This window comes from Pseudoduganella guangdongensis (assembly GCF_009857475.1).
Taxonomy (GTDB): domain Bacteria; phylum Pseudomonadota; class Gammaproteobacteria; order Burkholderiales; family Burkholderiaceae_D; genus Rugamonas; species Rugamonas guangdongensis.
Genome location: NZ_WWCJ01000007.1, coordinates 1 through 226,309 on the forward strand (window position 1 = coordinate 1; position 226,309 = coordinate 226,309).

A 226,309-nucleotide genomic window follows, 5' to 3' on the forward strand; every position below is an offset into this window, starting at 1 on the left:
TACTCACCCGTTCGCCACTCGCCGCCAGGCCGAAGCCCGCGCTGCCGTTCGACTTGCATGTGTAAAGCATGCCGCCAGCGTTCAATCTGAGCCAGGATCAAACTCTTCAGTTCAATCTCTGTTTTTCGGTATTGCTACCGAGGTCACTCACTCAAAATACTGACGAATCTCTTTCGAGATTACGTTTAATATATTTTGTGCGAGCGTTATAACGTATATTTTGAGCATCGGACCCGAAGGCCCGGGCATATCGTCAAACGCCCACACTTATCGACTGTTGATTTTTAAAGATCGCTGCTTGTTTTCGACGAAGCGTTGTGTTCGTCAGCAGCAGAGAAGCGAGATTATGCGGTACAGCGTGCAACTCGTCAACCCCTCTATTTCCTCGCTTCGTTTCGCGCTTTTCGCTGCGTCTCGTTGCGAGGGACAGAACTATATCAAAGGCCCTCGAAGTTTGGCAAGCGCTTTTCGAGGAAGGCGTACATGCCTTCGCGCTGGGCCGGCGTGCCGAAACCTGCGTGGAACAGGCGGCGCTCGTAGTTCACGCCTTCCGACAGGGTAGTTTCGAAGGCGCGGTTGACGCAATCCTTGATCTGCATGGCGACGGAAACCGGCATCTGGGCGATGCCTTGGGCGATCTCCAATACCTCTTCAATCAGCTTGTCGGCCGGGACGACGCGCGACACCAGGCCGATACGCTCGGCTTCGGCGGCGTCGATCATGCGGGTGGTGAGCAGCATATCCATGGCCTTGGCTTTGCCGATCGCGCGCGGCAGGCGCTGGGTACCGCCCGCGCCCGGGGTGACGCCGACCTTGATTTCCGGCTGGCCGAACTTGGCGTTATCGCCCGCCACCAGGAAGTCGCACATCATGGCCAGCTCGCAGCCGCCGCCCAGGGCGAAGCCGGATACAGCGCCGATCACCGGTTTGCGCACTTTCAGGATGTGCTCCCAGTTGCGGCCAATATAGTTGTCGCGGTGGGTGTCCTGGTAGGTGTAGTCCTTCATTGCGGCAATGTCGGCGCCGGCGGCGAAGGCTTTTTCGCTACCGGTGAGGATGATGACGTGGATCGCCGGGTCCTTCTCGAACTTGGCGAAGGCTTCACCCAGCTCATTCATCATGTTGTCGTTCAGGGCATTCAGCGCCTTCGGGCGGTTCAGGCGGATCAGTGCCACTTTATCGTGCACTTCGACGAGCAAATCCTGGTATTCCATCGAAATCTCCTCTATTGGTTAAAGATGCTGCGGCGATTGTAGCCGGTTGCCCTGCGCGGCTGCTATAGTTCCCCGGATGTATTCTGCCTTCCGCCGCGATGCGCTGCTTAATGATCCCGCCTTCCGCCTGTATTGGCTGAGCAGCATCATCTCCGGTTCCGGCGCCTATGTCGGGGCGCTTGCCCTGCCCCTGTGCTCCGTTCTGCTGTTGCATGCCACGCCGGCGCAGATGGGTCTTGCCAGCGCCTTCCAGGCGATCCCCTTCGCCATCCTGGCGCTGCCGGCGGGCGTCTGGCTGGACCGCAGCCGCAAGCGGCCCATCCTTGTCGCCTGCAAAATCGCGCAAACCTTGTCGCTGGCCAGCATCCCCGCCGCCTGGGCGCTGGGCGTGCTGTCGATGCCCTGGATTTACGTGGTGTGCGCGGTGCAAGGCTGCTGTTCGGTGCTGGGCGGCGGCGCGGAACAAATCCTGCTGACCCGCATTGTGGGGCGGGACAAACTGATCGATGCGCAATCGCGCCTGACGCTGACGGACTCGGTGGCGCGGCTGGTGGCGCCCGGCTTGGGGGGCTTGCTGGTGCAGTGGGTGACGGCGCCTTTCGCGCTGGTGATCAATGCGCTCGGCTTTGCCGCGTCGGCGCTGCTGCTGCGGCGCGTGCCGATTGAGGAGCCGCTGCCGCCGCCGTCCGACAAGCATCCGCTGCGCGACGTGCAGGAAGGGCTGCTGTTCATCTGGCGCCAGCCGCTATTGCGCACGCTGGCCTGGACGGCCGCCGCCTGGCACCTGCTGTTCTATGGCTACGCGGCCTTGTGCACCTTATATATGCTGCGTGAACTCAAGCTGAATGCCGGTACCTTGGGTGCGGTGCAGGTGTTGGGCGGGATGGGCGTGCTGGCCAGCGGCCTGCTGCTGAAGCCATTGACGCGCCGCGTCGGCCAGGGCAATGCGGCCCTGCTGGGCATGGTGGTGACCACGGCCGGCTTTGTGGCGATGCCGCTGTTGCGCCCCGAGATGCTGGGCAACCAGGGGGTGACGGTCGCCGCCTGCGCCCTGCTGACCTTCTTCTTTGATTGCGGCGTGATGATGTACTTCATGCCATACATCGCGCTGCGCCAGCAGGTCACGCCCGACGAATTCCTGGGCCGCATGACGTCCTCGATGCGCTTCCTGACGATTGCGATTGCACCGCTGGGCGCGCTGGCGGCTGGCTATGCGGGCGAACACTTGGGTATCCGCGCGGCGCTGGGCTGGATCGGCGCCGGCGGGGTGGTGCTGGCCGTCGCGGCGGCAAGTTCGCGCACCTTGCGTGCGCCGCCCGCCCGGCCCCAGGCTTAGACTGGCCTGACCGTCACCTTGCGGGAGAACGCCATGTTCAAATCGATTTTGGTGCCCACCGATGGCTCGCAGTTGTCAGAGCGCGCCGCCCAGACTGCGATCGAGTTCGCAAAAATCCATGGCGCGCGCATGACGGCGGTATCCGTGATCGTGCCCTTGCCTGTGGTGCCGTTGACCGACGCCGCCGTGCTACCGGATGCCGGCCTGTACGATCTCAAAATGCGGCGCAATGTCGAGGCGGGGCTGGACAAGATCGTCGCCGCCGCGGCAGCAGCGGGGGTGCCGTGCGATGCGGTGCTGGGCGAGGCGGTCAGCCCGTACGAGGTGATCGTCAAGACGGCGGAAGAGCGGCACTGCGACATCATCCTGATGGCGTCCCACGGCCGCAAGGGCTTGAACAAGCTATTCCTCGGCAGCGAAACGCAGAAAGTCCTGGCCCATACCCACTTGCCGGTGCTGGTGCTGCGTTGATCTGCGAAATTGCCAATATGATAATATTGGCGTCCCTCAAAATTATGAGACGCCATGAATCGTTTGTTCATTGCGGCCGGGCTGGTACTGCTGGCCGGCCATGCTGCCGCCCAGGTGCAAGTTGACGTCCGCCTGGTGGCGCCGGATGCGCTCCAGGTCAGCTACACCCTGCCCACCCACTGCGCCGGGCTGTCTTTCCTGAAGAACGGCCGAGGCGCCGGCAAGATCCGCGCGCGCTGGCAGCCATTGGCGGAGTGCGGCGTGGCCGGTGGCGACAAGCTGGCGCGCGGCGCGGGCTCCTGCCCAGTACTGTCCTTCCGCGTGCCGGCCACCAGCGATAAAGTCGCCGGCTACCCCGGATCTTTCCCGACCGGTACAGCGCTGTATGCGCACATGTCCAACTACGCGGTAGGCGAGGAATGCGGGGCGGTGCAGTACAGCTATTCGGGGCCGGGCAGCATCGCGACCAAGCTGGCGTGGCGCCATGGCAGCGCCGTGGTCGATGCCGATGCGCCGGCTTTGCTGTTCCCGACGCGCCAGGCATCCAGCGGCAGGGAGAGGGATTACTTCGATCCGGCGCTCAATGCGGGCACGGTGGCGCAGATCCGCCAGCGCGTCAACGGCACCGAAGCCGCTCTACGGAAGGCGATGCCGAAGGCTCACTACCGGCGCCCCATCATTGCCGCCACCCTGGCGCGCGAGCCGGGCGGTCCCAATATCGGCGGCAGTGCCGGCGACGTGATGCACTTCGCGCTGTTCAACTGGCCGGAAACGGCGGCGCAGGAGGACGCGCAACAGCTGGACAAACTGGTGACGCACGAGATGGCCCACCGTTTCCAGATCCGGGACGCGGTAGACGACTATGCGGATGCGCGCCTGATCCATGAAGGGGGCGGCGAGTTCCTGCGCTGGATGGTGTCGCTGCAGATGGGCTGGCTCACGCCGGAGCAGGCCGGAAAACAACTGGACGATGCCCTGGCCACTTGCCTGGTGGCAGGCGACGGCCGCGCGTGGCGCGACCTGACAGCGGCGGACATCGGAGCGAACCGGCTGGAATACGCTTGCGGCCTGCCGGTCTATGTGTATGCGCTGGCGGCGCGCCAGGGCAAAGGCTCGGCTATTGGCCGCATCGACGACTTCTACAAGGCACTGCGCGCCGGCCGCAAACCTGGCTTCGCGCAAGCCATGGAGTGCGGGGCAAAGCCGTGCCAGCCGGGCATCCTGCCGGCCGTCCTGGATGAGCAGGCGCCAATGGGCGAACAGTGGGCAGCGGTGTTCCGGACAACGGGTTTGGCGCAAGCGGGTGCCCCGAGCCAGGCGCAGCTGGATGGCATGGGCTACCGCGCGCTGACCAAGGTGGTACAGGATGATTGCGCTGGCCATAGCAGTATGACCCCGGCCATGTCGCAGGGCAGGCTGCTGGTGGACGCCCTGGCCGCATGTAAAACCGTGCGGGCGAATATTGAAGTGCTGCGGGTGGAGGGCTGGCCAGTGTTCGGCAGCCTGCAAACCATGCCGGCCATGATCGCGGCATGCGCGGCGCGCCAGTCGATCGAGCTGGGGCTCAAGGACGGCTCCACGCTGGCCCTGCCCTGCCGCCGCCAGCCGTCCCTGACACAGGTGTACAAGGCGGACATGGGCAAGGTCATGCGCGCGCTGGGCTGCCCGGCGCGCGCCGAGCTGGCGTATAGGGCTTAACGCGCCAGCTTCGGCAGCAGCACCCAGATATTGCCGCGCTGCTTCATGCGGCCGGCAAAATCGGCCGCTTCGGAACCGAAGCCGAAGAAGAAGTCGAGGCGGATGGCGCCCTTGATGGCGCCGCCCGTGTCCTGCGCCAGCATCAGCCTTTGCAGCGGCATCTCATCGCCGGGCAAGGTGGTGTTGAGGTAGACCGGGGCGCCCAGCGGCAGCTGGCTGCGGTCGATCGCCACGGAGCGCTGCGGCGTGAGCGGCACGTTGAGCGTTCCTTTCGGCCCCACTTTCGGATCCGGCAGCTTTTCCTCTTTGAAGAAGACATAGCTCGGGTTGGCGTTGAACAGCTCCTGGCGCCGCGTCGGGTGGCCGTCGATCCAGGCTTTAATGCCTTGCGCGGTAGCCTGCTCGGTGGTCAGCTCGCCTTTCTGCACCAGCCATTTGCCGATCGACTGGTAGGGCCGGCCGTTCTGGTCGGCGTAGGCGACGCGCACCGTTTCGCCGTCGGCCAGCTGCACGCGGCCGGAGCCCTGCACTTCCAGGAAGAAGGCTTCCACCGCATCGTCCACCCAGAACAATTCGCTGCCGGGCAGGCCGTTGCGGGCGATTTCCTCGCGCGCCGGGTAAGGCACGACGCGCTTGCCTTTCAGGCGGCCGCGCACGCGCTTGTTCGCCAGCTCGGGATAGACGGAGCCGACGTCGATGATGACCATATCGTCCGGCACCTTGTACAAGGGCGTCTGGTAGGGGCCGCCCTTCTTGCGGGCGCCGTGCAGCAGTGGCTCGTAGTAGCCGGTAATCAGGCCGCTGTTGCTGCCGTCCGGGGCGATGACCTGGTGCGGGTCGAAGAACGATTCGAAATACAGGCGGATGGCCGCTTCGCTATTGGCGTCCACCGTCTTGGCGATGGCGCAGGGTTCCTTCCAGTCGGCGCTGGCGCCCAGCTTGGTGCAGGACAGCATATAGGCCGGCCAGGCGGCGCGCAGGTCGTCGTGGCTCCAGCCCGGCAGGTCAGCGAAGCGGGCCGGGATGAATTCGGCCTTGGCCGCTGGCGCCGGGGTGGCGGGGGCGCTTGGCTGGACGGGCGGCACGGCGGGCGCCGGCACGGACGGCGCGGCGGGAACGGCCGGCGCCGGCTGGGCAGGCTTGGCCGGCGGGACAGGAGCGGTAGGCGGCTGGGTGGCGCAGCCAGCCAGCGCCAGCGCGACGGCGGCGGCGCAAACAGGTAAACTACGGCGTATCAAATACATGAGGTGTGATCTATGTGGTTTCTGTATCTCGAAGCGCTGGTGGCGCTCTTCCTGCTGGTGTTCATCGTCTGGTGGACGCTGCCATCCAAGAAAAAGAAGGATGACGACAAGCAGTAATCAGTGCAAGGTACGCGGCAGCGACAGCACGAATTCTGGAATCTTGGTCTCGAACTGATGGCCGTCCTCGGCCACGCAGAAATACTCGCCGAACATGGAGCCCTGCGGCGTGCGCAGTTGGGTGCCGCTGGTGTATTCGAACACTTCGCCCGGCGCCAGCAGCGGCTGGTGGCCGACCACGCCCAGGCCACGCACTTCCTCGATATGGTTGTTGGCGTCGGTGATCACCCAATGGCGGGAAATCAGTTGCGCCGGCACGGTGCCGGTGTTTTTGATGGTGATTGTGTAAGTAAACACAAAATTGGTGCGGTCCGGATTGGACTGTTCCGGCAGGTACTGGGTCCGAACTTCCACCGCAAACTCATACTGGGCCATAAGCTTTCCTTGGTAACAATTGGGCAATTCTAGTCCAAGCAATCGGACAGCGTCCGCACAGCAGCGTAAAATAACGCATCTTTTTTACCAGCCCACCAGCCATGACTACTTTCCGCATCGCTCCCAGCATCCTGTCCGCCGACTTCGCCCGCCTGGGTGAAGAGGTACGCAACGTTGTTGCCGCCGGCGCCGACATCATCCACTTCGACGTGATGGACAACCATTACGTGCCGAACCTGACCGTCGGCCCGCTGGTGTGCCAGGCGATCCGCCCGCACGTGCAAGTGCCGATCGACGTGCACCTGATGGTCAAGCCGGTCGACCGCATCATCCCGGACTTTGCCAAAGCTGGCGCCAACATCATCACCTTCCACCCGGAAGCGTCCGATCACGTCGACCGTTCGCTGCAACTGATCCGCGACAACGGCTGCAAGGCCGGCCTGGTGTTCAACCCGGCCACCCCACTGAGCTACCTGGACCACGTGATGGACAAGGTCGACATGATCCTGATCATGTCGGTCAACCCGGGCTTCGGCGGCCAGTCCTTCATCCCGCAGGCGCTGAAGAAGATCGCCGAAGCGCGCCGCCGCATCGACGAATCGGGCCGCGACATCATGCTGGAAGTGGACGGCGGCATCAAGATCGACAATATCAAGGCCGCCGCCGAAGCGGGCGCCGACACCTTCGTGGCTGGTTCCGCGATCTTCGGCCAGCCAGACTACAAGGCTGTGATCGACGCCATGCGCGGCCAACTGGCTTCGCTGTAAGCGCTATGACGGCGGTCCTGCGCGGCATACGGGCCGCCATCATTGACCTGGACGGCACCATGCTCGACACCATGGGCGACTTTGTGGTCGCCCTGACGGCCATGCGCGCGGAACTGGGCCTGGGCCCGGTGAGCGCCGCGCAGGTCGAGCCCATGGTCGGCAAGGGTTCCGAGAACCTGGTGCGGCGCGTGCTCGCGCTGGACTACGACGCAGCCGGCGTGGAGCGCCTGTTCGCGCAGGCGATGGACTCCTACCAGCGCCATTACATCGCCATCAACGGCCAGCACAGCGAAATCTACGACGAGGTGGAAGCCGGCCTGCAGGCCATGCGCGCGGCCGGCCTGCGCCTGGCCTGCGTCACCAACAAGCCGCTCGCCTTCGCCCAGCCGCTGCTCGCGCTGAAAGGGCTGGCCGGCTATTTCGAGGTGCTGTACGGCGGCGACTCGTTTGAAAAGAAGAAGCCGCACCCGATGCCCCTGCTGAAGGCGTGCGAATTTTTCGGCCTGGCGCCGGCCCAGGTGGTGGCCATCGGCGACTCCTCCAACGACGCCGAAGCGGCGCGCGCGGCCGGCTGTCCTGTGCTCACCGTGCCATATGGTTATAACCACGGAGTGGGTATACATGAAACAGATTCCGATGGTATAGTTGACACGCTTCTTTTTGCAGCTGAACTTATCGCGCAAGCAAACTAACCGAATGTTTCTCAACAAAAGACACAATGTAACCCACCGGGGCTCGATTGAGGCCTGGCTGTGGCGACGCTGGCAATCCTGACCCAGTCCTGATTGCTGTCGGCGCACGCACGTGTGTTCCGGCAGGTTTTTTGTAACCTTACCGCCCCCACCTTATCCTGCGGCGGAACGGAGAGACGCATGACCGAACTCGAATTCAAATCCCTGGCCGCGGAAGGCTATACCCGTATTCCATTGATCGCGGAAGCTTTCGCCGACCTGGAAACCCCGCTCACCCTGTACCTCAAGCTGGCCCAGACTCAGAACTACGGCAAGAACACTTTCTTGCTCGAGTCCGTGGTCGGCGGCGAGCGTTTTGGCCGCTACTCCTTCATCGGCCTGCCGGCCAACACCGTGCTGCGCAGCACCGGCAAGCTGACCGAAATCGTCAAGAATGGCCAGGTGATCGAGACCCACGAGGGCAATCCCCTCGACTTTATCGAGCAATACCAGGCGCGCTTCAAAGTGGCTGTGCGTCCCGGCATGCCGCGCTTCTGCGGCGGCCTGGCCGGCTACTTCGGCTACGACACGGTGCGCCACATCGAAAAGACGGTCGCCGCGACGCAGCCTAAGGATGACCTGGGCCTGCCGGAAATCCAACTGATGGTGACGGAGGAACTGGCCGTCATCGACAACCTGTCCGGCAAGCTTTACCTGATCGTCTATGCCGACCCGCAGCAGCCGGAAGCCTATTCCAAAGCGCGCCAGCGCCTGAAAGACCTGCGCGCCCTGCTGCGGCGCGGTGTGGATGCGCCGGTGACCACGCCTTCGGTACGCACCGAAATTATCCGCGACTTCGCCAAAGAGGATTACCTCAAGGCGGTCGCCAAGGCGCACGAATACATCCTGGCCGGTGACCTGATGCAGGTGCAGATCGGCCAGCGCATCCGCAAGCCGTATGTGGATTCGCCGCTCACGCTGTACCGCTCCCTGCGTTCGCTGAACCCGTCGCCGTATATGTACTTCTACAATTTCGGCGACATGCAGATCGTGGGCGCCTCGCCGGAAATCCTGGTGCGCAACGAGACCCTGCCGGACGGCGAAAAGAAAGTCACGCTGCGCCCGATCGCCGGCACCCGCACCCGTGGCAACACGCCCGAACGCGATGCAGCGCTGGCGGAAGAACTGCTGAACGATCCGAAGGAAGTGGCGGAGCACGTGATGCTGATCGACCTGGCGCGCAACGACCTGGGCCGCATCTCCGAAACCGGCAGCGTGAAGCTGACCGACAAGATGGTGATCGAGAAGTACTCGCACGTGCAGCACATTGTTTCCAACGTGGAGGGCAAGCTGAAAAAAGGCATGTCCAACCTGGACGTGCTGCGCGCCACCTTCCCGGCCGGCACCCTGACCGGGGCGCCCAAAGTGCGCGCGATGGAAGTGATCGACGAGCTGGAAATCAGCAAGCGCGGCATCTACGGCGGCGCCTGCGGCTACCTGTCCTTCGGCGGCGAAATGGATGTGGCGATTGCGATCCGCACCGGTGTGATCAAGGACGGCATGCTGTACGTGCAGGCCGCCGCCGGCATCGTCGCCGACTCGATTCCGGAAATGGAATGGCAGGAAACTGAAAACAAGGCGCGCGCCGTGCTGCGCGCTGCCGAGCAAGTGCAAGATGGCCTGGATGGGGAGTTCTGAAATGCTGCTGATGATCGACAACTACGACTCCTTCACCTACAACATCGTGCAGTATTTCGGTGAGCTGGGCGAAGACGTGCGCGTGCACCGCAACGACGAAATCACCATCGCCGAAATCGAAGCATTGAATCCCGACCGCATCTGCATTTCCCCGGGTCCAAAAGACCCGTCGCAGGCGGGCATCTCGCTGCAAGTGCTGAAGCACTTCGCCGGCAAGAAACCAATCCTGGGCGTTTGCCTGGGACACCAGGCCATCGGCGAAGCCTTTGGCGGCAAAGTTATCCGCGCCAAGCAAGTCATGCATGGCAAAACTTCTCTTATCGCGCATACGGGTGTGGGCGTGTTCCAGGGCTTACCCAGCCCGTTCACGGTAATCCGCTACCACTCTTTGGCAATCGAGCGATCCTCGCTGCCTTCCTGCCTGGAAGTCACAGCCTGGACCGACGACGGCGAAATCATGGGCGTGCAGCACAAGGAGTACGACATCGAGGGTGTGCAGTTCCACCCCGAGTCCATCCTGTCCGAGCACGGCCACGCCTTGCTGAAGAATTTCCTCGACCGCAAATAAGAGAAGGAAGCATCATGCCTATCACGCATCAAGAAGCACTGGTTCGCTGCATCGAACACCGCGAGATTTTCCACGACGAGATGCTGCACCTGTTCCGCCAGATCATGTCCGGCGAAATGTCGCCTGTCATGGTGGCCGCCCTGACCATGGGCCTGCGCGTCAAGAAGGAAACCATCGGCGAGATCACCGCTGCGGCGCAAGTCATGCGCGAGTTCTCGACCAAGGTGCCGATGGCCGACACCACCAACCTGCTCGATATCGTCGGCACCGGTGGCGATGGCGCGCATACCTTCAATATTTCTTCCGCCGCGATGTTCGTCGCCGCCGCCGCCGGCGCGCGCGTGGCCAAGCATGGCGGGCGTTCCGTCTCGTCGTCGTCGGGCAGCGCGGACCTGATTGAATCTTTGGGCGCCAATATCAACCTGAAGCCGGAGCAGATCGCGCAGTCGATCGCGCAGACCGGCATTGGTTTCATGTTCGCGCCCAACCACCACGCTGCGATGAAGCATGTGGCGCCGGTGCGCCGCGAGCTGGGCGTGCGCTCTATTTTCAACATCCTTGGCCCGCTGACCAATCCGGCCGGCGCGCCGAATATCCTGATGGGCGTGTTCCATCCGGACCTGGTGGGTATCCAGGTGCGGGTGCTGCAGCGCCTGGGCGCGCAGCATGCGGTGGTGGTATATGGCCGCGACAATATGGACGAGGTGTCGCTGGGCGCGGGCACCATGGTCGGTGAGCTGGTGAACGGCGAGATCCGCGAGTATGAGATTCATCCGGAGGACTTCGGCCTGCAAATGATCGCGTCGCGCAACCTGAAGGTGGCCGATTCGGTGGAGTCGAAAGCGCGCGTGATGGAGGCGCTGCGCGGCGAACCGGGACCGGCGGCGGATATCGTGGCGCTGAATGCCGGCACGGCGCTGTACGCGGCGGGCGTGGCTTCGTCCATTGAGGATGGGTTGGCGCGGGCGCGGGCGGCGGTGGCTTCCGGTGCGGCGGTGGCCAAGCTGGAGCAGTTTGTGCGCGTCACCCAGGAACTGGGCCGGGAGGGTTAAGCGATGTTCGGCATCCATGACCTGACGCTGTTTATTGTTTCCGGTCTGCTGCTGAACATTATGCCGGGACCGGATTCGCTGCTGATCATGGCGCGTAGCGCCAGCCAGGGCTGGCGCGCGGGTTGCGCGGCGGCGCTGGGGATTGGGGCGGGGACGTTTGTGCATATTGGCGCGGCGGCCGTTGGGTTGTCGGCGGTTCTTGCCACTTCGGCGACTGCGTTCACTGTTGTTAAGTGGGTGGGGGCGGCGTATATCGTTTGGTGCGGTATCGGCATGCTGCGGGCACGGCTGAAACCCGGTAAATCGGGGTCAGACCCGGAGGGTCAGACCCTGTCTACGGCACCTGCGCGGCTTCCGCTGCGACGCATATTTGCGCAGGGTTTCCTGACCAATGTGCTGAATCCGAAAGTCGCGCTGTTCTTCCTCGCCTTCGTGCCGCAGTTCATCGATAGCGACGCAACGAACAAGCCTCTTGCCTTCCTGATCCTGGGCTGCATTTTCAACTTCAACGGCATGCTGTGGTGTAACGGCCTTGCCCTCTTCACCGCCTTCGCCAGCGCCAGGCTGAAGGTCAAGCCCCTGGTCGCGCTGTGGCTGAACCGCGTGACCGGCGGCATCTTCATCGCGCTGGGTGCGCGCCTGGCCCTGGCCGAACAACACTAAAGAATCATCATGTCCGACATCCTGAACAAAATCCTGGCCGCGAAGGCCGACGAAGTAGCCGCCGCAAAAAAGCACCGCAGCCTGCAATCGCTGCGTGACGAAGTGGAAAACGACAAAGACCTGCGCGCCAACCTGCGCGGCTTCGAAGCCAGCCTGCGCCACAAGATCGCAGCCGGCCAGGCCGGCGTCATCGCCGAAGTCAAGAAAGCCTCGCCCTCGAAAGGCGTGCTGCGCCCCGATTTCCGCCCGGCGGAGATTGCCGCCAGCTACGCCAACGCCGGCGCGGCCTGCCTGTCGGTGCTGACCGACGTGCACTTCTTCCAGGGCGCCAACGAATACCTGCAGCAAGCACGCGCCGCCTGCGATATCCCCGTCCTGCGCAAAGACTTCATGGTCGACATGTACCAGATCTATGAAGCACGCGCCATGGGCGCCGACTGCATCCTGCTGATCGTGGCCGCATTGGACCACGGCCTGATGGCGGAAATGGAAGCCTGCGCCCACGAGCTGGGCATGGACGTGCTGATCGAATCGCACGACGGCGCGGAGCTGGCCGCCGCGCTCAAGCTGAAAAGCCGCCTGATCGGCATCAACAACCGCAACCTGCGCACCTTCGACGTATCGCTGGATACCACCATCGGCCTGCTGCCGACCATTCCGCATGAACGCATGGTCATCACCGAATCGGGCATCATGGCGCCGCAGGATGTGGCGCGCATGCGTGAGCACAATGTGCACGCCTTCCTGGTCGGCGAAGCCTTCATGCGCGCGCCCGACCCGGGCGCCGAGCTGCGCAAGCTGTTCGATTAAGGCGTGGCGGCGAAGCCGCAGCGCTTCGACGCTTCACGCCCCGCCAGCTCATAGGTGGTTGAACGGCCGTCGGCTTCCTGCACGCTGAAACTGCCTTCGCCGCTGGCGGTCAGCTTGCCAACCCGGCTGCGGCCCGGCATCGGGAACAGTTCTTCCCAATGGATGGCGTTGTCCTCCACCCTCCAGCTGCCGACGAAATCGGGGCCCTCCCCTTCTGCGGTACTGGGTTTGAAACCCGCATAGGTGCCTTCTTCATCCATATAGATGCTATAGGCGCCGCCATCCTTCTGGTAGTCCCACATGCCGACGAACTGGCAAGGCACGGCGGCGGTAGCAGCGACTGGCGGTGGCGCCGTTTGCGTCAGGCTGCCCGCGATGCACAGGACGGTGGCTGCGAATGACACGCGCGCCAGGAAGGTCGAGGGCAGGCGTGCTTCCACATCCAGGCCGCCCAGGCGGCGCACATCATATTTGGAGGCGCCGAACAAACCCAGGCTCAGGCCCGCTTGCTTCAACCTGCGCACGGCTTTTACGACCAGCACCACCCAGAGCACGAAGCCGACCAGCCAAAGCACGCAAACCAGGATGATGGTCAATGGCGATGGGGAAAACGAGAACGACCAGCTCAGCGCGACCATGGCGAGGGATAACAGCAGCACCGCATTGCGCGCCGCCGCGCCGAAACCCAGGCCCTTCATCATGCACCAGGTGCCGTAGATCGACAGTGCTCCGAGCACGGTGGTGCAGATGGTGCTTGGCAGCGAATAGGCGCCGCGCAACAAGGCGCCTTGCAGCAGGCTCAGGCCAATGCTGCTGACATTCATGCGCAAGCCTTCCGCTACCTGGAACAGCCCGGCATCGTTTTCCGGCGCCTCGACCTCCGTGTCCAACGCTGCGGCGGGCGCCTGGTAGGGGGATGTTGCAGGACTGGCGGCGGCCGCGATGGGCGCCGCCGGGGCCGGCGCCGGCGGCAAGGGCTTGGCGCGCGGGATCGGGCCGGGTTCGGCGGCCAGGGTGGCACGGCAGCCGCCGCGATCGCGCAAGGCGGCGGCGTATTGCATGGCCTGGAAGCGCGACACGCCCTGCTTGACCACCGTGCGGCGCCCGCCCGACAGCAGGGCGACAGTTTCAGCCACCGGCTTGCGCAGCAGGGTCGCCAGGCGCGCGGCGGCGTCGATCACCTCCAGCCCGTGTGCCGGACCTTCCAGCACGACCTGGTAGGTCGGCGGACGGTGCACCTCGCCGGATTTATTGTCCACCACCGTCAGGCCCAGCTCCGCCGCCAGGTACAGCACATGCGGCACCACTTCCTTGCTGCGCCGGACCAGGGTCAGGCGCCCCGCCGCGCCCGCGTAATGGCCGTCCGACCAGGGCTTATCCGGGAACTGGGCTACGAGCGCATCATGGAAGCGTTTCAGCAGGGGCGATGCCGGCTGCGTGCCGGCGTCGTGGCGCAGCTGGTTCATGAAGGCGAAAACGTCGAGGTCGACGTCGGGCGTGGGCACGGCGGCCAGTTGTAACTGATAGCTCATCTCGCAATTCTAATTGCAAAAGATGCATAACGTTATACTAACATTGCTAAATTACAACAAGCTCACGCGGCCAGCGGCGCCGGACCGGCGATCTCTGTGCGATTGCGACCATTCGCCTTGGCCCGGTACAAGGCATGGTCGGCGCGCGCCAGCAGGCTGTCCAGCGATTCACTGACCAAATGCTGGCCGGCGATGCCGATACTGACCGTGCAGGAAGGAGTACCCGCTTGCAGGCTGTCGCGCAGCAGCGCCTGGATGCGCTGCGCCAGTTGCTGGGCATGCGCCAGCGTGGTGTCCGGCATCAGCACCACAAACTCTTCGCCCCCAAAACGCGCCACGACATCGCACTGGCGCGCGCTGCGCATGATCACGGCGGCCACCTGCATCAGCACCTTGTCGCCCTGCGCATGGCCGTACTGGTCGTTGATTGCCTTGAAGTGATCGAGGTCGATCGCCATCAGCGACAAGGGCGAGTCGCTGCGCTGCTGGCGCGCCCGCACGCGACCGAAGAATTGCAGGAAGCCGCGCCGGTTCAAGACGCCGGTCAGCGGGTCATGCGTGGAACGCTGCTCCAGGATTTGCTGCAGCTTGCGCGTGGCCAGCATGAGGAAGGCCACCGTTATCAGCAGGGCCATGAAATTGGCAATCGCCAGGTAGACATTGGCCAGCGCGCTGCTGCGCAGCAGGTTGGCAGCATCCGGCTCCATGAACAGGGCCGCCACGCCGCGCGAGACGGTGTTCAGGCACTGCAGCGCCAGCAGCGCGCCGAAGAACCAGCTGGTGAAGTGCGCGACACGGTGGCGCCAGACCAGGCGCAGCTGGTCCAGGTAGAACACGCTGACGATAAAGCTGAACGCCGCCGCGCGGTGCGGGAAGTTCGGCTCGACCAGCAGCCAGTACAGGATGGCCGCCAGTTCCAGCGTCCAGGCGGCGTGGAAGATGGCCCAGCCGCCCGGTTCGCCGAAAAAGCGGCGGGTGCCGATCATCGACAGGCCGATGCCCCAGGTCAGGCAGACATTGGCAACCGGCAGCGCCAGCGCGTCCGGCAGTTTGCCGCGCAACAGGAACAGGACGCCGGCGCCCACCATCGCCGCCAGGCCGCAGGCCCAATGCCCCACCCCGGCCACTTCGCGCCGGAAGCTCAGGTGCACCGACACCATGGCTGCCGCCAGCACCGCGCAGGTCAGCGTGGTGGTGAACAGGACGGTGAAGGGATCCAGCGCGAACATCAACACTGGATCAGGCGGCGGTCGGGCGGCGCGGCGTGGTTTTCTTCTCTTCCACAAGCATGGTGATGGCTGGCACGCGGTCGCCCTGCAGGGTGACGTCGAAGGCCATCAGCTCGTCGCGGCGGAAAGCGTACACCTGCACGGTGTCGCCCACCTTGTAGCGCGCCAGCAGGGCCTCGACATTGGACGGGTTGCCGCTCACGCGCAGGCCGTCGATGGCCACCAGCAGGTCGTTGGCCGACAGCCCGGCCTTTTGCGCGGCGCCGCCGTCGTGCACGGCGGTCAGCTTGCAATCGGCGCCGTCGCGGCCGATGTTCACGTCCATGCTCGGCTTGGCGGACTTGCGCTCGTCCTTGTAGCTGACGCCGAACTGCGGCAGCAGCTTGGCCAGCGGCACGTCTTCCGTGCCGCGGATGTACTTGTCGAAGAAGGGCTTGAGCTTGAAGCCTGCGATCTCATCGAACAGGGCTTCCACTGCCTGCGGCGTGACGCCGCGCGGCTTGCCGTTGTAGAAGTCGCGGCCATAGCGCTGCCACAGGGCGCGCATGATGTCGTCCAGCGAGCGCTTGCCCGCGGTCTTGGCGCGGATGGTCAGGTCCAGGGCGAGGCCGATCAGGGAGCCCTTGGCGTAGTAGCTGACGATGGCGTTCGGCGAGTTCTCATCCTGGCGGTAGTACTTGCCCCAGGCGTCGAAGCTGGAGTCGGCCACGCTTTGTTTGGTGCGGCCGCTGCCGCGCAGCACGCCGCCCACGGTCTTGTTCAGCAGCTTGAAATAGCCCTCTTCCGACAGCAGGCCGGCGCGCACCAGCATCAGGTCGTCGTAGTAGCTGGTAAAGCCTTCGAACAGCCAAAGCAGCGAAGTGTAGTTCTCCACCTGGTAGTCGTAGGGCGCGAAGACGGCGGGCTTGATGCGCTTGACGTTCCAGGTGTGGAAGTACTCGTGGCTGCACAGGCCCAGGTAGGTCATATAGCCGTCGCTCGGCTCCTTGCCGCGCTGGGAAATGGTCGGCAGGTCGGCGCGCGCGCAAATCAGGGCGGTGGAGGCGCGGTGTTCCAGGCCGCCGTAGCCTTCGCCCACCACCATCGTCATGAAGACGTAGCGCTCCATCGGCGCTTTCTTGCTGCGCGGCTCGAAGAAGGCAATCTGTGTTTCGCAGATCTGTTTCAGGTCGGCGCAGATACGGACGAGGTCAAGGTTGGGCGTGCGGCCGGTGAACACCACGTCGTGCTGCACGCCGAGCGCCTTGAAGCTGGCCATGGCGAACGTGCCCATTTCGACCGGGCTGTCGATCAGCTCATCGTAATCCTGCGCGATGTAGGAGCCGAAGCCGTAGCGCTTGGCCTTGAGTTCTTTCAGGGCGGTGGCGACGCGCCACTTGGCCGCCGCTTCGTGCGCCGGACGCTGGATGTCGACCACGTGCGGCACGTCTTCGCTGCCGACCACGCGCAGGAAGACGCTGGTGCCGTTGAAGAAGCCGTGCGTCTGGTCCAGGTGGGCGGCGCGCACCGACAGGTCCCAGGCGTACACTTCATAATGCACGGTGAGCTTGCCCTTGCAGGGCGCGGCTTGCCAGGAGTGTTTATCCAGCTTGGTCAGCTCGACCGGCTGGCCGCCGCATTCGGCGCGGGCTTGCACGATGTTGCGCGAGAATTCGCGGATCATGTAGCTGCCGGGAATCCAGGCGGGCAGCGTGAAGACCTGGCCTTCCGGCGCCGGCGATTCGACGGTCACGCTGACCTGGAACATATGGGCCGCGAGATCTTTGGCGGCGATGGTGTAGCTGATTTTTTTGTTGTTCATGTGATGTCGGACGGTGTGTCGATGTCCTGCAGGATGCCGGGATCATCCACCGCCAGTTCGTTAACCGGATTGTTCTTCAAAATACTGCGCGCCCCCTGGTCGCCCTCCAGCGCCAGCAGCGCCGGCAGGTGGGCACGCCCGAAAGCCACCGGGTTGCCGCGCCGCCCGCCATGCACCGGCGCCGCAATCGCCGCACCGTCAGGCGCGACTGCGCGCGCCAGGGCCGCCATGGTGGCGGGCTGCACGTAAGGCATATCCGCCAGCGCGATCAGCCAGCCATCCGCATCCTGCGCATGCCGCACGCCGCATACCAGCGAGGCAGCCATGCCCTCGCCTGCGCGCTCGCATACGACGACCTCGCAGCCAAGTTCGCGCAACAGGCCGGCCATGGCCGAATCCTGCGCGCGCACCACCGCCACCACGCGCGCCAGCGCAGCCAGCAAAGCCCGCGCGCTGGCCGCAACCACCGCCTCGCCGCCCGGCAGCGCCTGCAACAGCTTATAGCGCGCGCCGCTCGGATCGAAGCGGCTGCCGCTGCCGGCAGCCAGCAGGATACCGACGACGCCCGATGCCGCGCCGCCGCTCAAGCCTTGGCCAGGTCGAATGGCAGCTTGCGCACGCGCTTACCGGTCAGCTTGAACACAGCGTTGGCCAAGGCCGGCGCCAACGGCGGCAAGCCTGGCTCTCCCATGCCGGTCGGGTTATCCGTGGAAGCGACGGTGAACACCTCCACCAGCGGCATATCCGTCATGCGCGCCACGGTATAGTCGTGGAAATTGCCCTGCTCCACCACGCCGTCCTTCAAGGTGATCGCCGCACCCGGCAAGGTGGTGCCCAGTCCCATCAGGGCCGCGCCCTGCACCTGCGCTTCGATCGTCAACGGATTCACCGGCAGGTTGCAGTGCACGGCAGCCGTGACCTTGTGCAGCTTGGGCTGGCCACCCTTCATCGACGCCACCACCACATACGCCACCGAGGTCTCGAACGACTCGTGCAAGGCCACGCCCCAGGCCTGCCCTTTAGGCAGCTTGGTCTTGCCGTAGCCCGACTTCTCAACCGCCAGGTTCAGCGCCGCCAACTGGCGCACGTGTTTCGCGTCGATCAGCTTGCGGCGGTACTCCACCGGGTCCATCTTCGCCGCGTGGGCCGCCTCGTCGATCAGCGTCTCCATGACAAAAGCCGTGTGGGTCGAGCCCACGGAGCGCCACCACAGCACCGGTACATTCGCCTTGGCGTTATGCACGCTCAGGTTCATCGGCACGTCGTACGGCGCGCCCATGCCCTCCACCGAAGTCGCATCCACGCCGTCCTTCACCATCATCGGCTCGAACGGCGTGCCGGTAATGATGGACTGGCCGACGATCACATGGTTCCAGCCTACGATATTGCCCTTGGCGTCCATGCCGATATCCGCCTGGTGCACATAGACCGGGCGATAGTAGCCGCCCTTGATATCGTCCTCGCGGCTCCAGATCACCTTGACCGGCCCCTTGCCCCAGGCCTTGGCCACGTTCACCGCCTCCACAATGTAGTCGGAAGTCGGCACCGCGCGCCGGCCGAAACCGCCGCCCGCCATCATGGTGTGCAGGGTCACTTTGTCCGGTGTCAGCCCCGCCGCTTTGGCCGCAGCCAGCGCATCCAGCGTCTGGAACTGGCTACCCGCCCAGATGGTGCAGGAATCTGCTTTCAGGTCCACCACGCAGTTCAGCGGCTCCATTGGCGCGTGCGCCAGGTAGGGGAATTCGTAGGAGGCGCTGATCTTTTTCGGCGCCTTGGCGATGGCCGAGGTATCCGCCTTTTTCACCGGCGCACCGGCCTTCTTCGCCAGCGCCTTGTACTCCGCCATCTGCTTTTTGCTGGAGACTTTTTCCAGGCCCGAGGTATCCCACTCGACCGCCAGCGCATCGCGGCCCTGCTTGGCCGGCCAGTAGCCATTGGCCACCACCGCCACGCCGCTGCCGCCACGGTCGGTATCGACCTTGATGACATCGATCACGCCCGGAATCGCCTTGGCCTTGGAGGCGTCGAACTTTTTCACCTTGCCGCCAAAGACCGGCGGCCGCGCCACCAGCACCACCTTGGTGCCTTCAGGCTTGAAGTCCATGCCGAATTGCTGCGTGCCGCTCGACTTGGCGCGCGCATCGAGGCGCGGCGTCGGCTTGCCGATGATGGCGAAGTCCTTCACGTCCTTCAGCTTCACATCCTTCGGCACCGGCTGCTTCATCGCCGCATCGGCCATGGCGCCAAAAGTCGCGCTCTGGCCGGACGGGCCGTACAGCATGCCTTTCGAAGCGCGCACTTGCGCCGCCGGCACTTTCCACTGCTCGGCCGCCGCAGCCACCAGCATGGCGCGGGCGCGGGCGCCGATTTCGCGGTGCTGCATCCAGGAGTGCTTTACAGCGGTCGAGCCGCCCGTCATCTGGATGCCGAAAGCAGGATCTTTATAGGCATCGCCCGCCGGCGCCAGCGCCGAACGCACCTGCGACCAGTCCGCATCCAGCTCCTCGGCGATCAGCATCGGCAGCGCGGTATGCACGCCCTGGCCGAACTCCAGCCGGTTAACCTGGATGGTGACGGTATTGTCGGGAGCGATATGGAGGAAAGCATTGGGCGCCACCGGCGGCTTGGCCGGGGCGTCGGCAGCGATCGCGCGGGCAAAGCGCCCACCGCCGCTGGCGACATAGAAACCGAGCAGCAGGCCGCTGCCGGCTTTCAGGAAGGAGCGGCGCGACATGCCTGCATCGTCAGCGCCAGCCGCTTGAGCTGCCATGAACCATTCTTTGCGCATGGCTGCCTCCGTCAAGCGATGGATTTCGCAGCGTCCTTGATGGCCGCGCGGATCCGTTGATAGGTGCCGCAGCGGCAGATATTGCCCGACATGGCGTTGTCGATATCGGCGTCGGTCGGCGCCTTGTTGGTGCGCAGCAGGGCCGTAGCGCTCATCACCTGGCCGCTCTGACAGTAGCCGCATTGCGGCACATCGTGCCTGACCCAGGCATCTTGCACCGCCTTGCCCACTTTGTCGCCGGACATGGCCTCGATGGTGGTGATCTTTTGCCCCACCACCGCCGAAATCGGCGTCACGCAGGAGCGGATCGCCTGGCCTTCCAGGTGCACCGTGCACGCGCCGCACATGGCCATACCGCAGCCAAACTTGGTGCCGGTCATATTGAGGTTGTCGCGCAACGCCCACAAGACAGGCGTGGAGGGATCGGCATCGACTTGCACGTCGCGCCCGTTGATATTCAATGTGACCATGCCGGCTCCTTATTTGATGGTGGCGAACTTAGCTTCCAGGGTACGCTGATCAACTGCTCCTGCAATACGGCTGCCGTCGGCAAAGAAGATCGCCGGGGTGCCGTTAATATTGATTTTCTGGCCCAGGGCCAGCACTTTGTCGTTTGGCGAGGTGCAGCCGTTCGGCGCGGTCGGCGCCGCTTTACCGGCCAGCATCCAGTCATCCCAGGCCTTGTTGCGGTCGGCCGCGCACCAGATGTTCTGCGATTTGGTGAAGGAGTCCGGCGACAGGATGTTGTACATATACGTGTACACGGTCACGTTGTCGATATTCGCCAGCGTGGTCTGGCGGAAGCGCTTGCAGTAGCCGCAGTTCGGATCCTCGAAGATCGCCATCACGCGCTTGCCGTTGCCCTTCACGGTCTTCAGCGCCAGCTCTTTCGGCAGCTCGTCGAAGTTGATCTTGTTGATATCGTCGATGCGCGCCTGGGTCAGGTCTTGCGAAGTTTTCAGGTCGAAGATATGCCCCACCATCAGGTAGCTGCCGGTCTTGTCGGTGTAGCGGATATCGCTGCCGACGCGGATCTCGTACAGGTCGGCGTACGGCGTCTTCTTGATGGAATCGATCTTCACATCGCCCAGGCGTTCCGCCAGCGCCTTGCGCAGCTGCGCTTCCTCTTTGGCGTTTTGCGCATCCGCGCAGGACATCAGCATGGTCGTCGCAACGACCATGGCCAGCTTACTCATATTCATTAGGTTCTCCGCTTTTACAACTTACCAAGTGCGTGGGAAATCAGCCGGCGCTTTACGCCCGGCAATTTATCCAGCAAGTTTAGCCCGAAATTGCGCACTGCGCGCACTGGCTCCAGGTCGGTGCCGAACAGGCGTTCCAGTCCATCGGTGGTGGCCAGCATCAGGCTCACCTCCTCCTTGCGCGCCCGCGCATAGCGCGCCAGCACGCGTTCATCGCCGATGGAGCGGTGCTCTTCGCGCTCCGCCACGGCCTTTACCAGCTCCTGCACATCGCCAAAGCCCAGGTTCATGCCATGTCCGGCCAGCGGATGCACCACGTGCGCCGCGTCGCCCACCAGGGCCACGCGCGGCGCCACCATCGAGTGCGGGCGCATCAACCGCAGGGGGAAGGCTTTCACATCCTCCGGCTGCAGGGGCGTCAGCTTGCCCAGTTTTTCCTGCGCGAACACCGCCAGCCGCTCGGCCAGCGCCGCCGCGCCTTCGCGGCACAGGGTATCGGCCAGCATGTCCGGCGCCGACCACACCAGCGATACCTGGTTGCCGGGCAGCGGCAGCAAAGCCACGATGCCCTGCTCGCCGGTGAACCACTGGTGCGCCACACCATGGTGCGGCAGCTCGCAGGCGAAGTTGGACACCACGCCGCTCTGGTTATAGGAACGGTAATCGAGGCCGATATCGCACTGGCCGCGCACCCACGATTGGGCACCGTCGGCGCCGACCACCAGCGAGGCGCCCAGGTGGGAGCCGTCTTCCAGCGTGATCAGGGCGCCTTCCGCGTCATGCTTGAGGGCCACCGCCTTGCCGTGCACGAAATGCACGTTCTGCGCGAAACGCAGCGCGGCGTCCAGCGCCTGATTCAGGTTGCGGTCTTCCGCAATCCAGCACAGGGTGCCGGTGTGGGCGCCGTAGGCATCGAAATTCAGCGCGCCGGCCTTGGCGCCATCGCCGTGCACCAGCATGGCATCGACCGGCGCGATCCGCGCCTGGTCTATGGCGCCCCAGACTTTGAGGGAATCGAGCAGGCGGTGGGCGGTATGGTTGAGGGCGAACACGCGGACATCCCAGCTCGCCGCATCCGGGCGGGCCGGCGCCGGGGGCGGCCCCAGCAAAGTCACGCTCAGTCCGGATTGGGCAAACGCAAGGGCTGCCGTTTTGGCAATGGCGCCATTGCCGACTATGCAGACCGCAGTCTGCATATGGTGGTGCGTAGACTTGTTCATCCGGCCATTATAGATTGCTATCATCTCTCTATGAAAAATCTCTTGCTTGCGGCGCTGCTGTGCGCCTCCCCCTTGGCAGCCCTGCCGGCCCACGCCGACGCCCTGCCCCTGCGCGACCAGGCGCGCCTGATCGACCAGCTCACGGCCGAACGCTTCGATACCGTGCTGCCAGGCCTGATGCAGCGCAATGGCATCGACATGTGGATCCTGGTCTCGCGCGAGTACAACGAGGACCCAGTGCTGCGCACCATGCTGCCAGCCGAATGGCTCAGCGCACGGCGCCGCACCATCCTGGTCTTCGCGCGCGATCCCGCCAACGGCACGGTGGAGAAGCTGGCCATCGCCCGCTACAACGTGGGCTCGTCCATCCAGGCCGCCTGGGATATGCAGCGTTTTCCCAAACAATGGGACGCCTTGGCCGAGCTGGTACGGAGCCGCAAGCCCGGCAAGATCGGCCTCAACACCTCCGCCACCTTCGGCCATGCCGATGGCCTGGACCATACAGACTATAAGGAGCTGATGGCCGCCCTGCCCGCCGCCTATCGCAACAAGGTAGTCTCGGCCGAAGCGCTGGCCGTGGGCTGGCTGGAAACCCGCACGCCGCGCGAGCTGGCCCTTTATCCGCAGCTGGTGGCCGACACCCACAAGATCATCGCGCAAGGCTTCTCCGCCCAGGTAATCACCCCGGGCACCACCACCACCGAGGACGTGGTCTGGTGGTTCCGTGAAAAGATCCGCGCCATGGGCTATGAGACCTGGTTCCACCCCACCGTCACCATCCAGCGCGCCGGCGCCGCGACCGGCAATGTGATCCAGCCCGGCGACTTGCTGCACGTCGATATCGGCATCAGCTCCCTGCGCCTGAACACGGACGTGCAGCAGCACGCCTACGTGGCCCGGCCCGGCGAAACAGCCATCCCCGCCGGCATCCTGGCCGTCTTCGGCCAGGCCAACCGCCTGCAAGACATTGTGCTGGCCCAGTTCCAGGAAGGCCGCAGCGGCAACCAGGTGCTGGCCGCCGCCCTGGCCCAGGCCAAAACAGAAGGCATCAAGCCCACCATCTACTCCCACCCGATCGGCTACCACGGCCACGCCGCCGGCCCGGCCATTGGCATGTGGGACATGCAGGGAGGCGTGACCGGCAGCGGCGACGCCCGGTTGCGCGCTTCCACCGCCTACTCCATCGAGCTGAATGCCGAAGCCGAGTTGCCTGAATGGCAAAAACCGATCCGCATCATGCTGGAGGAGGATGCCTGGTTTGACGGCAAAACCGTGCATTACTTCGACGGCCGCCAGCGCCAGCCCCACCTCATTGTAAAATAGGGCTGGTATTTTTTGGGAACCCTGCTATAATCTCTGGCTCTTGGCCTGGTAGCTCAGTTGGTAGAGCAGAGGATTGAAAATCCTTGTGTCGGTGGTTCGATTCCGCCCCGGGCCACCAAGAATAAAAAGTGAAAACGCCGACCCTGAGTCGGCGTTTTTCGTTTGCGCTTATCTTTCCATTCACTTGCAACACGAAAAATCCAGGCTGAGCGGCACAATCCCGTGGTCGCGCAGCAAGCGCCAACGTGCTGTGCACCGGCGCGTGTCGCTCGTGTCCAGACCAATATAGCGAGCAGTGCCTGCTCAGTCCTTCTGAGCGAGGAAGAACCTGAGCATTTCAGCGGACGCGTTCGGCCCAGCCGGATCCGTATGCGATCCAGCCCGGCTGCCTCCGGACCACGCGTGGCCGGCCCCGTGCAACTGCCAGTGTTCGGCGACGCTGCGGCCAGTCCCGTCCAACATGACGGTGCGGGTATAGCGACGCCCGCCAGCATCGGCAATTGCTTCCTGCACGCGTCGCAGTGACTCGCCGGGCGAAGCGGGCGCCGGGCGCACAAACTGCTCCAGCACCGCTTCCCCGTTGCCCGGGTGTACGACATCGTCACGGTCGCCGTGAAAGACGATTACCGGCACCCGCTGGCGCAACTGACCGGTCTTGCTGCCGTTACCGGGTCGCACCTTCTTCATCGCCGCCAAGCCTGTGATCATGTCGCGCGCCTTGCCAACCGGAAGTCCGGAATGGACGCCCACCGCAGCGTACAGGTCGGGATATGCCGCGCCCATGATTGCCGCCATCGCCCCGCCCGCCGACAGCCCCGCCACGAAGACACGGGCTGGATCCGCTTGCTGGCGCTCGATAATTTCGCGCGTCATGCCCGCGATCAACGCGGGCTCGCCGCCATCACGCCCCTGGTGCGGCACCTCGAACCAGTTCCAGCAAAGCGTGGCGTTGGCGCCGCGCGGCTGCTCGGGATACAACACCAGGCAGCCGTGCTGCTCGGCCAGGGCGTTCATCGCGGTGCCGGCGGCAAAGTCGTCGGGGTTCTGCGTACAGCCATGCAGCATCACGATCAACGGACGTGGCCCCGTAGCCGGAGCCGAGGGCACGTAGAGCTTGTAGCGCCGCGTGCCCGCCGCCGCAGTGAATGATCCCTGCACGAATTCCCCGGGCGCGCGCGGGTCGGGGGCTGCGGTATGGCTGCGCTGGCGCCCGGGCGCGGTCCGGCCTGGACGCGGGCTGCTTTTTGCAGTGGTGCCGGCGCCAGCGCGCGCGGCCGCTGCCCATTCCGGCACCGGGTTCAGGTCGATCGGTTCCGGCTGGTCGCCGTCTGCGCCATCCGGTGCTGCCGCAGGCAGCAGGCCGGCGGCACGCAGCGCCGCCTGGATCACTTTGGTGGACTCGCCAGGCTTGTTCGCCTGGGCCAGGCGCGCGGATTCCATCATCCGCCCAAGAAAATCGTCAAACGGTTTCATGTTCACTCCCGTGCTTAAGCTTGAATGCGGTCGGCGAGCGCGTCCTTGACGGCAGGCGACGCGATAAAGGCCCCCAGCACCCGGATTGAGGCGATGGCCGCCCTCGCGAGTTCGGGCGCGACGTCGTCCTCCACCGTGGCCAGGCCGAGCACCTGGATCTCCAATCGTTCGCCAGCGGCCACGACACGCTCCAGGTCGCTGCGCGAATAACGTTGCAGTCCCATCACAAAACGCTTGCGCAACACAGTCTCGCGAATACTTTCCGCATGCCGCTCTAACTGGTTGCGAATGGCCGTTCGGACGAAATCCGTCCGATTCGTATAAAAGCCCTCTTCGACCAGTAAATCCATCTGGGCAAGATCGACCAAGCCCAGGTTGACTGTCACCTTGTCGGTGTCCGGCAGTTTTGTCTTGATATTGACGATTCCCATTGATCCCATCCTCCCGATATACTCCAATGGGAGTATAGACGGAGGGCGATCATTGTCAATGAAGTTGTCCTATCGTGCGCTGGAGCAAGCAAGTTATTAATATAATATCAACCATGAAAACCACCCTCCCCCTCACCCTCGCTGCATTCATCCTGGCCCCTGCAGCACTGGCCAACGACGGTGTCGCATCCGTCAGTGCCGGCGGCATCGTCTTCGGCAAGACCGATGCCATCGCCATGAAGAAGGAAGTGCTGAACGTCAGCCACAAGCTGATCAGCGTGGATTACGAATTCCTGAATGAGTCGGGCAACGATGTAGAGGAAACTATCGTCTTTCCCTTGCCAGCCTACCCGGCGGCGCAGCAGGTGAGCGACAGCTACTACGGTCAGCCGAACGGCTTCAAAATCATGGTGGATGGCAAGCCGGTGGCGTTCACCAGCCAGCTGGCGGCCTTCGCCCCTGACGGGACGGACGTGACAGCGCAATTGAAAAAGCTCGGGTTGAGCAATGCGCAAATTGCCCATTCGACAGGCTTCGACACGAGTGTTACCAAAGTGCCGGACTTCAGTGAGAAACAATACAAGCAGTTGGCCAAGCTGGGCTTGATGGGAACCGACAACGGCAGCCATGAGCCGGCATGGACGGTGCAGGTTAACTATGTGTGGAAGCAGAAGTTCCCAGTCGGGCAGGTCGTGCGTGTGCATCACGCGTACCGCCCCTTCTACGCGGGCGGGCCGGGCATGTCGGTCATGTACGAAGGCTTCGGCAAAACCTATTGCACCGACGATGCCTACCTGAACGCGCGCGCCAAGGTGGAGGAGCGCAAGCAGTACATCGACACGCGCAATGTGTCTTACATCCTCAAAACCGGCAACACCTGGAAGCGCGGCATCGAGGACTTCACCCTGAACATCATCAAGGGCAAGCCGGACGAACTAATCAGCCTGTGCTTCCCCGGTAAATTTAAGAAGATCAACCCCACCACCTACCAGGTGCGCCTGACCAATTTCCGCCCCTCCAAGGATCTCGAAGTCCACTTCGGCAATGTGGAAGATGATGGCACCGATAGCAACGGTGTCATGCCGGTCCTGCCCAAATAAGCGGGAACTTAAAGCGCCAGACGCAGTCAATGCAGGGAGGGTACCAATGGAAGTCAGTATTCCTACCATCCGGCACGAAGGCCGAAACGCTGCGCAACTGATTGGGCGAAAAAAGCCCCCTGCAGCGCAGGGGGCTTGGTCAGCCTGATTAAGGCTTGGCGGCAGGGGCCGCGCCTGCTGCACCGGCGGCAGCTTTGGCGAAGTCGCCAGCCTTGATGACGGAAACGGCTTCCGGCTTCAGGTGCGCGCGCAGGGCTTCGTTTACCTGGGCCACGGTCAGCGCGCTGACTTTAGCTTCCAGGTCTTTGTCGAAGGCCATGGTGCGGTCGAAGCTCAGATAGCCTGCCAGGCGGCTGGCCAGGCCGGCGTCGCCGGTGCGGCCTACCTGACGCGATTGCAGCCAGGCTTTTTTGGCGTCCGCCAGCTCGGCGTCGGTGAAGCCGTCTTTCAGCGCCTTATCCAACTCTTCACGCAGCGCTGCTTCCACCTTCACGGTGTTTTGCGGCGCGCTGATGGCGAATGCCAGCCACAGGCCGGCCGGGTCGCGGTCCGGCACGGACAGTTGCGAACCCACACCGTAGGACAGGCCTTCCTTCTGGCGGATGCGGTCGGCCAGACGGCTGCGCAGTGCGCCGCCACCCAGCATGTAGTTACCCATCAGCAGGGCTGGGTAGGCTGCGGCATCGTCCTTCAGCGGTACTGGCTGGATTGCCAGCAGCACCGAGTTGGCTTTATCCGGAGTCTCCAGCGAGATCTTCTGGCCTGCCACCGGCTTCATGGCGCTGGCGATACGGGCGTAGGGCTGCTCCGCTTTCCAGTTGCCGAACAGCTTGGCGGCTTGCGCCTTCACGGCGGCGGCGTCGAAGTCACCCACCACCGACAGGGTGGCGTTGCCGGCACCGTAGTAGGCTTTGTGGAAGGCTTTGACCTGCTCCAGCGTCACGGCTTTTTCTTCCGCCAGTTGCTCCGGCAGGGTCTTCACGTGGCGCACGTGGCCGGCCGGGAAGGTGTCGGTCAGGCGTTGCATGGCGTTGCTGGCCAGCGGCTGCGGCTCGGTCATTTCCTGCTCGGTGCCGGAGATGAACTCGCGCTGGCGCTCGGAGAAGTCATTGGCGTTGAAGGCCGGCTTCATCAGCGATTCGGCGATCAGGTCGAGCGCCGCTGCCAGGTTGTCGCGAGTGGTGGTCACGGTGGCGGTCACGCCTTCCGCGCCGCCCTGGATGCCCACGTTGGCCTTCAGCTTGTCGAAGGCGTCCTTAACTTCCTGGCGCGACAGGCGCTCGGTGCCGTCGGTCAGCATCGAGGCGACGAAGGCGCCAACGGTGCCCTTACCAGCCAGGTTGTCAGCAGTACCCATGCGCAGTTGCACGGTGGCGCTGACGGTGTTGCCCTTGGTGGTTTTTGGCAGCAGCGCCAGTTTCATGCCGTTGGCCAGGGCCGAACGTTGCACGCGCTTCTCGATATTATCCGGGCTTGGGTCAAACACTTCACCTTGCGCCACAACGGCGCGGCCTTTGTAGTCCTTGACCAGGGCAGCGATGTCCGGGGTCTTCGGCACTTCGGCGCGGTCGGCGGCATCGGTCGGAATGAAGCGCGCCAGGGTGCGGTTGGACGGTTTCAGGTATTTGGCGGCGACCGCTTGCACGGCTGCCACGTCAACCGTTTCCACCTGGTCGCGGCGCAGGTGGAACAGGCGCCAGTCGCCAGCGGCTTGGGCCGAGGTCAGGGCGATGGTGAAGCGCGCGGTGTCGTTCACCACCAGATCGGTGTCCTTGGCGATGGCTGCTTTGGCGCGCACCACTTCGGCTGCGGTGATCGGGTTGGACTTGATGTCCTCCAGCGCCTTCAGCATCGCTTCTTCCACGGCCGCGGTCTGGCCGTCCTTCGGCACCACGGCGGCGAACAGGCGGTAGCCTGGTTCCATGTGGTTGAAGTCCAGGTCCATCACGGAGGACGCCAGCTTGGCGTCCACCAGGGCCTTGTGCAGGCGGCCGGCTGGTGCGTCGGTCAGGATCTTGCCCAGCACTTGCAGCGCGGCGGCATCGGTGTGGCTGGCAGGCGCCACGTGGTAGCCGGTGACCACCAGCTGGGTGCCGCCGGTGCGGCGGATGGTGACGGAACGTTCGCCGTCCTGGGTCGGTTCCGAGGTATAGGTCGGGGCCAGCACGCGGGTCGGCTTAGGAATCTTGCCGAACAGTTCGTTCACCTGGGCCAGCACCTTGGCTTCGTCGAAGCGGCCGGCCACCATCAGGATCGCGTTGTCTGGCTGGTAGTAGCGCTTGTAGAAGGCGCGCAGGCGGTCCACGCTCACGCCTTCGATATCGGAACGGGCGCCAATGGTCGATTTGCCGTAGTTGTGCCAGTCGAAGGCGACCGACATGGTGCGCTCCAGCGTAACGCGGAACGGATCGCTCTCGCCGCTTTCGAACTCGTTGCGCACAACGGTCATCTCACCCTTCTGGGTCTTGTTGTTCCACAGGTCGTCCTGGCTGATCGGCGAGTTGATCATGCGGTCGGCTTCCAGCGCCAGCATCTGCTTCAGGTTGTCGTCATTGGCCGGGAAGGTGGCGAAGTAGTTGGTGCGGTCATACCAGGTGGTGCCGTTGAAGCGGCCGCCGATCTGGTTCAGCACTTCCACTGGCGACTTGGTGCCCTTCTTGATACCGAAATTGGCGGTTGGCTTGAACAGCAAGTGCTCCAGCAAGTGGGCCATGCCGGTTTCGCCGTAGTTCTCGTGGCGCGAACCTACCATGTAAACAATATTGGTGGTCAGGGTTGGTTTGCTGGCGTCCGGGAACAGCAGCACGCGCAGGCCGTTGGCCAGGCGGTACTCGGTAATGCCTTCCACCGAGGCGACTTTGACTGCGGAGGACTTGCTGGCAGCCGCAGGCGCGGCGATGGCCGGGGTGGCGACGAACGCTGGCGACAGGATGCCTGCGCTCAGCATGATGGCGGTAAGTAACTTCACTTTTTGATTCCTATAAAAAAATAAAGGTTATAAATTATATAACCGCAAGCTTGCAGTAGTGAAAATTCTTTGGGGCCGCTGAGGCGCGTTTGCCACAATGCGAAATCCCTATCTCACAATGTAAGAAGCACATGTTCAGGGCAGCATACTCTGCAATTCATCCAGCGAAAAATCATTTCGCATCATGGAATCAAATATTCAAGTCATTGAATTATAAGGAACAAATTTCAGTTATATGTCTTATATAAGACATATGTGCGGCGCAATAAATGGCCTATCATTATTCCAAGTGCTTCGCTTTCTTAATCCTTCTTTTTAGGAATAATGACCATGTCCCAATACCAAGACGATATCCAAGCCATCGCAGCCCTGCGCACCAAGAATGGCAGCGCCTGGAACGCCATCAACCCTGAATCGGCCGCCCGCATGCGCGCCCAGAACCGTTTCAAGACCGGCCTGGACATTGCGCGCTACACCGCAAAGATCATGCGCGCCGACATGGCCCGCTACGACGCCGACCCATCGCAGTACACCCAGTCGCTGGGTTGCTGGCACGGTTTCATCGGTCAGCAAAAGATGATTTCGGTGAAGAAGCACTTCAACAGCACCGACCGCCGCTACCTCTACCTGTCGGGCTGGATGATCGCCGCCCTGCGTTCCGAGTTCGGCCCGCTGCCGGACCAGTCGATGCATGAAAAGACCGCCGTCTCGGCCCTGATCAAAGAGCTGTACACCTTCCTGCGCCAGGCTGATGCGCGCGAGCTGGGCGGCCTGTTCCGCCAGCTGGACGCCGCCCAGGGCGACGCCAAGAAAGCGATCCAGGACAAGATCGACAACCACGTGACCCACATCGTGCCGATCATCGCCGACATCGACGCTGGTTTCGGTAACGCGGAGGCGACCTACCTGCTGGCCAAGCAGATGATCGAAGCCGGTGCCTGCTGCATCCAGCTGGAAAACCAGGTCTCCGACGAGAAGCAATGCGGCCACCAGGACGGCAAGGTCACCGTGCCGCACGAAGACTTCCTGGCCAAGATCCGCGCCGTGCGCTACGCCTTCCTGGAACTGGGCGTGGACGACGGCATCATCGTGGCCCGTACTGACTCGCTGGGCGCCGGCCTGACCAAGCAGATCGCCGTCACCAATGAACCGGGCGACCTGGGCGACAAGTACAACTCCTTCCTCGATTGCGAAGAAGTCACCGCCGACAGCGTCAACAGCGGCGACGTGCTGATCAAGCGCGACGGCAAGCTGCTGCGTCCTAAGCGCCTGCCAAGCAACCTGTTCCAGTTCCGCTCCGGCACCGGCGAAGAGCGTTGCGTGCTCGACTGCATCACCTCGCTGCAGAACGGCGCCGACCTGCTGTGGATCGAAACCGAGAAACCGCACATCGGCCAGATCGGCGGCATGGTCAAGGAAATCCGCAAGGTCATCCCGAACGCCAAGCTGGTGTACAACAACAGCCCATCGTTCAACTGGACCCTGAACTTCCGCCAGCAAGCCTACGACCGCATGAAGAACGCCGGCGAAGACGTGTCCTCCTACGACCGCGCCGCCCTGATGAACGCCGACTACGATGCCACCCCGCTGGCACTCGAAGCCGACGAGAAGATCCGCACCTTCCAGGCCGACTCGGCACGTGAAGCCGGCATCTTCCACCACCTGATCACCCTGCCGACCTACCACACCGCCGCGCTGTCGACCGACAACCTGGCCAAGGAATACTTCGGTTCGCAAGGCATGCTCGGTTACGTGGCAGGCGTGCAGCGTAAGGAAATCCGCCAGGGCATCGCCTGCGTCAAGCACCAGAACATGTCCGGCTCCGACATCGGCGACGACCACAAGGAATACTTCAGCGGCGAAGCAGCGCTGAAGGCGGCCGGCAAAGACAACACCATGAACCAGTTCTAATCCCGCCCGCGGGTTTAGCGCTCAAAGCCACCCTCTTTGCGAGGGTGGCTTTTTTATTTTCGCAAGGCGCACGGGCCGGACTATGATGGAGGGATCATTCAACCCAGGGAGAACGCAATGGGACTACTCGACCAACTGGCCGGCCAAGTACTCGGCCAATCGCAAGGTGACTTGCTCAGCAGTGTAATGGGGATGATTAACCGGGCTGGCGGGCTGCAGGCGCTCCTGCAGCAACTCCAGGCAGGCGGCTTGGCCGAGCAGGCTGCGTCCTGGGTCGGCACCGGCGCCAACCATCCCGTGTCGGGCGAGCAGTTGGAACAAGCCCTGGGGTCGGACAATATCGCGCAAATTGCCCAGCAGGCTGGCCTTCAGCCCGGTCAGGCATCAAGCGGCCTGGCTGAAATGCTGCCGAAGATCATCGATCAGCTCACGCCCGACGGCCAGGTGCCGCAGAACGAACTGCTCGAGCAAGGCTTGAACCTGCTACGCGGAAAGTTATTTGGTTAAAGCCACGTACCCGCCTTACGCGACATCCTTCAGGGCGAGCGAGGCCATGGTGCGGATGCCTTCGTAAGACTTGGCGGAGGCGATAAAGCGGCCGTTGTGGCAAAAGCCGGCATCCGGCACGCCGGTCACGGCGGCTAGCTCGGCATCACGCAAGCCGGCCCAGGCTTCCGGCAAGTCGGCGCGGGCGTCGAAGTTGTCGGGGCTGACCGGCACCGTGCTGATCAGGTAGCGCTGCTCGGCGATGCTGTGGCTGATCACGAACAGCACCTTCGGCATTTCCCGCCGCACCACCTGGCTCCAGGGCAGCGCCGCATTCTTCAGGAACAGCACCTTGCCGTCTTCCAGCACCTCGGCCTGGCGCACCTGCTCCAGCGCCAACAAGGCCCCCACGCGATACTTGACGGCGTTGACCATGATATCGGTCAGGACCGCCACGGCGCGCTCAAACTGCTCCTGGCGGTAGGCATCGGCGCCATCGCCCAGCCTTTGTTCATCGAGCCAGTTGGGGTTGAAGCCGGAAATCACGGCGGACAAGCCATAGCCGCCCGGCGCACTTTTCGCCGCGCCCACATCGGACAAGTCCAGGTATTGCACCACGTCGGCATCGATGCTGTAGGCCAGCTCACGCGCCTTGTCGTCCGCCAGCTGATGGCCGCAATGGGCCAGCGCCAGCGCACTGACGCAGCGGGCGCCGTACTCGCGCCACACCAGACCGGCGCTGGCATAGGGCACGCCGGTCTGGCGCGCACCGCTGAAACCCTTCTGGTGGTGGTCGAAACAGCCGGCGGCCGGGTCCCAGACGCCGCCCACATCGACCGCGAAGTCGGCCGCCTCAATCACCGCCGTGTCGCGCGTGCGTACCAGCCCGGCAGCGGGGAATAAAACTTTCAGGGCTGCGACCGCCCACGCATCGTCCGCGTGGAATTTGCCGCTGTGGGTCACTATCACCATGGGAAGTCCAAATCGTTGAAACTTCCAGCATGATAACTGCCTCAGGTGAAGTTCGCCGGATTGGCGTCGAACAGCGTTTTGTGGCCCTGCATGCAGAAGTAATACTTGCGCTTGCGGTAGAGCGAAGTCAGTGGCGTTCCCAGGTCCACGTCCATCTCGCACACCGGGCAGACCGGCTGCTGTTCGGTGGACTTGCGGCGTTTAGCGTAGGCGTTGTTCGACATCGGGTCGAGCCAGCCCTGGCCCTGGTATTCCATGGCATTGGCGGTATTGCGCGCCGCCGCACGGCCGAAATAGCGCTCCACCACGCGCAGCGCCAGGTCGATGCCGGACGACAGCCCGCCGGCGCTGGCCAGCCTGCCCTCCTCCACAAAGCGCGCACCGCGCTTCAGCGCCACGTCGGGGAACTGCATGGCGAACTCGTTGAAAGAGCCGTGGTGGGTGGTGGCTGACTTGCCGGCCAGCAGCCCGGTGCGCGCCAGCACAAAGGCGCCGGTGCAGACCGACATGGTCAAGTCCGCCGTGCGCGATGCCTCGCGAATCCAATCCATCACCGCCGGCTCGCGCGCGCTCTGTGCCGGGATCACGATCACCTTCGGCGCCGGCGCATTGGCGAACGTGTAGTTCGGCACGATCGTCATGCCGCCGCTGGCCGTGATCGGAGCCGCCGTGGCAGCCACTGTATAGAGCTGGAACACTGGCGGCGCGTCGCGACCGGCAATGCTGACATTGCTGAATACCTCCCACGGCCCGGCAAAGTCGATGACCACCGCGTTGTCGGACAGGAGGAAGGCAACGGGAATACTGCCGCTGGCAGGCGGTTGCAGCGGCGGCGCAGCCGGTGCTGGCGATGTCGGCGAGGACTGGGGCCTGGCGCCGGCCACCGCCGGCAGCGTCGCTGCCAAGCCCATGGCGCTGGAAAGTCGGAAAAGGTCACGTCGGTTCATGTTTGATCCTTGGCTGGGAAAGAGGCATCCAGTCTCCCATCGCAAGGCGCCGACGACGAGGCAACTGGCTGCAGCCCGCCGTGCATTCGCTGCAAAGCTTCGCCACCCCCGCCGAATTCCCCTATGATGGCCCCCCATGACCGCAAACACTACCAACCACTGGCGCTATATTGCCTTCGCCTGGCTCGCCATTGGCCTGTTCGACGCGACACAGGTCGTGGTATCCATGAAAGCCATGGGCATGCACCACGCCTGGTGGACCCTGTTCTTCGTCACGCTGGCCAACTGGCTGGTATGGGCCGCAGCCACACCGCTCGCCCTCGCCTTGCTGCGGCGCTTTCCGCTGCCGGCGCGCCGGGCCACCCCTTGGCTGGCGCATGGCGCGGCCTGCCTGGCCATCAGCGCCGTGTGGGCGGTCTGGGGCGCGCTGCTGGAACACGGCCTGAACCCCTTCGCCTATCCCAAGGGACCCGATCCCTTTGCCGCGCTGTGGCAGGCCAAGCAGATCAACAACCTGGTCGGCAGCATCATCCTGTACAGCGCCATGGCCACTTTCGGCATTGCGCTGGATACCCATCGCCGCCTGTCGCAACAGCGCGAACTACTGGCGCGTGCGCAATTGTCGGCACTCAGGCTGCAATTCGAGCCGCACTTCATTTTCAACGCCCTGAATGCCATCACTGGCCTGATCCGCGAGAAACGCGATGACGAGGCGGTGGCCGCCGTGGCCGCGCTGGGCGACTTGCTGCGGCGCGTGACGGACCGTTCCGAACGCCAGTTCGTCACCCTCGACAGTGAACTCGATTTCATCCTCAAATACCTGGAAATCCAGCAGCTGCGCTTTGCCGAGCGCCTGCGCTGCCGCATCGACATCCCGCCCGCGCTGCTGCAGGCGCAAGTGCCGGACTTTATCCTGCAGCCGCTGGTGGAAAACGCCATCAAGCACGGCATCGCCAAGCGCGCCAAGGGCGGCGAGCTGCATATCAGCGCCGCGCGCGACGGCGAGCTGCTCATCTTCCGCATCTTCAATCAAGGCCCCGCCCTGGCTGCCGGCGCGGTGGACGGCGTCGGCCTGGCCAACACGCGCCAGCGCCTGCAAGCCCTGTACGGCGAGGCCCACGCGCTCACGCTGCGCAACGCGCAGCAAGGCGTGCTGGCCACTGTCACCCTGCCCTACCTGGAGCACGCATGCTGCGCGCCCTGATCATCGACGACGAGCCGCTGGCGCGCAGCAATGTGGCGCACCTGCTGGCGCGCGACCCCGCGCTCACCATCGTCGGCCAGTGCGGCTCGGCCGAGGAAGCGCTGGCCGCCCTGCCCGGCACGCGGCCCGACCTGGTGTTCCTCGACGTGGAAATGCCCGAATGCGACGGCTTCGAGCTGCTGGATCGAATCGGCGCCGCACCGCCTTTCGCCATCGTCTTCGTCACCGCCCACCACCAGTTCGCCCTGCGCGCCTTTGAAGTGGGCGCGCTCGACTACCTGCTCAAGCCTTTCGACGACCAGCGCTTCGCCCGCGTGCTGGAACGGGTGAAAGAGCGCCTGCGCGCGCCGGGCGAAACGCGGCGCTTCCTCATCCGCAACGGCAGCGCGCTCGCTATCGTGAAGTTCGCCGACATCGACTGGGTCGAGGCGAGCGACTATTACAGCAGCCTGCACGCCGCCGGTCGCAGCCACCTGCTGCGCCGCAGCCTGGCCGAACTGGACGCCGAGCTGGCGCCGCACGGTTTCCAGCGCATCCACCGCTCCGCCATCGTCAACCTGGAACGCATCCGCACGCTGGCCATGCGCGAGGACGGCGAATACGACATCGTGCTGCACGACGGCCAGCGCCTGCGCATAAGCAGACGTTACCGTAAGGCAATTATGACGCGCCTCAGCCCGGCTTAGTTGTATACTTGCCTTTTTTCTAACCATGAGGATGTATGCAACGCCTGACCCTTGCCATCGCCGCCCTGGCCCTGAGCGCCTGCGCCACCAAAGACCAGAACCGCATTGAGGAAATCGGCAGCACGCCGCTGCGCGACCTGAATATCGCCAAAGTCGAAATCCCGCCCATCTTGCGCGACGCCGTCGACAACCCTTACCAGCTTCCTGCGGATAGGAGCTGCCCGGCCCTGCTGGCGCAAGTGAACGAACTGGACGAAGAACTCGGTCCCGACCTGGATACCCCGGAAGAAGAGCTGGACCGCATGGACGCCTCGCGCAAGGCCCTCGGCAGCGCCGCCACCGGCGCCCTGCAAAAAACCGTGGAAGGCGCCATTCCCTTCCGTGGCTGGCTGCGCAAGCTGAGCGGCGCCGAACGCCGCTCGCGCAAGGCCCAGGCGGCAGTGCTGGCCGGCCAGGTACGGCGCGGCTACCTGCGCGGCGTCATGGCCGCGAATTCCTGCCAGAAGGCTTGAAAAGCTTGCATTTGCTGCGCTGCATCATGCTAGAATCGTTGCAATATTGGCCACAGCAAAGGCAAGCAGATGAAACGCGTAATCTTCAACCAGAAGGGCGGCGTCGGCAAATCGACCATTGCAGTTAACCTGGCGGCCATTGCGGCGCACCATGGCAAGCGCACGCTGCTGATCGATATCGACCCGCAGTGCAATTCCAGCCGCTACCTGCTGGGCGAAGCCACTACCGGCACGGCGCCCACCCTGGGCGCCTACTTCGAACAGATGCTCAGCTTCAGCATGTTTGCCAAGCCGGCCGCCGAGTACGTGCACGCCACCCCGTTCGACAATCTGTCGATCATGGTGGCGCATCCCGAGCTGGGCGACCTGCAATCCAAGCTCGAATCGCGCCACAAGATCTACAAGCTGCGCGACACCCTGAACGAGCTGGAAAAGGAATACGACGAAATCTTTGTCGACACCCCGCCCGCTTACAACTTCTTCACCCAATCGGCCCTGATCGCCGCCGACAGCTGCCTGATTCCCTTCGACTGCGACGACTTCTCGCGCCAGGCCCTGTACACCCTGCTCAACAACGTGAAAGAGATCAAGGCCGACCACAATGCCAGCCTGCAGATCGAGGGCATCGTGGTCAACCAGTTCCAGCCGCGCGCCCTGCTGCCGCAGCGCCTGGTGGACCAGCTCAAGGAAGAAGGCTTGCCGGTGTTCGACAACAAGCTCTCCAGCTCGATCCGCATCCGCGAATCGCACGAGCGCAACCTGCCCATGATCCACCTCGACCGCAGCCACAAGCTGAGCCAGGAATTCCTCGCGCTCTATCAGGAACTGCAAACTTGACCTGGATCATGGCGGCCTGAAACGCCGCTGGCTATGCTGTGCGGTTTTTGTCCATGCTCACCGCACCAGAACTTCTCCTGCCCGCCGGTTCCCTGGCGAAGATGAACGCCGCCTTCGACTACGGCGCCGACGCCGTCTACGCCGGCCAGCCGCGCTACAGCCTGCGCGTGCGCAACAACGACTTCTCCACCCTGCAGGCGCTGCAGGAAGGCATCGACGGCGCCCATGCGCGCGGCAAGCAGTTCTTCGTCGCCAGCAATATCTTCGCCCACAACGCCAAGCTCAAGACCTACCTGCGCGACATGGCGCCGGTGATCGCCATGAAGCCCGACGCCTTGATCATGGCCGACCCGGGGCTGATCATGATGGTGCGCGAGGAATGGCCGGACATGCCGGTCCACCTGTCGGTGCAAGCCAATGCCGTGAACTGGGCCGACGTCAAATTCTGGCAGCGCATGGGCCTGACGCGTGTCATCCTGTCGCGCGAACTGTCGCTCGATGAAATCGAGGAAATCCGCCAGCGCTGCCCGGACATGGAGCTGGAAGTGTTTGTGCACGGCGCGCTGTGCATGGCCTACTCCGGGCGCTGCCTGCTGTCGGGCTACTTCAACCACCGCGACGCCAACCAGGGCACCTGCACCAACGCCTGCCGCTGGGACTACAAGGTCGGCGGCGGCTGCGAAGACGCCACCGGCGACGTCTCCGTGCTGCACCAGCAGCCGCGCCATCCGCTGGCCAACGACGTCTACCTGCTGGAAGAAACCGGCCGTCCCGGCCAGCTGCTGCCGATCTTCGAAGACGAGCACGGCACCTACATCATGAATTCCAAGGACTTGCGCGCCGTCGAGCACGTCGAGCGCCTGGTGAAGATCGGCGTCACCTCGCTGAAAGTGGAGGGCCGCACCAAGTCCGCCTACTACGCCGCCCGTACCGCCCAGGTCTACCGCCAGGCGATCGACGACGCCGTGGCCGGCCGCCCCTTCGATGAAAGCCTGCTGGGCCAATTGCAAGGCCTGGCCAACCGCGGCTACACCGACGGCTTCTACCAGCGCCACCACACGCAAGCGCACCAGAACTACATGCGCGGCGCCTCCGAGACCGACCGCAGCCAGTACGTGGGCGACGTGCTGGCCATTGAAGACGGCTGGGCCCGCGTCGATGTCAAAAACCACTTTGCCGTGGGCGACCGCATCGAAGTGATGCACCCGAGCGGCAACCGCGACCTCACCCTCGAACGCATGCAGAACGCCGACGGCCAGGAGATCCAGGTCGCCCCCGGCAGCGGCCACATCGTCCGCATCCCCTTCCCCGCCGGCCTTGAGCGCGCCCTCCTGTCCCGCTACCTGTAAGGAAATTCGGGGTCAGGCCGGACAAAAAAAATGGGGACGTACCCCATTTTTTTCGTTGCGGTTTTACCAGAAGATGACGCGCTGCTCGGGCGGCAGGTACATCTTGTCGCCTTCTTTCACGCCGAAGGCGTCGTAGAAGCCGGGGTGGTTTTTCACGCTGCCGTTCACGCGGAATTCGGATGGCGAGTGCGGGTCGGACTTCACTTGCTGGATCAGGAAGTTGTCGCGGCCTTTGCCGCGGCGGGCCTGGGCCATGCCCATGAAGATGCGCTGTTCGGCGCTGTAGCCGTCGATCACCGGGCCGGGCTGGTCTTTCATGGCGATGCGATAGGCGCGGGTGGCCATGATCAGGCCGGCGTTGTCGGCGATGTTTTCGCCCAGCGTCAGTTCGCCATTCACGTGGTAGCCCGGCAGCGGGCTGTAGCCGTTGTACTGCGCCACCAGCATCTTGCCGCGCGCGGCGAATTTTTCGCCGTCTTCCTTGGTCCACCAGTTGCGCAGGTTGCCGTCGCCGTCGTATTGCGAGCCTTTGTCGTCGAAGGCGTGGCTGATCTCGTGGCCGATGGAGATACCGACCGCGCCGTAGTTCACCGCCGGTTCGGCATTGGCGTCGTACAGCGGGTACTGCAGGCGCGCTGCCGGGAACACGATCTCATTGAGCGTCGGGCTGTAGTAGGCGTTGACGGTTTGCGGCGTCATGCTCCAGGCCAGGCGGTCCACCGGCTTGCCCAGTTTGCTGGTGTTGAAGGTGTGGGCGAATTCGCGCGAGCGCAGCACATTGCCCACCAGGTCATTGCGCGCCACCTTCAGGCTGCCGTAGTCGCGCCATTTGTCCGGGTAGCCGATCTTGACGTTGATCTTGGACAGCTTGACCTGGGCCTGCGCCTTGGTCTCTGGGCTCATCCACTCCAGGGTTTCAATCCCTTCGCGGAAAGCGGCCAGGAAGTTCTGCGCCATCTCGGCCACCTGCTGCTTGCGCTCGGCCGGGAAGTGTTCGGCCACATAGGCCTTGCCCACCATCTCGCCCAGCGCGCGGTTCACTTCGGCGATGCCGCGCTTTTGCAGCGAGCGCTGCTCCTTGGCGCCGGTCAGCACCGCGCCACGGAAGGCGAAGCTTTCGTCCACGAACGCTTGCGACAGATAGGGCGCGAAGGAGCTGAGCATGTGGAACTCGAAATAGGCTTTCCATACCGGCAGCGGGGTTGCCTCGATCAGCTTGTCCAGCGCGGTCAGGTAGCTTGGCTGGCTGACAATCAGCGCGTCGACCTTGCCGGCGACGCCCACGCCTTTCAGGTAGGCGTTCCAGTCGAAGCCTGGCATCAGCGCCTTGAGTTCGGCCAGCGACAGCTTGTTGTAGGTCTTGACCGGGTCGCGGTTCTCCACGGCGGACCAGTGGGCGCGCGCGATGGCGGTTTCCAGCGCGACGATCTGCGCCGCTTCTTCCGCCGCTTGGGCGTGGCCGGCCAGCGCCAGCATTTTTTCCACGTGCTGCTGGTACTTGGCGCGGATCTCGCTCAGGCGCGCGTCCTTCTCCGACAGGAAGTAGTCGCGGTTCGGCAGGCCCAGGCCGGACTGGCGGATGCCGACCACATAGCGGGTGGAATCGCGCGCGTCCTGGCGCACACCCATGTCGAGCGGGCCGCCGGCGTCGATCCGGTTCAGGTGCGCCACCAGGGCGGCGATGCCGCGCTTGTCCGACAGCGCGGCAATGCGGGCCTGCTCCGCCTTCAGCGGCTTGAGGCCGAGCGCATCGCGGCGCGCCTGGTCGATGAAACTGGCGTAGTAGTCGCCGATCTTTTGCGCGTCGGAGCCCGGCTTGCGCGCCTTGTCCTGGCCGGCTTTTTCGATGATGGCGTTGAGCTGCCCTTCCACCTTTTCCTGCGCCACGTTGAAAGCGCCCCAGCTCGAGCGGTCGGCCGGAATCTCCACGCCGCTCAGCCACTTGCCCTGCGAGTGGCGGAAGAAGTCATCCTGGGCGCGCACCTGCGGGTCGATGCCGGCGACGTCGATGCCAGATACCGCATCGGCGGCGAATGCGTGGACGGATACCAGGCCGAAAATCAGCCCGCCAAGAATGGTGCGTTTCATGTGTTGCCTCCAACGGAAAAAAGTCACCTGAAAGTATGCCGCATGCGGGCTGCGCGCGGGCCGCGCAAGGCCGGATAGCAACACTGTGTTACACAGCCGGCGGCATTTGACCTGCGGCGTGACAGGGCCGATACTTGCCGGGTTTATTTATCCCTCCAGGAGGTTTGTTGTGAAAAACGCCATGCTGGCCACCATGCTGCTGGCCGCCACCGCGGCCCAGGCGCAGGACGTGCCGAAGATCGATCCGCAACGCTTGTCGCAGGACGTGAAAGTGCTCGCATCCGACGAGTTCGAAGGGCGCGGCCCGAACAGCGCCGGTGAAGAGAAAACCGTCGATTTCATCGCCAAACAATTCGCCGCCGCCGGCCTGAAACCGGGCGGCGACCTGGTGAAGGGCAAGCGCAGCTGGTTCCAGGAAGTGCCGCTGGGCCGCTTCGAGATCCAGGGCCCGGTGGTGCTGACCGCCCACCACGGCAAGGACAACCTGCCCTTCGCGCAGGGCGAGCAGATCGCCGTGCGCGCGGCGATGAACGGCGCCAAGCGCGTCGACTTCGACAAGGTGCCGCTGGTCTTCGTCGGCTACGGCGTGACCGCGCCGGAGCGCAAGTGGAGCGACTTCAAGGGCGTGGACCTGAAGGGCAAGCTGGCCGTGGTGCTGATCAACGATCCGGACTTCGAAACCGGCGCGGGTGAATTCGGCGGCAAGGCCATGACCTACTACGGCCGCTGGACCTACAAGTACGAAGAGATGGCGCGCCAGGGCGCGGTCGGCACCCTCATCGTGCACGAAACCGCGCCCGCCTCCTACGGCTGGCCGACGGTGAAGAACTCCAACACCAATGTGATGTACGACATCGTGCGCAAGGACCCGAAGAAGTCGCACGCGCCGATGGAGGCGTGGATCCAGCGCGATGTGGCGGCCGACCTGTTCAAGCGCGCCGGCCTCGATTTCGAGGCGGCCAAGAAGCAGGCGCAAACGCGCGACTTCAAGCCGGTGGAGCTGAAAGGCGTGAGCCTGTCGGCCCACTACGCGGTGGACGCGCAAGTGATCAAGTCGAAGAACGTGGTGGGCCTGCGCGAAGGTTCGGCAGCGCCGCAGGAAACCGTGATCTACAGCGGCCACTGGGACCACCTGGGCGTCGGCCTGCCTGACGCCAAGGGCGACAAGATCTACAACGGCGCGATCGACAACGGCACCGGCATCGCCGCCCTGATCGAACTGGCGCGCGCCTACGGCAAAGCGCCGGCGCCCAAGCGCAGCGTGGTGTTCCTGGCCGTGACGGCGGAGGAGAAAGGCCTGCTCGGTTCCGAGTACTACGCGGCCAATCCGCTCTACCCGCTGGCCACCACCGCCGGCATGATCAATATGGACGCACTCAGCCCGTACGGCCCGGCGCGCAACTTCACCATCTCCGGCAGCGCCAAGCTGGACCTGCTCGATGCCCTGGTCGCCAAGTTCAAGCAGCACAACGTCAGCTTCACGCCGGACCCGCACACGGAAGCAGGCTACTTCTTCCGCTCCGACCACTTCCCGATGGCCAAGCGCGGCGTGCCGGCCTTCTCCATCGGCTCCGGCGAGGACTGGGAAGACGGCGGCATGGCGGCCGGCAAGGCGGCCAACCAGGCCTACACCGCGAACAGCTACCACCAGCCGTCCGACGAGTGGGATGCCAAGTGGCCGTTCACCGGCATGGCGCGCGACCTGGGCGTGTTGTACAGCGTGGGCCGCGACCTGGCGGAATCGAAAGCCTGGCCGAACTGGGCAGGTGACTCCGAGTTCCGCACGATTCGCGACCAAAGCGCAGCCAAGCGCAAGAAATAAGTCAAAACTAAACAAAGTCAAGGCCCTCGCGTGAGGGCCTTTTCTTTTTCTGTCAGCCGTGCCATGCTGGATTCACAAAAAGACTATTCGCTGCTGGAGACAACCATGAATTTTACGCAGTCCATGAGTATCGCGAAGAAGTTGACCATCCTGAACGCTGGCGCGATCCTCGGCATTATCCTGCTCACGGCCACCTTCCTGATATCCGAGCGCACCCTGATCCTGGAAGAGCGCACCAGCAATGTGCGGCAAGCGGTGGAGACCGCGTACGGCGTGCTCGACTACTACCAAAAGCAGGAAAGCAGCGGCGCCCTGCCGCGCGCCGAAGCACAGAAAAAAGCCATGGAAGCGATCAAAGTGTTGCGATATGGCAACAACGAGTATTTCTGGCTGAACGATATGCAGCCGAAGATGGTGATGCACCCCATCAAGCCGGAACTCGATAACAAAGACCTGAGCGCCAACAAGGACCCGACCGGCAAATTCCTCTTCGTCGAATTCGTCAACACGGTCAAGAAATCCGGCGCCGGCCCGGTCGATTACATGTGGCCGAAGCCGGGCAGCGAGCAGCCGGTGAAAAAGGTCTCCTACGTCAAAGGCTTTGAACCATGGGGCTGGGTGCTCGGCTCCGGCGTCTACGTCGACACGGTCGACGCCACGGTGCGCAGCCGCGCGGTCACCTTCGCCATCGGCGCCGTGCTGCTGGCGGCCCTGCTGCTGGGGGTGGGCGTGTTCATCGCACGCGGCCTGCTGCGCCAGCTGGGCGGCGAACCGGATTACGCCTCCGGCATCGCGCGCAGCATCGCCGGCGGCGACCTGACCGTGCCGATCAGCGTCAAGCACGACGATGAGGGCAGCATGGTCAATGCGCTGAAAGGCATGCGCGACGACCTGGCGCGCATCGTCAGCTCGGTGCGCAGCGCCACCGATACCATTGCCACCGCCTCCAGCGAGATCGCGGCCGGCAACAGCGACCTGTCGGCGCGCACCGAAAACCAGGCCAGCGCACTGGAGGAAACCGCCGCCTCGATGGAGGAGCTGACCGCCACCGTGCGCCAGAATGCCGACAGTGCGCGCACCGCCAACGAGCTGGCCGCCAGTGCCTCGGAGGTGGCGCAAAAAGGCGGTGCCGTGGTGTCGCAGGTGGTGCAGACCATGGCTTCGATCGACAGCTCCTCGCGCAAGATTGTGGACATCATCAGCGTGATCGACGGTATCGCCTTCCAGACCAATATCCTGGCGCTGAACGCGGCGGTGGAAGCGGCGCGCGCCGGTGAGCAAGGGCGCGGCTTCGCGGTCGTGGCGTCCGAAGTGCGCAACCTGGCGCAGCGCAGCGCGGCGGCGGCCAAGGAGATCAAGGACCTGATCGGGGCTTCGGTGGAAACGGTTGGCGTCGGCAATACGCTGGTGGCGCAGGCCGGCAGCACCATGCAGGAGGTGGTCGACAGCGTGCACCGCGTGCGCCAGATCATCAACGAGATCAGCACCGCCAGCAACGAGCAGAGCGTCGGCATCGCGCAGGTGAACGAAGCGATTTCGCAAATGGACTCGGTAACGCAGCAGAACGCCGCGCTGGTGGAACAGGCCGCCGCAGCGGCGGCTAGCATGCAGCAGCAATCGGCGGCGCTGCTGCAGGCGGTAGGCGTGTTCCGCCTGGATGGCGATGGCGCCGCCCAGCTCTCGGCCCGCGGCCGGGCCGGCCAGGCACCGCGCCTCGGCCGCAGCTAAGCCTGAGACGGCGCGGCGGGCATGCCAGCCCGTTGCGCCGCCAGCGCCCTTACTTCACGCGCGCGTAGCTCAACTCCATCCACTTCATTTCCTTGCCGCCCGGGCCCGGGCCCCACATTTCCATCTTGTGGTTGTCGTTGTCGGCGATGATCATCTTCATCGTGTACGGCACTTCCTTGCCGGCCATCGGGTCGGTCATCATGCCCTTGTAGGTGATGGTGTTGCCGCTCATGGCCCCGCGCGACAGCGTCATGCTGGTGCTGCCGGAGTCGATCCAGCTGCCGAAATACTTCTTCGTCACGTTGTCGTAGCCGGAGATGCCCATGCCGTCGAAGGTCTGACCCATGAAGGTGCCCTGGTAGGTCTCCTGCAGGTAGCGGTTGCCCATGATCCATTTGCGCTCGGCCGCACCGGTACTTTCTTCCGCAGGTTTGGAAGGGTCCATCCACATTTTGGATTTGACGCTGAACTTGCCGGCCAGCGCATCGAGCTTCTTATGCGCCTCGCCCGGGGTGGACGCCTTGGCCATCGCCTCCATCGCCGCCTTCTCATCCGGCGCTCCCGACTTCTTCTTATCCGACGCTGTTGCAGCGCCAGCCAGGGTGAATCCCGCAACAACCACCAGGTACTGCGCGACACGACGGAGCTTCATGGCGTCCTCCCATCCAGCAGGTTAATGGAAGGGCCATTCTCCGCGCCGTACCCGCGCCCTGTCAATCGCGTTGCCGGTTTTCCCGCAACTTGCGCCGCAAGCGCAGGTTATCCGCCACAGCCGACACCAAGGCCAGCGTCATCAATGCGACTATGGCGTCTGAATCCAGGTAACGCCAGAAAGCCCATGCAACCAGCGCACAGGCAATGGCAGTTACTAGCAGCCACAACTGCTCCTTCAGGATGGGAGCTTGGCGCGGCTTGATAACGCGCGGTTTGCGTTGGAGCAAGTGTTTTGCGTTTTAACCCAGTTCGAAACTGGTGATGCCGTACTGGCGCGACAGGGGTAGTTGCGGGGCCGGGCCGGTGTACATGCGGGCGGTTTCGAAGCAGGGGCGCATGCCGTGCTGGGCGGCCAGCGCGAGCGCGGCGCTGTTCGGCTCGGGCACGTCGAGGTAGATCGGCGCGCCCTGCGGCACGCGGCCGCGCAAGGCGTGCAGCAGTTCGTCGGCCACAGCCGGCGATTCGGCGCACAACGGCCCCACCTTGAAACCGGCGCGGCAAGGACGCAACACGGCGTAGCCGAGCAGCGTACCGGGGCCATCGCGCACGCCGAGCACAATGCTGCCTTCCTGCGCCAGCCAGTGCCGCATGAAGCGCTCGCGCGCAGCGGGGAAGAAGGCGCGGTCGTAGTCGACGACCGCGTCGAAATCCGGTGCCGCCAGCGGCAGCACCCGGTCGTCCGCCGGCAAGCCGCTGCCCTGCCCTTCATACCGCACATTGCGGTGCGCCAGGTTGAAGCCGGAGCGCGCGTAGTTGGCCTGCTGTGCCGGGACCCCGTCCAGGCCGACGTTACGCCCGGCCAGTCGCGCCATGCCGGCCCGCCACACGGCCATGCCGTGGCCCTGCCCGCGCCAGCCCGGCCGCACGATATAGCCGCCGATGAAACCGAAGTCCTCGCCGTACTGCACGGCGAAAATGCTGGCCACCGGTTCGCCCTCCACCAGCCCAAGCAGGAAGCCGCCGGGATCGGCCGCGTAAAAACTGGCGGCATCCTGCCAGCCCGGGTTCCAGCCCTCGGCCGCCGCCCAGTCCAGCACCATTTCCAGTTCGGCCAGCGCCATGGCGCGAATTTCCATCTCACGCTCCCTGTTCGGCATCGTGGGCGGCAAAGGCGGCGCGCACCGCCGCTTCCCAGGCGGCGCCATCCGGTTCGTACAAAGCCCGCGCCGGTGCCGGCGCCACGGCGCTGCTGCCGCGCAGCCGGTACAGGAAGACCGTGGTCCAGGCCACGCTGGGCGGATCGAAGCGCTGCAGCAGTTCAAAGGCCGGATGCGGCAGCGGCACGGTGGTGGTGCTGACCAGGGCACCCGGCGCCAGCTCGCGCGCCAGCTTCTCGGCCAGGCGCTCCATGAGCGGCGCGAAGCAGGTGCTGTACAGGTAGACCAGGCTGGCATCGCTGACATCGGCCTCGAACATATCCTGCTGTCGCAACTGCACCCGCGCCGCGATGGCGCCGGCCTCCTGCGGGTCGCCCGCCGCCAGCATCGCTTGCAGACGCGCCTGCGCCATCTCGTGCCGGTAGCCGAGCAACTCGACGCCGCTGCAACGCATGCCGGGCAAGGCCAGCGCCGCCGTCAGCACCACCTTGCCCAGGCCGCTGCCCAGGTCGATGAAGTGGCCCGGCCCTTGCCCCCGCTCCGGCAGCCATGGCGCCACGGCGGTGAAATAGTGATCGAGTTCGAGCGGCGTGAATTCGCCATAGATCAGGCGCCCGTCATCCACCAGCCACTGCGCCAGCTCGGCGTCCGGAATGTCGGCCAGGCTGCGCGGCGGGGTTTGCGGCGGCAGCATGCCGTGCCGCTGGATGCCGGCCGGCAGCGTGCCCGCCACCAGGCGCCGGTGCGGCTTGAGGCGGTCGATAAAGACGTCGCGCAGGGCCGGCGTGCGAAACGCCGCGCGCAGGGCCAGGCCCACTTCCACATAGCGCTGGAATTGCGCTTCGGCCAGCACTGGCCGCAGGTGCTGCTCGCCATCGGTAATGGCCTGCCGCAAGGCGGAATGCTGCATCGGGAACCCTTCTGTCGAGTTGGTTAAGGCGATTATGCCAATAAATAGGCGCCCCGAGGGGCGGTGGCTGGCAGCTTGCTGTGCCTGGGTTGCGTCGGCGCTGCGGCGTCCGGTAAATACAACAACGCTGGATCTCTTTTTTTAAAGCGCCCGTTTACCCAAAAGCACCGTGCTAATCTCGGATTATGGGTTACAAGAGCCTCTGCGTAGTGCTGGTGCTATTCGTCAGCATGAATAGTCATGCCGCGAAGGAGCCGCCCCTGCGCCTGTGCTTTGAAGACGTCGACCAGCGCCCCTGGAGCACGCCCGGCGGCAAGGGGCTGAATTTCGAACTGCTGAAACGCGTTCAAAGCCACCTCGGCGAACAATTCCACTTTGCCGCCAAACCCTGGAAGCGCTGCCTCAGCGAATTGAAGCTGGGCCAGGTCGATGCCGTGATCGGCGCCGCCGACGCGGTGGACCGGCGGGCCTGGTCGCGCATTCCGCAACTGCCCGACGGGCGGGAAGATCCGGCGCGCGCCCTGTTCGAGGATTCGGCCCTGGTATTCCTGCGCGTGGGCGGCCACGCCAGCTGGGATGGCCAGGAGCTGGTGGCGCCGGGCAAGGTGGTGGTGGTCCAGTCGGGCTACCTGGTGGCGCAGCAGCTGCGCGAACGCGGCTACATCGCGCGCGATACGGTGAAATCAGCGGCCGACGCGCTGCGCATGCTGGCCTCCGGCAGCTACGACGTGGCCGTGCTGCAGGGATTTGAAGCCAGCCAGCTGGCGCGCGACGACCGCCGTTTCCGCGGCCGCATCCGGCAGGCGGAGCAGCCGTTCGCCACCATCAGCCTGCACCTGATGGTGGCGCGCCCCACCTACGAACGCGACCCGCAACGCATCGAAGCCATCTGGCAGGCCATCGCCACGGTAAGGCAAAGCAAGGAATATCGCCAGCTGGAAAACAACTTGAGCCCACACTATTAATAAAGCAACATTTTCATTGAGGAAATTTTATGGTTAAATAAAAGACATGAAATCACTCCTCGATGGCCGCCTCGCCCTGACCACCCCGGAAGGCGTGCGCCTGCAACTGACCCCGGCCGGCCCGCCGGTGCGCGCCATGGCATGGGCCATCGACTTTTGCGCCTGGACCTTCGGCAGCGTCACCCTGGCCGCGCTGCTCGGCGCCATCATCCCCTCCGAAAAACTGTACAGCGGCGTCACCCTGCTGATCGCCTTCTTCGCCTACTGGGCCTACCCGGTCCTGTGCGAGGTGTATGCCGGCGGCCGCACCCTGGGCAAATTCGTGCTCGGCCTGCAGGTGCTGCGCGCCGACGGCCTGCCGGTGCGCTGGCGCGAATCGGTGCTGCGCAACCTGCTGCTGGTGGCCGACTTTCTGCCCATGTTCTACGCCTCCGGCCTGCTCAGCATGCTGTGCGACCGCCATTTCCGCCGCCTCGGCGATATCGTGGCCGGCACCCAGGTGGTGTACCGCGACAAGCCGCAGCCGCGCGGCAAGGTGTCCGACGCCGCCCCGCTGCCGCTGCCCTTCCCCCTCACCCCCGAGCAGCAGCGCGCCCTGGCCGACCTGTTCGCGCGCGAAAGCCGCCTGCCCTACGGCCGCATGCTGGAACTGGCCGATATCGCCGAACCGCTGACCGGGCGCGTGGGCGAAGCCTCGCTGGAACGCTTGCGCGGCATGGCCGCAGGATTGGTACGATGAAACAGGCGCAATTTGAAACCACTTACGGTCCGCTGTGGAGCGCGATCGAAACCACGCTGGCCAGCCGCAAGGAAGGGCGCGAAGCTCTGCCCGAGCAATACCGCCGCCTGTGCCAGTGCCTGGCCCTGGCCAGCCAGCGCGGCTACTCGCCGCAACTGGTGTCGCACCTGCACGACCTGGTGGCGCGTTGCCACCACGCGCTGTACAGCGTGGCGGCCGAGCGCCCCACGGTGCTGCTGCAGTGGCTGCGTATCGACCTGCCGCGCCGCGTGCGCGCTGAGTGGAAGCTGCTGCTGCTGGTGCTGGTCTGCCTGCTCGGCCCCGCCATCGCCATCGGCCTGCTGGTGTGGCACGACGCGCGCCACGCCTACCTGTTCGCCGCGCCGGAAGACCTGGCGCGCATGCACAGCATGTATTCGCCGTCCAGCATCAAGACCGGGCGCGGCGGCAGCGAGGGCGACGTGCAAATGTTCGGCCACTACATCTGGAACAATGTCTCGATCGACTTCCGCACCTTCGCCAGCGGCATTTTCGGCGGTGTGCCGGCCCTGCTGATCGTGCTGTTCAATGGCCTGCACATGGGTGTGGCAGCGGCCTGGCTCAGCCTCGACCCGGCCACCCGCACCAATTTCTGGTCCTTCGTGGTGACCCACTCCAGCTTTGAGCTGGCCGGCCTGGTGCTGTCCGGCATGGCCGGCATCCGTCTCGGCCTCTCGCTCATCAAACCGGGGCGCCTGCCGCGGCGCGACGCCCTGCAGCAGGCCAGCATCCAGATGTACCCGCTGGTGGCGGGCGCCGCCCTGCTCACCGTGCTGGCCGCCTTCTTCGAAGCCTTCTGGTCGGCCAGCGACTTCGCCCCGGCCGTCAAGTACAGCGTGGGCGGCGTGTGCTGGGCCCTGGTCTTCCTGTTCTTTGGTTTCGCCGGGCGCGGGAAAGGTGCCCATGCAACTCGATAAGCTGCGCCTCGACCTGCGCCCGCGCAGCAACGCCCAGGGCCTGGACCTGGGTTTCGCCCTGCTGCACGCCGGCGGCGCCGACGTCTGGCGCGCCTGGCTTGCCCTGTGGCTGCCCCTGTGCGCGCTGGCGGCCTGCATCAGCTGGTACTGGCCGGACAACGCGCTGGGCTGGCTGCTGCCCTGGTGGCTGCGGCCCCTGCTCGAGCGCGCGCCGCTGCATGTGCTGGCGCGCCAGGTGTTCGGCGACCAGGCCAACTGGCGCGACGCCTTGCGCGCCTGGCCGCGCGAGCTGGGCGGCGGCTGGTTCCGCATGCTGACCTGGTGGCGCCCCTTCATGGCCGGGCGCGGCCTGCACCAGCCGGTGTGGGTGCTGGAAGGCGCGCGCGGCGCGGTGGCCACGGCGCGCCGCGCCACCATCGCGCGCGGCGGCAGCGGCCTGTCGGCCTTCACCTTCGGCGTGGTGTGCCTCGGCTTTGAACTGGTGCTGATGATGGGCGTGCTGTCGCTGCTCAGCCTGTTCATGTCGAACGAGAGCCCGGACCCGTTTGCCTTGTTCAGCGCGCGCGATGCGGCGCCGTGGCAGGCCGCCCTGAGCACCCTGGCCTGGGGCCTGGCCGGCGCCATCGTCGGCCCGATCTACACCGCCTGCACCTTCACCTTGTACCTGAACCGGCGCGCCACGCTGGAAGCCTGGGACCTGGAAATCGTGCTGCGCCAACTGCGCGCGCCGGCCAGGCAGGCCGGCGCGCGCCGCCTCGCCGGCCTGCTGTGGGGCGCGCCCCTGCTGGCCCTGGCGCTGGCCCTGGCCGGCACGCCGCCGCCAGTGCAGGCCGCCACGCCTGCCGCCGCGCCGACGGCCGACAGCACGGTGCAATGCGCGCCGCCCAAATCGGTGGTGCAGAACAAGGCGACCGGCCGCGCCGCCGACGCTTCGCCGCAGCAGGCCGAGGCCCGGCGCCAGCTGGACCAGGTGTACGCCCACGAAGACTTGCGCGGCTACCGCTGCGAAGAGCAATGGGAGTGGCGCTACAAGAGCGCGAAACAAGAGCCGAAGCCCAAAACCGAAGTGTTGCTGCCCGACTGGCTCGGCGCCATGCTGGCCGGCGTGCTGAAAGTGGCCCTGATCGTGGGCGCCGTGGCCCTGGTGGCCTGGCTGCTGTGGCGCTACGCGGCGCCGCTGCGCTTCACCTTCGCCGCTGCGCCGGCGCCGAAACTGGCGACCGAGATCGGCGGCCTCGATATTCGCGAAGAGAGCCTGCCGGCCGATGTGGCCGGCAGCGTGCGCGCGCTGTGGCAGCAAGGACAGCAGCGCGCCGCGCTGGCCCTGCTCTACCGCGCCACCCTGTCGCGCCTGGTCAGCCGCCACGGCTTGCAGCTGCACCAGGGCGCCACCGAAGGCGAATGCCTGGCGCAGGCGCGCCAGGCCCAGGCGCGCGGCAGCCTCGATAGCGCCAGCCTGGAGCTGGCCGGCCAGGCCACCACCCTGTGGCTGAACGCCGCCTACGGCGCGCGCTGGCCGGCGGCCGAGACGGTCAACGCCTTATGCGCGCACTGGCGCGCGCATTTTGAACGCGAGGCAGCATGAAGCGCCACCACCAGATCCTGATTGCCGCGCTGCTCCTGCTGCTGGCCGGCGCCGGCTACGGCCTGTGGCCGACGCTGTTCCACAAAGTCTGGCGCGGCGTGGTGTACCACTCCGAGGCCCAGCGCAAGAATCCGATGCTGGCCGCCACCCGCCTGCTGGAAGCGCGCGGCCACAAGGTGCGCCTGGAGCCGATGCTGAACTACCAACTGCTCAACCAGCTGCCGGACGGCGTGCTGATCATGTCGCCCTGGGCCCAGCAGCCCGACGCGCGCCAGGCTGAACTGCTGCTCAAATGGGTGCGGCGCGGCAATACCCTGGTCATGACGCCGGGCTGGGTGCAGAACGGCGACGAGGACGAGGAGACCGGCGGCGCCCTGAGCCAGGACCTGGCCGACCCGCTGGGCAAGCATTTCGGCGTGGCCATGGCCAGCCGCACCCGCCTCGACGACACCTGCCGCCTCGACCCGCTGGAAGCGAAGCGGCGCGCCGCGCTGGCGGAAAAGGCGGCGGCGCGCGGCAACGCGCGCGACGATGGCGAGGATGGCGCGGAGGAGGAGCCGGACGCGCCGGCGCGCCTGGCCTGCCTGCAGGCGCCGGGCCTGGACCACAGGCTCGAGCTGGCGCGCCTGTCGGACGTGCTGCAGCGTCTGCCGGGCGAGGTGCCGCCGCCGCTGTGGGCCGACACCTACGGCCTGGCCGTGATGGTCTTTGCCGAAGGTCGCGGCAAGGTGGCCATGGTGGCCGCCGAGCCGGGCGACAGCTATTTCGACAACGACGGCCTGCGCCGCTTCGACCACGGCGAGCTGCTGCTGCTGCTGGCCGGGCAAGGCGGCGCCAAGGGCCCGGTGCTGCTGGTGCGCCACAACGAGACGGTCGGCTGGGCCGACTACCTGTGGCAGCACTGGCGCCCGGTCCTGTTCGGCCTGGCCGCCCTGCTGCTGCTGTGGGCCTGGAACGCCTCGCGCCGCTTCGGCCCGCTGCTGCCGGCCCTGGCCACCGAACGGCGCGCCCTGATCGAGCACATCGACGCCAGCGGGCGCTGGCTGTGGCGCCTGCCGCAAGGGCGCGCCCTGCTGCTGGCCGCCGTGCGCCAGCGCACCGAAGAACTGCTGCTGCGCCGCCTGCCCGAACTGCACGCGCTGGACGGCAACGAACGCGCGCGCCGCCTGGCGCGCCTGGCCCAGCTGCCGGAGGCGCAGGTAGCCGACGCCATGCTGGGCGTCCCGGCCGCGCGCGCCGCCGAATTCACCCGACAGATTTCAACACTCCAACAATTGCGAGCCCACTATGAGCGATAGCATGTCCGCCCCCCTTTCCACCGGCATCCAGGCCGACCGCCTGGCGCAGGCCATCGATATCGTGCAGCGCCTGCGCGAAGAAGTCGGACGCGCCATCGTCGGCCAGCAGGCCGTGGTGGAGCAGGTGCTGGCCTGCTGCCTGGCCGGCGGCCACGTGCTGCTGGAAGGCGTGCCCGGCCTGGGCAAAACCCTGCTGGTGAAAGCGCTGGCGAAAACCTTCGCCGGCGAGTTCTCGCGCATCCAGTTCACACCCGACCTGATGCCGGCCGACGTCATGGGCCACGCCGTGTTCGACCAGAAGGAGCAAACCTTCAGCGTGCGCAAAGGCCCGGTCTTCACCCACCTGCTGCTGGCCGACGAGATCAACCGCGCCCCGGCCAAGACCCAGTCGGCCCTGCTGGAGGCGATGCAGGAGCGCCAGGTCACCATCGAAGGCGAAGCGCACGCCCTGGGTTCGCCCTTCATGGTGCTGGCCACCCAGAACCCGCTGGAAAGCGAAGGCACCTACCCGCTGCCGGAAGCGCAGCTGGACCGCTTCCTGATCAAGGCGCACATCGCCTACCCGAGCGAGGCCGAGGAAACCGCGATGCTGCTGGCGGTGACCCAGGAGCGCGTGGGCGACGGCCTGGACGTGGCCCAGGTGCGCACCCTGATCAAGCCGGAAACCCTGGTCGCGCTGCAGCAGCTGGTGGCGCGCATCCGCGTCGACGAGGCGGTGGCCAACTACGCCGTGCGCCTGGCGCGCGCCACCCGCCAATGGCCGGGCGTGGCGGTCGGCGCCGGCCCGCGCGGCAGCATCGCCCTGATCCGCCTGGCGCGCGCCATGGCGCTGATGGCGGGGCGCGACTACGCCACCCCGGACGACATCAAGCAAGCCAGCCTGCCGGTGCTGCGCCACCGCATCGCGCTGTCGCCGGAAAGCGAACTCGATGGCCTGGGCGCGGACGACGTGCTGGCCGCGTTGATCGAATCGGTCGCCGCGCCGCGCAACTGATGAAGCCAACCCGCCGCATGTTCCTGGCCCTGGCGGGCCTGACCGCCCTCGGCGTGCCCGCCAGCCTGTGGCCGCAGCTGCAGGCGCCCTGGCAAATGCTGGGCGGCGCGCTGCTGCTGGCGGCCGGCGCCGACGCCCTGCTGGCGCGGCGCCGGCCCGCCCTGCGCGCCGAGCGCAGCGTGGGCGGCGTGCTGCCGGTCGGCGCCTGGCACGAAGTGCGCCTGACCGTGCACAACGAAGGCCCGCGCGCCCTGCAGCTCGACGTGTTCGACGACTACCCGCCGGCCTGGGAGCTGGAGGGCATGCCGCACGCCACCCGCCTGGCGCCCGGCGCCTTCGCCAGCATCGCCTACCGCGTGCGCCCGCACGAGCGCGGCGACGGCGCCTTCGGCATGCCGTGGCTGCGCGTGGCCGGCCCGCTCGGCCTGTGGCAGGCCACGCACCGCGCCGGCCCGGAACAGGTGGCCAAGGTCTTCCCCGACGTGGCGCGCTTGCTGGGCCAGGCCCTGCGCGCCACCGACCGCCAGGCGCCCACCAGCGGCTCGCTGGTCAAGCGCCAGCGCGGCGAAGGCACCGACTTCCGCCAGCTGCGCGAATACCGGCGCGGCGACAGCCTGCGCTCGATCGACTGGAAAGCCACGGCGCGCCACCGCAAGCCGATCAGCCGCGAATACCAGGTCGAGCGCGACCAGCAGGTGGTGTTCCTGCTCGACACCGGGCGCCGCATGCTGGCGCGCGACGGCGATATCAGCCACTTCGACCACGCGCTGTACGCCGTGCTGACCCTGTCCTTCGTGGCCGGCAAGCAGGGCGACGCGGTGGGGTTGATGAGTTTTGGCGTGGACAACCGCTGGCTGCCGCCCGCCAAGGGACGCGTCGGCCTGGACCGCATGCTGGCCGGCGTGTACGACGTGCAGCCGGGCGAATCCGCGCCCGACTACCTGCGCGCCGCCAACGACCTGCTGAACCGCCTGGGCCGGCGCGCCTTTGTGGTGCTGGTGACCAATGTGCGGGACGAGGATGACGACGCGCTGCGCCAGGCGGTGGACTTGCTGTCCTCGCGCCACCTGGTGCTGTGCGCCAGCCTGCGCGAGCGCGCGCTGGACGCGGCCAGCAGCGCGCCGGTGCAGGGCTTTGACGACGCCTTGCGGCTGGCGGCCAGCGAGCACTACCTGGCCCAGCGCCAGGAAGCGATCCGCCGCCTGGGCCTGCGCTCCGGCCACCTGGTGGACGTGGCGCCCGAGCAGCTGGCCGGTGCCCTGCTGAACCGCTACCTGGAGATCAAAGAAAGCGGAGCACTATAGGCCCGCCCAGCAGCAAGCCGCCGATGACTGCCGCGGCCGTCACCCCTTTGCCATTCGGCACCGGCGGCGGGCCAAAGCGGTTGGCGTCCTGCGTGCCCGGCGCCACCAACAGGTAAATCAGGAAAATAAACTGGAAAATCGGGACCAGCAGCAGCAAGGTCCACCAGCCGCTGACGTCGAAGTCGTGCAGGCGGCGGCGAATCGCGACGCCGAGCGCCAGCGCCAACAACACCAGGGTCGTGGCGAGCACCAGGCGCTCGGCCGGGGAGTCCGCGGCAATATCGAGGTCCGCCAGTTGGCCAGCGATCAAGGCCAGCAGCATGAACAGCACGGGCAGCAGCAGGCCCAGCAGGAAGTACACGAAAAACCGCACGCGCCCGATGCGGCCATTCCAGGCCACCAGGCGCGGCGTGCCGGCCGGCTGGGGCGCCAGCCCCAGCTCCGCCTGCGGTGCAGCGTAGGGGTTCAACCCCAATTACTGGCCGTTCTCCAGTTGCACCGCATTGGCCTTGGCGGCGTAGTCCGCGTAGGCCGGAATCGCGATGGCCGCCAGGATGCCGCCCGCCACCACCAGCACCGGCAGCGACCAGGCCAGGATGATCACGCCGGTGGTGTTCGGCGCCGGCGCCGGGCCGAAGTCGTTCGACTCGGCATCGCCGGAGCCAAACAGCAGCCACAGCACAGCGAACAGGTTGACCAGCGGGATCAGCACCAGCACGCTCAACCAACCGGTCTTGTTCATATCATGCAGGCGGCGGCGCGCCAGGATGATGGAGACCGCGAACGACAGCGGGTAGATGATCAGCGAGCCCACGATGCCGACGCTGGCGCCGGTTTCCGCGCTGCCCATCATGGCCGCGAAGCCGGAGCCCCCCAGCAGCAGAAGCATCAGCGGCAGCATCAGCAGGCCGGCGCCCATGCTGTAGGCGAGGTAGCGCACGCGGCCGATGCGGCCATTCACCGCAAAGAATTTCGGCATATAGGTTTCTTTGCTGACCGGCTCGGTCAGCTGGGCTTGCGGCATGGAATATGGATTGGTCATGGGGGGCTCCTGTGGAACAAGGTTGTGGAAAAGTTACTTAGCGGAAAATACTACATTATTTTTTTACTAATGCGCAAGCGCGATTTAATACAACAGCCGCCTTGCAGACTGCACTTTGGGCTGCGATACTTTCTTAGAAGACTGGACGGTTGCACAATCACACGAAAGATACGACCCGCGCATGGACGCCACCCTCAAGTGCCAGGGCAAGTTTTCCATCAACTGGACTTACCTGAACGCGATCGCCTCCGGGGTTTCGGCGATTGACCTGGGCGGGCTGGCCTTGCGCAACAAGCACGACGCGCGCGAGTTCGTGCGCGAGTACGGTTTCGATATCGACAACCCCCATGCCCGCGCCGTCATCGCCCGCGTCCAGCGCGAAGCGCTCGACTTCGTGTGCAACAGCTTCCTCACGCCCAGCCAGGCCGCCCTGATTCCGCCCGACGTGGCCAGCCCGGACGACCCGCTCGACCTGCTGGTGTTCGCCTCCCTGCATGGCAATGAGCAGGCGGAACTGCGCCGCATGTGGTCGTGCGCCGTGCTGAAAGTCATGCACGGCATCTTCTACATCGAAAACAACCTCAAGCTGCGCTATTTCAACATCATCCGCCAGCAAGTCTTCGCCAGCCTGGACGAGGTGATCCGCCAGGAGGGGGAGCAGCACTTCCTGAGCGATGGGGAAATTTGCCTGCCCCTGCTGCACTTTGACCGCAAGAACAACAAGAGCCGCAACAGCATCCTGCTCAAGCTGCTGCAAAAAGCCGCCTACCTGGCGGCCGACATCTTCGACCACCTGGGCGTGCGGCTGATTTTCAACACCCGCTTCGAATGCCTGCTGGCCCTGCGCACGCTGCAGCGCGCGCACGTCATCTCGGTCACCAATGTCGACGCCCAGCGCACCCGCAACACCCTGCTCGACATGGAGGCGGCCAAGGAAATCTTCACCAAATACCGCTGCGTGCTGGAGGCGGCCGACGGCTACCCGGCCGCCTTGCTGGAGAAAATGGACGCCGAGCTGATGGCCATTTCATCGGCCCCGACGCAGTCCGACAACCCGCACAGCGGCGCCGGATTCAACAGCATCCAGGTCACCGTGCGCAAGATGATCCACGTGCCGTCGGACGACCCGGCGGCCATGGGGCCGGATTACGACATCGGCTTCTTCTTCGAGTATGAAATCCAGCTGATGGACAAGGCCAGCCACAGCCGCACCCTGGAAGGCCCGGCCAGCCACGACGCCTACAAGAAGCGGCAAGTGGAAACGGCGCGCCTGCGCGTGCTCGGACGCGAGCTGATCCGCTACCTCGAAGCCCAGCCCGACATCCGCGCCGCCTGATGCGGCGTGCCGCTCAGTGCGGGCGCACCCCTTGCGGCACGCCGCTGATGGCGCCGGGCGGCACCACCGTTTCCGGCGGCATCCCGTCATGGATCAAGCCCTGGAGCGCGCTGCGCAACTCCGGGCTGTCGGTGTGCTTGTGGATTGACACCGCGTGCTGCACCGCGACTTCCAGCAACTCCTCCGCGCTATCGGCCGAGATCGCGACGCTGCAGTGCGTCGCGCTGGGGAATTCGCGGCAATCAATGTACTTACGGCTCATGGCAGCCTCCCTGGCTCACACTTTCAATATAGGTGTTTCAACCGCCGGCGCAATGTCGGAAATACTGACAACTTAGCAATGGATAGTGACGAAAGCGCGGCTAAGCTATTCCAAATGAAGTAGTTGCATTTTTGGCACGATTCGTGCTTTATTGTCGCCACCCCAACAATGAAGGCGAAAAAATGCATTCCCTGTCCACGCTGTTCGCAGCACTCATAGCCGCCGGCGCCTGCGCGACTGCCAGCGCCGCCCCCATCACCCTCACGTTCGAAGGCGTCGGCGACCGCGCCAGCGTCCTCGAGTTCTATAACGGCGGCAGCGACAGCGCCGGCCACGCCGGCAGCAATTACGGCATCAGCTTCTCGCGCGCCAGCTTGGGCATTATCGACGCCGACGCGGGCGGCACCGGCAATATCGGCAATGAACCCTCGCCCAGCACCGTGCTGTTCTTCCTGTCCGGCTCCGCCGCCACCATGAACGTCGCCGCCGGCTTCGACACCGGCTTCTCGTTCTACTACACGTCGGCGCGCGCCGGCTTCATCCGCGTGTACGAGGGCCTGAACGGCACCGGCAAGCTGTTGGCCAGCCTGGCCCTGAACGCCAACACCGGCAACTGCGCCGGCGACCCGAATGGCGGCTTCTGCCAGTTCGACCCGGTCGGCGTGGCGTTCGCAGGCATTGCCCGCTCGGTCGACTTCGGCGGTTCGGCTGACTACATCGCCTTCGACAATGTCACCCTGGGCGCCAGCACCCCGGCGCAGGACGTGCCGGAACCCGGCACCCTGGCCCTGGTCGGCCTGGGCCTGGGCGGCCTGGCCCGCCTGCGCCGCAGGCAGTCCTGATCGCGGCAGCCGGAATCAGTTTTTCTTCTTCGCCGGTTTTTTCTCCAGTGCTTTGGAGGCCGGCGTCGCCCCGCCCTGTACCCCCAGCGCGCCGCCGGTGCCCATGCCGCCAGCTACTTCCTGCGCCTTGTAATTGCGCACGGCTTTCACCAGCTGGTTGTACGAATCCATGAAGGAGGCGATCAGGATCTTGCCCTCCGGCGTATTGGAATAGCCGCCCGCCGCGCCGAAGCCGCCGCCGCCGAACAACGCGCCGCCCACATTGAAGTCGAAGTTCTTGGCGCTGCCCTCGGCCGCCGCTAATTGGATGCCGGAACGGTTGTCCACCATCAGCAAGGTGGTGGAGGCCTCGTTCGACTTGAGCCCGCCCGCCACCACGCCGGCCACGCTGCCCAGCAGGCCCAGGCCGCCCAGCGCGCCGCCCATGCCGCTGGTTCCCTTCTGGCTGAAGGTAATGCTCGGGCTCATGGTGTAATCGGCCGCCACCATCTGGCCCTTGCCGTAATTGCTGCCGGTGCGCATTTCACCCGAGGCCGCCAGTGAGCGCTCCTGCATCAGCTTGCCCATCGCCGCGCCGCGCTCCACCACGACAAAGCAATTCGACTGCTGGATCATCATGCGCAGCACCGGCACGGTCGAGCCGAGCTTGTACTGCGACAGGTGGTGGTACCAGGGCGCGGACGTATCCTCGACCACGCCCAGGGTGCCGAGCGGCTTGTCGCATTTTTCCAGCTGCGAGCTGGCGTTGGCGGCGGTGGCGCCGCCAGCCGAACCGGTGGCCACCGTCGGCGCGCCCCCGAGTTTTGGGTCGCTGCCGGCGCAGGCTGTCAGCGCCAGCAGGACCATCCCTGATTGGAAGACCTTCTTGTTGTCCATGTTCCCTCCCCCGAGCAATACCACTGGTTAAACTCAACGGCATCTTTAGAGAATAGGTCACATCGACAAAAAATCTATGTATAGTTACTAACGGCATAACAACTCAACCGTTAGAAGGAAGCCCCATGAAAAAACTGCTCATTGCCGCCCTGGCCCTGTCTTGTTCCGCCGCCTTCGCCGCCGACCCGGCACCGGCCAAGAACACCCAGCAATCGAAAATGACGACCTGCAATAAGGAAGCGGAAGGCAAGAAAGGCGATGAACGCAAGGCCTTCATGAAGGAGTGCCTGAGCAATAAGCCTGCCGCGCCGGCGACGCAGCAGGACAAAATGAAAACCTGCAACGCGGACGCGGCAGGCAAGAAAGGCGACGAGCGCAAGGCATTCATGAAAGAATGCCTGAGCTCGAAAAAAGCGGCGTAATCAGCGCTTCAACGCAAGGCGCTGGCTAAACGCGGCGACGACAACAGCGCCTTGAACGCCTCCCAGCGCTGTTTGCGGGCGGCCACCGGATCGGTGGTCGTCACCTGCTTCTCGACCCAGGCCTTGACCATGTCCTTGCCCAGGTTGTAGTTGATGACGTAGCCGCGGTTGGCCTCGTAGAAAGACAGGCGCTGTGCCGATTTCTCCGGCGGCGACAGGGCCACATTCACCAGCCACTCGATGGTTTGCTCGCGCGTCCACTTCCCTTCCAGGTAGGCTTGCGCCGCATCGTTGTCGGCATAGCTCAGTTTGCCCAGCAGCTTGATCAGCTCCATATACTTCGGCGCCAGCGCCGGATCCAGGCCCGCCATCGGGTATAGCACCTTCTGCTCGAAAGCCAGGCGCTCCGCCTCGGTGAAGGCCATCTCGATACCGTAGTTGGCGCTGCCCTCGGCGATCAGCGACATCGGCGAATACAGCGGATACACGCTGAACTCCACCCAGTTGCGCTGCTTGACCAGGGCCTGCTCCAGCATCGCGTTGTACACGTGGTGGCCGGGGTAGCCCTCGTGGCAGCCCAGGTCCAGCGCGCGGTCGATGTAGATCGGGAACTCGGTGTTAATCTGGATCAGGCTGTGCGCGTTGCCCTTGTACCAGTTGTAGCCGGACCAGGGCTTGTTGCTGACGAATTCGAGCACGAAGCTTTCCTTCTGCGGCAAGTCCATGAAAGCGGCGGTGCGCTCGCGGCAGGCGGCGATCGAGGCGTCGAACACCGGCTTCAGTTTATCCTTCGGGATCACGAACTGGGCGCGGAAGGCTTTCAGGCGTTCCGGCAGCGTGCCCTCGCCCGGCAGCAGTTGGTCCACCTTGGCCACCAGGGCCATGTAGTAGGCGCGGTCATGGTGCGGGCTCACGGCGTCGTACAGCAGCGCCGTCTCCTCGTCGAAGCTGAACTTGCGGCCCTCCATCATCTCAACGCGGGCGTGCATGGCCTTGAGCTGCTTGGACAGGAACTCGATGCGCAGCGCCTCGTCGGCGTTGCCGCCCTTGTGCTGCGCGATATCGCGCTGCGCCACCTGCACCCCGGCGCGGATGGCGGCCAGGCTTTGCTTGTGCATGGCCGCTTGCTGCTCTAGCTCCGGCGGCCCGTAGTAGGCGTCCACATAGCTGCTGTCATGCTGGCCGATGGCCAGCGCCAGCTTGCGGTAGCGTTCCGCCACGTCCTGCACCGAGGCCGCCATGGCGCTTCCCGCCACCAGCATGGCCAGTCCTCCCAGTACCAGTTTTTTCATCGTCTCCCCTGAGGTTCTTATCCAAGGCGACAAGTGTACCTCAGCCCGTACGCAGCTGGCGTGCCAGGTCCGACAGGCGGTAAGGCTTGCCGACAAAGGCGAACTCGCCCAGGCCCGCCTCCTGCATGGCCGGCTGCGGGAAGCCCGACGCCAGGATGATCTTGATGCCCGGATAGCGCTGGCGCACCTCGCGCGCCAGCGCCAGGCCCGTCATCCCGTTCGGCATCATCACATCGCTGAACAGCACATCGACTTCGCCGTCGCGCTGCAGGGCGCGCAGGGCCGAGGCGCCGTCCTCGGCCTGCAGGATGGCATAGCCCATGGCCTGGAACAGTTCGCGCGCCGACTCCATCACCAGCGGGTCGTCCTCCACGATCAGCACGCGCTCCTCGCGCGGCGGGCGCGGCGCCGGCTGCTCCGGCAGCGCCGTGGCCAGCGCCGGCAGGTACAAGTGGACGCTGGTGCCGCGCCCGGCTTCGGTGTCGATGGTCACGCCGCCGCCGGACTGCACGATAAAGCCGTACACCTGGCTCAGGCCAAGACCGGTGCCCTTGCCGGTCTCCTTGGTGGTGAAGAACGGTTCGAAAGCGCGTTCGCGCACCTCGGCGCTCATGCCGCTGCCGGTGTCGGTCACGCTCACCCGCACGTACTCGCCGGCCGCCAGCGTGGCCGCCTGGTTGTCGGCCAGGGTCGCGTTGCGGGTGGTGACTTCGATGCTGCCGCCGTCGGGCATGGCGTCGCGCGCATTGACCACCAGGTTCAGCAGCGCCGCCTCGAAGCGCGCCTCGTCGATCGAGGCCTGGCGCAGCTTGGGATCCAGGTCCAGCTCAAAGCGCACCAGCGGCCCCGCGGCGCGCCGCAGCACGCCCTCGAAACCCGCCACCAACTGGTTCAGCTGCTGCACCGTCGGCGCCAGCGGCTGCTGGCGCGCGAAGGACAGCAGCTGCTGGGTCAGCGCCGCGCCGCGCTCGACCGCGCGCCGCATGCTGTCCAGCACGCGCGCGCGCGCCTCCGGCGGTGGCGCGGTGCGCAGGATGTCGACGCCGTTCGACACCACCGCCAGCAGGTTGTTGAAGTCGTGCGCCACGCCGCCGGTGAGCTGGCCGATCGACTCCATCTTCTGCGCCTGGAACAGGTCCGCGCGCGCCTGCTCCAGCGTTTCCGCCGCCAGGCGCTTCTCGGTGTTGTCGCGCGTGACCTTGGCGAAGCCGATCAAGTCGCCGCCGTCGTCGTACAGGGCATCGACCACGGCATGGGCCCAAAAGCGCGTGCCGTCCTTACGCACGCGCCAGCCCTCCGATTCGTAGCGTCCCTCGCGCGCGGCGATGGCCAGGGCGCGCTCCGGCGCCCCCTCCTGCCGGTCCTCCGCGGTGAAGAAGCGGCGGTAATGGCTGCCCAGCACCTCGTCCGGCGCATAGCCCTTGATGCGCTCCGCGCCCAGGTTCCAGTTGGTGATCAGTCCTTCCGGCGAGAGCATGTAAATGGCGTAGTCGATCACGCCCTGCACCAGCAGGCGGAAGCGCTGCTCGCTTTCGCGCAGCGCGTCGAGCACGCGCCGCCCGTCCGTGATATCGCGCGCCACCTTGGCAAAGCCGATATGCTCGCCGTCCTGCGCATACACCGGGTCGATCACCACCGAGGCCCAGAAGCGGCTGCCGTCCTTGCGCACGCGCCAGCCCTCGCATTCATAACGCCCTTCCTGCAGGGCCGTGGCCAGGGCCTGCTGCGACAAACCGGACTGCCGGTCCTCGGGCGTGTGCAGGCGCGAGAAATGCATGCCGAGCGCCTCGTCCTCGCGATAGCCGCTGGTGCGCTGGGCGCCGACATTCCAGCTGGTGACATGGCCTTGGGGATCGAGCATGCAGATGGCGTAATCACTGATGCTGGCCACCAGCAGTTCATAACGGCTTGACAGACTTTCCAGCGCTGGCGGATCGGTAATCATCGGTTACAGAGCGCACTGCTGGCGCCTTGGTTGAGCAGGGATTCCAGCAGAATGCCACAATCTGCAATTATGTGGAAACTGCTGTTCCTGTTGCTGGCGACGCAGGCCGTGCCGCAAGTGGACGTGCCCAGCACCCGCTCGCCGGTGGACAAATCCTACCGCAAAATGCTGCAGGGCATGCAGCGCTTTGCGCATGAGCAGGCAGCCCTGGCGCCGCAAGCCGCGCTGCGCTTTCGCCTGCTGCCGCGCCAGCCGGGTAGGACGCTCGATGGCGTACGCCTGCGTGTGGCCGGCGACACGCGCAGCATGGACGTGGCGCTGGCCCCCGACCACAGCTTTACCCTGGTGCGCGACGAGACGCTGTGGCGCGAAGATGCCGCCGTGCTGGCCAACCGCAGGACGTTGTCCATGACATGGCGCGCCGAGGTGCGCAGCGCGGGCGTACCGCCCGGCATGCGGCGCCTGGGCGATCTGCGCCTGGAATGCCGGGTCGGCATGGAGGCCGGGCTGGTCTCCAATAATGCCCACCTGTTTGCCTGGCTGGACGAAGCCCTGCGCAGCCCGGAGCGGGTCTGCACCGACCCGCGCGGCAACTACTTGTTTTTTGCCGAGCGGCCGCTGTTCTCGGTCACCCTGCAACACGGCGCGCGCCGCGCCACCCTGCCCTTCCACGCCCTGTATGCGGGCAACCCGCCGGCCAGCGAATTGCCCTACTGCGACTGCCAGGTGCTGCTCGAGCACAGCTATTACGCACCGCTGTGGGACCGCAGTTGGCCGGACGACACCCTCCTCAGTTTTGAATACATGGACGACACGCCGCCGGCCAGCCGCGCCGCCCCGCCCGACCGCGCCGCCGCGCTGGCCGCCTTCGGACCGCCGCACACACGCCTGCGTTTCGACAGCGGGCGCGAAGTGTGGCTGTACCAATCGGCGCCGCCGGCCGCCCTGCCCCGCACGCCGGACCAGCGCCCCCGGCTGGGCGAACACATCCTGCTGTTCAGCCCCGACGGCGCCACCCGCAAAGCCCGCCAGCGCGCGCCCTGAAAAAATAGGGACGTACCCCATTTTTTAAGCAAGGGGCCTTGGCAAACGGAAAAATCCCCTGCTATAATTGCGCGCCTTGGCCTGGTAGCTCAGTTGGTAGAGCAGAGGATTGAAAATCCTTGTGTCGGTGGTTCGATTCCGCCCCGGGCCACCAAGTTTCAGGAAAAAGCCAACCTCACGGTTGGCTTTTTTCTTGCCCTAATAGTTAGCAAATCAATAATACTGCAATGAAGAAATCTCTGTCTACCCTGGCCATCCTGGCCGCAGCTTCCTCCGCCCACGCCCAAATCGCGCAAGTCGCTCCCGCCCCGCTTAAACCCGTCCACGGCTTTGTCGGCCTGGGCATCACCGGCGGCGGCAAAAAACTGGCCACAGCCGAATACACCAACGGCCGCAGCGCCAATATCAAATCCGGCGGCGGCGTGTACTTCACCGGCGGCGTGGACTTCCGCATCAACGAGCAGTTTTCGGCGCAAACCAGCCTGAATTTCCACGTTGATGACCAGACCGCCCAGAACGGCAGCCTGAAGTTCCAGCGCTTCCCGCTTGAAGCCCTGGCCTTCTACCACATCGACCAGAACTGGAAAATCGGCACCGGCCTGCGCTACGTGACGGGCGCCAAGTTGAGCGGTAGTGGCGTGGCGGACATCGCCGACGTCAAGTTCAAGAACACGTTGAGCAGCGTGGTGGAAGCCGAGTACCTGTTCTCGCCGCAACTAAGCGTAAAAATGCGCTACGTGAACGAGAAGTTTGAAGAAAAGAACAGCCGTTACCCGGCCGAGGTGAAGGCCAACCACGTTGGCGTTTCCGGCAACTTCTACTTCTAAGCATGAAAGCCCGGCCAGGCGTAATCCCGCTCTGGCAATGTCGCCCTAGCGCACCAGGGCTACTGGCTCTTCCAATCCCTGATCAACCGCAACAGCTCGCCGTGCTCGCGTGAGCCGGGCTGGACCTGGTTCAGCGGCAGCGGTCGCGCCAGCCAAGGCGCGCTTACCTCATTGTTGTTCTGGTTGACCGTCAGGCGCGTGCCATCGCTGTAGCGATAGCCGAGGAACTGCGGCGCGGACATCACGCCCACCACCTGCAGCACGCCATCGCCCCGGGCAGGCGGCGGCGCTGCCGGTGTCATCCGCGCGCCGAGACTGCGCAGCAGGGCCGCCGCCATATCGGTCTGGCCGAGCAGGCGGCCGAACTCCGGCAGCGGGCGGTTGGCCACCAGCAGCGCATTCATCTGCGTGTCGTTCACCTGCATGCCGTGCCCCAGCACGCCGTCGTCAAACAGCGATTCGCCATGGTCGCCGGCCGCCACCACCAGGGTGCGCTGGTAGACCTCGCGCTGGCGCAGGCGTTTGACCAGCTCGCCGGTCGCCCAGTCCGAATAGGCCACGGCGTTCAGGTAGGTCTGCTGCAACTGCGCCCGCGTGTCGCTCGAAATCGCATGGCGCGCCAGCGGTTCCTGCACCAGCGTCTTGGGCATGGCCTTGTGGTAGTAGGGGAAATGCGCGGCCTGCAAATTCACATACAGGAACACCGGGCGCTTCCAGTCGATGCGCTCGGCAATGCGGTCGAACTCGGCCAGCAGGCGCTCGTTCGACAAGGCCGCGCTGCCGGGCGAAGCGGAGACAAACACGCGCTCATCCACCGCCGAACGGGCGTCGAAGAAGATGTCGGCCAGCTCACGCGAGCGGCTGGCCTGGTCGATGTCGCCGAACGATTCGTCCTGGCCGGACAGTACGACAATCTGGTAGCCCTGGGCTTTCAGCACGCCGAACAGGGTATCGCCCAGCGGCAGCTTGGCCCCCAGGCTGCCGCGGAAGATGGCTTTGAGCGAGCTGGTGGTAAAACCGGTATGGCTGAAGTACTGGCGGCCCACCACGCCCTCCGCGCCCAGTGCGCGCCAGTGCGGCGTGACCGGCTGGTCGCCAACGCTGGCGTCGATCACGTCGGCGCGCGTGCTTTCGGCCACCACCAGCAGCAAGTTGTCCTTGCGGGCGCCAAAGCTGATGGCGGGCGGCGCGGTGTCCGCCGCCGCCTCACGGTAGTGCTGCTGCATGAATTGCACCAGGCCCGGCGCCGCGCTCGGCGCCACCATCTTCACCAGGCCGTCGGCCAGCGCGTAGGCTGTGACGCGCGACAGGTTTTTCTTGGCGGCCGGCATCGACTGCGCCGCCGGCACAATAGCCAGCAAGCCCGCCAGGCACCACACCGCACGGCGGCTGCTGCGCAGGCGGAAACGGCGGTCGGTCGGCAGCGCCTTGCGGCCCCAGCGTTTGCCCAGGATGCGCCAGGCCAGCACGGCGGCCAGCACCGCCAGGACCGTGCCGATGGCGACGATGATCGCTTCGTCGATGGCATACAGCAGCGCGTCGGCCAGGCTGCCGCCGCCCAGGTTGCGCACCACGGCCATGCTCATGAAATCGCCGAAGTAGCTGAGGATCTGGTAGCGCAGCACCACCAGGATGAAGCTGACGCCGCCATACAGCACCACGAACAGGTAATTCACCATCTGCAGCGGCAGGCGCAGCCAGCTCCCCAGCAGCAGCACCAGCTGGCTGAAAAAGCCGGCCAGCAGCAGTTCGGCCACCAGCAACATGCCCAGGAAAATGCTGCGCTCGTCTGCGCCGGACAATTGCGCATCCTGCAGGAAGCCGCCGCTGAAAATGTTGTACTTCTTCTCCAGCAGGACCAGGTCGGTCAGGGTGAGGAACAGCGCGATGGCGCAGACATACAGGCCCATCGAACGCGATGAGCGGCGAAGATAAGAAAACATGGCAAAAGGGGAGGCTGCAGGCGGGGCGTAGGATTATACCTACATAAATTACTTCTGGTGAAAATTTATTGCATATGAGATATCAATATTTCCAATTATGCAAAACACACCGGTGCGCCGATAAAGCGCTATACTCGCCCCCATGACGACCCTGGCCGCCATCGCTGCTCGCTGCACCGCCGCCTCCCTGCCAGGGAGCGCTGCCCGCACGCCCGTCATCACCTGGCTTTTCTAAGGCTCGGTGGGGCCAAGCCGGGGTTAAACCCGGCCTGCTTCGCCTCCCGAGCCGCTCCAGCATCCCATCCCCCACGCTGAAACGAAACCAGGAGATTGCCCATGCAACCCAATATCATTGTCTCTTCGCTCGACCTCGAACGGCTGGAAGCCCTGGCCGACGCCCTGCCCCCAGGCCACAGCGCCGCCAGCGCCCTGCTCGACGAGCTGGCGCGCGCCGACGTGCGGGCGCCGCAGGACATGCCGCCCCAGGTGGTGACCATGAATTCCACCGTGCGCTTTGCGCTGGAGGGCGCCGAGGAGCGCTGCCTGACGCTGGCTTACCCCAAGGATATGGGCCAGGTGGCGGACGCCATTTCCATCCTGAGCCCGGTCGGCACCGCCCTGCTCGGCCTGTCGGCGGGCGACTGCATCGACTGGCCGCGCCCGGACGGCCAGCTGGCGCAGGTGCGCCTGCTGGAAGTGCTGTACCAGCCGGAACGCGCCGGCGACTATTTCCGCTAGCGCGCCCCTTGCGTGGCCTGACGTACAAACATGTCAGGCGTGCGCCCCTAGAATTGCCCTGGACAAAACCAGCAAGGGGGAACGCATGAGCTCGATCAACCAGCAACAAGCGGAGCACAATGTCAGCCATCTGGCGGGCCAGGCCGCCATCGACAAACTGGCCGAACTGGCGCGCGCAGCGCAAACCTGCTTCTTCTGCACCGTGGCGCTCGGCCCGGACGGCGGCGAGCGGCCGATGACGGTGCTCGATGTCGATGCCCAGGGCAACCTCTGGTTCCTGAGCGCCAGCGACAGCCAGCAGAACGAGGAGATCGCCGCCAATCCTCAGGTGAAGCTGTTCTTCCAGGCGGCCCAGCATGGGCCGTTCATGGTGCTGCAAGGCCAGACCAGCATTTCGCGCGACCGCGCCCGCATCGAACAGTTGTGGCGCTTCCCGCACAACACCTGGTTCACCGGCGGAAAGGACGATCCGCGCATCACCGTGCTGCAGGTCGCGCCGCAGCACGGCTATTACTGGGACACCAAGCACGGCGGCGCCGTGGCCGGGGTCAAGATGCTGCTCGGGGCCGTGCTCGGGCAAACGCTGGACGACTCGATCGAAGGCAAGCTGCGCCCCTGAGGCGCGGCAGCCGGCGCTACGCCTCGCTCAACTGCGGCGCCGGCGCGCCCGCCGGGCCGCACACGCGGTTGCGCCCTGCGCGCTTGGCGCAGTACAGCGCGGCGTCGGCCTGCTGTACCAGCTGCCCGACCGGCTCGCCCTGCAGCGGCTGGCAGACCGCCACGCCCAGGCTGAGCGTGATCACCGGCGCCACGGCCGACGCCGGGTGCGGGATGGCCAGCGCGGCGCAGGCGGCGCGCAATTCCTCGGCGATGGCAAGCGCCCCTTCCAGCCCCGTGTTGGCGCACAGGAAGACGAACTCCTCGCCGCCATAGCGCGCGGCCAGGTCGCCGCCGCGCCGCACATGCTGCTGGAACACGCCGGCCACCGCCGCCAGGCAGCGATCGCCCTCCTGGTGGCCCAGGGTGTCGTTGTAATCCTTGAAGTAGTCGATATCGCACATCACCAGCGCCAGCGGGGCGCCGCTGCGCGCGGCGCGCTGCCATTCGTCGTGCAGCGCCGCGTCGAAGCGGCGCCGGTTGGCCAGGCCGGTCAGGGCGTCGGCAAAGGACAGGCGCGACAGGTGCTCGTTGGCCAGTTTCAGCGCTTCGGTCTTTTCCGCCACCACGCGTTTCATCTCGGCCTCGCGCCGGCGCAGCTGGCGCACGCGCAGGCGGTACAGGCCGTAGAACAAGCCCAAGGTGCCCAAGCCCAGCAGCGCGGCGAACCAGCGCGTCTGGTAGAAGTATGGCGGCACCGTCAACAGCAGCCCCGCCCCGGCCTCGCTCCAGCGCTGGCCGTCGATGCTGGCGGCAACGCGGAAGCGGTACTGACCGTGCCCCAGCGCCGGGAAGGTCACGGCGCGGCTCGGCCCGACGTCGATCCAGTCGCCAACCAGGCCCTCCATGCGGTAGCGGAAGCGCACACGCTCGGCGTGCACCAAGCTGTGCGCGTGGTAATGGATCGACAGGGTGAGCGGCCCGGGCGGCAGCCACAGCGCCGGCGCAAGCGCCTGGCTGGCGCCGTTCACGCTCACGCGCTGCAATTCCACCGCCGGCGGGCGCGCCGAATCGGGCAGTTGGCGCGGATCCACCGTCACCACGCCACGCGCGGACGGCAGCAGCAGGTTGCCGGCGCCATCGAGCGCGCTGGTGGGCTGCAGGCCGCCGGCGAAGGTGGTGCTGCGCATCACGTCGGCCGGACCGAAACCGTCCGACCGCACGCGCGCCAGCTTGCCCTCGGCGAAGGCGTCCAGCTCGCGCCGCGCGACGCGGTAGAAGCCGCGGTTCGCGGTCAGCCACAAATAGCCGTCGCGGTCTTCCAGGATGCTGAGGCAGGTGCCGTCCCACAGGCCGTCGGCTGGGCGGATGCTGGCCAGGCGGTCGCCGCGCATGCGGTTCAGGCCATCGCCATTGCTGCCGATCCACAGGCTGCCGGCGGCGTCTTCGTAGAGCGCCATGATCCAGTTCGACAGCAGGCCGTCGGCCGCGGTCAGGGTCTGGAAGGCGCCGCCCCGGTAGCGCACCAGGCCGTCGCCGGTGGTGCCGAACCACAGCGTGCCGGCGCGGTCCTGCAGGATGGCGCTGATGCCGCCGCTGGGCGCGCCGGGCGCGCGCACCGCTTCAAAGCCATTGCCGGCCAGGCGCGCCAGGCCGGACTGGGTGCCGGCCCACAACACGCCCTGGCGGTCCTGGTACAGCACGCGCACGTCGGAACTGGGCAAGCCCTGCGCCGTATCGAACACGCTCACCTTGCCTTGGCGCAGGCGCGCCACGCCGCCGGTGTAGGTGCCGATCCACAGCGTGCCGTCGCGCTCTTCCAGCAGGCTGGAAATCTCTTCGCTGGGCAGGCCGGCCTGCTTGCCCAGCACCTGGATGCCGTCGGCGTCGATGCGGTTCAAGCCGCCGCCCGCGGTGGCGACCCAGGTCACGCCATGGCGCCCCGGCAGCACCGAGCGCACATTGTCGTGCGACAGGCCTTCCGGTACGCCCAGCACGGCGAAGGGGCGGCTGCGCAGGCGCGCCAGGCCGCTGACCCAGGTGCCGACCCAGATGCTGCCTTCACGGTCGGCCAGCAGCGACCAGACATGGTCGCCCGCCAGCCCGCCGCTGCTGGCGATGGCGCTGAAGCGCTCGCCCACCATGCGTACCAGGCCGCTGCCCCAGGTGCCGATCCACAACGCGCCGCCGGCGTCGCGCACCAGCGCGGTCAGCTGGTCGGTCGGCAGGCCGTCGGCCGTGGTGTACACCTTGATGCGCTCGCCCTGCACGCGCGCCAGGCCGCCGCCGGCGGTGGCGGCCCAGACCCCGCCGGCCGGGTCGGCCAGCACCGCGCGCACCTGCAAATGGGGGAAGCCGTTGTCCGGGGTATAGCTGCGGAAGCGCCCGCCGCTATAGGCAATCAGGCCGCCGCCGGAACTGGCGATCCACAGCACGCCGTCGCGGTCGAAGGCCAGCGCGCGCAGGCGGTCGGTGGGCAGGCCGTCGGCCTGGCGGAAATAGCGCGCGGCGCCGTTTTGCCAGCGCACCAAGCCGCTGCTCGTGGCGGCCCAGATCGCGCCATCGGGCGCCTGGGCGAACGACCAGACGCGCTGGTCGCCCAGCGTGCCGGCGGAGAACATCTGGCGGAATTTGCCGTCGCGGTACAGGGCGGCGCCCTTGTTATGGCCAATCCACAGGTTGCGCTGCGCGTCCTGCATCAGGGCCACTACCGGCTGCGAGGCGATGTCGGCCGAATCGCTGGTGTCGAAGGTGGTGAAGCGCTGGCCGTCGAAGCGCGCCAGGCCGGCCAGGGTGCCGACCCACACCGAACCGTCGCTGGCGTGCACCAGGGCGGAGACGGCGTTCTGCGGCAAGCCCTGCTCGACTTGCCAGCCTTCCACCCGGTACTGGCTCAGCGCGCGTTCGGGCGCGCTGGCCAACAATGGGGCAGCGGCGGGTGCGGTGGCTGGCGCAGCGGCGTGCGCCCCCAGCGCGGCGCCGCAGGCCAGGGCCACGCACAGCCAGCGACGCGCCTGTGCCAACGAGATATGCAAATCAACCTCAACAACGGGAAAAGATGACATTTTAACCAGATTTCACGCCTCGGCGGCTTTGCGCGCGGCTTTGCAGGCGTACATGGCCTGGTCTGCATGGCGCATCAGCTGGTCAATGACTTCCCCGTGTTCGGGATAGAGGGCGATGCCAATGCTGGCATGCGGGGTGTGCACGCAGCCGCCCAGCAGCAGCGGGGTGGCGATCACTTGCTGGATCTTGCCCGCCACGGCCTCGGCCTGCCGCAGGTCGGCCACGTTTTCCAGCAGGGCCACGAACTCGTCGCCGCCGATGCGCGCCACGGTGTCGGCTTCGCGCACGCAGGAGGTGATGCGGCGCGCGATGGCCTGCAGCAGCTGGTCGCCCGCGATATGGCCGTGCACGTCGTTCACTTGTTTAAAGTCGTCCAGGTCGATGAACAGCAGCGCCCCGCGCGACTGGCCGCGCCGGCAGCGCGCAATGGCCGACTGGATGCGGTCCTGGAACAGGCGCCGGTTGGGCAGGCCGGTCAGCTCGTCGTAGCGCGCGGCGTGCGCCAGGTCGGCGTGCAGGGCCAGGCGCTCGATCACGGCGCCGGCCTGGCCGGCGGCGAACTGCAGCAAGTCCAGTTCCGCCGCCGAAAGCGTGCCGTGGCGGCCCAGGTCGAGCTGCATTTCACCGAAGTGCATGCCAGGCGCCGACAGCGACACATGGTGCCAGCCGCTGTCCTGCTGCGGCAGCTCGCCACTGGCAAAGGCGATGCGCTCGCCCGGCTGCAATACGGCCACCATGCCGCGCAGCGGCAGCAGGCCCTGCAGGATGGCGTGGAAGGCGCGGAACAATTCGGGCAGCGTCTCGGCGCCGTGGGCGGCAGTGGCCAGCGCCAGCATGCCGGCCTGGCGCTGCTCGGCGCGTTTGCGGCCGCTGATGTCGCGCGCCACGCCGATACGCAGGCGGTCTTGCGCCGACCAGCGCGCCGACCACATGATATGGGCCACGCTGCCGTCCTTGCGCAGGTAGCGGTTTTCGAAACCAAGGCGGGGCTGGCCTTGCATCACCTGTCCCATTTCCGCCACAGTGTGCGCGCGGTCGTCGGGGTGGATGAAGTCGAGCACGCGGCGCCCGATCATTTCCTCCGGCGTGTAGCCGAAAATGGCCAGGCAGGCGGAATTGACGAAAGCGATGCGCCCGTCCTCTTCCACCAGGAAGACGGCATCGAGCAGGAGCTCGGGCAGGCGCTGCAATGCATCAGTCATGCTTTGAGGATACAGCAAAAATAGTCACGGCCGGGGCGCCTTTCTGCAACTTTCCCTACGGAAACAAGGCTCCCCGGCTTCTGCGCCGCTTACTCCGATACCTCGATCACCTTGTAGTTCGGATCGGCGGTGATCTGCGCTTCGGTGTAGGGCAGCTTGGCCCACTGGCCCTTGGCGTACAGCTTGGTCTGGTCGTTGAAGTAAGGGCTGTCCGGGTCGGACGACTGGCTGTAGGTCAGGATGCCTTCCGCCACCGGGCCGGCGTCGTCCCAGGTTACGAACTGGATATAGCTGTTGCCGTAGGCGCCGGCGTTGGTCTTGGAGTCCGCCGTGTAGACCACGATGCCCGGATACAGCTCGTTGCGCACGCCGCGCCAGTTCATGAAGGTGTAGCGGCCGCCCGGGATCGGCAGCGCGCCGTCCGGACGCGACACGGTCTGCACCTGGGCCGGCGTGGTGCGGCGCTTGGCGGCGCTGTCGAACTGGCTGCCGGCCACCAGGCTTTCCAGTTTGGCCAGGGCAGCCGGCACGCTGGCCGCTGCGGCGCCGCGCGGGGTTTCCAGCGGGTCGGTTGGATCGTATGCCACGCTCCACCAGGAAGCGGCATTCAGCTCGCCCAGGCCGGCGTACAGCTCATAGAACAGGATGGCGCCCTGGCTGTTCGGGGCGTGCGTCTTGTCCCAGGCGGCCAGCACGCTGCAGGCGTCCTTGGCGGCCGCCGAAGCGGTGCTGGAAGCCAGGCAGGCGGCGGTGAAGTCCGGCAGCCATTTCTGCGCCTTGAAGAAGCGCGCCTGCAGGTACAGCTGCTGCAGGTTGGCCAGGGTGAAGCGGTTGCTGGCCAGGCCGTCGGCGCCGGCCAGGCGGTCGCGCACAATGGCGTGGCCGGTACGGGTGCGGTTGTTTTGCGGCATGCCTTCCGCGTTCGGGCCGGTGGCGATGATCTTCGGATAGCCGTTCAGGTACTGGCCGACCGTCGGCCACCAGTGGCTGTCGTTGGCGTTCAGGATGTAGTCGCTGCGCTTGATCCACGGACGCTGCGCGGCCGGCACGGCGCCCGCCCAGTCGCAGGCGGCCGTGGTGCCGGCCATGACCACCACGCCGGTGCTGGCCATGATGTCCTGGAACGGCGCACCCTGCGCCTTGCCCGGCACGCAGGCGGCCAGCTGCGGGTCGACCACATTGGCGGCCACCGAGTAGTTGGCGTACAGCGTGTCGCCGGCGCGGTCGGCCGCCATGGTGTTGACCCACGGCAGCGCGCTGTAGGTGGCGTTGGCTTCGCGCAGGCTGTCGACGCTGGTGGCCTTGCCGTTCAGGATGACCTGGTCGATCAGCTTGTAGTTGCCCAGGTTGGCGTCCTGGATCGCGAAGGCCGCCGTGCTGCCCCAGGCGAAGGAGCTGTCCATCAGCATCGGGCCATACTCGGTGGTGTACAGGGTGCGCGAGAGCTGGGTCACGGCGCCGTCGGCACCTTTCACGCTGATGGTCAGCGGCACCGCCGTCATCGGCACCGCCTTGCCGTCCTTGATGTAGCGGGTCGGGCTGGTCGGGTCGAGCGCCAGGTAGCGCAGGGTGAAGCGGTTGTCGGTGGAGAAGGTATGGGTCCAGGCCACCTTGTCGTTAAAGCCGATCAGCGGGATCGGCACGCCCAGCAGGGTGGCGCCCATCACGTCGTAGCCCTTGCCGGTCACGGTCAGGTGCAACTGGTTCAGGCGCAGCGCGCCCCACCACGGGAAGTGCGGGTTGCCGAACACGATGCCCTTGCCGCTCTGCGTTACTTCCTTGCCCAGGCCGAAGCCGTTGGAGCCGATGGTGTGCTCGTGCAGGGCCTGCATATTGCGGAAGATCGACGAATTGGTATAGCTGGCGGCGGCCAGCAGGCGCTCCTTGCCCGGCTTGGCCAGCGCCGCCACTTTCACGGCCGGCGGCTGGGCCGAGCCGATGGCCTTGATGAAGGCCATCGAGCTGCCGGCCATGGCGGCCTGGGCGAAGCGCAGGTAGGCGTCGTCCTCGGTCATCGGCTGCACCCAGGCCGCGTTGCGGCAGGTGGCCGGCAGGCTGGCGGCCGGCGTCTCTTTCAGGTAGCGGTTATAGCCGGCCACGAAGCCGGAGGTCAGGTCCTGCGCATCCTGGCTGGAGGCGGCCTTGATCTTGGCCGCCAGCGCCGGCGTGAACAGCAGCTTGTAGAAGAAATCGGAATCGATATTGGGGAAGGTGTCGCCCAGCTGTCCCAGGTAGCCGCCGCTGCCGCCGAAATGCTTGGCGCGTTCGCCGTGCAGGGTCACCAGCTCCTCCGCGTACAGGCAGATATTGTCCTTGGCGAAGGCGTAGCCATAGCCATAGCCGGCGCCCTTGAAGGTGGCGGCTTTGACGTGCGGCACATTGTGCGAGGTATAGCGGATCGAGGCCACATAGGTGCTGCCGCTGATCGGCGGCGTGGTCGGGGTGGTGGGCGCTGGCGCGTCGTCGCTGCTGCCGCTGCAGGCCGCCAGCACGACCAGGGGCATTAATTTCAGTAAACGGGATACCAAATGCTGCTTCATCTTGTCTCCTCTTTTGTTCTGCTTATGGGGTATGGCGAATAAATCATACTATGCATTTATCGCAACAGAACACGCCGGGGCAAGACTTCGTTTACCAGTTAAACGAAGAAATTAGAGGGCGGCATCTAATTCCCGTTTGCCGCATAATCGCGGGCATTCACCACTCACGAAAGCAACACTCATGACCGGTATCGCCGATTTCGCCATCAACGCCAAATGGCCCGCGCAACACCCTGAGCGCCTGCAACTGTATTCGCTGCCGACGCCGAACGGCGTCAAAGTGTCGATCATGCTGGAAGAGATTGGCCTGCCCTACGAGGCGCACCTGGTCGACTTCGAAACCGGCGACCAGATGACGCCGGAATTCCTCTCGCTCAACCCGAACAACAAGATCCCCGCCATCATCGACCCGGACGGCCCGGGCGGCGCGCCGCTGCCGCTGTTCGAGTCCGGCGCCATCCTGCTCTACCTGGCGGAAAAGACCGGCCAGTTGCTGCCGCAGGACGCGGCGGCGCGCTACGAAACCATCCAGTGGCTGATGTTCCAGATGGGCGGCATCGGCCCGATGTTCGGCCAGGTCGGCTTCTTCCACAAATTCGCCGGCAAGGCCTATGAGGACAAGCGCCCGCGCGACCGCTACATCGCCGAAGCGGCGCGCCTGCTGGCCGTGCTGGAACAGCGCCTGCAGGGCCGCCAGTGGATCATGGGCGAGGAATTCAGCATCGCCGACATCGCCATCTTCCCGTGGGTGCGCAACCTGGTCGAGTACTACGGCGCCGGTGAACTGGTGGGCTACGAGCGCTTTGCCAATGTGCAGCGCGTGCTGGCGGCCTTCGTGGCGCGGCCGGCTGTTGCGCGCGGCCTGAAGATTCCCGCGCGCGCCTGAAAATACCGCAGCGCCGGGCGTACAATGGCCGGACTGGGCTGACAGCCCGTCCTGCCAGGAGCCTTGCCATGGAATGCCTGAAGCGCTGCACCACCTTCCTCCTCTTGCTGGCAGCCCTGGTGGCGGCGCCGGCCCACGCCGGCAAACCCTACCAGCACTTCGTCGTCGGCAACGGCAACAATGCCGTACTGCCGCAGCCGGCCAAGGCGGCCATGGTGCTGATGGGCGGCGGGCCCGACGTCGATGCCGCTTTTGCCTGGATGATCCAGAAAAGCGGCGGCGGCAATTTCGTCGTGATCCGCAGCCGCGGCACCGACGCCTACAACCCCTATATCTACGCCATGGGTGGCGTGCAGTCGGTGGAAACCCTGGTGATCCCGAGCCGCGACGCCGCCAACGATCCCTTTGTAGCGCAGCGCATCCGCAACGCCGAGGCGCTGTTCATCGCCGGCGGCGACCAGTCTGACTACATCAATTACTGGCAAGGCACGCCGGTGCAGGCCGCCATCCAGGAACTGGCCGGGCGCCGCATCCCGCTCGGCGGCACCAGCGCCGGCATGATGGTGCTGGGCCGTTTCGTCTATTCCGCGCTGAACGGCAGCATCACCTCGCCCGAGGCGCTGGCCAATCCCTTCGACAAGCGCATCACGCTGGCGCGCGACTATCTGGCCATGCCGGACCTGGGCAGCGTGGTGACGGACGCGCACTTCGACACGCGCGAACGGCTGGGGCGCCTGGTGACCTTCATGGCGCGCATCGTCAACGACGGCTGGGCCGGCATGGCGCGCGGCATCGGGGTGGATGTGGAAACGGCACTGCTGGTGGAGGACGGCAAGGGCACGCGGGTCGGGCTGGGGGCGGTGACTTTCGTGCAATCGGTGGGCCAGCCGCAAGTGTGCAAGCCGCGCCAGCCGCTGACCTACCTGAACCTTGCCGCGCAGCGCCTGGCCGGCGGCGGCAGTTTCGACCTGCGCAACTGGGCCAGCTACGACGGCGGCACGACCAGCTTCACCGTGTCCGCCGACAAGGGCGTGCTGCTTACCAGGTAAAGTCGTCCGGGATCTTGTAGTCGGCGTAAGGATCGTCTTCCGCCGGCTCGCTGGCGGCCTTCTTGACCGACACCACCACTTCCGGCGCGCGCTCGGCGATCTTCTCGGCCACCACGCGCGGCACCAGTTCGGCCACGTCGTCCAGCACCACGATCACCAGGCGGCCGTTGACCAGGTGCTGCTGCACCGCCGCCGACACGTGGATGCGCTCAATCTTGCTGCCGAAGGTGAAGTTGTACGGCACGTCGCCCTTGCCCTTGGACTGGCGGTGCTGCTGCACCATCTGCACCACTTGGGCCATGATGGCTTTCTGGCTGGCGGCCGCGTCGCGCTGGGCGTTGAGTTCGCGCGCACGCTCGGCCTGTTTGCGCTGCTGCTCCAGCACGGCTTCGCGCGCCTGGTCCGCCGCTTTCTCGCCGGTGCGCAATTCCTCTTTCCACTGTTTGGACTTATCCTGTTTGGCTTTGTTGACCTTTTTCTTATCGACCAGGCCAGCCTTCATCAATTGTTCTTGCAACGAAACCATATGCATCACTCCTTTAATGACAGAAGTTTAGCAGAGCGCGCTATAGTGCCTCAATGAACCGTTTCTTCCTGCTGGCCGGCGCCCTGGCGGCGCTGCCACCCGCCGCCAGCGCCAGCGATGGCGCCCAACTGCTAGCCCTGGTCAATGCCTGGCGCGCCGCGCCCGCCGCCTGCCAGGGCCGCGCGCGCCCGGCCATGCCGCCGCTGGCGCCGGTCGCCCTCCTGTCGCGCGTGGCGCTGCGGCCGGGCAGCATCCTGTTGGCCGAACTGGACCAGGCGGGCTACGACCCGGAGCGCGCCGACGCGCTGCAAGTGGCCGGCCCCACGGATGCGCGCCAGGCCTTCGAGATCCTGCGCGAGAACTATTGCACCACCCTGTCCAGCACACGCTACCGCGATATCGGCGCCAGCCGCAACGGCACCGAGTGGACCATCGTGCTGGCCAGCGCCATGCCCAATGCGCTGCTGCTCCTGCCCGGCCAGGAGCAGGCCGGGCAGGAAGTGCTGGCCGCCACCAATGCCGCGCGCGCCGTGCCGCGCGATTGCGGCGGCATGGCCATGCCAGCCGCGCCGCCGGTACGCTGGAACGCGCAACTGGCCGCCGCCGCCCTGGCCCACAGCCAGGACATGGCGCAGCAGGGCTACTTCGGCCACACCAGCAAGCAGGGCAATGAAGTGACGCAGCGCGTGGCCGCCGCCGGCTATGCCTGGCGCAATGTGGCGGAGAACATCGCGCGCGGCCAGACCAGCGCGCAGGAGGCCGTGGCCGGCTGGCTCAGCAGCCCGGGCCACTGCCGTTCGCTGATGGATGCGCGCATGAGCGAGATGGGCGCCGCGTACAGCATCCGCAGCAACAAACGTTCCACTGCGTACTGGACCCAGGTGTTCGCCGCGCCGCGCTGAGCTTGAACTTCCGCCTTCGACGGACTAGGCTTATCTGATCGGCAGCCTGCGGCATGCCGCTGCGGGTGTCGTTGTACGGGGGATGCCATGGACACCAAAAAACTGATCGGTGAAGGTTACAAGCTGTTTGCAAGCGGGGACCTGAAGGGTTTGCTGGACCGCTATGAGGACGACGCGGAACTGATCCATCCTGAATCGGACTACCTGCCCGTCTCGGGCAGCTATCGCGGCAAGCAGGAGATTGCCGCCTACTTCGTGACGCTGAATGAAACCCTGCAGTGCCTGGCGCTGGAACCGAAAACCATGGTGGCGGAGGGCGACACGGTGGTGGTCACCGGCGACTCGCGCTGGCTGGCGCGCAGCACCGGCATCAGCTACGACAATCCATTCGTGCACGTGTTCAAGCTGCGCGGCGACAAAGTCGCCTCGCAGCGCGCCTACTTCGACACCAGCAAGATGGAACACGCCTTGCATCCTGCCACCACCGGCCAGGCTGCCGGCAAACCGCTGCACCACTAAACAGGAGGAGTACCATGCCGACCGCCCGACCCACGCCCAAGAAGCTGCGCCTGGCGGCCGGTGCCGCCGCACTGGCGGCCTTATTCGCCACCGGCCCCTCGCAAGCGCTGCGCGAGCCTGGCCAGCAGTTCGACCCGCTGCTGGACGGCGCGCGCTGCGCCAGCCCCGCCGCCGGGCGGCCCGTGCTGCTGGCCATGCTGGCGCAGGCCGAAACCGCGCCCTTCAAGCCCACCCAGCAGGCACGCCAGGCGGAGCAGGCCAGCCCGCCGCCGCTGTATAAGGACCTGGGCCAGTTGCAGATGCCGGTCACCACGCGCAGCCCGCGCGCCCAAGCGTATTTCAACCAGGGCCTGCGCCTGCTGTTCGCCTTTAACCACGCGGAAGCGGCGCGCGCCTTCCGCGCCGCCCAGCAGGCCGACCCGCAATGCGCCATGTGCCACTGGGGCGAAGCGCTGGTACTGGGGCCGAACATCAATGCGCCCATGTTCCCGGAAGCCGTGGCGCCGGCCGCCGCCGCTGCCGCGCGCGCGCAAGCCGCCGCCGGCCCGGCCAGCCCGGTGGAACAGGCGCTGGTGCGCGCTGTCGTGCAGCGCTACTCCGCCCAGCCCGGCGCCGAACGCGCCGCGCTGGACCAGGCCTATGCCGCCGCCATGACCGAGGCGGCGCGCAGCTTCCCCAACCACGACACGGTGCAGGTGCTGTTTGCCGAGGCGCTGATGGACCTCTCGCCCTGGGACTACTGGGAAGCGGGCGGCGCGCGCCCGAAAGGCCGCACGGCCGAAGTGGTCGATGCGCTGGAGCGGGTGCTGGAGCGCAACCCCAGCCACCCGGGCGCGATCCACTACTACATCCACGCGGTGGAAGCCTCCACCCATCCCGACAAGGCCCTGCCCTACGCGCGCCAGCTGGCGCGCCAGATTCCCGGCGCCGGCCACATCGTGCACATGCCCTCGCACATCTACTACCGCGTGGGCTTGTACAAGGAGGCGCTGCAGTCCAACCTGGACGCCATCGCCATCGATGAAAAGTACTTCAAGGGCGCCGCCAGCGACGCCGTCTACAAAGGCGCCTACTACCCGCACAATATCCACTTCGCCATGGTGTCGGCGCTGATGGGCGGCGACGCCAAAGCCACCCTGCACGCCACCCAGCGCCTGGAAAAATCCATCAGCCCCGATCTGCTGCGCGCGATCCCGTCCATGCAGCCGGTGCGCGCCGCGCCCTACTTCGCGCATGTGCAATTCAGCGCGCCCGACACCCTGCTGGCACTGCCGGAACCGGGCGCCGAGTTCGTGCTGCTGCAAGCCATGTGGCACTACGCGCGCGCCGTGGGCTACGCGCGCAAGGGCCTGTGGGCCGAGAGCCAGCAGCAGGTGGACGCCATCGCCGCCATCGAGCAGAAGGCCGACTTCAAGCCGGTCACCGACTGGGGCGTGCCCGGCCCCTCGATCGCCAAAACCGCGCGCCTGGTGGCCGGCGGCAAGCTGGCCGAAGCCAAAGGCGACCTGCCGGCGGCGATCAGCGCCTTCACGGCAGCGGTGGCGGTGCAGGACACCCTGCCCTATACCGAACCGCCCTACTGGTACTACCCGGTGCGCCAGTCGCTGGGCGCGGTGCTGCTGAAGGCCGGCCGGCTGGACGAGGCGGAGGCGGCCTTCCGCGCCTCCTTCGCCAAGACGCCCAGCAACGGCTGGGCGCTGCGCGGCCTGGTCGAGGTGTATGAGAAGCGCGGCGACAAGGCCGCCGCCGCGGCCACGCGCAAGCGCTTTGCCGCCACCTGGCTCGGGCCCAAGGGCGGGCCGGAGCTGAGCCGACTCTGAACTGGAGGACGGGCAAGACCGCCTGGCAAACCCTATAATTTGCCAGGATGAAAAAAACTCTACTGCTGCCCGCCCTGGCCTTGCTCGCTTCCCTGGCCGCCGCCGCGCCGCCGCCGCACCTGCTGGCCGACTACACCCACACCGCCTGGACCCGCCTGCAGGGCGCGCCAAGCGATGTGGTGAAGTTCGCGCAGACGGCCGACGGCTGGCTGTGGATTTCCTCGCCGGGCGGCCTGGCGCGCTTTGACGGCGTGCGTTTCGAGCGGGTGGAGGCGCTGGGCGGGCACCGCCTGCAATCGGCCAGCACCATGGGCCTGCTGGCCACGCGCGACGGCGGCCTGTGGATCGGCCACCGCTTCGGCGGCATCACCGCCCTGGTGGGCGGCAAGGTGCGCGAGTTCGGCAGCGAGCAGGGCTTGCCGCCGTCCGGCGTGTGGAGCCTGGCCGAGGGGCCGGATGGCAGCATCTGGGCCTGCGTCGGCGGCGGCCTGGCCGTGCTGGCGCCGGGCGCCGCGCGCTTTGCGGTGGTGACGCCGGACAGCGGCCTGCCGGCCGGCGGCGCGCGCCAGGTGCTGTTCAGCCGCAGCGGGCGGCAATGGGTGTCGGTGCAGGGCGGCGTCTACTGGCGCGATGGCACTGGGCCGTTCCGCCGCGCCTGGCCGCAGCTGGACCTGATGGCGCTGGCCGAGGGTCCGGATGGCGCCATCTGGGCCACCGACGGCCAGCGCCACGGCTACCGCGTCCTGCCGCAGGCGCCGCCCGGCAATCCGGCGCCACGCCCGGCAGTGGCGGCCAACGGCATCCATTTCGACCGCCACGGCACCATGTGGCTGCTGAAAGGCGACGCGCTGGAACGTGCAGCGGGCGGGCCTGGCAGCGACAGCAGCCAGCAGCTGCGGCGCGAGAACGGCATCAGCGGGCCGCTGCCGCAGACCTGGTTCGAAGACCGCGAGGGCAATATCTGGGTCGGCACCGCGTCCGGCCTGGACCGCCTGCGGCGCAACCGCCTGCGTCTGCTGGCCACGCCGCAGCCGCTGGACCACCCGGGCCTGCTGGCCGACAGCGACGGCCAGGTGCTGGTGGCCAACCAGGCCGGCGGCGTGCAGCGCTTCAGCAGCGCGGGCGAGCCGCTGCAGCTGGAGGGCCGGCTGATGACGGCCGGCTACCGCGCGCCCGACGGCGCGCTCTGGTTCGGCAATAACACGGAGCGCTGGCGCCAGGCGCCGTCCGGCCTGCTGTCCTGGTACCCGCATCCGCCCGAGTATGCGCAGCACGATGTGCAGGCCATGACCCTGGACCGCGACGGGCGCATGTGGCTGTCCGTGGCGCGCCATGGCCTGTTCAGCGCCGACGGCCGGCAGTGGACCAAGGACGGCGGCGTGGCGGGCCTGCCGCAAGGGCTGGCGCCGACGGTGGCGACCGACGCGCGCGGCCGCGTCTGGGTCGGCTACCTGGGCAGCCGCATCGCCATGATAGACAACGGCAAGGCGCGCCTGTTCGGCGAGGCCGAGGGCGTCCGCATCGGCAATGTGCTGTCGCTGCTGGTCGACGGCGACCGGTTGTGGGCCGGCGGCGAGTACGGCGTGGCCTGGTTCGACGGGCGCGCCTTCCATATGCTGGAGGCGCCGCTGCGCGGCATCTCCGGCATGGCGCGCACGGCGCAGGGCGAACTGTGGCTGCACGGCTCGGAAGGCATCACGCGCATCGCGGCGCCGGAGGTGGCGCGCCTGCTGGCGGAGGCGGGCCAGGGCGCACCCGGTCAGCCGGTGCGCTACGAGCGTTTCGACGCACAGGACGGCCTGCTGGGCGGTGCCGAGCAATTCCGCCCCCTGCCCTCGCTGGTGCAGGCCAGCGACGGCCGGCTGTGGTTCGCCACCGCCAGCGACGTGGCCAGCCTCGATCCGGCGCGCATCGCGCGCAATACCCTGGCGCCGCCGGTGCAGATCCGCGCGCTGCGTTCGGGCGGCGTGTCGTACATGCCGCTGCCGCAGGTGCGCTTGCCGAAGGGCAGCCGCGATGTGGAAATCGGCTTCACGGCGCTCAGCCTGTCGATGCCGGAGCGCATGCGCTTCAGCTATATGCTGGAAGGGGTGGACAGCGGCTGGCGCGACGTGCAGGGCCGGCGCGAAGCCTTCTACACCAACCTGGCGCCGGGCCAGTACCGCTTCCGCGTGCTGGCCTCGAACGAGGACGGCATCTGGAATGCGGAAGGGGCCACGCTGCAGCTGGAAATCCCGCCCACCTTCACGCAGACGCCGTGGTTCATCGCCCTGCTGGTGCTGGGCGGCGGCGCGCTGCTGGCGGCCGCCTACGCGCTGCGCGTGCGCCGGCTGACGGCGCGCCTGCAGGACTTGCAGCAGGAGCGCCTGGCCGAACGCGCCCGCATCGCGCGCGGCCTGCACGACACCCTGCTGCAAAGCGTGCAAAGCCTGATCATGTTCTTCGACCGCCAGGCGGCGCGCCTGGCGCCCGACAGCGAGGAAAAGGCCAAGGTCGAGCAAACCCTGGAGCTGGCCGACCAGCTGATGGCCGAGGGCCGCAACTACATCCTGGATTTGCGTTCGGACGGCGGGGCCGACGCGCTGGCGCAGGCGCTGCGCCAGTACGGCGCGGTGCTGCTGCATGAGCGCTTCCATGCCAGCAGCAGCGGCCAGGCGCGCGCCATGCCGCCGCAGGTGCAGGAGGAAGTGCTGTCGATCGCGCGCGAAGCGCTGTTCAACGCGGCGCGCCACGCGCACGCCACGCGCGTCGACCTGCTGCTCGACTACGGCGCCAATTTCTTCCTGCTCGAAGTGCGCGACAACGGCTGCGGCCTCGGCACGGCCTCCTCGCCGGGCCCGGGCCGCTTGGGCCATTACGGCCTGGTCGGCATGCGCGAACGCGCCGCCGCGCTGGGCGCCACCTGCAGTATCAGCTCGCCGGCCGAGGGCGGCACGGTGGTGCGGCTGCAACTGGCGGCGCAGCTGGCATTCATCGAGCGGCGCCAGGCCAGCTGGCTGGCGCGCGCGCGGCGCTGGCTGCCTTTCGCCAGTTCCAAGTAAGATGCGCGTTTTCGCAACTTGCAAGGAAGAAGCATGTCTATACAACGCTGGGCGCAGCTGGTGCTGCAGGGGCTGTTGCTGCTGGCCGCGCAGGCCGCGGCGGCCGGCAGCGCCAGTCCGGCGCCGCCGCAGCCCGATGGCCAATCGTTCGAACGGCGGCGCTGGACCCAGGCCGACGGCGCGCCGAATATGGCCAATGCGCTGGCGCAAACCGCGGACGGCATGCTCTGGGTCAGTTCGGCGCAGGGCCTGTACAGCTTCGACGGCATGCGCTTTCGCAGGGCCAACAAGGTGTACGGCCAGCCGCTCCAGTCCAGCAACATCAGCTTCATCTACAAATTCGCCGACGCGCTGGCGGTCGGCTACTACTTCGGCGGCCTGAGCGTCTTCACCCCGCGCGGCGCCACCCACCATGTGGCCGGTCGTGGCTTCCCGCACGGCACGGTGCAGGGTATTACCTCCGACAAGGACGGCATGCTGTATGCCTCCACCACCAGCGGCGTGGCCATGCAGCAGGGCGCGCAGTGGATCCTGTTGGGGCAAGACGTGCTACCGCGCGGCGTCCCGGGCTGGATCCGGCACGACCGCGCCGGCCGCCTGTGGGTGCGCATCGACCGCGACTACTATGTGCGCCCGTCCGGCGCCACCCGCTTCGAGCGGCTGGCGGTGGCGGAAGGCACGCGCACCACGTGGCGCCCGGACGGCCTGTTCGTATTGCCGCGCGGTGAAAACCTGCAGCAGCTCGACGTGCAGCCGGTGCCGCCGGCCACACCGCTCGATCAACCCGACCTGTTCCAAAGCCCGCCGCTGCCCGGCCCGCATGGCACGCAGTGGAGTTCGCGCAGCGACGGCCTGGTGCGCCTGGCCCGCGGTGCGGACGGCAAGCTGCACGTGGCCGAACTGTTTGCCAGCAGCGAGCAGCGCGATGTGCTGATCAACCGCATCACCATCGACCGCGAAGACAACCTGTGGATCCTGACGCCGGGCGGCATCGAGCGCTTCCGGCGCCATCGCATGCAGCGCATGGCGGGACCGCCGAACGCCTTCTTCTGGCTGGCGCGGCGCGGCCTGGGCGACGAGCTGTGGCTGGGCGCCAGCAACGCACCGCTGCAGCGGGTGCGGGCCGACGGCAGCCGAGAAGCCACCGCCATCGTTTCGCCCAATGCCCTGCTGCGGCTAAGTGACGATCAGGTCTGGCTCGGTACGCGCGACGCGTTGTGGGAATTCAACGGCAAGCGCCAGCAGCGCTGGGACTTGCCGCCCGGCCTGGGAAAAGTTTCCGAGGTGCAGGCCCTGGCCGCCGAGGGCGGGCGCTTGCTGGTCTCCATCACGCGCAGCGGCCTGTGGATCTTCGAACACGGCGCTTGGCGCCAGGACACGCGCCTGCAGGGGCAGAAGGACGCGGTGCCCACCGCCATGCTGACCGACAGCCGCGGCACCACCTGGATCGGCCTGACGCATAGCCGCCTGGCGCGGCTCGATGCCGGCGTGGCGCAGCTGCTGCCGGCCAGCGCCGGGCTGCAGGTGGGCAATGTGCTGTCGCTGGCGGAGCTGGACGGCAAGCTGCTGGTGGGCGGCGACCTGGGCGTCACCTGGCTCGCGCAGGGCAAGGCGCACGCGCTCCGCCTGCGCCAGGTGGAGAACTTGCAGCGCATCACCGGCATGGTGCAGGACCGCCAGGGCAGCCTCTGGCTGCATAGCAACGACGGGCTGCACCGCATCGAGGGCGCGGCCCTGGCGCGCTTTTGGCGCGACCCGGCGCAGCCGCTGGAGGCGGAGCTGTTCAACTTCGAGGACGGTCTCAGCGGCATGGCGGCGCCGGTGCGGCCGCTGCCCTCGCTGGCCCTGGCGCACAACGGCCGCCTGTACTACGCCACCATGACCGAGACCGGCTGGCTCGACCCGGCCGCGATTGCGCGCAACCCGCGCGCGCCGAGCGTACTGCTGCAGTCGCTGCGCAGCGCCGAACGCGAATACGCGGCGCAGGACGGGCTGGTGCTGCCGCAGCACACTTCGGCCATCGAGCTGGCCTTCACCGCCACCGCGCTCTCGGTGCCGGAGCGCGTGCGCCTGAAATTCCGCCTGGACGGCGTGGACCCGGACTGGCGCGAAGCCGGGCCGGAACGGCGCGCGCAGTACACCAACCTGGCGCCCGGCAGCTACCGCTTCCGCGTGATCGCGGCCAACGAGGACGGGGTCTGGAATAATGAAGGCGCGCAGTTCAGCTTCCGCATCCAGCCCGCGCTGTGGCAGACCACCGGCTTCCGCCTGGCGTGCGCGCTGGCGGCGCTGGTGGCGGCGGCGCAGCTGTACCGCTGGCGCGTGGCCGTGATCCAGCGCCGCGCCGAGCAGCATGCCGCGCTGCGCCTGGAAGCGACCTTGCAGGAACGCAGCCGCATTGCGCGCTCGCTGCACGACAACCTGCTGCAGGCGGTGCAAGCCTTGCTGCTGCGCTTCCACCTGGTGGAGCAAAAGCTGGTGCAGCAGCCCGAGTTGCAGCACATGGTGGGCAGCGCGCTCGACTACGCCGCAACCCTGGTGGCCAGCACGCGCGACGAAGTGATGGAGCTGCGCCGCGCGGCTGGCGCCGACGAACTGTTCGAGACCCTGCGCCAGGCCGCCGAACAGACGCTGCCGGGCGCCGGCCAGCGCCTGAGCTGCACCGTCAGCGGCCGGCCGCGCCACCTGCGCCCGGAGGCCGCCGTGGAGCTGGGCAGCGTGCTGCGCGAGGCAGTGTGTAACAGCGTACGGCATGCCGGCGCGCGCCACATCGCCGTGCGCCTGGCGTATGGCGCCGACACCCTGCTGGCGGAAGTGGACGACGACGGCGTCGGCCTCGATCCGGCGGTGGCGCAGCATGGACGCGACGGCCACTGGGGCATCACCGGCATGCGCGAGCGCACCGGCCGCCTGGGCGGGCAAATCGAGATCAGCGCCGGCGCGCAGGGCGGCACCGTGGTACGGCTGGCGATCCCGGCGCCGCAGGCCTACGCCTGAACGGCTAGGGCGTGCCGCCCTCGAACCAGCGCTTGATGATGTCGCGCTCGGCGTTTGTCATGCCGGTCTGGTTCCCCAGCGGCATGGCTTGCAACACCACCACTTGCAGATAGATGTCGGGCGCGCGGTTGCGGATGCCGGCGTCGCTGTCAAGCCGTACGCCGTTGGGCGCCCCGGCCCCGGCGTGGCAGGCCAGGCAGCGCGCCTGGACGATGCCGCGCACCGTGTCGAAGGACGGCACGGCAGCGGCCAGCAGCTGGGCGATGGTGGCGTCGATGATGGGGCCGTAGGCATTCGGGTCGCTGGCCGCCGTGACGCCGGCCAGCATGCCGCGCACGGCTGCCGCCGCCGCATCGCCGCTGTAGGCGCCGGCTTCGGCCTGGGTGTCGAGTGCGCTGGTGAAGGCGCGCGCCACGGCAATGCGGTTGCGCACCAGCTGCGCGTCCAGCAAGCCTTGCGCGGAGGTATTGATGAGGGCGCCGGCCATGATGGTGAAGGAGGCGCGCGCCCGGGTCAGGCCACCGCCGTTCAGCGCCGCCAGCCAATAGGCCTTGCCTTCGGCGTCCGGCACCCGGTTCAACACATTGGCGTAGATGGCGATGAGGAATGCTTCGTTATCGCCCGAGTAAAGCGCCGCCGATTCCGCGCTGTTGCCAAAGCTGTCGATCAGGGCGCGCACGCTGGCGTTATTGGTATAGGCGAAATTCAGGTCCTGGATAGCGACCGGCGCCCCCAGCGCCTCCATCTGCGCGGTGAAATTGGCCAGGCCGCCGGTATCGGCGGCGCGCCCGAAGTAGGCCACATACAGCTGCTGCACCACTTCCTGGTAGTCGATGGCCGGGGCGCCTTGCGGCGCGCCGTGGGCCGCCGTGCGCGCACCCGGCGCCGGTTGCTCGTTGCCACCGCCGCAGCCGGCCAGCAGCGCCGCCGCCAGGCAACTCAGCAGTATTGCGGGGATGCTTTGCATGGCGACCTCCAGCGCTGGAATCCATCCTGGAATCATGCCACGTTTGCGCGGCGCTGTCGCGCCCTCCCCCCCCCCCGAAAGAGGTAGGCGCCGCGCCCCCGGATGGGCGATTTGCGAATGGCGGCGGCTGGCTATCCTCCTTGTCATCCCAACCACACAAGAAAGAAGGGTCTACCATGCCATCCCCTATCAGCAACCGCCGCCGTAATGTCCTGCTGAGCGCAGCCACCGCCGCCGTCGCCGCCGGCGCCTCGCTCGGCACCAGCGCCGCTGCCGCCGCCCCCGCCAAGGGTGCCGCCGGCCGCACCTCGGGCACCTTCACCACCCGCGACGGCGTGGAAATCTATTACAAGGACTGGGGTCCGCGCAATGGCCCAGTGGTCGTCTTCAGCCACGGCTGGCCGCTGAATTCGGACAGCTGGGAATCGCAGATGCTGTTCCTGTCCGACAAAGGCTTCCGCACCATCGCCCATGACCGCCGCGGCCACGGCCGTTCCAGCCAACCGTGGGACGGCAACGACATGGACCACTACGCCGACGACCTGGCGCAGTTGCTGGACAAGCTGGACGTGAAAAACGCCGCCCTGTTCGGCTTCTCCACCGGCGGCGGCGAAGTGGCGCGCTACCTGGCACGCCACGGCAGCAAGCGCATCGCCAAGGCCGGCCTGATCTCCGCCGTGCCGCCGCTGATGCTGAAAACCGCCGCCAACCCGGGCGGCCTGCCGATTGAAGTGTTCGACGGCATCCGCGCCGGTTCGCTGAAGGACCGCTCGCAGCTCTACCTGGACATCGCTTCCGGCCCCTTCTTCAACTTCAACCGCCCGGGCGCCAAGCCGTCGCAAGGCATGATCAACGCCTGGTGGATGCAGGGCATGATGGCCGGCCACAAGAACACCTACGACTGCATCAAGGCCTTCTCGGAAACCGACTTCACCGCCGACCTGAAGAAGATCGACATCCCGATGCTGGTGCTGCACGGCGACGACGACCAGATCGTGCCGATCGGCGCCTCCGCGCATGCCGCCGCCAAGCTGCTGAAGAACGCCAAGCTGGTGGTGTACCCGGGCGCGCCGCACGGCCTGACCGACACCCACAAGGACAAGCTGAACGCCGACCTGCTGGCCTTCATCAAGGGCTAAACCATGGACCGTCTGTTGACTACCGCGGCCGGTGCGCCGGTCGCGGATAACCAGAACGTGGAAACAGCGGGCCCGCGCGGCCCCATGCTGCTGCAGGACGTGTGGCACCTGGAAAAGCTGGCCCACTTCCACCGCGAGGTGATCCCCGAGCGGCGCATGCACGCCAAGGGCTCGGGCGCCTACGGCAGCTTCACCGTGACGCACGATATTTCGCGCTACACCAAGGCCGCCGTGTTCGGCGCCGTGGGCAAGAAGACCGAGGCTTTCGTGCGCTTTTCCACCGTGGCGGGCGAACGCGGCGCGGCCGATGCGGAACGCGATATCCGCGGCTTCGCGGTCAAGCTGTACACCGAGCAGGGCAACTGGGATATCGTCGGCAACAACACGCCGGTGTTCTTCATGCGCGACCCGCTCAAGTTCCCGGACCTGAACCACGCCGTAAAACGCGACCCGCGCACTAACCTGCGCAGCGCCGAGAACAACTGGGACTTCTGGACCCTGCTGCCGGAAGCGCTGCACCAGGTCACCATCGTGATGAGCGAACGCGGCATCCCGGCCTCCTACCGCCACATGCACGGCTTCGGCAGCCACACCTTCAGCTTGATCAATGCGGCCGGCGAACGGCACTGGGTCAAGTTCCACTTCGTCAGCCAGCAAGGCATCGTCAACCTGAGCGACGCCGAAGCGGCGGAGCTGATCGCCAAGGACCGCGAATCGTCGCAGCGCGACCTGTTCGAAGCGATCGAGCGCGGCGACTACCCGCGCTGGACGCTGAAGGTGCAGCTGATGAGCGAGCAGCAGGCCGCCGACGCGCCGTTCAACCCGTTCGACCTGACCAAGGTCTGGCCGCACAAGGACTACCCGCTGCACGAGGTGGGCGTGCTGGAGTTGAACCGCAACCCGGACAACTACCACGCCGACGTCGAGCAGGCCGCCTTCACGCCGGCCAATGTGGTGCCGGGCATCGGCTTCTCGCCCGACCGCATGCTGCAATCGCGCCTGTTCGCCTATGGCGACGCGCAGCGCTACCGGCTGGGGGTGAACCACCACCAGATCCCGGTCAACACGCCGCGCTGCCCCTTCCACAGCTACCACCGCGACGGCGGCATGCGGGTGGACGGCAACCACGGCGGCAGCATCGGCTACGAGCCCAACTCGAAAGGCGAGTGGCAGCAGCAGGCCGCCTACGCCGAACCGGCGCTGGCCCTGGACGGCGCCGCCGCGCGCTGGAACCACCGCGTGGACGACGACTACTACAGCCAGCCGCGCGCCCTGTTCCGCCTGATGGACGAGCAGCAGCGCCAGGCCCTGTTCGACAACACCGCGCGCTCGCTGCAAGGCGCCTCGCTGGAGATCCAGCAGCGCCACATCGAAAACTGCAACAAGGCTGACGAGGCCTACGGCGCCGGCGTGTCCGCCGCGCTCGACAAACTGAAACCACTCTGGTAACCACTTAAAGGAATCCTGCCATGACCATTACCGCCAAAGCCACCCCGGGCCCACTGCTGCTGACGCCGCGCGACCACACCCTGATCATGATCGATCACCAGTCGCAGATGGCCTTCGCCACCCATTCGATCGACGCGGTGCAGCTGCGCAATAACGCAGCCCTGGTGGCGCATGCCGCCGCCGGCTTCGATGTCTCGACCATCGTCACCACCGTGGCCGAAAAGAGCTTCTCCGGCCCGGTGTTCGACGAGATCAAGGACGCCTTCCCGGGCGCCGAGATCACCGACCGCACCTCGATGAACACCTGGGAAGACGAGAACGTGATCCGCCGCGTCAACGCCATCGGCAAGAAGCGCATCGTGCTGGCCGGCCTGTGGACCGGCGTCTGCATCGTCGGCCCAGCCCTGTCGGCGCTGGACCAGGGCTTCGAGGTGTATGTGATCGCCGATGCCTGCGGCGACGTGTCGACCGAGGCGCATGAACGAGCCATGGACCGCATGGTGCAGGCAGGTGCACGCCCAATGACCTCCCTGCAATACCTGCTGGAACTGCAGCGCGACTGGGCCCGCACCGACAGCTATGAGCTGACCACCGGCATCGCCAAAAAATTCGGCGGCGCCTACGGCTTGGGCATCATCTACGCCCAGACCATGTTCCACGCCAAGGAAGGCCAGTGAAGATTTATCTTCTCTCGCTGGGTGCCGGCCTGTTGGCCGGCATCTTGTACGGCGTGCTGAACGTGCGCTCGCCGGCGCCGCCCGTGGTGGCGCTGGTGGGGCTGCTCGGCATCCTGCTGGGCGAGCAGGTGCCGCCGCTGGTGCGCCAGTGGCTGGCGCCCAAGCCGCCGCAGGTCTCCTGGCTGCAAGAACAGGTTAAGCCGCACTGCTTCGGCGAGCTGCCTTGCGCCGCCAAAAACCAGGAAAAGCAATGACCACACCTGAACTGATTCTTCATAACGGCCGCTTCACGACGCTGGACCGCAACCAGCCCGAGGCCGCAGCGGTCGCCGTCACCGGCGGCCGCTTTTCACATGTGGGCGAGGCGCGCGAGATTTTGCCGCTGGCCGGCCCGCACACCCGCATCATCGACCTGCAGGGCAAGCGCGTGCTGCCCGGCCTGATCGACAACCACCTGCACCTGATCCGGGGCGGGCTGAATTTCAATATGGAGCTGCGCTGGGACGGCGTGCCATCGCTGGCCGACGCCATGGCCATGCTGCGCGCCCAGGTCGCGATCACGCCGGCGCCGCAATGGGTGCGCGTGGTGGGCGGCTTCACCGAGCACCAGTTCGCCGAAAAGCGCCTGCCCACCATCGAGGAGCTGAACGCCGCCGCGCCCGACACGCCGGTCTTCATCCTGCACCTGTACGACCGCGCCCTGCTGAACGGTGCCGCGCTGCGCGCCGTGGGCTACCAGCGCGACACGCCGGAGCCGCCGGGCGGGCAGATCCTGCGCGACGGCGCCGGCAATCCGACCGGCCTGCTGCTGGCCAAGCCGAACGCCTCCATCCTGTACGCCACGCTGGCCAAAGGCCCCAAACTGCCGCCGGAGTACCAGGTCAACTCGACGCGCCACTTCATGCGCGAACTGAACCGCCTGGGCGTGACCGGCGCGCTCGACGCGGGCGGCGGCTTCCAGAATTATCCCGAGGACTACCAGGTGATCCAGCAGCTGGCCGACGCCGGCGAGCTGACCGTGCGCCTGGCCTACAACCTGTTCACGCAAAAACCGAAGCAGGAGAAGGAAGACTTCCTGCACTGGGCGGCGCACAGCAAGTACCAGCAGGGCGACGACTATTTCCGCCACAACGGCGCGGGCGAGATGCTGACCTTCTCGGCGGCCGACTTCGAGGACTTCCGCGAGCCGCGACCCGATATGCCGGCCAATATGGAGGACGACCTGGAGGGCGTGGTGCGCGTGCTGGTGCAGAACCGCTGGCCGTGGCGCATGCACGCCACCTACGACGAGACCATTGCGCGCGCGCTGGACGTGTTCGAGAAGGTCAACCGCGACATGCCGCTGGACGGGCTGCACTGGTTCTTCGACCACGCGGAAACCATTTCGCCGCAGTCGATCGACCGCATCGCGGCGCTGGGCGGCGGCGTGGCGGTACAGCACCGCATGGCCTACCAGGGCGAGTATTTTGTCGAGCGCTACGGCGCGGCGGCGGCGGAAGCGACGCCGCCGGTGAAATACCTGCTCGAATCGGGCGTGAAGGTGTCGGCCGGCACCGATGCGACGCGCGTGGCCTCGTACAACCCGTGGGTCTCGCTGTCCTGGCTGACCACCGGGCGCACGGTGGGCGGCATGCGCCTCTACCCGCAGCGCAACCTGCTGGACCGCGAGGCGGCGCTGCGCATGTGGACCGAGAATGTGACCTGGTTCTCCAATGAGGAGGGCAAGAAGGGCCGCATCGCGGTCGGCCAGCTGGCCGACGTGATGGTGCCGGACCGCGACTTCCTGCGCTGCGCCGAGGACGAGATCGCGGGCACCAGCTCGCTGCTGACGGTGGTCGGCGGCAAGGTGGTGTATGCGGCCGGCCCCTTCGCCGAGTTCGACGCGCCGCTGCCGCCGGCCATGCCGGACTGGTCGCCGGTGCGGCGCTACGGCGGCTACGGCGCCTGGGGCGCCATGCCGGGCGCCCTGGTCAGCACCGCGCAGGGCGCCTACCGCACGGCCGACAGCTGGCTCGGCGCAGCGGGCGGCAAGGAGCGCACGGCACCGGCGCAGGCGGCCGCCTGCGGCTGCGCGCGCCAGTGCGGCATGCACGGCCACCAGCACGCAACGGCGTGGACGCGTTCCCTGCCGATCGCCGACCTGAAGTCGTTCTGGGGCGCGCTGGGCTGCTCCTGCTGGGCGGTGTGACGGTGGCGCCGCACCTGCCCGGCGCAGCGCGCCTGCGCACCCATCGCGGCGGCCGCGCGATGCGCGCCCTGCACTGGCTGGCCCTGCTCCTGCTGTGCGCGGCCTACCTGCAGGGCGGCTTGAACAAGCTGCTCGACTTTGGCGGCGCGGTGGCCGAAATGCAGCACTTCGGCCTGCAGCCGGCGACGCCGCTGGCGGCCGCCGTGATCGCCGGCGAGCTGGGCGCAGCGATCCTGGTGCTGACCGGCCGCCTGCGCTGGCTGGGCGCGGCCTGGCTGGCCCTGTTCACGCTGGCGGCCAGCTGCATTGCCAACCGCTATTGGGAAATGGCCGGCGCCGAGCGCTTCATGGCGGCCAACGCCTTTTACGAACACCTCGGCCTGGCCGGCGGCTTCCTGCTGGTGGCCTGGCACGACCTGGCAAACAAGGAGAAGACATGGCAACACGCGGCGCCAGCCTGAGTTTTTTGGCCGGTTATGTCGACACGCTCGGCTTTATCGCCCTGCACGGCCTGTTCACCGCCCACGTGACGGGCAACTTCGTGCTGATCGGGCGCGAGGCGGTGACGCCCGGGCATGACGTGCTGCTCAAGCTGCTGGCCTTCCCGGCCTTCATGGCCGGCATTGTGGCGGTGCGCGCCCTGGTGCGGCGGCAACAGCGCGCCGGCGACGACGCGCTGCGCTCCTCGCACCTGCTGCAGGCCGCGCTGATGATGGCCTCCGCCGCCTGCGGCCTGGCTGGCGCCGGCGACATCGCCACCGGCCTGCTGTGCGCCGCCGCCATGGGCGCGCAGAACGGCTACGGCAAGCTGCTGCTGGCGCAGCTGCCGGCCAGCACGGTCATGACCGGCAATGTGACGCAGCTGGTGATCGACGCGCTGGACCGCGCCGGCGGCACGCCGCGCCCGGCCCTGCTGTCGCTGGCGTCCGGCGTGGTCGGCTTCGCGGCCGGCTGCGTGGCCGGCGCCGTGGCCGCGCGCTGGGGCATGGGCCTCGGCCTGCTGCCGGCGGTGGCCGCCTTGCTGGTCATGGCCGCGCTGTCTAAAGCGCAATAATGCCGCGCTTGAGCGCAATGGTGACCGCATGCGTGCGGTCATTCGCATCCAGCTTGGCCAGGATGCTGCGCATATGCGCCTTCACCGTCTCTTCCGAAATGGCCAGCTCCATGGCAATGCGCTTGTTGGCATTGCCGTCCGCCGCGCAGCGCAGCACCTCCACTTCCCGCTCGCTGAGCAGGCCCGCGCCCAGGTGGCTGGCCAGCTGCTGCGCGATCTCGGGCGAGATGTAGCGCTGGCCGCCGTGCACGGCACGGATCATGGTGAGCAGCTCCTTGCGCAGGCTGCTCTTGAGGAGGAAGCCGGCGGCGCCGGCCTCCAGCGCGCGCCGCACCTGCACGTCGCCGCCGAAGGTGGTGAGCATGACCACGCGCGCCTGCGGGAACTGGGCGCGGATGGCCTGCAGCGCCTCCACCCCGCACATGCCGGGCATGGCGATGTCCATGATGGTAAGGTCGGGGCGGCAGGCGGCATGCGCCGCCACCGCCTCGTTGCCGTCGCCGGCTTCGGCCACCACCTGCATGTCGGGCTGGCCGGCGATGGCGTCCGCCAGGCCGCTGCGCAGCATGGGATGGTCGTCCACCAGCAGCACCCGGATTGGCGCGGCGCCGGCTGGTAAGTTTTGGGTATTCAAAGGAAAAGCTCCGCGCAAAGACTGCAGCGGGGAACTATAGCAAACGAAAGGCGCGGCTGGCAATTTGCCGGGCGTGCGCCACGCCCGGCAAAACGGGGATTACTTCTTCTTCGACTTGGATTTCGCCGGCACTTCTTTCGAGGCCGGGGTGGTGCCGCCCTGCACGCCCAGCGCGCCGCCGGTGCCCAGGCCGCCCGCCACTTCCTGCGCGCGGTAGTTGCGCACGGCTTTCACCACGTTGTTGTACGAGTCCATGAAGGAGGCCACCAGGATCTTGCCTTCCGGAGTGTTGCTGTAGCCGCCGGCAGCGCCGAAGCCGCCGCCGCCGAACAGGCCGCCGAACATGCCGAAGTCGAAGTTCTTGGCGCTGCCTTCCGCCGCGGCCAGCTGCACGCCGGAGCGGTTGTCGATCATCAGCAGCATGGTCGAGGCTTCATTGGCCTTCATGCTGCCCGCCACCAGGCCGGCCACGCTGCCGATCAGGCCAAAGCCGCCCAGCGCGCCGCCCACACCCTGGGTGCCTTTCTGGCTGAAGGTGATGGTCGGGCTCATGGTGTAGTCGGCGGCGGCGATCTGGCCCTTGCCGTAGTTGCTGTTGGCGCGCATCTCGCCGGATTTTTCCAGCGCGCGCTCGCCCATCATATGGTCCATGGCGGCGCCGCGTTCCACCACCACGAAGCAGTTCGACTGCTGGATCATCATGCGCAGCACCGGCGTGGTGGAGCCCAGCTTGTACTGACCCAGTTGCTGGAACCACGGCGCGCTGCGGTCTTCCACCACGGCCAGGGTGCCGAGCGGCTTGTCGCATTTTTCCAGCTGGGTGCTGGCGTTGTTGGCGTTCTCGCCGCCGGCGCTGCCGGTGGCCACCGTGCTGGCGCCGCCCAGGGTAGGTTGGGTGCCGGCGCAACCTGCCAGCATCAGGGCCCCAGCGGCCAGGATCAGTGTCGATTTCATAAGTATATCCCTTATTTTTATATCCAAACTGCCGATTCTATAAGAAAGCCGCGGTCTAAAGTCTCTCCAAAAATCACAACAACAACGCCACCCCGAATATGCCACTGGCCAGAGTTTCGGCGTACCATGAAGGTTCCTAAGAGCAAGGAAATCCACCCATGAATGGCCCGGACCAGATTACACATTGGCGCGCCGCCATCTTCACGCGCCTGGTCCAGGTCTGCCTGGTGCTGGGCGTGTTCACGGCGGTCCCCAGCATCCTGCAGTCGGCCCGCGAGGGGCTGTGGGGCGTGGTCGTGGTGGACGTGATCGCGCTGGGCTGGCTGGCCATGCTGTGGCGGCTGGAGCACCTGGTGGCCTACCGCGCGCGGGCGCTGCAGTTCCTGCTGATTACCTTTGCCGTCGGCCTGGCGCTGATGCTGCAGGTGGGGCCGGTGGCCCACACCTACCTGCTGGCCGTGCCCTGCCTGGCGGCCCTGCTGGTGGGGCTGAAGCCGGCCATCTGGCTGCTGCTGGCGGGCGCGGTGGCGATCGTGCTGACCGGTTTCGCGCCGCCGCCCGACCCGGCGGCGGTGGGCCTGTCGGACGACGCCGTGCTGCGCGCCGCCATCGTCGCCCTGAATTACCTGTTCATCGCCGGCATCCTGACCTTCAGCTGCGGCGTGCTGCTGCGCCACCTGGCGCGCTCGCTGGCCGAGGGCGAGCAGTTGGCCTTCTACGACCCGCTGACCGGGCTGCCCAACCGGCGCCTGCTGCTGGACCGCCTGGCGAACCTGCTCGCGAGCTCGCAGCGCCAGCAGGTCTTCAGCGCCGTCATGTTCGTCGACCTGGACCGCTTCAAGACCATCAACGACGCGCGCGGCCACGCCACCGGCGACACCCTGCTGCAGCTGGCGGCCGGGCGCCTGTCGGAACTGGTGCGAAAAAGCGACACCGTGGCGCGCATCGGCGGCGACGAATTCGTGGTGCTGCTGGCGCACCTGGCGCCCGACCTGCCGGCGGCCGGCGCGGCGGCGCAGCTGGTGGCGGAAAAGGTCCGCGCCGCGCTGGCGCGCGATTTCGAGATCGGCGGCCAGTTCTACGCCTGCTCCGCCAGCATCGGCGTGACCTTGTTCCCCAAAATCAGCCTGAGCGCCGACGACCTGCTGCGCGAAGCCGATACCGCCATGTACCGCGCCAAGGGCGCCGGCCGCAACGGCATCGCCTACTTCGAGTCGACCATGCAGGCCGAAGTCGAGCGGCGCCTGACCCTGGAGCACGAACTGGCCCAGGCGATCGAGCAGGACCGCCTGCACATGGCCTACCAGCCGCAGTTCGACTGCCAGGGCCGGCTGCACGGCGCCGAACTGCTGACGCGCTGGGAGCGCGACGACGGCAGCATGGTGTCGCCCGCCATCTTCATTCCGCTGGCCGAGGAGGCCGGCCTGATCGTACCGCTCGGCATGTGGGCGCTGCGCCAGGCCTGCCTGGCGCAGCAGCGCATGGCGGCGCAGGGCCTGGCCTTGCCGCTGTCGGTCAATGTCAGCCCGCAGCAGTTCCGCCAGGTCGATTTTGTGCAGCAGGTGCGCAATTGCCTGCAGGAGCACGGCGTGGAGCCGGCGCTGCTGATCCTGGAGGTGACGGAAGGCTTGATGGTGGAAAAGCTGGACGAGACCGTGGCGCGCATGAACGAACTGGCCGCGCTCGGGGTGCGCTTCTCGATCGACGATTTCGGCACCGGCTATTCCAGCCTGGCCTATTTGAAACGCATGCCGCTGTATGAGCTGAAGATCGACCGCAGCTTCATCATGGACATGCCGGACGACGCCAACGATGTGGTGATCGTGCAGGCCATCCTGGCCATGGCCGGCCACATGGGCCTGCGGGTGGTGGCGGAAGGGGTGGAAACCCAGGCCCAGGCCGACTTCCTGGCCACGCACGGCTGCCACGCCCTGCAAGGCTACCTGCTGGGCCGCCCGGCGCCGCTGCCGGCCCTGCTCGACCTGCTGGCGGCGCAGGCCGCGCTGTCGGCCCGCACGCCGGGCACCAGCCCGGCGTAATCCCCTTCTTTAGTCCAGCTTGACCGTCAGCGCCGCGCGCATCGCCACGCAACGCTGGTCCTCCTGGTGCGCCACCAGCAGCGCACGGCGGGTGCCCGCGTTCAGGCCGGGGTTGGCGGCGGCCGCATCGGCCAGGCGCTGCACGCTGGCCGCGCTGCAGGTGGCCGGGATCATGGCGCCAGCGTAGTCGCGCATGAAGACCGGGCCGGCCGACTTGTCCAGCACCGGCAACTGCGCCAGGCGCGCCGCCGCGCTCTGCTCATTGAGCGCCACCTGCGACGCCGGGTACAGCGAGAACATGGCGGTGCGGATGCGCGAGAACGGCAGCTTGGTCTGGGTGTCGCCGATCTTCGCCAGCCACTCCTGCTTCACCTTCGGGTCCGGGCGCGCGGCCTGCGCCGCCACCACGGCCAGCTCGCCGCTGTCGGACTTGTCGCGCGCCTGCTCGGCGGCGATGCGGGCCTCGGCGTCCGGCACGGCCTTGCCGTTCAGGATGGCGATCATCGACCAGCGCAGGTCCTGGCTCAGGGTCAGGCCCGGCAGCTTCTCGCGGCCGTCCAGCAGGGCCGCGATGCGCGCCAGCGATTCCTGGCTGCCGGCGGCGCCCAGGTAGGCGCCGAACCAGCGGCGCTGGAAATCGCCCTTGGCAACCTTGGCCTGGGCCCAGGCCATCTTCTCGATACGGCCCGCCACGCTGCCCGTGTAGGCCGCTTGCGGCGCCATGGTGCGCAGGTAGCGCAGGGCCTGGCCCGACTTGCCCAGCACGTCGCCCAGCAGCACGTAATCCTTTTCCAGCGGCGCGTTGATCAGCACCGTGTCGAGGAATTCATTGAGCGGCAGCGCGCCGTCGCGCACGTTGTCCCACATGCTATGCCACAGCATGGTGCGCAGCAATTTGTCTTCCACCTTGCTCACATCCTTGCGCGCGGTGGCGAAGGAGCGCTTATCCAGCTTGGCTTTGACGAAGCCCCAGTCCTGGTAGTTCGGATAGACCAGGTCCGGGCAGGCCGCGCCTTTCAGCTCCGGCACCTCGGTCACGGCGCCCTTATAGGTCACCGGCAGCACCTTGGCCACGTTCAGCCGCTTGCCCTGCTTCTGCATCAAAGCCAGCTGCACGCGCTGCTCGCGCAGCGTCGGGAACTGCGCCACCGCGCTTTGCTGCAGGCTGAAGGCATCGATCTTGCCGGCCTTGCAGCTGTAGTTGGCGGTGATGGTGTTGACGCCCGGCTGGTACAGCCAGTCCTGCGTCCACTGGCCCAGGTCGCGTCCGGCGGCGGCGGCCAGGCTGCCGATAAAGTCATCCAGCTTGGCATTCTTCCACTGGTACTTGACCAGGTAATTGTGCACGCCCTTGCGGAAGGTTTCCTCGCCCAGCAGGTGGCGCAACTGCTTCAGGGTCGAGGCGCCTTTCGAGTAGGTGATGGCGTCGATATTGTCGAAGGCATTGGCGGTGGACGGCACCGGCGTTTCGATCGGGTGCGTGGTGACGCGCTGGTCCATCACGTAAGCGGCGGACTTGCCTTCCGAGTAGAAGTACTGCCAGGCCGAGTCCTTGAACTCGGTCGCCTCGGCGGTGGCCAGGGTGCCCATGAAGGAGGCGAAGCTCTCGTTCAGCCACAGGCCGTTCCACCACTCCATGGTGACCAGGTCGCCGAACCACTGGTGCGCCATCTCGTGCATGATGACGCTGGCCAGGTCGTGCTTCTGGGCCCCGGTCGGCTTGTTCTTGTACAGGAAGGAGTGCTCGGCGAAGGTGATGGCGGCGGCGTTCTCCATGGCACCGTACAGGAAGTCCGGCACGATCAGCTGGTCGTATTTGCCGTACTGGTAAGGGATGCCGAAGTAGTCGTCGAACCAGGCCAGGCCCTGTTTGGTGTACTCGAACCACATGGCCGGATCGACCTGGTCGGCCACCGACTGGCGCGCGAACAGGCGCATCGGGTATTTAGCACTCTTGGTGTCTTCCCACACCTTGTACGGGCCGGCGTGCAGCGAGAAGTTGTACGGGCTCAGGATCTTGGAGGCGGGGAAGGTCCAGCGCTTCATGCCGGCCTGGCCGGCAGCATCCTCCACCTTCGACTCGCGCGTGGTGGAGACCACGGTCCAGTCGGCGGGCGCGGTCACGTTGACCTGGTAGGTCGCCTTCAGGTCCGGCTGGTCGAACAGCGCGAACATCTGGTGCGCGGCGGCCGGCTCGAAATGCGAGTAGGTGTAGACCCGGCCATCGACCGGATCAACCATGCGGTGCAGTCCCTCGCCATTGGTGCTGTGCAGGCGCTCGAACTCCACCGTCACCGTGTTGCGGCCGGCCCGCAGGTCGGCGGCAGCCAGGGTGATGAACCAGTTGTTGTACTGCGGCGCGCTCACGGCCTTGCCGTTCACCACCAGGCGCTTGACGGTGGCCTTGTTCAGGTCAATGGTCAGGGGCTGGGCGTTGTCCTTCAGGTCGAAGGCCACGGTGGTGGTATTGCTGAAGCTTTCCTTGCCGCTCAGCGTGAAATCCAGCACATAGGCGACGTTCGACACGCGCGCCGAACGGGCGGCGGCATCGGTCTGGCTCAGGTAGGGGTTTTCAGCGCGCGCGGTAGGCGCCGTGTTGTCGGCGGCGATGCCGCTGGTGGCGGCAAGCACACTGACTGCCAGTGCAATGGCGTGAGGGACGAACAATTTCATGGTTATCCTTATACATGTCTCGCCCCGGACCGGCCCCGGTCCGGCGGCGCAACGATGATACCATTCCGGGATGGACATCAAACTCGAATCCCCCAACCAGCCCGAGGTCGTGGCGCTGATCGACCAGCTGGACGCCTACCAACTGTCGCTGTACCCGCCGGAGAGCGTGTATGCGCTCGATATGGCTTCGCTTTTGCAGCCGAATGTGCTGTTTGCCGTGGCGCGCAATGCCGACGGCGCGGCGGTGGCGTGCGGCGCGATGGTGGTGACGCCGGCCTACGGTGAAGTGAAGCGCATGTTCGTCTCCCCCGCCGCGCGCGGCCAGGGCGTGGCGCAGCGTTTGCTGGGCATGCTGGAAGCGGAGGCCTTGCAGCGCGGCTGCCGCCAGTTCATGCTGGAGACCGGCCCCGCGCAGCCGGAGGCGATCGGCTTGTATGAACGCCTGGGCTACCGCGTGCGCGGCCCCTACGGCGACTACCGCGACGATCCTTTGAGTGTGTTCATGGAGAAGGCGGCATGAGTCTCGATTCCCTGCTCGACCTGCGCGAGCGCACGCGCGCCTTCGCCAGCGCGCGCGACTGGGAGCAGTTCCATACACCGAAGAACCTGGCCATGGCGCTGTCGGTGGAGGTGGCCGAACTGGCCGAGCATTTCCAGTGGTTGCCAACCGGCCGCGCGGGCGAGCTGGCGCAAGGCCAGCAGGAAGCCATCCGGCAGGAGCTGGCCGACGTACTGCTTTATTTGGTGCAGATCGCCGACAAGCTGGAGGTGGACCTGCATGCGGCGGCGCTGGACAAGATCAAGCTGAACGCGATCAAGTATCCGGCGCCGATCTCCAGCCGTCCGGAGACTGGCTAATCGGCCACAGTTTGTTGTCACCCTAAGCGAATTGTTGACACCATAAGCGTCAAAAGTTTCATGGTCCACCGCTCTCGACGGAGATCAATGGCATGCCGTCGTTAGTCCCGGACATGTTCAGATACAGACGCTCTTTGCCACGTTTGAATGCGGTGGAGCAGACTGCGTCCCAGCCCCGGCCACAGATCATCTCCTCCGATGCGGATGCCTGGGGTGCGTCTTCGCTCATGTATGCCCGGTCAAGCTGCCAGCCTTGCTGCGCGAGCTTCTGCTTAACAACGGTGAATGGATCGGCAAGGCGCAGGCCGTACTTTTCCGCCTTCTTGATGGCCGGCGCTGAAAAGGTCATGCACGCGCTTCCCTCGCCGCTGCGCATCTTCACGCAGAGCGCGGCGGTGGTGCTTGCTTGCCCGGGCGCCGATTTGTACAACTCGGCAATACGCGGGATGAAGCGTTGCGGGTGGGCGCCGGCCAGGTTGGTCAGCACGACGACGGCCAGGCGCTGTTCGGGGTAGACGATGAACGCGGCACGGGCGCCGCCGATGCTGGCGACCTGCAATTCCGGAGTTGTGCGCAATACCGGCCACCCAGCGCCCCATTCGCCGTTGGCGCCGCTATTGAGGTTTTCCGGGGTCCACATGCGCTGCAGGCTTGCCTGGCTGACCAGGTGCCCTTTCGACAAGGCGATCAGCCAATGCGCAACTTCGTCGGCGGTGGTCTGGATGCCGCCGCCGGCCCACAGGCCGTAAGGAATCGCATAGATCCAGCGCGACAAACGTGTTCCATCGTCTGGCGCCGATGTGCCACGCGAGGCGTAGGCGTAGATGGTGGCGGCGTTGGCGACCAGATCGTAGCTGTCGCCGAAGGTGGACAGCGGCATGCGGGCGACGGCGAACTGGCGTTCAGCGATGAAACGCTCATAAGGCATCTTGCCCTGCTTGCTGATGATCTGCGCCAGTAAGGCGTAGTTGGTCTGGTTATATGCGAACGATTCGCCCGGGGGCGCCGACACCGGCAGGGCGCGGGCGGCCCTCCACGCGGCGGCCTCGCTGCCGCCTTCCACGTCGCCCTGTTGGTTGACGATGTCCGGCAGGCCAGAGGTGTGGGCCAACAACTGGCGCACACGGATGGCGCGCCAGGCCGGCGGCAAATCGTCCAGGTAGCGCGATACGGGTGCATCGAGGTCGACCTGGCCTGCTTCGGCCAGCTGCATCATCGCCACGCCGGTGAAGGCCTTGGTGGCGGAGTTGAGCGGAAAGCGCATGGTGCGCGTGGCCGGCACCTTGTTTTCGACATTGGCAAGGCCATAGCTCTCGGACAGCACGATGCGGTCGTCCTTAACCACGGCCAGCTGCAGGCCAGGGATACGCTGCTCCTTCATAATGGCCAGGATCGTTTGCCGGGCCTGCGTATTGGCTTCCTCGGTCGTGCCGGCCACCGCGCTAAGCGCGAAGCCGCAAAGCATGGCAGGTATCGCATACAAGCTTGCGCGCATTTTCATAGGGACTGATCCATCAGTTTCCGAGCGCCTGGAGGATCTGCGCATTGATGATCGCCCAGGCCTTCGAATCGGCGGAGACCTCGTCGTAGTGGCTGCCGCCGGGCAGGACGAAGACTTCGGCGATATCGCCGGCGGCGCGGGCGCGGCGGGCGTAGTTTTCGCCGGTAACGGTGGGCGAGATGTCGTCGTGCTCGCCGTGGATCAGGATGGTGCGCACACCGGCCGGCAGCATCTCGGCGGGCGAGGTGTCGGCGAAGACGTCGGGACGGGCGGCGCTTGGGTGGCCGGCGATTTGTTCGGTTTCGCGTTCGCAGGTGCGGCGGATCAGGTCCGCTTCGTTGCGCAGGTCGGCCAGGCCGCCCAGGCTGATCACGGTCTTGATCGGCAGCGGCTGCGGCGCCCAGGCCGGGCTCCATTCGGGCAGCTTGTGGCGCGAGACGGCCCATTGCGCGAGGTGGCCGCCGGCGGAGTGGCCGACGGCGACGATGCGTTCCAAGTCCAGTGCACTGACCTTGGCTTCGTGCCTGAGCAGGTCAACGGCGGTGGCGACGTCCTGATACATGCCAGGGTAGCCGCCACCGTCTTCGTCGTAGCGGCGGTATTCCACGTTCCAGACGGCGATGCCCTGCTTGGTCAATGCGCCAGCCATATTGCGCATTTGTTCGATGCCGCCGAAATGCACGGTCCAGCAGCCGCCGTGGATCAGCAGCACCACCGGATGTGGGCCGGGGCCTTCAGGCTTGAACAGCTCGACGAATTGGCTGGGGGCGGTGCCGTAGGCGATGCGTTTATCGGGGGCGGGGCCTGTCAGCGCGAGATAGGCTTGCAGGTCCATCGGCTGGGTGACGACGGCTTCAGTCGATGGGCGGGTCGGGTCGGGCATGCTATTCCTTGGCGAGGATCGGGATAGCTCGCAGGATAGCGCGGGTGTGGTTGATTGGGCAACCTTGCCTTAAACCCGGGAAACCAGGGTCTGACCCAAGGGTCAGACCCCGGCTATGTTAGCGCTTTGGCTTGCCGACTGGCTTCTTCGGCGGGGTGTGTTTGCCGGTCATGGGCGGCATGGCGTCAACCAGGGACATTTTCAGCTGCTTGCCGCCGACCCAGACTTTACGCAGGTGCTTGAAGATGTCGTCCGGCATGCCTTCCGGCATTTCGATGAAGGCGTGGTCGTCCATGATCTCGATGCGGCCAATGAAGCGCGACTCGAGGCCGCTTTCGTTGGAGATGGCGCCGACCAGGTTACCGGCGCTGATACCGTCGGCCGAGCCGACTTCCACGCGGTAGGGACGCAGCGGCAGCGGTTTCTGGCCGCCGTCGTCCTTGTCCTTCTTCTTGCGTTTAGGCGCTTCTTCGAACATTGGTTCGTCGTCATCGTCGCGTGCAGACAGCTCGGGAGCCGCACGTTCAGCACGCTCCACGCGCTCCGGGCGCTCGGTGCGTTCCGGCTTGGCGGCACGCGGGGCCTTGGCGGCTGGCGCGGATGGCGGGGGCGTGCCGTCGCGGTGCAGGCGCAGGGCCTGGCCGGCGACGCGCAGCGCTTGCAGCGTTTCGATACTGTCCGCTGGCAGGTCGGCCGGCATGTCCAGCAGCGAGTAGTCGTCGTAGATCTCGATGCGGCCGATGAACTTGGAGTCGATGCCGCCTTCGTTGGCGATGGCGCCCACGATATTGCCCGGCTTGACGCCGTGCTCGTAGCCGACTTCCACGCGGTAGGTGGCCATGCCCTGCTCCGGCTCGCGCGCGATGCGTTCTTTTTTCGGGCGCGGCTCGCGTGGCTCACGCGGTTCGCGTGGTTCGCGCTGTTCGCGGCCTTCGCGCTGCTGCGGCGCGGCGCCGTCTTCGTGCCAGCCTTTTTCGCGCGACTTGTCGATCAGCAGCGGCTTGCCGCCGCAGGCCATCAGCGCCAGCGCGGCGGCGATTTCCAGCGCCGGCACGTTGTGTTCGGCCTCGTACTCGCGCACAAGGTTTTCGAAGAACGGCAAGCCGTCCTGCGACAGCGCGTCGGTGATCTGGTCCTTGAACTTGTTGATGCGGACGTCGTTCACGGCCTGCAGGGTCGGCAGCGTCATCGGCGTGACCGGCTGGCGCGTGGTGCGTTCAATCAGTTTCAGCAGGTTTTTTTCGCGCGGGGTGATGAACAGGATCGCCTCGCCGCTGCGGCCGGCGCGGCCGGTACGGCCGATACGGTGAGTGTAGCTTTCCGGATCGTACGGCACGTCATAGTTGACCACGTGCGAGATACGCTCCACGTCCAGGCCGCGCGCGGCGACGTCGGTCGCCACCAGGATGTCGATCTTGCCGTCTTTCAGCTGGGAGATCATGCGTTCGCGCGCCGCCTGCTGCATGTCGCCGTTGATGGCGCCGGCCGAGAAGCCGCGCGCCTGCAGGCGTTCGGCCAGTTCCTCAGTGCCGATCTTGGTGCGCGAGAAGATAATCATGCCGTCGAACGGCTCGGCTTCCAGGATGCGGGTCAGCGCGTCCAGCTTGTGCATGCCGCTCACCAGCCAGTAGCGCTGGCGGATATTGGTGTTGGTGGTGGTCTTGGCCGCCACCAGCACTTCGGCCGGATTATTCAGGTAGGTGTTGGCGATGCGCTTGACCTGGGCCGGCATGGTGGCCGAGAACAACGCGGTCTGGCGGCTGTCCGGGGTCTCCTGCAGGATGCGCTCGACGTCTTCGATGAAGCCCATGCGCAGCATTTCGTCGGCTTCGTCCAGCACCAGGGTTTTCAGCTTGGACAGGTCGAGCGAACCCTTGTCCAGGTGGTCGATGACGCGGCCCGGGGTGCCGACCACCACGTGTACGCCGCGGCGCAGTGCTTGCAGCTGCGGGCCGTACGATTGGCCGCCGTAGATCGGCAGCACGTGGAAGTTCGGGATGTGGGAGGCGTAACGCTGGAAGGCTTCCGCTACCTGGATCGCCAGTTCGCGCGTCGGCGCCAGCACCAGCGCCTGCGGCGCCGATTGCTTGATGTCGATGCGGGACAGGATGGGCAGGGCGAATGCTGCAGTCTTGCCGGTGCCGGTTTGCGCGGTGCCGAGCACGTCGCGGTTTTCCAGCAGGTGCGGGATGGTCGAGGCCTGGATCGGGGATGGGCTCTCGTAGCCTACGTCTTTCAGCGCTTTGAGGATGGGGGCGCTGAGGTTCAAATCGGTAAATAGGGTGTCTGACATGGCGGCACTCATAAATGGTTATTGTTGGTACGCCTGGTGTGACGCGGGGAAACCGCTATTTTACCCTTTGCGGCTTGACATCATCCTTTAATGCATTTAATGCCATCTTCTCGATCAGGCCGGGTGCCAGCAGTTTCAGCCAGCGTCCCAGCTTGCCTTTGGCAGTCATCACCACCTCGCGCTTGCGGGACTGCATGCCGTCGATGATGCGGCGGGCGCATTCGGCCACCGGCATGGCGCCCTCTTCGCGCAGGCTGCTTTTGCCCAGCTCACCGCCGGCGGCGTTGTAACCGCGATAACGGATCTGGGTGTCGACCACGCCGGGATAGGCGGTGGTGACGCTGACGCCGTGCGCTTTCATCTCCGCCCGCAGCGCTTCGAAGAAGCCGGCCATGGCGAACTTGGTGGCGCCGTAGGCGGTGCGCCCTGGTACGCCGACCAGGCCGGCCAGCGAGGAGACGGCGACGATGCGGCCCTGGCTGGCTTTCAAATAAGGCAAGGCAGCGTGGGTGCACCAGATGGCGCCCCACAGGTTGACGCGCATCAGGTCTTCGTACCAGCTTAAGTCGCTCACCTCTTCGAACAGGGCATGGGCGGAGCGGCCGGCGTTGTTGACCAGAGTGTCGATGCGGCCAAAACGTTCGACGGTGGCGGCGATCAGCTGCCGGCATTGATCTTGCTGCGCGACGTCGGTGGGGATGACCAGGGTTTCGGCGCCGGCGGCGCGGCAGTCGGCGGCGACTTGCTCCAGCGCGGCGGCATTGCGGGCTGCCAGGACCAGGGCGCTGCCTTGTGCGGCCAGTTGGCGGGCGAGTTCTGCGCCGATGCCGTCGGAGGCGCCGGTGATGATGGTTACGTTCATGGGGGCCTTTTTCCAAAACCGGTAAACCGGTGCCCGACCCGCAGGGTCAGGCACCTTCCTCCGATTCATTATGGGGTAAGATCGGCGCTATGGATACTACGTACATTTTCTTTGCCGGTCTTGCGCTGGCGGCGGCTTCTGCTTCTGCGCAGCAGGCTCCCTTGGTGAAGGAGGCGCCTCTGCGTGCCCACCTTTCTTTCCTGGCTGATGATTTGCTCGAGGGGCGCGGCACCGGCCAGCGCGGCGGCGACCTGGCGGTGCGCTACCTGGAGACCCAGGCGGCGGCGATCGGCCTGAAGCCTTTGGCCAATGGCCTGTACCGCCAGCCGGTGCGCTTCCAGGGCACCAAGCTGGTGGACGGCAGCGCGATCCGCTTTGCGGCCGGCGCCAGCACCTTTACCCCGCGTGTGGGGCAGGATGTGCTGATCGGCACCGGCAGCGGGCGCGCTGAAGTGCTGCTCGATGCGCCGCTGGTGTTCGTCGGCTACGGCGCCATCGCGCCGGAGGAAGGCTGGAACGATTACAAAGACGTGGACGTCAAGGGCAAGATCCTGGTCATGATGGTCAACGACCCGCAACCGACCGCCGAGGAGCCGAACCGCTTTGCCGGCAAGGGCTATACCTATTACGGGCGCTGGATGTACAAGTACGAGGAAGCGGTGCGGCGCGGTGCGGCTGGCGCCCTGCTGATCCACACCACGCCGTCCGCCGCCTACGGCTGGAACGTGCCGTCCACCAGCTTCGCGCTGGAGCGCTTCCACGCGCCGGGCGGCGGCAACCTGCTGGAGGGCTGGCTGACGGAGGACTTCACGCGCACCCTGTTCAAGGCGGCCGGCTTCGACCTGGACACCCTGCGCGCGGCGGCCGAACGCAAGGACTTTCGTCCGGTCGAGCTGAAGATCGGCGCGCATGCGGAGATCCGTTCCAGCGTGCGCCAGGTGGAGCAGTTCAACGTGGTCGGCATTGTGCCGGGCAGCGATCCCAAGCTGCGCGGCCAGGCCGTAGTGTACTCGGCGCACTGGGACCACCTGGGCAAGGTGGACGGCCCGGCCGACGGCACCGACCGCATTTACAACGGCGCCATCGACAACGGCTCGGGCGCCGCCGCCCTGCTGGCGATGGCCGCCGCCGCCGTGCACAAGCCGGCCAAGCGCTCGCAAGTGTTCCTGTGGCCGGCCGCCGAGGAAGTCGGCATGCACGGCGCGCAAGCCTACGTTGCCAACCCGGCCTTCCCGCTCAAGGACACGCTGGCCGACCTGAACCTCGATTCGATGAACTTTGCCGGCCGCACGCGCGATATCGGCGTCGCCGGCGCCGAGCGCAGCACGCTGGTCGACAGCGCGGCCAAGGTGGCCAAGCAAATGGGGCTGAAGCTGGCGCCGCCGATCCCGGACCTGTCGGGCGCCTACTTCCGCGCCGACCACTTCCAGTTCGCCAAAGCCGGCGTGCCGGCCTTTAACGTCGGCTCCGCCGTGTTCTCGGGCGACGGCCACTTCGAGTTCGAGCACATGCACGATGTGTCGGCCGCCAGGATCGTGGCCTTCAAGGACGACTACCACCGCGTGAGCGACCAGTACCAGGCCAGCTGGGATTTGTCCGGCATGGTGCAGCAGGCCCAGTTCACCCTGAACCTGGGTTACGAAGTCGCCAACGGCAAGGCCATGCCAAGCTGGAAAAAGGGCGACCCGTTCAGCTTTATCAAGCGTTAAGCGCGCCCGCCTCGTTCTGCTCCAGCAGGGCGAGGAATCCTTCGGCCGGCAGCGGCCGGCCGAAGAAGTAGCCCTGCATATGGCAGCAGCCATGGCGGCGCAGGAAGTCGATCTGCTCCTGCGTTTCCACCCCTTCCGAAATCACTTCCAGCCCCAGGTTGCCGGCCAGCGCGATGATGGTGCAGACGATGGCGGCGTCGTCCGGGTCCACCGTTAAATCGCGCACGAAGGTCTGGTCGATCTTCAGCACATCGATCTCGAAACGCTTCAGGTGCGCCAGCGAGGAATAGCCGGTGCCAAAATCGTCGATCGCCAGCTTGATGCCGAGCTTTTTCAGCGCGTGCATCACTTGCGTGGCGTGCTCCACATCGTTCATCACCGCGCTCTCCGTCAGCTCCAGCTCCAGGCAGTGCGGCGCCAGGCCGGTATCGGCCAGCACGTCCGCCACGTCCTGCACGAAGTCCGGCTCGGCCAGCTGGCGCGCCGACACGTTGACGGCCATGCGCAAATCGCGCCGCCCCTGGCCCTGCCAGTCGCGCAACTGGCGGCAGGCGGTGCGCAACACCCAGTGGCCGACCGCCAGGATTTGCCCGGTCTCCTCCGCCAGCGGGATAAAGCGGTTGGGCGCCACCATGCCCATTTCCGGATGGCGCCAGCGGATCAGCGCCTCCATGCCCATGATGCGGCCGCTGGCGGTGTCGACCTGCGGCTGGTAGTGCAGCTCGAACTCGCGCCGCTCGAGCGCGGTGCGCAGCGCGCTCTCGATGCGCAGGCGCTCGCCCAGCTGCTCGTTCATGGACGCGGTGTAGAAGCGGTAGTTGTTGCCGCCCATTTCCTTGGCGCGGAACATGGCGATATCGGCCCGTTCGGCCAGCACGCCGGGCTCCTTGCTGTCGCTCGGGAAGACCGCGATGCCGGCGCTGCAAGTGAGGAACAGCTCCGTGTTGTCCAGCACCAGGGGCGCCGCCAGGCTGTCCAGCACGCGCCGCAGCTGTTCGGCGCGCGGCGCGGTGCCGCCGTGCTCGGGCAGCAGCAGCAGGGCGAATTCGTCGCCGCCCAGGCGCGCCACCGTGTCCACCGGGCGCACCGCCGCCTGCAGGCGCGCCGCCACGATTTGCAGCAGGCGGTCGCCGCCCTTGTGGCCCAGGCGGCTGTTGGTGAATTTAAAGCGGTCCAGGTCGATCGACACCAGCCACAGCTCGTGCCCCTTGCGGCCCGAGTGCTGGATGGTTTGCGCCAGGCGGTCCTGCAGCAGCACGCGGTTGGGCAGGCCGGTCAGGCTGTCGTGCGTGGACTGGTGGTGCAGTTCCGATTCATAGGCCTTGATGGCGGTGATGTCGTGCTGGATCGAGATGAAGTTGGTGACCGCGCCCTGCTCGTCGCGCACCGGCGACATGTAGATGTCGTTCCAGAACTGGCTGCCGTCCTTGCGGTAGCAGCGCAGCACGGCGTGGCCGTCGCGCTGCTCGCGGATGGCGCTGCGCAGCTCGTCGATGCCGGGCTGGTCCAGGTCCTGGCCAAACAAGAGGCGCGGGCTGGTGCCCAACACTTCGGCGCTGCTGTAGCCGGTGATGCGCTCGTAGGCCGGGTTGACGTAGACGATGGGGTTGTGCAGGTCGCAGGAGGTGATCACCACCGCATTGGTGCTGGACTCAATGGCGCGCTGGCGCAGCAGCAAGGCCTGGTTGGCCGCTTTCAGCTCCGCCGTGCGGGTGTCCACGCGCTGCTGGATCAGCAGCTTGCGGCGCTTGAGGGAATCGACGAACGCCGAGCCGATCAGGGTGGTCAGCACGCCCAGCGCCAGCGTAAACAGCGAGGCCAGGTGTTCGCTGGCCAGCACGCGCGGCGGCGGCGTGGCCACCAGCAGCCAGCGCGCCCCCGCCACGTCGAGCGGCAGGCTGACCGGCGCCGGGCGCGCCGGGTAGAGCCAGGCCGGCAGGGCCAGGCCGCCATTGCCGGTGGCCGCCGGCACCTGGTACACCAGGGCGGCCGGGTCGGCATCGGGCGCAGCATACACCTGCAGGGCGAAGGCGCCGGGCGCCGTCGCGTTGCTGAAAATCTTCTCAATCATTTCGCCCGGCAGCAGGGTGAGCGCGGTTTCGCCCACCACCGGGCCGCCCGGCACGCCGCCGGCGTACAGCGGCATCGACACCACCACGCCCTGGCGCGGGCCGGCGCCGTCGCGCTGCACCAGCGGCACCAGGCGGCCGGCGCCCGGGGCGCCGCTGGCGTAGGCGCGGCGCCGCCCGGATTCATCCTGGCCGGCATGCAGGGTGTCGAAGCCGAGCGCCGCCTCGTTGCCCGACAGCGGTTCGATATAGTCGATCACCCGGTAGCGCGGGCGGGCTGGGGCCGGCTGCGGCAAGCCGTCGCGCAGGTCGGTGATGCCGGCGCCCGGGCGCAAGGCCTGCAGCGAAGCCTCGAAGGCGGGCCGCTCGGCGTGCTCGATGAAGCGCAGGTAGCTGGTGCCCAGCACATAGGGATAGCGCGCCAGCAGGGGCGCCACGAAACGGCGGAATTCCTCGCGGCTGGTGGCCGGGTGGCTGACAAAGAGCTGGTTCACCGCGTGCAGGCTGGCCAGCGCGCCGCCCACGCCCTCGCGCAGGACGAAGGCGCGCGCCTGCACCCGCTGCTCAAAGGCGAGCTGGGCGCGCTGCGCCTCCAGCCGGCTGACCCCGGCAAACAGGGCGCCGGTCATGGCAAAGCCGCACAGCAGCGCCAGCGCTGCCGTGCGGGTGCGGAATAATTGCTGCGGTGCTGCGCTGTTCGAGTCGTCCATCGTGCCCCTGCCTTCGCCTTGCCAGCTTACCATTCTCGCACGGCTCGACCGTTAATGCCATAGGGCAACATCGCGCCGGGCGCCTGGCGGGCCGTTCTATACTGGCCTGCCAAGATTCAAAGAGGCAATCATGGACAAGACCTGGGTCGTCGTGGCCGACAGCAGCCACGCGCGCATTTTCCAGCTGGGCGGCGCCCAGCAGGCGCCCGAAGAACTGTTCGACCTGGCCAACCCGCTGGGACGGGCCGACAACCGCCAGCTGGCGTCCGACGCGCACGGCCAGAATTTCGGCCCGGAAGGGCGCGGCCACACGGCGCCGCGCACGGAGGAGCCGGTGCAGCACGCGGTGCACCAGTTCGCGCGCGCCCTCGGGCGCCGGCTCGACACGGCGGCGGCGCAGCAACGCTTCCAGCGCCTGGCCCTGGTGGCCGCGCCGCGTTTCCTGGGCTTGCTGCGCGACAGCCTGGCGAAGCCGACGCGCCAGCTCATCACGGCCGAGCTGGCGAAGAACATGGCCACCGCGCCCGCGCCGGAGCTGGACGCCTGCCTGCGTGAAATAGCGCACAGATAAGCCTACTGTCCAGGCCCACACTCGCTAGCTGGACCGTTCTGGAGGAAGCCATGCCTAAGCACACCGATTCCCGTTCCACACCCGTCATCCCGCCAGCGCCTGCCGCGCAGTCGGCCCTTCTTGCCGCAGCCCTGGGGGCGGCCTTGCTGGCCGGCTGCGGCGGCGGCGGTGGCGACAGCCCGCCGGTCACACCGCCGACCACGCCGCCCACGACACCGCCCACCACCACCTTCGGCCTAGCCTTGCGCGAAGTGGCCAGCGGCCTGGAAGCGCCGCTGCTGCTGACGGCGCCGGCCAGCGACACGCGCCGCTTTATTGTCGAGCGCGCCGGCCGCGTGCGCATCCTGTCGCCGGACGGCAGCGTGCGCGCCACACCCTTCCTCGATTTGAGCGGCCTGATCAGCACAACCGGCGAAGGCGGCCTGCTGTCGCTGGCCTTCCATCCCGGCTACGCCACCAACGGGCGCTTCTACATTTATTACACCGACAAGTTCAGCAATATCGCGATCGACGAGGTGCGCGTGTCGGCCGACGCCAATGTGGCGGATGCCAATTCGCTCAAGCGCATCGTCACCATTCAGCACCCGACCTACACTAACCACTATGGCGGCTCGCTGGCCTTCGGCCCGGACGGCTACCTGTATGCCGGCACCGGCGACGGCGGCGGCGCTGGCGACCCGGACAACAATGCGCAAAACCTCGACTCCCTGCTGGGCAAGCTGCTGCGCCTGAACGTGGACAACCCGCTGCCGCCGCTCTACACGGTACCGGCCGACAACCCCTTCGCCGGCCAGGACGGCAAGCGCGGCGAGATCTGGGGCTACGGCTTGCGCAACCCCTGGCGTTTCGCCTTCGACGTGGCGGGCGGCGCGCTCTATATCGCCGACGTCGGCCAGGACCAGCGCGAGGAAGTCAATGTGGTGTCGACCACCCAGAAAGCGGCCAACTATGGCTGGGACGTCATGGAGGGCACGCGCTGCTACAACAGCGCCACCTGCAACCAGCAAGGCCTGACCCTGCCCGCCTTCGAGTACGAGCACGGCGCCGCCAATGCCAATGGCTGCTCGATCACGGGCGGCTACGTCTATCGCGGCACGGCCCTGCCGGAACTGGCCGGGCACTACCTGTACTCGGACTACTGCAAGGGCTTCCTGAAGAGTTTCCGCTATGCCAACGGCGCCGTCAGCGACGCCAAGGACTGGGCCGTCGCCAGCGTGGGCAATGTGCCGGCCTTCGGCCAGGATGCGGCGGGGGAACTGTACGTGCTGAGCGCGGCCGGCAAGGTTTACCAGATTGTGCGCAAGTAGGCTTACAATGGGGGCTTTCCACAGCCCCCGACCGCACAGCGATGGCCCGACTGAAGCTTGAGTTCCCGGAAGACCAATTCTGTTTTTCGACCCAGCTGACGGTGCGCGTGACCGACATCAACGCCGCCAACCACCTCGGCAACGATTCGATGATTTCCATGATTTCCGAAGCGCGGGCGCGCTTCCTGTTCGAGTACGGCGTGCAGGAAACCGAGGCCGACGGCACCGGCATCATCGTCACCGACCTGGCCACCACCTACCGCGCCGAAGCCCATGCGCGCGACCAGCTGCTGTTCGAAGTGGGGGTGATGGACTTCAACAAATACGGCGGCGATGTGATCTTCCGCGTCACCCGCCCGGAAGACGGCAAGCAGGTGGCCATGGCCAAGCAGGGCTTCGTTTTCTACAACTACAAGAGCAGCCAGGTGGTGCCGATGCCAGACGACTTCCGCGCCAAATTCAGCCGCGTCAACTGGATCGACTAGGCTACTTCTTGCTCAACTGGGTGGGTACCTTGAAGGTCGCCTTGAACCAGTTGTCCAGCATCGGCTTCTCATAGCGCAGCAGGTCGCCGCTGCGGTAATGGTTGATGCCGTGCAGGTAATCCATATTGTTCAGGTTGGACTCCCCGCTGGCCAGCACCTTGCCCTCCTCTTCCAGCGCATATTTCAGCTGCATGGTCGGCCAGTCGGCCCCGCCGCGCAGGATGCGGATATCGCGCAGGGTATTGCGGCGCGGCTCGACGCGGCCAGCCAGGTCGATCTCGGTCACCGTAATTTTCAGCTGCTGGTTGGCCGGCAGCTGCTTGCCCAGGTGCTCGAAATGCGCGGTCAGCTCTTTCAGCAGTTGCGCACGGTCCTGCTCCCAGAACGGCACGTCGATGAACTTGTCCGGTTCCTGGTAGCTGACCTGCACCGTGCCGGCCGACGCGGCACCGGCCGCAGCCAGCATCAGCGCTGCGGCAATCCAGAGGCGGGTTTGGCGTTTCATGATAGCGATCCTTTCATAGACAGCCTTCAATATACTCCTCCACCACGCCGGCGGTACCGATGAAACAGTTTCTAACAAAAAAAACGGGCCGGAAACGTCCGGCCCGCTGTGCCCGCCTAACGCGGCTTAGGTACCGATGCGGCCGCCGTCATCCTTGGTGATGGCGATGGTGGCCGAGCGCGGACGCTTGCCGGCGCCGTAACCGGCGTTGGCCGGCCACTGGCTGCTGTACTTGGTCGGATCGGCGACATTGGCCATGGCCGTGCCCTCGCCCGGGTGCTGGATGTTGACGAACAGGGTCTTGCCATCCGGCGACTCGGCGATGCCGGTCAGCTCGCAGTCGACCGGCCCCACCAGGAAGCGCTTCAGGGTGTCGGCAGTTGGGGTCTTGCCGACGAAGGTGTCGACATTGCCGGCCGGGTAAGCCAGGGTGACCTTCTTGCCGTCGCCCACGCTGCCCGGCACGCCGGCCAGCATCATGCAGTTGGTAGCATCGGTGTAGGCGCCGTCGTCGGTCTGGATCCAGCAGATGCCGGTGGACTTGGCGAAGGCCAGGCCGTCCGGGCTGGAGAAGTCCTGGTCAGCGGTCAGACTGGACAGGTTGACCATGCCCGGGTTGGCGTCGGACTGGGCGCCGAACAGGTAGACGTCCCAGCTGAAGGTGGCGGAAGCGTTGCCGTCCTTCTCTTTCACGCGCAGGATATGGCCGTTGACGTTGCCGGTCTGCTTGCTGCTGCCCTTCATGTCCTCGTAAGTACGCGGGTTCGGGCCGTCCGGCGCGGTGCGCGCGCTATTGTTGGTCAGGGTGAAGTAGACCTCGCCGTTGGCCGGGTTGACCGAGCACCACTCCGGGCGGTCCATCTTGGTCGCGCCCACCGCGTCGGCCGCCAGGCGGGCGTTCACCAGCACGTCGGCCTGGTCGGCAAACTTGTAGGTGGTGTAGGCGGCGATGGCGGCGTTGTTGATGCTCAGCTCGATCCAGGAACCGGTGCCGTCGGCATTGAACTTGGCCACGAACAGCTTGCCCGCGTCCAGGTATTTGTCGCCGGTGGCCAGCACGTCGGCCGGGGTGGCGTCGGCCTCGCTCCAGGTCGCGGTCGAGACGAATTTATAGATGTACTCGTTGCGCGAATCGTCGCCCATGTACACCGCCAGCGGCTGGCCGGCCACGGTCTTGCCGAAGGCCGCGCTTTCGTGGGCGTAGCGGCCCAGGGCGGTACGCTTGCGCAGGGCGCGGGTCTTGTTGTACGGGTCGGCTTCGGTGATGTAGCCCTGGCCGTTCATCTCGTTGCGGTAGTCATCGCTGCCGTCGGTCGAGGCGCCCAGCTTGGAGATGTTCCAGCGCGCGTACTTGTCGTCGGCGCCGCCGGTTTCCCAGGCGTGGCGCGACGCGGCGCCCTGGCTGCGGCCATAGCGCTTGAGCGAAGCCACGCTCTTGTCGCCGCGCGCCGCGTCGTCGGCCGCGCCGCGGGTGAAGTAGCCGCTCCAGTTCTCTTCGCCGGTGACGAAGGAGCCCCATGGGGTCTTGCCGGTGCCGCAGTTGTTCAGGGTGCCGCGCGTCTTGCTGCCGTCCGGCGAGTACTTGGTTTTCAGCAGGGCGTTGCCCTTGGCCGGGCCGTGGATGTCGCACTCGGTCAGGCAGGTCACGCGGCGGTTGTACGCCGAATCCTTGACGTACTCCCACTTGCCGCCGACCTTGCGCACTTCCACCACGGAGATGCCGTGCAGCGCGGTTTCGCGGTCCACCTCGGCCGCCGGGCGCGGCAGGGTGTTGGTGCCGCCGTTGGCGTGGATGAAGAAGGCCGAGTATTTTTCGTTGATGGTCGCTTCGTGGTTGACCGCCAGCAGGCCGCGCTCGCTGCCATTGGCCGACGGCTTGCCTGCGCTGTCCAGGCCGAAGAATTCCATGCCGTCGTGCTGGTCGCCGGCGCGGCTCTCAAAGTCGCCGTCGGTGCCGTCGTTCTTGAAGGCGGCGGTGGACGCCGTCAGCGGGTCGCCCATCGCGTAGATCACGCTCGCGGTGTAGCCGGCCGGCACGATCACCTTGTCCGCCAGGCTCTTGCCGACGGCCGCGAAGCCCAGCAGCTTCTCGGACGGGGTCGGCACGTCCGGTTTGGTGACGACCGGCGCATCATCGTTGCCGCCGCCGCAGGCGGTCAGCGTGGCCGAACCCATCATCACCGAGATGGCCGACGCCACCGAACCGCGCAACAGGTTGCGGCGGCTGATGCGCTTGTCGAGGATTTCGCTGAAGTGTTCGTTCGGGGTATCGTTGTAGCCGATGTCGTCGTGATCGATTTTGTGTTCCATGACGCTTTCCAAGGGTGGAGGGGGAGTTAAAACTGCCCGCCATTCTAGGAAGCGAAGATGACAACAATGTGACGCGGCGACAGCTTTTCGCCTCAAGCGCCGGACAGGATGCGCCGCAGCACGCCGGCGCACGCCACCGGTGCCGCCTGCAGCAGGCAGTGCGGCCCCTCGATGCGGTGGATGGTTACGCGCGCGTTGCGGCGCGCGATCGCGTCGGCGCAGGCAGGCGGCACCAGCTGGTCGCACGTCGCCTGCAGATAATGGATCGGCAGCGCTAGCGACGGTAATTGCGCGGCCACATCCACCGCCAGCAGCGCCCTCGCCCGCTGCGCCAGGACGGCCGGCGCCACCGTTGCCAAGGCCTGTGCCAGCAAGCTGCGCAAGGCTGCGATGCCGCTGCGTCCCAGCAGCAATGGCGCCGCCAGCAGGCGCGCGGCCGGCTTCAGCCAGGGGCCCCGTGCCAGCCATCCCAAACGGCGCAAGGCCGGGCGCGGGTTGCTGGCGAAGGTGCAGCACAAGACCAGGCCGACCAGGCCCGGCGGGCGCTGCGCCGCGAGGGCAATGGCAATAGGACCGGAGAAGGACTCGCCCAGCAAGACATAGGGCCGGCCGGTCGGCAAGGCCTGCCACGCAAGCTGTTCCAGTTCAGCGTATGCCAGCGGCTGGTCATGCGGATAGCGGACGCGCGTCACCTCCACCGCATCGCCCAAGGCCGCCGCCAGCGGGTCGAACAGCGTGCCCGTACCATCCATGCCCGGCAGCAGCACCAGCGCCGGCTTCACGCCAGCCATTCCATTTGCTGAACCTGGATGTGAGGATGGCTTTCCAGCGCCTCCCAGTGCGGCAGGAAGGTGAAGCCGCGTTTGCGGTAAAAGGCGCTGGCGCGCGCATTCTCCGGCGCGACATCCAGCACCACACGGCGATGGCCCTGGGCCACCGCATGTGCCAGCATGGCGTCGACCAGGGCGGCCGCCGCGCCGCTGCCGCGCTGTCCAGGCCTGACCCACATCGCGATCAGGTTGTATTCCTGCGCGGCGCTGAGCACGCCACCGACCATGCCGGACGGCGCACCTTCCGCATCGAAGGCCAGCAAGTAGCTTGCCGGGCCGCGTCCGGCGGCGCGGTCGCGCCATTGGTCATCGGTATTGGCGGCGGCGCTGGCATGGGTGACGCCGAAAGCAGTCGGCGCATCCAGCAGCGCGGCCAGGCGCAGTTCTTTGAGGAGGGGCCAGTCTTGTTCGGTGGTGTGGCGGATCAGCATGGGGTTCCGGAGCGTCGGCGGACGGCCAGTATATCAATCATGCCAGCGCCACTCATCTTCCCCGTCCGTGCGGCGTTCCTCCATAGTTTGTGTGTGCGCGCACGGCGCAGGCGCGGCGCCGGCCGGAGACTGGGCAGAAAGGAGGCTCCCCATGCCCGAAGGTCCATCCATCGCCATCCTCGCCGAATCCGTGCAAGGCTTCGCCGGCCGCACCATCGCCGCCGCCAGCGGCAACAGCAAAGCCTTGCCATACGACGAACTGCCCGGCCAGCCCATCCTCTCGCTGCGCAGCTGGGGCAAACACTTCCTGCTCGAATTGCCGCTATACACGCTGCGCATCCACTTCCTCATGTTCGGCAGCTACCGCATCGACGAACGCAAGGAAGGCGCGCGCCCGCGCCTGTCGCTGCAATTCGCAGAAGGCGGGGAACTGAACTTTTATAGCTGCTCGATCAAGCTGGTGGAAGGCGAACTGGAGCAGGCCTACGACTGGCGCGGCGACGTCATGGCGGATGCCTGGAGCCCACGCCTGGCATTAAAGAAATTGCGAGAAAACCCGGAGCGTTTTGCCTGCGACGTATTACTCGACCAAAATATTTTTGCCGGAGTTGGTAATATTATCAAAAACGAAGTATTGTTTCGTTTGCACATTCATCCTCTCTCCACGGTAATTAATTTGCCGCAAAGCAAATTACGGGACTTGGTGAAGCAAGCGCGCCAATACAGTTTTGAATTTAAAATCTGGAAACAGGCTTTGGTCCTGAAACAGCATTGGCAAGTGCATAACCGCAGTGAATGCCCGCGTTGCCACATCACGCTGCAGCGGGCCCACCTCGGCCTTACGCAGCGGCGCACCTTTTGGTGCGAACGTTGCCAGACGCGTTACGATAGTTCATTGGTGTTGTAAAGATCTAGCCAAATTAGTATTGCCTGTTGTTAATAGGAATAGGTCGGACTACAATCGGTCAGATGCGCCTAAAAATTGCGCATCGCCCAGGACTTTGTGTCACATTTGGAATTTACCAATATGTCTTTCTTGTCTTCTGCTACGCCCAAGCTCGCGCCGTGGAGAATCCTGCTGGTTGATGACGAACCTGATATTCACGACATCACCAAACTCACCCTGAGCCGCTTCCGTCTTGAAGGCCGCGGCCTGACCTTCCTGCACGCCTACAGCGGCGCCGAAGCCAAGGAAGTGCTGGCGCGCGAAAAAGACATCGCCCTGGTCTTCCTCGACGTGGTGATGGAAAAGGAAGACTCGGGCCTGGAAGTGGCGCGCTGGATGCGCCAGGACCTGGACAACCAGTTCACCCGCATCGTGCTGCGCACCGGCCAGCCCGGCCAGGCGCCGGAAGAACGCGTGATCGTCAATTACGACATCAACGACTACAAAGAAAAGACCGAGCTCGACCGCACCAAGCTGTTCACCACCACCTTCGCCGCCCTGCGCGCCTACCGCGACATCATGAAGGTGGAGGAAGCGCGCCAGCAGCAGCTGCACTACCGCGAAGGGCTGGAGCGCGTGATTGCCGCCTCCGCCCACATTTTCCAGGCGCGCAACCTAAAGGACTTCGCCAACGGCCTGCTGCAGCAAGTGGTAGCCCTGCTGCGCCTGGAGCAAAGCATGCTGGTGCGCCTGCGCGGCGCCACCGCCGTGAGCGGTGAGAGCAGGTACGAAGTGCTGGCCCAGATCGGCCAGGAGGAAGACAGCCTGCTGACGCCGGAACTGCTGGACCAGCTCAAGGACGCCGAAAGCAACCGCATCTCGCGCATGGCCGGCGACACCTTTGTCGGCTACTTCCCCAACAGCAGCGGCAAAGCCTCGCTGCTGATCCTGAAAGGCGTGGACGACATTTCCGATATCGACCAAAAGCTGCTGCAGATCTTCTGCAGCGGGGTCGCGATCGCCTTCGACAATATCCTGCTGACGCAGGAAATCACCGACACCCAGGCCGAGCTGATCATGCGCCTGGGCGACGTGGTGGAATCGCGCTCCAACGAAGCGGGCAACCACGTGCGCCGCATGGCCGAATTCTGCCACCTGCTGGCCACCGCCGCCGGCATGCCGGAGGAGGAAACCGCCGTGCTCAAGCACGCCGCCCCGATGCACGACATCGGCAAGATCGCCACGCCCGACTCGGTGCTGCTAAAACCCGGCAAGCTCGACCCGGCCGAATGGGAAATCATGAAACAGCACCCGACGGTCGGCCTGTCGATCCTGGACGGCTCGCAGCGCCCGATCCTGAAGGCGGCCGCCGTGATCGCCCACCAGCACCATGAAAAGTTTGACGGCAGCGGCTACCCGCAAGGTCTGGTCGGCCACGCCATCCACGAATACGCCCGCATTGTCGCCGTGGCCGACGTATTCGACGCCCTGATGCACAAGCGCTGCTACAAAGACGCCTGGCCCGTAGCCCAGGTGGTCGAGCACATGCGCGAAGTCGCCGGCAAGCACCTCGACCCCAAGTTCGTCGAACTGCTGATCGCCAACATGGACCAGGCCCTCGCCATCAACGAACGCTTCCCCGACTAAAACCGGTGCCAGGTCTGTCATTTGGACAGCCACCGCACACCTTTGAGAAAAATCAAAACGCGCCGATTGTGCAACATCGGCGCGTTTTCTTTTTGCGCGAACTCACGTGTATTGAGCTAGATCAAACGGACACGCTTGGTGTCCGAATGACAGACCTGGCACCGGTTTTCGCCGAGCTTCAGATTTTGCGCTGGTCGCGCGGGAAGCGCAGGTGGTAGTGCAGGCCCATGCCGGGCGAACTGACCACCTTGACCGTGCCGCCCAGGGGGCCCGTCACCAGGTTGTACAGGATGTGCGCGCCCAGGCCGCTGCCGCCGCTGCCGCGCTTGGTGGTGAAGAAGGGGTCGAATAACTGCTGCAGCGTGGTGGCGTCCATGCCGATGCCGTCGTCGCTGTAGTCGAACAGGATATGGTCGCCATCGAGCTTGCCGGTGATGCGGATCTGCCCCTGCTGCCCTTCTTCAAAACCGTGCACCAGGGAGTTCACCACCATATTCGTCACGATCTGCGATACGGCGCCGGGGAAACTCTCCAGGTGGATGTCGTTCGGGCAGTCGACCTTCACCGCGATCGGCTTGCCTTTCAGCTTGGGCTGCAGCGACAGCAGCACTTCGTCCAGGTATTTGCGCAGGTTGAAGTGGCGGATGTTGTCGGAGCTCTGGTCGACCGCCACTTGCTTGAAGCTGCGCACCAGCGCGGCGGCGCGCTGGGTGTTGGTGGTCATGATCTTGAGCGATTGGTCGACCGTGTCGAAGAACTGGTGCAGGCCGTCTTCGTCCAGCACGCCTTCGGCCATGTCGAGCTTGCACAGGCGCAGTTCTTCCACCAGGTGGCTGGTGGCGGTGACGCAGATGCCGAGCGGGGTGTTGATTTCATGCGCGACGCCGGCCACCAGGCGGCCGAGCGAGGCCAGCTTTTCTTGCCGCACCAGCTCGCCCTGCGCGGTCTGCAACTGCGTCAGGGCGGTGGCCAGGGCGCGGTTCTGCTCTTCCAGTTCGGCTTTGGCGCGGCGGATGGCCAGGTCGGCGCGGGTGCGGGCAATCGCGGCGGCGGTGTGGTTGGCAACAAAGGCCAGGATGTCGAGCTCGGCCTGGGTATACAGCACCGAGGCGTCGTAGCTTTGCACGATGATCACGCCCAGCGCTTGCTCGCCCACCAGCATGGGGACGCCGATCCAGCTGGCGATGCCCTGGTTGCCGAGCGGTTCGTTGATCTCGCCGCTGGCCATCAGGCCGGCGAAGGTGGCGCCGTCGAGCAGCATGGGGGTGCGTTTCTTGAGCACGAAGGAGCTCATGCCCAGGCCGTATTCGAAGCGTTTGACCGGCGCTTCCATGTCTTTTTCATCGACAAAGTACGGGATCGAGATTTCGTCGCTCTTGGGGTGGTACAGGCCGACCAGGAAATTGCGCGCGGTGATCAGGCTGCCGACGATGTCGTGCAGGCGGGCGTACAGCACCTTGGCATCCGATTCGGCCGAGGCGGAGGCGGACAGGCTGGCGATTTCGTACAGGGCGCGCTGCAGGCGCTCGGCCTTGCTGCGCTCGGCCACTTCGCGCTCCAGTTCGAGCGTGCGCTCGCGCACGGCGCGCTCCAGGCGGTCCATGCTTTGCAACCCTTGCAGGGCGCTGGAAACGTGGTTGGCGATCTGGGCGAACAGGGCCTGGTCTTCTTCGCTGTAGGTGTGTTCCTTGTCGTAGCTCTGGATCACCATGGCGCCCAGTGCTTCGTGGTTCTGGTCCATCAGGGGGCAGCCGATCCAGTGCTCGGCGACAGTGCCGATGCCAAACACGTCGTTCTCGTCGCGCGCGCGCTGTTCGTCGCCGGTCATCACCAGGCGTTGCTTGTTGAGCATGACCCAGGCGGTGGGCGACTGGTCGGGGCTGGCCAGCTGCAGCAGCTCGTCCTTGTAGGGGTGGTCGTCCACTTCATCCACAAAGTAGACGAAGCGCACCGCGTTGCCCGGGGCGTCGCGCTCGCTCAGGGCGACGTAAAAATTGGCGGCATACATGATGCGGCCCAGGGCCGCGTGCACGGATTGCAGGAAGACAGTGATATCGGTGCAGCTGTTCGACAGCTGCCCAATTTCCAGCAGGATTTCCTGGACGGCCTCCAGGCGGCGCAGACGGCTTTCCATCTTGTTCCCAAGGTTTACATGCGTCTGGGCAATATATCAGTTGGGGCGCGGGCAAGCCAGCGGAAAAAGCAAAGCCCGCGCGCGGCGCGGGCTCGACGTGTCAGTGCAGGGACATGGCCGGCTGCCCGGGCGGCAGGATCGGCGGGCCAAGCGGCGTGATGCGCGGGTCGATGGCCGGTTCCGGCGTCTGATATTTGAAGGGTGTGATGATAATCGGTGGAATTGTCGGGGGCGCGGAGGGCGGGCCTTTGGGGCCGCCGCCGGAGCATTCCCTTGCGCTACGTTGGCGCAGTTCGCGATCGATTTCCAGGAGCAACGATTGGCTCCCGTCTCTTACTAGCCAAGCCATATTCCCCTCCTAAACAGAGATCGGATATTCAGTATAGACAAAGGGGCAACGAATTCAAGGCAATCCTCCCGGCCTTTCCATTCATCACGCCAAAACCGCCGTTCGTCGCAATCCGATGGCCCGGCCGGGGTGCCAGGCCTACAGTGACACCATGTTCAACGCCAAGAGGCCCATCATGAAAAAGGTACTTGCCCTCACCCTGCTCCTGTTCTTCTGCGGTATGGTTGCCGCCTGGTTCGTCATCGATGCCAACGACGTGCTCATCACCGTCGGCGACGAGGATTTCGACGGGCCGCTGGGCACCGTGCTGGGCACCGTGATTGCCGGCGGCGTGTTCGCCCTGGTGGCTGTGGTGATGACCTTGGTGGCCGTCATCATGGGCTTTGTCATGGCCGGCGTCGGGGTACTGGTAGTACTGTGCCTGGCCTTCGCGGCGGTGGTGACCGTCGCCGCCGTGTCGCCGCTGTTCCTGCCGGTCTTGATCCCTTTCGCCATCTACTGGTGGATCAAGCGCCGCGATCAGCGCAAGGCCAGCGCCGCGCCTGCCCTGGAACATGCGCCTGCTTGAGCGGCCCTGCTCGGGTGCTAAAATGCAATTTTGCTAATTCGACAAAGCTGCCCATGCGCCCGACCCTGCCCCTGCTGTTGTCCCTGGCCATCGCGCTCCCGGCCCACGCTGACAAGCTGGACGACGCCATCCTGGCGGAAATGAAGCGCAGCCATATTCCCGGCGTCTCGATCGCGGTGGTCAAGGATGGCAAGATTATCCGCGAGCAGGGTTATGGCTACGCCGACCTGGAGCACCAGGTCAAGGTCACGCCGGACACCATCTTCCAGTCCGGCTCGGTCGGCAAGACCTTCACGGCGGCGCTGGTGATGCTGCTGGCGCAGGATGGCAAGTTGTCGCTGGAGGACCCGGTGTCCAAGCACCTGGCCAATACGCCGAAAGCGTGGGAAGGCATCACCATCCGCCACCTGCTGACGCATACCTCGGGCCTGGGCGACCCGTACGCGAAACTGGACCTCACGCGCAACTACAGCGATGCGGAACTGATCGCGCTGGAGGCGCAGATCCCGGTGCTGTTCGCGCCCGGCGAAAAGTGGTCGTATTCGAATATGGGCTACCACCTGCTTGGCTTCATCTGCAACAAGGCGGGCGGCAAATTCTACGGCGACCAGCTGCGCGAGCGCGTCTTTGCGCCGCTCGGCATGGGCACGCGCATCATCAGCGAAGCCGACATCATCCCGCACCGCGCGCGCGGCTATGAGCGCAAGGACGGCCAACTGGTCAACCAGTCCTGGGTGGCGCCGCGCCTGAATACCACGGCGGACGGCAGCCTGTACCTGACGGCGCGCGACCTGGCCAAGTGGGACCTGGCGCTGTATGGCGACAAGGTGCTGCCGGCCAGCGTGCGCGCGGCCAGCTGGACGCCGGCCAAACTGAACGACGGCAGCAGCACCAACTACGGCTACGGCTGGGCGCTGTTCGAGCGCAACGGCCACCGCACCATCGCCCATGGCGGTGCGTGGCAGGGCTTCCGCGCGCAGCTGTACCGCTTTGTCGACGACAAGTTGTCGGTGGTGGTGCTGGCCAATTCGGCCACGGCGCGCCCCGGCAAACTGGGCGACATCGTGGCGGCGCATTACCTGCCGGCGCTGGCGCCGCTGGCCAAGCCGGCCATCGCGGAAACCGAACCGGCGGTGGCGCAGCGCGTGCGCGCCATCTTCGCGCAGCTGGCCGGCGGCCAGCAGCCGGACGGCTTGAGCGAGAAAGTGGCGGCGCGCCTGTCGCCGGAATTCATTGCCATGGTGGCGGGCGACTTGCGCGAATGGGGCGCGCTGCAAACAGTGGAGCCGCTGGCGCGCAGCAGCGACGGTGAGCTGCGCAAATACAGCTACCGCCTGACCTTTGCCTCCGGCGTGCTGCTGGTGGACCTGGGGCTGGGCAAGGCCGACCAGGTCGACCAGCTCAGCATGCGTCCCGACTAATCAGCTTTCCACCCGGTTGCGCCCGCCGCGCTTGGCGCGGTACAGCGCGTGGTCGGCGCGCACCAGGGCCGCGTCGCTGCAGCGGTCGGCGGCTACCATGCCGGCCATGCCGATGCTGACCGTGATGGCGATGCTCCGGCCTTGCTGCTGCAGCGGCGTGTCGGCAATGCGCTGGCGCAGGCGTTCGGCAAAGGTGCGCGCCGCCTCCATGTCGGCGCCGGGCAGCAGGATGGCGAATTCCTCGCCGCCGACGCGGCCCAGCATATCGATCTTGCGCTGCGAGTCGCGCATCAAGCCGGCCAGGTGGCGCAGCACGGCGTCGCCCCAGTCGTGACCGTGGGCGTCGTTGATATCCTTGAAGTGGTCGATGTCGAGCATCAGCACGGCGGCGCGGCCGCCGACATCGCGCTGCAGGCGCGCTTGCTCGCTCTCCAGGCGCGCCATGAATTCGCGCCGGTTCGGCAGCCCGGTCAGGAAGTCGGTGGTGGCCAGCTGCACCAGTTCATCGTTCAGGCGTTTGCGTTCGGTGATATCGACCGTGGAGACGATGACGAAATCCAGCGCGTGCTCGTGGCCCGGCATGACCAGCAAGGTCAGTTCATTTTGCCGCTGCACGCCGTCCAGGCGCAGGAAGCTGCCCTCGCCCTGGAACAGGTGCTGGCCCTGCTCCAGCGCCAGCAGGGCTTGCGCGAACACCGGCAGCGCGGCCGGGGCGAAGTTCTGCGCCAGGCCGAGGCGGTCGAGCTGCTTGCTGGCCGGGTCGGCGCCCACCTGGGCCAGGGCGGCGGCATTGACGTCGGTGATGCGCACCAGGGCGGCCAGGCGCTGCAGCTGGCTGGGGTTGTTCTGCAGCCATTGGCCGCGATCCTCCACCCCCGATGCGGCCAGTTCCTGCAGGGCGCGCTGGACCGCCGACCAGTCCTGCTGCCACAGCGCCACCGGCGCGTGGTCGTACAGGCTGCGGAAGCGCGCTTCGCCCGCGCGCACGGCTTGCGCCGCGCGCGCCTGCTCGATGGCGATGCCGGCCAGGCTGGCCGCCTGGTCGATCAGGGTCATATGCGCTACGCTCGGGCGCTGCGGCTCGCGGTGGTAGATGGCGAAAGCGCCCAGCACCTTGCCGTTGGCGCCGCGCACCGGCTCCGACCAGCAGGCGCCCAGGCCGGCGCGCGCCGCCAGTTCGCGGAACGGCAGCCAGAGCGGATCGCTGCGGATGTCTTCCACGATGACGCGGCTGTTGCTGCTGACCGCCTTGCCGCAGGAACCATTGCCGTAGCCGACCGGCTGGTTGTGCAGGGCGTCGTTGAAAAAGGCCGGCAGGCTGGGCGCGGCCGCCACCAGCAGGTGCTGGCCGTCTTCATCCAGCAGCATCACCGTGCACAGCATGCCGGGGTTGGCCGCTTCCAGGCCGCGCAGCAGGCTGTCCAGCACTTGCTGCTGCGGCGCACCGGCGGCCAGCAGCTCCAGCACCTGGTGGCGCGCTTCCTCGCGCCGTTCGTTCAGGGTGCGCTCGGTGATATCGCGGAAAGACCAGATGCGGGCCGGCTCGCTGCCCAGGCGCAGCGGGCGCATGGTCAGTTCCAGCACGCGCCCGTCGCGCATCGGCAGCTGGCTGGCGCATTCGTCGTCATCCAGCTCGCGGCAGGCGGCGGCCTGCATGAAAAGCTCGGGCTGTTCCAGCTGGGCGGCCATGTGGCCGAACAGGATGGCGCCGTCGTTCTGCCAGTCCAGCTGCTCCGGCACATTCCACACCTGGCGGAAGCGGCGGTTGGAATTGAGCACCGTGCCGCGGTAGTTGTCGACCAGGATGCCGTCCACCGTGGAATCGAGGATGCTGCGCAAGACCGCCTGGCTGCCCTGGGCGTGTTCGGCCATGGCCAGCAGGGTGGCCTGTCCTTCGCGCAGTTCGTCGGCCATGCGGCCGCTGCGTTCGAGCGCGCCGCGCAGGCGCTGCCGGCTCTCGGCCAGCACGTAGGCCAGCAACGCCAGCAGGACGCTCAGCACAATGCCGCCACTGGCGATGGCGCGCGGCTGGTCGGACAGCACGCCGTCGGCCTTGGGCAGGGCGCTCACCTGCAGCGTCCAGCGCCGCCCGGCCAGGCTGAGGCGCTTGGTGGCGCGCTGCGCCGCCCGCGCCGCTGGCGCCTCCGCGCCGGCGTTGTGCGGCGTGCTGTCGAACATGCTGGTCATGCCGTTCATCTCGTCGCCATCGTAGATTTCCACGTGCAGCCCGCGCAGCGCGTCGTGGCCCAGGGCGGCCATCACATCGCCCATGCGGAACGGCGCGTAGACCCAGCCTTTGAGCGCGGCGCGCCGCTGCGCCAGCGTGGCGCGCCCCTGCCCGTTGTGGTAGATCGGCAGGGCGATAAGGAAGCCGGCCTGCACCGGGTCGGCGGTCTCCTGCTTCAGCAGCAGCTTGCCGCTCATGCTGGGCAGGCCGGAATCGCGCGCCTGCTCCAGCGCGGCGCGCCGCACCGGCTCGGACAGCGCGTCGTAGCCGAAGGCTAGCAGGTTGTTGCCGGTGAACGGCTCCAGGTAGACCACCGGGCTGTAATGGCCGCGCTGCCCGGGCGGCGTCACCTGGTAGTCGGGAAAGCCGTCGGCCCGCACCGTGGCGACGTGCGCCTCCAGCTGGGCGCCCGGCACGTAGCGCATAAAGCCCACCCCTTGCATGCCGGGGAAGTTCTGCCCCAGCTCCAGGCGCTCAATATAGGTGCGGAATTCCTCGCGCGCGACGAAATCGGAACTGGCAAACAGGCCCTGCACGCCGTACAGCACCTGCACATAGGCTTGCATGCGCACGGCGACATGGTTGACCAGCTCGCGCGCGCGGTAGTCGAAGTCGGCATGGGCGTCGCGCTCGGCGTCGCCGCGCGCGCCCCACCAGACGGTGGCAGTGGCCGTCAGGCAGACCGCCGCCACCAGCCCCGCCAGCAGGCGAGGACGGAGCAGGCGTTGCAGGAGCGGGGGGGCTGGTGGCCTTTCCATACCTGCATATTAGTTTATTTACGGCAAATTATCGACCAGCAGTCGCCTGGAACAGACGGTAGCCGCGCGCGCGCAGGTCGCAAGCCGGGCAGGTGCCGCAGCCATAGCCCCAGTCGTGCAGTGCGCCGCGCTCGCCCTTGTAGCAGGTATGGGTATCGGCGCGGATCACGTCCACCAGCCGTTGCCCGCCCAGTTGCTCGGCCAGTTGCCAGGTTTGCGCCTTGTCCAGCCACATGAGCGGGGTTTCCAGCTTGTAGCGGCTATCCATGCCCAGGTTCAGCGCCACTTGCAGCGCCTTCATGGTGTCGTCGCGGCAGTCCGGGTAGCCGGAAAAATCGGTTTCGCACATGCCGCCCACCAGCACCGTCAGGCCGCGGCGGTAGGCCACGGTGGCAGCCACGGTCATGAACAGCAGGTTGCGGCCCGGGACGAAGGTGTTGGGCAGGCCGTTCTCCTGCATCACGATCTCGATGTCCTCGGTCATCGCGGTTTGCGAAATTTGCGAGATCAGGCCGAGGTCGATCATATGGTCCTCGCCCAGGCGCGCGGCCCATTCCGGCTTCACGCCGCGCAGCTGCTCGCGCACCAGCGGGCGCTGCGCCAGCTCGATGGCGTGGCGCTGGCCGTAATCGAAGCCGATGGTTTCAACCCGCGCGTAGCGCTCCAGGGCCCATGCGAGGCAGGTTGTCGAGTCTTGTCCACCGCTGAACAGGACCAGGGCGGCGTCGTTTGTCAGCATCGCTTTACATTCCTTTGGTTTCTTCTGGTTTCTTTGAAAATCTTACGGGTACGCCATCAAGGCTGCCGATCCGGTAACATTCGGGTTCGACTTCCCGATCACAGACCACGAATTTTGGCACAAACCGGCGTAAAAGTAATGAAGGGCCTGGGCCTGGCCTGCGCGACCCTCGTCCTGGCACTGCCCCTGGCGGCGGCGGCCCAGGGCTGGGAGTACCGCGTGCGCATCAACGCCCCGCGCGCGCTGGAAACCCTGCTGGAGGACAACCTGGACCTGGTGCGCTTCCGCAGCAACCCGCGCATGGACCGCGACCAGCTGCAGCGCATGCTGCGCGCGGCGCCGGAGCAGGTCAAGACGCTGGTGGCGACGGCCGGCTACTACACGCCGGCGGTCAATATCAGCCTGGACGAAAGCGGCACGCCGACCGTGACCCTGGACGTGCAGCCGGGCGATCCGGTGCTGGTGGGCGAAGTGACGATCGACCTGGCCGGCTTCGCCTCGACGCCCGCCGCCCCCTTCGACCAGCAGGCGCTGAAGGCGAGCTGGGGCCTGCCGGCGGGCGCCGTGTTCCGCCAGGATGAATGGGAAAAAGCCAAGCGCGACATCCTGCGCGCCGTGGTGCAGACGCGCTATCCGCGCGCGCAGTTGACGGCCAGCGAGGCCGTGGTCGATCCGGAGACGCGGCGCGCGCTGCTGCATATCACGCTCGATAGCGGGCCGGAGATGCGCTTCGGCGAACTGAAGGTGGAGGGCTTGCGGCGCTATCCGGAATCGGTGGTGAGCAACCTGAACCCGGTCAAGCCGGGCGACTACTACAGCGAGGCGGCGCTGCAGGCCTTCCAGGGCAAGCTGCAGGAAACCGGCTACTTCGCCAACGTGGAGGTGAGCGCCGACCTGTCGGCGGTGCTGGACGAGCAGATCGCGGCGGCGGAAGGCAAGGCCCAGGGCGCGCCGCAGCCGGCCACCATGCCGCCTTTGCCGCTGCTGGTGCGGGTGGTGGAGAACAAGCGCAAGAACGCCAGCGTGGGTATCGGCTTCAGCACCAATACCGGGGCGCGCGCGTCCGGCACCTACGACGACCTGAGCGTGTTCGGCCTGAAAATGAAAAGCGCGCTGACGCTGGAGACCAAACGCCAGTCGGCGCGCAGCGACTTCTACTTCCCCACCACGGCGGACGGCTACAACGACAGCTTCGGCGCGGTGGTCGAGCGCAAGGATATCGAGGGCGAGATCACGCGCACCGCCTTGGTGGCGGCCAAGCGCGCCTGGGGCACGCCGCTGCTGGAGCGCAGCATCTCGATCGAGTACCTGAACGAGCGCAAGACCGTGAACCGCGTGCTGTCCACGCACAGCCAGTCCCTGCCGATCACCTATGCCGCTACCTGGCGCAAGGTGGACAACCTGGTGTTCCCGACCAAGGGCTATGTGGTCAACGCCACCCTGGGCGGGGCGCTGCTGCCGGTGCTGACCGATGAAAAATTCATCCGCGCCACCGCACGCGGCATCACCTACCGGCCTTTGAGCACCAAATCCACCGTCATCCTGCGCGCGGAAATCGGCGCGCTGGCCTCGGCCAGCCAGTCCGGCGTGCCGACCACCTACCTGTTCCGCGCCGGCGGCGACAACTCGGTGCGCGGCTATGCCTACCAGGAGCTGGGCGTGCAGCAGGGCGACGCCACCGTGGGCGGGCGCTACCTGGTCACCGGCAGCGCCGAATACCAGTACTGGTTCAAGCCGACCTGGGGCGCGGCAGTGTTCTACGACGCCGGCAATGCCGGCAACTCGGTCAGCGGCCTGGCGCCCAAATCGGGCTACGGCGTGGGCGCGCGCTACAAGAGTCCCGTCGGGCCGATCAACGTCGACATCGCGTACGGCCACGCCATCCGCAAGGCGCGCGTGCACTTTTCGCTGGGGTTCACCTTCTGATGGATACGCCGCACGCTGCACCAAGCCCGCCCGCCGCGCCGCGCCGCAAATGGCTGCGCCGCACCCTGCTCGGCGGCGGCGTCACGCTGGCCGTGCTGGGCGGCGCCGTCTGGCTGCTGGGCCGCGAAACCACCTTGCAGCAGATCGTGGCGCAAGTCGCGCGCGCCAGCGGCGGGCAGATCACCATCAGCGGCGTCAGCGGATCGCTGTACGGCCGCATGCACATCGGCCGCCTGGTGTACCGCGACGAATCGAGCGTGCTGACCGCGGAGCGGATCGACATCAACTGGTCGCCGCTGCAGTACTTCAGCGAAGGCGTCGCGATCAGCGAACTGCACGTCGCGCACCTTGAATCGCGCAGCACCGGGCCCGCCAAGCCGGCACAGATGCCGGCCAGCATCGCCCCGCCCTTCCGCCTGCGCATTGCCGACGGCCGCATCGCCGCCCTGGCCATGGTCGGCAACGACGGCAGCCGCACCGAACTGCACGCCATCAAACTGCAATTGCAGGGCGACGGCCAGCGCTGGCAGTTGAAAGACGCCAGCGCCGAAACGCCGGTCGGCGCCATCGCCGCCAGCGCCGAGATCTCCACCGCCCGCCCATATAAGCTCAGCGCCACCGCCGCCCTCGCCCCCATGCCGCCCGCCGCCGGCAGCGCCACGGCCGTCGCACCCGCGCCAAAGGCCCGCCCGGCCCTGGACGCAAGCGCCATCCAGCGCAGCGCAACGCGGCTCGAGCTGGTGGCCGGCGGCGACCTGGCGCAATTGAAGCTGGACGTCAAAGGCACCTCCAGCTACGCCAACGGCGACGGCACCCTGGTGCTGGCACCCTTCGACGCCATTCCCCTGCGCAGCATGCGCCTGCAAGCGCGCGGCATCGACCCCGCCCGCTTCGACCCCGCCTGGCCGCAAGCCGCCCTCGACCTCGTGCTGGAAAGCGCCATCACCGGCGACAAACTGTCCGGCCAACTGGCGCTCACCAACCGCAGCACGCCCGGCCCGCTCGACCAGCACCAGCTGCCCCTGCGCAGCGCCGCCGCCCGCCTGGGCGGAACGCTCAACAACGCCGTGCTTAACGGCGTGCTGCTCGACCTCGGCCAAGCCGGCAAATTCAGCGGCAGCGGCGCCCTGCAGCGCGCCGCCAAGGACGGCGCCAGCGACCACGCCAGCCTGCGCCTGCACACCGACCGCCTCGACCTGCGCGGCCTGCACAGCGCCACCGCCAGCACCGCGATCGCCGGCGACATCAGCGCTGAAAGCCAAGGCAAACAGCACACCCTGCGCGCCGCGCTGGGCGAAGGCAAGCTACGCCTGGACCTGCACGCCACCCTGCAAGACCTGTTGCTCACCGTACACCAGGCCCGCCTGCAAGCCGGCCAGGGCAGCATGAGCGCCAGCGCCCAGGCCAGCCTGAAAGACGACAAGGCGTTCACCGCCAGGGCCACCGTGCAACGCTTCGACCCGGCCGTGCTGGGCGCCTTCCCCAGCGCCGACCTGAATGCCGACCTGCAGGCCAGCGGCAAGCTGGCCCCGCACTGGCGCGCGCAAGCCGAAGCCACGGTGCGGCCCAGCACCCTGCTCGGCCACCCGCTCAGCGGCAGCATCAAGCTGACCGCCGATGAACAGCACCTGACCGGCATCGACGCCCGCCTCGCCTTCGCCCGCAACAACGCCAGCGCGCGCGGCGCATTCGGCGCAGCCCAAGACAAGCTCGCGTGGCAGCTCGACGCCCCTCAACTGGCCGCCCTCGCCGCGCCCCTGCAAGGCAGCGCCAGCGCCAGCGGCACCCTGAGCGGCGGCTATGGCGCCCCGCGCACCAGCTTCAGCGCCGAAGCGCGCGGCCTGGCCTACCAGGCGCCGGGCGGCAACGGCGCTAGCGCCGCCCGCAGCGACAGCGTCATCCGCGCCAGCGGCGAAGCAGCGCTGACCGGCACCCGCGAAGTCAAACTGGCAGGCAGCGCCGCCCGCCTCAACCCCGCCAGCTTCGGCGCCCCCGTGGCCGGCAATGTCAACGCCGACTTCAGCGCCACCGTGCGCGCCGGCGCCGACTGGCTGGCCCACGCCGACCTGCGCCTGCAAGCCGCATCCACCCTCGGCAGCGCCGCCCTGAGCGGCCACGCCCGCATCAGCGCCAGCCCGGGGCAAGTGCAAGACAGCGACATCGACCTGCGCCTCGGCCCCAACCAGCTGCAGGCCAAAGGCGCCTTCGGCAAGCCGCAAGACCGCATCGACTGGAAGCTCGACGCCCCGCAGCTCGCGGTGCTGGGGCGCGACTGGTCCGGCAGCCTGCGCGCCAACGGCTACGCCAGCGGCGCCGGCAAGGACGCGGCAGCGGCCCTGCCAACGCTCGGCCTCACGCTCGACGGCGTCCGCCTGCGCCTGCCCGGCCAGCGCGAAGTCGCCAGCATCAAAGGCAGCGCCACCATCGGCACCGCCCTGCGCGAAGACGACCCGCTGCAAGCCGACTTGGCGCTCACCGGCTTCAGCGCCCCCGGCATCCTGCTCGACCGCCTGCGCCTGCAAGCCAGCGGCAGCGCCGGCAGCCACGCCATCCAGCTGACCGCCGCCAATCCCGACTTCGACGCCAGCACCCGCCTGCGCGGCAGCCTCGCCGGCGACAGCTGGAATGGCAGCATCGACGCCTTGCAAAACAAAGGCCGCTTCGCCCTCACCCTGCAAGCCCCCGCCACGCTGCGCGTGGCCGGCCGCCCCGGACAAGGCGTCGCCGGCCTGGCCAGCCCCGAACAGATCGCCCTGGGCAGCGCCACCATCGCCATGCCCGAAGGCAGCCTGCGCATCGACACCCTGGCCAAGAACGGCCAACGCTGGCGCAGCAAAGGCAGCGCCGCCGGCGTCAACGCCAGCTACCTGGCCCAGCTCTCCGACACCTGGCGCAGCAACGTCGCCAGCAGCATGACGCTGGGCGCCGACTGGTCCTTCGACCTCGCCGCCCCCGCCGCCAAAGGCGCCGCGCCCGCGCTGGACGGCTCGCTGCACGTGTTCCGCGAAAAAGGCGACATCACCATCACCGGCGGCGAACGCCCGGCCCCGCTCGGCCTGCGCCTGCTGGACGCCCGCCTGACGGTGGCCGGCGACCAGCTGCGCACCCAGCTCGACCTGGCCGGCGACCGCGCCGGCAACGCCCGCCTGGAAGCCAGCGCCCAGTTGCGCGACGGCCGCATTCCCGCCGACAGCCCGCTCACCTTCGGCGCCAGCGCCAGCCTGCCCTCCATCGCCTGGCTCTCGCCCCTGCTCGGCGTGCAAGGCATGCAGCTGGACGGCGCACTGCGCGCCAGCGCCGCCGGCCGCGGCACCATCGCCAACCCGCTGCTGGACGGCGAAGTCGTCGGCGAAGGCCTGGTCATAAACTGGGCCGAGCAAGGCATCCGCCTGCGCAACGGCGCGCTGCAAGCCAAGGTCGCCGGCGACCAGCTGCAGCTGCAAAAGCTGCGCTTCGACGGCGCCGACGGCAATGTGCAGGCCGACGGCTGGCTGCGCCTGGCCAAAGGCGAAGTGTCGATGGACCTGAAACTGGCCGCCAACAAGCTGGAAGTATTCAACCGCCCCGACCGCACCCTGATCGTCAGCGGCAACAGCACCCTGGTGCGCGACGCCAAGCGCTTCGAACTCGAAGGCAAATTCAAAGCGCACCGCGCCAGCATCGAACTGCCATCGCTCGACAGCCCCACCATCAGCGAAGACGTGGTGATCCTCGGCCGCGACAAGCCGAAAGCCGCCGCCGCCAGCGGCCAGCCCCTCAGCATCGACCTGGAAGCCGACCTGGGCGACGACTTCACCCTGCGCGGCAAAGGCCTGGACGCCCAGCTGGCCGGCACCGTGCGCGTGCGCATGACCGAACGGCGCGCCCCGCGCGTCAACGGCAGCATCCACGTCACCAGCGGCACCTACGCCGCCTACGGCCAGCGCCTGGCGATCGAACGCGGCGTGCTGAATTTCACCGGCGCCTACGACAACCCCGGCCTGAATATCCGCGCCGTGCGCAAGCGCCCGGAAGGCGACGAACTGAACGAACACAATGTGGAAGCCGGTGTCGAAGTGCGCGGCACCGCGCTCGCCCCGTCGGCCAAGCTGGTCTCCACGCCCTCCGTTCCGGACAGTGAAAAGCTGGCCTGGCTGGTGCTCGGCCACGGCACGGCCGACATGGCCGGCAATGAAATGGGCCTGCTCGGCACCGCCGCCGGCGCCCTGCTGGGCGGCACGGGCGGCCCCAGCCTGGCCAACCGCGTCGGCCTGGACGAACTGGGCGTAAGCCAGGCCAAAGGGCTGGAAAGCACCGTCGTCACGGTCGGCAAAAAGCTCTCCTCGCGCGCCTACCTCAGTTTCGAACAAGGCGCCGGCAGCGCCACCAGCCTGGTCAAGCTGCGCTACAAGATCAACTCACGCATCTCCCTGCAGTTGCAGACCGGCACCAACAACGCGCTAGACGTGCTTTACAGCTGGGCCTTCGACTGACCGGGCGGCCTTAATTCGGGATTGTGGTCCGGCACCGGCTCATCCTGCGGGACCGGCTGGTGCGGACTATGCGGATGCACCGGCTCGGGGTGCGGCTGCGACTCATCGACCGGCACCGGCAGGTCGGGCGCGCGATGGGCGTGGATACGGTGTTTTTCCATGGCTGGAACTCCCAAAAGCGAGAACACGGAAGACTATTCTACGCCTGCGGTTAAAATCCTTCTTTTTCCAGAATTGCGCGCGCCATGCCACTGACTGTCACCACCGTCGTCCTGCTCATCCTCGTCCCCGTGCTGATCTGGCGCATTTACACCCGCCTGAAGATGGTATTCCAGCGCCAGGAATCGGTGGCCTGGCGCCACTGGGTGGGCGCAGCCGGCTTACCGCTGCTGCTGCTGACTGCCGCGCAATCGATGTTGAACAACCTGCCCGCACTGTCGCTGATGGCCGGCGGCGTGCTGGCCGGCGCCTGGCTCGCCACGATCGCGCTGAAGAAGACCCGCTTCGAAAACACCGGCCTCAAGCTCTACTTCACGCCACCGAGCCGCACCGGCATCCTGGTGTGCATGCTGTTTGCCGCCCGCGCCTTGCAGATTGGCGTCGAGTTCTACATCAACCGCCAATCCGAGCACCCGCAGCTCATCAACTCCACCGCCGTGATGCAGCACCCGCTGACGGTGATCCCGTTCGGCCTCATGCTCGGCTACCTCGCCACCTACTCCATCGGCCTGCTCCGCTGGCGCCAAAGCCAACATCGGGGTCAGGTCTGACAATCGGACACTAACCGCGCACTTTTGATTTTTCTCAACACGCCCGCTTTGGCCCATCGCCTCAGCGGGCGTTTCGTTTATCCAGCGCATGCTTTGAGAAAAGTCAAAAGTGCGGCGACTGTGTCCGAATGTCAGACTTGACCCCGAATTTTGGCGAGGGACTGGCGCACTGAGGGGTAGCGGAAGGTGAAGCCGGTGGCGAGCAGGCGGGCGGGGGCGATGGCGGCGCCTTCCAGCAGCAGGTCGGCTTGCTCGCCCAGCAGCAGGCGTACCGGCCAGGCGGGTGTCGGCAGCAGGCAGGGGCGGCGCAGCTGGGCGGCGGCGCTGCGGGCGAATGCCAGCTGCGTGGGGTGCTCGGGGGCGGTGAAGTTCCAGGCGCCGTCGGCTGCGGCGCCAAGGCGCCACACGTGCGCCAAGCCGCGCAGCAGGTCGTCGATGTCGATCCAGGAGCTGCGCTGCCTGCCGCTGCCCATCCGTCCGCCCAGCCCGAGCTGGAACGGCAGCAGCATCATCGGCAGCGCGCCGCCTTGTCCGAACACGAGGCCGAATCGCGCCAGCGCCACCGGGACGCCCGCCGTGCGGGCGCGCGCGGCTTCGGCTTCCCATTCCTGGCATAAGCGGGACATGAAGCGCTCTTGCGGCGGGCTGCTTTCGTCCAGCACCTGTTCGCTCTCTTGCGGCTGGATGCCGTAGTAGCCGATGGCGGAGGCGGAGATCAACAGCCGCGGCTTGCGCTCCGCCCTGGCAATCCAGTCCACCACGCCCTTGGTCAGGCCGGCGCGGCTGCGGCGCAGTACGGCCTTGCGTTGCGCGCTCCAGCGCCAGCCGAGGATGCGCGCGCCGGCCAGGTTGATGACGACGTCAATGTGCTCTGTTGGCGGCATTTCTTCCATGCTGCCGATCGCGCGCACCGTGCCGTTGAATTCCCAGGCGGCTTTCTTCGGTTCGCGCGAGAGGACGATGACCTGGTGCCCGCTGGCGCGCAGCAGCGGTACCAGGGCGCGGCCGATAAAGCCGGTGGCGCCGGTGACCAGCACGGTCTGCGGCGCGCCGTCGAAGCGGGCGTCGGGCATGGCGGGGGCCGGCGTCTGGCGCGCGGCCAGGGCGTCGCGGATACCCGATGCGAATACGCCAATGCCGCAGGCGGCCAGGAATACGCTGAGCCACCCTTGCGGCGCGTAGCGGAAGCCGCTCGGTGCGGCCAGCCATTCGGGAGAGGCCAACAGCAGCAGGCAGATGAAGGCGCCGCCGTTGATGGCGAGGACCGTGTGCGTGACGCGCTCGGTGGCCGGCAGCAGGCGGGTCTGGTCTTCCACCACAAAATCCCATAGCGTGAGGACGATCTCGACCCCGAACAGGGCGATCAGCACGACCGCCCAGGCGCCCTGCCATACCCAGGCCGACAGGCCGACGAACAGCACGCCGTAAATCATGGCGCGCAGTGCGTGGATGGCGAGTTCGCGCCGTGCGCTGGCGCGCTGCGGCAGCGCTTCCGTCAGCTCGTGGTGGTAGAGGGTATCGAAGGCGCCAAGGCAGCCCTGGAAGGCCATCAGCTGCAGTGCGAGCAAGTGGGTGTTCATGCGGCCTCCTTTTCTGCCGCGCACTTTTCCTGGAACACGCCGGCTTGCACAAACGTGGTGCCGAACAGGAGGTGGCGGATTTCAATGCGGATGTTGAAGCGGTTGGGCGCCTCGTTGCAGTGGCGCAGGTAGGTCTTGCCGGGCGTGAGCACGCCGGGCAGTGGGATGCGCCAGCCCAGCATGTCCCAGAAGTAGCCGTCGCTGGTGAAGTGCAGGTTGCCGTCGGCCACGTGCAGCTTGAGCTTCATGCCGAGGCCAAGGCCGACGTACTCCAGCACTTCGCCGCTTTCGCTTTCCGCCATATAAGAGGTGAAGCGGATCGGCTTGCGGCCGTTCAGCATGTAGATGCGCTGCTTGTAGATGTGCGCCGATCCGGGCTTGCCGTACACCTGGATGTCGACCGGGAAGCCGCTGTCGTCGTACGGTATCAGGGCGCCCTGGATGAAAGGCTTGCTGATGAAGCCGATCAGCTTGCCGATGCGCGAGGCGCGCAGTTCGCTCAGGCGGCCGTCGTACAACAGCGCCTGGCCGGGCCGCGGGTTCTTGGCGAAGCGGCGCTGGATGTCGGGATGCAGCTTGCCCCATTCCGGCCCGAGGACCTTGCGGAACAATTCGCCTTCACCGGCCGTGGGCCCGGCCTGCGATGCCCCGGCGGCGGCGCGCCGGTCCAGCACGTAGAGCCGCCACACGGCCGGCAGCAGCAGTGCCAGGGTGGCGAGGTCGAGCCACACGTTGGGCCACACTTCGGCGCGCAGCGAGACCATGATGTCCTGCGGCCCCCACAGCAGCAGGCCGGCGCCGATCCACAGCCAGGCCGCCGGTTCGCGCCGGGTATCGCCGAACCACACCAGCGCCAGCATCCATAGGCCGACGCACTGGATGGTCGGGCCGAACAGCGCCAGCCACCAGGCTTGGCGCGCGTGCTGTGCCTCGGGGCCGAGCACGGCGTGGTACCAGTCCAGCGCGGGCGCGGCGGCGACCCAGGGCAGCGCCAGCCCCACCGCCAGGTGCAGCACGGCGCTGGCATACAGCCAGCGCAGCAGCCATTTACGTTCCATGACGGCCTCCGAGCGAGGTGGGGCAGGTGTTGGCGTCGCACTGGCTGGCGCCGGCGTCCAGCCGCAGCCAGCGCGAAATGCGGTAGCGGTTGCGGGCAAAGCTGCGGTAGGCGGCGGCCAGCATCGGCTGCAGCAGGCGCACCCGCAGCGGCCACACCAGCCAGGGCCGGCCGGCCACGGTATAGGCCGCGAGGATGGCGTCGGTGCCGACCAGCATGGCGCCATCGGCGCGCCGCCCGTGCAGTTCGCGGTTCATGGCCGCCAGCGTGGCGCCCAGCGGCGCGGGGTCGAATCCTGGCTGGGCAATATCGACGAAAGCCAGGCGTCCGGCACCGTCCCACTGCGCCAACCGCGCCATCTCGCGGCGGCAGAACGGGCAGGCGCTATCGAAGTACAACGTCAACTCAGCCACTGGTTTGCTCCTTGTTTTCAAAATACAACACAACGTGAACTACTTTAAGCGGCGCCTTAACACTCTGCGAACCCGCTTTCAGGCTGTAGCAGAATGAATAATTGATGAATTATACTAATTTTCATTTATTTCTGTCGTTACAGAAATTAAAGACCATATTTGATAAGATGTCAAATGCCTAAAGGTCGTGTATTCTGAGATACCAGAAAATGATTGCCATGAGGAAATATTCTTATGACGACTTACAATAAGACCGACAAGGGTCGAGAAGAAATCGCTGCGCGCACGTTCGGGCTGCAGTCGCGCATGCGTACGCTGTTGGTGATGATTGACGGCCGCCATCCAATGGAGGCTTTACTCCCGAAAGTAACCGGCCTTGGCTTGGACGCCAGCGCCGTGGCGGAGCTGTTGGCGCAAGGTTTCATCGAGGAAGGCGAAGCCCTGCCGCAGCCGCCTGTGCTGCCGACCGAGCAGGAGCTTGCCTCGCAGTATGCGCAGGCGCGCGCCTTCTATGAGCGCACCATCGAACCGACGCTGGGTTTGCGCGGGCAGGTGCTGCAAGCCAAGCTGGAAGCGGCGGCGACGCTGGAGGATCTGAAGGCGATGCGGATCACCTTCTTCGAAATGGTGAACCGCATCCGGGGACGGCCAGTGGCGCTGGCCCTGAAGAAGGAGCTCGACGCCATCCTCGGCGCCTGCTCCAAAGAAGCCGCCTGAGGGGCGGCTGCTACATCAAGCTGCGGCGGCCTGGCGCCGCTGCAGCACGAAGATCGGCTGCGCCCACTGGGTGTCCTTCTTCTTCTTGCTCGTGATGAGCGTCAAATCGGAAGGATCGTAGACGTCCGTGTTGTGGGTCAGCGGCGTCGTCATCAGGTACTGGGCGTCGGTGTTCTTCAGGAACTCGCCGACCAGCTGGATGTTGCGGATATCCAGGTGGGCGAACGGTTCGTCGATGAACACGAAGCCGCCGGAGCCGTCTTCCGACTTCAGCAAACCAATCAGCAGCACCAGCGATTTCATCACCTGCTGGCCGCCCGACGCTTCGCCGTCGTTCATGCCGATGGCGCCCTTGCCGTCAAACTTGAAGCGTACCTGCAGGCCGGCTTGCGACAGCAGCAAATCGTCGTTCTCCAGCTTGACCGGTTCCACGTGCACGTCGATGTTGGCCAGCGCGCCCAGTTCCTTGATATTCGCGGAGTAGGTCTTGATGGTGTAGCGCAGTCGCTCGATGTAGGCGCCGCGCGCATTGGCGGTGGCTTCGATCGCGCGGTTGTTCTGGTAGCGGCGTTCTTCGGTTTCGCTCTTGCGGTTCGACAGCTGCTCGTTCAGGCGCGCAAACTGGTCGATCACGGTGGCATCGAGTTCCCAGTCGTCGCGCGCCAGTTGCGATTGCAGGCTGGCGATGCGCAGGTCGACCTGGTGCGCGTTCTGGTGTTGCTGCACCAGGGCCTGGCGGCGCGCCGGACGGCGCCAGGCGCCGGGCAGGTGACGCCACTGGCGGCGCAGCGCCAGCATGGCGCGCGCGTGGTCGGAGCGCTGCTCCATCTGGCGCTTGAAGTTCAGGCGCAGGCCGGCTTCGGCTTCGGACAGCGCCATGCGCGCGCTTTGCCATGCGGTGTCGGCCTTGGTGCGGGCCACGGTGGCGTTCTTCATCAGGCCTTGCAGTTCGCCCAGGCGCGAGCCCACTTCCAGGCGCTCGGCGCGCAGCGGCACGGCGGAGCGCGCGGCTTCGTCGAATTCCTCGGTGCGGGCGCTTAGTTCCTTCACGGCGTCAACGCCGGCCAGGCGGGTCTTCAGCGCGGAAGTTTCGGAGGCCAGCTTGGAAATCTGCAGGGTGTACTTGTCTTCCTCGGCTTCCAGCGACGGCAGGTTCTTCTGGATCGCATCCATGCGCGAGGTCTTGCCGGCGGCGCCGAAGCGGTAGCGCGAGGCTTCCACGAACAGCGAGCGGCCGCCGCGGCGTTCCTTGTGGTAGGCCTCCGGCGTGATCCATTCTTCGATGTTGCCGAGCTTGGCGCCCTCTTCCACCGATTCCACGCGGGTGATGCGCGACAACTGGTCGATCAGCCACTCCGGCGCCAGGCCGCTGAACTTGACCACCGACAGCAGGCTTTGGTTCTTCGGCTCGTGCGCCTTGACGCAGTCGTTCACGATGAAGTGGCGATAGCGTTCCTTCTCCGCCAGGCGGTAGGCGGCGGAGGCGTCGGACGAGCGCTCCAGCAGCACCACCGAGGCATAGCCGCCCAGCACACCTTCCACTGCGCCCTGCCATTTCGGATCGGTCACTTCGACGATGTCCGACAGCATGGCGTGCGGGATGCCGGCGTCGTTCAGGGCGCGGCGCATGGCGCGCACATTGTCCGGCTCCGGCATGGCGCTCTTGCCTTGCAGGGCGTTGATGGTGGCCTTGTCCTGGGCGATGCGGTGGGAGACGGCGTCGCGCTGCGAACGCAGCTTCAGCAACGCGGATTCCTTCTCTTCCAGCTCGGCGGCGGCATCGGCCACGTCGGCGCCCGATTCAGCGGCCAGCTTTTGCAGGCGCGCCTTCTGTTCGGCCAGCGATTCCAGCGGCTTGAGTTTGCTGTTGATGTGGTTCAGGCGCGAGGTGAGCGCGGTCTGCTCCTGCTCCAGCAGGGTTTCCTGCTGCTGCGAGTCCTGCAGCGCCTTGGCTTGCTTGGCCACCTCATTGCGCTTGTCGGCCAGCTGCTGGTCGGCTTGCGCCAGCGGCTTGCGCGCTTCGCGCAGCTGCTTGCTGATGTTGCCCGCCTTCTCGCGCGCCTCGTGGTACTCCAGCGACGGCAGCACTTCTTCCTGCAGGTTGCGGCGTTCCTTGTGCAGCGTTTCCCACTGGTGGTAGTTGGCCACGCGCAGGCGCAGGCCTTCCAGGTTGGTCTTGGAGCCTTCCAGTTCGGCTTCGAAGCGCTTCAGCTCCTCTTCCGTGTCGCGCTGGTGGCGCTTGGCTTCGTCGTAGGCGTCCAGCACTTCCTTGTCGCCGAACACCTGGAACACCAGGTCCAGCAACTGGCGCGGCGCGTATTCGCACAGCTTGTCGGTTTCGCCCTGCTCCAGCGCCAGCACTTTGGACATGGCCTGCGACAGGCCGGCGTTGGCCAGGCGCTTGCGGTAGTTCTCCACGCCCAGCCAGTCGTTGGCTTCGGTGACTTCTTCGATGTCCACGTTCCCGGGACGCATCAGGTACTGGCGCTTCCAGTCGCCGCCGTTCTTCTCGACCTTGCAGAACAGGGTCACTTCGTCTTCGGCGAAGAAGCCGCTGGAACGGAACGGGCGGTTCGACAGCTGCTTGCCTTGCGGCTTGTTGTCCACCACGGCGCGCAGCCAGGCGGTCTGCTGGCCGCTGTGGCGCGCGTAGTGCTTGTAGGTGCGGCCCATCGAACAATCGAGGCCGAACAGGGTGCGCAGCGCGTCCAGCAAGGTGGTCTTGCCGGAGCCGTTCTGGCCCGCGATGGTGATGATCTTGGCATCCAGCGGAATGTTCTTGATGCGCTGCCAATAGTCCCAGTGGACCAGCTCAAGGGATTTGATTTGGAACATCGATTATTCTTCCGTTGGGGTTTCTTCGTTGGCAGCCGGTGCCGGCTCGGCGTCGTTGGCGGCGGCCAGCACGGCGCGCGGGATGTGCACGATCTGCGCCGGCGCGCGCTTGAACACTTCGGCCAGGGCGCCGTTGATGATGCGCTCTTTCAGCAGGTCGGTGTCCATCAGCAGGTCCAGCAGCGGGCCTTCGACGACGATGTCGCCGCGGCGCTCGATGAATCCGAGCTTGCCCAGGATGCCGAGGTTCATGTCCATGCGGGTCTTCTTACCCAGCTTATCGCCGAAGTCGGCCAGCAGCGCCTTGTAGGGGATGCCGATCGAAGTGTCTTCCGCGCGCGGCACCGATTTCTCGCTGCCGAACATATCGTTCTGGTCGTCGTCGGCGTGCTGGTGGGTTTCCTGGCGCTCGCGCTTGGGCAGGATGATCAGCGCCCACAGCACGACCAGCAGGGCCACGCCGTCGCGCGCCAGGCCGAAATTATTGTTTTGCCAGGTGTCCTTGGCGCCGAACACCTTCGGTTCGATGGCGCGCTGCAGGGCCAGGGTCACGTGGTCGGCATAGACGTTATCCAGCAGCTTCATGCCGCAGGCGGCCAGGCGGGCGTCGACTTCGGCGCGGAAATGCTCGTCCGACAGCGCGCGCTTGACCATCTTGTCGTCGCGGCGCAGGGTCTGATGCGCCATCAGGCGCGCAATCAGGATTTGGGAATCATCACTCATCTGGCTTGCCGCTTTCTTTCTTGTCTAGTTCGAGGGTGAGCGCGGCCAGGGAGATGGCGGCGATCTCGAGGTCGGGCAGCTGCACCATTTCATCCTGCGGCGCGAAACGGATCGGCAGGCGCGCCAGGTCGGCGGTGGTGCCCTGCATCGAGGCTTCGGCCTCGTCGCCCAGCAGCGGCAGCATGGAGGCGCGGTAGGAGGCCAGCGCGAAGGAGGCCGGCAGCAGCGCCTCGTGCACTTTCACCTCGCGCGGCGAGCCTTCGGCCACGGCCGGGAAGTTGTTCAGCTGCGCAAAGTCGGACAGGCGCGCCAGCCAGTCGTCCAGCTCGCGCTGCATGGCCGGGCTGTCGTTGATCGTGGTCGGGGCATCCTGGCCGGCAGGCAGGCCATTGACAAGGGCGTTCGGTCGTTCGGTCATCAATTCTGTTTCGGCGACGTCGATCATTTCGGCCGGGGTGATGAACAGCGGTTTCACCGGCTGGTCGATCGCGTCTTCCGCCAGCGAAGCCAGGTCCTCATGGGCCAGCAGCCAGCGTTTGATATCGGTGGTGGACAGGCCGGATTGGCCCAGGTGCACGCGCTGGCGCTCGATCTGGTTCAGCGCGCGCGAGAACATGCCCTGCATGTTCAGCAGCTGCGACTGGGCCCGGCCGATCGCCTGCGCGGCGCGATGGGTGGCGCTGTCCGCGTTTTCATCGGAGGTAATGGCACGCAGGATCTCGGAGCCCTTCTCGACCCAATCGCAGGCCTGGTGCCATTTGGCCTGCGACTCGCGCAGGCGGAATTCGGAACCGGACGCGATGGCGTCGCGGAATTCGTCGGTCAAATCGACCAGGCGGCCCAGCAGGTGCTGCAGCTGCTCGGTGGTGACCCCGCCCACCGCTTGCGCGCCGGCCACCTGCGACAGCAGGAAGCCCATTTCGGCGTCGTCTTCCGGCGCGGCCAGGGCCAGCAGGCTGTCGATCGCGGCCAGCACATTGCGCGCCATCGGCGTCACGCGGTAGACGGCTTGCTGCGCATCCCAGGCCAGCAGGCCGTTGGTGCGCAGGCGGTTCAGCACGGTTTCCAGGCTTTCCGGCAACAGGTAGGCCAGGCGCGTGTTGATATCCGCCCGCGAAAACGCGGACGAAGTTGTCTCATTAGCAAGTTCGCGCAGAACCAGCAGGCGCACCAGCACCCCCTCGAAACCGCCGTGGAACAGTGCCGTAAACACCTGCAGCAGCGGTTGGGCGCGCTTCAGGTGGTACACCTGCTCGATCTCGTCGGCGGAAATGTGGGGCTGGAAGTGGGCCTGCAGGGCATCCTGCTGCTCTTGCTCAGTCGGGTTGGTGTCGGCCAGGGCCGCACTTGCCATTAAGTCAATCATTACACTCCATCAACATGCACCGGAAGTTGCCAAATAAATGGGGACGTACCCCATTTAGGAGATTCATTTAAATGGGGTACGTCCCCATTTATTTGGCAACTTTCGGCTGGGGCGTCAGTATAACAGGCGGGGTGTGGCTATTTGCGGTTGACTTTCTCCAAGACTTGCTCAAAGGAATCACCATTCTCTTCCTTGAAGCGGATGCGGGCGGGGTACCAGTCGAGGCCGGGGGCCAGCCAGAGGTCGACTTGCTGCTCGTGGCTGCCGACCGGCTTGCGGCTGAAGTGCAGCACCTTGGGGTTGCCCAGGGCTTCGCTCTCCATGGTTTCGCTGCCGACCACGCGGAAGGTCCAGACGTCGGCGTCGCGCCGGCCGGCGACCAGGAAGCTCCATTCGCTGCCGGGCTTGAATTTGTCGGGCGCGGCGCGCGCCAAGGCGGCCAGCTGCCAGGTCACGCTGCTGCGGTCCTGCTCGCCGCCCCGGATGGCGGGGCTGGTTTTGCCGTCTTCGAACTGGATGCGCTGGGCCTGGCGGTCGAAGCGGGTGGTGGTGGGTTCTTTGCGGATGCGCTTTTCATAATAGCTGGCCGGGGCCAGGCCGAAGTCGTCGTGCGCGCCCTCGCTGCGGTGCTCCAGGACCTTGCCGAACAGGCCGGAGCGCGCTTCCGTCAGCAGGGTGTATTTGCCGTCGGCCTGGCGCCAGCTGATGGTGCCGGTGCCGAACAGGGGGATGCCGTGGTTGCTGCCGCGGACCGCGTAGGTCAGCTCAGCCGATGGCGGCAGATTGGTGGCGCGCTTGGCGACCGGGTAGTCGGCGCCGGCCGCACTGGCGGCGATCAGGGCCAGGGTGATGCTGGTCAGAACTCTGCGCATGGCGTGACTTCCTTACTTGGTGATGCGGGTGACAATTTGGGTGGTGATGCCGCCGTTGGCTTCCGTGTTGCGGATCTGTACCGGGTACCAGTCCAGGCTGGGGGCGATCCAGATTTCCAGCTTGGCGTTGTAGCTGCCCGGGCGCGGCGGGCGCACGATGTGCCAGGTCACCAGCTTGCCCATCTTCGTTTCCACTTCGGCTTCGCCGACCAGCTGGAAGCGGTAGATCTGCGCCTTGCGGTCTTCGCCGACCAGGATGTCGATGTCCTGGCCGTACTGGTTGGCGTCGGCGCGGCCGATGCCGGCCAGCTGGAACAGGATCGAGGCCCGGTCCTGGGCGCCGGACAGCAGGGGCACCGTGTGGTCGCTGGCGGAGAAGGTGATCTTTTGCTCCTGCTGGTTGAAGTGGGTGGCGGTGGCCGAGCGGTTGCGCAGCTTTTGCGTGAATTTCGCCGGCGCCAGGCCGTAGTCGTCGATCACGCCTTCGCTGCCCACTTCCATCAGGTTGAAGCGGGCCACCAGCAGGCTGATGCCGACTTCCTGCTGCACCTGGTAGCGCATGCCGTCCTGCTGCCAGCTGATGCTGCCCGAGCCGCTCCAGTTGGTGCCGTCGGGGTCTTTGCGCCGCACCTCCAGTTCCAGCCTGGCGGAGGGCGGCAGTTCGACTTTCCAGCGCCGGGTGCTGGTGGGGCCTTCCTGCTGCACCGCGGATTCTACGTCGGCCGGCGCCGGGCCAGCGCCCGCTTGGCTGGCCGCCATGGGTTCGGCCGGAGGCGCGGCGGCCGGCAGCGGCTCGGGCGGCGCCGGTTCGGCGGGCACCGGGACGGGCTCCGCCACCGGCGGCGCGGGACGCGGCTTGCGCGGCTTGGCCTTGGGCGCGGCGGCGGGAGCGGTTTCGGCGACGGCTGCCGGCACGGCGGCGGGCGGCGGCGCCTGGCGCAATTCGGCGTTGATGATGCCCTGGGCCGGTTCGCGCCGCTGCTCGCTGGCGCCAATGCGGCCGCCGACCCAGCTGATCGTCAGGAAGTGCAGCGCCACGGTGGCGGCGCCTACGGCAAGGATGCGGCGGCGGTGGCGGGGCGGGAGAACAATCGTCATGGCCCTAGTTTAACGTGCCGGTCTGTCATTTCGCTGACACGCCCTGCAATGGCATAATTTGCCGGATATTTTATCAAGGAGCCTGGATGTCCCTTTTGCGCCAACGTGGCCATGCCGATTCCGGCAAGGTCGGCATGGTTGAACTCTTCTTCGACCTGGTGTTCGTGTTTGCTGTGACCCAGCTGTCCCATACGCTGCTGAAAAAGCCCGATGCGCAGGGCGCGCTGCAAACCGGCCTGCTTTTCATGGCGACATGGTGGGTGTGGATCTATACGGTGTGGGCCACCAACTGGTTCGACCCGGAGAAAAAGCAGGTGCGCGCCGCCCTCTTCGCCTTGCTGCTGGCGGGCTTGCTGATGTCGGTCTCGATCCCGCGCGCCTTCACGGACCTGGGCTGGCTGTTCGGCGCCGCCATCGTGCTGCAGCAGGTGGGGCGCACGGTGGCCATGCTGGCGGCCAGCCGCGGCGACAACCCTGCCCTGCGCCGCAACTTCCTGCGCATGACGGTGTGGCTGGCGGCCAGCGGTTCGCTGTGGGTGGCCGGCGGTCTGGCCGCGCCGGAGTCGCGCATGGCGTGGTGGCTGGCGGCGCTGGCGGTCGACCTGGCGGCGCCCATGCTGCTCTATTATGTGCCGGGCCTGCAGCGCTCCACCCTGGCCGACTGGAATGTGGACGGCGGCCACATGGCCGAACGCTGCGCGCTGTTCATCATCATCGCGCTGGGCGAATCGCTGCTGGTCACCGGCGCCACCTTTGCCGACCTGGCCATGGACGCGGCCACGGTCGGCGCTTTCCTGCTGGCGGTGCTGGGCACCATCCTGATGTGGTGGCTGTACTTCGAGCATGGCCTGGAGCAGGGCCACCACCGCATGGTGCATTCCGATGCGCCGGGCCGGCATGCGCGCAACAGCTATACCTACCTGCATATTCCGATCGTGGCCGGCATCATCGTCGGGGCGGTGGGCGATGAGCTGGTGCTGAGCCATCCGCACCATGGCAGCCCGGCGGCGCTGGCGGCCATCATCGGCGGTCCCTTGCTGTTCCTGTGCGGGACCGCGCTGTTCAAGTGGCTGGCGCAGACGCGCGCGCTGCCGCCGCTGTCGCACCTGATGGGCGTGGTCCTGCTGCTGGTGCTGGCGGCGCTGGCCGTGCCGCTGCACCTGTCGCCGCTGCTGGCGGCCGGCCTCACGGTGCTGGTGCTGTTGTTCGTTGCTGTGTGGGAGAGCTGTGTGCTACGCTAGCCGGATACCAACCGGAGACCCCCTATGACCACCCCACACATGCCCAACATTCCCGGCGCTGCAGTGATGACGGATACGCTGGACTTCGTCAAATCCCTGTGGGGCAGCATGGGGGTGCCGGGCATCAGCATTCCCGGCATCGCCGCGCCGACCTTGTCGGTCGATGAGCTGGACAAAAAGATCAGTGAGCTGAAGGCCGTCGAGTCCTGGCTCAATCTCAACGCCACCATGCTGCGTTCGAGCATCCAGGCGCTGGAAGTGCAGCGCGGCACCATCGCGGCGCTGAAGTCGATGGGCCAGTCGCTGGCCGCCGCCGTGCAGCAGGCGCCGCACAACGATCCGTTCGCGCACCTGGACAAGCCGAAGCCGCCCAAGCCGGCCGAGGCGCCGGCCCCGGTGCCGGAAGCGAAGCCGGCCGCCGAAGCCAAACCGGCGGCCGACGCCGCCAGCGCCGCCAGCCAGATGGCCAACCCGGCCGCCTGGTGGAACCTGCTGCAGGAGCAGTTCACCCAGGCCGTGACTTCGGCCATGGCGACCGAGCCGGTCGCCAAAGCGCCGGCAGCGGCCAGCGCGCCCGCCGCCAAGAACGGCGCGGCGCACGACGCCAGCAAGCCTGCCGCCAAACCGGCAGCACGCAAACCCGCGGCCAAGCGCGCCCCGAAGGCGCCCAAGCCTTAATTCAGTTTTTGGATGCGGATGGCTTCGATCAGGCCATCCTCGTCCCGCTGGACTTTCATGATATTGATCAGGCCCTCGTCCTCCAGGGCCTTGGCGGAATCGTGCGCCGCCTGGAACGACTCCAGGGTGTCGCCCTTGGCGCTGACTGGACGGATCCAGGCCGCTCCCCCCACCTTCATCTTGTTATAGACCTCTTTGGCGATATCGCGCATGGATCACTCCTCGTCGTGGTCAACTTTCAGGGCGGCCTTCAATTCGGTTTCGATTTCCTCCGCCGACATCCGGCCCGGCATCAATTTCTGCAACTGCTCGATCAACTGCGCAAAACGCTGCTGGCCCGGGGCGATGCGGTCCACGTGCATCAGCACATCGTTTGCTTCCGTCATCAGGGCTTCGTCGTAGCCCTTGGCCTGCATGTGGGAGATCAGGATCTGCGCGGAGTTGAACAGGATACGCATATTGTCCGGCAGGTTTTTGCGCGCTTCGCGCATCCAGGCCACCGCTTCCGGCAGCTTGTTGGTCTTCCATAGCAGCACGCCCTTGTTCATCATCTCGGCCGCTTCCTTGCGCGCGGTCTGGATCAGGGCGGCGCCTTCATCGCCCATGCGCGCCTTGTCGAAGATGCGCTGCACCTCGTCGTGCAGGATGATGTTGTCGTCGTTGTTGCGCACCACGTAGCACAGCAGCTCGACCGGCGCGTCCTTGACGCCGACGGCGAACAGCAGGGTGGCCATTTCCAGGCAGGTCGGCGTGTCAGGGCGTTCGCGCTCGCCAGTCAGCATCTGTTCCAGCTCGTCGCCGGATTTGCGCGCGCGCCGGTAGTCGCCGCTCTCGTGGTAGACCAGGCCTTCGGTGATCTTGGAGCGCAGTTCGATCATGCTGCCGGAAAAGTCGCGCTGGGCGGCGGCCAGCAGCAGCAAGGCTTCCTTCGAATCGTTCTTCTGCCCCAGCACGCGCGCCAGGCCGAAGTAGGCGTCCACCGTCTTCATGATCGAGTATTCGCCCACCTGCAGGCATTTGCGGAACGCTTTTTCCGCCAGCCCGATATTACCCAGCTTGAGCGCGGTGGCGCCCAGCGCGCGCTGGCGCGGCACGGAGTTGGGCGAGAGCTTGGCGGCGCGTTCCAGCACGTCGCACGATTCCTGCAGGCGGCCCATATTCTGCAGCGAGCGCGCCAGCTGGTCGTAAGCGTCCAGGTAGAAGCGGTTTTCGGCGATCACGCCCTGGAACATCTGGCGCGCGGCTTCGTTGTCGCCGTTGGCCATGCGGATCTTGCCGACGCCGGTGCGCGCCCAGTTGAAGTCGCGCTCCTGCAGCACTTTCTCGTACACGGCGCGCGCCTGCTCCGTCTCGCCCGCCTTCAGCAGCAAGGTGGCGCGCATGCGCAGCAGGTCCACCTCGTGCAGCTTGTTGCGGGCGGCGGCGGCTTCGCACAGCTTGGCGGCGCGCAGGTAGTCCTTTTCCAGGTAAGCCTGGTCGATCTCCTGGAAGATCTGCTTTTTCTGCCAGGCGCGGTTCAGGCGCGTCAGCAGCACGCCTTCGGTGATCGGCTTGATGATGTAGGCGTCGGGCTGGTGCTCGGCGGCGCCCATCACCGCTTCCACGCTCTTCTCAGCCGAGACCATCAGCCATACGCAGCTGGGCATCAGCAGGCCGCGGATGCGCGCTTCCTCCAGCACGTGCTGGCCGCTCTTGCCTTCGCCCAGGTTGAAGTCGCACAGGATCACGTCGTACTGGATGCGGGTCAGCAGGCCGATTGCCTCGCCCCCGCTCGAGGCCTGGTCGATGTGGCGCGCGCCCAGGCTGCGCAGGGCTTCGCGCAGCAACTGGCGCACGCCGACGAAGTCATCGACGATCAGGTAGCGCTTCTCGGCCCAGTTGACGCCCGATGCTTTGTCCGGCGCCGGACTGACCGGCGTGGTGACGGCGGGCGCGTTCATGGCAGGCGCAGGATGAAGCAGCCGCCGCCCAGCGTACCGCCGTTTTCCAGCGCGATGCTGCCCTGGCGCTGGCGGTGCTTGTGCGATTTGGCGACTTCGCTGGCGAAGTACAGGCCAAGGCCGCTGCTATTGGTCAGGAAGTTGATGCCCTGCCCCACCACCTGGCCCGCCTGCAGCATGGCGGGCGGGAAGCCGGCGCCGTTGTCCTCCACCCGCACTTCCATGAAGCCGTCCTGCTCGCGGATGCTGAGCGCCACCTGGTCGCGCGTGTAGCGCACGGCGTTGTTGATGGCGTGGGCCAGCAGGCCAAGCACCAGGTCTTCGTCCAGGGTCCAGATCAGGTCCAGCGGGAATTCGGTGCTAAGGCGGATGCCTTTCGATTGCAGCAGTACGCGCTGCTGGGCTGCCAACTGGTCCACCAACTCACTGACTTGCACCGGCGTCGGGTCGAACGGGTAATTCGGGCGGCCGACTTCCTTGTAGAGCGCTAGCAGCTGGATCAGGTGGTCGTTCAGGCGCTTGGTCTGGTACAGCATTTGCGCCATCTGCGGGTAGGCCGGATTGTCTTGCGCGCTATCCCCGGCCTGCACAAGCAGGTGCTCCAGCGTGCCAGTCAGCACGCTGATGGAATTCTTCATGTCGTGCACCGTGGAGGCGAGGAACATGAACAGCTCTGGCGAGCCGGCGCGGTCTTCCATGGATTCTCCAGCCGTTGGATAGGAGGCCATTATAGCTTGCGGCGCTGCTTGAGCAGGAAGCGGCCAGGGTCGAGTGCGGCGGCCAGTGTTGCTTCGATGGGAAGCGGTTCATCTTCCAGTTGACAGGCCAGGATTTCCGCCGCCAGCGGGGCCCAGATGATGCCCCGGCTGGCGTAGCCCAGCAGGGTGTACAGGCCGGGGTGGCGCGCCAGCTCGCGCAGGCGTTCGGCCCGGCCCCCGGCGCCGCCGTCCGGCAGCGCCCCCACCAGGGGCAGGCGGTCGGGGGCCATGGTGCGGAAGCCTACCCGGCCGCGCAGCGGGGCGCGCTGCGCGGCCTGCAGCGCCGCCGCGCCCAGGATTTCCCCTGCGCGTTGCAGGTTTTCGTCCTGGCTCGACTGCCAGAGCGCGCGGTCCTCACTTTTGTCGTAGGTTGCGCCGACGCAGATGGTGCCGTCCACCAGCGGGGTCATATAGGCTTCGCGGCAAACCACCAGGTTCAGGCTGGGGAACTCGCCTTCCCGCAGGTGGGTGACCTGGCCGCGCATGGTGTACAGCGGCAGTTCGCTGGCCTGGGCCAGCGCGGTGGCGCCGGCGCCATTGGCCAGGATGACGGTGGGCGCGCTGGCCAGTACTTGTCCGCCCGCGTCCAGCACGCGCCATTCGCCGCCATCGTCCGCAGCGGCGCGCTCGATCCGCAGCGCTTCAGTGTGGAAGACGCGTTGCAGCTTGTCGCCGCAGGCGTGCAGCATGGCGCGGCAGGCGGTGGCGGGAGTGGCCCAGCCGCCGCGCGGGAAGTGCCAGGCGCCGTATGGCGTTGGCGCGCCGAGCATGGCACCGGCCTGCTGCGCGTCCAGCCAGCGCACGTATTGTTCGGGGTAGCGCCAGGTGTCGACCACGTCTTGTTGCACTTGCGCGTGCTCGGCGTCGCGCGCCAGTTGCAGCACGCCGCACTGGTGGCCGCGAATCGCTGCCGGCCGGCCGGCGCCAGCGGCGGCGGGGCCGGAGTTCGCGTCGGCGTCGGGGCCGGGCGCGTGCGGGCCGATCCCGCCCAGGTGTTGCCAGGCGCGCTGGGCGTACAAGTAGGCGGCGCGCGCCAGTCGGGTCGGGATATTGTCGTCTTTCGACAGCAATGGCATGAAGATGCCGGCGACGTTGCCGGACGCTTCCTGCGCCGGTGCGCTGTGGCGTTCGATCAGGGTGACTTGCCAGCCGCGCGCAGCAAGGCGCTCGCAGGCGGCGCTGCCGGCGACGCCGGCGCCGATCACAATGGCGCGCCGTTCCGGTGCCGGTGCGCGTGGCGGCTGCGGCTTGCGGCTGGTGTAGGCGAAATGCTGCCAGCCTGCGCTGGCGTCGCCGGCGGCGCTGAAGCCGGCGGCGCGCAGGTTGCGCACTGCCGTCTCGTCGGGCTGGTGGATGCGCAGCGTGGCTGCGGGCGCGGCAAGGCGCTGCAGGGCGCGGATCTGGTCCAGCGGCGCGGGGAGGATGAATTCATCGACGCGGGCGACGATCTCCGGCAGCCAGGCTTCGACCGGGCCGGCCAGCAAGTCCAGCGTCACGCGCTCTTGCGCCAGATGCAGGCGGTGCAGGCCCGGCACATCCAGCGGCCATTGCTGCGCCAGCGCGGGGACGGCATCGGCCAGCGCCGTCAGCGCCGCCCAGGCGGGGATACGCGGCACGAGCGCCAGGTAATGCAGCGGGCCCGCGTCGCCGGGCGTCGACGCGGCGGCATGGCGGGCAAGGGTGGCGAGGAACTCCTCGCCGCTGCCGAACGCGGTGTCGAGGACGACGTGACGGGATTCAGCCACCGTGCTGGCACTCCTTGTGTCGGAAGCAGGCCAGGTCGTGGTCGTTCACCATCCCGATGCCCTGCATATACGCGTAAATAATCGTGGAGCCGACGAATTTGAACCCGCGCTTGGAAAGATCCTTGGAAATCCGATCGGAAAGCTCGGTGCGCGCCGGCCGCTCGCCCTGCGCGGCAATGCGGTTGACGATAGGCTTGCCGCCCACATATCCCCACAGCAGCGCCGACAGGCTGGAGCCCTCCTCCAGCAAGCGCAGGTAAGCGCGCGCATTGCCCACCGCCGCATTCACCTTCAAGCGGTTGCGCACGATGCCGGGATTGGCCAGCAGCTCGGCCACCTTGGCCTCATCGTAGGCAGCGATCTTGCGCGCGTCCCAGCCATCGAAGGCCGCCCGATAGTTCTCGCGCTTGTTGAGGATGGTCTCCCAGCTCAGGCCCGCCTGCGCGCCCTCCAGGTTGAGCATCTCGAACAGGCGCAGCTCGTCGCGGCACGGCACGCCCCACTCCTGGTCGTGGTAGGCGATATAGCGTGGATTGTTTGGATTGGCCCAGGAACAGCGATGTATGCTCATGGGCAGATTATAGTGCGCTCCCCCAGGCTGGTCACGATGCGCGCCTCGCCGCGCTCGACGCAGGCGGACAATTGGTGCACCAGGCGCGGGAACAGTTCCGCCGGCTGCGCGGTATCGGTGGCGTACACCGCGGTCCAGGCGTCGCGGCCCGAATGCTTGGAGATATACAGGCCAAGGTCGGCCAGCTCCACCACCTGCGACCACGACATCAAACGCGGTTGCGCCGGCAGGAAGGGGTAGCAGGCAAAGCCGATCGAGCAGGTGCGCTCCAGGTGCGTGCCGTCCGGCAGCACGAAGTCGCGCGCCGCCACCGCCTGGCGGATGCGCTCCGCCACCACATGCGCCTCGCTGCGGTCGGTGGCGCGCGCCAGCACCAGGAATTCCTCGCCGCCCCAGCGCACCAGGTAATCCGATTCGCGGAACACCTCGCGCAGGCGGTCCTTCATCTGCACCAGCACCGAGTCGCCCGCCGCGTGGCCGTGGCGGTCGTTCACGTCCTTGAAATGGTCCAGGTCCACCATGTAGAACACCAGGTCGCGGTCATTCGCCGCAGCGGACGCGGACGGGTCGTCATAGGCGCGCAGGCTGAGCGCCACATCCGACTCCACATGCTGCAGGAAGAAGCGGCGGTTGCGCAGCCCGGTCAGCTGGTCGGTCAGGCTGACGTCCTCCAGCGCCTTGTAGGCGCGCTCCAGCTCCAGGTTCTTTTCCAGCAGCTGCGCCTGCGCCGCCGCGTTGTCCAGCGCAATGGCGCCGTACGCGCACAGGGTGCGGAAGATCAGGCGTTCGCGCTCGCCGTAGGCGCGCGGCAGCATCGACTGCACCGTCATCACGCCCAGCACGCGCTCGCCGATGGTGAGCGGCGCGAACAGCAGCGTCAGGGTCGGCAAAGTGCCCGGGATCAGGTTCGGCGTGTCCGACTTGTCCTCGATCTCGATCAGGATTTCGCTGCGTTCGCGCACGCAGCGCGCCGTGTTGAAATGCGGGTCGGACAGCGCGATGCGCGTCGCCGGCAAGGGCAGCCCCACCTCCACGCCGAAGGCGCAGGTCAGCGAATCGCCGCCCGGCTCGAGCAGGAAGATCGAGAAGTGCGTGGAATCGAGCAGGCTATGCACGTGCCGGTCCAGCGCGCGGAACACGGCCGACGTATCGAGCTGCGCCGCGATTTCCTGGCCGACGGCGGACAGGTGGCTCAGCGTGGCGCTGGTCTGCGCCAGTACTTCCGCACGCTGCGCCTCGGCCGCCGCCAGCTGGCGGTGGTGCTCGCCCTCGGTCTGCGCGCGCTCGGTCTGGTGCTGCACCTGCATGGCGATGGCGCGGTTGGTGGCTTCCTGGCTGTGGGTGCGGTCGCGCGCGGCGTTGGCCTGCACCGAGATTTCGTAGGCGCGCTCGAAATTGCCCAGCGCCGCGTACTCGCGCGCCACCGTGTCGAGCAGTTCGCCCGGCACGATATAGCCCTCGATATTGGCGGTGATGGCCAGGGCTTCGCGCAGGTACTGCAGCACCGCCAGCGAATTGCCGGCATGGATATCGGCCAGCACGCGCAGGGCCGCCATCTGGCCCAGGGGGTCGTTCAGCTCGCGCGCCAGCGCCAGCGCCGACTCGGCAGCCGCCTGCGCCTCCGGCAACTTGCCCAGCCCGGCCAGCGCGTGCGCCTGGCCGCGCCGCGCGCAGCTATGGAAGTCGCTCTGCGCCAACGCATGGCCGCGCTGCTCCAGTTCGCGGAAACTCGCCAGCGCCGCCGCGTGGTCGCCCTGGTATTCCAGCGCCATGACAAAGGCGCGCGAGCCGGACAAGGGCGCCAGCACCTGCAGCGCGTCGCGCAGCAGGCCCTTGGCGGCCTGGCGCTGGCCCAGGTGGCGCATGGTCTCCGCCGCCTGCATCTGGCACAGGCCGATGCACATGGGCCAGCCGGTCGGGCGCGCCAGTTCCAGGCCGCGCTGCATCCATTCCAGCGCGGCGTCGTGCGCGTTCAGGCGGGTGAAGGCATTGCCGATATTGGTGGCGAGGATGATGGCGCGCCGCAGCTGGCCGGAGATGCGCGCCGCTTCGAACGCCGCCATCAGGTGGCTGATGGCGCGCCCGAACTCGGCGCCCTGGAAGGCGGCCGTGCCCAGGTAGTCGGCAATCCAGCCGGCGACCGCCGGGTGCTTGCCGGACAATTCGGGCGTGAAGCGCTTGCTCCAGCGCTCGTTGGCCGCCGCCGCATTGCGGAACACGCCGAACAGCGCGGCCAGGCTTTCAAAAATATCGATGCGCATGGCGTCGCCCGCGGCGCGCGCGTCGGCAATGGCCAGCGCCAGCTCATTGTCGCAACCGGCCGAATCGCCGCGATCGACGGCGATCCAGGCCAGCAAGGCGTGGGTGTCGGCGGCGCCCAGGCGGTCGTGCTGGCGTGCGAACGCCAGCATGGCCTGTTCCGCCACGGCGGCGGCGGCATCGAGCTGGCCGCCCAGCCAGTGCGCCTCGGCCTGCACCAGGTCCCAGCGCGCGGCCAGGACGCGGCGCCCGGCCGGCGGCGCCAGGAAGGCGAACGCCCTTGCCTCTTCGATAAGTTGCGCCGCGCGCGCCGGGTCGCGCTGGCGCAAATGCCAGGCCAGGCGGGACAGCAGCTGCAGGCGAACTTCTCCTTCCGCCTGGGGCAAATCGGCTTCCCACTGGGCCAGCTCATCATCGAGCGCTAACAAATCCACTACTTGATATCCTTGAAATAGGTGTTGCAGCAAAGAATCATACCGCACGACCGGACTTTTTGCTGATCAAGTAGCTTAAGTTGCGCTTAGCGCCGTTCTGGCTTGGAATCGGGCTTGGCGTCGGGCCGCGTGCCGCTATCCGGCTTGTTGCCGCCCGTGGTGCCGGACGTGCGGCTGCTCGCCTCATCGCTTGCAGTGTTCCCGCTACTGCCCTGGGTCCCGCTGCTGCCCGCCATGGTGCCGCCCTTGATGGCGGCGTGCAGCTGCTCGGCATTGCTCAGGTGCTGGTGGATGGTGGGCTGCAGGCGCCCGGCCAGCGCTTTCACTTCGCTGTCCTTGGCCGATGCCGCTGCCCGCGAAACGAGCTGGTGCGCTTCCTTGTGCGCGGCCACCCCGGCCTGTTCCATATACGCCTGGTCGAAACGCGCGCCCGACAGCTTGTCCAGGCGGCTGGCCATGGCCTTGTGTTTGGCGTCGAGCTCGCTCGGCAGGGTGACGTTGCGCGCCGCCGCCACTTGGCGCACTTCCTCCAGGCCCTTGGTATGGTCGTCCACCATTTGCTGGGCAAACTTTTTGACCCGCTCGCTCTGGGTCTTGTGCAGCGCCGCCCGGGCGTGCTCGACCTCCGCCATATTGGCGATGGCCAGCTCGGACAGCAGTTTCTGGTCCGCTTTGGCCAGCTCTTGCGCCCCGGCGCTACCGGCGCCCAGGGCGGCAGACAACAGGGCTACAGGCATGAATTTGTTCATCGCATCCTCCTTCCGTGTCAGGAAAATCATTCTAGACAGGGAAGGACGGCCGCCCGCACACGCTACCTTCGCGCAATATGATGCAAAAACGGCAGCGCCAGCGCGAGGCTGGCAACTGCCGTCAGGGGCTGCGCCGCTGCAGGCTTAGTTCGGCATGCGGCGGCTGGCTTCGTTGATGCGGTTGCGCATGACTTCCGGCGCGGCCGGGCCTGGCGCGAACATATAGTCCTCGTCGTTGATGGCCAGGCCGCTGTTGGCGTCGACCAGCACCTGGTCGGCTGGCTTGCCGGTTTCGCGGCTCACTACCAGCAGGCTGGCGCCTTCCGGCGACAGGTGCTCATTGCCCCAGGCGATGAACGCCAGCAGCACCGGCTTGAAGTCGCGCCCGGCCTTGGTCAGGATGTATTCATAACGCGGCGGACGGGTGCTGTACTGGCGGCGTTCCATCAGGCCGCCCTCGACCAGGCCTGCCAGGCGACGGGTCAGCATGTTCGGCGCGATCTTCAGGCTCTTCTCGAATTCGTCAAAGCGGGTCAGGCCATAAAATGCGTCACGCAGAATCAGGATGCTCCACCACTCGCCAACCTTGCCGAGGCTACGCGCGATCGGACAGGGCATTTGGCCAAAGTCGGTATGTTTCATGTTGCCTCCTAGACAGACGGTTTAATTTAACCAGTTGAATGTTTCAGGCTCCATTGAACCTCGAAAACACCCCGAAAAGACTCTCCAAAAATCACTCTTGCAAGCGACTTGCCCATCTTCTTCCCATGTGGCGCGCGCACGCCACACCCGGCTTTTGCCGCAAGCGACATTCCTTTTGCTAGATGTGAAAACCACAACTTTTAGGGAAACGTGGGCATAATACGCAACAAGGCCCGACCCAAAGCGACCATGTACCTGACCAGCGACGCCCAAGTGCGCAATATCCTCATCGTGGACGATTCCGCGTTTGAGCAGCGTATGCTTGTGGATTTATTGAGCGAAATGCCTTACCGGGTATCGGTGGCATTCAATGGCGAGCAGGGCTACCAGTTGGCCTTGTCCGGCCAGCCCGACCTGATCCTGCTGGATGTGCGCATGCCGAATATGGACGGCTACACCTGCTGCCGTTTGCTGAAAGCGAATCCGGCCACGCGCGACATCCCGATTATTTTCCTGAGCGGCACCGAGGCGGTGGAAGACCGCATCATGGGCCTGCAGATCGGCGCCGTTGATTTTGTCAGCAAGCCCTTCACGCCGGGCGAACTGGCGGCGCGCATCCACGTGCACCTGAACCTGATGCGGCGGCCGCCGCTGGAAGGGCCGTCCGCTGCCGAGGACGACACCGAATCGGTCATCGTCAACGCGGCCAAGCGCCTGATCTACGACAACCTGGCCGCCCTGCCCGGCCTGGCGGAAATCGCCGCCAGCGTGGGCACCTACCGTGAAAAGCTCAACCAGCTGTTCCGCACCCACACCGGCCTGACGGTATTTGCCTTTATCCGCGAAGCGCGTATCCAGCGCGGCATGCAGATGCTGCGCGAAACCGATATGGACGTGCAGGATATCGCGCTGCTGCTGGGCTTTGCCAATGCCGGCAATTTTGCCACCGCCTTCCGCGAACGATTGGGCGTGACACCCAGCAGCTACCGTTCCTCAATCGTTAAAACTTGTGATTGAGTTTGATTGAAGCGAAGCGGCCGCGCGGGTCGGCTTGCGTGTAGTCGAAGAAGGCGAACGAGCTGTCCCACGACGGTTTGCGATCGAACAGGTTGGTCACGATCAGGTTCACGCTGGTGGCGGCGCTGATCTTGTAGCCCACATTCAGATCCACGGTGGCCACCGGTTTCACGTGCTCACCGGCGCGGGTGGTCTGGTCGTAGCCGTCAACAAAATTCCATGCCGCGTTGCTGGTCCACTGGCCCAGTTCCCAGGTGGCGCTGGTGGTGCCGCGCCATTTCGGGATCGAGCCGAAGTAGTTGGTGCCGGCGCCGTTGGTCAGCGCGGCGCCGGTCGACAACGGCTGCGAGAACTTGAAGACGCGGCTCAGCTGCGCGTTCAGGGTCACGTTGCCGTAGCTGGTTTTCGGCAGCTTGTGGCGCAGGTCAAGGTCGATGCCGGTGGTCAGGCGCTCGCCCTGGTTGGCGTACTGGCGGTACAAGGTCAGGATGCGGCCTTGCGCGTCGCGCACAACCTTCTCCGGCTGGTTTTTCTCATTGGCCAGGATGGTATCGGCGCTTTCGGTGCCGATCACGCCCTTGGTGCGGATACGGTAAAAGTCTACGCCCACGCTGGTGTTGGACGATGGCGCCAGCACCACGCCGAAGTTGAAGTTATTCGAGCGCTCCGGCGACAGCTCGGTATTGGCCACGGTCAGGTTGGTGATGCCGCGCGGCTGGGTCGGCGTGATCGGATCCAGCTTGTCGATCACGGAGCCGTAGCTGACCGAAGTCGAGTTGGTGATTTCCGGCAGCGACGGGGCACGGAAGCCGCGCGAAACGGTGCCGCGCACCAGCAGCCACGGGGCAGCCTGGTAGCGCACGCTGGCTTTCGGCGAGAAGGCGGAACCGAAGTCGTTGTAATGGTCGGCGCGGCCGGCCAGATTGACGGTCAGGTCTTTCAGCACCGGCACATTGAATTCGGCGAAGGCGGCGCTCACGTCGCGCTTACCCTTGATGATATTGATGGCCGGGCGCAGCTCGGTGCCGGACAGCACGGCGGTCGACGTGTTGGAGTCCATCTCCTCCTGGCGCCATTGGCCGCCGAAGGCGAAGCCCAGCGCGCCGGCCGGCAGTTGCAGCAGTTCCTTCGAAGCGTTGAAGTCAACCACGCTCAGCGAGGCTTCCGCCGGACGCAGGGTGGACAGGCGCAGGCGGTTGCGCACTGCTTCGCTGTTTTTCGACTGGTCGGCAAAGTTATAGCTGCCTTCGGCCAGCACTTTCTCGAACTCGTAGCGGTTGACGAAGTTCTGCACGGTTTCTTTCAGCTTGCTGCCGGAGCGGGCGACGGAAGCGTCGTAGTCCCAGCCATTCCAGCTGCCCTTGATACCGGTCAGCACGCGGTAGAAGTCCACCTTGTCCTGCTTCATGCGCGCGCCCAGGTCGAACAGGGTGGCGGTGAAAGCTTGCGGCGCGTTGGTGCTGTTGTTCGGGTGGCCCACCGGCAGCAGCACATTGATGTTGTCCAGCGCCTGTTTGGAGTTGTTCCATGCGCGCAGGCCGCTGCCCACGGTCAGCGGCGCGCCGAAGGTTTGCTCGGCCCACGAGTAGCCGTACAGGCCTTCCGCGTAGGCTTCGGTATTTTCGTTCAGCTTCAGGGTGCCGCGCAGCGACGCATGCGCGCGCTCCACGCCCGGGATCAGGGTGCGGTAATCGGCCGCGTTATAGGCCAGCACGCTGCCGCTCTTGCCCGGGGTGATGTCGCCGTAGTTCTGGATCTGCAGCGGGCCTTGCACGCCGCCCAGCAGCTTGGTCGGGTCGGAGGTGCCGTAGTAGTTGGTCGGCACCCAGCCCAGCGTGCCGTTCGGATTGCCGCGGAAGTCGCTGCTGCGCAGCCAGGACACATCGCTTTGCTGCAGTTTGTCGCGCTTCTGGCCGTCCAGGGAGAAGACCACGCTCCAGCCTTTGTCATCCAGGCTGCCAAAGCCGGTCTGCAGCGCGAAGCTGCGCTCCAGCTGGCCGGTGCCTTCGGTGGAGGAGCCCACTTGCGCGCTCACTTCGGTGCCGGTGAACTCTTTATACAGGATGATGTTGACCACGCCGGCCACCGCGTCCGAACCGTACACGGACGAGGCGCCGTCCTTCAGCACTTCAATACGCTGCACGGCGGCCATTGGCAGCGAGTTCAGGTCGACGAACACTTCCTGCAGGTTCTGCGCGGTGGCATAGGACGAGACGCGCTTGCCGTTCACCAGGATCAGGGTATTGCGCTGTGCCAGGCCGCGCAGCGACAGGCCCGAGGTGCCGGCCGAGAAGGAGCCGGTGTACTGCTCGTTGTAGCTGTTGCCGCTGTTGGCGGAAATGGTGCGCAGAATATCGGAGATGGTCACCTTGCCGGTGGCGGCCAGTTCCTTGGCCGTCAGCACTTGCACGGCGCTGGCGCCTTCCTTCTGGGTGGTGCGGATGTTCGAACCGGTAACAACAACGCGGGTCAGTTCTTCCTGGGCGACAGCGACTTGCGGGAATGCGGCGGCAATGGCCAGGGTAATGCTCAACGGCTTGATCATGGTCTTCCTTCTTGGGGTGTACGACGCCCTGGCTGCGCGTGGCGGCCGAGGCTTGCGGTATTACGGGGATGGGCTACTTAACAGCGGCACATGTTCTGCGCCATGCAGAGCATGTAGATGGTGTGGCGGCGGTGGACAACTGGCGTTTTCATGAGGCAACTATAACGCCGGCCTTTCATTTCTGAAACTAATTAAAACTCAGACCTATATGCATTTTGAATATATAGACAGGCCTGTCTACATTTCGCCACAGGAGAATCATCAAAGTATACATCTCTGTCTAGACAGGCTATTCTACATAAAACGTTATAAGGAAATAAACATGGCTAGCATTCCGAAACCCACTCCAGCCGAGCTGGAACTGCTGCAAGCGATCTGGCCGATCGGCTCCGCCACCGCCAAACAGGTGCATGAAGCGATGCTGGCCGAAAAGCCCGACCTGGCCTACGGCGCCGTCTTGCGCCTGATGCAGATCATGCACGGCAAAGGCCTGCTGATCCGCGACGAGAGCCAGCGCTCCCACGTCTACGCCCCCGCCGTGGCGCGCGAAGCAATGCAGGGCAATATGCTGCAGGACCTGCTGCAGCGCGCTTTCGCCGGTTCCGCCAAGGCCCTGGTGCTGGCGGCGCTGAAAAGCGGCATCTCCAAAAAAGAGCGTGCCGAAATCGAAGAACTGCTGAAACAGGAGGACAAGCCGCATGACTGACATCATCCAGGCCGCCGGCTGGGCCCTGATCCACTTCCTGTGGCAAGGCGCGCTGCTCGGCCTTGGCGCCGCCATCCTGCTGCGCCTGATGCGCGGCTCCCGCCCCGGCGCCCGCTACACCGTCGCTTGCGCCGCGCTGCTGGCCTGCCTGCTATGGCCAGCGTATGAATTTGCGGCGGCGCTGCAGTCCGGCTCAGGTAAGCTGCAAATCCTGGCGCAGTCGGCCGTCGACGGCATCTACCCGCATAGCGAACTGCTGGCCGGCATCGACAACCGCCTGCCCCTGCTGGTGGCCACCTGGCTGGCCTGCGTTGGCGCCCTGACGCTACGCAGCGCCTTCGGCCTGGCCTGGATCGCCCGCGCCCGCCGTACCGGCGGCCGCAACACGCACTGGCAACAGCGCCTGTCGCAGCTGGCGGCGCGCCTCGGCATCCGGCGCGAAGTCAGCCTGCGCATCGTGGAAACGCTGGCCAGCCCAATTACCGCCGGCTGGTGGCGCCCGGTGGTGCTGATGCCGGCCGCGCTGGTGGCGCGCATGCCGCCGGAACTGCTGGAAGCCCTGCTGGCGCACGAACTGGCCCATGTGCGACGCCACGACTTCCTGGTCAACCTGCTGCAGAACGTGGTCGAGATCCTGCTGTTCTACCACCCTGCCGTGTGGTGGCTGTCGCGCCGCATCCGCCACGAGCGCGAGCTGGTGGCCGACAGCATCGCCGCCGGCCTGACCGGCGAACCGCGCCGCCTGGCACTGGCCCTGTCCGAGCTGGAAAAGATGCAATTCGCCAGCCAGCGCCTGGCCCTCGCAGCCGATGGCGGCGACCTGGCGCAGCGCATCCGCCAACTGGTGCTGCCGGCGCAGCAGCGCGGCAACTGGAAAGCCGTTTTCGCCACGCTCGGCCTGGCAGCGGCCTGCCTGTCCGGCTACGCCAACGCACGCGGCGAAGCCAGCCTGCCGGCCGCCCGCACACCCGCCGTGGTGAACTTTAGTACCTGCAGCAAGCCGCACTGGCCTAAACGGGATCTGAAGGCTGGCCACACCGGCACCGTCACGCTGGCGTTCAACGTCAGCACCAGCGGCGCCGTGATCGGCTCGCGCGTAGTCCATTCCAGCGGCCACCCCGGCCTGGACCAGGCCGCACGCGCCGGCATCGAGAAATGCCATTTCATCCCGGCCAAGCTGCGCGGCAAACCCATCGCCACCTGGCAACAGATGCAGTACGTCTGGACCCTTGAATAAACAGGAGATCACACATGAAGCAATTTGCCCATCACTCGCTAGCGACGCTGGCAACGCTGGCCAGCGCCATGCTGCTGGCCTTGCCCAGCCAAGCTTCCGCAGCCGCTGAACGCGACGCCGACAAGCCGCGCCCCGTCGTCGACTTTTCATCGTGCGCCAAGCCAGCCTGGCCGAAAGCCGACCTGGCGGCGCGCCACTCCGGCACGGTCACCCTCAGCTACAGCATCGACAGCCTGGGTAAAGCGGACGCAGGGACCATCGTCAAATCCTCCGGCCACGCCGGCCTGGACGAAGCGGCACGCAGCGGCATCGCCAAATGCCGCTTCAAGAATGGCCCCGGCGCCGTGCAACTACAATACGTCTGGGTCACGGAGTGAGCGCATGAAATTGAACCGCATCATCCCCGCGCTGGCACTGTGCGCCGCCAGCGCCACCTGCAGCGCGCAGGCCGCAGCGCCCGGACTGCCCGCGCACCCCTTCGTCAGCACCAGCGGCAAAGCGCAGCTGTGGATGCGTCCCGATATTGGCGAACTAAAATTCGAAGCCGGCGCCCAAAACGCCAGCGTAGAAACCGCCGCCGCCGCATTGCAGGAAACGAGCGCCAGCATCATGCAACTGATGGCCGAACATGGCGTGCAGCCGGAGGACATCGAAGCGCACGAACTGGATAAGAAGTCCGTGCCGGTCAGCGGCCGCGAGCAGCCCGACTACTCGATGGGCCGCCTGTTCAACGTGCGCATACGCGACCTGGCGCAGTGGCCCGAGTTAATGGCCAAGCTGGTCGCCATGGACCACATCACCAACATCAACTCTCACTTCGACCGCACTGACGGCGACGACTTGAATACCCAGCTGATGGCGGCCGCCGCCGACGACGCACGCGGCAAAGCCACCTCCCTCGCCAAGGCCTTCGGCCGCAAGCTCGGCCCGGTGGTAGCCATCGCACGCGGCCCGCTGGACAAGATCGGCGCGCCTTTCATCCAGCAGCAGCCCGGCAAGGAAACGCGCGGCATCGCGGGTCCGGCCGCCGGCAGCGGCAAATACGCCATTCCCGACTCCATCCCCTATTCACAGACTGTGAGTGCCATCTTCGTCCTGAAGTAACGCCACCGCCGAGTGGCGCCATCCGCGCACCACTTCTAAACACCCGCCGCGCGCTGGCGCCGCCAATGGCGCCACGCCACCAGCGCGTTGATCCAGTACGCCACATACAGCGCCGCCGTCAGGTACAGGCCGCGGCTGGCGTACAGCGGCACCGAGATGGTGTTCACCAGCAGCCATACCGGCCAGTTCTCGATGCGGCGCGCCATCAGCAGCACCTGCGCGATCACGGAAAACATCAGCACCGCCGAATCGACAAAGGGCGAATAAGCATTGGTGTAATGGTGCAGCATCAGCCCATACGCCGCCGATGCCGCAATGCCGACCAGCGCCATCCACGCCAGCGTGCCCAGGCCGGTGGTGCGGATATGCAGCGCCTTGCCATGGTCGCCGCGCAGCCATTGGCGCCAGCCGATCACGCAGGTCACAATGAAGAACAGCTGCAGCGACACATCCGCGTACAACTGCGTGCTGAAGAACAGCACCGCCATCAGCGCACAGCCGATGATGCCCAGCCACCAGGAATGGATGCTGTTGCGGCCAGCGAGGAAGATGGACAGCGCCATCACCGCATTGCCGGCAATTTCAAGCGGGCTAATCTCCATGGGTGCCCAGTACGACCAGCATGCCACGCATGTCCTCGCCGCTTTCCTGGCGCAAGGTGCTGGGCGTGGTTTCAAGGATGGTAAAGCCGTGGCTGCGCGCCAGCGCCTCGATGCCGGCGCGCGCGTGCGCATAACGGCCGGAAGGGCGCAGCATGAACGTCTCCGTGCCGCCATGCTCCTCCACCGAAAAGGCGAACCTGCCGCCGCCGCGCAGCGCCAGCCGCGCCACGGAAAACACCGGCTTCAGGTCGCCCACATAGACAAACACGTCGGCCGCCACGATCAGGTCGGCGCTGGACGGGCGCACCCGCAGGTAGCCCACCATATCGCCGCAATACAGCCCGTCATACAAGCCGGTGTCGCGCGCACGCTCCAGCATGTGCGGCGACAGGTCGACGCCTTCCAGCAGGCAGGCCAAAGGGCGCAGCAGCGGGCCGCACAAGCCGGTGCCGCAGCCGATATCCAGCACGTCCAGCTCGCCCGGCGGCAGGTGGCGCCGCAGCGCCTCCACCAGAAGGGTCGGCGTGCGGTAGCGCAGCACGTCCACCAGGTGATGGTCGAAGTTGCCTGCGTACTGGTCGAACAGGGCTTTGACATAGGCCGCGGGCGACGCGCCCGGGGCCTGCTCGGCGCCCATGATGGCCAGCATATAGCCGACCGTATCGGCGTCGGCGCCGAAGGCCAGCGCCGACTGGTAGGCTTGCACCGCCTGCTCGCGCCGCCCCATGGCGCGCAAAGTGTTGGCCAGCCCCAGCTGCGCACGCGCATAGCGCGGCCGCACCGCCAGCGCATCCTGGAAGCTGGCCAGCGCCTCCTCATGCTCCTGCGCGCGCAACAGCAAAGCGCCGCGCGCGCACCATGCTTCCGCGTATTCCGGTTGCAGTTGCAGGGCGCGCTCGAAGCCCTCCAGCGCATCGGCCGGTTTGCCCAGCGCCAGCAGCGACACGGCGGCGCCGTGCAAAGCTTCCGGATAGGCGCGCTTGGCCGCCAGCGCCGCGCCGAAGCTCTCCAGCGCCGCTTCATGCCGTGCGCTTGCCTGCAGCGCCAGCGCGCGGTTGCACAGCGCCTCCGCATAATCCGGCGACAGGCGCAGCGCCGCGTCGTAGCTTTGCAGCGCGCGGTCGATATGGCCCAGGTGGCGCAAGGCGTTGCCGCGATTGCTCAGGGCCACCGCATACTCCGGCTGCAAGGCCAGCGCCCGTTCGAAGCTGGCCAGCGCCTCGTCGTAGCGCGCCATATCCTGCAGCACCACGCCGCGATTGCAGTGCGCGCTGGCGCGCCCGGCATCGAGCGCCAGCGCGCCCTCGATCATGGCCAGCGCCCGCTCCGGTTCGCCGCGCTGGCGCGCCAGCACGCCGCTCAGGTGCAGCGCATCAAAATTCAGCGGCTCGGCGCGCAGCACGTCGTCGTACAGCGCCTGCGCGCGCCCGAGTTCGCCCTGCTGGTGCAGGCTGACGGCTTGTTGCAATAGTGCATGAATGTTATCCATGGCCGGTATTACACCAAGCCGTCACGGAACCGTCAAACGGCTGTCATATTCGGCGCCCAGAATGCATGCATCTGACGCGTCGCAGCGTCACTACCGGGGCCGGCGGTCGGGAAATATACCGGCACCACACTTACTTGTTTTACACTGGGCGGGTAGAGACTTTTCGGATGCACCCCCGTCATGAGGCTGCTGCTCGCCGCCCTGCTGTTCCAGTTCGCCTGCCTCGCGGGAGCTTGCCATTTGCGCATCGCACCGGAAGAATGGCCGCCCTATTTCTACAATAACCAGTCCGGCGTGGGCGGGGTCGACTATGAGCTGCTGCGCGCGATTGTCGACCAGGCTGGCTGCACCCTGCAGGTTGAGAAAGAGCTGCCGCCAGCGCGGCGCAATGCGTTGTTTCAGCAAGGCAAGCTTGACGTGCAAACAGCGGCCTCCCCCACCGACGAGCGGCGCGGCTTCGCCCGCTTCAGCCTGCCCTACCGGCAAGAAACCGTGGGCCTGTTCACCGTACCGGAAAAGCTCGACAAATTGCGCACCGTGGGCAGCTTCAATGATATTGCCGCGCGCCACGCCAGCCTGCTGGCGCCGCGCCTGGGCTATTACGGCGAAGAGTATGAACGCGCCGTGCCCATGCTGAATGCCGCGGGGCGGCGCAGCACCTTCGGCACCTTCGAGCAAGGCATCAAGATGCTGGAGGCCGGGCGCGCTGATGTGATCATGGGCGATGCCCTGGCCCTGCGCCACACCGCGCGCCTGCACAAGGTGAAGATCGTGGCGCTGGCCTATGTGCCGTATCGCGCGCCGGTGCACCTGATGCTGAATGCGGCCAGCACCACGCAGGCGCAGCTGGCGCGCATCAACCAGGCCATCACCCTGCTGGAACAGAATGGCGCCCTGCCCGCGATCCGTGCCCGCCACGGCATCAATTAATCCAGGAATCCGCGCACCGTCTCATACAATGTCCCGCGCGCGTGCTCCAGGTGCATGACGTGGGTGCCGCGCGGGATCACCGCATACCGCGCGTCCGGAATATGCCTTTGCAGGCGGCGGAAATCCGCGTCGTCGGGCCAGGCATCCCATTCGCCGCGCACCAGCAGCACCGGCATCGCCAGCCGCGCCGGATCGTAGTAGCTGCCGCCTTGCTGCAGCTCGGCCACGTCTGCGCCCGGACCCGCCGGAAAGCGCACCTGGCCCGCGCTGCGCCCGTCCGATGCCAGCCATTCCCCGCCCCAGCGCGCGAACACGTCCGCATGCAGTTGCGCGGCTTCGTGCGCTGGACGCAGGCCGTCCATGGCGGCGATGCGCTGGGCCGGCGCCATCGCCTCATACGCCGCGCCGCCAGCCGCGCCGTGCGGAGCGCCCTCCGGTCCTGCCGCGCGCGGCGTCAGCGCCGCAAACAGCACCAGTTTCGCCACCTTGCCCGCGTGCTCCTGCGCATAGCGCGCCGCCACGCTCCCACCCCACGAATGCCCGACCAGCAGCACCTGGCGCCGGCTGGTCCTGCGCAGGATCGCATCGACAGCGCTGGCCACGTCGCGCGCCGCCGCGCGCGCCTGTCCCGGCGGCTCGGCCGGCGGCGCATCGGGGTAGCGGTCCGACAAGCCATAGCCCAGGAAATCCAGCGCGTACACGTCATAGCCGCGCGCCGCCATCCAATCCATCCAGGATTGGCCATCCATGCGGAAGTCGAAAGAAAGCCCGGAAGGGAAGGAAGAGCCGTGCACGAACAGCACAGGCAAGGCGCCATTGGCGCGTTCCGGCGCCTTATGCCGAACACGCGCCACCAGTGCGGACTGGTGGCTGGGAATTTCGAAGACTTCAAAGGCAGGCATGGGCGGCTCCATCAAAGCCCCCATGCTAAACGCGCCGCGCCCGCAACAATTCGTCGGCGGGCGAAGCATGCATGCACCCTACTTCAGCACATAGCTCGCCAGCACCGCCTGCACCTCGTAAATACTCAAGCGCTTGTTAAATTTTTGCGTGAAGGGTTCCGGCGTGCTGGAGATCCAGATCTTCAAATCCGCATCCAGGTCCAGCGTGCCGCCGGTTTCGATGCTGAAGTGGGTCACGCTCTTGTACGGGATCGAATGGAACTCCATCTTGCTGCCCGTGATGCCCTGCTTGTTCACCACCACCAGGCGCTTGTCGGTGAACACAAAATAATCGCGGATCAGCTGGTAAGCATGCTCAATCCGCTCATTCGGCGCCAGCACCCGGCCGAACTCCTCGCTGATGTCATCGATATCGACCTTGGACGCATTGCCCAGGATGCCGCTGAAAAGTCCCACTTTACGCACTCCCAAGAATTAGACGATAGCCAATCTACCACGCCCCCAAATGCTTGGCGAATCCCCAGAAGCCCTGCAGCGCGCCCGACGTCAGCCCGCCTCCAGCGACGCGACGCCCGCCGCGCCGCTGCGGTCTTCCAGCAGCATCGCCGTGGCCGCGTGGGCTGGCAGCGGGCGCGCGAAGTAGTAGCCCTGCAGCAGATGGCAGCCCAGCTGGCGCAGCTGCGCCGCCTGCACCGCATCCTCCACGCCTTCCGCCACAATCTCCAGCCCCAGGTTGCGCGCCAGGCCAACGGCGGTGGCGCAGATCTCCAGGTCCTTCTCGCTCTTGCCGATATCGCGCACAAAGCTGCGGTCAAGCTTGAAGGCATGCACCGGCAGCAGCTTCAGGTAACCGAGCGAAGAATAGCCGGTGCCGAAATCGTCGATCGACAAGCGCACGCCCAGCCCGCGCAAGGCCTCCAGCCTTTCGATGGAGCGCTGCGGGTCCTGCATCAGCACCGATTCCGTAATCTCCAGTTCCAGGTCATCGCCGCGCAAGCCCGAACGCTGCAAGGCCAGCTGCACCGTGTCGCCCAGGTCGGACATGAGCAGCTGCTGCGCCGACAGGTTGACCGCCACGCGCACCTCCGCAAAGCCCATGGCGCGCCACTCCGCCAACTGGCGGCAAGCGGCATCGATCACCCAGGAGCCGATCGCGGCAATGGCGCCCGTGGCTTCCGCCAGCGGGATAAAGCGGTCCGGCATCACCAGCCCGAGCGACGGATGCTGCCAGCGGATCAGCGCCTCCAGACACACCACGCGCTCATCCGCCGCGCGCACCTGCGGCTGGTAATGCAGGAAGAACTGCTCCTTCTCCAGCGCCTCCTTCAGCGCGTTCTCCAAACCGATACGCTCACTCAAGGACTGCTGCAGCGAAGGCTTGAACACGCGCAGATTGCCCGGCCCCGCATCGCGCGCCTGGTGCAGCGCCAGGCCCGCCGACGCCAGCAAGTCCTCCGCCGACGATGCGTGGTCCGGATAAATCGCCACGCCCGCGCTAAAGCTCATATTCAACACCGCGCCGGAAATGGAAAATGGCGGCTTTACCGCCGCCATCACCGCCTCCACTTCGCGCTCCAGCGCCGCGCAGGTCTTGTGGCCCGCAATGCCGACCACAAAACGCGCGCTGCCCAGGCGCGCCACCAGGCCATTTTTTCTTTTGACCGTACGCAGGCGATGCGCCACTTCCACCAACAGCTGGTTACCGACCTCGTAGCCGCGCGTGCCGTTGATGATCGCCAGCCGGTCCAGGTCGAGCAGCAGCACGGCCATCCGCGTCAGGCTTGATTCGCTGGCCAGGAACATGGCGCGCAGCCGGTCCAGCGCACCGGCGCGGTTCGGCAAGCCCGTCAGCGCATCATTCGCCAGCGCGTATTCAAAACGTTGGCTTGCCAGCTTGTGGCTCTCCATCTCCCGCTCCAGCGCGGCGCTGATGCGGATCTTTTCCGTCAAGCGCTGGGTCGCCTCGCGCCGCACCAGCAACAGGTAGGACGCCGCCAGGAACAGGAAGCCGAAGCCGCTCAGGTAAGGCAACTTCAGCGCGCCCTTGTCGCTGTAAGGGGCAAGGCTGGTGCTCACCACGATCAGCACCACCGACAGCCACACCAGCCCATTGGAGAAGCGCGCCCGCTGCCGGCGCGCCCGCACGCAAAAAAGCGCCGCATACAGCATGGCGCCCAGCGCCAGCAGGCGGTTCAGGCCATAGGCATACGTGGTCTCGCCGGCCAGCAGGAAAGCGCGCTCGCCCCAGGGCAGCGTGGCCGGCGCATCCACTGCCAGCTGCGCAAAGCGGTAGCCGTAAGGCGCAATAAAATTCTGCGCCGCCAGCCAGGCGGCTGCGGCGGCAACGCAATAGGTGGCGCGGAACGCGCCTTGGCGCTCATCGAGCGAGGCGATCAGGTACCAGATCTGCGGCACCAGCATCAGGGAGAAGAAGTTGACCCACTTGTGGGCCGCAATGGCCGACGCCAGGTCCGGCGCCAGTTGCTGCCGCACGTTCGCAAACTGGAACAGGGCAAAGGTCAGGCAGATCAGGGCAAAGGTCCAGCAAGCGCGCACGTAGGAACTGCTGCGCGCCAGCAGCGCCGCCTGGAAAGCACACATTGCCAGCGCTCCGACGGAGATCAGGTAGAGCGCCGCAACGGGTCCATCCATAAAGTCCTCTGCCCTTACATTTTTGCAATGACCTTATTCTAGACGAAAGTCATCATACAAGATAACTTAGCATTTGATAGTTTCACTGAAAAACGACGAGCTCGTCGCCCTCGCGCGCCGCACACCCCGGCCCCATCGGCTGCCAGCCGCGCCGGATCACGATATGGCTGTTGTTGTAGCACAGCTCAAGGCGGCGCGCCTGGGGCGCCTGGCGCCGCAGGAACTGCTCGATCGCGTCCGGCATGGAAACGCGCATGGTCTGCGCGCGCAAATCCTCGTCGGGATGGTCGGCGACATGCACCAGCGGCACAAAGTGCGCCGCGATCACCAGCAGGCGCCCGACGTTGACCGGCTCCGCCTCATAACCGCGTGCGCGCAGCCAGGCCTGGGCCGCCGTGCGCTCGGCGGCGCCGCCCCAGGCGCTGGCCAGCAGCTCCACCAGCCACTGGTTGCAGTTCTGGTAGCGCGTGCTGTAGGCGTAGGCGTTGGCGCTGTACTCGCCGGCCAGCAGCGCCAGCGGCGTGCGCTCGTCCAGCGCGGACCGGGCCAGGGCGGCATCCTGCTCGGCCGGCAACAGCACCAGCGACAGGTGGCCCTGCGCCGCCGCTTCCGCGCCCAGCACAAAGCCGGCCAGGCCCTGGTCGAAGATGCGTGGGCGCTTGTCGTCGCAGGCATAGTACAGCTGGCGCACCGACCACGGGCTGTTGGGATTGGATTTCAGGGCGACGCCGGCATGCGAGTAACGCAGGCCGAAGCGCGCCAGGTCCAGCCCGGCGCGCGCCACCACGGCGGCCGTGGCGCCGGAGCGCTCCAGCTCATCCTTCACCACGGCGGCAAAGCGCAAGGCGCGGTCCTGCTCGGTGGCCGAGACCTTGGCCGGGCGGTCGCAGAACATCATGCCGCCCGCCTGGGCGCCGCTGCTGGTGCCGGCGGCCAGCGCCAGCCAGGCCGCGCTTAGATAGCGTGCGAGCGCAGTTCGCGTTGCCATGCGTCGTGCAGCGCCAGGAAGAAGGCCTGGCGGGTGTCCGCGTGGGCAAACTCATAGCCATAGGGACGCTCGCTCACCTGCACCAGCGCGCCGGCCGGCAGCGCGCGCTCGGCCAGGGCCGCCTGCGGCAGGTCGAGGAAGAATTGCTGGCCCTCGTCGCTACGCAGGGTGAGGCGGGTCGCGCCCGGCTTGCCCGGCGCCTGCGCCACGTCCATCACGCGGTATTGGCCTGCCGCAACTTTCTTATCGTCACCGCTGGAGCTTTTGCTGGAACCGCTGATCGAATCGGACACGCTGCCCGACGAGGCCGAACCGGCGCTCGAGGCCGACGACGTAAAGCTATCCGCATGCACGGGCATGGCCGCCACGGCGGCGAGGAGGGTGAAACCAGCGAACTGGCACAGGAGGGGTTTAAACATCGGGAATCCCGTGAATGCGGTTGAACATTTTGGGATTTTAACGGATGGTGTAGCTGTATTTAAATGTACTGCACGAATTTACAAATAGTGACACAATATTATCTTTGCTTTTTGCTAATGTAGGTACCAATGAAGAACCCGGCATCCCCCGTCGCCGTTGAATTGCTCAGCAAGGAGCTCGCCCACGAGCTCGAGGAGCAGCGCGGCCTGTTCATCTTGCGCCTGCATAGCGCCTTCCTGCAGTTGGGGGAGTCGCTGCAGCTGTTCCGCGAGTTATGGCAGGACGACGGCGCGATCGCCTACCAGGTCGCGGCCGAGCAAGGCTGGAATCCGCCGCCGACCAAGTGGCTGCGCTTCCGCCGCAGCGTATTCGAGGGCGGCTTCTGGCAAGACGTGGCGGAGACGCTGGCGCAGCGCGGCGGGACGAGCCAGACCGCGCAATCGGCACAGCCCGGCGAATGGTGCTGGTGGAAGGAGCCGCTGTCCGGCATGCCATCCGTGACCGGCATCAAGCTGCTGCCTGGCCGCCATCGCGGCGCAGTGCAGCACAGCTTTATCCATGGCGCCTTCGGCAAACACGAAACCTATTCCGCCGCGCTGCAGGAACAGCGCGCCGCCATCCTCGCCCTGCCCACCCTGCTCGCCAGCGGCGACCGCGCGGCCATTGCGCATTTCCGGGAACGCGTGCTGTCCGCCCTGTGGCCCGACCTGGCGGCCGGCCTGCGCGACACGCAGCACCAGCACATCATCGAGGAATTGCTGAACGAGCAGGACAGCATGCTGACCTGGCTGGCCTATATGGAACTGGCGTTCGACGCCATCCCGCCTTCGGTCTACGCCTACATCGCCGGCACCGGCGGCAGCACCCTGATGCTGGAACTGCGCCTGCTGCTGCCGCTGCTCTTGCTCGATACCGGCAGCAGCGCCGCCGACGCCGCCAGCGAGCTGCAACAACGCCTGGAATGCTGCCTCGGCGACGAAGAAGAATTCCAGCCGCCCGACCAGGCGATCGCCGACCTCACCACCCTGCTGCTGCAGTTCCGGCGCGCAGCGAACGAGGTGCATGAAATCGGCGCCCTGCTGGCCGACGGCCGCGCCGACGAACTGGATTTGCCGCGCCCGGCGCGCAGCACCCTGGCCGCGCGCATGGCCGCCATCCGCGCGGACAAATCGTGCCGCGAATGCGGCAGCACGGAACACAGCACGCCATTGCTAACCGTTGGCACCGTGAATTACGAGTGAAGGAAGAGACGATGAGCAGCATCGACCGCGAGTACTACATCCTCAAACGGGAAGACAGCGACGTGCCAACGCGCCTGGAAGGCTTTCATGAAACGCGGGAACGCGATTACCGCAAGGTGCCCTGTGCGCCGGACTCGCCGCCGCTGGCCTTCTTTAACGGTGCACGGCGGGACAACCGCCAGCAAGGCATCGCCGCCCTGCCTGAGCCGCGCGCGGTCATGTTCGACGGGAAGAACCTGCTGGTGCGCAAGCCGATTCGCGACAGCCTGCTGGAACGCGGCGTCAGCCGCCTGCACGCGCATCCGGCCTGGTACGTGCACGACGATAAATCGCTGCACGACGATTACTGGTACCTTGGCTTCAGCGAAAAGTTCGATTGCTGGGACCGTGAGCTGTCCGACCACGAAAGCGAAGACGACGAGGAAGAAGCCGCCGTCTACACCTTCATCCTGGACCAGCAGCTGATGGCGCGCACGCCCCTCAACGAGCGGCTGCTGTTTGTGATGGGCGGCTGCTACTCGCCGCCGCTGGTGTGCCACGAAAGCGTGCTGCCGCTGTTCCTGGGGCAGGGGCGCAGCGGCCTGCAGGCGATTGTGCTGCCCGAGGCCTGACGCGCCCCTTTGCCGGGCGCCTTAAGCGAACTTTGTAAAGTCGGGCTTGCGCTTTTCGAAGAAGGCGGTGAAGGCCTCTTTCGCTTCCGGACCGGTCAGCATGGCGCCGAACTGGGCGCTTTCCACGTCGATGTGCGCTTTCAGCGCTTCGCGGCCGGCTTTCATCAGGCGCTTGGTCTGGCGGATCGATTCTGCCGGCAGGGCCACCAGCTTGGCCGCTTGCGCCTGGGCGTGCGCCAGCACCTGGTCGGCCGGCAGCAGCTTGGAAATCAAACCCATATCGTAGGCTTCCTGTGCGCTGAAGGCTTCGCCGAGCATCAGCTTTTCGGCGGCGCGGGCGTGGCCGCCGAAAGCCGGCAGCAGCATGCTGGAGCCGAATTCCGGGCACAGGCCCAGGGCCGCGAACGGCACCGAGAACTTGGCGTTGTCGGCGGCGTACACCAGGTCGCAGTGCATCAGCATGGTGGTGCCGATGCCGATGGCGGCGCCGTTCACGGCGGCGACCACGGGCTTGGTGCTGTTGAACAGCGCTTGCATGAACTGGATCACGGGACGGTCGGTGAACGCTACGCCGTCATTGGCGGCGGTGGTCATGGCGAAGTCGAGCAGGTCGTTGCCGGCGGTGAAAATCTCTGGCTTGCCGGTGAACAGGATGGCGCGTACTTCGGTGTCGCTTTCGGCGGCGTTGATGGTGTCGGCCATGGTCTGGTACATGGCGGAGGTGATGGCGTTCTTGCGCTCCACGCGGTCGAACTCAATGGTCAGGATGCCGTTGGCTTTGCTGGTCTGGATTGCCATTCTGCGTTGTCTCCAAATGTGAAAAAGGCGGGCCTGTGACCCGCCTTGCTTACTCTGTCGTGGCGCGGATTATACGCGCTCGATGATGCCTGCCGCGCCCATGCCGGCGCCGACGCACATGGTGACCATGCCGTACTTCAGCTGGTTGCGGCGCAGTGCGTGCACCACGGTCGCCGCGCGGATCGCGCCGGTGGCGCCCAGCGGGTGGCCCAGGGCGATGGCACCGCCCATCGGGTTCACTTTGCTGGTGTCCAGGTTCAGGTCGCGGATCACGGCCAGGGCCTGGGCGGCGAACGCTTCGTTCAGTTCGATCCAGTCCAGCTGGTCCTGGGTGATGCCGGCCGCGGCCAGCGCTGCTGGGATGGCGACCTTAGGACCAATGCCCATGATCTCCGGCGGCACGCCGCGTACGGCGAACGAGGAGAACTTGGCCAGCGGGGTCAGGTTGTGTTCTTTCAGGATCTTCTCGGACACCACGATCAGCGCGCCGGCGCCGTCGGACATCTGCGAGGAGGTCGCGGCGGTCACGGTGCCCTTGGCGGCGAACACGGGCTTCAGCTTGGCCATGCCTTCCAGGGAGGCGTCGGCGCGCGCGCCTTCGTCCATGTCCACGGTGCGCTTGCCAACCTTGATCTCGCCGGTGCGCAGGTCAGGGGTGCGGGTGATGATCTCGACCGGGGTGATCTCGTCCTTGAAGAAGCCGGCTTGCTGGGCGGCGATCGCCTTGCGGTGCGATTCCAGGCCGAAGGCGTCCTGGTCTTCGCGCGACACTTTCCACTGCTGCGCCACTTTCTCGGCGGTCAGGCCCATGCCGTAGGCCAGGCCCACGTTTTCGTCCTTGAAGGTGTCCATGTTGATCGATGGGTGGTGGCCCATCATCGGCACCATCGACATCGATTCGATACCGCCGGCGATCATCACGTCGGCTTCGCCCACGCGGATGCGGTCCGCAGCCATGGCCAGGGCGGTGATGCCCGATGCGCAGTAGCGGTTGACGGTCACGCCGCCCACGGTGTTCGGCAGGCCTGCCAGCACCACGGAGTTACGGGCGATGTTGAAGCCTTGTTCCGCTTCCGGGAAGGAGCAGCCGATGATCGCGTCGACGATCAGGGCCGGGTCCAGGTTAGGCACGGCAGCCATGGCGCCGCGCAGCGCGGCGACCAGCAGGTCGTCCGGGCGGGTCTTGCTGAACATGCCGCGCGGCGCTTTGCCGATCGGGGTGCGGGTGGCGGCGACGATGTATGCGTCTTGGAGTTGTTTGCTCATTTTAAGCTTTCCAGTATCTGTGTTCGTTAGCGTTTGGCGGAGAGGTACCAGTCCACCTGTACTTGTGCTGCCAGCGTGCCGTGTTCGTCGAAGATGTCGACGTTAACCGGGAACGCTACTTTTCCTTCATCCTTCAGCTGCGCTTTCAGCGCGGCCAGGTCGCCCGGTACCTTGCCGGAGGCGCGCGTCGCGCCCTTGGCCACTTTCTGGTACTGGATGCGCGACTCTTTGGCGACCGGGCGCATGTCCATGATCAGGTCGGCAAAGCCGCCCGCCATGGCCGCGCCGGACGCCGTTTCCGCCAGCGTGAAGATCGCACCTGCATGCGGCGTGCCGAGGTGGTTGTGCAGCTTGCCGTCGTCCGGCATCGACACTTCGGCCGTTCCCGGGCCGATGCTGTCGATGCGGATGCCGAGCAGGCGCACGAACGGCAGCGACTCCGTCATGTGCTTCTTGATTTGCTCATAGACCATGCTTGGTTTCACTCGCAACAGGATTTTGAAGGCCAGCGACAGGATGGACATTTGCTCTTAGTTGCGGACCGGCTTACCAGTCTGCAGCATGCCCATGATGCGCTCTTGCGACTTAGGATGGTTCAGCAATTCCAGGAAGGCCTTGCGTTCCATATCCAGCAGCCACTGCTCGCTCACCACGCTGCCCTGGTCGATGTCGCCACCGGACACGATCTCGGCGATCATGTCGCCCAGCTTGTAGTCGTGGGCGGAGATGAAGCCGCCGTCGCGCATGTTGACCAGCTGGCCGCGGATGGTGCCCCAGCCGTAGCGGCCGGTCACCGGCACCGGGCGCTGGATCGGCGCGCGGTAGCCTGCGTCAGCCATCGCACGGGCGGTGGTTTTCGCCACGTGCAGCAGCTCGTAGGCGTTGAACACGATGATGTCGTCTTCCTTCAGGTAACCCATGGCCTTCGCTTCCAGCGCGGACTTCGAAACGTTCGCGGTGGCGGCGTTGGTGAAGCCGGTCTTCAGGAATTGCAGGATGTCGTTGCCTTTGGCTTCGCGCGCCGCACGGACCGCCGCTTCTTTCAGGCCGCCGCCGCCAGGGATCAGGCCCACGCCCACTTCCACCAGGCCGATGTACGATTCCAGGGCCGCCACGCGCTTGGACGCGTGCAGCATCATTTCGCAGCCGCCGCCCAGGGCGATGCCGGCAACCGCCGCCACCACTGGCACGTTGGAATACTTCATCGCCATGAAGGTGTCTTGCAGTTCCTTGATGATCGGGTCGACTGCTTTCGCGCCGCCGGCCATGAAGGCTGGCAGGGCTTCCTGCAGGTCGGCGCCGGCCGAGAAGGCGCCGCCTTCGGCTGCGTCGGTGTTCCAGATCACCAGGCCTTTGAAGTTCTTCTCAGCTTCGGCCAGGCCGCGCTGGATGCCGGCGATCACGCCTTTGCCGATCACGTGCATCTTGGTCTTCAGGGACAGGATCAGCACGTCGTCGCCGGTGTGCCACAGGCGCACGGTTTCGTCTTCGTGCACGGTCACGCCGGCAGTCTTAGGATCGGCGCCGCCGCCGCCCACCACCGGAGCGCGGAATTCCTGGCGCTTGTACACGGCCAGTTCGGAACGCGGGGTGTAGGACTTGGTCGCCGGCGAGAACGAGCCTTCAGCGGTATGCACGCCCTGCTCGCCCACTTTGCCTTCGAAGACCCATGCCGGCAGCGGTGCGTTGCACAGCGCCTTGCCTTCTTCGATATCCTGCTTGACCCACTGGGCCACTTGCGACCAGCCGGCAGCTTGCCAGGTTTCGAACGGGCCGACGTTCCAGCCGAAGCCCCAACGCATGGCGAAGTCGATGTCGCGCGCGTTGTCGGCGATGGTGTCCAGGTGGATTGCGATGTAGTGGAAAGCGTCGCGGAAGATCGCCCACAGGAACTGGCCTTGCGGGTTGGTCGATTCGCGCAGCGCCTTCATCTTCTTGACCGGATCCTTTTCTTTCAGGATGCGGGCGATGATGTCGTCTGCCTTCTTGCCGCCGGCAACGTATTCGCCGGTCGCTGCGTCCAGGCGCAGGATGTCCTTGCCGACTTTCTTGTAGAAGCCAGCGCCGGATTTCTGACCCAGGGCGCCCTTGGCGACCAGGCCGGACAGCACGGCGGGAGTCTTGTACAGGGATGCGAACGGATCGTTCGGCAGGTTGTCTTCCATGGTCTTGATCACGTGGCCCATGGTGTCCAGGCCCACCACGTCGGCGGTACGGAAGGTACCGGACTTGGCGCGGCCCAGCTTGGCGCCGGTCAGGTCGTCCACCACGTCGACGGACAGGCCGAACTTCTCGGCTTCGTGAATGATGGCCAGGATGCCGAACACGCCAACGCGGTTAGCGATGAAGTTCGGGGTGTCCTTGGCACGTACCACGCCCTTGCCCAGGGTCGAGGTCATGAAGGTTTCCAGCTGGTCCAGGATTTCCGGCTTGGTGTCGGTGGTCGGGATCAGTTCCACCAGGTGCATGTAGCGCGGTGGGTTGAAGAAGTGCACGCCGCAGAAGCGCGCCTTCAGGTCGGCGTCGAAGCCTTCGGCCAGCTTGTTGATCGACAGGCCGGAGGTGTTGGAGGCGAAGATCGCGTTCGGGGCGATGTGCGGAGCGACCTTCTTGTACAGGTCATGCTTCCAGTCCATGCGCTCGGCGATCGCTTCGATGATCAGGTCGCAGCCGGCCAGCAGGTCCAGGTTGTCTTCGTAGTTGGCGATCTGCACCAGTTCCGCGTCGGCCTTGTCGCCGAACGGCGCAGGGGACAGCTTCTTCAGGCCTTCGATGGCCTTGATGCCGATACCGTTCTTGTTGCCTTCTTTGGCAGGCAGGTCAAACAGGACCACTGGAACTTTGGCGTTGACGCAGTGGGCCGCGATCTGCGCGCCCATCACGCCGGCGCCCAGCACCGCTACTTTTTTCACGTTGAAGTTGCTCATGTTATTCCTTTAATTAGAACAGGTCGGCATCCAGGGCCATCAGGTTGGCGGCGCCGGAACGAGCCTGGCGGATCAGGGTTGCGGTTTCTGGGTACAGGCGGCCGAAGTAGAAGCGGATGGTGGCCAGTTTCGAGGTGTAGAACTTGTCGCCCGACGCTTCTTTTTCCAGGGCGATTTTCGCCATCTGTGCGAAGAAGTACGAGTACACCAGGTGACCGGCGACGCGCAGGTAAGGCACGGCGGCGGCGCCGACTTCGTCCTGGTTCTGGAAGGCCTTCATGCCGATTTCCATGGTCAGCTTGGTCAGTTTTTCGCCCAGGTCGCCCAGCGGGGTGATGAACTCGGACATCGCCTCGTCGGTGCCGTTTTCTTCCACGAAGGCGCGCACTTTCTCGCCGAACTTGCGCAGCTTGGCGCCGTTGTCCATCAGGATCTTGCGGCCCAGCAGGTCCAGCGACTGCACGGTGTTGGTGCCTTCGTAAATCAGGTTGATGCGCGCGTCGCGCACGTACTGCTCCATGCCCCACTCGGAGATGTAGCCGTGGCCGCCGTACACCTGCATCGCGTCGGAGGTGGCGATCCATGCGTTGTCGGTGATGAAGGCCTTGATGATCGGGGTCAGCAGGGCCACTTCGTCGCCGGCTTCCTTGCGCACTTCTTCGTCAGGGTGGTGCAGTTCGCGGTCGATCTGCAGCGCCACGTAGGAAGCGAAAGCGCGCGCGCCTTCCGCGTAGGCTTTACCGGTCAGCAGCATGCGGCGCACGTCCGGGTGCACGATGATCGGGTCGGCCGGGCCTTCCGGGTTCTTCACGCCGGACAGCGAGCGCATTTGCAGGCGGTCTTTCGCGTACACCAGCGCGTTCTGGTAAGCCACTTCGGTCAGGCCCAGGGACTGCACGCCCACGCCCAGGCGGGCGGCGTTCATGAACACGAACATCGCGTTCAGGCCCTTGTTCGGCTGGCCGATGATCCAGCCCTTGGCGCCGTCCAGGTTCATCTGGCAGGTCGAGTTGCCGTGGATGCCCATTTTTTCTTCGATCGCGCCGCAGAAGATCGGGTTGCGTTCGCCGATCGAACCGTCCGCGTTAGGGATGAACTTCGGCACCAGGAACAGCGAGATGCCTTTCGAGCCTTCCGGCGCGTCCGGCACGCGGGCCAGCACCAGGTGCAGGATGTTTTCGGCCATATCGTGTTCGCCGGCCGAGATGAAGATCTTGGCGCCGGTGATGTCCCACGAACCGTCGGCGTTCGGGGTGGCTTTCGAGCGCAGCATGCCCAGGTCGGTGCCGCAGTGCGGTTCGGTCAGGCACATGGTGCCGGTCCACTCGCCGGACACCAGTTTCGGCAGGTACAGGCGTTTTTGTTCGTCGGTGCCGTGTTCCTTCAGGCACTCGTAGGCGCCGTGCGACAGGCCCGGGTACATGGTCCAGGCCTGGTTGGCCGAGTTCAGCATCTCGTAGAACGAGTTGTTCAGCACGATAGGCAGGCCCTGGCCGCCGTATTCAGGATCGCAGGCCAGCGCAGCCCAGCCGCCTTCCACGTACTGCTGGTAGGCTTCCTTGAAGCCCTTCGGGGTGGTCACGGTCTTGGCAGCGGCGTCGTGGTGGCAGCCTTCGCGGTCGCCCGAGTGGTTCAGCGGGAACAGCACTTCGGACGTGAACTTGGCGCCCTCTTCCAGCACCTGGTTGATGATGTCCGCGTCGGTTTCAGCGTGGATTGGCAGCTCTTTCAGCTTTTCTTCCACTTTCAGCAGCTCGTGCAGCACGAATTGCATATCACGGATTGGCGCGACGTATTGACCCATTGTTTTCTCCAGATGGCTAAAAGGTTGTTTGTGTCTCGGCGGCGACTAAGCGCAGCCTTATGATGGTTGATAGTTTTCGATCAATCGGTTGAAGCCCACGCCGGCCCGGTCCACGCTGCCCGGAGTGCGCATGAAACGCGCCTCATGGTGCAGGGCCAGGATCAGGCCATACATCTCGTACACCAGCTGGGAAGCATCGGTATCGGCCCGCAAGTCGCCGTTGTCGATGGCCTGGCGCACGCAACGCAGCAACGCTGCCTGCCACGCGCCCACCATTGCCAGCAACTCCTCGCGGATCGGGCCCGGACGATCGTCATACTCGACGGCGCCACTGATATAGATGCAACCCGAAGCAATTTCAACGCTGACACGCTTGACCCAATTGGCAAACATGGCGCGCAGGCGCGGCAGGCCACGGGCCTCCTTCATCGCCGGGTAAAACACTTCCTGCTCGAACCGATGGTGATACAGCTTCAGGACTTCAATCTGCAAATCTTCCCGCGAGCCAAAATGCGCGAACACACCCGACTTGCTCATGTTCATCTTATCGGCGAGCAAACCGATGGTGAGGCCTTCCAGGCCGTCACGGCTTGCCAGGTCGAGGGCCACATCCAGGATGGCCGCACGGGTCATTTCGCCTTTGCGCATGAATTTCGTTGGTGTATTTACAAGAATGCCACTCACTTTTGAACCCACCCAGAAAGAAGGAAAAACCTTATTCTCCCTCTAACAGATCGGCCGCAGGTGAAAAGATTTGCGAACGTTCGTACTATTATCCACTACCTGTGGAAAGTCAAACGACACAACTAGAAGCGCACCTCTATTGTTGCGTTGCAGCAAATCGAACCGGTTTTTCCTCACGCGTCCGTGGCGCGCTCCCATTGGCGGCGGTCGCGCTTGGTGGGACGGCCTTTGGCGTCGGCGAAGGGTTCGGGGAAGAGTTTTTTGCGCTCGATCAGGGCGGCGCGGCGCGCCAGCGATTCTGCGCTTTCTTCATATAACAACCGGGCGATGGGGGCACCTTCGCGTTTGCCGGAAATGCCGACAATCAGTACATCCCATTCGTCGGCGCCGTTATCAATGTGCAGCCGCTCGCCCAGCTTGGCGTTGCGCGAGGGTTTGATGCGCTCGCCGTTCGTGAGCTTGACCTTGCCCTTGTCGATGGCGTCGATGGCCAGCTGGCGCGTCTTGAAAAAGCGCGCGGCCCAAAGCCATTTGTCGATCCTGACGTCTGAATTACTCATGTGTACTTTCCTACTGCAAATATGCGCATCAGCGTGCGGTACACGATGTACGCGACTTCATAGCCGAACCGGCGGAAGCGTCCGATGTGTTCGAAATCTTGCGGGTGGATCACCACGCCGTCGGCGATGGCGTCCTCTATATGCTGGCGCAGGGAGCGGGCAAACGCGGCGTCCTTGATCACCACATTGGCTTCCTGGTTGAGGAACAGGCTGAGCCCGTCCACATTGGAGGAGCCCACCGTGGCCCAGTCGTCGTCGATCACGGCCACTTTGGCGTGCAGCTGGGTCTTGCGGTATTCCACCACCTTGACGCCCGCTTCCAGCAGCTTGGGGTAGAAGGAGTGGGCGACCGCGTCCTGCAGCCAGATTTCACCCACGCCGATCAGCAGCACCACTTCCACGCCACGCTGGGCGGTGGCGGCCAGGGCGTGGCGGAATTTGCGGCCGGGGGCGAAGTACGGGTTCGCCAGCAGCACGCTTTTCCTGGCCCGTCCCAGCGCTTGCAGGTAGGCGCGCTGGATGGTGCGCCGGTTGCGCAGGTTGTCGCGCACCACGAACCCGGCCTGCATGGTGCTCTGGCGCGCGATCTTGTTCAGCTTGCGCACTTCGTTGAACAGGGTCAGGCGCTTGACGATGGTCATGTGGCCCAGGCGCTTCCATTGCGTCTCGGCTTCGCTGTGGATGGATTCCACCAGCGGCCCGCGCACCGCCACGGCAAAGTCCCAGCGCGGAGCGGCCAGGGCGATGCTGTGGTCGTAGTCGGTGAACATGTCGTCGTTGATATTGATGCCGCCCACCAGCGCCACCTGGCCGTCCACCACGCAGATCTTGCGGTGGGTGCGCGTGACGCCGCGCCGGAACCAGGGGTTGAAGATGCGGTGCTCAACGCCGGCGGCCGTCACTTCCGCCTGCAGGCGGTTGGCGGGCTTGTGGCCGGTGCCGAACCAGTCGGTAATCATGCGCACCACCACGCCGCGCTGGGCGGCGCCTTTCAGGGCCGACAGCACGCGTCTGCCCGTCTCGTCCTCGGCAAAGATGTAGGTCTCGAAGTACACCTCGTACTGGGCGGCCTCGATGGCCTCGACCAGGGCGGGGAAGTAATCGGTGCCGCAGTGCAGGAGTTTAACTTCGTTATCGGCCAGGAAATCGACGTGGCGCATGTGTCAGGAAACCAGTTTCAGGTTCGCCACGATGGGCGCGTGATCCGACAGCTTGGCCCACAAGGGGCCGTGCAGGACTTCCGCGGATTCCACCTCGAAGCCCCGCACATAGATGCGGTCCAACCTGAAGAAGGGCAAGGCGGCCGGGAAGGTGCGGGCCGGGCGTTGGGCCGCCTTGCGCCGCGCCAGGGTCCGCACCAGGTCGCCCACCGGGTGGCCGTGCTCGATCTCGTCGAACACTTCGCGCACATTGAGCGCGCTTTGCAGCTTGGCGGTGAGGGTGTTGCGCCAGTCGTTGAAGTCGCCGGCGATAATCACCGGTTCGCCGTCCGGCGCGGAACTGCGCACCGCTTCCACCAGCAAGTCGACCTGGCGCACGCGGCTGCGCTCGAACAGGCCAAGGTGGATCACGTAGCAATGCACCAGCCGTCCCTCGGATTCGACCACCGAATGCAGGATGCCGCGCGATTCGTAGGCGTGATCGGAAATATCGGTATTGGTCCAGCGCGCAATCGGGTATTTGCTAAGCAGCGCGTTGCCGTGGTGGCCGTGGTCGTACTGGGCGTTCAGCCCGTACACCGACTGGTGCGACTCGCCGGCGAAAAACTCATGCTGGGCTTTTTTGGGCCAGTGGCGGTGGCCGTGGTGCTCCTCGCCGTAGCGCGCCTCGATCCGGTCGTGCTGGCCCTGTACTTCCTGCAGGAAAATCAGGTCGGCATGGAAGGCCTCGATGGCCTGGCGCAAGGCGTGCACCCGCGGTTGGCTGCGGTACGACACGCCCTTGTGGATGTTGTAGGTGGCAACGCGGATTTTCATGGGTTTATTCTAACCCCAACAGCCCCGCTTGCTGCCAGTCAAAAGTGTCCTGAGTTGCCTTATAGTTATGCCTATGGATATTCGACATTTCGGCGCGGCCCTGTTCGCGCTCTGCCTGGCAGCCCCCGCCGCGGCAAGCGCAAGCCGCTGCCACGGCAAGGTCAGCAACGGCAGCCTGGAACACGGCGTCCAGCTGCCGGACGCGGGCGCCAACTTCAGCGCGTACAGCACCCTCGCCACCGGCATGGGGCGCAACTACGTACACAGCGAAGTCGCGCTCATCATGCTTGACGCCTGGCGCGCGCTGGAAAGCGCGGCGCCGGGTGCGCTCTACGTCTACGGCGAAACGGGTTCCGCGCACGGCGGCCGTTTCCGCCCGCACCGCACGCACCAGAACGGCTTGTCGGTCGATTTCTTCGTCCCGGTGCGCGACGCCAAGGACCGCCCGGCCCGCCTGCCAACGCCGGCCACCCAACGCTTTGGCTACGATATCGAATTCGACCGCGATGCGCGCTACGGCGCCTACCGCATCGACTTCGCGGCCATGGCGGAACACCTGTACCAGCTCGACCAGGCCGCCCGCGCGCGCGGGCGCGGCCTGGCCCTGGTCATCTTCGACCCGGCCTACCTGCCGCGCCTGTTCGACACGCCGCGCGGGCCGGCGCTGCGCAAGCTCCATTTCATGCAGGGCAAACCCTGGGTGCGCCACGACGAGCATTACCACGTGGACTTCGCCATTCCCTGCCTTAAGTAACGCCATCCAGCGCAGCACGCACACGCCAGCGGATGCGCCACCGCTTCCCTTCGGCCGCCACGGAATGGCCACAGAGCAGCACACCACACCTGGTCAATTGACAACATCGGATTCGTCGTGGCTGGCTGCCGTTTGTCGCGGCAGGATCACGTGGAAGGTGCTGCCCTTGCCCAGTACACTCTCCACTTCAATGCGGCCACCGTGCTTTTGCACGATGCTGTACGACATCGACAGGCCCAGGCCGGTGCCCTTGCCGACCGGCTTGGTGGTGAAGAAGGGCTCAAATATGCGGCCCAGGTACTCCGGCGCAATGCCGCTGCCGCTATCGCTGACGGAGACCGTGATGCTGGCATCGTCGTAGGCCGTGCTCAGCACGATGCGGCCGTGCGATTCAATGGCATGGGCCGCGTTGACCAGCAGGTTCATGAACACCTGGTTCAGCTGCGAGGGAATGCAGGCGATCTCGGGCACGCCGCCGTACTGCTTCACCACCTCGGCCTTGTACTTGATTTCGTTCCACACCACGTTCAGGGTGCTGTCCAGGCCAGTCTCGATATTCGCCACCAGCGTTTCGCCGCCGCCCACATGCGAGAAGTCCTTCATGTCCTGCACAATGCGCTTGATGCGGTCCAGGCCATCCATCGATTCGGACAACAGGCTGCCCAGGTCTCCGCGCAGGTAGTCCGCATCGATCTCCTTGCGCAGGGCCTGCAGCGCGCTGCGGTCGGCTTGCGGCAGGTTCGCTTCGCACGACTCGTAGGCATCGAGCAGCTGCAGCAGCGACTGCATATAGCGCTGCAGGCTGCTCAGGTTGGAATTGACGAAGCCGACCGGATTGTTGATCTCGTGCGCCACGCCGGCCGCCAGCACGCCGATGGAGGCCATCTTCTCCGATTGCAGCAGCTGGTTCTGCGCCTCGCCCAGCTTGCGGATCAAGTCCGCCTGGCGCGTCTTTTCATTTTCCAGCGTCAGGTTGGCCAGCTGCAGGGCCAGGGTGCGCTCGTGCACGCGGTTCTCCAGCAGGTCGCGCGATTCGCGCAGCGCGCGTTCGGTATGCTCGCGCTCCGTGGTGTCGAAGAAACCGTACACGCGGCCGATGATGCGCTCGCCCAGGAACTGGGGCCGCGAGCGGCATTCGAACACGCGCCCGTCGTGCAGGTGCAGCAGGTCCATCGTTTCATGCGGGTCGCTCACTTGTTGCAGCCGGTCGCGGCATAGCTCGTGCTCGACCACATTGGCGGTCAGGAACTCCAGGATGGCGGCATCGTTGCCGCTTTTCAGGAAAGCTTCCGGGATATGCCACATCGCGCTGAACTGGCGGTTCATGCTGGCAATGGTGTTGTGCCAATCGATCACCAGGATGCCGTTGCCGGTGGCCTCCAGCGTGGTGCGCAGCTGCGACAGGGTTTGCTCCAGCACCGCCTCCACCTTGCGCTCCTGGCGCGCATCGCGGGCCAGGATCAGGATCAGCCAATGTTCCTCGTAGCGCAGCGCGCGCAGCGACTTCATGACCATGATCTGGGTGCCGTCGGCGCGCTGGTACTCGCCTTCCTGCCCGTCGATATCCTGGAAGTGGCCGCTGCGCGCGTCCTCCCAATAGAATACGTCCTGCAGCGAGCTTTCGATATCGGTGATCAGCATGTCCGTCAGCTGCGGCGCGGTGTAGCCCAGCACCTGCTCGGCCACCTTGTTGACGACGATGATGCGCAAATCGGCGGGGTCGACCAGCAGCATCATCTGCGGGCTGTGGTCGAGCATGAGCTGGCGCAGTTCGGATATCACCCGGCCGCCCCTTGTCCCGGCGAGGTCGCGTCGAAATAATAGCTGACCCGCTTGCGCGGGCTGAGGTAGGCGTAGATCTCCTTGGGCACCTGCGCCGGCTTGATGGCGCGCACGATATTCAGGTCGTGCTCGCGCTCCATATCGACCATGACCGCGTCGTCGCGCGGCACCCCGGCTTCGTACACCACCAGCTCCGGTTTGTTCGGCTTTTCCGTGTTGATGGTGGCCACCATGCCGGTGGCGCCATTCGACAGCTGCACGATGGTGCCCGGCGGGTACACGCCCAGGCAGCGGATGAAGACCTGCAGCAGCTTGGGATCGAATTTGCCGCGATGCTTGGCGAACATCAGCGACAGCGCCTCGTGCGGGGTCAGGCCCGGCGTGCCGTTGTGCGGGTTGCACAGGCGGTCGTAGTAATTGGCGATGCAGACGATGCGCGGCAGCAGGCCGATGCCCTCGCCTTTCAGGCGGGCCGGGTAGCCGCTGCCGTCGAACATCTCGTGGTGGTCGCGCACGATGGCCTGGGCGGCGGCCGGGAACTTGAGCTGCTGTCCCATCTCGGCGCCGACCGCGCTGTGCGTTTCGTACAGGTGCTGTTCGGTGCTGCTCCAGGCTTCGCTCTTGGCCAGCACGCGGTCGGGGATGTTGCGCACGCCGATATCGTGGAACATGGCGCCGATGCCCATCGCGCCGGCGACTTCGCGCGGCAGCTTGATGTCGCGCGCGATCATCATCGACAGCATGGTGACGTTGAGCGAATGCAGATAGATCTCCTCCCCGCCCAGGCGGTCGCCCATCACGTGGATGGCCAGCTCCGGCGCGCTCAGGATGGAATCGGCGATCTTGCCGATGATCTCGCTGGCGCGCTGCAGGCCCTGCACGGGTTGGGCGAAGATGCTCTTTTCCATGTCGCGCATCGCGCGCGCGGTATCGACAAAGGCGTGCTCGATGCGGGCGGCATTCTCACGCTGCTGGCGCATGCGCCCCATCATGGCGCGCTTGAGGGCGAGTTCGGGCGATTCGGCGGCGGGCGGCGGCGCCTCTTGCGCCGTGCCGCTGTCCGGCTCATCGATCAGGAGGTTGGCCGGCTGCACGTCGCTCAACGCCGGGTCGATGCGGATCTTGCGCAGGCCCAGGCTGCGCAGCTGGTTGATCTGCTCCTGCGACTTGATCTTGAAGTGGCTGAAGGCAAAAGGATGCTCAAACCACTTCAGGTCGAGGTGGACGTAGATACCGACCTGCAGCTGCTCCAACAGGATGTCCTGAGTCTCCGGCATGCCCGCGCTCCGGTATGTGAGTCGATCAGCCGATTATAGCCGTATGTTCGGCGGCGAACATGCAATCAACTTGCTAGTCAGATGTGTTGCGGCAGCTGCAGGATGGCTTCCGCGTTGGAGGGGGAGAAGCAGCGGTCGGCCGCTTCCAGGTAGGGCAGCCAGAGGTGGGCGGTGTGTTCGCGCGGGCTCAGTACGACCGGCACATCGCGCGGTACTTGCACGCTGAAGATGTGTTCCAGGTTGTGCGTGACGCCGGGGGCGTAGCGGTGGCGCCAGACCGGGTAGATTTCGTAGATGTTCTGCAGGCCCCAGTCGCGCAGCACGCGGTCCTTGCCGTCGGCGATGATGCCGGTTTCTTCGAACAGTTCGCGGGTGGCGGTGGTGAGCAGGGGTTCGTCGAGGGCGTCTTTGGAGCCGGTGACGGATTGCCAGTAGCCGGGATTGCCGGCGCGCTCGATCAGCAATACTTCGAGGTCGGCGGTGTGGATCACCACCAGGACGGATTCGGGGATTTTGTAGCTCATGCAAAGAAAAAGGGCGGGCTTTGCAGCCCGCCCTTTGGCAGCTAATTAACCAGCCACTTTCGGCTCTGCCGCGCGCAGGCGGATATGCAGCTCTTTCAGCTGCTTCTCATCGACTGGCGATGGCGCCTGGGTCAGCAAGCACTGTGCGCGCTGGGTTTTCGGGAAGGCGATCACGTCGCGGATCGAATCGGACTTGGTCATCAGGGTCACGATACGATCCAGGCCGAAGGCCAGGCCGCCGTGCGGAGGCGCGCCGTACTGCAGTGCGTCCAGCAGGAAGCCGAATTTCTCGCGCGCTTCTTCGGCGCCGATCTTCAGTGCGCGGAACACTTTCGACTGCACTTCTTCGCGGTGGATACGGATCGAGCCGCCGCCCAGTTCCCAACCGTTCAGCACCATGTCGTAGGCCTTGGCGATACATGCGCCTGGATTGGTTTCCAGCATGTCTTCGTGGCCGTCTTTTGGCGAGGTGAACGGGTGGTGGGTCGCGGTCCAGCGGTCTTCTTCCTCGTCGTACTCGAACATTGGGAAGTCGATCACCCACAGCGGCGCCCACACGTCGTTGAACAGGCCGGCGTTCTTGCCGAACTCGGAGTGGCCGATCTTCACGCGCAGCGCGCCGATGGCATCGTTCACCACCTTGGCTTTGTCGGCGCCGAAGAAGATCAGGTCGCCGTCTTGCGCGCCGGTGCGCTCCAGGATCACGTTCAGCACTTCGTCGCTGATGTTTTTCACGATCGGCGACTGCAGGCCGTCACGGCCTTTTGCCTTCTCGTTGACCTTGATGTAGGCCAGGCCTTTGGCGCCGTAGATGGCGACGAACTGGGTGTACGCGTCGATTTCCGAGCGCGGCATGTCGGCGCCCTTCGGCACGCGCATACCGACCACGCGGCCGTTGGCCATGTTGGCGGCGCCGGAGAAGACCTTGAACTCGACGTTCTTCATGACGTCGGTCAGTTCGGTGAATTCCAGCTTGACGCGCATGTCCGGCTTGTCCGAACCGTACTTGCCCATCGCTTCGGCGAAGTCCATCACCGGGAACGGGTTAGGCAGGTCCACGTCCATGGTGTTCTTGAACACTTTGCGGATCATGGTTTCGAACAGGTCGCGGATCTCTTGTTCGGTCAGGAACGAGGTTTCGCAGTCGATCTGGGTGAATTCAGGCTGGCGGTCGGCACGCAGGTCTTCGTCGCGGAAGCACTTGGTGATCTGGTAGTAGCGGTCGAAGTTGGCGACCATCAGCAGCTGCTTGAACAGCTGCGGCGATTGCGGCAGCGCGAAGAATTCGTGCGCGTTCACGCGCGACGGCACCAGGTAGTCGCGCGCGCCTTCCGGGGTCGACTTGGTCAGCACCGGAGTCTCGATATCGATGAAGCCCAGGTCGTCCAGGTACTTACGCACTTCCATCGAGACCTTGTAGCGCAGGCGCAGGTTGTTCTGCATCTGCGGACGGCGCAGGTCCAGCACGCGGTGGGTCAGGCGGGTGGTTTCGGACAGGTTGTCGTCGTCCAGCTGGAACGGTACCGGCACGGAGGCGTTCAGTACTTCCACTTTGGCGGCGACAACTTCGATCTTGCCCGACTTCAGGTTGTTGTTGACGGTGCCGGCCAGGCGGTCTTTCACGGTGCCGGTGATGCGCAGGCAGTACTCGTTACGCACGGATTCGGCGACGGAGAACACTTCCGCCTGGTCCGGATTGCAGACCACCTGCACCAGGCCTTCGCGGTCGCGCAGGTCGATGAAGATCACGCCGCCGTGGTCGCGACGACGGTGCACCCAGCCGCACAGGCTGACGGTTTGGCCGATGAGGGCTTCGGTTACGAGGCCGCAGTATTCAGTACGCATGGACATATTGGTTCTCAGTTTCAGGTTAAATTTTATTCAGGGACGACAACGCCCATCGACACGATGTACTTCAATGCGGCATCGACGCTCATATCGAGTTCGATCACGTCTTTTTTCGGCATCATCAGGAAGAAGCCGGAAGTCGGGTTCGGCGTGGTTGGCACATACACGCTGATGTACTCATCATCCAGGTGCTTCTGCACTTCGGTGGCCGGCGCGCCGGTCAGGAAGGCGATCGTGCGCGAACCCGCGTGCGGATACGGCACCAGCACGGCCTTGCGGAAGGCATTGCCGGAATCGGAAAACAGGGTATCCGAGACCTGCTTCACGCTGCCGTACAGGGAGCTGACCACCGGAATGCGGTGCAGCAGCTTTTCCCACTGGCGGATCACGAAGTTGCCGACCAGGTTGTTGGTCAGCAGGCCGGTCAGGAACACGATCAGCACGGTCACGATGGTGCCCAGGCCGGAAATCCGGTAATCCTTGGACAGCCATTTTTCCGGAATCAGCAGCAGCGACTGGTCCATGGTGGTGATCACCAGGTTCAGCACCCAGGCCGTGATCGCCAGCGGTACCAGGACCAGCAGGCCGGTTATGAAATATTTGCGCATCGGGTTCCTTGTGCGGGCTAAATCACGCCTCGCTGGTGGACTTGGCCGGCGCCGCTGCCGGCGCTGGGTCGGCTGCCGCAGGAGCGGCCGGTGCATCGGTCTTGGGCGCACTGGCGACGCCGGTCGCCGGGGCGCTGCCGCCACGGAAATCGGTCACGTACCAGCCGGTGCCTTTCAATTGGAAGCCGGCTGCGGTCAGTTGCTTTTTAAAGGTGGACTTGCCGCAGGAAGGGCAATCCGTGAGCTGCGGATCGGAGATCTTTTGCAGCACATCCTTGGCAAAGCCACATTCCTCGCAGCGGTAAGCGTAGATAGGCATCTGTTACTCCGCAAAAAACATCAAAAACCCTGAATTATAAGCCTTTTTTCCGACGCCAGGCCATCCAGCGCTCCTTGCCCTGGAATACGGGAAGAGAGTCTTCGACCGGCTCGTCCCATTCGAGGCTGAAGTGAGCGCTCATTAACGCGTCCAGCTGCTGCCGGTCGGCGCCAAAGGGCGGGCCTTTGGGATTGTCGTCGAAGAAGAAATAGCCCAGCAGCAGGCCGCCTGCGGGCAGCAGCTCGGCCCAACGCTGGACCACGCGCGGCCACATCTCGCGCGGCATGGCGCACAGGAAGGCGCGTTCGTAGATCAGGTCCGGGGTCGCGGGGTAGGTGAAGAAATCGGCTTGCACCACGTGCGCGCGCCAGCGGCCGAGGTTCTGTTGTGCCGCAGCAACGGCGGCCGGGGAGAAGTCGATGGCGGTGGCGTCCCAGCCGGCTTCGCAGAAGGCTTGCAGTTCATAGGCGGTGCCGCAGCCGGGGATTAGAGCCGCGAAACCCGGTAGATCTGGGTCAGACCCAAGGGTCAGACCCTGACTCGCGGCGGCCGCAGGCTTGGGTCCGACCCTTGGGTCGGACCCAGGTTTACCGGGTTGAAGCCAGGCGGAGAGCTGCGCAGGAACACCACCCCGATCCCACGGCGTAAACGCCCCCTCAAACCGCTGGTCCCAAAACTCCGGCGTCCTGGGATCGCGGTTAGAGAACTCGGGCATAAACCTGGTACGCCACCGCGCCCACCACAAACGCCCCGATAAAGAAGGCAAAGAACGACATCAGCCGGTTCGTGTGCCGCTGCTCCGCCACCAGCAGCGCCAGCAGCGCCCGCGTCTCCACATCCCGCTCCGACGCCACGGTCAGCGCCTGGTGCGCCAAACGCGGCAGCTGCGGGAAGATATGCGAATAGCGCGGCGCTTCCGCCTTCAGCCGCTCCACCAGCCCGCGCCAGCCCACCTGCTCGCCCATCCAGCGCTCCAGGTAAGGCTTGGCCGTCTTCCACAAATCCAGGTCCGGATCGAGCTGGCGCCCCAGGCCCTCGATATTGAGCAGGGTCTTTTGCAGCAGCACCAGCTGCGGCTGCACCTCCACATTAAAGCGGCGCGAAGTCTGGAACAGGCGCAGCAACACCTGGCCGAAGGAAATATCTTTCAGCGGACGATCAAAGATCGGCTCGCAGCAAGCGCGCACCGCCGCCTCCAGCTCATCGACGCGGGTTTCTTTGGGCGCCCAGCCCGACTCGATATGCGCCTCCGCCACGCGCTTGTAATCGCGGCGGAAGAAGGCCAGGAAGTTCTGCGACAGGTAATCCTTGTCGTAATCAGTCAGTGTGCCGACGATGCCGAAGTCCAGCGCGATGTAGCGGCCGAATGTCTCCGGTTCGATCGACACCAGGATATTCCCCGGGTGCATATCGGCATGGAAGAAGCCATCGCGGAACACCTGGGTGAAAAAGATCTCCACGCCGTCGGACGACAGCTTCTTCAGGTCCACGCCAGCCTCGATCAGGCGCTCGATCTGCGACACCGGAATGCCGTGCATGCGCTCCATCACGATCACGCCGCTGGAGCAATAATCCCAATACATTTCCGGCACCAGCAGCAATTTCGATTCGGCGAAATTACGGCGCAGCTGGCTGGCGTTGGCCGCCTCGCGCATCAGGTCCAGTTCATCGTGCAGGTACTTGTCGAACTCCTGCACCACTTCCTGGATCTTCAGGCGCGATGCATCCGCCCATAGCTTGTTGATGAAATTGGCCGCGATATGCATCAGCGCCACGTCTTCATCGATCAGCTTCTTCATGCCCGGGCGCAGCACCTTGACCGCCACCTGGGTACCGTCCTTGAGCGCGGCAAAGTGCACCTGGGCGATCGAGGCCGAGGCCACCGGCACCCGTTCAAAGCGCGCAAACAATTCGTCCGGATGGGCGCCCAGCGACTCTTCGATCATCTGGATCGCCAGGTCGGAGTCGAACGGCGGCACGCGGTCCTGCAGCTTGGACAGCTCGGTCACGATATCGATCGGGAACAGGTCGCTGCGGGTGGACAGCACCTGGCCGAACTTCACGAAGATCGGGCCCAGCTCCTCCAGCGCGCGGCGCAGGCGCACGGCGCGCGGCGTCGACAGGTCGCGCCAGAAGAAGACGGTATCGAGGAATTTGCTGATGCGCGGCTTGTCGAAGCCTGAAATAGCGATTTCGTCCAGCCCGTAGCGGACCGAGACGCGGACAATCTTGAACAGCCGGAGGAATTTGCGAATCATTTAGCCAGTTTTTGTTCGAGTTTTTCCAGCCGCTTGCTGGCGCGTTCCACGTCGTCGCGGAAGCGGGTCACATCGGCCGCAAAGCTCTCCGCCGCCAACGGGCGGATCAGCATCGGGTTTTCATCGAGGAAGTATTCTGCGACATTTTCAGCCACTTTGCGCTGGCCGTTGCGCGCCCCCTGCACCACCGCTTTCGCGCCCTGCACCAGGCGCACGGCGGCAATCGGGCCGACCAGCTTTTCCAGGTCGTATTCCGCCTCCCAGCGCAGCGATTGCGACAGGCGCGACACGGCGTTGGCAAATTCCGCGTCGCCCTCGATCTGCACGTAGGAGAAGGCGCGCTCGCGGTTCTGCGCAATCAGGGGCAGGTCGCTCAGCTTGAGGCGGATCGTGACCGCCGCCGCCGCATCGCTGGCGGCCGCCTCCACCATGCCATCGGGCGTCACGCGCAGGCGCAGCACGGCCGGGCTGGCGTCGATCACGGCCACCTTGCCGGCGTGCAGCTTCAACTCGGTGCGCGCCCACGGCTCCTGGGCCAGCAGGTGGTTGACGGTAGCGGCGACCGGCATGCTGAGGCCGGGCAGCTTGGGCGGGAATGGGAACATAGTCGTTGTTATCGGATTGCACAAAACAAAACCGCCCCGGCAAGCCAGGGCGGTCTCGATCTTACCAGTTACAGCGCGGTGTCACGCCACTTGCTGGATACCTGCCAGCATCCAGCCGGTGTTGCCGCTGACTGGTTTGCTCAGGTTCCAGACTTCCTGGAACGATTCCGGCAGCGCGTCGGCGGCCGGCTTCATGGTGCCCCAGAACTTGACGCTGGCCATGTATTCGCGGCCGTCGTTCTCAATGCCCAGCAGCTCGGCATCGATGGTCACCACATCGGTGTACTCGGCTTGCGCGCCGCGTTCCTGGATCTGCATGCGCAGCTCGGCGAACACTTCCGGCGTGGTGAAGGTGCGGATATCTTCCACGTCGGCCTTGTCCCATGCCGCTTGCAGGCGGATGTAGTTCGACTTGGCCGCGCGCAGGAAGCCGGCGGTATCGAAGTCAGCCGGCACGCCCCATGGGGTGTGCGCGGCGGCGGCGCTGGCCACCGGCGCTACTGCCGGAGCAGCCGCTGGCTGCACTGGCTGGAAGGCCATCGGCTGTTGCGGCTGTTGCGGCTGTGGGTTGTAGCCCGCACCCGCGCCGCTGAAGGCCGCTGCCGGCTGCATGCCTGCCGGCTGCGATTTACGGCGAATCATGGCGATGATGAAGAAGATCACGCCGCCGATCAGGGCGATGGTCAGGATGGTGCCGATCGCGGAAGCAAATGCGCCGCCAATACCCAGGCTCGACAGCAACGCGCCCAGGCCCAGGCCCAGCAACGCGCCGCCCAGCAGGCCTTTCCACATGCTAGGTTTCTGGACCGGTGCCGCAGCCGGCGCCGCGCCCGGACGGCCCGCTGCCGGCGCAGCGGTCGGAGCCGCAGGTGCCGGCGCAGGGGTGGCCTGCTTCGGCATGCTGTTCACGTTTTGCGACTGACGGCCAATCGATTTACCACCACCCATCGGGCGGGCCGACAGCTCAGCCATGGTGCTCATAGCGGTCATCACGATGGTCGCGCCGACCAGGAATTTTTTAATGTTCATCGTAGTAGTTTGTCTCACATTTTGATGCCAGTGTGTAAAGCGGCCACACCTGCCGTCAGGTTGTAATACTGCACACGCTCCAGACCAGCAGCCTGCATCATGGTCTTCAGCGTTTCCTGATCCGGGTGCATGCGGATGGATTCGGCCAGGTAGCGGTAGCTCTCCGAATCATTGGCCACTTTCTGGCCCATCCACGGCAACACCGTGAAGGAATAGAAATCATAAGGTTTTTGCAATGCCGGAGCCACTTTCGAAAACTCCAGCACCAACAACTTGCCGCCCGGCTTCAGCACACGGCGCATTTCGGACAGTGCCACATCCTTGTGCGTCATGTTGCGCAGGCCGAACGCCACGCTGACACGGTCAAAATAATTGTCCGGGAAGGGCAATTTTTCCGCATCGCAGATCAATGTGGGGGTGACCAGGCCTTTATTCAAGAGGCGATCGCGGCCCACACGCAGCATTGACTCATTGATATCGGTCAGCCACACCTCGCCGCTCGGACCGGCCGCCTTGGCGAAGGCTTTGGCCAGGTCGCCGGTGCCGCCCGCAATGTCCAGCACCTTCATGCCCGGGCGCACTGCCGCGTTGGCAATGGTGAAGGCTTTCCAGATGCGGTGCAAGCCGCCGGACAGCAAATCGTTCATCACGTCGTATTTGGCGGCAACGGAGTGGAAGACTTTGGCGACTTCCTTGACTTTGTCGTCTTCGTTGACGGTTTTATAACCGAAATGGGTAGTGTTGGTCATATCCAGGGTGCCTTGTAATTGCCGCATTATACATTTGTGGGGTGCCGCACAGATTTTGCAGAAGCTTGTCAACCAGAATGCTCAACGAGTCGTTTTATGGCTCAGACGATTTGTCAGTCTTTAGGAGATTTCAGATGGAGCTTCAGCAAAAATTGCCCGCGGACATTATTTTCCCGGATATCGACGAAGCCACCAAGCAGTTCATTGATGCCACCCGCGCCCAATCGCGCGCCCTGGCGTCTGCCGAGCCGCACCCAATGACCTTCAACGTTGAGGCAATCCGCCGCCTGACCCCGGAAGCCCGCGCCGCATTCCGCTACATCTGGGAACGCGAGCAGCAGCGCTACGAGGAATTCCAGCGCCGCAAGATGATGGTCAACTGATATTCTTTTCGGGTGGCAACGCGCTGCCCGATCCTTGTTATTTCCCCAAAGCAGGCACCCGGAGTCAGCACAGGCTGACTCCATGCCCTGCACGCTTTACCTCGACACCCCCCTCCTCTGCGCCCGGGCTGGACCAAGACTAGGCCGCCGGTGGCGACGCCAGGGGGCGCACCTCGACGCAGCCATCGAGCGCAGTCGGACAGCGGGCGGCCCATTCAAGGGCATCGTCCATTGACGCGCAGTCGATCAGGAAGTAGCCGCCAAGGGCTTCCTTGGTTTCGGCAAACGGGCCGTCGGTAAAGTGCGGCTGGCCGCGCCGGATGCGGACGGTGCGCGCCTTGCGTACCGGCGCCAGCTCGGCGCCCGCAACCAGCACCCCGGCCTTCAGCATCGCGTTTTCCAGCGCCCCGTAAGCAGCCATCACCTCGGCCAGCTGGGCGGGCGGCAGCGCGTCGTACACCTTTTCTTCGGCGTAAATCAATAGCATGAATTGCACGATTTCCTCCTATAAAGTGGTTAGTGCAACTCAACGACGTGCCGGCCGGCGCCGGATCGACAATCAGTGTTTGTGGCCGCAGCCGCCTGCTTTGGCGGGGCCGCCAGGCAATACGGTGCCGGGAGCACGGCCGGAGTCGCCGGGGAAGCCGGCGGCTTCCAGGCGCTGCAGGTAGTCGGCCCAATGCTGCTCCTGGCGGGCGCCCAGGTCGTACAGGTAGTCCCAGGTGTAGAGGCCGGAGTTGTGGCCGTCGTCGAAGGTGGGCTTGACGGCGTAATTGCCGACCGGCTCCAGGTTGCTCATGGCGACGTCGCGTTTGCCGACTTGCAGCACTTCCTGGCCTGGGCCGTGGCCCTTCACCTCCGCCGAGGGCGAATACACGCGCAGCAGCTCGAACGGGATGTTGAAGCTGGCGCCGTCGTCGAAGGCGACTTCGAGATAGCGTGATTTGCTGTGGACGGTGAGGCCGGTTGGATTCTTCATTTCAAATTCTCGATGATCGCGGCGCGCAGGGCCGGCAGCAGCGCGGCACGGGCGGCGATGGCCGCGTCGTCATGCGCGCGCTGTTGGGCGCCCCAGGTAGGATTGGGGAAGTGCGCGTCGTCAGTGTAGCGCGGGATCACGTGCCAGTGCACGTGCGGCGTCATGTTGCCGAAACTGGCCACGTTGACCTTGTGCGGGGCCATGGTGGCACGCTGCGCCTGCTCGACCGCCCAGACGGCCTGCATGACGTGGTCGCGGTCCTGCGGCGACAGGTCGGTCATTTCGCGCACATGGTCGTGCCAGACGACGCGGGTAAAGCCGGGATAACCCGGCTCGTCGACCAGGATCACGGCCAGGCGCTCGTCGCGCCAGACCAGCACGTCCGCCGGCGGCGCGGCCAGCAGCTTGCACAGGTCGCAGGTCGCCGTCATACCAGCACCCTTTCAATGCCGCCGTCGTTGGCGCGGGCGACGTAATCCACCAGCCAGTTCTCGCCCAGCTTGTGGCGCGCGATCTCGATCACGATATAGTCGGCGGTGGTACTGGAGTCGTCGTTATAGCGGGTCAGGCCTTGCAGGCAGGACGGGCAGGAAGTCAGGATTTTGACGTCGCCCTGGAAACCGTCGGCGCGCAGCTTGTCGGCGCCGGCCACCATCTCCTGCTCCTTGCGGAAGCGCACCTGGGTCGAAATATCCGGACGCGCCGCAGCGAAAGTGCCCGACTCGCCGCAGCAGCGGTCGTTCTTCTCGATCTTCACATTGTCCACCGTGGAAACCAGCGCATTCACCGTCTTCAGCGGGTCCTGCTGCTTCATCGGCGTGTGGCAAGGATCGTGGTACATGTAGCGGGTGCCCGTCACGCCTTCCAGCTTGACGCCCTTCTCCAGCAGGTATTCATGGATATCCATGATGCGGCAGCCCGGGAAGATCTTCTCGAACTCGTAGCTCGACAACTGGTCGTAGCAGGTGCCGCACGACACCACCACGGTCTTGATGTCCAGGTAGTTCAGCGTATTCGCCATGCGGTGGAAGAGGACGCGGTTATCCGTGATCATCTTCTCGGCCTTGTCGTAGTCGCCCGAGCCGCGCTGCGGATAGCCGCAGCACAAGTAGCCCGGCGGCAGCACGGTCTGCACGCCCACCTCCCACAGCATGGCCTGCGTTGCCAGGCCCACTTGCGAGAACAGGCGCTCCGAGCCGCAGCCCGGGAAGTAGAACACCGCCTCGGTATTGGCGTTGGTCTTCTTCGGATCGCGGATGATCGGGATCATCTTGTTGTCTTCGATGTCCAGCAACGCGCGCGCGGTCTTCTTCGGCAGGTTGCCCGGCATCTTCTTGTTCACGAAGTGGATCACCTGCTCGCGCACGGCAGGCTTGCCGACCGACGGCGGCGGCGCCTTGGTCTGCTTGCGCGCCACGGCCTTGAACACTTCATGGCCCAGGCGCTGCGCCTTGTAGCCCCAGCCGATCATGGTCTGGCGCGTGGCCTGGATGGTGGCCGGGTCGGAGGCGTTGAGGAAGAACATGGCCGCGCGCTTGCCCGGATTGAACGAGCGCTTGTCCATCTTGCGCAGCAGGTTGCGCATATTCATCGACACGTCGCCGAAGTCGATATTCACCGGGCACGGCGTGGCGCACTTGTGGCACACGGTGCAGTGGTCGCTGACGTCCTCGAACTCCTCCCAATGGCGGATCGAGATGCCGCGGCGGGTCTGCTCTTCGTACAGGAAGGCTTCGATCAGGGCCGACGTGGCCAGGATCTTGTCGCGCGGCGAGTACAGCAGGTTGGCGCGCGGCACGTGGGTCGAGCACACCGGTTTGCATTTGCCGCAGCGCAGGCAGTCCTTGACGCTGTTGGCGATTTCGCCGATATCGCTTTGCTGCATGATCAGCGATTCGTGGCCCATCAGGCCGAAGGACGGCGTGTAGGCGTTTTCCAGCGTGGCATGCATGCCCGGCAGGTTGAGCAGCTTGCCCTTGTTGAAGCGGCCTTCCGGGTCGACGCGTTTTTTGTAATTGCGGAACTCGCTGATCTCGTCGTCGGTCAGGAATTCCAGCTTGGTGATGCCGATGCCGTGCTCGCCCGAGATCACGCCGTTCAGCGAGCGCGCCAGCTTCATGATGCGCACCACGGCCTTGTGGGCTTCCTGCAGCATTTCGTAGTGGTCGGAGTTGACCGGCAGGTTGGTGTGCACATTGCCGTCGCCGGCGTGCATGTGCAGCGCCACGAAGACGCGGCCATGCAGCACGCGCTTGTGGATGGCCTGCGCCTCGTCCAGGATCTGCTTGTAGGCGCCACCGTTGAAGATCTGGCGCAGCACGGCGCGGATCTCCTGCTTCCAGCTGATACGCACGGTGCGGTCTTGCGCCACGTCGAACAGGGTGGCGTTCGGCTGGCGTTGCAGGCGTTCTTCCAGGGCCGGGGCCAGTGCTTCCAGGCCCAGCGCCAGCAGCTCGCCGCGCACATCGGCCAGCGCTTTATCCAGGTTGGCCAGAGTGAAGGCCCAGCGCGCGTGCACCTGGTCCACCAGCGCCAGCGCCTGCACCTGGCGGTCGCCCAGCATTTCCGCGTAGCCGACCTTGTCGTCCGAGGCGTCGTCGCTCTTGCCGATCGGGAGTTTGTCGGCCGCCAGGAACTCGCGCAGTTCCTGCGCCAGCTGCAGCTTGTTCTTGATCGACAGTTCGATGTTGATGCGCTCGATGCCGTCGGTGTACTCGCCCATGCGGTTGAGCGGGATCACCACGTCTTCGTTGATCTTGAAGGCATTGGTGTGCTTGGCAATCGCCGCGGTGCGGGCACGGTCCAGCCAGAACTTCTTGCGCGCTTCCGGGCTCACGGCCACGAAGCCTTCGCCGACACGGGTGTTCGCCAGGCGCACCACTTCCGATGCAGCCAACGCCACCGCATCTTCATCATCGCCCACGATGTCGCCGAACAGCGCCATCTTCGGCAGCACGCCGCGCTTGGACTTGGTGGCGTAGCCGACCGCGCGCAGGTAGCGCTCGTCCAGGTGTTCCAGGCCCGCCAGGCGCAGGGTTTTGAACTGTTCGCCCTGGGCCGGCAAACCGTCCAGGTAATCCTTGATCTCCACGATCGACGGGATCGCATCGCGCGCCTGGCCGAAGAACTCCAGGCAGACGGTGCGCGTGAATTTCGGCATCTTGTGCAGGATCCAGCGCGCGGACGTGATCAGGCCATCGGTGCCCTCTTTCTGCACGCCCGGCAGGCCGGCCAGGAACTTGTCGGTCACGTCCTTGCCCAGGCCCTCCTTGCGGAACTTGCGGCCTTCGATTTCCAGGATTTCGGTCTTGAACGGCTGGCCCTTGGACTCACCGCGCGCGTTCGGGTGCGTCCACTCCAGCTTGAAGCGCGCCAGCGGCGTGTCGTGGATCTTGGACAGGTTATGGTCCAGGCGCGTGACTTCCAGCCAGTCGCCGTTCGGATCGACCATGCGCCACGAGGCCAGGTTGTCCAGCGCGGTGCCCCACAGCACGGCCTTCTTGCCGCCGGCATTCATGGCGATATTGCCGCCGATGCAGGAGGCGTGGGCCGAGGTCGGATCGACCGCGAACACAAAGCCCGCCTTCTCGGCCGCTTCGCTGACTTTGTTGGTGATGACGCCGGCTTCCGAATGGACGGTCGCGTATTCGCGCTCCAGGCCTGGCAGCACTTTCATTTCAACGGCGCCCAGCTTCAGCAGTTTTTCCGTGTTGATGACGGCCGACAGCGGCGTCAGCGGGATCGCGCCGCCGGTGTAGCCGGTGCCGCCGCCGCGCGGGATGATGGTCAGGCCAAGTTCGATACAGCCCTTCACCAGGCCGGCCATTTCATCTTCACTGTCCGGTGTCAGCACCACGAACGGGTATTCCACGCGCCAGTCGGTGGCGTCGGTCACGTGGCTGATGCGCTTCATGCCGTCGAAGCAGATATTGTGCTTCTCGGTGTACTTGCCCAGCACTTTCTGGGTGCGTTTGCGCAGGTCGTACGTCTGGCGGAATTCTTCGCCAAAGTCGGCCACCGCCTTGCTGGCGGCGCGCAGCAGCTTTTCCACGTTGCCGCTGCGCTTCTGCGATTCCGCATCTTCCGCGTCAACCGTGCTGCGGCGCTTGTCCACCTCCGTCAGGCGGTGGTGCAGCGCATCGATCAGGGCCTGGCGGCGCTTCGGGTTGTCCAGCAGGTCGTCCTGCAGGTAAGGGTTGCGGCGCACCACCCAGATATCGCCCAGCACCTCGTACAGCATGCGAGCGGATCGGCCAGTCTGGCGGGAAGCCCTCAATTCATCCAGCAACGCCCAAGACTCTTCGCCCAGGAGGCGGATCACAATTTCGCGATCGGAGAAGGAGGTGTAGTTATAGGGGATTTCCCGCAAGCGGGTGGGGGCGTGACCATCGGGCGATTCTGCGAGCAATGCCTGGATTTGTGCTGGTGCGTTCATTATGCGTGGACGGGAGGCTGACGCTAGGACAGAACATTCTATCTTATTGCGGCGCACAAGACAGGAACAGCCTTAGAGGGTGACAGGGTTCCGTTAACGTCAATTAGCAGAACATAATTCCGCAAGACAGCAGAATAACCGGCGTTCGTTTGCACCCAGGGCAAGCACCAAGCCCGAAATTCTGCGACACTGCTGCTATGCGGAATCTTCTGACCCCACTCCTACTGGCCGCCAGCAGCGTTGCTGGGGCCGCTCCTGCCGCCCCGCCCTGCGGGCCGACCGACATGAGCCTTGGCATGTTGTCGAACTTTGCCACCACCGAGCGCTACGCGGAAGCCTGCGGCGTCCCCAAATCCGCCATCGAGCGGGAGCTCACCAGCAGCGTTAAGCTGCTGCGCGCCTGCCTGGAAGCGCGCGGCGTGCCGGCCGCCAAGATCGAGCAGACCCTGCAGAACGGCGCCAAACTGGGCGAGCAAATGCTGCCGGCCGTGCAGAAAGACCCGGCCTTCTGCCCGCGCATCAAGAGCGGTTTCGGCAAGGCGGGTTAGCCGCCCAGCACATTGGCGAGCGAGCGCCAGAAGCCGTCCGGCACGAACAGCAGCAGCGAGGTCATGGTGAGGTAGCGCGCCAGCTTGCCGATCGCCATATACATGACCGACGGCCAGAAAGGCAGCTTGAGCCAGCCGCCCAGCGTGCACAGCGGGTCGCCGATGGCGGGCACCCAGGACAGCAGCATGGTCTTGGCGCCATGGCGCGCCAGCCAGCCGAACCAGCGGCTTTCGCGCTCCTTGGCGAAGGCCTTCTTGGCGTAATACCCGAGCCAGTAATCGACGATGCCGCCCAGGGTATTGCCCAGGGTGGCGACCGCAATGGCCGGCCAGAACATGGCAGGATTGGCTTTGCAGACCGCGAACACGGCCGGTTCGGACCCCATGGGCACCAGCGTGGCCGAGACGAAACTGATGACAAAGACCGATGTCAGTCCCACTTCGGGCGCCGCAATAAGGTCCAACAGCCAGCGGATAGCGTTTTCAATCATGGCTCAATTATAATCATCCATACCAAGTACCCAGCACGTTAGACATCCTGCGATCCCGCATACCCGCGGCGCAGGCGTGCATCCACCTCCGGTTACCCGCCGTTGACAGTCTTTGCACCAACCTTTTCCTTTGCAAATCATGACTATCGACTACCTGAAGAAAATCCTGACCTCCCGCGTCTATGACGTGGCCCATGAAACCCCGCTCGAACTGGCGCCGATTCTGTCGCAGCGAATCGGCAACCAGATTTACTTCAAGCGCGAGGACATGCAGGACGTCTTTAGCTTCAAGGTACGCGGCGCTTACAACAAGATGGCGAATCTGAGCGACGCGCAATTGAAGCGCGGCGTCATTTGCGCCTCCGCAGGCAACCATGCGCAGGGCGTTGCGCTGTCGGCCGCCAAACTTGGCTGCCGCGCCCTGATCGTCATGCCGGCCACCACGCCGCAGCTGAAAGTCGAATCCGTGCGCCGCCGCGGCGGCGCCAGCGTGGAAGTGGTGCTGCACGGCGAATCCTATACCGACGCCTACAACCACGCCCTGCAACTCGAAAAAGAGCAGAAGCTGACCTTCGTGCACCCGTTCGACGATCCCGAAGTGATCGCCGGCCAGGGCACCATCGCCATGGAAATCCTGCGCCAGCATTCCGGCCCGATCCACGCCATCTTCGTGCCGATCGGCGGCGGCGGGCTGATTGCCGGCGTCGCGACCTATGTGAAGCAGCTGCGGCCGGATATCAAGGTCATCGGCGTGCAAACCATGGATTCGGATGCCATGGGCCGCTCGATCAAGGCGGGCGAGCGCGTGACCTTGTCCGATGTCGGCCTGTTCGCCGACGGCACCGCCGTGCGCCTGGTGGGCGAAGAAACCTTCCGCCTGGCGCAGCAATTCGTGGACGAGGTGATCGTGGTCGATACCGACGCGATCTGCGCGGCAATCAAGGATGTGTTCACCGATACGCGTTCGATCCTGGAGCCTTCCGGCGCGCTGGCGATTGCCGGCGCCAAGGCTTATGTGGAGCGCGCGGAAATGAGCAAGTATCCGGTACGGGGCGAAACCCTGGTGACGGTGTGCAGCGGCGCGAATATGAACTTCGACCGCTTGCGCTTTGTGGCGGAGCGCGCGGAGCTGGGCGAGGCGCGCGAGGCGGTGTTCGCGGTGACGATTCCGGAGCAGCGCGGCACCTTCAAGCGCTTCTGCGGCCTGGTGGGGGCGCGCAATGTGACGGAGTTCAATTACCGTATCAGCGACAAGGAAGCGGCCCATGTCTTTGTCGGCGTGCAGATTGCGGACCGCAGCGAATCGTCGGCCATTGCGCGGCGCTTTGAGGAGAATGATTTCCGGACGCTGGACCTGACGCATGATGAACTGGCCAAGTCGCACCTGCGGCACCTGGTGGGCGGCAAGAGCGAGCTGGCGCGCGACGAGCTGCTGTACCGGTTTGAATTCCCGGAGCGCCCGGGGGCGCTGATGCGCTTCCTCGATTCGATGGAGCCGGAGTGGAATATCTCGCTGTGCCACTATCGCTCGCAAGGCGGGGATGTGGGGCGGATCTTGATCGGCTTGCAGGTGCCGCCGCAGGATATGGAGAAGTTTGCGCAGTTCCTGGCGACCTTGGGGTATCGCTATTGGGATGAGTCGCAGAATCCGGTGTATAAGCTGTTCCTGTAACCCCGGTAAGCCGGGGTCTGACCCAAGGGCCAGACCCCGTCAGATCGACCGCCGTGGGTGCTGCTTGTGCGCCGTTGATCTTCGCCGAAAGTCAAAGGCCTTAAACCCGACCTTGAGGCCGCGAAACCGTTGGGGGTCTGACCCTGCGGGTCAGACCCCGCCTTACCGGGTTTCAGGTAAACTGCCAACATGAACCTCCCCGAACACTCCCCCCTCGGCAAGACCTCCGCCTACCGCACCGACTACGCCCCAGAGCTGCTGTTCCCGATCCCGCGCCAGGGCAAGCGTGACGAACTCGGCCTGCAAGGCACCCTGCCCTTCTTCGGCGTCGACATCTGGAACGGCTACGAGCTGTCCTGGCTGAACATGCGCGGCAAGCCGCAAGTCGCGGTGGCGCGCTTCAGCATCCCGGCCGACTCGCCCAACTTGATCGAATCGAAATCTTTCAAGCTTTACCTCAATTCCTTCAACCAGACCAAACTGGCCGGTCCCGACGCGCTGAAGATCCTGCTGCAGCAAGACCTGTCCGCCGCCGCCGGCGCCAATGTGCACGTCACCCTGACCATGCAGGAAGACTTCGCCAAGCTGGAAATGGGCGAACTGGAAGGCGAACTGCTGGACCGCCTGGACATTGAAGTCGACAATTATTCGCCGCAGCCGGAAACCCTGAAAGCCAACTTCGATGAACAGCCGGTCGAAGAAACCCTGGTTTCGCACCTGCTGAAGTCGAACTGCCTGGTCACCGGCCAGCCCGACTGGGGCAGCGTGCAGATCCGCTACTACGGCCCGCAAATCGACCAGGAAAGCCTGCTCAAATACCTGATTGGTTTCCGCGAGCACAACGAATTCCACGAACAATGCGTGGAGCGGATCTTTACCGACATCCTGCGCCAATGCCAGCCGCAACACCTGACGGTGTACGCGCGCTATACCCGGCGTGGCGGCCTTGATATCAACCCATGGCGCACCAACTTTAGTGGTGCGCAGCGGCCGTCCAATTTGCGCAACGCCCGGCAGTAAGGGCTTTTTCCAGAGGGAAACATTCAGTGAATTTCGAGTTACACGGCTGAGAAACAAGCCTATAATGCGCTCGCACCTGCACATAATGTCGCGTCATGAATAACCTGAGCAAAATCCTTTCGCTAGAGAACGTCCAGCTCGACCTGGAAGTCTCCAGTAAAAAGCGCGCGTTCGAGCAAGCCGGCCTGATCTTTGAGAACAATTGCGGCATTGCTCGTTCCACCGTTTCCGACAACCTGTTCGCGCGTGAGCGCCTGGGCTCCACCGGCCTGGGTCACGGCGTGGCGGTGCCGCACGGGCGCATCAAGGGTTCCAAGAGCCTGAAGGCGCCGCTGGCCGCCTTCGTCCGCCTGGCCGAACCGATTCCATTCGAATCGCCGGACGGCAAGCCGGTGAACCTGCTGTTCTTCCTGCTCATTCCGGACCATGTGACGCAGCAGCACCTGGAAATCCTGTCCGAAATCGCGGAAATGTTCTCGGACGACGCCTTCCGCACCGCGCTGACGGAAGACCCGGACCCGAAATCGGTCCACAGCCGCATCGTCAACTGGCAGCCTAGCCTGCAGGCGGCGGGATAAGCCATGCTGCAGACGCCGCTGACGATCCAGAGACTGTACGACGACAATCGCGAAACCCTGCAACTGGGCTGGTTCGCCGGCTTCCCGGGCGGCGAGCGGCTGATCTCCGGCGACGTGGCATCGGCGGCCGACCAGGTCGGCCACCTGAACACGATCCACCCGGGCCGTATCCAGGTTTTCGGCCACCAGGAAATCAACTACTACCAGCGCCTGAAATCGCTGACGCGCGCCCATGTGATCGGTGAGCTGATCGCAGGCGGTCCGCCGGCCCTGATCATCGCGCAAGGCCTGGAGACGCCGCCCGACATCCTGGCGATCTGCGACGAAAAGAATATCCCGCTGTTCTCCACCCCGCTGCCGGCGGCGCAGGTGATCGACTTCCTGCGCGTCTACCTGTCCAAAAAGCTGGCGCAACGCATCATCATGCACGGCGTCTTCATGGACGTGCTGGGCGTGGGCGTGCTGATTACCGGCGACTCCGGCCTGGGCAAATCCGAGCTGGGTCTTGAATTGATTTCACGTTCGCACGGCCTGGTGGCCGACGACGCCGTGGAATTCGCGCGCATCGCGCCCAATATGATCGAAGGCCGCTGCCCGCCGCTGCTGCAAAACCTGCTGGAAGTGCGCGGCCTGGGCCTGCTCGACATCAAGGCGATCTTCGGCGAGACCGCCGTGCGCCGCAAAATGCGCCTGAAGCTGATCGTGCACCTGGTGCGCCGCTCGGCGCTGGAAGAGGAAGTGGAGCGCCTGCCGTTCCAGTTCCCGACCGAAGACGTGCTGGGCCTGCCGATCCGCAAAGTCGTGATCCCGGTGGCGGCCGGCCGCAACATCGCGGTGCTGCTGGAAGCCGCGGTGCGCAACACCATCCTGCAACTGCGCGGCATCGATACCCTGCAAGAATTCATGGAACGGCAACGCCAGGCCATGAGCGGTGACTGATGGTATCATCGGCCGCATGCGAATCGTCCTCATCACCGGTATCTCCGGCTCCGGCAAATCCGTAGCGCTCAACGTGCTCGAAGACACCGGGCACTATTGCGTCGACAACCTGCCGCCGGTACTGCTGCCAGACCTGGTGGAGCGCCTGGATGCCGAAGGCACGGAAGCCCTGGCGGTGGCAGTCGATGCGCGCAGCGCCTCCAACCTGGCCAGCCTGCCCGGCGAATTCCGCAAGCTGATCGAAGACGGCCATGAGGTGAAGATCATCTTCCTGACGGCCAATACGCATTCGCTGGTGGCGCGCTTTTCCGAAACGCGCCGCAGCCACCCGCTATCGCACGAGCTGGCGCCGGGCCAGAACCCCGCCGCGCGCCGCACCCTGATTGAGTGCATCGCCGAGGAGCGCGAACGCTTGTCGGCGATCCAGCAACTGGGCCACGTAATTGATACCTCGGAGATGAGCGCCAACAAGCTGCGCGCGTGGATCAAGGACCTGGTACACAGCGAGAACGCGCCGCTGACGCTGTTCTTCGAATCGTTCGCCTTCAAGCTGGGCGTGCCGCTCGATGCCGATTTTGTGTTCGACGTGCGCGCGATTCCGAATCCCTACTACGACCTCGCGCTGCGCCCATTGAACGGGCGCGATGCGCCGGTGATCGCCTTCCTCGATGCGCAGGAAAGCGCGGAGGAGATGTTCCAGGACATCAAAGGCTTTGTCACCAAGTGGCTGCCGCACTTCAAGAAGGACAACCGCTCCTACCTGACTGTGGCAGTGGGCTGCACCGGCGGCCAGCACCGCTCAGTGTATATGGCCGAACGCCTGGCCAAGCACTTCCAGCCTACGGAAACGGTGGTGCTGCGTCACCGCGAGCAGTCATAACGTCCGCCAGCTTGTAGGGCCCATGCCAGCGTGTGCTGTTGCTAAAGCCGCCGCGCGACACCACCCAAAGCTCCGACAAATCGCAGCGCATGAAGGCGCTACGGTAGGTGTTGTCCTGCATGGCCGTGGCGCCCATGGCCTGGAACACGCCGGACTGCGGCGGCAAGCTTTCCGCCTGCGGCGCCATGTGCAAAGCCAGCGCCATCACGGCGCTGTGCAGCGGCGGCGGGGCCGCACCGAACTTCGGCACGACGACCTTGCGCGGCTCCTGGCCGGGCTGCTCGATGATCTTGGTCTCGCTCGCCGGCTGGTACAGCGCCGCGACGTCGGGACAAGCCGTCTCCGTCATCAACGCCAACTCGGCTTGCGATGCACTTGTGGCCGGGGCCGCGAGGGCCGTCAGCGGCAAGGAAAGAGTTACCGCAAGGAAAATTTTCTTCATTGCCGCAGTTTAATCACTCCAGGCGAAGCTGCCAATAGCCGACGTCGATCCAGCGCCCGAACTTGCGGCCGACTTCCTTGAAGGCGCCGACCGGCTGGAAACCCATCTTTTCATGCAGGCCCACGCTGGCCTCGTTCGGCAGCGCCACGCCGCCGATCACCAGATGCACGCCGCTCTGGCGCAGCAGGTTGAACAAGTGCTGGTACAGCTTGCGCGCATGGCCTTTGCCGCGCGCGTCGCGGTGCAGGTAGATCGAACTTTCGACGGAGAAGCGGTAGGCCGAGCGTTCCTTCCATTTGCTGGCGTAGGCGTAGCCGAGGATCTTGCCTTCTTCTTCGAGCACGAGCCAGGGCAGCTTGGAGGAAATCACTTTGGTGATGCGGTGGGCCATGTCGTCGATAGCGACATCGGACTCTTCGAAGGTGATGGCGCTGGTGGCGACGTAGTGGTTGTAGATCGCCGCGATGGCGGCGGCATCGGCCGGGTGGGCTGAGCGGATGATGGTCATGTGGCTTGGATAAGGTGGATGACCCAAGCGGTATTGCAAGATGCGGGCCAGCCGCAGGACCGGCCCGTGCACCAAATCAGGTCAGCCAATGCACCACTTCGATCGTGTGCTGGTCAGGATCGGTGATCATCGTCCCAAAATAGCGCTCGTTGACGTCCGGGCGCAGGCCGGGCGTGCGCAGCGAGGTCGCGCCCTGCGCCATGGCGTTGGCGTGGAAGGCGTGCGTCGCCAGCTGCGAGGGGGCTTTGATGGCGATGTGCCCGCGCTGGCCGATCAGCGGCGCGTCGCCTTGCGCCGGGTAGATGGCGAAAGCCCAATGGCCTTCCGCGCCGAAAATGGCCTGCCCGTCGTCCTGGTGCTGCACGCTGTAGCCCAGCGGCTCGAGACAGGCTTTGTAGAACTCCACGGCGCGCGGCAGGTCGCGGGTGGCAATGGATACGTGGTCAATCATGATGCTCTCCTTTCAAACGGCGAGCGCTCATCTTAAGCACCGTGGCTGATATGGTTTCCCGAATTCATCCATGGCAACGGGAAAATTTCTCACATGCTAGGATGGGCGGCAATGACTACCCTGTTCCTGATCGTCGGCGGACTTCTTGCTGCAACCGTTATTTGGGCCATTGCCACGCCGTCGCGCCGGCCGGCGGCGCAGCTCTTCCCTGACCACATTGAAGACTTCTTCCGGAACCCCGCAAACGTTGCCGGGGTGCCGATTGAACGCATCTTCGACGCCATTGGACGGCCGTGGCAGTTCGGAGCCCTGGACTTTGGGCTCTCCATTTACGACTGGCGGACATCGCGCTGCACGATCTCCGTCCTGACGCGGGGCGACTATCCAGTTTGCATCCAGATGCGCGCCCATGGCCACGATGCCGAGACCGAAACCGTTTGGGCCTGCCCGGAAACGTCTTGAGAAATATCAAAGAAACCGCGTTCTTGTCCGATTGTCAGACCTGACCCCGAATTTTGATTTAATATCGGGCTATGGTCTCCCTTCTGCTTGCGGCGGCGCTGGGCGCTGCACCTTCTGTGCCGGATCCTCTCTGGCAATGCACGGCTGCGCATTATCGCGGCTTCGTGTCGCCTTCGGGTGCGCGCGGCAATTGGCCGACTGTGGCCAAGCTGCCGGAGCATTTGCGGGAGACGCGCCATATCACGCTCTCGACACCGGGCATCGCGCCGGGTGGTCGGGCGCATATGATGTTTGTCGATAGCGCGGCGAAGGTCGTGTATATCGTGCAGACGTCGGGGCCGGCCGATACGGAAGTGGTGTTCGGGCCGTTGCCGCCCGTTGAGTGCCCGCCGGCGTGATCCGCAGGCTGCTTGCTTCGCTGCCGCTGCTCGGCGGCGTCCTGGCGCTCGTCGTCGCGGCGGTAACGCTGTCGGATTGGCTCGCCACGCCGTATCGCACTACCTTGCTGGGCCTGATGCTGGCGGCGTACGCCCTGCTCTGGGTGTGGAGCATGTTTCAGCCGGACCGGCGCAGCAAGCGAAAGAAGGCGCATGAGCGTATCACGCGGCTCGGCCAGTTGCTGGTCAACGGGCCCGTGGTGCCGCTGATGCTGGGCCCTTTGCTGGTCATGCAGACTTTCTTCACCCTTGAGCCGCCGTGGCCGCAGTTCGCTGCGCTGGGCGCTGGCTTTGTGCTGGCCTGGTCGTGGTGGTCGGTGGCGGTCTATCGCTGGCGCATTTGGGCGCGGGCGAAAGGCATGTCGCCGGCGGAGGTGCAGCGTTATGGCGAGGCGGCGCGGCTGCTGTGGCCGCGTGGGCATTTTTTTGAACGTACTGAATGGGGGAATGGGACTATGCGAACGAGTCCGTTGAAGGCTTTTGGCATCGCCACACTGGCGGCATTGGCCTGGTTCACAGGCGTGGTGCTAGTGCTGGGTGGCGCCGAGCCTTCGCCGGCCACGCATGCTGTCGTCCTGCTGCTGCCGCCGGCCATGTGCGGCGCGCTGCAATACCTGCTTAGCCGCCACCTGCCCCTGACCGGGGTGCGGCGCGCGCTCCAGACCGTTGTCGCTGCGCTGCTGGCGCCGACCATCGCGACGGCGCTTCTCTGGTTTGTCATGGTCATTGTGTTCGGGCGCGCCGAGTAGCAACGTGCCGACCATACTTTCACATCCCGCCGTTCCGCTGGCGGTTGGCCTGGCGCTTGGCCGGGGATGGATCTCGCGCCGGCTGCTGGTCGCGGGCATGCTGGCGTCCATCGTGCCGGACCTGGATGTTGTCGCTTTCCGCCTCGGCGTCGACTACGCGCACCAGTTCGGCCATCGCGGGGCGTCGCATTCGCTGCTGTTTGCGCTGGCGCTCGGGGCCTTGGCGGCGCTGGCCGCGCCGTGGCTGGGTGCGCGGCGTTGGGTCGCGATGGCGTTCGTGTCGTTCGCTTGCGCCTCGCATCCCTTGCTGGATATGCTGACCAGCGGCGGGCTGGGGGCGGCCTGGTGGTGGCCGTTCAGCGAGCAGCGCCTGTTCTTCCCGGTGCGCCCGATACGGGTGTCGCCGCTGTCGCTGGAAACCTTCTTCGGTCCGCGCGGCTTTGCGGTGCTGCGCTCGGAGCTGCTGTGGGTCTGGCTGCCTTGCCTGTCTGCGCTATGGGCTGCCTATGGGCTGCGAACGCGCCTGCCGCCATTCCATGTCACTTCGAACGGCGTCTTCAAGCCTGTCGCCAAGGCCCGCGAGATGGGCTTGTACTGCGCGGCGTTTGTGCTGGTGGTGGCGTGGCATGTCGCCGGTGACGGGCGCCTGGCAAGCACGATAGGCGTGATTGCGGCGATGGGCGTGGCGCGCTTTTTCCAGCTGCGCCGCACGGGGCCGGATGGGACGCCGATCGTGGCGCTTGAAGCAGGCGTGCTGCTGTTTGCCAATCCCGGCTTTCGCAGGGCTGTGGAACGGATTCCGCTGGCCGAGGTCGAGCAAGTCAAGATTTACGGGCCACGCGGCAATCGCTATTACCGCTTCGCACTGGCGCAGCGGGAGGCGTTGACCCTGGCATTACTGCAGCACGGCGCTGCGGAGGATGCGGTGACGCACTTGCTCCAGCAAGCATTGCCCGGGAAGGTCGTCGTGGCCAAGCCGCCCGCCACCATCTTCGAGCAGGTGCGCGGCGAGGCTTAGAGCGTCAGCTTGGTTTCGAACTTGGAGCAGTTCATGGCGAACAGGCTCTTGACGTTGGTGACGTTGTGGTGGGACGTGAATTCGCGCCGGGTGAACAGGCTGTACTCTTCCATCGACTCCACCGTGACGATCAGGTGGAAGTCGAATTCGCCCGCCACTTCGTAGCAGGACATCACCTCCGGCTGCAGCCGCATGCGCTGTTCGAATTGCTTGAGGATGTCGGTGTTCTGCTTTTCCAGTTCGATCGAGACGAACACCGTCAGCGGGCGGCCGGCCAGCACGCGGTCGACCAGGGCGACGGCTTTCACCAGCACGCCGTCGGCGCGCAGCTTTTCAATCCGGCGCTGGCACGTCGCGACGGAGGAGTGCACGCGCTCCGCGATCTCGCGCAGGGGCGTGCTGGCATCTTCTTGCAGGATGTTCAGGATGCCGCGGTCGATCCGGTCCAGCTCCCTCATGCGAGGTGGCGCAGCGGGTGCGCCCAGTCCGGCCAGCAGGGTTCGAAGAAGCGCGCCACCATGTCGGGCGTGACCTCGGCCAGCGTGGCGGGGTTCCATTGCGGCTGGTTGTCCTTGTCGATCACCAGGGCGCGCACGCCTTCGAAAATCTCGCCGTGCTCGAAGTTGCGGCGCACCAGGTTGCGCTCCATGCGCAGGCAGTCGGCCACGCCGAGCGCAGCGCCGCGCTGGAGCAGTTCGTGGGTGACGCACATCATCAGTGGTGAGCGCAGCTCCATGGCTTTCAGCGACTTTTGCGCGAACGGCGTGCTGTCGCCGCGCAGCGATTGCATGATGGCGGGCACGCTGCCGGCGGCGAAATGCTGGTCGATCAGGGCGCGCTGTTTTTCCAGCTCGCTGTCGCCGGCGAAGGCATTGTGCGGACCGGCGAAGACGGCGATGGCGTCGCGCAGGGATTTGCCGGGCGTGGCTTCGACCAGGGCGGTGAGCGCGCCCAGTTCGCTCTCCGGCACGAAGTGGTCGGCCAGGTCGAGGTAGAGCGCGTCGGCGGCGCCGACGGTAAGGCCGGTCAGGCCCAGCCACAGGCCGAGCCGGCCCGGCGCGTGCGACAGGAAATGGCTGCCGCCCACGTCCGGGAACAGGCCGATATTCACCTCCGGCATGGCCATCTTGGTGCGGCCGGTAACGATGCGCACACCGCACTCCGGGCCGCCCTGGGCAATGCCCATGCCGCCGCCCATCACCACGCCGTCCATCAGGGCGACGTAGGGTTTGGGGTAGAAATGGATCAAATGGTTTAGCGCGTATTCTTCGGTGAAGAAGTCCTCCAGCAGCGCGCTGCCGCCTTGCGTGCTGGCGCGGCCCACGTCGTGGAAGAAGCGGATGTCGCCGCCGGCGCACAGGGCGCGTTCGCTGCTGCTGCGCACGACCACGGCCGCCACGCCGGCGTCGTCGCGCCATGCCAGCAGCGCCTGGGTCATGGCGCGCACCATGTCGAGGGACAGGGAGTTCAATGCCTTGGGACGGTCCAGCGTGATGAAGCCGGTGCCGTTCGAGATGTGGGTTTGGACGTATTCGCTCATGCGAGCATTCTAACGCACGCAAAAAAGGGCGCCAATTGCGCCCTTTGGTGTGCTACACGGCCAGTCCTTTACATGGCGGTGGGGGGTGCTTCGTACGTGTCCGGGAAGTGCTTGATGGCCGCATGATTGTGGTTCTGCACGCGGTCTTTGTATTTCATGACCTGGCGATCCAGTTTATCAATCAGGGTGTCGATGGCGGCATAGAGGTCTTGCGACAGGCTTTCGACGTAAACAGTTTTGCCAGACATGCGCAGGTTGATTTCCGCTTTCTGGCGTTTCTCTTTCTCGGTGAGGTTATCTACAGTCAGGATGACAGCAATATCGATTACTTGATCGAAATGGCGCTTGACTCGCTCCAGCTTGGTCTGCACGTACTCGCGGATGGCTGGGGTCACTTCGACATGATGTCCACTGATGGTGAGATTCATACACACTCCTAAAGATGATGTCGCTCTCGAGTTCGTGCACGCCGTGGCGCACAGAGGAACCCATGCACTACAAGGATTTGCGGAGGCTTACCGGAGGGATTTTCAACGCTTCTCGATATTTGGCAACAGTCCGTCGCGCAATCACCATGCCTTGTTCTCCCAGCATGTCCGCAATCTTACTGTCAGATAAAGGATTTTTCGGGTCTTCAGCTCCTGTCAATTGCACGATCAGTGCCCGTATCGCAGTCGAAGAAGCTTCACCCCCAGCTTCGGTCGCGACGTGGCTACCAAAGAAATATTTCAACTCAAACATACCGTGTGGGGTGAGCATATATTTTTGAGTTGTTACGCGAGAAATAGTGCTCTCGTGTAGTCCCAGTGTATCAGCTATTTCACGCAACACAAGGGGGCGCATCGCGACCGCGCCATGGCTGAAAAAATTCTTTTGTCGTTCTACTATCGCTTCCGCCACGCGCAGGATGGTGTCGAAACGCTGACGCATATTCTTGATCAGCCACTTGGCTTCCTGCAGCTGGCCGTTCATCTGCGACTCGTTCTTGCCCTGCTTGAGCAGGTTGGCGTACAGGGCGTTCACGCGCAGGCGCGGCACCACGTCGTTGTTCAGGGTGACCAGCCAGCCGCTGCGGCCTTTCTTGACGATCACGTCGGGCACGACATAGTCCGATTCGCCGCAGTCGAACTCGGCGCCCGGGTGCGGGTTGCACTGGCGGATCACGGCTTGCGCTTCGCGCAGGTCCTCATCGTCGCAGTCGAGGGCTTTCTTCAGCTTGGTGAACTCGCGCTGCGCGAACCAGGTCAGGTGCTTCTCGACAATGGTCAGCGCCATGCGGCGCGTCACCAGCGGCACGCCGGGCATGCGCTTGATCTGCAGCGCCAGGCATTCGGCGGCGTTGCGCGCGCCGACGCCGGGCGGGTCGAAGCTTTGCAGCAGCACCAGGGTGCAGCGCAGGTCGTCCAGTTCGATTTCCAGCTCGGGCGGCAGGCGCGCGTGGATTTCTTCCAGCGGCTCTTCCAGGTAGCCGTTTTCGTCCAGCGCGTCGATCACCATTTCCATCAGGACGCGGTCGCGCAGCTCCTGCACGGTGACGCGCATCTGCTCCAGCAGGTGTTCACGCAGGGTGCAGCCGGAGGCTTCCAGCTGCGGCCGGCTGTCCTCGTCGTCGGCGGACTTGCTGCCGGCGCTGGCGCTCCAGTCGGTGTCGTCGTTACCGTTGCCGCTCATCTCATTGTCGCCGCCTTCGTAGGCTTCGCCTTCGCTGGCGGCGGCTGGTGCTTCGGCGCCGTCGGGCGCCGGGGCTTCCGGCGTGGCGGCGGCGTCGTTGCCGGCGCCCTGGCTGATGGCGCCGTCGGCCAGCAGGCGGACCGAGTGGTCGAGCGGGTCATCCAGGCGTTCCAGCATCGGATTGTCGCTGAGCAGCTGCTCCAGTTCCTGGTGCAGCTCCAGCGTCGATAGCTGCAACAGGCGGATCGACTGCTGCAGCTGCGGCGTCAGCGCCAGGTGTTGCGAGGTTCGCAGTTGCAGTGTCTGTTTCATGGCCTTCGCTTACATGCGGAAGTGTTCGCCGAGGTAGACCCGGCGCACGGATTCGTTGGCGATGATATCGTCCGGTCGGCCCGAGGCCAGCACCGCGCCCTGGTTGATGATGTAGGCGCGGTCGCAGATGCCAAGGGTCTCACGCACATTATGGTCGGTGATGAGGACACCGATATTGCGCTCCTTCAGGAAACGTACGATACGTTGGATTTCGATCACGGCGATCGGGTCGACGCCGGCAAACGGTTCGTCCAGCAGCACGAAGCGCGGATTGGTGGCCAGGGCGCGCGCAATCTCCACCCGGCGCCGCTCGCCGCCCGAAAGCGACAGGGCCTGGCTTTCGCGCAGCTTTTCAATCTGCAAGTCAGCCAGCAAGGACTCCAGGCGCTGGTCGATGTCGGCCTTGGCCAGCGGCTTGCCGTCCACCTGCTGGATCTCCAGCACGGCGCGGATGTTCTCCTCCACCGTCAGCTTGCGGAACACCGACGCTTCCTGCGGCAGGTAGGAAATGCCCAGGGTGGCGCGCTTGTGGATCGGCAGGCTGGACACGTCGGTGCCGCCGATGTCGATGGTGCCGGCGTCGGACGCCACCAGGCCCACGATCATGTAGAAGGAGGTGGTCTTGCCGGCGCCGTTGGGGCCCAGCAGGCCGACCACTTCGCCGCAGTCGACTTGCAGCGAGACGTCGTGCACCACCTGGCGCTTGCCGTAGGTTTTCTGGAGGCCGCGCACGACCAGCGTGCTGGCGCAGGTATTGGCTTCCATGCTTACTTCTTCTCCTGCGTGGCTGGCGCGGTGGCCGGCGGTTCGGTGCGCGAAGGCTGGATCACCATGGTGCCGCGGCCGCCGCCCGGCTTGCTCTCGCCGCTGGCGCTATTGCGCACGCTGAAGAACTCCTTGCGGCTGTCGTAGGAGATGAACTCGCCCTGCACTTCGTCATTCTGCTTGCCGCCTTCGATGCGGCGGATGGAGGCTTTGCTGAACATCTTCACCATCTCGGCCTGCTCGTCGTATTCGATGCGTTCGGCATCGCCCTCGACCCACAGGTCGCCGGCGCCGTCGCGCTTCTGGCGGAAGGTGGCCTTCTTGCCGTCGCCGAACAGGGTGACGTGCTTGAAGCCCTCCGGGGTCTGCTTCACATAGGCGCGCGCCGCCGTCATGGCCAGCGTGCCGCGCGTCAGCTTGACGCCGCCGCTCAGGATGGTGACCTGCTTGACGTCGTCGATATCGAGCGAGCCGTAGTCAATCAGCATCGGTTTGTAAGAGTCGGCCTTCTCGGCCAGGGCCGGGGCTGCAACTCCCAGCAGCAAAGCTGCCGACAATAGAAGTCGTTTCATGTTCTTTCCTTGTTTATTGGGCCCGTGGCGGCAGCATCAATGTGCCATTGCCTTCCAGGCGCATTTGGCGCGTCGCGTTGTTGGCGCGCATGCTGTTGGCGGTGGCGGTGGAGTCGCCCAGCTTCATCTTCACCGGCTGGTCGGTTTCCATGCGGTCTTCGTCGGGGAAGATCACCAGTTTTTCCGTGGCCAGGTGCAGCGCCTGCACGTTGGGCGCGGCGGCGCGGTCGATCTTCACCTGGCCGTTCAGGGTGACGCGGCTGTTGGCCTCGTCCACCCGCGCCGTGTTGGCCAGGATATCCATCGGCGGCGTGTCGCCCGACAGGCTGCGCACGCGCGGCTTGTCGATCTCGGACGAGTCGTCGATCGGGCGGTGGGTCAGCTTGTCGCCGGCGATGATGTAGCTCGGCTTGCCCTCCTTCGTCATGCGCACGAAGGAGAATTTCTCGATGATGTAGTCGGGCTCATTGGCCTTCAGGTCGGCCTGGATATCCTCGTCCGCGCGGTTCATCAGTTCGAGCAGGTAGAAGCTGCCAAGCGCCGCCAGCAGCACCAGGATCATGCCGATGGACAGGCGGAAGCGGTGGGCCATCCTCTGATTACGCATAGCGGGCTCCGATCACGCCAGGAACTGCGCCATGACGCGCTCGTAGTTGCCGGTGGCGCGCAGCACGAATTCGCAGGCTTCGCGCACGGCGCCGCGCCCGCCCGCCGCCTCGGTGATGTAGTGGGCGCGCGCATGCACTTCCGGGCGGCCGTTGGGCACGCTCACGGCAAAGCCGGCGCGGCTCAGGATCGGCAGGTCCACCACGTCGTCGCCGATGAAGGCGACCTGCTCCTCGGTGATGCCGACCTGCTCCAGCATGGCTTTGAACGGGGTCAGTTTATCGTGGCCGCCCTGGTGCACGAATTCGATGCCCAGGTCCTTGGCGCGCGCCAGCACGATCGGCGTGCGCCGCGCGCTGATGATGGCGGTCTTGATGCCGGCTTCCTGCAGCAGCTTGATGCCCAGGCCGTCGTGCACGTTGAAGGTCTTGACCATTTCGCCGTCGGCGCCGTAGGTCAGGCTGCCGTCGGTCAGCACGCCGTCCACGTCAAAGATGAACAGGCGCACCTTGGCGGCGCGGGCGAGCAGTTCTTCGCGGGACAGTGCCATCAGATCACCTTGGCGCGCGTCAGGTCGTGGATATGCAGGGCGCCCACCAGCACGCCGGCCTCGTCCACCACCAGCATCTGGTTGATGCGGAATTCTTCCATCACCGCCACGGCGTCCACCGCCAGCTGGTCGGGGCCGATGGTGCGCGGATTCAGGTGCATCACATCCTTGATGACGACCTTGGTGAAGTCCTGCACCTTCTCGATCATGCGCCGCAGGTCGCCGTCGGTGAAGACGCCGACCGGCTTGTTGTCGGCGTCGACCACAGCGGTCATGCCCATGCCCTTCTGGGTGATTTCCAGCAGCGCGTCGGGCAGGCGCGTGTCCAGGCCGACGGCGGGAATCGCCGCGTCCTTGCGCATGATATCGCGCACATGGGTCAGCAGGCGGCGGCCCAGGGCGCCGCCCGGGTGCGAGCGGGCGAAATCCTCTTCCTTGAAGCCGCGCAGCTCCAGCAGCGCGACGGCGATGGCATCGCCCAGCGCCAGCGTGACGGTGGTCGACGCGGTCGGGGCCAGGTTCATCGGGCACGCTTCTTTCGCCACCGAGACGTCCAGGTGCACGTCGGCGATCTGGGCCAGGCTCGATTGCGGCTTGCCGGTCATGGCGATCACGTGGCCGCCCATGCGCTTGACCACCGGCAGGATGGCCATCAGCTCGGACGCTTCGCCGGAATACGAGATGGCGATCACCACGTCCTCCGGGGTGACCATGCCCAGGTCGCCGTGCGCGGCTTCGGCCGGGTGCACGAACAGGGCTGGGGTGCCGGTCGAGGCCAGGGTGGCGGCGATTTTCTTGCCGATATGGCCAGATTTGCCGATGCCGGAGACCACCACCCGCCCTTTGCATTGCAGCAACAGGGACACGGCTTGCCCGACAGTTTCGTCCGTTGCCAGGCGCGCATGCAGGGCGGCCAGGGCGTCGGTTTCGATCTGCAGGGCTGCGCGCGCCAGTTCCAGGGCACGCGCGGCGGTCTTGGCATCAAAATGTTTCAGCATTGTTTTTTCATGGGTTACACTCATGCCCGAAGTATAGCCGAATTAGATAAGCAAAAAACTTGCCAGACATAACAAACAACGGATGTTCTCCCCCCTCGAGCTGACCCTTCTCCTCCTTGGCAGCGCCGTACTGGGCGTGGTTGCCTTCCGTATGATGCACCTGCCGCCGATGCTGGGGTACCTGGCCGTCGGCATCCTGATCGGCCCCCATGCCATGGGGCTGGCGGAGAACAGCCACGCCACCGAGCTGCTGGCCGAGTTCGGGGTGGTGTTCCTGATGTTCTCGATCGGGCTTGAGTTCTCCCTGCCCAAGCTGATGGCCATGCGCTCGATCGTGTTCGGGCTCGGCATGGCGCAGGTGGTGCTGACCATTGCCGTCACCATGCTGTTCGGCTGGCTGATCCATTTTGTGCTGCCGCCCTCGATCCAGCTGGGCTGGCAGGCCTCGTTCGCCCTGGGCGGGGCGCTGGCCATGTCGTCCACCGCCATCGTGGTCAAGATGCTCACAGAGCGGCTGGAGCTGGATAGCCAGCATGGGCGCAAAATCATCGGCATCCTGCTGTTCCAGGATCTGGCGGTGGTGCCGCTGCTGATCCTGATCCCGGCGCTGGCGCAGAACCCGGCCGACCTGCCGCGCACCCTGGGCCTGGCCAGCCTGAAGGCGGCCGTGGTGCTGCTGCTCCTGCTGGTGCTGGGACAGAAGGTGATGCGCAAATGGTTCACCATCGTCGTCATGCGCCGCTCGCAGGAACTGTTCATGCTCAACCTGCTGCTGGTGACCTTGGGCGCGGCCTGGATCACCGAGCGCGCCGGCCTGTCCCTGGCCCTGGGCGCCTTCGTGGCGGGCATGCTGATCTCCGAGACCGAATACAAACACCAGGTGGAGGAGGACATCAAGCCGTTCCGCGACGTGCTGCTCGGCCTGTTCTTCATCACCGTCGGCATGCTGCTGAATGTGCGCATCGTGCTGGAGAACTGGTGGCTGGTGCTGTTGCTGCTGACCGGGCCGGTGCTACTGAAATTTGCCCTGATCGCCGGCCTGGCGCGCCTGTTCGGCGCCTCCACCTCCACCGCCATGCGCACCGGCCTGGCGCTGGCGCAGGCCGGCGAATTCGGCTTCGTGCTGCTGAACGTGGTGGGCGGCATGAAACTGGTCGATCCTTTCGTGGTGCAGCTGGTGCTGGCGTCCATGGTGCTGTCGATGCTGGTGGCGCCTTTCCTGATCGCGCAGTCGGACAAGATCGTGATGAAGTTCTCCGCCAACGAGTGGATGATGCAGTCGCTGAACCTGACCAATATCGCGGCGCGCACAATGTCGACGCAAAAGCATGTGATCGTGGCCGGCTTTGGCCGCTCGGGCCAGTCGCTGGCGACCTTGCTGAGCGAGGAGAACATTCCATACCAGGCGCTGGACCTGGACCCGGTCCGGGTGCAGGAGGCGCAGGCGGCGGGCGCCAATGTGTCCTATGGCGACGCGGCGCGCCGCGAGTCGCTGGTGGCGGCGGGCATCAAGCGCGCTTCGGCGGTGGTGATTACCTACGCTTCCACGCCGTCGGCGCTGCGGGTGCTGCACCTGGTGCATGAACTGGCGCCGGAACTGCCGGTGATCGTGCGCTCGCACGACGATACGGACCTGGACCGGCTGAAGGAGGCCGGCGCGGCGGAGGTGGTGCCGGAGCTGATGGAGGGCTCGCTGATGCTGGCGTCCCACGCGCTGGTGATGCTGGGCGTGCCGCTGCGGCGCGTGGTGCATCGCGTGCAGCGGGCCAGGGAGGAGCGTTACGCCTCGCTGCGCGGCTATTTCCACGGCGCCAGCGATTCCAGCGAGGAGTCGGAGATGGTGCGGCTGCATTCGGTGTCGCTGGGAGAGCAGGCGTCTTGCGTGGGCAAGTGCGTGCGCGACCTGGGGCTGGCTGAGACGGGGGCCGAGATTTCGGCGATCCGGCGCGGGAAGGTCAGGCTGGAAGCGGCGCCGGGGATGACGCTGGAGGCGGGCGATGTGGTGGTGTTGCGCGGCACGGCGGAAGAAGTGGCGCGCGCCGAGAACGATCTGCTGGCTTAAAAAAATGGGGACGTACCCCATTTAATTGGCAACTTTATCTCCGAGAAAGTTGCTCATTAAATGGGGTACGTCCCCATTTTTTTTAAGCGGCGTAACGGATCACGCGGTTGCGGCCGCCCTCTTTCGCCTGGTACAAGGCCTCATCCGCCTGTTCAATCAACTGCGCCGCCTGCGCCTCCGGCTTGCCGCCATCGGGCACCTGCGACAGGCTCGACACGCCCACCGACGCCGTGATCGACACCTTCACCCCGTGCGACAGCTCGATCATGCTGGCCGCGATCCCGGCCCGGATCCGCTCCGCCACATAGGCCGCGCTCTCCAGGTCCGCATCAATCAGCAGCACCACAAACTCCTCGCCGCCGAAGCGCGCCAGCGCATCCGACAGCCGCAGCTCCGCCTTGATGCGCGTCGCCACCTCGCGCAGCACTTCATCGCCGCCGCCATGCCCCACCGTATCATTGACCCGCTTGAAATGGTCGATATCGATATACATGAACGACACCGGGTACGCCTGCCGGCGCGCACGCGCAATCTCCTCCAGCAAGCGGCGGTCCACATAGCGCCGGTTGAACACGCCGGTCAGCGCATCCGTCAGCCCCATGTACTTCAGCATCTCGTTGGAAATCACGTTTTCCAGGCAGATGGCGATGATGGAGGCCATGTGCTCGACAAAATCGGTGCCCAAGCTGGGCGAGAAGCGCGTCGGGTCCGCGCTGCCCAGGTTCAGCGAACCAATCAGGCGCTTATTGCGCATCAGCGGCACCACGCCCACGCTTTGCAGGCGCACGGCCGGCTGCGGGAACTGGCGCGCGTGTTTCAGCGCATCGAACATGCCCAGCTGCGGCTTGGGCTGCTGCCCCGGTTGCAGATCAAAGCCCAGGCCCTCCACATCGGGCACGAACACCAGGTCGGGGAAGTCGTCAAAGTTGACGCCGAGCTTTTCCATCACCGTGCGGATATCGTCGTCCACATCCACCAGGGTCAGGGTCAGCGCATCCAGGTCGGAAATCACCGGCAGGGTGCGAAAGATAGTGCCAATCAGTTCAGGGAAGCTGGACGCGCCAACGATTTCCAGGTCGAACGCCTGGTGGCGCATCATGATCGAGTGATTGCGCTCGGCTTGCTCGATCAGGTAGGCGAGGCGGGCGCGCAGGGCCTGATTTTCGGCCAGCAAGTCCGCCTGGGTGGGTTGTTTGCCCGTGATTTTCTGCGTGATCTCCATCGCCCGCCATAAATCCACTACTAAAACGACAGTGTAACCTCGATTTGGTCGCCCACACTTAGTTTTAAGCCATCACCTGTTGTTACAACGGCATTCATGCCGAAGCAAATGCCGCCATCCACTTCCGGCTTGGCGCGGTAGCTTTGCAGGATATCCAGCGGGTCGGGGCCGAACTCGCCGGTGGCCTGGTCGACCGAGGGCATGGGGCAGCGCGAGCAAGGCTTGCAGGGGTTCAGCACCGCTTCGCCGATGCGCAACTCGGCCGCGTAGTCTTCCTCGAAGGCCGCCAGGTCGCCGATCACCAGGTTGGGACGGAAGCGGTTCATCGGCAACGCCGCGCGGCCCTGCGCGGCCAGCTTGTCGTTCAGGTCCTGCAGCGAACCGGTGCCGGTGACCAGGATCGGGTAGCCGTCGGAGAACAAGGTGGGGTGCTGGGCGCCGTCGGTCCACTTGCCGCTGGTCAGGCGCTGGGCATTGGCGTGGAAGCGCACCAGGCGGCATTCCAGGCCGAGGAATTTGCTGAACCAGGTAGCGGTCGTCTCATCGCAGTCGTAGGCCAGCACGGTGTCTTCCCAGACTTGCACTTGCAGGCTGGGCGCGCTGTCCGGGTCGGGCAGGCCCAGCGGGATGTCCAGCTGCAGCATGCCGGGCGCGCGCAGTTCCAGCGTTTCCGCCTTCAGGCGCGGCACGATCAGCGCCATGCGCGGGTGTTCGCGCTGGGTCAGGGCGACGCCGTTGGCGTCCACCAGCATCCACTCGCGGTCGTAGATTTGTTCGGTCATCAGGCCGGCGCGGGTCAACGTGGCTTCTTTCAGCGACAGGCCGGCGCAGGATTTGATGGGGTAGAGGGTGAGTTCGGCAATGAAGGGCATGGTGCCCATGAGTATGGCAGAAAACCGGCAAGGCTGTGCCTGACCCGCAGGGTCAGGCACATAGGGCCGCCTTACGCTGCCTCGGCCTTCGGCTTTTTCGGCAACTTGCTGCGTGCCGACGGTTTATGCATGCCAGACTTCCTGGCGCGCTTGGCCGCGGACTCCGCCGGCGCTTCCACGGCGGCAGCTTCCGCAGCGGCTGCCAGCACGGCTTCCGCCTGCTGCACCGCCTCCGCCGCGTCGGCAGCGGCTTGCGCGACCTTGCTGCTGCGCGAGGCAGTCTTCTTGGCCGCCGGCTTCTTGGCCGCAGCGCGGGTGCGCTTGGCTGGCGCAGCGGCAGCCTCGGCCGCCACGTCGGCTTCGGCCGCAGCCGCCACCACTGGCGCGACTTGCTCCACGACCGCCACGGCAGCAACTTCCGCATCGGCAGGCACTTCCACCGGTGCGGCCTCACCGGCCACCGGCGCCGATTCGCCACGGCGGCCACGGCCACCGCGGTTACCGCGGTTGCGGCGGCTATCACGGCCCTCGCGTTCGGCCGGCGCTGCGCCATCGGCCGGTGTGGCTTCGGCCGCATCGGCTTCGCCTTCCACGGCCACGGCTGCCGGTGCGGCGTCTTGTTCAACGACAGGCAGCACGACAGGCTGGCTGCTACGGTACACATAGGCGCCCGACTTTTCATCGCGGCCGAATTCCAGCAAGCCGCGCGCCTTCATTTCTTCCAGCAGGTTGCCGAAGGTACGGAAACCATAATACGACTCGCTGAAGTCCGGCTTGCGGCGCTTGATCGCCTCCTTCAGCACGGACGCCCAGATCTTGCCCTCGCCGCGTTCCGCAGCCAACGCATCGAAGGTGGTGTAAGCGATATCCACGCACTGGTTGCGGCGCTTGTCCATCTCCTCGCGGCGGCGCTTTTCCTCTTCCGGCGAACGCTTGGGCGGCTGCTCGCGCGCATCGCCACGGCTGCTGGACTGGCGCTGGCGGCGCGATTCGCGCACCAGGTCGTCGTAGAAGATGAATTCATCGCAGTTGGCCACCAGCAGGTCGGAGGTCGAGTCCTTGACGCCCACGCCGATCACGCGCTTGGCGTTTTCGCGCAGCTTGGACACCAGCGGCGAGAAATCGGAATCGCCCGAAATGATGACAAAGGTGTTGACGTGGGCCTTGGTGTAGCACAGGTCCAGCGCATCGACCACCATGCGGATGTCGGCCGAGTTCTTGCCGGACAGGCGCACGTGCGGGATTTCGATCAGCTCAAAGTTCGCCTCATGCATGGGGCCCTTGAAGCCCTTGTAACGGTCCCAGTCGCAGTAGGCCTTCTTCACCACGATAGTGCCCTTCAGCAGCAGGCGCTCCAGCACAGGTTTGATATCGAACTTCTCGTAGTTGGCGTCGCGGACGCCCAAGGCGACGTTTTCAAAGTCGCAGAACAGCGCCATGCTGGCGTTTTCGTTGGGTGAGGCCATAATTTTTATCTGGAAGGGGAGCTGTGCACAATCCGGCGATTATACTATTTCGCCAACACATGACCGAGGAGACACTCAATGAAGCACTTGCTGATCGCCGCTGCCACCGCCCTCATGATGCACAGCGCCCTGGCCGCCGACCCGGACACCGAATTCCGCCAGCAGGTGAACGCCTTCGTCGACCAATGGCACGACGACGCCTCGCACACCCGCCCCGACTATTGGGACAAGTTCACGCCCACTGCCGTCTTCATCGGCACCGACAAGAGCGAAGTTTGGAGTTACACGGAGTTCAAGGCCTGGGCCAAGCGCTTCTGGGACCGCAAGAAAGCCTGGAGCTTCACCGCGCAAAAGCGCAATGTCTACTTCTCGCCCGATAAGAAATACGTCTGGTTCGACGAGCAGCTGAACACCCAGATGGGGACCTGCCAGGCCAGCGGGGTGCTGGTCAACACCGGCAAGGGCTTGAAGATCGAGCACTACCAACTGTCGCTGGCTGTGCCCAATCCATTGATGGACAGCTTCACCAAAGCCATCCGCGAACACGAAGCAAAACAGAAATAAAACGATGACGTACTTTGTAGATATTTTTTCGATTGACACTTTTGAAGCGTTCGCAAAAACCGACAAGACCATCACGGGCTTTCACATCGACCGCAAAGCCTGGGTTGCTAAGATCGCGCCCGGGGACATGATCGTCTGCTACGTGAAAGGCGTTTCCTGCTGGTTTGGATTGCTGGAGGTGACAGGCCCAATGCAGGAAGTGGCAGCCGGTAGCGAAGTCATTGAGAACTATACGCTGCAGCTGCCAACGCAAGCAAAGGTCTGGCTGGACAAGGGCAAGCTCCTCCCGATCAAGCGCCCGGATGTTTGGAACAAACTCTCGTTCACTCAAAACATCGCCCCTGGTGCCGGCGGCTGGAACTGGATACTGCGCAGCAGCGCCGTGCGCTTGAATCCTGCCGACGGCGCGGCGCTTGCCGCCCTGATGGCAGCGCAAGCCAAGGCGCCTATCCCGGATGGCATCACCGATGAACAATGGGAGAAAAAGCGCGGCTACAAGATGGTGAACGCAGAGGGAAAAACCGTTTCCATCCAAGTTCCCGAGCCGGAGGTGTCAACCGAGCACGCTGCCACTGCCCCTGCGGAAGTGCAGGCCTTCAGCGCCGCCCCCGTCCGCACCAGCCACAAAATGCAGGCTTTGCTGGCCGACATCGGACTGGCCATGGGGTTTGAAGTCTGGATCCCGAAAGCGGACAAGGAGGCCGTCGCCAGCGAAATGGTGGAACCCAAGCTGCTCACTCACTTGCCGAGTTCGCAGTTTTCCGAGCCGGCCGCCAAAACCGTCGAGCAAATCGACGTGCTTTGGCTGCAGAAGAAATCGATCGTGCGCGCTTTTGAAGTCGAGCATACGACTGCGGTGTATTCCGGCCTGCTGCGCATGGCCGACCTGCTGGCCCTGCAGCCGAATTTCCTGATCAAGCTGCACATCGTAGCGCCGGACGAGCGGCGAAAAAAAGTGTTCCAGGAACTGCAGCGGCCAGCGTTCGCCATTTTCAACCAAGGCAGCCTGGCAACCCTCTGCACCTACCTGCCCTACGAGAAAATCGAACAATTGGCCTTGGATCCCAACCTCGAGTACTTGAAGCACGATATCCTGGAAAAGCTCGAAGAAGCTGCCGAACCGGATTTCGATAGCTTGTCTTAACAGCCTGGTGATCGCTGGGACAGTGTGGGTTTGCGAGAAAAGCAGGCTGTTACTGCCGGCAGCCCCGCTCAAACTGCCATAGGCGCCTGGCAGGACACTTGCCCACAGTGGTGTCCTGCAGCTCTTCCAGCGACCGGCAACTTAGCCTTTACGGCGGCGCACCAGCCCCAGCGCCAGCAGGCCCGCGCCCAACAGCGGCAAGGTGGCTGGCAGCGGCACATCGGCTGCGCTGCCGGCGTCATACGAAGCCTTGAACCACACGTCATGCGCGCGCGCATTCCACGTGGTATTCGTCAACCAGTCAAAGACACTGCCATTGTTCATGTAGACGAAGGAGCCGCCGGCAATCGCATCGTTGGGCGCGACGGGCATGCGTGCGGTGGACAGCACGCCGTCAAACAGTCCGGTCGTGCTGAGGAAAGCGACATAGGTCTTGCCATCCACCAGGCTGAGGCTGCCGGTGTTGAACGCGAACTCTTTGGCGCTGCCGGGGCCGGCGCCGCCGAACGACTGCGCGCC

204 protein-coding genes, 2 tRNA genes and 1 rRNA gene (1 of these 207 cut by a window edge) are annotated in these 226,309 nt (G+C 65.6%); 91 read left to right on the forward strand and 116 right to left on the reverse strand.

The features are described 5' to 3' along the window. Together GTP41_RS10815 and GTP41_RS10820 are read right to left on the reverse strand one after the other, a co-directional pair. A 16S ribosomal RNA gene (locus GTP41_RS10815) occupies window positions 1–113 on the reverse strand; the annotation flags it as partial. Window positions 114–437: 324 nt separating this feature from the next. Then, on the reverse strand, window positions 438–1,214 hold the full coding sequence (locus GTP41_RS10820) for an enoyl-CoA hydratase (RefSeq protein WP_161025603.1): 777 nt from the start codon (window positions 1,212–1,214) through the stop codon (window positions 438–440). A gap of 76 nt (window positions 1,215–1,290) precedes the next feature. Here GTP41_RS10820 and GTP41_RS10825 point away from each other — a divergent pair, with 76 nt between their 5' ends. The 3 genes from GTP41_RS10825 to GTP41_RS10835 are packed head-to-tail and all read left to right on the forward strand — an operon-like array spanning window position 1,291 to window position 4,719. Beyond that, window positions 1,291–2,550 carry an MFS transporter gene (locus tag GTP41_RS10825; protein ID WP_161025604.1) on the forward strand — a complete coding sequence of 420 codons (1,260 nt, stop codon included), beginning with the start codon at window positions 1,291–1,293 and terminating at the stop codon, window positions 2,548–2,550. 33 nt (window positions 2,551–2,583) lie between these two features. Beyond that, the gene (locus tag GTP41_RS10830) at window positions 2,584–3,021 is read left to right on the forward strand and encodes a universal stress protein (RefSeq protein WP_161025605.1); all 438 of its coding nucleotides are present in this window, start codon (window positions 2,584–2,586) and stop codon (window positions 3,019–3,021) included. 54 nt (window positions 3,022–3,075) lie between these two features. Next, on the forward strand, window positions 3,076–4,719 hold the full coding sequence (locus GTP41_RS10835) for a hypothetical protein (protein WP_161025606.1): 1,644 nt from the start codon (window positions 3,076–3,078) through the stop codon (window positions 4,717–4,719). On the opposite strand, the gene mltA is transcribed toward GTP41_RS10835, so the two are convergent. Together mltA and apaG are read right to left on the reverse strand one after the other, a co-directional pair. Then, window positions 4,716–5,963 (reverse strand): murein transglycosylase A, encoded by a 1,248-nt coding sequence (mltA, locus tag GTP41_RS10840; protein WP_161025607.1) that lies wholly within the window; start codon window positions 5,961–5,963, stop codon window positions 4,716–4,718. The two genes, GTP41_RS10835 and mltA, sit on opposite strands and share 4 nt — an antisense overlap. A gap of 117 nt (window positions 5,964–6,080) precedes the next feature. Then, window positions 6,081–6,455 carry a Co2+/Mg2+ efflux facilitator ApaG/CorD gene (apaG, locus tag GTP41_RS10845; protein WP_090438700.1) on the reverse strand — a complete coding sequence of 125 codons (375 nt, stop codon included), beginning with the start codon at window positions 6,453–6,455 and terminating at the stop codon, window positions 6,081–6,083. A gap of 101 nt (window positions 6,456–6,556) precedes the next feature. Between apaG and rpe the strand changes: the two genes are divergently transcribed. From rpe to trpC, 7 genes are all read left to right on the forward strand, one after another. Then, a complete protein-coding gene (gene rpe, locus GTP41_RS10850) occupies window positions 6,557–7,222 on the forward strand; it encodes a ribulose-phosphate 3-epimerase (RefSeq protein WP_161025608.1) in 666 nt (221 codons plus the stop codon). A 5-nt stretch (window positions 7,223–7,227) separates the two neighbouring features. Continuing rightward, complete coding sequence (locus GTP41_RS10855; protein WP_161025609.1) at window positions 7,228–7,914, forward strand: phosphoglycolate phosphatase; 687 nt, start codon at window positions 7,228–7,230, stop codon at window positions 7,912–7,914. 180 nt (window positions 7,915–8,094) lie between these two features. Then, entirely contained in the window at window positions 8,095–9,591 is a 1,497-nt protein-coding gene (gene trpE / locus GTP41_RS10860) for an anthranilate synthase component I (protein WP_161025610.1), read from the forward strand. A gap of 1 nt (window position 9,592) precedes the next feature. Further along, a complete protein-coding gene (locus GTP41_RS10865) occupies window positions 9,593–10,159 on the forward strand; it encodes an anthranilate synthase component II (RefSeq protein WP_161025611.1) in 567 nt (188 codons plus the stop codon). Window positions 10,160–10,173: 14 nt separating this feature from the next. Further along, window positions 10,174–11,211, forward strand: a complete 1,038-nt coding sequence (gene trpD / locus GTP41_RS10870) for an anthranilate phosphoribosyltransferase (RefSeq protein ID WP_161025612.1) — start codon at window positions 10,174–10,176, stop codon at window positions 11,209–11,211. Between the two features lie 3 nt (window positions 11,212–11,214). Beyond that, a complete protein-coding gene (locus GTP41_RS10875; RefSeq protein ID WP_161025613.1) occupies window positions 11,215–11,874 on the forward strand; it encodes a LysE family translocator in 660 nt (219 codons plus the stop codon). A gap of 9 nt (window positions 11,875–11,883) precedes the next feature. Further along, window positions 11,884–12,684, forward strand: coding sequence for an indole-3-glycerol phosphate synthase TrpC (gene trpC, locus GTP41_RS10880; RefSeq protein WP_161025614.1), 801 nt, complete (start codon window positions 11,884–11,886; stop codon window positions 12,682–12,684). On the opposite strand, the gene GTP41_RS10885 is transcribed toward trpC, so the two are convergent. The 8 genes from GTP41_RS10885 to GTP41_RS10920 all read right to left on the reverse strand — a co-directional run bounded on the left by GTP41_RS10885 (window position 12,681) and on the right by GTP41_RS10920 (window position 22,456). Then, a complete protein-coding gene (locus GTP41_RS10885; protein ID WP_161025615.1) occupies window positions 12,681–14,216 on the reverse strand; it encodes a hypothetical protein in 1,536 nt (511 codons plus the stop codon). The two genes, trpC and GTP41_RS10885, sit on opposite strands and share 4 nt — an antisense overlap. Window positions 14,217–14,278: 62 nt before the next feature. Next, the gene (locus GTP41_RS10890; protein ID WP_161025616.1) at window positions 14,279–15,445 is read right to left on the reverse strand and encodes a GGDEF domain-containing protein; all 1,167 of its coding nucleotides are present in this window, start codon (window positions 15,443–15,445) and stop codon (window positions 14,279–14,281) included. Window positions 15,446–15,455: 10 nt separating this feature from the next. Further along, the gene (locus tag GTP41_RS10895; RefSeq protein WP_161025617.1) at window positions 15,456–17,246 is read right to left on the reverse strand and encodes a M61 family metallopeptidase; all 1,791 of its coding nucleotides are present in this window, start codon (window positions 17,244–17,246) and stop codon (window positions 15,456–15,458) included. Beyond that, window positions 17,243–17,833, reverse strand: a complete 591-nt coding sequence (locus GTP41_RS10900) for a nucleotidyltransferase family protein (protein WP_161025618.1) — start codon at window positions 17,831–17,833, stop codon at window positions 17,243–17,245. Before GTP41_RS10900 ends, GTP41_RS10895 begins: the two co-directional genes overlap by 4 nt. Beyond that, window positions 17,830–20,034, reverse strand: coding sequence for a xanthine dehydrogenase family protein molybdopterin-binding subunit (locus GTP41_RS10905; RefSeq protein WP_308700847.1), 2,205 nt, complete (start codon window positions 20,032–20,034; stop codon window positions 17,830–17,832). The genes GTP41_RS10900 and GTP41_RS10905 overlap by 4 nt, the downstream gene beginning before the upstream one ends. Window positions 20,035–20,045: 11 nt before the next feature. Beyond that, on the reverse strand, window positions 20,046–20,504 hold the full coding sequence (locus GTP41_RS10910; RefSeq protein ID WP_161025619.1) for a (2Fe-2S)-binding protein: 459 nt from the start codon (window positions 20,502–20,504) through the stop codon (window positions 20,046–20,048). Between the two features lie 9 nt (window positions 20,505–20,513). After that, entirely contained in the window at window positions 20,514–21,236 is a 723-nt protein-coding gene (locus GTP41_RS10915) for a DsbC family protein (RefSeq protein ID WP_161025620.1), read from the reverse strand. A gap of 14 nt (window positions 21,237–21,250) precedes the next feature. Further along, window positions 21,251–22,456, reverse strand: a complete 1,206-nt coding sequence (locus GTP41_RS10920) for an FAD-dependent monooxygenase (protein ID WP_161025621.1) — start codon at window positions 22,454–22,456, stop codon at window positions 21,251–21,253. Window positions 22,457–22,486: 30 nt separating this feature from the next. Here GTP41_RS10920 and GTP41_RS10925 point away from each other — a divergent pair, with 30 nt between their 5' ends. Together GTP41_RS10925 and GTP41_RS10930 are read left to right on the forward strand one after the other, a co-directional pair. Beyond that, window positions 22,487–23,779, forward strand: a complete 1,293-nt coding sequence (locus tag GTP41_RS10925; protein ID WP_161025622.1) for a M24 family metallopeptidase — start codon at window positions 22,487–22,489, stop codon at window positions 23,777–23,779. A gap of 42 nt (window positions 23,780–23,821) precedes the next feature. Beyond that, window positions 23,822–23,897: transfer RNA gene (locus GTP41_RS10930), tRNA-Phe, on the forward strand. 185 nt (window positions 23,898–24,082) lie between these two features. Here the strand turns inward: GTP41_RS10930 and GTP41_RS10935 are convergent. Continuing rightward, window positions 24,083–25,252, reverse strand: coding sequence for an extracellular catalytic domain type 1 short-chain-length polyhydroxyalkanoate depolymerase (locus GTP41_RS10935; protein ID WP_161025623.1), 1,170 nt, complete (start codon window positions 25,250–25,252; stop codon window positions 24,083–24,085). Window positions 25,253–25,266: 14 nt separating this feature from the next. Next, window positions 25,267–25,683: a ribbon-helix-helix domain-containing protein gene (locus tag GTP41_RS10940; protein ID WP_161025624.1), complete on the reverse strand. Its 417-nt coding sequence runs from the start codon at window positions 25,681–25,683 to the stop codon at window positions 25,267–25,269. Between the two features lie 113 nt (window positions 25,684–25,796). On the opposite strand from GTP41_RS10940, the gene GTP41_RS10945 reads away from it, so the two are divergent. Next, window positions 25,797–26,783 carry a DUF4424 family protein gene (locus GTP41_RS10945; RefSeq protein ID WP_161025625.1) on the forward strand — a complete coding sequence of 329 codons (987 nt, stop codon included), beginning with the start codon at window positions 25,797–25,799 and terminating at the stop codon, window positions 26,781–26,783. 148 nt (window positions 26,784–26,931) lie between these two features. Here GTP41_RS10945 and GTP41_RS10950 read toward each other — a convergent pair whose 3' ends face one another. Beyond that, on the reverse strand, window positions 26,932–29,751 hold the full coding sequence (locus GTP41_RS10950; RefSeq protein WP_161025626.1) for a M16 family metallopeptidase: 2,820 nt from the start codon (window positions 29,749–29,751) through the stop codon (window positions 26,932–26,934). A gap of 330 nt (window positions 29,752–30,081) precedes the next feature. Between GTP41_RS10950 and GTP41_RS10955 the strand changes: the two genes are divergently transcribed. Beyond that, window positions 30,082–31,662: an isocitrate lyase gene (locus GTP41_RS10955; protein ID WP_161025627.1), complete on the forward strand. Its 1,581-nt coding sequence runs from the start codon at window positions 30,082–30,084 to the stop codon at window positions 31,660–31,662. Between the two features lie 117 nt (window positions 31,663–31,779). After that, window positions 31,780–32,169: a YidB family protein gene (locus GTP41_RS10960; protein WP_161025628.1), complete on the forward strand. Its 390-nt coding sequence runs from the start codon at window positions 31,780–31,782 to the stop codon at window positions 32,167–32,169. 15 nt (window positions 32,170–32,184) lie between these two features. Here the strand turns inward: GTP41_RS10960 and GTP41_RS10965 are convergent, their stop codons facing one another. Further along, window positions 32,185–33,120: an MYG1 family protein gene (locus GTP41_RS10965; protein WP_161025629.1), complete on the reverse strand. Its 936-nt coding sequence runs from the start codon at window positions 33,118–33,120 to the stop codon at window positions 32,185–32,187. A gap of 41 nt (window positions 33,121–33,161) precedes the next feature. Continuing rightward, window positions 33,162–34,067: a DJ-1/PfpI family protein gene (locus tag GTP41_RS10970; RefSeq protein WP_161025630.1), complete on the reverse strand. Its 906-nt coding sequence runs from the start codon at window positions 34,065–34,067 to the stop codon at window positions 33,162–33,164. A gap of 136 nt (window positions 34,068–34,203) precedes the next feature. Here GTP41_RS10970 and GTP41_RS10975 point away from each other — a divergent pair, with 136 nt between their 5' ends. The 5 genes from GTP41_RS10975 (at window position 34,204) to trhP (ending at window position 38,655) form a co-directional block, all read left to right on the forward strand. Further along, window positions 34,204–35,271: a sensor histidine kinase gene (locus GTP41_RS10975; RefSeq protein WP_161025631.1), complete on the forward strand. Its 1,068-nt coding sequence runs from the start codon at window positions 34,204–34,206 to the stop codon at window positions 35,269–35,271. Further along, entirely contained in the window at window positions 35,256–35,957 is a 702-nt protein-coding gene (locus GTP41_RS10980; RefSeq protein ID WP_161025632.1) for a LytR/AlgR family response regulator transcription factor, read from the forward strand. The genes GTP41_RS10975 and GTP41_RS10980 overlap by 16 nt, the downstream gene beginning before the upstream one ends. A 35-nt stretch (window positions 35,958–35,992) precedes the next feature. Further along, complete coding sequence (locus tag GTP41_RS10985; protein WP_161025633.1) at window positions 35,993–36,469, forward strand: hypothetical protein; 477 nt, start codon at window positions 35,993–35,995, stop codon at window positions 36,467–36,469. Between the two features lie 69 nt (window positions 36,470–36,538). Beyond that, window positions 36,539–37,306 carry a ParA family protein gene (locus GTP41_RS10990; RefSeq protein WP_161025634.1) on the forward strand — a complete coding sequence of 256 codons (768 nt, stop codon included), beginning with the start codon at window positions 36,539–36,541 and terminating at the stop codon, window positions 37,304–37,306. 53 nt (window positions 37,307–37,359) lie between these two features. Next, window positions 37,360–38,655, forward strand: coding sequence for a prephenate-dependent tRNA uridine(34) hydroxylase TrhP (trhP, locus tag GTP41_RS10995; protein WP_161025635.1), 1,296 nt, complete (start codon window positions 37,360–37,362; stop codon window positions 38,653–38,655). Window positions 38,656–38,718: 63 nt separating this feature from the next. Here trhP and GTP41_RS11000 read toward each other — a convergent pair whose 3' ends face one another. After that, window positions 38,719–40,743 (reverse strand): M13 family metallopeptidase, encoded by a 2,025-nt coding sequence (locus tag GTP41_RS11000; protein WP_161025636.1) that lies wholly within the window; start codon window positions 40,741–40,743, stop codon window positions 38,719–38,721. Window positions 40,744–40,912: 169 nt separating this feature from the next. On the opposite strand from GTP41_RS11000, the gene GTP41_RS11005 reads away from it, so the two are divergent. Beyond that, window positions 40,913–42,565, forward strand: coding sequence for a M28 family metallopeptidase (locus tag GTP41_RS11005; RefSeq protein ID WP_161025637.1), 1,653 nt, complete (start codon window positions 40,913–40,915; stop codon window positions 42,563–42,565). A 105-nt stretch (window positions 42,566–42,670) separates the two neighbouring features. After that, window positions 42,671–44,293 carry a methyl-accepting chemotaxis protein gene (locus tag GTP41_RS11010; protein WP_229502823.1) on the forward strand — a complete coding sequence of 541 codons (1,623 nt, stop codon included), beginning with the start codon at window positions 42,671–42,673 and terminating at the stop codon, window positions 44,291–44,293. 49 nt (window positions 44,294–44,342) lie between these two features. On the opposite strand, the gene GTP41_RS11015 is transcribed toward GTP41_RS11010, so the two are convergent. The 4 genes from GTP41_RS11015 to GTP41_RS11030 all read right to left on the reverse strand — a co-directional run bounded on the left by GTP41_RS11015 (window position 44,343) and on the right by GTP41_RS11030 (window position 47,014). Next, window positions 44,343–44,945 carry a DUF1579 domain-containing protein gene (locus GTP41_RS11015; RefSeq protein ID WP_161025638.1) on the reverse strand — a complete coding sequence of 201 codons (603 nt, stop codon included), beginning with the start codon at window positions 44,943–44,945 and terminating at the stop codon, window positions 44,343–44,345. Window positions 44,946–45,006: 61 nt separating this feature from the next. After that, on the reverse strand, window positions 45,007–45,234 hold the full coding sequence (locus tag GTP41_RS11020) for a 2-keto-3-deoxygluconate permease (RefSeq protein ID WP_161025639.1): 228 nt from the start codon (window positions 45,232–45,234) through the stop codon (window positions 45,007–45,009). A 12-nt stretch (window positions 45,235–45,246) separates the two neighbouring features. Further along, window positions 45,247–46,083 (reverse strand): GNAT family N-acetyltransferase, encoded by an 837-nt coding sequence (locus tag GTP41_RS11025; RefSeq protein WP_161025640.1) that lies wholly within the window; start codon window positions 46,081–46,083, stop codon window positions 45,247–45,249. A gap of 1 nt (window position 46,084) precedes the next feature. Then, window positions 46,085–47,014 carry a class I SAM-dependent methyltransferase gene (locus tag GTP41_RS11030; protein ID WP_161025641.1) on the reverse strand — a complete coding sequence of 310 codons (930 nt, stop codon included), beginning with the start codon at window positions 47,012–47,014 and terminating at the stop codon, window positions 46,085–46,087. Between the two features lie 230 nt (window positions 47,015–47,244). Between GTP41_RS11030 and GTP41_RS11035 the strand changes: the two genes are divergently transcribed. From GTP41_RS11035 to GTP41_RS11065, 7 genes are read left to right on the forward strand one after another with little or no spacing between them, the layout of a single operon-like run. Further along, entirely contained in the window at window positions 47,245–47,979 is a 735-nt protein-coding gene (locus GTP41_RS11035) for a substrate-binding periplasmic protein (RefSeq protein ID WP_161025642.1), read from the forward strand. A 46-nt stretch (window positions 47,980–48,025) separates the two neighbouring features. Continuing rightward, entirely contained in the window at window positions 48,026–48,718 is a 693-nt protein-coding gene (locus GTP41_RS11040) for an RDD family protein (protein WP_161025643.1), read from the forward strand. Then, window positions 48,715–49,674 carry a stage II sporulation protein M gene (locus GTP41_RS11045; protein ID WP_161025644.1) on the forward strand — a complete coding sequence of 320 codons (960 nt, stop codon included), beginning with the start codon at window positions 48,715–48,717 and terminating at the stop codon, window positions 49,672–49,674. Before GTP41_RS11040 ends, GTP41_RS11045 begins: the two co-directional genes overlap by 4 nt. Continuing rightward, window positions 49,661–51,259 carry a DUF4129 domain-containing protein gene (locus GTP41_RS11050; protein WP_161025645.1) on the forward strand — a complete coding sequence of 533 codons (1,599 nt, stop codon included), beginning with the start codon at window positions 49,661–49,663 and terminating at the stop codon, window positions 51,257–51,259. The genes GTP41_RS11045 and GTP41_RS11050 overlap by 14 nt, the downstream gene beginning before the upstream one ends. Then, window positions 51,256–52,557, forward strand: coding sequence for a DUF4350 domain-containing protein (locus tag GTP41_RS11055; RefSeq protein ID WP_161025646.1), 1,302 nt, complete (start codon window positions 51,256–51,258; stop codon window positions 52,555–52,557). Before GTP41_RS11050 ends, GTP41_RS11055 begins: the two co-directional genes overlap by 4 nt. 1 nt (window position 52,558) lies before the next feature. Continuing rightward, window positions 52,559–53,551, forward strand: a complete 993-nt coding sequence (locus GTP41_RS11060; protein WP_161025647.1) for an AAA family ATPase — start codon at window positions 52,559–52,561, stop codon at window positions 53,549–53,551. Beyond that, window positions 53,551–54,855, forward strand: coding sequence for a DUF58 domain-containing protein (locus GTP41_RS11065; RefSeq protein WP_161025648.1), 1,305 nt, complete (start codon window positions 53,551–53,553; stop codon window positions 54,853–54,855). The genes GTP41_RS11060 and GTP41_RS11065 overlap by 1 nt, the downstream gene beginning before the upstream one ends. On the opposite strand, the gene GTP41_RS11070 is transcribed toward GTP41_RS11065, so the two are convergent. Continuing rightward, window positions 54,833–55,324, reverse strand: a complete 492-nt coding sequence (locus tag GTP41_RS11070; protein ID WP_161025649.1) for a DUF805 domain-containing protein — start codon at window positions 55,322–55,324, stop codon at window positions 54,833–54,835. The genes GTP41_RS11065 and GTP41_RS11070 overlap by 23 nt on opposite strands. A gap of 6 nt (window positions 55,325–55,330) precedes the next feature. Further along, window positions 55,331–55,897: a DUF805 domain-containing protein gene (locus GTP41_RS11075; protein ID WP_161025650.1), complete on the reverse strand. Its 567-nt coding sequence runs from the start codon at window positions 55,895–55,897 to the stop codon at window positions 55,331–55,333. 181 nt (window positions 55,898–56,078) lie between these two features. On the opposite strand from GTP41_RS11075, the gene GTP41_RS11080 reads away from it, so the two are divergent. Further along, on the forward strand, window positions 56,079–57,233 hold the full coding sequence (locus tag GTP41_RS11080; RefSeq protein WP_161025651.1) for a TIGR04552 family protein: 1,155 nt from the start codon (window positions 56,079–56,081) through the stop codon (window positions 57,231–57,233). Between the two features lie 13 nt (window positions 57,234–57,246). Here the strand turns inward: GTP41_RS11080 and GTP41_RS11085 are convergent, their stop codons facing one another. After that, window positions 57,247–57,495, reverse strand: a complete 249-nt coding sequence (locus tag GTP41_RS11085) for a DUF1059 domain-containing protein (RefSeq protein WP_161025652.1) — start codon at window positions 57,493–57,495, stop codon at window positions 57,247–57,249. Window positions 57,496–57,677: 182 nt separating this feature from the next. Here GTP41_RS11085 and GTP41_RS11090 point away from each other — a divergent pair, with 182 nt between their 5' ends. Continuing rightward, window positions 57,678–58,337, forward strand: coding sequence for a PEP-CTERM sorting domain-containing protein (locus GTP41_RS11090; protein ID WP_161025653.1), 660 nt, complete (start codon window positions 57,678–57,680; stop codon window positions 58,335–58,337). A gap of 15 nt (window positions 58,338–58,352) precedes the next feature. On the opposite strand, the gene GTP41_RS11095 is transcribed toward GTP41_RS11090, so the two are convergent. After that, a complete protein-coding gene (locus GTP41_RS11095; RefSeq protein WP_161025654.1) occupies window positions 58,353–59,213 on the reverse strand; it encodes a CsgG/HfaB family protein in 861 nt (286 codons plus the stop codon). Window positions 59,214–59,338: 125 nt separating this feature from the next. On the opposite strand from GTP41_RS11095, the gene GTP41_RS11100 reads away from it, so the two are divergent. After that, entirely contained in the window at window positions 59,339–59,635 is a 297-nt protein-coding gene (locus tag GTP41_RS11100) for a PsiF family protein (RefSeq protein ID WP_161025655.1), read from the forward strand. Window positions 59,636–59,643: 8 nt separating this feature from the next. On the opposite strand, the gene GTP41_RS11105 is transcribed toward GTP41_RS11100, so the two are convergent. Together GTP41_RS11105 and GTP41_RS11110 are read right to left on the reverse strand one after the other, a co-directional pair. Beyond that, window positions 59,644–60,927 (reverse strand): hypothetical protein, encoded by a 1,284-nt coding sequence (locus GTP41_RS11105; RefSeq protein ID WP_161025656.1) that lies wholly within the window; start codon window positions 60,925–60,927, stop codon window positions 59,644–59,646. 40 nt (window positions 60,928–60,967) lie between these two features. Then, window positions 60,968–62,872, reverse strand: coding sequence for a hybrid sensor histidine kinase/response regulator (locus tag GTP41_RS11110; protein ID WP_161025657.1), 1,905 nt, complete (start codon window positions 62,870–62,872; stop codon window positions 60,968–60,970). Window positions 62,873–62,923: 51 nt separating this feature from the next. Here GTP41_RS11110 and GTP41_RS11115 point away from each other — a divergent pair, with 51 nt between their 5' ends. From GTP41_RS11115 to GTP41_RS11125, 3 genes are all read left to right on the forward strand, one after another. Beyond that, the gene (locus GTP41_RS11115) at window positions 62,924–63,916 is read left to right on the forward strand and encodes a hypothetical protein (RefSeq protein WP_202419700.1); all 993 of its coding nucleotides are present in this window, start codon (window positions 62,924–62,926) and stop codon (window positions 63,914–63,916) included. A 78-nt stretch (window positions 63,917–63,994) separates the two neighbouring features. Continuing rightward, window positions 63,995–64,070 (forward strand) — tRNA-Phe (locus GTP41_RS11120). Between the two features lie 73 nt (window positions 64,071–64,143). Continuing rightward, window positions 64,144–64,743, forward strand: coding sequence for an outer membrane beta-barrel protein (locus GTP41_RS11125; RefSeq protein WP_161025658.1), 600 nt, complete (start codon window positions 64,144–64,146; stop codon window positions 64,741–64,743). 59 nt (window positions 64,744–64,802) lie between these two features. On the opposite strand, the gene GTP41_RS11130 is transcribed toward GTP41_RS11125, so the two are convergent. After that, the gene (locus GTP41_RS11130; protein ID WP_161025659.1) at window positions 64,803–66,686 is read right to left on the reverse strand and encodes an LTA synthase family protein; all 1,884 of its coding nucleotides are present in this window, start codon (window positions 66,684–66,686) and stop codon (window positions 64,803–64,805) included. A gap of 336 nt (window positions 66,687–67,022) precedes the next feature. Here GTP41_RS11130 and rnk point away from each other — a divergent pair, with 336 nt between their 5' ends. Further along, entirely contained in the window at window positions 67,023–67,424 is a 402-nt protein-coding gene (rnk, locus tag GTP41_RS11135) for a nucleoside diphosphate kinase regulator (protein WP_161025660.1), read from the forward strand. Window positions 67,425–67,509: 85 nt separating this feature from the next. Next, window positions 67,510–68,043 (forward strand): pyridoxamine 5'-phosphate oxidase family protein, encoded by a 534-nt coding sequence (locus tag GTP41_RS11140; RefSeq protein WP_161025661.1) that lies wholly within the window; start codon window positions 67,510–67,512, stop codon window positions 68,041–68,043. A gap of 16 nt (window positions 68,044–68,059) precedes the next feature. Here the strand turns inward: GTP41_RS11140 and GTP41_RS11145 are convergent, their stop codons facing one another. The 3 genes from GTP41_RS11145 to GTP41_RS11155 form a co-directional block, all read right to left on the reverse strand. Further along, window positions 68,060–71,056: a two-component regulator propeller domain-containing protein gene (locus GTP41_RS11145; RefSeq protein ID WP_161025662.1), complete on the reverse strand. Its 2,997-nt coding sequence runs from the start codon at window positions 71,054–71,056 to the stop codon at window positions 68,060–68,062. Between the two features lie 42 nt (window positions 71,057–71,098). Beyond that, entirely contained in the window at window positions 71,099–72,289 is a 1,191-nt protein-coding gene (locus tag GTP41_RS11150; RefSeq protein WP_161025663.1) for a diguanylate cyclase domain-containing protein, read from the reverse strand. Window positions 72,290–72,378: 89 nt separating this feature from the next. Then, window positions 72,379–74,829 (reverse strand): penicillin acylase family protein, encoded by a 2,451-nt coding sequence (locus GTP41_RS11155; protein WP_161025664.1) that lies wholly within the window; start codon window positions 74,827–74,829, stop codon window positions 72,379–72,381. Window positions 74,830–75,010: 181 nt separating this feature from the next. Between GTP41_RS11155 and GTP41_RS11160 the strand changes: the two genes are divergently transcribed. Then, window positions 75,011–75,715, forward strand: a complete 705-nt coding sequence (locus GTP41_RS11160; protein WP_161025665.1) for a glutathione S-transferase N-terminal domain-containing protein — start codon at window positions 75,011–75,013, stop codon at window positions 75,713–75,715. 68 nt (window positions 75,716–75,783) lie between these two features. Further along, entirely contained in the window at window positions 75,784–76,764 is a 981-nt protein-coding gene (locus GTP41_RS11165; RefSeq protein WP_161025666.1) for a cyanophycinase, read from the forward strand. On the opposite strand, the gene GTP41_RS11170 is transcribed toward GTP41_RS11165, so the two are convergent. After that, window positions 76,754–77,290 carry a DUF2058 domain-containing protein gene (locus GTP41_RS11170; protein WP_161025667.1) on the reverse strand — a complete coding sequence of 179 codons (537 nt, stop codon included), beginning with the start codon at window positions 77,288–77,290 and terminating at the stop codon, window positions 76,754–76,756. The two genes, GTP41_RS11165 and GTP41_RS11170, sit on opposite strands and share 11 nt — an antisense overlap. A gap of 53 nt (window positions 77,291–77,343) precedes the next feature. On the opposite strand from GTP41_RS11170, the gene GTP41_RS11175 reads away from it, so the two are divergent. The 5 genes from GTP41_RS11175 to GTP41_RS11195 all read left to right on the forward strand — a co-directional run bounded on the left by GTP41_RS11175 (window position 77,344) and on the right by GTP41_RS11195 (window position 86,569). Next, on the forward strand, window positions 77,344–78,192 hold the full coding sequence (locus GTP41_RS11175; protein WP_161025668.1) for a CAP domain-containing protein: 849 nt from the start codon (window positions 77,344–77,346) through the stop codon (window positions 78,190–78,192). A gap of 87 nt (window positions 78,193–78,279) precedes the next feature. Next, the gene (locus tag GTP41_RS11180) at window positions 78,280–78,711 is read left to right on the forward strand and encodes a nuclear transport factor 2 family protein (RefSeq protein ID WP_161025669.1); all 432 of its coding nucleotides are present in this window, start codon (window positions 78,280–78,282) and stop codon (window positions 78,709–78,711) included. A 14-nt stretch (window positions 78,712–78,725) separates the two neighbouring features. Then, window positions 78,726–80,531 (forward strand): tetratricopeptide repeat protein, encoded by a 1,806-nt coding sequence (locus GTP41_RS11185; RefSeq protein ID WP_229502824.1) that lies wholly within the window; start codon window positions 78,726–78,728, stop codon window positions 80,529–80,531. Window positions 80,532–80,578: 47 nt separating this feature from the next. After that, the gene (locus GTP41_RS11190; protein ID WP_161025670.1) at window positions 80,579–83,572 is read left to right on the forward strand and encodes a sensor histidine kinase; all 2,994 of its coding nucleotides are present in this window, start codon (window positions 80,579–80,581) and stop codon (window positions 83,570–83,572) included. 33 nt (window positions 83,573–83,605) lie between these two features. After that, window positions 83,606–86,569, forward strand: a complete 2,964-nt coding sequence (locus GTP41_RS11195; RefSeq protein WP_161025671.1) for a sensor histidine kinase — start codon at window positions 83,606–83,608, stop codon at window positions 86,567–86,569. Between the two features lie 4 nt (window positions 86,570–86,573). Here GTP41_RS11195 and GTP41_RS11200 read toward each other — a convergent pair whose 3' ends face one another. Next, window positions 86,574–87,536, reverse strand: coding sequence for a DUF4214 domain-containing protein (locus tag GTP41_RS11200; protein WP_161025672.1), 963 nt, complete (start codon window positions 87,534–87,536; stop codon window positions 86,574–86,576). A 176-nt stretch (window positions 87,537–87,712) separates the two neighbouring features. Between GTP41_RS11200 and GTP41_RS11205 the strand changes: the two genes are divergently transcribed. From GTP41_RS11205 to GTP41_RS11235, 7 genes are read left to right on the forward strand one after another with little or no spacing between them, the layout of a single operon-like run. Then, window positions 87,713–88,675 (forward strand): alpha/beta fold hydrolase, encoded by a 963-nt coding sequence (locus tag GTP41_RS11205; RefSeq protein ID WP_161025673.1) that lies wholly within the window; start codon window positions 87,713–87,715, stop codon window positions 88,673–88,675. A gap of 3 nt (window positions 88,676–88,678) precedes the next feature. Then, window positions 88,679–90,124, forward strand: coding sequence for a catalase (locus GTP41_RS11210; protein ID WP_161025674.1), 1,446 nt, complete (start codon window positions 88,679–88,681; stop codon window positions 90,122–90,124). A gap of 20 nt (window positions 90,125–90,144) precedes the next feature. Then, complete coding sequence (locus tag GTP41_RS11215) at window positions 90,145–90,801, forward strand: hydrolase (RefSeq protein WP_161025675.1); 657 nt, start codon at window positions 90,145–90,147, stop codon at window positions 90,799–90,801. Continuing rightward, the gene (locus tag GTP41_RS11220; protein ID WP_161025676.1) at window positions 90,798–91,055 is read left to right on the forward strand and encodes a DUF1427 family protein; all 258 of its coding nucleotides are present in this window, start codon (window positions 90,798–90,800) and stop codon (window positions 91,053–91,055) included. The genes GTP41_RS11215 and GTP41_RS11220 overlap by 4 nt, the downstream gene beginning before the upstream one ends. Further along, window positions 91,052–92,989, forward strand: a complete 1,938-nt coding sequence (locus tag GTP41_RS11225) for an amidohydrolase (RefSeq protein WP_161025677.1) — start codon at window positions 91,052–91,054, stop codon at window positions 92,987–92,989. The genes GTP41_RS11220 and GTP41_RS11225 overlap by 4 nt, the downstream gene beginning before the upstream one ends. Before the next feature lie 59 nt (window positions 92,990–93,048). Next, window positions 93,049–93,450 (forward strand): DoxX family protein, encoded by a 402-nt coding sequence (locus GTP41_RS11230; protein WP_161025849.1) that lies wholly within the window; start codon window positions 93,049–93,051, stop codon window positions 93,448–93,450. Further along, entirely contained in the window at window positions 93,426–94,043 is a 618-nt protein-coding gene (locus tag GTP41_RS11235; RefSeq protein ID WP_161025678.1) for a YoaK family protein, read from the forward strand. Before GTP41_RS11230 ends, GTP41_RS11235 begins: the two co-directional genes overlap by 25 nt. Here GTP41_RS11235 and GTP41_RS11240 read toward each other — a convergent pair. Both GTP41_RS11240 and GTP41_RS11245 read right to left on the reverse strand, forming a co-directional pair. Next, on the reverse strand, window positions 94,030–94,677 hold the full coding sequence (locus GTP41_RS11240) for a response regulator (protein ID WP_161025679.1): 648 nt from the start codon (window positions 94,675–94,677) through the stop codon (window positions 94,030–94,032). The two genes, GTP41_RS11235 and GTP41_RS11240, sit on opposite strands and share 14 nt — an antisense overlap. A gap of 99 nt (window positions 94,678–94,776) precedes the next feature. Then, entirely contained in the window at window positions 94,777–95,631 is an 855-nt protein-coding gene (locus GTP41_RS11245; RefSeq protein ID WP_161025680.1) for a CsgG/HfaB family protein, read from the reverse strand. Window positions 95,632–95,789: 158 nt separating this feature from the next. Between GTP41_RS11245 and GTP41_RS11250 the strand changes: the two genes are divergently transcribed. After that, entirely contained in the window at window positions 95,790–97,670 is a 1,881-nt protein-coding gene (locus tag GTP41_RS11250) for a putative bifunctional diguanylate cyclase/phosphodiesterase (RefSeq protein WP_161025681.1), read from the forward strand. Window positions 97,671–97,679: 9 nt separating this feature from the next. Here the strand turns inward: GTP41_RS11250 and pepN are convergent, their stop codons facing one another. Continuing rightward, on the reverse strand, window positions 97,680–100,343 hold the full coding sequence (gene pepN / locus GTP41_RS11255; RefSeq protein ID WP_161025682.1) for an aminopeptidase N: 2,664 nt from the start codon (window positions 100,341–100,343) through the stop codon (window positions 97,680–97,682). A gap of 70 nt (window positions 100,344–100,413) precedes the next feature. Between pepN and GTP41_RS11260 the strand changes: the two genes are divergently transcribed. Further along, complete coding sequence (locus tag GTP41_RS11260; RefSeq protein ID WP_161025683.1) at window positions 100,414–100,863, forward strand: GNAT family N-acetyltransferase; 450 nt, start codon at window positions 100,414–100,416, stop codon at window positions 100,861–100,863. Beyond that, the gene (locus GTP41_RS11265; RefSeq protein WP_161025684.1) at window positions 100,860–101,201 is read left to right on the forward strand and encodes a nucleotide pyrophosphohydrolase; all 342 of its coding nucleotides are present in this window, start codon (window positions 100,860–100,862) and stop codon (window positions 101,199–101,201) included. Before GTP41_RS11260 ends, GTP41_RS11265 begins: the two co-directional genes overlap by 4 nt. Window positions 101,202–101,259: 58 nt before the next feature. Here GTP41_RS11265 and GTP41_RS11270 read toward each other — a convergent pair whose 3' ends face one another. From GTP41_RS11270 to GTP41_RS11285, 4 genes are all read right to left on the reverse strand, one after another. Next, window positions 101,260–102,702 carry a serine hydrolase domain-containing protein gene (locus GTP41_RS11270; protein ID WP_229502825.1) on the reverse strand — a complete coding sequence of 481 codons (1,443 nt, stop codon included), beginning with the start codon at window positions 102,700–102,702 and terminating at the stop codon, window positions 101,260–101,262. 13 nt (window positions 102,703–102,715) lie between these two features. Further along, entirely contained in the window at window positions 102,716–103,585 is an 870-nt protein-coding gene (locus GTP41_RS11275; RefSeq protein WP_229502826.1) for an alpha/beta hydrolase family protein, read from the reverse strand. A gap of 118 nt (window positions 103,586–103,703) precedes the next feature. Continuing rightward, window positions 103,704–105,878 carry a DEAD/DEAH box helicase gene (locus tag GTP41_RS11280; RefSeq protein WP_161025685.1) on the reverse strand — a complete coding sequence of 725 codons (2,175 nt, stop codon included), beginning with the start codon at window positions 105,876–105,878 and terminating at the stop codon, window positions 103,704–103,706. Between the two features lie 55 nt (window positions 105,879–105,933). Next, window positions 105,934–106,740, reverse strand: a complete 807-nt coding sequence (locus GTP41_RS11285) for an SDR family oxidoreductase (protein ID WP_161025686.1) — start codon at window positions 106,738–106,740, stop codon at window positions 105,934–105,936. 89 nt (window positions 106,741–106,829) lie between these two features. Between GTP41_RS11285 and GTP41_RS11290 the strand changes: the two genes are divergently transcribed. After that, the gene (locus GTP41_RS11290) at window positions 106,830–108,449 is read left to right on the forward strand and encodes a M28 family peptidase (RefSeq protein WP_161025687.1); all 1,620 of its coding nucleotides are present in this window, start codon (window positions 106,830–106,832) and stop codon (window positions 108,447–108,449) included. On the opposite strand, the gene GTP41_RS11295 is transcribed toward GTP41_RS11290, so the two are convergent. Next, entirely contained in the window at window positions 108,439–111,228 is a 2,790-nt protein-coding gene (locus tag GTP41_RS11295; protein ID WP_161025688.1) for a bifunctional diguanylate cyclase/phosphodiesterase, read from the reverse strand. The genes GTP41_RS11290 and GTP41_RS11295 overlap by 11 nt on opposite strands. A gap of 130 nt (window positions 111,229–111,358) precedes the next feature. On the opposite strand from GTP41_RS11295, the gene GTP41_RS11300 reads away from it, so the two are divergent. The 3 genes from GTP41_RS11300 to GTP41_RS11310 are packed head-to-tail and all read left to right on the forward strand — an operon-like array spanning window position 111,359 to window position 113,591. Continuing rightward, on the forward strand, window positions 111,359–111,799 hold the full coding sequence (locus GTP41_RS11300; RefSeq protein WP_161025689.1) for a host attachment protein: 441 nt from the start codon (window positions 111,359–111,361) through the stop codon (window positions 111,797–111,799). A gap of 50 nt (window positions 111,800–111,849) precedes the next feature. After that, complete coding sequence (locus GTP41_RS11305; RefSeq protein WP_202419701.1) at window positions 111,850–113,106, forward strand: PQQ-dependent sugar dehydrogenase; 1,257 nt, start codon at window positions 111,850–111,852, stop codon at window positions 113,104–113,106. A 41-nt stretch (window positions 113,107–113,147) separates the two neighbouring features. Continuing rightward, entirely contained in the window at window positions 113,148–113,591 is a 444-nt protein-coding gene (locus GTP41_RS11310; protein WP_161025690.1) for a thioesterase family protein, read from the forward strand. A 1-nt stretch (window position 113,592) separates the two neighbouring features. Here the strand turns inward: GTP41_RS11310 and GTP41_RS11315 are convergent, their stop codons facing one another. The 4 genes from GTP41_RS11315 to GTP41_RS11330 all read right to left on the reverse strand — a co-directional run bounded on the left by GTP41_RS11315 (window position 113,593) and on the right by GTP41_RS11330 (window position 117,667). Next, a complete protein-coding gene (locus tag GTP41_RS11315) occupies window positions 113,593–114,096 on the reverse strand; it encodes a DUF3016 domain-containing protein (protein ID WP_161025691.1) in 504 nt (167 codons plus the stop codon). A 126-nt stretch (window positions 114,097–114,222) separates the two neighbouring features. Continuing rightward, complete coding sequence (locus GTP41_RS11320; protein WP_161025692.1) at window positions 114,223–116,406, reverse strand: PhoX family protein; 2,184 nt, start codon at window positions 116,404–116,406, stop codon at window positions 114,223–114,225. Between the two features lie 92 nt (window positions 116,407–116,498). Next, the gene (locus GTP41_RS11325) at window positions 116,499–117,197 is read right to left on the reverse strand and encodes an alpha/beta fold hydrolase (protein ID WP_161025693.1); all 699 of its coding nucleotides are present in this window, start codon (window positions 117,195–117,197) and stop codon (window positions 116,499–116,501) included. Then, window positions 117,185–117,667 (reverse strand): GNAT family N-acetyltransferase, encoded by a 483-nt coding sequence (locus GTP41_RS11330; protein ID WP_161025694.1) that lies wholly within the window; start codon window positions 117,665–117,667, stop codon window positions 117,185–117,187. The genes GTP41_RS11325 and GTP41_RS11330 overlap by 13 nt, the downstream gene beginning before the upstream one ends. 151 nt (window positions 117,668–117,818) lie before the next feature. Between GTP41_RS11330 and GTP41_RS11335 the strand changes: the two genes are divergently transcribed. Both GTP41_RS11335 and GTP41_RS11340 read left to right on the forward strand, forming a co-directional pair. After that, window positions 117,819–118,574: a DNA-formamidopyrimidine glycosylase family protein gene (locus GTP41_RS11335; RefSeq protein WP_161025695.1), complete on the forward strand. Its 756-nt coding sequence runs from the start codon at window positions 117,819–117,821 to the stop codon at window positions 118,572–118,574. A gap of 120 nt (window positions 118,575–118,694) precedes the next feature. Further along, window positions 118,695–120,200 (forward strand): DUF3369 domain-containing protein, encoded by a 1,506-nt coding sequence (locus GTP41_RS11340; protein WP_161025696.1) that lies wholly within the window; start codon window positions 118,695–118,697, stop codon window positions 120,198–120,200. A gap of 178 nt (window positions 120,201–120,378) precedes the next feature. Here the strand turns inward: GTP41_RS11340 and GTP41_RS11345 are convergent, their stop codons facing one another. Beyond that, window positions 120,379–122,334, reverse strand: coding sequence for a GAF domain-containing sensor histidine kinase (locus GTP41_RS11345; RefSeq protein WP_161025697.1), 1,956 nt, complete (start codon window positions 122,332–122,334; stop codon window positions 120,379–120,381). Between the two features lie 100 nt (window positions 122,335–122,434). Further along, complete coding sequence (locus tag GTP41_RS11350) at window positions 122,435–122,650, reverse strand: hypothetical protein (protein ID WP_161025698.1); 216 nt, start codon at window positions 122,648–122,650, stop codon at window positions 122,435–122,437. A 208-nt stretch (window positions 122,651–122,858) separates the two neighbouring features. Between GTP41_RS11350 and GTP41_RS11355 the strand changes: the two genes are divergently transcribed. Both GTP41_RS11355 and GTP41_RS11360 read left to right on the forward strand, forming a co-directional pair. Continuing rightward, window positions 122,859–123,251 (forward strand): hypothetical protein, encoded by a 393-nt coding sequence (locus GTP41_RS11355; RefSeq protein WP_161025699.1) that lies wholly within the window; start codon window positions 122,859–122,861, stop codon window positions 123,249–123,251. A 53-nt stretch (window positions 123,252–123,304) separates the two neighbouring features. Next, a complete protein-coding gene (locus GTP41_RS11360; protein WP_161025700.1) occupies window positions 123,305–124,672 on the forward strand; it encodes a serine hydrolase domain-containing protein in 1,368 nt (455 codons plus the stop codon). On the opposite strand, the gene GTP41_RS11365 is transcribed toward GTP41_RS11360, so the two are convergent. Both GTP41_RS11365 and queC read right to left on the reverse strand, forming a co-directional pair. Beyond that, window positions 124,673–127,657, reverse strand: a complete 2,985-nt coding sequence (locus GTP41_RS11365) for a CHASE domain-containing protein (RefSeq protein WP_161025701.1) — start codon at window positions 127,655–127,657, stop codon at window positions 124,673–124,675. It abuts the gene before it with no gap. A gap of 28 nt (window positions 127,658–127,685) precedes the next feature. Continuing rightward, the gene (gene queC, locus GTP41_RS11370; RefSeq protein ID WP_161025702.1) at window positions 127,686–128,396 is read right to left on the reverse strand and encodes a 7-cyano-7-deazaguanine synthase QueC; all 711 of its coding nucleotides are present in this window, start codon (window positions 128,394–128,396) and stop codon (window positions 127,686–127,688) included. A gap of 138 nt (window positions 128,397–128,534) precedes the next feature. Between queC and GTP41_RS11375 the strand changes: the two genes are divergently transcribed. Both GTP41_RS11375 and GTP41_RS11380 read left to right on the forward strand, forming a co-directional pair. Continuing rightward, a complete protein-coding gene (locus GTP41_RS11375; protein WP_161025703.1) occupies window positions 128,535–130,322 on the forward strand; it encodes an autotransporter assembly complex protein TamA in 1,788 nt (595 codons plus the stop codon). Beyond that, window positions 130,322–134,794: a translocation/assembly module TamB domain-containing protein gene (locus GTP41_RS11380; protein ID WP_161025704.1), complete on the forward strand. Its 4,473-nt coding sequence runs from the start codon at window positions 130,322–130,324 to the stop codon at window positions 134,792–134,794. Before GTP41_RS11375 ends, GTP41_RS11380 begins: the two co-directional genes overlap by 1 nt. On the opposite strand, the gene GTP41_RS11385 is transcribed toward GTP41_RS11380, so the two are convergent. Then, the gene (locus GTP41_RS11385) at window positions 134,773–134,955 is read right to left on the reverse strand and encodes a hypothetical protein (RefSeq protein ID WP_161025705.1); all 183 of its coding nucleotides are present in this window, start codon (window positions 134,953–134,955) and stop codon (window positions 134,773–134,775) included. The genes GTP41_RS11380 and GTP41_RS11385 overlap by 22 nt on opposite strands. 84 nt (window positions 134,956–135,039) lie before the next feature. On the opposite strand from GTP41_RS11385, the gene GTP41_RS11390 reads away from it, so the two are divergent. Beyond that, window positions 135,040–135,564, forward strand: coding sequence for a CcdC protein domain-containing protein (locus tag GTP41_RS11390; protein ID WP_161025706.1), 525 nt, complete (start codon window positions 135,040–135,042; stop codon window positions 135,562–135,564). Window positions 135,565–135,695: 131 nt separating this feature from the next. Here GTP41_RS11390 and GTP41_RS11395 read toward each other — a convergent pair whose 3' ends face one another. The 3 genes from GTP41_RS11395 to GTP41_RS27140 are packed head-to-tail and all read right to left on the reverse strand — an operon-like array spanning window position 135,696 to window position 138,614. Beyond that, complete coding sequence (locus GTP41_RS11395) at window positions 135,696–137,144, reverse strand: TIGR01777 family oxidoreductase (RefSeq protein ID WP_161025707.1); 1,449 nt, start codon at window positions 137,142–137,144, stop codon at window positions 135,696–135,698. Next, window positions 137,141–138,202, reverse strand: a complete 1,062-nt coding sequence (locus tag GTP41_RS27810; protein WP_308700850.1) for a DUF4166 domain-containing protein — start codon at window positions 138,200–138,202, stop codon at window positions 137,141–137,143. The genes GTP41_RS11395 and GTP41_RS27810 overlap by 4 nt, the downstream gene beginning before the upstream one ends. After that, window positions 138,192–138,614, reverse strand: coding sequence for a thiol-disulfide oxidoreductase DCC family protein (locus GTP41_RS27140; RefSeq protein WP_202419719.1), 423 nt, complete (start codon window positions 138,612–138,614; stop codon window positions 138,192–138,194). The genes GTP41_RS27810 and GTP41_RS27140 overlap by 11 nt, the downstream gene beginning before the upstream one ends. A gap of 234 nt (window positions 138,615–138,848) precedes the next feature. On the opposite strand from GTP41_RS27140, the gene GTP41_RS11405 reads away from it, so the two are divergent. Next, window positions 138,849–139,331 carry a hypothetical protein gene (locus tag GTP41_RS11405; RefSeq protein WP_161025708.1) on the forward strand — a complete coding sequence of 161 codons (483 nt, stop codon included), beginning with the start codon at window positions 138,849–138,851 and terminating at the stop codon, window positions 139,329–139,331. A 15-nt stretch (window positions 139,332–139,346) separates the two neighbouring features. On the opposite strand, the gene GTP41_RS11410 is transcribed toward GTP41_RS11405, so the two are convergent. The 5 genes from GTP41_RS11410 to GTP41_RS11430 form a co-directional block, all read right to left on the reverse strand. Further along, on the reverse strand, window positions 139,347–142,166 hold the full coding sequence (locus GTP41_RS11410; RefSeq protein WP_161025709.1) for an ATP-binding protein: 2,820 nt from the start codon (window positions 142,164–142,166) through the stop codon (window positions 139,347–139,349). Between the two features lie 3 nt (window positions 142,167–142,169). Continuing rightward, complete coding sequence (locus GTP41_RS11415) at window positions 142,170–142,889, reverse strand: hypothetical protein (protein ID WP_161025710.1); 720 nt, start codon at window positions 142,887–142,889, stop codon at window positions 142,170–142,172. Beyond that, the gene (locus tag GTP41_RS11420) at window positions 142,882–144,255 is read right to left on the reverse strand and encodes a hypothetical protein (protein WP_202419702.1); all 1,374 of its coding nucleotides are present in this window, start codon (window positions 144,253–144,255) and stop codon (window positions 142,882–142,884) included. The genes GTP41_RS11415 and GTP41_RS11420 overlap by 8 nt, the downstream gene beginning before the upstream one ends. A gap of 137 nt (window positions 144,256–144,392) precedes the next feature. Next, the gene (locus GTP41_RS11425; RefSeq protein ID WP_161025711.1) at window positions 144,393–145,127 is read right to left on the reverse strand and encodes a DUF3108 domain-containing protein; all 735 of its coding nucleotides are present in this window, start codon (window positions 145,125–145,127) and stop codon (window positions 144,393–144,395) included. 12 nt (window positions 145,128–145,139) lie between these two features. Then, window positions 145,140–146,225 (reverse strand): DUF3108 domain-containing protein, encoded by a 1,086-nt coding sequence (locus GTP41_RS11430; RefSeq protein WP_161025712.1) that lies wholly within the window; start codon window positions 146,223–146,225, stop codon window positions 145,140–145,142. A gap of 86 nt (window positions 146,226–146,311) precedes the next feature. Here GTP41_RS11430 and GTP41_RS11435 point away from each other — a divergent pair, with 86 nt between their 5' ends. Both GTP41_RS11435 and GTP41_RS11440 read left to right on the forward strand, forming a co-directional pair. Further along, the gene (locus GTP41_RS11435) at window positions 146,312–147,466 is read left to right on the forward strand and encodes a low temperature requirement protein A (RefSeq protein ID WP_202419703.1); all 1,155 of its coding nucleotides are present in this window, start codon (window positions 146,312–146,314) and stop codon (window positions 147,464–147,466) included. 24 nt (window positions 147,467–147,490) lie between these two features. Beyond that, window positions 147,491–148,144 (forward strand): PhaM family polyhydroxyalkanoate granule multifunctional regulatory protein, encoded by a 654-nt coding sequence (locus GTP41_RS11440; RefSeq protein WP_202419704.1) that lies wholly within the window; start codon window positions 147,491–147,493, stop codon window positions 148,142–148,144. On the opposite strand, the gene GTP41_RS11445 is transcribed toward GTP41_RS11440, so the two are convergent. The 8 genes from GTP41_RS11445 to GTP41_RS11480 all read right to left on the reverse strand — a co-directional run bounded on the left by GTP41_RS11445 (window position 148,141) and on the right by GTP41_RS11480 (window position 157,242). After that, window positions 148,141–148,356 carry a hypothetical protein gene (locus GTP41_RS11445; RefSeq protein ID WP_161025713.1) on the reverse strand — a complete coding sequence of 72 codons (216 nt, stop codon included), beginning with the start codon at window positions 148,354–148,356 and terminating at the stop codon, window positions 148,141–148,143. The two genes, GTP41_RS11440 and GTP41_RS11445, sit on opposite strands and share 4 nt — an antisense overlap. 3 nt (window positions 148,357–148,359) lie before the next feature. Continuing rightward, window positions 148,360–150,084, reverse strand: a complete 1,725-nt coding sequence (locus GTP41_RS11450) for a tetratricopeptide repeat-containing response regulator (RefSeq protein ID WP_161025714.1) — start codon at window positions 150,082–150,084, stop codon at window positions 148,360–148,362. After that, window positions 150,081–150,782, reverse strand: coding sequence for a sensor histidine kinase (locus GTP41_RS11455; RefSeq protein WP_161025715.1), 702 nt, complete (start codon window positions 150,780–150,782; stop codon window positions 150,081–150,083). Before GTP41_RS11455 ends, GTP41_RS11450 begins: the two co-directional genes overlap by 4 nt. Window positions 150,783–150,811: 29 nt before the next feature. Continuing rightward, a complete protein-coding gene (mnmC1, locus tag GTP41_RS11460; RefSeq protein WP_161025716.1) occupies window positions 150,812–152,587 on the reverse strand; it encodes an FAD-dependent 5-carboxymethylaminomethyl-2-thiouridine(34) oxidoreductase MnmC1 in 1,776 nt (591 codons plus the stop codon). After that, complete coding sequence (locus GTP41_RS11465) at window positions 152,580–153,158, reverse strand: DNA-3-methyladenine glycosylase I (RefSeq protein WP_161025717.1); 579 nt, start codon at window positions 153,156–153,158, stop codon at window positions 152,580–152,582. Before GTP41_RS11465 ends, mnmC1 begins: the two co-directional genes overlap by 8 nt. Beyond that, a complete protein-coding gene (locus GTP41_RS11470) occupies window positions 153,155–155,851 on the reverse strand; it encodes a diguanylate cyclase (RefSeq protein WP_371867343.1) in 2,697 nt (898 codons plus the stop codon). The genes GTP41_RS11465 and GTP41_RS11470 overlap by 4 nt, the downstream gene beginning before the upstream one ends. Window positions 155,852–155,937: 86 nt before the next feature. Continuing rightward, window positions 155,938–156,600: a DUF4142 domain-containing protein gene (locus GTP41_RS11475; protein WP_161025718.1), complete on the reverse strand. Its 663-nt coding sequence runs from the start codon at window positions 156,598–156,600 to the stop codon at window positions 155,938–155,940. A 144-nt stretch (window positions 156,601–156,744) separates the two neighbouring features. Beyond that, window positions 156,745–157,242 (reverse strand): winged helix-turn-helix transcriptional regulator, encoded by a 498-nt coding sequence (locus GTP41_RS11480; RefSeq protein WP_161025719.1) that lies wholly within the window; start codon window positions 157,240–157,242, stop codon window positions 156,745–156,747. A gap of 249 nt (window positions 157,243–157,491) precedes the next feature. Between GTP41_RS11480 and GTP41_RS11485 the strand changes: the two genes are divergently transcribed. Next, entirely contained in the window at window positions 157,492–158,259 is a 768-nt protein-coding gene (locus GTP41_RS11485) for a response regulator transcription factor (protein WP_161025720.1), read from the forward strand. Here the strand turns inward: GTP41_RS11485 and GTP41_RS11490 are convergent. Further along, window positions 158,243–160,804, reverse strand: coding sequence for a TonB-dependent receptor plug domain-containing protein (locus GTP41_RS11490; RefSeq protein ID WP_161025721.1), 2,562 nt, complete (start codon window positions 160,802–160,804; stop codon window positions 158,243–158,245). The two genes, GTP41_RS11485 and GTP41_RS11490, sit on opposite strands and share 17 nt — an antisense overlap. 322 nt (window positions 160,805–161,126) lie before the next feature. On the opposite strand from GTP41_RS11490, the gene GTP41_RS11495 reads away from it, so the two are divergent. The 4 genes from GTP41_RS11495 to GTP41_RS11510 are packed head-to-tail and all read left to right on the forward strand — an operon-like array spanning window position 161,127 to window position 163,851. After that, on the forward strand, window positions 161,127–161,510 hold the full coding sequence (locus tag GTP41_RS11495) for a BlaI/MecI/CopY family transcriptional regulator (RefSeq protein ID WP_161025722.1): 384 nt from the start codon (window positions 161,127–161,129) through the stop codon (window positions 161,508–161,510). Beyond that, complete coding sequence (locus tag GTP41_RS11500) at window positions 161,503–162,747, forward strand: M56 family metallopeptidase (RefSeq protein ID WP_161025723.1); 1,245 nt, start codon at window positions 161,503–161,505, stop codon at window positions 162,745–162,747. Before GTP41_RS11495 ends, GTP41_RS11500 begins: the two co-directional genes overlap by 8 nt. Before the next feature lie 14 nt (window positions 162,748–162,761). After that, a complete protein-coding gene (locus tag GTP41_RS11505) occupies window positions 162,762–163,124 on the forward strand; it encodes an energy transducer TonB (RefSeq protein WP_161025724.1) in 363 nt (120 codons plus the stop codon). A 4-nt stretch (window positions 163,125–163,128) separates the two neighbouring features. Further along, entirely contained in the window at window positions 163,129–163,851 is a 723-nt protein-coding gene (locus GTP41_RS11510; protein ID WP_161025725.1) for an SIMPL domain-containing protein, read from the forward strand. Window positions 163,852–163,886: 35 nt separating this feature from the next. Here GTP41_RS11510 and pnuC read toward each other — a convergent pair whose 3' ends face one another. After that, complete coding sequence (pnuC, locus tag GTP41_RS11515; RefSeq protein ID WP_161025726.1) at window positions 163,887–164,453, reverse strand: nicotinamide riboside transporter PnuC; 567 nt, start codon at window positions 164,451–164,453, stop codon at window positions 163,887–163,889. Beyond that, window positions 164,443–165,942: a tetratricopeptide repeat protein gene (locus GTP41_RS11520; protein ID WP_161025727.1), complete on the reverse strand. Its 1,500-nt coding sequence runs from the start codon at window positions 165,940–165,942 to the stop codon at window positions 164,443–164,445. The genes pnuC and GTP41_RS11520 overlap by 11 nt, the downstream gene beginning before the upstream one ends. 180 nt (window positions 165,943–166,122) lie before the next feature. Here GTP41_RS11520 and GTP41_RS11525 point away from each other — a divergent pair, with 180 nt between their 5' ends. Next, the gene (locus tag GTP41_RS11525; protein ID WP_161025728.1) at window positions 166,123–166,872 is read left to right on the forward strand and encodes a substrate-binding periplasmic protein; all 750 of its coding nucleotides are present in this window, start codon (window positions 166,123–166,125) and stop codon (window positions 166,870–166,872) included. Here the strand turns inward: GTP41_RS11525 and GTP41_RS11530 are convergent. The 5 genes from GTP41_RS11530 to GTP41_RS11550 form a co-directional block, all read right to left on the reverse strand. Beyond that, window positions 166,869–167,774 carry an alpha/beta fold hydrolase gene (locus GTP41_RS11530; RefSeq protein WP_161025729.1) on the reverse strand — a complete coding sequence of 302 codons (906 nt, stop codon included), beginning with the start codon at window positions 167,772–167,774 and terminating at the stop codon, window positions 166,869–166,871. The genes GTP41_RS11525 and GTP41_RS11530 overlap by 4 nt on opposite strands. 78 nt (window positions 167,775–167,852) lie before the next feature. After that, entirely contained in the window at window positions 167,853–168,230 is a 378-nt protein-coding gene (locus GTP41_RS11535; RefSeq protein WP_161025730.1) for a PH domain-containing protein, read from the reverse strand. A 90-nt stretch (window positions 168,231–168,320) separates the two neighbouring features. Next, window positions 168,321–170,426 (reverse strand): putative bifunctional diguanylate cyclase/phosphodiesterase, encoded by a 2,106-nt coding sequence (locus tag GTP41_RS11540; protein ID WP_161025731.1) that lies wholly within the window; start codon window positions 170,424–170,426, stop codon window positions 168,321–168,323. 82 nt (window positions 170,427–170,508) lie between these two features. Continuing rightward, complete coding sequence (locus GTP41_RS11545; protein WP_161025732.1) at window positions 170,509–171,414, reverse strand: DUF2145 domain-containing protein; 906 nt, start codon at window positions 171,412–171,414, stop codon at window positions 170,509–170,511. Then, entirely contained in the window at window positions 171,381–171,833 is a 453-nt protein-coding gene (locus GTP41_RS11550) for a hypothetical protein (RefSeq protein ID WP_161025733.1), read from the reverse strand. The genes GTP41_RS11545 and GTP41_RS11550 overlap by 34 nt, the downstream gene beginning before the upstream one ends. Before the next feature lie 129 nt (window positions 171,834–171,962). On the opposite strand from GTP41_RS11550, the gene GTP41_RS11555 reads away from it, so the two are divergent. Then, window positions 171,963–173,075, forward strand: a complete 1,113-nt coding sequence (locus tag GTP41_RS11555; protein WP_161025734.1) for a hypothetical protein — start codon at window positions 171,963–171,965, stop codon at window positions 173,073–173,075. A gap of 11 nt (window positions 173,076–173,086) precedes the next feature. Beyond that, window positions 173,087–173,686, forward strand: a complete 600-nt coding sequence (locus GTP41_RS11560; RefSeq protein ID WP_161025735.1) for a hypothetical protein — start codon at window positions 173,087–173,089, stop codon at window positions 173,684–173,686. A 21-nt stretch (window positions 173,687–173,707) separates the two neighbouring features. Here GTP41_RS11560 and GTP41_RS11565 read toward each other — a convergent pair whose 3' ends face one another. The 9 genes from GTP41_RS11565 to GTP41_RS11605 all read right to left on the reverse strand — a co-directional run bounded on the left by GTP41_RS11565 (window position 173,708) and on the right by GTP41_RS11605 (window position 183,701). Next, window positions 173,708–174,484, reverse strand: a complete 777-nt coding sequence (locus GTP41_RS11565; protein WP_161025736.1) for an enoyl-CoA hydratase — start codon at window positions 174,482–174,484, stop codon at window positions 173,708–173,710. A gap of 69 nt (window positions 174,485–174,553) precedes the next feature. Then, window positions 174,554–175,750 carry an acetyl-CoA C-acyltransferase gene (locus GTP41_RS11570; RefSeq protein WP_161025737.1) on the reverse strand — a complete coding sequence of 399 codons (1,197 nt, stop codon included), beginning with the start codon at window positions 175,748–175,750 and terminating at the stop codon, window positions 174,554–174,556. A gap of 26 nt (window positions 175,751–175,776) precedes the next feature. After that, window positions 175,777–176,274, reverse strand: a complete 498-nt coding sequence (locus tag GTP41_RS11575) for a PaaI family thioesterase (RefSeq protein ID WP_229502827.1) — start codon at window positions 176,272–176,274, stop codon at window positions 175,777–175,779. A 6-nt stretch (window positions 176,275–176,280) separates the two neighbouring features. Further along, the gene (locus tag GTP41_RS11580; protein ID WP_161025738.1) at window positions 176,281–178,677 is read right to left on the reverse strand and encodes a 3-hydroxyacyl-CoA dehydrogenase/enoyl-CoA hydratase family protein; all 2,397 of its coding nucleotides are present in this window, start codon (window positions 178,675–178,677) and stop codon (window positions 176,281–176,283) included. Window positions 178,678–178,690: 13 nt separating this feature from the next. Next, window positions 178,691–180,481: an acyl-CoA dehydrogenase C-terminal domain-containing protein gene (locus GTP41_RS11585; RefSeq protein ID WP_161025739.1), complete on the reverse strand. Its 1,791-nt coding sequence runs from the start codon at window positions 180,479–180,481 to the stop codon at window positions 178,691–178,693. Window positions 180,482–180,538: 57 nt separating this feature from the next. Then, the gene (locus GTP41_RS11590; RefSeq protein ID WP_161025740.1) at window positions 180,539–181,129 is read right to left on the reverse strand and encodes a TetR/AcrR family transcriptional regulator; all 591 of its coding nucleotides are present in this window, start codon (window positions 181,127–181,129) and stop codon (window positions 180,539–180,541) included. Window positions 181,130–181,338: 209 nt separating this feature from the next. Next, window positions 181,339–181,725 carry an RNA-binding S4 domain-containing protein gene (locus tag GTP41_RS11595; protein WP_161025741.1) on the reverse strand — a complete coding sequence of 129 codons (387 nt, stop codon included), beginning with the start codon at window positions 181,723–181,725 and terminating at the stop codon, window positions 181,339–181,341. After that, a complete protein-coding gene (gene clsB / locus GTP41_RS11600; protein WP_161025742.1) occupies window positions 181,722–182,885 on the reverse strand; it encodes a cardiolipin synthase ClsB in 1,164 nt (387 codons plus the stop codon). Before clsB ends, GTP41_RS11595 begins: the two co-directional genes overlap by 4 nt. A 3-nt stretch (window positions 182,886–182,888) precedes the next feature. Beyond that, window positions 182,889–183,701, reverse strand: a complete 813-nt coding sequence (locus tag GTP41_RS11605; RefSeq protein ID WP_161025743.1) for an endonuclease/exonuclease/phosphatase family protein — start codon at window positions 183,699–183,701, stop codon at window positions 182,889–182,891. 73 nt (window positions 183,702–183,774) lie between these two features. On the opposite strand from GTP41_RS11605, the gene GTP41_RS11610 reads away from it, so the two are divergent. Next, window positions 183,775–184,455 (forward strand): penicillin-insensitive murein endopeptidase, encoded by a 681-nt coding sequence (locus GTP41_RS11610; protein WP_161025744.1) that lies wholly within the window; start codon window positions 183,775–183,777, stop codon window positions 184,453–184,455. A 93-nt stretch (window positions 184,456–184,548) separates the two neighbouring features. On the opposite strand, the gene GTP41_RS11615 is transcribed toward GTP41_RS11610, so the two are convergent. The 11 genes from GTP41_RS11615 to ubiE all read right to left on the reverse strand — a co-directional run bounded on the left by GTP41_RS11615 (window position 184,549) and on the right by ubiE (window position 195,454). Then, a complete protein-coding gene (locus tag GTP41_RS11615) occupies window positions 184,549–186,237 on the reverse strand; it encodes a PAS domain-containing sensor histidine kinase (protein ID WP_371867344.1) in 1,689 nt (562 codons plus the stop codon). After that, window positions 186,234–187,514: an HD-GYP domain-containing protein gene (locus GTP41_RS11620; RefSeq protein ID WP_161025745.1), complete on the reverse strand. Its 1,281-nt coding sequence runs from the start codon at window positions 187,512–187,514 to the stop codon at window positions 186,234–186,236. The genes GTP41_RS11615 and GTP41_RS11620 overlap by 4 nt, the downstream gene beginning before the upstream one ends. Before the next feature lie 77 nt (window positions 187,515–187,591). After that, a complete protein-coding gene (gene nudB / locus GTP41_RS11625) occupies window positions 187,592–188,038 on the reverse strand; it encodes a dihydroneopterin triphosphate diphosphatase (RefSeq protein ID WP_161025746.1) in 447 nt (148 codons plus the stop codon). 45 nt (window positions 188,039–188,083) lie between these two features. Then, on the reverse strand, window positions 188,084–189,889 hold the full coding sequence (aspS, locus tag GTP41_RS11630) for an aspartate--tRNA ligase (RefSeq protein WP_202419706.1): 1,806 nt from the start codon (window positions 189,887–189,889) through the stop codon (window positions 188,084–188,086). 26 nt (window positions 189,890–189,915) lie between these two features. Then, window positions 189,916–190,494 carry a DUF502 domain-containing protein gene (locus GTP41_RS11635; RefSeq protein WP_161025747.1) on the reverse strand — a complete coding sequence of 193 codons (579 nt, stop codon included), beginning with the start codon at window positions 190,492–190,494 and terminating at the stop codon, window positions 189,916–189,918. A 22-nt stretch (window positions 190,495–190,516) separates the two neighbouring features. After that, entirely contained in the window at window positions 190,517–190,813 is a 297-nt protein-coding gene (locus GTP41_RS11640; RefSeq protein ID WP_161025748.1) for an FmdB family zinc ribbon protein, read from the reverse strand. A 34-nt stretch (window positions 190,814–190,847) separates the two neighbouring features. Then, the gene (locus GTP41_RS11645) at window positions 190,848–191,528 is read right to left on the reverse strand and encodes a methyltransferase (protein WP_161025749.1); all 681 of its coding nucleotides are present in this window, start codon (window positions 191,526–191,528) and stop codon (window positions 190,848–190,850) included. Further along, on the reverse strand, window positions 191,512–193,071 hold the full coding sequence (ubiB, locus tag GTP41_RS11650) for a ubiquinone biosynthesis regulatory protein kinase UbiB (RefSeq protein WP_161025750.1): 1,560 nt from the start codon (window positions 193,069–193,071) through the stop codon (window positions 191,512–191,514). Before ubiB ends, GTP41_RS11645 begins: the two co-directional genes overlap by 17 nt. Continuing rightward, window positions 193,068–193,676 carry a ubiquinone biosynthesis accessory factor UbiJ gene (locus GTP41_RS11655; protein WP_229502828.1) on the reverse strand — a complete coding sequence of 203 codons (609 nt, stop codon included), beginning with the start codon at window positions 193,674–193,676 and terminating at the stop codon, window positions 193,068–193,070. The genes ubiB and GTP41_RS11655 overlap by 4 nt, the downstream gene beginning before the upstream one ends. A gap of 81 nt (window positions 193,677–193,757) precedes the next feature. Further along, complete coding sequence (locus GTP41_RS11660) at window positions 193,758–194,705, reverse strand: Tim44 domain-containing protein (RefSeq protein WP_161025751.1); 948 nt, start codon at window positions 194,703–194,705, stop codon at window positions 193,758–193,760. Window positions 194,706–194,719: 14 nt separating this feature from the next. After that, window positions 194,720–195,454 (reverse strand): bifunctional demethylmenaquinone methyltransferase/2-methoxy-6-polyprenyl-1,4-benzoquinol methylase UbiE, encoded by a 735-nt coding sequence (ubiE, locus tag GTP41_RS11665; protein ID WP_161025752.1) that lies wholly within the window; start codon window positions 195,452–195,454, stop codon window positions 194,720–194,722. A 134-nt stretch (window positions 195,455–195,588) separates the two neighbouring features. On the opposite strand from ubiE, the gene GTP41_RS11670 reads away from it, so the two are divergent. Further along, window positions 195,589–195,837 carry a hypothetical protein gene (locus tag GTP41_RS11670; RefSeq protein WP_161025753.1) on the forward strand — a complete coding sequence of 83 codons (249 nt, stop codon included), beginning with the start codon at window positions 195,589–195,591 and terminating at the stop codon, window positions 195,835–195,837. 139 nt (window positions 195,838–195,976) lie between these two features. Here GTP41_RS11670 and GTP41_RS11675 read toward each other — a convergent pair whose 3' ends face one another. From GTP41_RS11675 to GTP41_RS11690, 4 genes are all read right to left on the reverse strand, one after another. Continuing rightward, on the reverse strand, window positions 195,977–196,324 hold the full coding sequence (locus GTP41_RS11675) for a YciI family protein (RefSeq protein WP_229502835.1): 348 nt from the start codon (window positions 196,322–196,324) through the stop codon (window positions 195,977–195,979). A 72-nt stretch (window positions 196,325–196,396) separates the two neighbouring features. Beyond that, window positions 196,397–196,816, reverse strand: a complete 420-nt coding sequence (locus GTP41_RS11680) for a gamma-butyrobetaine hydroxylase family protein (RefSeq protein WP_161025755.1) — start codon at window positions 196,814–196,816, stop codon at window positions 196,397–196,399. Next, window positions 196,813–197,247, reverse strand: a complete 435-nt coding sequence (locus GTP41_RS11685) for an HIT family protein (RefSeq protein WP_161025756.1) — start codon at window positions 197,245–197,247, stop codon at window positions 196,813–196,815. The genes GTP41_RS11680 and GTP41_RS11685 overlap by 4 nt, the downstream gene beginning before the upstream one ends. Next, window positions 197,244–201,251: a DUF3683 domain-containing protein gene (locus tag GTP41_RS11690; RefSeq protein WP_161025757.1), complete on the reverse strand. Its 4,008-nt coding sequence runs from the start codon at window positions 201,249–201,251 to the stop codon at window positions 197,244–197,246. The genes GTP41_RS11685 and GTP41_RS11690 overlap by 4 nt, the downstream gene beginning before the upstream one ends. 296 nt (window positions 201,252–201,547) lie before the next feature. Between GTP41_RS11690 and GTP41_RS11695 the strand changes: the two genes are divergently transcribed. Then, window positions 201,548–201,799 carry a hypothetical protein gene (locus GTP41_RS11695; RefSeq protein ID WP_161025758.1) on the forward strand — a complete coding sequence of 84 codons (252 nt, stop codon included), beginning with the start codon at window positions 201,548–201,550 and terminating at the stop codon, window positions 201,797–201,799. On the opposite strand, the gene GTP41_RS11700 is transcribed toward GTP41_RS11695, so the two are convergent. Continuing rightward, on the reverse strand, window positions 201,796–202,290 hold the full coding sequence (locus GTP41_RS11700; RefSeq protein ID WP_161025759.1) for a YqaA family protein: 495 nt from the start codon (window positions 202,288–202,290) through the stop codon (window positions 201,796–201,798). The genes GTP41_RS11695 and GTP41_RS11700 overlap by 4 nt on opposite strands. 139 nt (window positions 202,291–202,429) lie before the next feature. On the opposite strand from GTP41_RS11700, the gene ilvA reads away from it, so the two are divergent. The 5 genes from ilvA to rapZ all read left to right on the forward strand — a co-directional run bounded on the left by ilvA (window position 202,430) and on the right by rapZ (window position 207,379). Further along, a complete protein-coding gene (ilvA, locus tag GTP41_RS11705; protein ID WP_161025760.1) occupies window positions 202,430–203,962 on the forward strand; it encodes a threonine ammonia-lyase, biosynthetic in 1,533 nt (510 codons plus the stop codon). Window positions 203,963–204,151: 189 nt separating this feature from the next. After that, entirely contained in the window at window positions 204,152–204,982 is an 831-nt protein-coding gene (gene queF / locus GTP41_RS11710; protein WP_161025761.1) for an NADPH-dependent 7-cyano-7-deazaguanine reductase QueF, read from the forward strand. A 95-nt stretch (window positions 204,983–205,077) separates the two neighbouring features. Further along, window positions 205,078–205,560, forward strand: coding sequence for a PTS sugar transporter subunit IIA (locus GTP41_RS11715; RefSeq protein WP_161025762.1), 483 nt, complete (start codon window positions 205,078–205,080; stop codon window positions 205,558–205,560). A gap of 3 nt (window positions 205,561–205,563) precedes the next feature. After that, window positions 205,564–206,499, forward strand: a complete 936-nt coding sequence (gene hprK, locus GTP41_RS11720) for an HPr(Ser) kinase/phosphatase (protein WP_028101576.1) — start codon at window positions 205,564–205,566, stop codon at window positions 206,497–206,499. A gap of 16 nt (window positions 206,500–206,515) precedes the next feature. Further along, the gene (gene rapZ, locus GTP41_RS11725; protein WP_161025763.1) at window positions 206,516–207,379 is read left to right on the forward strand and encodes an RNase adapter RapZ; all 864 of its coding nucleotides are present in this window, start codon (window positions 206,516–206,518) and stop codon (window positions 207,377–207,379) included. Here rapZ and GTP41_RS11730 read toward each other — a convergent pair. The 3 genes from GTP41_RS11730 to GTP41_RS11740 all read right to left on the reverse strand — a co-directional run bounded on the left by GTP41_RS11730 (window position 207,339) and on the right by GTP41_RS11740 (window position 208,780). Further along, on the reverse strand, window positions 207,339–207,821 hold the full coding sequence (locus tag GTP41_RS11730; RefSeq protein WP_161025764.1) for a hypothetical protein: 483 nt from the start codon (window positions 207,819–207,821) through the stop codon (window positions 207,339–207,341). The genes rapZ and GTP41_RS11730 overlap by 41 nt on opposite strands. A gap of 13 nt (window positions 207,822–207,834) precedes the next feature. After that, on the reverse strand, window positions 207,835–208,329 hold the full coding sequence (locus tag GTP41_RS11735) for an arsinothricin resistance N-acetyltransferase ArsN1 family B (protein ID WP_202419707.1): 495 nt from the start codon (window positions 208,327–208,329) through the stop codon (window positions 207,835–207,837). A 76-nt stretch (window positions 208,330–208,405) separates the two neighbouring features. Then, the gene (locus GTP41_RS11740; protein WP_161025765.1) at window positions 208,406–208,780 is read right to left on the reverse strand and encodes a VOC family protein; all 375 of its coding nucleotides are present in this window, start codon (window positions 208,778–208,780) and stop codon (window positions 208,406–208,408) included. A gap of 111 nt (window positions 208,781–208,891) precedes the next feature. Between GTP41_RS11740 and GTP41_RS11745 the strand changes: the two genes are divergently transcribed. The 4 genes from GTP41_RS11745 to GTP41_RS11760 all read left to right on the forward strand — a co-directional run bounded on the left by GTP41_RS11745 (window position 208,892) and on the right by GTP41_RS11760 (window position 211,446). Then, window positions 208,892–209,242 carry a hypothetical protein gene (locus tag GTP41_RS11745; protein ID WP_161025766.1) on the forward strand — a complete coding sequence of 117 codons (351 nt, stop codon included), beginning with the start codon at window positions 208,892–208,894 and terminating at the stop codon, window positions 209,240–209,242. Between the two features lie 71 nt (window positions 209,243–209,313). Next, complete coding sequence (locus GTP41_RS11750; protein ID WP_161025767.1) at window positions 209,314–209,640, forward strand: hypothetical protein; 327 nt, start codon at window positions 209,314–209,316, stop codon at window positions 209,638–209,640. Then, window positions 209,637–210,428 carry a hypothetical protein gene (locus tag GTP41_RS11755; RefSeq protein WP_161025768.1) on the forward strand — a complete coding sequence of 264 codons (792 nt, stop codon included), beginning with the start codon at window positions 209,637–209,639 and terminating at the stop codon, window positions 210,426–210,428. Before GTP41_RS11750 ends, GTP41_RS11755 begins: the two co-directional genes overlap by 4 nt. A gap of 4 nt (window positions 210,429–210,432) precedes the next feature. Continuing rightward, window positions 210,433–211,446, forward strand: a complete 1,014-nt coding sequence (locus GTP41_RS11760) for a metal-dependent hydrolase (protein ID WP_161025769.1) — start codon at window positions 210,433–210,435, stop codon at window positions 211,444–211,446. Here GTP41_RS11760 and GTP41_RS11765 read toward each other — a convergent pair. The 9 genes from GTP41_RS11765 to GTP41_RS11805 form a co-directional block, all read right to left on the reverse strand. Beyond that, a complete protein-coding gene (locus GTP41_RS11765; protein ID WP_161025770.1) occupies window positions 211,443–211,904 on the reverse strand; it encodes an Lrp/AsnC family transcriptional regulator in 462 nt (153 codons plus the stop codon). The genes GTP41_RS11760 and GTP41_RS11765 overlap by 4 nt on opposite strands. Beyond that, the gene (locus GTP41_RS11770) at window positions 211,901–212,986 is read right to left on the reverse strand and encodes an enoyl-CoA hydratase/isomerase family protein (RefSeq protein WP_161025771.1); all 1,086 of its coding nucleotides are present in this window, start codon (window positions 212,984–212,986) and stop codon (window positions 211,901–211,903) included. The genes GTP41_RS11765 and GTP41_RS11770 overlap by 4 nt, the downstream gene beginning before the upstream one ends. A 68-nt stretch (window positions 212,987–213,054) precedes the next feature. Further along, the gene (gene hpf / locus GTP41_RS11775) at window positions 213,055–213,414 is read right to left on the reverse strand and encodes a ribosome hibernation-promoting factor, HPF/YfiA family (RefSeq protein WP_161025772.1); all 360 of its coding nucleotides are present in this window, start codon (window positions 213,412–213,414) and stop codon (window positions 213,055–213,057) included. A 67-nt stretch (window positions 213,415–213,481) separates the two neighbouring features. Further along, the gene (locus GTP41_RS11780; protein WP_161025773.1) at window positions 213,482–214,969 is read right to left on the reverse strand and encodes an RNA polymerase factor sigma-54; all 1,488 of its coding nucleotides are present in this window, start codon (window positions 214,967–214,969) and stop codon (window positions 213,482–213,484) included. A gap of 9 nt (window positions 214,970–214,978) precedes the next feature. Beyond that, a complete protein-coding gene (gene lptB / locus GTP41_RS11785; protein WP_161025774.1) occupies window positions 214,979–215,734 on the reverse strand; it encodes an LPS export ABC transporter ATP-binding protein in 756 nt (251 codons plus the stop codon). Window positions 215,735–215,736: 2 nt separating this feature from the next. Continuing rightward, complete coding sequence (gene lptA, locus GTP41_RS11790; RefSeq protein WP_161025775.1) at window positions 215,737–216,306, reverse strand: lipopolysaccharide transport periplasmic protein LptA; 570 nt, start codon at window positions 216,304–216,306, stop codon at window positions 215,737–215,739. A 13-nt stretch (window positions 216,307–216,319) separates the two neighbouring features. Next, entirely contained in the window at window positions 216,320–216,913 is a 594-nt protein-coding gene (gene lptC, locus GTP41_RS11795) for an LPS export ABC transporter periplasmic protein LptC (protein WP_161025776.1), read from the reverse strand. Between the two features lie 12 nt (window positions 216,914–216,925). Further along, complete coding sequence (locus GTP41_RS11800; protein WP_161025777.1) at window positions 216,926–217,462, reverse strand: KdsC family phosphatase; 537 nt, start codon at window positions 217,460–217,462, stop codon at window positions 216,926–216,928. Then, window positions 217,462–218,484 (reverse strand): KpsF/GutQ family sugar-phosphate isomerase, encoded by a 1,023-nt coding sequence (locus GTP41_RS11805; RefSeq protein ID WP_371867345.1) that lies wholly within the window; start codon window positions 218,482–218,484, stop codon window positions 217,462–217,464. Before GTP41_RS11805 ends, GTP41_RS11800 begins: the two co-directional genes overlap by 1 nt. 58 nt (window positions 218,485–218,542) lie before the next feature. Here GTP41_RS11805 and GTP41_RS11810 point away from each other — a divergent pair, with 58 nt between their 5' ends. Then, window positions 218,543–220,522: a monovalent cation:proton antiporter family protein gene (locus GTP41_RS11810; protein WP_161025779.1), complete on the forward strand. Its 1,980-nt coding sequence runs from the start codon at window positions 218,543–218,545 to the stop codon at window positions 220,520–220,522. A gap of 82 nt (window positions 220,523–220,604) precedes the next feature. On the opposite strand, the gene GTP41_RS11815 is transcribed toward GTP41_RS11810, so the two are convergent. The 3 genes from GTP41_RS11815 to GTP41_RS11825 form a co-directional block, all read right to left on the reverse strand. Next, window positions 220,605–221,738, reverse strand: a complete 1,134-nt coding sequence (locus GTP41_RS11815; RefSeq protein ID WP_371867348.1) for a GGDEF domain-containing protein — start codon at window positions 221,736–221,738, stop codon at window positions 220,605–220,607. Window positions 221,739–221,764: 26 nt separating this feature from the next. Then, window positions 221,765–222,616, reverse strand: coding sequence for an MOSC domain-containing protein (locus GTP41_RS11820; protein WP_161025863.1), 852 nt, complete (start codon window positions 222,614–222,616; stop codon window positions 221,765–221,767). 71 nt (window positions 222,617–222,687) lie between these two features. Next, window positions 222,688–224,082 carry an NYN domain-containing protein gene (locus GTP41_RS11825; protein WP_161025781.1) on the reverse strand — a complete coding sequence of 465 codons (1,395 nt, stop codon included), beginning with the start codon at window positions 224,080–224,082 and terminating at the stop codon, window positions 222,688–222,690. A gap of 78 nt (window positions 224,083–224,160) precedes the next feature. On the opposite strand from GTP41_RS11825, the gene GTP41_RS11830 reads away from it, so the two are divergent. After that, entirely contained in the window at window positions 224,161–224,646 is a 486-nt protein-coding gene (locus tag GTP41_RS11830) for a nuclear transport factor 2 family protein (RefSeq protein ID WP_161025782.1), read from the forward strand. Window positions 224,647–224,650: 4 nt separating this feature from the next. Continuing rightward, the gene (locus tag GTP41_RS11835) at window positions 224,651–225,790 is read left to right on the forward strand and encodes a type II restriction enzyme NmeDI-related protein (RefSeq protein ID WP_161025783.1); all 1,140 of its coding nucleotides are present in this window, start codon (window positions 224,651–224,653) and stop codon (window positions 225,788–225,790) included. A gap of 141 nt (window positions 225,791–225,931) precedes the next feature. Here the strand turns inward: GTP41_RS11835 and GTP41_RS11840 are convergent, their stop codons facing one another. Then, window positions 225,932–226,309, reverse strand: the 3' portion of a protein-coding gene (locus tag GTP41_RS11840) for a VPLPA-CTERM sorting domain-containing protein (RefSeq protein ID WP_161025784.1). Its footprint extends 276 nt past the window's final position; only the last 378 of its 654 coding nucleotides appear in the window; the start codon falls outside the window, past its right edge; it ends in the stop codon at window positions 225,932–225,934.

Coding starts and splice junctions, on each gene's coding strand:
- GTP41_RS10820 (WP_161025603.1), bottom strand. CDS start 1,214: ATGGAATACCAGGATTTGCTCGTCGAAGTGCACGATAAAGTGGCACTG.
- GTP41_RS10825 (WP_161025604.1), top strand. CDS start 1,291: ATGTATTCTGCCTTCCGCCGCGATGCGCTGCTTAATGATCCCGCCTTC.
- GTP41_RS10830 (WP_161025605.1), top strand. CDS start 2,584: ATGTTCAAATCGATTTTGGTGCCCACCGATGGCTCGCAGTTGTCAGAG.
- GTP41_RS10835 (WP_161025606.1), top strand. CDS start 3,076: ATGAATCGTTTGTTCATTGCGGCCGGGCTGGTACTGCTGGCCGGCCAT.
- mltA (WP_161025607.1), bottom strand. CDS start 5,963: ATGTATTTGATACGCCGTAGTTTACCTGTTTGCGCCGCCGCCGTCGCG.
- apaG (WP_090438700.1), bottom strand. CDS start 6,455: ATGGCCCAGTATGAGTTTGCGGTGGAAGTTCGGACCCAGTACCTGCCG.
- rpe (WP_161025608.1), top strand. CDS start 6,557: ATGACTACTTTCCGCATCGCTCCCAGCATCCTGTCCGCCGACTTCGCC.
- GTP41_RS10855 (WP_161025609.1), top strand. CDS start 7,228: ATGACGGCGGTCCTGCGCGGCATACGGGCCGCCATCATTGACCTGGAC.
- trpE (WP_161025610.1), top strand. CDS start 8,095: ATGACCGAACTCGAATTCAAATCCCTGGCCGCGGAAGGCTATACCCGT.
- GTP41_RS10865 (WP_161025611.1), top strand. CDS start 9,593: ATGCTGCTGATGATCGACAACTACGACTCCTTCACCTACAACATCGTG.
- trpD (WP_161025612.1), top strand. CDS start 10,174: ATGCCTATCACGCATCAAGAAGCACTGGTTCGCTGCATCGAACACCGC.
- GTP41_RS10875 (WP_161025613.1), top strand. CDS start 11,215: ATGTTCGGCATCCATGACCTGACGCTGTTTATTGTTTCCGGTCTGCTG.
- trpC (WP_161025614.1), top strand. CDS start 11,884: ATGTCCGACATCCTGAACAAAATCCTGGCCGCGAAGGCCGACGAAGTA.
- GTP41_RS10885 (WP_161025615.1), bottom strand. CDS start 14,216: ATGAGCTATCAGTTACAACTGGCCGCCGTGCCCACGCCCGACGTCGAC.
- GTP41_RS10890 (WP_161025616.1), bottom strand. CDS start 15,445: ATGTTCGCGCTGGATCCCTTCACCGTCCTGTTCACCACCACGCTGACC.
- GTP41_RS10895 (WP_161025617.1), bottom strand. CDS start 17,246: ATGAACAACAAAAAAATCAGCTACACCATCGCCGCCAAAGATCTCGCG.
- GTP41_RS10905 (WP_308700847.1), bottom strand. CDS start 20,034: ATGCGCAAAGAATGGTTCATGGCAGCTCAAGCGGCTGGCGCTGACGAT.
- GTP41_RS10910 (WP_161025619.1), bottom strand. CDS start 20,504: ATGGTCACATTGAATATCAACGGGCGCGACGTGCAAGTCGATGCCGAT.
- GTP41_RS10915 (WP_161025620.1), bottom strand. CDS start 21,236: ATGAATATGAGTAAGCTGGCCATGGTCGTTGCGACGACCATGCTGATG.
- GTP41_RS10920 (WP_161025621.1), bottom strand. CDS start 22,456: ATGAACAAGTCTACGCACCACCATATGCAGACTGCGGTCTGCATAGTC.
- GTP41_RS10925 (WP_161025622.1), top strand. CDS start 22,487: ATGAAAAATCTCTTGCTTGCGGCGCTGCTGTGCGCCTCCCCCTTGGCA.
- GTP41_RS10935 (WP_161025623.1), bottom strand. CDS start 25,252: ATGAAACCGTTTGACGATTTTCTTGGGCGGATGATGGAATCCGCGCGC.
- GTP41_RS10940 (WP_161025624.1), bottom strand. CDS start 25,683: ATGGGAATCGTCAATATCAAGACAAAACTGCCGGACACCGACAAGGTG.
- GTP41_RS10945 (WP_161025625.1), top strand. CDS start 25,797: ATGAAAACCACCCTCCCCCTCACCCTCGCTGCATTCATCCTGGCCCCT.
- GTP41_RS10955 (WP_161025627.1), top strand. CDS start 30,082: ATGTCCCAATACCAAGACGATATCCAAGCCATCGCAGCCCTGCGCACC.
- GTP41_RS10960 (WP_161025628.1), top strand. CDS start 31,780: ATGGGACTACTCGACCAACTGGCCGGCCAAGTACTCGGCCAATCGCAA.
- GTP41_RS10965 (WP_161025629.1), bottom strand. CDS start 33,120: ATGGTGATAGTGACCCACAGCGGCAAATTCCACGCGGACGATGCGTGG.
- GTP41_RS10970 (WP_161025630.1), bottom strand. CDS start 34,067: ATGAACCGACGTGACCTTTTCCGACTTTCCAGCGCCATGGGCTTGGCA.
- GTP41_RS10975 (WP_161025631.1), top strand. CDS start 34,204: ATGACCGCAAACACTACCAACCACTGGCGCTATATTGCCTTCGCCTGG.
- GTP41_RS10980 (WP_161025632.1), top strand. CDS start 35,256: ATGCTGCGCGCCCTGATCATCGACGACGAGCCGCTGGCGCGCAGCAAT.
- GTP41_RS10985 (WP_161025633.1), top strand. CDS start 35,993: ATGCAACGCCTGACCCTTGCCATCGCCGCCCTGGCCCTGAGCGCCTGC.
- GTP41_RS10990 (WP_161025634.1), top strand. CDS start 36,539: ATGAAACGCGTAATCTTCAACCAGAAGGGCGGCGTCGGCAAATCGACC.
- trhP (WP_161025635.1), top strand. CDS start 37,360: ATGCTCACCGCACCAGAACTTCTCCTGCCCGCCGGTTCCCTGGCGAAG.
- GTP41_RS11000 (WP_161025636.1), bottom strand. CDS start 40,743: ATGAAACGCACCATTCTTGGCGGGCTGATTTTCGGCCTGGTATCCGTC.
- GTP41_RS11010 (WP_229502823.1), top strand. CDS start 42,671: ATGAATTTTACGCAGTCCATGAGTATCGCGAAGAAGTTGACCATCCTG.
- GTP41_RS11015 (WP_161025638.1), bottom strand. CDS start 44,945: ATGAAGCTCCGTCGTGTCGCGCAGTACCTGGTGGTTGTTGCGGGATTC.
- GTP41_RS11025 (WP_161025640.1), bottom strand. CDS start 46,083: ATGGAAATTCGCGCCATGGCGCTGGCCGAACTGGAAATGGTGCTGGAC.
- GTP41_RS11030 (WP_161025641.1), bottom strand. CDS start 47,014: ATGCAGCATTCCGCCTTGCGGCAGGCCATTACCGATGGCGAGCAGCAC.
- GTP41_RS11035 (WP_161025642.1), top strand. CDS start 47,245: ATGAATAGTCATGCCGCGAAGGAGCCGCCCCTGCGCCTGTGCTTTGAA.
- GTP41_RS11040 (WP_161025643.1), top strand. CDS start 48,026: ATGAAATCACTCCTCGATGGCCGCCTCGCCCTGACCACCCCGGAAGGC.
- GTP41_RS11045 (WP_161025644.1), top strand. CDS start 48,715: ATGAAACAGGCGCAATTTGAAACCACTTACGGTCCGCTGTGGAGCGCG.
- GTP41_RS11050 (WP_161025645.1), top strand. CDS start 49,661: ATGCAACTCGATAAGCTGCGCCTCGACCTGCGCCCGCGCAGCAACGCC.
- GTP41_RS11055 (WP_161025646.1), top strand. CDS start 51,256: ATGAAGCGCCACCACCAGATCCTGATTGCCGCGCTGCTCCTGCTGCTG.
- GTP41_RS11060 (WP_161025647.1), top strand. CDS start 52,559: ATGTCCGCCCCCCTTTCCACCGGCATCCAGGCCGACCGCCTGGCGCAG.
- GTP41_RS11065 (WP_161025648.1), top strand. CDS start 53,551: ATGAAGCCAACCCGCCGCATGTTCCTGGCCCTGGCGGGCCTGACCGCC.
- GTP41_RS11075 (WP_161025650.1), bottom strand. CDS start 55,897: ATGACCAATCCATATTCCATGCCGCAAGCCCAGCTGACCGAGCCGGTC.
- GTP41_RS11080 (WP_161025651.1), top strand. CDS start 56,079: ATGGACGCCACCCTCAAGTGCCAGGGCAAGTTTTCCATCAACTGGACT.
- GTP41_RS11085 (WP_161025652.1), bottom strand. CDS start 57,495: ATGAGCCGTAAGTACATTGATTGCCGCGAATTCCCCAGCGCGACGCAC.
- GTP41_RS11090 (WP_161025653.1), top strand. CDS start 57,678: ATGCATTCCCTGTCCACGCTGTTCGCAGCACTCATAGCCGCCGGCGCC.
- GTP41_RS11095 (WP_161025654.1), bottom strand. CDS start 59,213: ATGGACAACAAGAAGGTCTTCCAATCAGGGATGGTCCTGCTGGCGCTG.
- GTP41_RS11100 (WP_161025655.1), top strand. CDS start 59,339: ATGAAAAAACTGCTCATTGCCGCCCTGGCCCTGTCTTGTTCCGCCGCC.
- GTP41_RS11105 (WP_161025656.1), bottom strand. CDS start 60,927: ATGAAAAAACTGGTACTGGGAGGACTGGCCATGCTGGTGGCGGGAAGC.
- GTP41_RS11110 (WP_161025657.1), bottom strand. CDS start 62,872: ATGATTACCGATCCGCCAGCGCTGGAAAGTCTGTCAAGCCGTTATGAA.
- GTP41_RS11115 (WP_202419700.1), top strand. CDS start 62,924: ATGCCACAATCTGCAATTATGTGGAAACTGCTGTTCCTGTTGCTGGCG.
- GTP41_RS11125 (WP_161025658.1), top strand. CDS start 64,144: ATGAAGAAATCTCTGTCTACCCTGGCCATCCTGGCCGCAGCTTCCTCC.
- GTP41_RS11130 (WP_161025659.1), bottom strand. CDS start 66,686: ATGTTTTCTTATCTTCGCCGCTCATCGCGTTCGATGGGCCTGTATGTC.
- rnk (WP_161025660.1), top strand. CDS start 67,023: ATGCAACCCAATATCATTGTCTCTTCGCTCGACCTCGAACGGCTGGAA.
- GTP41_RS11140 (WP_161025661.1), top strand. CDS start 67,510: ATGAGCTCGATCAACCAGCAACAAGCGGAGCACAATGTCAGCCATCTG.
- GTP41_RS11150 (WP_161025663.1), bottom strand. CDS start 72,289: ATGACTGATGCATTGCAGCGCCTGCCCGAGCTCCTGCTCGATGCCGTC.
- GTP41_RS11155 (WP_161025664.1), bottom strand. CDS start 74,829: ATGAAGCAGCATTTGGTATCCCGTTTACTGAAATTAATGCCCCTGGTC.
- GTP41_RS11160 (WP_161025665.1), top strand. CDS start 75,011: ATGACCGGTATCGCCGATTTCGCCATCAACGCCAAATGGCCCGCGCAA.
- GTP41_RS11165 (WP_161025666.1), top strand. CDS start 75,784: ATGGAATGCCTGAAGCGCTGCACCACCTTCCTCCTCTTGCTGGCAGCC.
- GTP41_RS11170 (WP_161025667.1), bottom strand. CDS start 77,290: ATGGTTTCGTTGCAAGAACAATTGATGAAGGCTGGCCTGGTCGATAAG.
- GTP41_RS11175 (WP_161025668.1), top strand. CDS start 77,344: ATGAACCGTTTCTTCCTGCTGGCCGGCGCCCTGGCGGCGCTGCCACCC.
- GTP41_RS11180 (WP_161025669.1), top strand. CDS start 78,280: ATGGACACCAAAAAACTGATCGGTGAAGGTTACAAGCTGTTTGCAAGC.
- GTP41_RS11185 (WP_229502824.1), top strand. CDS start 78,726: ATGCCGACCGCCCGACCCACGCCCAAGAAGCTGCGCCTGGCGGCCGGT.
- GTP41_RS11190 (WP_161025670.1), top strand. CDS start 80,579: ATGAAAAAAACTCTACTGCTGCCCGCCCTGGCCTTGCTCGCTTCCCTG.
- GTP41_RS11195 (WP_161025671.1), top strand. CDS start 83,606: ATGTCTATACAACGCTGGGCGCAGCTGGTGCTGCAGGGGCTGTTGCTG.
- GTP41_RS11200 (WP_161025672.1), bottom strand. CDS start 87,536: ATGCAAAGCATCCCCGCAATACTGCTGAGTTGCCTGGCGGCGGCGCTG.
- GTP41_RS11205 (WP_161025673.1), top strand. CDS start 87,713: ATGCCATCCCCTATCAGCAACCGCCGCCGTAATGTCCTGCTGAGCGCA.
- GTP41_RS11210 (WP_161025674.1), top strand. CDS start 88,679: ATGGACCGTCTGTTGACTACCGCGGCCGGTGCGCCGGTCGCGGATAAC.
- GTP41_RS11215 (WP_161025675.1), top strand. CDS start 90,145: ATGACCATTACCGCCAAAGCCACCCCGGGCCCACTGCTGCTGACGCCG.
- GTP41_RS11225 (WP_161025677.1), top strand. CDS start 91,052: ATGACCACACCTGAACTGATTCTTCATAACGGCCGCTTCACGACGCTG.
- GTP41_RS11230 (WP_161025849.1), top strand. CDS start 93,049: ATGCGCGCCCTGCACTGGCTGGCCCTGCTCCTGCTGTGCGCGGCCTAC.
- GTP41_RS11235 (WP_161025678.1), top strand. CDS start 93,426: ATGGCAACACGCGGCGCCAGCCTGAGTTTTTTGGCCGGTTATGTCGAC.
- GTP41_RS11245 (WP_161025680.1), bottom strand. CDS start 95,631: ATGAAATCGACACTGATCCTGGCCGCTGGGGCCCTGATGCTGGCAGGT.
- GTP41_RS11250 (WP_161025681.1), top strand. CDS start 95,790: ATGAATGGCCCGGACCAGATTACACATTGGCGCGCCGCCATCTTCACG.
- pepN (WP_161025682.1), bottom strand. CDS start 100,343: ATGAAATTGTTCGTCCCTCACGCCATTGCACTGGCAGTCAGTGTGCTT.
- GTP41_RS11260 (WP_161025683.1), top strand. CDS start 100,414: ATGGACATCAAACTCGAATCCCCCAACCAGCCCGAGGTCGTGGCGCTG.
- GTP41_RS11265 (WP_161025684.1), top strand. CDS start 100,860: ATGAGTCTCGATTCCCTGCTCGACCTGCGCGAGCGCACGCGCGCCTTC.
- GTP41_RS11270 (WP_229502825.1), bottom strand. CDS start 102,702: ATGAAAATGCGCGCAAGCTTGTATGCGATACCTGCCATGCTTTGCGGC.
- GTP41_RS11275 (WP_229502826.1), bottom strand. CDS start 103,585: ATGCCCGACCCGACCCGCCCATCGACTGAAGCCGTCGTCACCCAGCCG.
- GTP41_RS11280 (WP_161025685.1), bottom strand. CDS start 105,878: ATGTCAGACACCCTATTTACCGATTTGAACCTCAGCGCCCCCATCCTC.
- GTP41_RS11285 (WP_161025686.1), bottom strand. CDS start 106,740: ATGAACGTAACCATCATCACCGGCGCCTCCGACGGCATCGGCGCAGAA.
- GTP41_RS11290 (WP_161025687.1), top strand. CDS start 106,830: ATGGATACTACGTACATTTTCTTTGCCGGTCTTGCGCTGGCGGCGGCT.
- GTP41_RS11295 (WP_161025688.1), bottom strand. CDS start 111,228: ATGGACGACTCGAACAGCGCAGCACCGCAGCAATTATTCCGCACCCGC.
- GTP41_RS11300 (WP_161025689.1), top strand. CDS start 111,359: ATGGACAAGACCTGGGTCGTCGTGGCCGACAGCAGCCACGCGCGCATT.
- GTP41_RS11305 (WP_202419701.1), top strand. CDS start 111,850: ATGCCTAAGCACACCGATTCCCGTTCCACACCCGTCATCCCGCCAGCG.
- GTP41_RS11310 (WP_161025690.1), top strand. CDS start 113,148: ATGGCCCGACTGAAGCTTGAGTTCCCGGAAGACCAATTCTGTTTTTCG.
- GTP41_RS11315 (WP_161025691.1), bottom strand. CDS start 114,096: ATGAAACGCCAAACCCGCCTCTGGATTGCCGCAGCGCTGATGCTGGCT.
- GTP41_RS11320 (WP_161025692.1), bottom strand. CDS start 116,406: ATGGAACACAAAATCGATCACGACGACATCGGCTACAACGATACCCCG.
- GTP41_RS11325 (WP_161025693.1), bottom strand. CDS start 117,197: ATGGCTGGCGTGAAGCCGGCGCTGGTGCTGCTGCCGGGCATGGATGGT.
- GTP41_RS11330 (WP_161025694.1), bottom strand. CDS start 117,667: ATGCTGATCCGCCACACCACCGAACAAGACTGGCCCCTCCTCAAAGAA.
- GTP41_RS11335 (WP_161025695.1), top strand. CDS start 117,819: ATGCCCGAAGGTCCATCCATCGCCATCCTCGCCGAATCCGTGCAAGGC.
- GTP41_RS11340 (WP_161025696.1), top strand. CDS start 118,695: ATGTCTTTCTTGTCTTCTGCTACGCCCAAGCTCGCGCCGTGGAGAATC.
- GTP41_RS11345 (WP_161025697.1), bottom strand. CDS start 122,334: ATGGAAAGCCGTCTGCGCCGCCTGGAGGCCGTCCAGGAAATCCTGCTG.
- GTP41_RS11355 (WP_161025699.1), top strand. CDS start 122,859: ATGAAAAAGGTACTTGCCCTCACCCTGCTCCTGTTCTTCTGCGGTATG.
- GTP41_RS11360 (WP_161025700.1), top strand. CDS start 123,305: ATGCGCCCGACCCTGCCCCTGCTGTTGTCCCTGGCCATCGCGCTCCCG.
- GTP41_RS11365 (WP_161025701.1), bottom strand. CDS start 127,657: ATGGAAAGGCCACCAGCCCCCCCGCTCCTGCAACGCCTGCTCCGTCCT.
- queC (WP_161025702.1), bottom strand. CDS start 128,396: ATGCTGACAAACGACGCCGCCCTGGTCCTGTTCAGCGGTGGACAAGAC.
- GTP41_RS11375 (WP_161025703.1), top strand. CDS start 128,535: ATGAAGGGCCTGGGCCTGGCCTGCGCGACCCTCGTCCTGGCACTGCCC.
- GTP41_RS11380 (WP_161025704.1), top strand. CDS start 130,322: ATGGATACGCCGCACGCTGCACCAAGCCCGCCCGCCGCGCCGCGCCGC.
- GTP41_RS11385 (WP_161025705.1), bottom strand. CDS start 134,955: ATGGAAAAACACCGTATCCACGCCCATCGCGCGCCCGACCTGCCGGTG.
- GTP41_RS11390 (WP_161025706.1), top strand. CDS start 135,040: ATGCCACTGACTGTCACCACCGTCGTCCTGCTCATCCTCGTCCCCGTG.
- GTP41_RS11395 (WP_161025707.1), bottom strand. CDS start 137,144: ATGAACACCCACTTGCTCGCACTGCAGCTGATGGCCTTCCAGGGCTGC.
- GTP41_RS27810 (WP_308700850.1), bottom strand. CDS start 138,202: ATGGAACGTAAATGGCTGCTGCGCTGGCTGTATGCCAGCGCCGTGCTG.
- GTP41_RS11405 (WP_161025708.1), top strand. CDS start 138,849: ATGACGACTTACAATAAGACCGACAAGGGTCGAGAAGAAATCGCTGCG.
- GTP41_RS11410 (WP_161025709.1), bottom strand. CDS start 142,166: ATGTTCCAAATCAAATCCCTTGAGCTGGTCCACTGGGACTATTGGCAG.
- GTP41_RS11415 (WP_161025710.1), bottom strand. CDS start 142,889: ATGAGTGATGATTCCCAAATCCTGATTGCGCGCCTGATGGCGCATCAG.
- GTP41_RS11420 (WP_202419702.1), bottom strand. CDS start 144,255: ATGATTGACTTAATGGCAAGTGCGGCCCTGGCCGACACCAACCCGACT.
- GTP41_RS11425 (WP_161025711.1), bottom strand. CDS start 145,127: ATGCGCAGAGTTCTGACCAGCATCACCCTGGCCCTGATCGCCGCCAGT.
- GTP41_RS11430 (WP_161025712.1), bottom strand. CDS start 146,225: ATGACGATTGTTCTCCCGCCCCGCCACCGCCGCCGCATCCTTGCCGTA.
- GTP41_RS11435 (WP_202419703.1), top strand. CDS start 146,312: ATGTCCCTTTTGCGCCAACGTGGCCATGCCGATTCCGGCAAGGTCGGC.
- GTP41_RS11440 (WP_202419704.1), top strand. CDS start 147,491: ATGACCACCCCACACATGCCCAACATTCCCGGCGCTGCAGTGATGACG.
- GTP41_RS11445 (WP_161025713.1), bottom strand. CDS start 148,356: ATGCGCGATATCGCCAAAGAGGTCTATAACAAGATGAAGGTGGGGGGA.
- GTP41_RS11450 (WP_161025714.1), bottom strand. CDS start 150,084: ATGAACGCGCCCGCCGTCACCACGCCGGTCAGTCCGGCGCCGGACAAA.
- GTP41_RS11455 (WP_161025715.1), bottom strand. CDS start 150,782: ATGGAAGACCGCGCCGGCTCGCCAGAGCTGTTCATGTTCCTCGCCTCC.
- GTP41_RS11465 (WP_161025717.1), bottom strand. CDS start 153,158: ATGAGCATACATCGCTGTTCCTGGGCCAATCCAAACAATCCACGCTAT.
- GTP41_RS11475 (WP_161025718.1), bottom strand. CDS start 156,600: ATGAACAAATTCATGCCTGTAGCCCTGTTGTCTGCCGCCCTGGGCGCC.
- GTP41_RS11480 (WP_161025719.1), bottom strand. CDS start 157,242: ATGAAACATACCGACTTTGGCCAAATGCCCTGTCCGATCGCGCGTAGC.
- GTP41_RS11485 (WP_161025720.1), top strand. CDS start 157,492: ATGTACCTGACCAGCGACGCCCAAGTGCGCAATATCCTCATCGTGGAC.
- GTP41_RS11490 (WP_161025721.1), bottom strand. CDS start 160,804: ATGATCAAGCCGTTGAGCATTACCCTGGCCATTGCCGCCGCATTCCCG.
- GTP41_RS11495 (WP_161025722.1), top strand. CDS start 161,127: ATGGCTAGCATTCCGAAACCCACTCCAGCCGAGCTGGAACTGCTGCAA.
- GTP41_RS11500 (WP_161025723.1), top strand. CDS start 161,503: ATGACTGACATCATCCAGGCCGCCGGCTGGGCCCTGATCCACTTCCTG.
- GTP41_RS11505 (WP_161025724.1), top strand. CDS start 162,762: ATGAAGCAATTTGCCCATCACTCGCTAGCGACGCTGGCAACGCTGGCC.
- GTP41_RS11510 (WP_161025725.1), top strand. CDS start 163,129: ATGAAATTGAACCGCATCATCCCCGCGCTGGCACTGTGCGCCGCCAGC.
- pnuC (WP_161025726.1), bottom strand. CDS start 164,453: ATGGAGATTAGCCCGCTTGAAATTGCCGGCAATGCGGTGATGGCGCTG.
- GTP41_RS11520 (WP_161025727.1), bottom strand. CDS start 165,942: ATGGATAACATTCATGCACTATTGCAACAAGCCGTCAGCCTGCACCAG.
- GTP41_RS11525 (WP_161025728.1), top strand. CDS start 166,123: ATGAGGCTGCTGCTCGCCGCCCTGCTGTTCCAGTTCGCCTGCCTCGCG.
- GTP41_RS11530 (WP_161025729.1), bottom strand. CDS start 167,774: ATGCCTGCCTTTGAAGTCTTCGAAATTCCCAGCCACCAGTCCGCACTG.
- GTP41_RS11540 (WP_161025731.1), bottom strand. CDS start 170,426: ATGGATGGACCCGTTGCGGCGCTCTACCTGATCTCCGTCGGAGCGCTG.
- GTP41_RS11545 (WP_161025732.1), bottom strand. CDS start 171,414: ATGGCAACGCGAACTGCGCTCGCACGCTATCTAAGCGCGGCCTGGCTG.
- GTP41_RS11550 (WP_161025733.1), bottom strand. CDS start 171,833: ATGTTTAAACCCCTCCTGTGCCAGTTCGCTGGTTTCACCCTCCTCGCC.
- GTP41_RS11555 (WP_161025734.1), top strand. CDS start 171,963: ATGAAGAACCCGGCATCCCCCGTCGCCGTTGAATTGCTCAGCAAGGAG.
- GTP41_RS11560 (WP_161025735.1), top strand. CDS start 173,087: ATGAGCAGCATCGACCGCGAGTACTACATCCTCAAACGGGAAGACAGC.
- GTP41_RS11565 (WP_161025736.1), bottom strand. CDS start 174,484: ATGGCAATCCAGACCAGCAAAGCCAACGGCATCCTGACCATTGAGTTC.
- GTP41_RS11570 (WP_161025737.1), bottom strand. CDS start 175,750: ATGAGCAAACAACTCCAAGACGCATACATCGTCGCCGCCACCCGCACC.
- GTP41_RS11575 (WP_229502827.1), bottom strand. CDS start 176,274: ATGTCCATCCTGTCGCTGGCCTTCAAAATCCTGTTGCGAGTGAAACCA.
- GTP41_RS11580 (WP_161025738.1), bottom strand. CDS start 178,677: ATGAGCAACTTCAACGTGAAAAAAGTAGCGGTGCTGGGCGCCGGCGTG.
- GTP41_RS11585 (WP_161025739.1), bottom strand. CDS start 180,481: ATGGGTCAATACGTCGCGCCAATCCGTGATATGCAATTCGTGCTGCAC.
- GTP41_RS11590 (WP_161025740.1), bottom strand. CDS start 181,129: ATGCGCAAAGGCGAAATGACCCGTGCGGCCATCCTGGATGTGGCCCTC.
- GTP41_RS11595 (WP_161025741.1), bottom strand. CDS start 181,725: ATGAGTAATTCAGACGTCAGGATCGACAAATGGCTTTGGGCCGCGCGC.
- clsB (WP_161025742.1), bottom strand. CDS start 182,885: ATGCGCCACGTCGATTTCCTGGCCGATAACGAAGTTAAACTCCTGCAC.
- GTP41_RS11605 (WP_161025743.1), bottom strand. CDS start 183,701: ATGAAAATCCGCGTTGCCACCTACAACATCCACAAGGGCGTGTCGTAC.
- GTP41_RS11610 (WP_161025744.1), top strand. CDS start 183,775: ATGGATATTCGACATTTCGGCGCGGCCCTGTTCGCGCTCTGCCTGGCA.
- GTP41_RS11620 (WP_161025745.1), bottom strand. CDS start 187,514: ATGCCGGAGACTCAGGACATCCTGTTGGAGCAGCTGCAGGTCGGTATC.
- nudB (WP_161025746.1), bottom strand. CDS start 188,038: ATGAGCTACAAAATCCCCGAATCCGTCCTGGTGGTGATCCACACCGCC.
- aspS (WP_202419706.1), bottom strand. CDS start 189,889: ATGTCCATGCGTACTGAATACTGCGGCCTCGTAACCGAAGCCCTCATC.
- GTP41_RS11635 (WP_161025747.1), bottom strand. CDS start 190,494: ATGCGCAAATATTTCATAACCGGCCTGCTGGTCCTGGTACCGCTGGCG.
- GTP41_RS11640 (WP_161025748.1), bottom strand. CDS start 190,813: ATGCCTATCTACGCTTACCGCTGCGAGGAATGTGGCTTTGCCAAGGAT.
- GTP41_RS11645 (WP_161025749.1), bottom strand. CDS start 191,528: ATGCCCGAGTTCTCTAACCGCGATCCCAGGACGCCGGAGTTTTGGGAC.
- ubiB (WP_161025750.1), bottom strand. CDS start 193,071: ATGATTCGCAAATTCCTCCGGCTGTTCAAGATTGTCCGCGTCTCGGTC.
- GTP41_RS11655 (WP_229502828.1), bottom strand. CDS start 193,676: ATGTTCCCATTCCCGCCCAAGCTGCCCGGCCTCAGCATGCCGGTCGCC.
- GTP41_RS11660 (WP_161025751.1), bottom strand. CDS start 194,705: ATGAACATTAAAAAATTCCTGGTCGGCGCGACCATCGTGATGACCGCT.
- ubiE (WP_161025752.1), bottom strand. CDS start 195,454: ATGACCAACACTACCCATTTCGGTTATAAAACCGTCAACGAAGACGAC.
- GTP41_RS11670 (WP_161025753.1), top strand. CDS start 195,589: ATGGAGCTTCAGCAAAAATTGCCCGCGGACATTATTTTCCCGGATATC.
- GTP41_RS11675 (WP_229502835.1), bottom strand. CDS start 196,324: ATGCTATTGATTTACGCCGAAGAAAAGGTGTACGACGCGCTGCCGCCC.
- GTP41_RS11680 (WP_161025755.1), bottom strand. CDS start 196,816: ATGAAGAATCCAACCGGCCTCACCGTCCACAGCAAATCACGCTATCTC.
- GTP41_RS11685 (WP_161025756.1), bottom strand. CDS start 197,247: ATGACGGCGACCTGCGACCTGTGCAAGCTGCTGGCCGCGCCGCCGGCG.
- GTP41_RS11690 (WP_161025757.1), bottom strand. CDS start 201,251: ATGAACGCACCAGCACAAATCCAGGCATTGCTCGCAGAATCGCCCGAT.
- GTP41_RS11695 (WP_161025758.1), top strand. CDS start 201,548: ATGTTGTCGAACTTTGCCACCACCGAGCGCTACGCGGAAGCCTGCGGC.
- GTP41_RS11700 (WP_161025759.1), bottom strand. CDS start 202,290: ATGATTGAAAACGCTATCCGCTGGCTGTTGGACCTTATTGCGGCGCCC.
- ilvA (WP_161025760.1), top strand. CDS start 202,430: ATGACTATCGACTACCTGAAGAAAATCCTGACCTCCCGCGTCTATGAC.
- queF (WP_161025761.1), top strand. CDS start 204,152: ATGAACCTCCCCGAACACTCCCCCCTCGGCAAGACCTCCGCCTACCGC.
- GTP41_RS11715 (WP_161025762.1), top strand. CDS start 205,078: ATGAATAACCTGAGCAAAATCCTTTCGCTAGAGAACGTCCAGCTCGAC.
- hprK (WP_028101576.1), top strand. CDS start 205,564: ATGCTGCAGACGCCGCTGACGATCCAGAGACTGTACGACGACAATCGC.
- rapZ (WP_161025763.1), top strand. CDS start 206,516: ATGCGAATCGTCCTCATCACCGGTATCTCCGGCTCCGGCAAATCCGTA.
- GTP41_RS11730 (WP_161025764.1), bottom strand. CDS start 207,821: ATGAAGAAAATTTTCCTTGCGGTAACTCTTTCCTTGCCGCTGACGGCC.
- GTP41_RS11735 (WP_202419707.1), bottom strand. CDS start 208,329: ATGACCATCATCCGCTCAGCCCACCCGGCCGATGCCGCCGCCATCGCG.
- GTP41_RS11740 (WP_161025765.1), bottom strand. CDS start 208,780: ATGATTGACCACGTATCCATTGCCACCCGCGACCTGCCGCGCGCCGTG.
- GTP41_RS11745 (WP_161025766.1), top strand. CDS start 208,892: ATGACTACCCTGTTCCTGATCGTCGGCGGACTTCTTGCTGCAACCGTT.
- GTP41_RS11750 (WP_161025767.1), top strand. CDS start 209,314: ATGGTCTCCCTTCTGCTTGCGGCGGCGCTGGGCGCTGCACCTTCTGTG.
- GTP41_RS11765 (WP_161025770.1), bottom strand. CDS start 211,904: ATGAGGGAGCTGGACCGGATCGACCGCGGCATCCTGAACATCCTGCAA.
- GTP41_RS11770 (WP_161025771.1), bottom strand. CDS start 212,986: ATGAGCGAATACGTCCAAACCCACATCTCGAACGGCACCGGCTTCATC.
- hpf (WP_161025772.1), bottom strand. CDS start 213,414: ATGAATCTCACCATCAGTGGACATCATGTCGAAGTGACCCCAGCCATC.
- GTP41_RS11780 (WP_161025773.1), bottom strand. CDS start 214,969: ATGAAACAGACACTGCAACTGCGAACCTCGCAACACCTGGCGCTGACG.
- lptB (WP_161025774.1), bottom strand. CDS start 215,734: ATGGAAGCCAATACCTGCGCCAGCACGCTGGTCGTGCGCGGCCTCCAG.
- lptA (WP_161025775.1), bottom strand. CDS start 216,306: ATGAAACGACTTCTATTGTCGGCAGCTTTGCTGCTGGGAGTTGCAGCC.
- lptC (WP_161025776.1), bottom strand. CDS start 216,913: ATGCGTAATCAGAGGATGGCCCACCGCTTCCGCCTGTCCATCGGCATG.
- GTP41_RS11800 (WP_161025777.1), bottom strand. CDS start 217,462: ATGGCACTGTCCCGCGAAGAACTGCTCGCCCGCGCCGCCAAGGTGCGC.
- GTP41_RS11805 (WP_371867345.1), bottom strand. CDS start 218,484: ATGAGTGTAACCCATGAAAAAACAATGCTGAAACATTTTGATGCCAAG.
- GTP41_RS11810 (WP_161025779.1), top strand. CDS start 218,543: ATGTTCTCCCCCCTCGAGCTGACCCTTCTCCTCCTTGGCAGCGCCGTA.
- GTP41_RS11820 (WP_161025863.1), bottom strand. CDS start 222,616: ATGCCCTTCATTGCCGAACTCACCCTCTACCCCATCAAATCCTGCGCC.
- GTP41_RS11825 (WP_161025781.1), bottom strand. CDS start 224,082: ATGGCCTCACCCAACGAAAACGCCAGCATGGCGCTGTTCTGCGACTTT.
- GTP41_RS11830 (WP_161025782.1), top strand. CDS start 224,161: ATGAAGCACTTGCTGATCGCCGCTGCCACCGCCCTCATGATGCACAGC.
- GTP41_RS11835 (WP_161025783.1), top strand. CDS start 224,651: ATGACGTACTTTGTAGATATTTTTTCGATTGACACTTTTGAAGCGTTC.